Source organism: Terrabacter sp. NPDC000476 (genome assembly GCF_040300125.1).
In the GTDB taxonomy this organism is placed as follows: Bacteria; Actinomycetota; Actinomycetes; order Actinomycetales; family Dermatophilaceae; genus Terrabacter.
In genome coordinates this window covers 502,701-731,682 of record NZ_JBEPDF010000002.1, presented here as the reverse complement: position 1 = coordinate 731,682, position 228,982 = coordinate 502,701, and the positions used below count along the sequence as shown (strand labels likewise).

Annotated in this window: 205 protein-coding genes, 3 tRNA genes and 1 pseudogene (2 of these 209 only partly in view); 114 read left to right on the top strand and 95 right to left on the bottom strand. The window is 73.0% G+C overall.

Translation table 11 applies throughout. The annotated features are described in order from the left end of the window. A protein-coding gene (locus ABT295_RS15830) for a vWA domain-containing protein (RefSeq protein ID WP_352395357.1) crosses the window boundary here: on the top strand, positions 1-1,108 show its 3' portion. 47 nt of this gene lie to the left of the window's left edge; the window shows 1,108 of its 1,155 coding nt (coding positions 48-1,155); its start codon lies beyond the left edge, outside the window; its stop codon occupies positions 1,106-1,108. Here the strand turns inward: ABT295_RS15830 and ABT295_RS15825 are convergent. Both ABT295_RS15825 and ABT295_RS15820 read right to left on the bottom strand, forming a co-directional pair. Then, a complete protein-coding gene (locus ABT295_RS15825; RefSeq protein ID WP_352395356.1) occupies positions 1,105-1,305 on the bottom strand; it encodes a hypothetical protein in 201 nt (66 codons plus the stop codon). The genes ABT295_RS15830 and ABT295_RS15825 overlap by 4 nt on opposite strands. Positions 1,306-1,422: 117 nt before the next feature. Next, positions 1,423-1,797 (bottom strand): YciI family protein, encoded by a 375-nt coding sequence (locus tag ABT295_RS15820; RefSeq protein WP_352395355.1) that lies wholly within the window; start codon positions 1,795-1,797, stop codon positions 1,423-1,425. Between the two features lie 260 nt (positions 1,798-2,057). Between ABT295_RS15820 and ABT295_RS15815 the strand changes: the two genes are divergently transcribed. Continuing rightward, positions 2,058-2,675, top strand: coding sequence for a dihydrofolate reductase family protein (locus ABT295_RS15815; protein WP_352395354.1), 618 nt, complete (start codon positions 2,058-2,060; stop codon positions 2,673-2,675). Between the two features lie 92 nt (positions 2,676-2,767). Here ABT295_RS15815 and ABT295_RS15810 read toward each other — a convergent pair whose 3' ends face one another. Beyond that, complete coding sequence (locus ABT295_RS15810; RefSeq protein WP_352395353.1) at positions 2,768-2,971, bottom strand: hypothetical protein; 204 nt, start codon at positions 2,969-2,971, stop codon at positions 2,768-2,770. Positions 2,972-3,079: 108 nt separating this feature from the next. Here ABT295_RS15810 and ABT295_RS15805 point away from each other — a divergent pair, with 108 nt between their 5' ends. The 4 genes from ABT295_RS15805 to ABT295_RS15790 all read left to right on the top strand — a co-directional run bounded on the left by ABT295_RS15805 (position 3,080) and on the right by ABT295_RS15790 (position 5,708). Next, on the top strand, positions 3,080-3,517 hold the full coding sequence (locus tag ABT295_RS15805) for a PNPOx family protein (protein ID WP_352395352.1): 438 nt from the start codon (positions 3,080-3,082) through the stop codon (positions 3,515-3,517). Positions 3,518-3,641: 124 nt separating this feature from the next. Further along, positions 3,642-4,742, top strand: a complete 1,101-nt coding sequence (locus ABT295_RS15800; RefSeq protein ID WP_352395351.1) for a DNA glycosylase AlkZ-like family protein — start codon at positions 3,642-3,644, stop codon at positions 4,740-4,742. A 23-nt stretch (positions 4,743-4,765) separates the two neighbouring features. Beyond that, entirely contained in the window at positions 4,766-5,335 is a 570-nt protein-coding gene (locus ABT295_RS15795) for a dihydrofolate reductase family protein (protein ID WP_352395350.1), read from the top strand. 91 nt (positions 5,336-5,426) lie between these two features. Continuing rightward, on the top strand, positions 5,427-5,708 hold the full coding sequence (locus ABT295_RS15790; RefSeq protein WP_352395349.1) for a DUF427 domain-containing protein: 282 nt from the start codon (positions 5,427-5,429) through the stop codon (positions 5,706-5,708). A gap of 39 nt (positions 5,709-5,747) precedes the next feature. Here the strand turns inward: ABT295_RS15790 and ABT295_RS15785 are convergent, their stop codons facing one another. After that, positions 5,748-6,122 (bottom strand): iron chaperone, encoded by a 375-nt coding sequence (locus ABT295_RS15785; RefSeq protein ID WP_352395348.1) that lies wholly within the window; start codon positions 6,120-6,122, stop codon positions 5,748-5,750. Positions 6,123-6,223: 101 nt separating this feature from the next. Here ABT295_RS15785 and ABT295_RS15780 point away from each other — a divergent pair, with 101 nt between their 5' ends. Continuing rightward, positions 6,224-6,964 (top strand): thermonuclease family protein, encoded by a 741-nt coding sequence (locus ABT295_RS15780; protein ID WP_352395347.1) that lies wholly within the window; start codon positions 6,224-6,226, stop codon positions 6,962-6,964. A gap of 22 nt (positions 6,965-6,986) precedes the next feature. On the opposite strand, the gene ABT295_RS15775 is transcribed toward ABT295_RS15780, so the two are convergent. From ABT295_RS15775 to ABT295_RS15760, 4 genes are all read right to left on the bottom strand, one after another. Then, positions 6,987-7,784, bottom strand: coding sequence for a GNAT family N-acetyltransferase (locus ABT295_RS15775; RefSeq protein WP_352395346.1), 798 nt, complete (start codon positions 7,782-7,784; stop codon positions 6,987-6,989). A 73-nt stretch (positions 7,785-7,857) separates the two neighbouring features. Next, positions 7,858-9,936, bottom strand: coding sequence for a hypothetical protein (locus ABT295_RS15770; protein ID WP_352395345.1), 2,079 nt, complete (start codon positions 9,934-9,936; stop codon positions 7,858-7,860). A 118-nt stretch (positions 9,937-10,054) separates the two neighbouring features. After that, a complete protein-coding gene (locus tag ABT295_RS15765; protein WP_352395344.1) occupies positions 10,055-10,942 on the bottom strand; it encodes a CopD family protein in 888 nt (295 codons plus the stop codon). Further along, positions 10,939-11,847: a hypothetical protein gene (locus ABT295_RS15760; protein WP_352395343.1), complete on the bottom strand. Its 909-nt coding sequence runs from the start codon at positions 11,845-11,847 to the stop codon at positions 10,939-10,941. The genes ABT295_RS15765 and ABT295_RS15760 overlap by 4 nt, the downstream gene beginning before the upstream one ends. Before the next feature lie 154 nt (positions 11,848-12,001). Here ABT295_RS15760 and ABT295_RS15755 point away from each other — a divergent pair, with 154 nt between their 5' ends. Together ABT295_RS15755 and ABT295_RS15750 are read left to right on the top strand one after the other, a co-directional pair. Further along, positions 12,002-12,805, top strand: a complete 804-nt coding sequence (locus tag ABT295_RS15755) for a DUF4397 domain-containing protein (RefSeq protein ID WP_352395342.1) — start codon at positions 12,002-12,004, stop codon at positions 12,803-12,805. Next, positions 12,802-13,488 (top strand): class F sortase, encoded by a 687-nt coding sequence (locus ABT295_RS15750; RefSeq protein WP_352395341.1) that lies wholly within the window; start codon positions 12,802-12,804, stop codon positions 13,486-13,488. Before ABT295_RS15755 ends, ABT295_RS15750 begins: the two co-directional genes overlap by 4 nt. 9 nt (positions 13,489-13,497) lie before the next feature. On the opposite strand, the gene ABT295_RS15745 is transcribed toward ABT295_RS15750, so the two are convergent. Next, on the bottom strand, positions 13,498-14,895 hold the full coding sequence (locus tag ABT295_RS15745; RefSeq protein ID WP_352395340.1) for a sigma 54-interacting transcriptional regulator: 1,398 nt from the start codon (positions 14,893-14,895) through the stop codon (positions 13,498-13,500). A gap of 206 nt (positions 14,896-15,101) precedes the next feature. Here ABT295_RS15745 and ABT295_RS15740 point away from each other — a divergent pair, with 206 nt between their 5' ends. Beyond that, positions 15,102-16,175, top strand: coding sequence for a hypothetical protein (locus ABT295_RS15740; protein ID WP_352395339.1), 1,074 nt, complete (start codon positions 15,102-15,104; stop codon positions 16,173-16,175). A 3-nt stretch (positions 16,176-16,178) separates the two neighbouring features. Here ABT295_RS15740 and ABT295_RS15735 read toward each other — a convergent pair whose 3' ends face one another. Further along, positions 16,179-16,460, bottom strand: coding sequence for a hypothetical protein (locus ABT295_RS15735; RefSeq protein ID WP_352395338.1), 282 nt, complete (start codon positions 16,458-16,460; stop codon positions 16,179-16,181). Here ABT295_RS15735 and ABT295_RS15730 point away from each other — a divergent pair. Further along, on the top strand, positions 16,450-17,706 hold the full coding sequence (locus ABT295_RS15730; RefSeq protein WP_352395337.1) for a hypothetical protein: 1,257 nt from the start codon (positions 16,450-16,452) through the stop codon (positions 17,704-17,706). The two genes, ABT295_RS15735 and ABT295_RS15730, sit on opposite strands and share 11 nt — an antisense overlap. A 190-nt stretch (positions 17,707-17,896) precedes the next feature. On the opposite strand, the gene gnd (ABT295_RS15725) is transcribed toward ABT295_RS15730, so the two are convergent. Further along, on the bottom strand, positions 17,897-19,348 hold the full coding sequence (gene gnd, locus ABT295_RS15725; protein WP_352395336.1) for an NADP-dependent phosphogluconate dehydrogenase: 1,452 nt from the start codon (positions 19,346-19,348) through the stop codon (positions 17,897-17,899). 125 nt (positions 19,349-19,473) lie between these two features. Here gnd (ABT295_RS15725) and ABT295_RS15720 point away from each other — a divergent pair, with 125 nt between their 5' ends. The 6 genes from ABT295_RS15720 to ABT295_RS15695 all read left to right on the top strand — a co-directional run bounded on the left by ABT295_RS15720 (position 19,474) and on the right by ABT295_RS15695 (position 25,555). Further along, positions 19,474-19,980, top strand: coding sequence for a 2Fe-2S iron-sulfur cluster-binding protein (locus tag ABT295_RS15720; RefSeq protein ID WP_352395335.1), 507 nt, complete (start codon positions 19,474-19,476; stop codon positions 19,978-19,980). Then, positions 19,977-20,999, top strand: a complete 1,023-nt coding sequence (locus ABT295_RS15715) for an FAD binding domain-containing protein (protein ID WP_352395334.1) — start codon at positions 19,977-19,979, stop codon at positions 20,997-20,999. The genes ABT295_RS15720 and ABT295_RS15715 overlap by 4 nt, the downstream gene beginning before the upstream one ends. Further along, entirely contained in the window at positions 20,996-23,161 is a 2,166-nt protein-coding gene (locus tag ABT295_RS15710) for a xanthine dehydrogenase family protein molybdopterin-binding subunit (RefSeq protein WP_352395333.1), read from the top strand. Before ABT295_RS15715 ends, ABT295_RS15710 begins: the two co-directional genes overlap by 4 nt. A gap of 72 nt (positions 23,162-23,233) precedes the next feature. Then, positions 23,234-24,121: a DUF429 domain-containing protein gene (locus ABT295_RS15705; protein WP_352395332.1), complete on the top strand. Its 888-nt coding sequence runs from the start codon at positions 23,234-23,236 to the stop codon at positions 24,119-24,121. 37 nt (positions 24,122-24,158) lie between these two features. Continuing rightward, positions 24,159-24,614 (top strand): GNAT family N-acetyltransferase, encoded by a 456-nt coding sequence (locus ABT295_RS15700; protein WP_352395331.1) that lies wholly within the window; start codon positions 24,159-24,161, stop codon positions 24,612-24,614. Positions 24,615-24,733: 119 nt separating this feature from the next. After that, the gene (locus tag ABT295_RS15695) at positions 24,734-25,555 is read left to right on the top strand and encodes a hypothetical protein (RefSeq protein ID WP_352395330.1); all 822 of its coding nucleotides are present in this window, start codon (positions 24,734-24,736) and stop codon (positions 25,553-25,555) included. Positions 25,556-25,887: 332 nt separating this feature from the next. Here the strand turns inward: ABT295_RS15695 and ABT295_RS15690 are convergent, their stop codons facing one another. The 3 genes from ABT295_RS15690 to ABT295_RS15680 form a co-directional block, all read right to left on the bottom strand. Beyond that, on the bottom strand, positions 25,888-26,799 hold the full coding sequence (locus tag ABT295_RS15690; RefSeq protein ID WP_352395329.1) for an alpha/beta hydrolase: 912 nt from the start codon (positions 26,797-26,799) through the stop codon (positions 25,888-25,890). Beyond that, positions 26,796-28,025 (bottom strand): RNA polymerase sigma factor, encoded by a 1,230-nt coding sequence (locus tag ABT295_RS15685; RefSeq protein ID WP_352395328.1) that lies wholly within the window; start codon positions 28,023-28,025, stop codon positions 26,796-26,798. The genes ABT295_RS15690 and ABT295_RS15685 overlap by 4 nt, the downstream gene beginning before the upstream one ends. A 74-nt stretch (positions 28,026-28,099) precedes the next feature. Beyond that, positions 28,100-28,495 carry a YciI family protein gene (locus ABT295_RS15680; RefSeq protein ID WP_352395327.1) on the bottom strand — a complete coding sequence of 132 codons (396 nt, stop codon included), beginning with the start codon at positions 28,493-28,495 and terminating at the stop codon, positions 28,100-28,102. A gap of 141 nt (positions 28,496-28,636) precedes the next feature. Here ABT295_RS15680 and ABT295_RS15675 point away from each other — a divergent pair, with 141 nt between their 5' ends. Together ABT295_RS15675 and ABT295_RS15670 are read left to right on the top strand one after the other, a co-directional pair. Then, on the top strand, positions 28,637-29,767 hold the full coding sequence (locus ABT295_RS15675) for a glycoside hydrolase family 76 protein (protein WP_352395326.1): 1,131 nt from the start codon (positions 28,637-28,639) through the stop codon (positions 29,765-29,767). A 201-nt stretch (positions 29,768-29,968) separates the two neighbouring features. Continuing rightward, a complete protein-coding gene (locus tag ABT295_RS15670; RefSeq protein ID WP_352395325.1) occupies positions 29,969-31,102 on the top strand; it encodes an alpha/beta hydrolase family protein in 1,134 nt (377 codons plus the stop codon). Here ABT295_RS15670 and ABT295_RS15665 read toward each other — a convergent pair. Beyond that, positions 31,095-31,991, bottom strand: coding sequence for an amidohydrolase family protein (locus ABT295_RS15665; RefSeq protein WP_352395324.1), 897 nt, complete (start codon positions 31,989-31,991; stop codon positions 31,095-31,097). The two genes, ABT295_RS15670 and ABT295_RS15665, sit on opposite strands and share 8 nt — an antisense overlap. A gap of 70 nt (positions 31,992-32,061) precedes the next feature. Here ABT295_RS15665 and ABT295_RS15660 point away from each other — a divergent pair, with 70 nt between their 5' ends. Continuing rightward, complete coding sequence (locus tag ABT295_RS15660) at positions 32,062-32,655, top strand: dihydrofolate reductase family protein (protein WP_352395323.1); 594 nt, start codon at positions 32,062-32,064, stop codon at positions 32,653-32,655. A gap of 66 nt (positions 32,656-32,721) precedes the next feature. Here ABT295_RS15660 and ABT295_RS15655 read toward each other — a convergent pair whose 3' ends face one another. The 3 genes from ABT295_RS15655 to ABT295_RS15645 form a co-directional block, all read right to left on the bottom strand. After that, the gene (locus ABT295_RS15655) at positions 32,722-34,056 is read right to left on the bottom strand and encodes a C1 family peptidase (protein ID WP_352395322.1); all 1,335 of its coding nucleotides are present in this window, start codon (positions 34,054-34,056) and stop codon (positions 32,722-32,724) included. A gap of 140 nt (positions 34,057-34,196) precedes the next feature. Next, a complete protein-coding gene (locus tag ABT295_RS15650) occupies positions 34,197-34,640 on the bottom strand; it encodes a hypothetical protein (protein ID WP_352395321.1) in 444 nt (147 codons plus the stop codon). A 35-nt stretch (positions 34,641-34,675) separates the two neighbouring features. Continuing rightward, positions 34,676-35,599 carry an NAD(P)/FAD-dependent oxidoreductase gene (locus ABT295_RS15645; RefSeq protein ID WP_352395320.1) on the bottom strand — a complete coding sequence of 308 codons (924 nt, stop codon included), beginning with the start codon at positions 35,597-35,599 and terminating at the stop codon, positions 34,676-34,678. Positions 35,600-35,656: 57 nt separating this feature from the next. Between ABT295_RS15645 and ABT295_RS15640 the strand changes: the two genes are divergently transcribed. Both ABT295_RS15640 and ABT295_RS15635 read left to right on the top strand, forming a co-directional pair. Beyond that, positions 35,657-36,103, top strand: coding sequence for a MerR family transcriptional regulator (locus tag ABT295_RS15640; protein ID WP_352395319.1), 447 nt, complete (start codon positions 35,657-35,659; stop codon positions 36,101-36,103). Between the two features lie 71 nt (positions 36,104-36,174). Continuing rightward, the gene (locus ABT295_RS15635) at positions 36,175-37,179 is read left to right on the top strand and encodes an NAD-dependent epimerase/dehydratase family protein (protein ID WP_352395318.1); all 1,005 of its coding nucleotides are present in this window, start codon (positions 36,175-36,177) and stop codon (positions 37,177-37,179) included. Between the two features lie 25 nt (positions 37,180-37,204). On the opposite strand, the gene ABT295_RS15630 is transcribed toward ABT295_RS15635, so the two are convergent. Further along, entirely contained in the window at positions 37,205-37,771 is a 567-nt protein-coding gene (locus ABT295_RS15630; protein ID WP_352395317.1) for a CGNR zinc finger domain-containing protein, read from the bottom strand. A 67-nt stretch (positions 37,772-37,838) separates the two neighbouring features. On the opposite strand from ABT295_RS15630, the gene ABT295_RS15625 reads away from it, so the two are divergent. The 3 genes from ABT295_RS15625 (at position 37,839) to ABT295_RS15615 (ending at position 41,272) form a co-directional block, all read left to right on the top strand. After that, positions 37,839-39,182 (top strand): MFS transporter, encoded by a 1,344-nt coding sequence (locus ABT295_RS15625; protein WP_352395316.1) that lies wholly within the window; start codon positions 37,839-37,841, stop codon positions 39,180-39,182. A 43-nt stretch (positions 39,183-39,225) separates the two neighbouring features. After that, positions 39,226-39,627: a MerR family transcriptional regulator gene (locus ABT295_RS15620; RefSeq protein ID WP_352395315.1), complete on the top strand. Its 402-nt coding sequence runs from the start codon at positions 39,226-39,228 to the stop codon at positions 39,625-39,627. 103 nt (positions 39,628-39,730) lie between these two features. Further along, entirely contained in the window at positions 39,731-41,272 is a 1,542-nt protein-coding gene (locus ABT295_RS15615; RefSeq protein ID WP_352395314.1) for a SulP family inorganic anion transporter, read from the top strand. Positions 41,273-41,281: 9 nt separating this feature from the next. Here ABT295_RS15615 and ABT295_RS15610 read toward each other — a convergent pair whose 3' ends face one another. Then, a complete protein-coding gene (locus ABT295_RS15610) occupies positions 41,282-41,758 on the bottom strand; it encodes an ATP-dependent zinc protease family protein (RefSeq protein WP_352395313.1) in 477 nt (158 codons plus the stop codon). 24 nt (positions 41,759-41,782) lie between these two features. Between ABT295_RS15610 and ABT295_RS15605 the strand changes: the two genes are divergently transcribed. Then, positions 41,783-42,976 carry a RimK family alpha-L-glutamate ligase gene (locus ABT295_RS15605; RefSeq protein ID WP_352395312.1) on the top strand — a complete coding sequence of 398 codons (1,194 nt, stop codon included), beginning with the start codon at positions 41,783-41,785 and terminating at the stop codon, positions 42,974-42,976. A 44-nt stretch (positions 42,977-43,020) separates the two neighbouring features. Here ABT295_RS15605 and ABT295_RS15600 read toward each other — a convergent pair whose 3' ends face one another. From ABT295_RS15600 to ABT295_RS15580, 5 genes are all read right to left on the bottom strand, one after another. Continuing rightward, positions 43,021-43,833: a DinB family protein gene (locus ABT295_RS15600; RefSeq protein ID WP_352395311.1), complete on the bottom strand. Its 813-nt coding sequence runs from the start codon at positions 43,831-43,833 to the stop codon at positions 43,021-43,023. 114 nt (positions 43,834-43,947) lie between these two features. Next, a complete protein-coding gene (locus tag ABT295_RS15595; RefSeq protein ID WP_352395310.1) occupies positions 43,948-44,514 on the bottom strand; it encodes a TMEM165/GDT1 family protein in 567 nt (188 codons plus the stop codon). 250 nt (positions 44,515-44,764) lie between these two features. After that, positions 44,765-45,541, bottom strand: coding sequence for a metal-dependent transcriptional regulator (locus ABT295_RS15590; RefSeq protein ID WP_352395309.1), 777 nt, complete (start codon positions 45,539-45,541; stop codon positions 44,765-44,767). A gap of 174 nt (positions 45,542-45,715) precedes the next feature. Then, positions 45,716-46,258, bottom strand: a complete 543-nt coding sequence (locus tag ABT295_RS15585) for a DUF4396 domain-containing protein (RefSeq protein WP_352395308.1) — start codon at positions 46,256-46,258, stop codon at positions 45,716-45,718. Between the two features lie 220 nt (positions 46,259-46,478). After that, on the bottom strand, positions 46,479-46,991 hold the full coding sequence (locus tag ABT295_RS15580) for a DUF2243 domain-containing protein (RefSeq protein WP_352395307.1): 513 nt from the start codon (positions 46,989-46,991) through the stop codon (positions 46,479-46,481). 65 nt (positions 46,992-47,056) lie between these two features. Between ABT295_RS15580 and ABT295_RS15575 the strand changes: the two genes are divergently transcribed. The 4 genes and pseudogenes from ABT295_RS15575 (at position 47,057) to ABT295_RS15560 (ending at position 49,758) form a co-directional block, all read left to right on the top strand. Next, positions 47,057-47,968, top strand: coding sequence for a hypothetical protein (locus tag ABT295_RS15575; protein WP_352395306.1), 912 nt, complete (start codon positions 47,057-47,059; stop codon positions 47,966-47,968). 142 nt (positions 47,969-48,110) lie between these two features. Then, a pseudogene (locus ABT295_RS15570) lies at positions 48,111-48,465 on the top strand (ABC transporter permease); the annotation flags it as partial. A 123-nt stretch (positions 48,466-48,588) separates the two neighbouring features. Continuing rightward, complete coding sequence (locus tag ABT295_RS15565) at positions 48,589-48,825, top strand: DUF1059 domain-containing protein (protein ID WP_352395305.1); 237 nt, start codon at positions 48,589-48,591, stop codon at positions 48,823-48,825. Positions 48,826-48,918: 93 nt separating this feature from the next. Next, positions 48,919-49,758, top strand: coding sequence for a class I SAM-dependent methyltransferase (locus ABT295_RS15560; RefSeq protein WP_352395304.1), 840 nt, complete (start codon positions 48,919-48,921; stop codon positions 49,756-49,758). On the opposite strand, the gene ABT295_RS15555 is transcribed toward ABT295_RS15560, so the two are convergent. After that, positions 49,755-50,555 carry an SDR family NAD(P)-dependent oxidoreductase gene (locus ABT295_RS15555; protein ID WP_352395303.1) on the bottom strand — a complete coding sequence of 267 codons (801 nt, stop codon included), beginning with the start codon at positions 50,553-50,555 and terminating at the stop codon, positions 49,755-49,757. The two genes, ABT295_RS15560 and ABT295_RS15555, sit on opposite strands and share 4 nt — an antisense overlap. Positions 50,556-50,664: 109 nt before the next feature. Here ABT295_RS15555 and ABT295_RS15550 point away from each other — a divergent pair, with 109 nt between their 5' ends. Continuing rightward, positions 50,665-51,225 (top strand): MarR family winged helix-turn-helix transcriptional regulator, encoded by a 561-nt coding sequence (locus ABT295_RS15550; RefSeq protein WP_352395302.1) that lies wholly within the window; start codon positions 50,665-50,667, stop codon positions 51,223-51,225. Between the two features lie 29 nt (positions 51,226-51,254). On the opposite strand, the gene ABT295_RS15545 is transcribed toward ABT295_RS15550, so the two are convergent. Together ABT295_RS15545 and dnaB are read right to left on the bottom strand one after the other, a co-directional pair. Continuing rightward, entirely contained in the window at positions 51,255-51,635 is a 381-nt protein-coding gene (locus tag ABT295_RS15545; RefSeq protein WP_352395301.1) for a RidA family protein, read from the bottom strand. 112 nt (positions 51,636-51,747) lie between these two features. After that, positions 51,748-53,136, bottom strand: coding sequence for a replicative DNA helicase (gene dnaB / locus ABT295_RS15540; RefSeq protein ID WP_345505607.1), 1,389 nt, complete (start codon positions 53,134-53,136; stop codon positions 51,748-51,750). A 460-nt stretch (positions 53,137-53,596) separates the two neighbouring features. Between dnaB and ABT295_RS15535 the strand changes: the two genes are divergently transcribed. The 5 genes from ABT295_RS15535 to ABT295_RS15515 all read left to right on the top strand — a co-directional run bounded on the left by ABT295_RS15535 (position 53,597) and on the right by ABT295_RS15515 (position 57,934). Further along, positions 53,597-53,872, top strand: coding sequence for a DUF2277 domain-containing protein (locus ABT295_RS15535; protein ID WP_352395300.1), 276 nt, complete (start codon positions 53,597-53,599; stop codon positions 53,870-53,872). Positions 53,873-53,987: 115 nt separating this feature from the next. Continuing rightward, the gene (locus tag ABT295_RS15530; RefSeq protein ID WP_352395299.1) at positions 53,988-55,115 is read left to right on the top strand and encodes a metallophosphoesterase; all 1,128 of its coding nucleotides are present in this window, start codon (positions 53,988-53,990) and stop codon (positions 55,113-55,115) included. An 81-nt stretch (positions 55,116-55,196) separates the two neighbouring features. Further along, the gene (locus ABT295_RS15525) at positions 55,197-55,820 is read left to right on the top strand and encodes a class I SAM-dependent methyltransferase (protein ID WP_352395298.1); all 624 of its coding nucleotides are present in this window, start codon (positions 55,197-55,199) and stop codon (positions 55,818-55,820) included. Positions 55,821-55,844: 24 nt separating this feature from the next. Beyond that, the gene (locus tag ABT295_RS15520; RefSeq protein WP_352395297.1) at positions 55,845-56,597 is read left to right on the top strand and encodes a DNA alkylation repair protein; all 753 of its coding nucleotides are present in this window, start codon (positions 55,845-55,847) and stop codon (positions 56,595-56,597) included. Continuing rightward, positions 56,594-57,934: an MATE family efflux transporter gene (locus ABT295_RS15515; protein ID WP_352395296.1), complete on the top strand. Its 1,341-nt coding sequence runs from the start codon at positions 56,594-56,596 to the stop codon at positions 57,932-57,934. The genes ABT295_RS15520 and ABT295_RS15515 overlap by 4 nt, the downstream gene beginning before the upstream one ends. A gap of 19 nt (positions 57,935-57,953) precedes the next feature. On the opposite strand, the gene ABT295_RS15510 is transcribed toward ABT295_RS15515, so the two are convergent. Both ABT295_RS15510 and iolC read right to left on the bottom strand, forming a co-directional pair. Further along, positions 57,954-58,547: an MSMEG_6728 family protein gene (locus tag ABT295_RS15510; protein ID WP_352395295.1), complete on the bottom strand. Its 594-nt coding sequence runs from the start codon at positions 58,545-58,547 to the stop codon at positions 57,954-57,956. A gap of 245 nt (positions 58,548-58,792) precedes the next feature. After that, positions 58,793-59,767 carry a 5-dehydro-2-deoxygluconokinase gene (gene iolC, locus ABT295_RS15505; RefSeq protein ID WP_352395294.1) on the bottom strand — a complete coding sequence of 325 codons (975 nt, stop codon included), beginning with the start codon at positions 59,765-59,767 and terminating at the stop codon, positions 58,793-58,795. Between the two features lie 269 nt (positions 59,768-60,036). Between iolC and ABT295_RS15500 the strand changes: the two genes are divergently transcribed. The 5 genes from ABT295_RS15500 (at position 60,037) to ABT295_RS15480 (ending at position 65,887) form a co-directional block, all read left to right on the top strand. Then, on the top strand, positions 60,037-61,368 hold the full coding sequence (locus ABT295_RS15500; protein ID WP_352395293.1) for an extracellular solute-binding protein: 1,332 nt from the start codon (positions 60,037-60,039) through the stop codon (positions 61,366-61,368). Positions 61,369-61,450: 82 nt separating this feature from the next. Beyond that, the gene (locus tag ABT295_RS15495; RefSeq protein WP_352395292.1) at positions 61,451-62,446 is read left to right on the top strand and encodes a carbohydrate ABC transporter permease; all 996 of its coding nucleotides are present in this window, start codon (positions 61,451-61,453) and stop codon (positions 62,444-62,446) included. After that, positions 62,443-63,309, top strand: coding sequence for a carbohydrate ABC transporter permease (locus tag ABT295_RS15490; RefSeq protein WP_352395291.1), 867 nt, complete (start codon positions 62,443-62,445; stop codon positions 63,307-63,309). The genes ABT295_RS15495 and ABT295_RS15490 overlap by 4 nt, the downstream gene beginning before the upstream one ends. Next, on the top strand, positions 63,306-64,859 hold the full coding sequence (locus ABT295_RS15485) for a GH1 family beta-glucosidase (protein WP_352395290.1): 1,554 nt from the start codon (positions 63,306-63,308) through the stop codon (positions 64,857-64,859). Before ABT295_RS15490 ends, ABT295_RS15485 begins: the two co-directional genes overlap by 4 nt. Further along, positions 64,856-65,887: a LacI family DNA-binding transcriptional regulator gene (locus ABT295_RS15480; protein WP_352395289.1), complete on the top strand. Its 1,032-nt coding sequence runs from the start codon at positions 64,856-64,858 to the stop codon at positions 65,885-65,887. The genes ABT295_RS15485 and ABT295_RS15480 overlap by 4 nt, the downstream gene beginning before the upstream one ends. 77 nt (positions 65,888-65,964) lie before the next feature. On the opposite strand, the gene rplI is transcribed toward ABT295_RS15480, so the two are convergent. From rplI to ABT295_RS15450, 6 genes are all read right to left on the bottom strand, one after another. Further along, entirely contained in the window at positions 65,965-66,411 is a 447-nt protein-coding gene (gene rplI, locus ABT295_RS15475) for a 50S ribosomal protein L9 (protein WP_352395288.1), read from the bottom strand. 26 nt (positions 66,412-66,437) lie between these two features. Next, positions 66,438-66,674 (bottom strand): 30S ribosomal protein S18, encoded by a 237-nt coding sequence (gene rpsR / locus ABT295_RS15470; protein WP_013494395.1) that lies wholly within the window; start codon positions 66,672-66,674, stop codon positions 66,438-66,440. A 114-nt stretch (positions 66,675-66,788) separates the two neighbouring features. After that, positions 66,789-67,421, bottom strand: coding sequence for a single-stranded DNA-binding protein (locus tag ABT295_RS15465; protein ID WP_352395287.1), 633 nt, complete (start codon positions 67,419-67,421; stop codon positions 66,789-66,791). Between the two features lie 58 nt (positions 67,422-67,479). Then, entirely contained in the window at positions 67,480-67,767 is a 288-nt protein-coding gene (gene rpsF / locus ABT295_RS15460; protein ID WP_345505591.1) for a 30S ribosomal protein S6, read from the bottom strand. A 340-nt stretch (positions 67,768-68,107) separates the two neighbouring features. Continuing rightward, positions 68,108-69,463, bottom strand: coding sequence for a glycosyltransferase 87 family protein (locus tag ABT295_RS15455; RefSeq protein ID WP_352395286.1), 1,356 nt, complete (start codon positions 69,461-69,463; stop codon positions 68,108-68,110). 40 nt (positions 69,464-69,503) lie between these two features. Further along, a complete protein-coding gene (locus ABT295_RS15450; protein ID WP_352395285.1) occupies positions 69,504-71,723 on the bottom strand; it encodes a transglycosylase domain-containing protein in 2,220 nt (739 codons plus the stop codon). Between the two features lie 251 nt (positions 71,724-71,974). On the opposite strand from ABT295_RS15450, the gene ABT295_RS15445 reads away from it, so the two are divergent. The 5 genes from ABT295_RS15445 (at position 71,975) to ABT295_RS15425 (ending at position 76,435) form a co-directional block, all read left to right on the top strand. Further along, positions 71,975-72,514, top strand: a complete 540-nt coding sequence (locus ABT295_RS15445) for a SigE family RNA polymerase sigma factor (protein WP_352395284.1) — start codon at positions 71,975-71,977, stop codon at positions 72,512-72,514. Next, on the top strand, positions 72,511-73,602 hold the full coding sequence (locus ABT295_RS15440) for a hypothetical protein (protein WP_352395283.1): 1,092 nt from the start codon (positions 72,511-72,513) through the stop codon (positions 73,600-73,602). The genes ABT295_RS15445 and ABT295_RS15440 overlap by 4 nt, the downstream gene beginning before the upstream one ends. A gap of 182 nt (positions 73,603-73,784) precedes the next feature. Further along, the gene (locus ABT295_RS15435; RefSeq protein WP_352395282.1) at positions 73,785-74,438 is read left to right on the top strand and encodes a PadR family transcriptional regulator; all 654 of its coding nucleotides are present in this window, start codon (positions 73,785-73,787) and stop codon (positions 74,436-74,438) included. Between the two features lie 3 nt (positions 74,439-74,441). After that, the gene (locus ABT295_RS15430) at positions 74,442-75,533 is read left to right on the top strand and encodes an inositol-3-phosphate synthase (protein ID WP_352395281.1); all 1,092 of its coding nucleotides are present in this window, start codon (positions 74,442-74,444) and stop codon (positions 75,531-75,533) included. Between the two features lie 116 nt (positions 75,534-75,649). Further along, entirely contained in the window at positions 75,650-76,435 is a 786-nt protein-coding gene (locus ABT295_RS15425) for an endonuclease/exonuclease/phosphatase family protein (RefSeq protein ID WP_352395280.1), read from the top strand. 4 nt (positions 76,436-76,439) lie between these two features. Here the strand turns inward: ABT295_RS15425 and ABT295_RS15420 are convergent, their stop codons facing one another. The 11 genes from ABT295_RS15420 to ABT295_RS15370 form a co-directional block, all read right to left on the bottom strand. Next, on the bottom strand, positions 76,440-77,675 hold the full coding sequence (locus tag ABT295_RS15420) for a class I SAM-dependent methyltransferase (protein WP_352395279.1): 1,236 nt from the start codon (positions 77,673-77,675) through the stop codon (positions 76,440-76,442). A gap of 46 nt (positions 77,676-77,721) precedes the next feature. Then, positions 77,722-78,783, bottom strand: coding sequence for a threonine aldolase family protein (locus ABT295_RS15415; RefSeq protein WP_352395278.1), 1,062 nt, complete (start codon positions 78,781-78,783; stop codon positions 77,722-77,724). A 20-nt stretch (positions 78,784-78,803) separates the two neighbouring features. Next, entirely contained in the window at positions 78,804-79,514 is a 711-nt protein-coding gene (locus ABT295_RS15410) for an SDR family oxidoreductase (RefSeq protein WP_352395277.1), read from the bottom strand. Next, positions 79,511-80,842, bottom strand: coding sequence for a DUF6421 family protein (locus ABT295_RS15405; RefSeq protein WP_352395407.1), 1,332 nt, complete (start codon positions 80,840-80,842; stop codon positions 79,511-79,513). The genes ABT295_RS15410 and ABT295_RS15405 overlap by 4 nt, the downstream gene beginning before the upstream one ends. A gap of 855 nt (positions 80,843-81,697) precedes the next feature. Next, positions 81,698-81,973: a WXG100 family type VII secretion target gene (locus tag ABT295_RS15400; RefSeq protein ID WP_352395276.1), complete on the bottom strand. Its 276-nt coding sequence runs from the start codon at positions 81,971-81,973 to the stop codon at positions 81,698-81,700. Between the two features lie 63 nt (positions 81,974-82,036). Then, on the bottom strand, positions 82,037-82,312 hold the full coding sequence (locus ABT295_RS15395) for a WXG100 family type VII secretion target (protein ID WP_345505578.1): 276 nt from the start codon (positions 82,310-82,312) through the stop codon (positions 82,037-82,039). A 213-nt stretch (positions 82,313-82,525) separates the two neighbouring features. Further along, the gene (locus tag ABT295_RS15390; protein WP_352395275.1) at positions 82,526-86,926 is read right to left on the bottom strand and encodes a type VII secretion EssC family protein; all 4,401 of its coding nucleotides are present in this window, start codon (positions 86,924-86,926) and stop codon (positions 82,526-82,528) included. Continuing rightward, on the bottom strand, positions 86,923-89,622 hold the full coding sequence (locus ABT295_RS15385; RefSeq protein WP_352395274.1) for a transglutaminase family protein: 2,700 nt from the start codon (positions 89,620-89,622) through the stop codon (positions 86,923-86,925). The genes ABT295_RS15390 and ABT295_RS15385 overlap by 4 nt, the downstream gene beginning before the upstream one ends. Continuing rightward, a complete protein-coding gene (locus ABT295_RS15380; protein WP_352395273.1) occupies positions 89,619-91,079 on the bottom strand; it encodes a DUF58 domain-containing protein in 1,461 nt (486 codons plus the stop codon). Before ABT295_RS15380 ends, ABT295_RS15385 begins: the two co-directional genes overlap by 4 nt. A gap of 29 nt (positions 91,080-91,108) precedes the next feature. Further along, positions 91,109-92,119, bottom strand: a complete 1,011-nt coding sequence (locus ABT295_RS15375) for an AAA family ATPase (RefSeq protein WP_352395272.1) — start codon at positions 92,117-92,119, stop codon at positions 91,109-91,111. A 92-nt stretch (positions 92,120-92,211) separates the two neighbouring features. Next, complete coding sequence (locus ABT295_RS15370; protein WP_352395271.1) at positions 92,212-97,476, bottom strand: Ig-like domain-containing protein; 5,265 nt, start codon at positions 97,474-97,476, stop codon at positions 92,212-92,214. Between the two features lie 334 nt (positions 97,477-97,810). On the opposite strand from ABT295_RS15370, the gene ABT295_RS15365 reads away from it, so the two are divergent. Next, positions 97,811-98,353 (top strand): hypothetical protein, encoded by a 543-nt coding sequence (locus ABT295_RS15365; protein ID WP_352395270.1) that lies wholly within the window; start codon positions 97,811-97,813, stop codon positions 98,351-98,353. Positions 98,354-98,543: 190 nt separating this feature from the next. On the opposite strand, the gene ABT295_RS15360 is transcribed toward ABT295_RS15365, so the two are convergent. The 6 genes from ABT295_RS15360 to ABT295_RS15335 form a co-directional block, all read right to left on the bottom strand. Beyond that, positions 98,544-99,332 carry an FHA domain-containing protein gene (locus ABT295_RS15360; protein ID WP_502991170.1) on the bottom strand — a complete coding sequence of 263 codons (789 nt, stop codon included), beginning with the start codon at positions 99,330-99,332 and terminating at the stop codon, positions 98,544-98,546. Between the two features lie 204 nt (positions 99,333-99,536). After that, on the bottom strand, positions 99,537-101,294 hold the full coding sequence (locus ABT295_RS15355; RefSeq protein ID WP_352395269.1) for a serine/threonine-protein kinase: 1,758 nt from the start codon (positions 101,292-101,294) through the stop codon (positions 99,537-99,539). A 34-nt stretch (positions 101,295-101,328) separates the two neighbouring features. Further along, positions 101,329-103,971: an FHA domain-containing protein gene (locus ABT295_RS15350; protein WP_352395268.1), complete on the bottom strand. Its 2,643-nt coding sequence runs from the start codon at positions 103,969-103,971 to the stop codon at positions 101,329-101,331. A 2-nt stretch (positions 103,972-103,973) separates the two neighbouring features. After that, positions 103,974-104,786, bottom strand: coding sequence for a PP2C family protein-serine/threonine phosphatase (locus ABT295_RS15345; RefSeq protein WP_352395267.1), 813 nt, complete (start codon positions 104,784-104,786; stop codon positions 103,974-103,976). Beyond that, positions 104,783-105,313 carry a hypothetical protein gene (locus ABT295_RS15340; protein WP_352395266.1) on the bottom strand — a complete coding sequence of 177 codons (531 nt, stop codon included), beginning with the start codon at positions 105,311-105,313 and terminating at the stop codon, positions 104,783-104,785. Before ABT295_RS15340 ends, ABT295_RS15345 begins: the two co-directional genes overlap by 4 nt. Positions 105,314-105,479: 166 nt before the next feature. Beyond that, positions 105,480-106,970: a CCA tRNA nucleotidyltransferase gene (locus ABT295_RS15335; RefSeq protein ID WP_352395265.1), complete on the bottom strand. Its 1,491-nt coding sequence runs from the start codon at positions 106,968-106,970 to the stop codon at positions 105,480-105,482. Between the two features lie 56 nt (positions 106,971-107,026). On the opposite strand from ABT295_RS15335, the gene ABT295_RS15330 reads away from it, so the two are divergent. From ABT295_RS15330 to ABT295_RS15295, 8 genes are all read left to right on the top strand, one after another. Continuing rightward, positions 107,027-107,512 carry an NUDIX hydrolase gene (locus tag ABT295_RS15330; RefSeq protein ID WP_345505765.1) on the top strand — a complete coding sequence of 162 codons (486 nt, stop codon included), beginning with the start codon at positions 107,027-107,029 and terminating at the stop codon, positions 107,510-107,512. Further along, entirely contained in the window at positions 107,509-109,992 is a 2,484-nt protein-coding gene (locus tag ABT295_RS15325; RefSeq protein ID WP_352395264.1) for a DUF6049 family protein, read from the top strand. The genes ABT295_RS15330 and ABT295_RS15325 overlap by 4 nt, the downstream gene beginning before the upstream one ends. 54 nt (positions 109,993-110,046) lie before the next feature. Continuing rightward, positions 110,047-111,972: a protein kinase family protein gene (locus tag ABT295_RS15320; protein WP_352395263.1), complete on the top strand. Its 1,926-nt coding sequence runs from the start codon at positions 110,047-110,049 to the stop codon at positions 111,970-111,972. A gap of 2 nt (positions 111,973-111,974) precedes the next feature. After that, entirely contained in the window at positions 111,975-112,547 is a 573-nt protein-coding gene (gene sigM, locus ABT295_RS15315; protein ID WP_352395262.1) for an RNA polymerase sigma factor SigM, read from the top strand. A 158-nt stretch (positions 112,548-112,705) separates the two neighbouring features. Beyond that, complete coding sequence (locus tag ABT295_RS15310; RefSeq protein ID WP_352395261.1) at positions 112,706-113,515, top strand: RsmA family anti-sigma factor; 810 nt, start codon at positions 112,706-112,708, stop codon at positions 113,513-113,515. 154 nt (positions 113,516-113,669) lie between these two features. Beyond that, a complete protein-coding gene (gene trxB / locus ABT295_RS15305; RefSeq protein ID WP_352395260.1) occupies positions 113,670-114,716 on the top strand; it encodes a thioredoxin-disulfide reductase in 1,047 nt (348 codons plus the stop codon). A gap of 49 nt (positions 114,717-114,765) precedes the next feature. Continuing rightward, complete coding sequence (gene trxA, locus ABT295_RS15300) at positions 114,766-115,089, top strand: thioredoxin (protein ID WP_344061202.1); 324 nt, start codon at positions 114,766-114,768, stop codon at positions 115,087-115,089. A gap of 146 nt (positions 115,090-115,235) precedes the next feature. Continuing rightward, positions 115,236-116,516 carry an N-acetylmuramoyl-L-alanine amidase gene (locus tag ABT295_RS15295; RefSeq protein WP_352395259.1) on the top strand — a complete coding sequence of 427 codons (1,281 nt, stop codon included), beginning with the start codon at positions 115,236-115,238 and terminating at the stop codon, positions 116,514-116,516. Here ABT295_RS15295 and ABT295_RS15290 read toward each other — a convergent pair. After that, positions 116,513-117,169: a GNAT family N-acetyltransferase gene (locus ABT295_RS15290; protein WP_352395258.1), complete on the bottom strand. Its 657-nt coding sequence runs from the start codon at positions 117,167-117,169 to the stop codon at positions 116,513-116,515. The two genes, ABT295_RS15295 and ABT295_RS15290, sit on opposite strands and share 4 nt — an antisense overlap. 84 nt (positions 117,170-117,253) lie before the next feature. Here ABT295_RS15290 and ABT295_RS15285 point away from each other — a divergent pair, with 84 nt between their 5' ends. Continuing rightward, positions 117,254-118,276, top strand: coding sequence for a glutathione S-transferase family protein (locus ABT295_RS15285; RefSeq protein ID WP_352395257.1), 1,023 nt, complete (start codon positions 117,254-117,256; stop codon positions 118,274-118,276). A 79-nt stretch (positions 118,277-118,355) separates the two neighbouring features. Here ABT295_RS15285 and ABT295_RS15280 read toward each other — a convergent pair whose 3' ends face one another. The 3 genes from ABT295_RS15280 to ABT295_RS15270 all read right to left on the bottom strand — a co-directional run bounded on the left by ABT295_RS15280 (position 118,356) and on the right by ABT295_RS15270 (position 121,079). Beyond that, complete coding sequence (locus ABT295_RS15280) at positions 118,356-119,180, bottom strand: alpha/beta hydrolase (protein ID WP_352395256.1); 825 nt, start codon at positions 119,178-119,180, stop codon at positions 118,356-118,358. Between the two features lie 112 nt (positions 119,181-119,292). Next, complete coding sequence (locus ABT295_RS15275; protein WP_352395255.1) at positions 119,293-120,186, bottom strand: metallophosphoesterase; 894 nt, start codon at positions 120,184-120,186, stop codon at positions 119,293-119,295. Positions 120,187-120,218: 32 nt separating this feature from the next. After that, on the bottom strand, positions 120,219-121,079 hold the full coding sequence (locus ABT295_RS15270) for an Fpg/Nei family DNA glycosylase (RefSeq protein WP_352395254.1): 861 nt from the start codon (positions 121,077-121,079) through the stop codon (positions 120,219-120,221). A 180-nt stretch (positions 121,080-121,259) separates the two neighbouring features. Between ABT295_RS15270 and ABT295_RS15265 the strand changes: the two genes are divergently transcribed. Beyond that, positions 121,260-122,693 (top strand): hypothetical protein, encoded by a 1,434-nt coding sequence (locus ABT295_RS15265; protein WP_352395253.1) that lies wholly within the window; start codon positions 121,260-121,262, stop codon positions 122,691-122,693. 6 nt (positions 122,694-122,699) lie between these two features. Here the strand turns inward: ABT295_RS15265 and ABT295_RS15260 are convergent, their stop codons facing one another. The 8 genes from ABT295_RS15260 to rpmH form a co-directional block, all read right to left on the bottom strand. Further along, positions 122,700-123,959, bottom strand: a complete 1,260-nt coding sequence (locus ABT295_RS15260) for a ParB/RepB/Spo0J family partition protein (protein WP_352395252.1) — start codon at positions 123,957-123,959, stop codon at positions 122,700-122,702. Positions 123,960-124,304: 345 nt separating this feature from the next. After that, complete coding sequence (locus ABT295_RS15255; protein WP_502991179.1) at positions 124,305-125,477, bottom strand: ParA family protein; 1,173 nt, start codon at positions 125,475-125,477, stop codon at positions 124,305-124,307. A gap of 148 nt (positions 125,478-125,625) precedes the next feature. Then, on the bottom strand, positions 125,626-126,426 hold the full coding sequence (gene rsmG, locus ABT295_RS15250; protein WP_352395250.1) for a 16S rRNA (guanine(527)-N(7))-methyltransferase RsmG: 801 nt from the start codon (positions 126,424-126,426) through the stop codon (positions 125,626-125,628). Positions 126,427-126,506: 80 nt separating this feature from the next. Next, positions 126,507-127,247, bottom strand: coding sequence for a Jag family protein (locus ABT295_RS15245; protein ID WP_352395249.1), 741 nt, complete (start codon positions 127,245-127,247; stop codon positions 126,507-126,509). A 94-nt stretch (positions 127,248-127,341) separates the two neighbouring features. Continuing rightward, complete coding sequence (gene yidC, locus ABT295_RS15240; protein WP_352395248.1) at positions 127,342-128,337, bottom strand: membrane protein insertase YidC; 996 nt, start codon at positions 128,335-128,337, stop codon at positions 127,342-127,344. 96 nt (positions 128,338-128,433) lie between these two features. Further along, positions 128,434-128,742 (bottom strand): membrane protein insertion efficiency factor YidD, encoded by a 309-nt coding sequence (gene yidD, locus ABT295_RS15235; RefSeq protein ID WP_352395247.1) that lies wholly within the window; start codon positions 128,740-128,742, stop codon positions 128,434-128,436. Next, complete coding sequence (rnpA, locus tag ABT295_RS15230) at positions 128,739-129,098, bottom strand: ribonuclease P protein component (RefSeq protein WP_502991168.1); 360 nt, start codon at positions 129,096-129,098, stop codon at positions 128,739-128,741. The genes yidD and rnpA overlap by 4 nt, the downstream gene beginning before the upstream one ends. Before the next feature lie 18 nt (positions 129,099-129,116). Beyond that, positions 129,117-129,254, bottom strand: coding sequence for a 50S ribosomal protein L34 (gene rpmH, locus ABT295_RS15225; RefSeq protein WP_028051105.1), 138 nt, complete (start codon positions 129,252-129,254; stop codon positions 129,117-129,119). A gap of 553 nt (positions 129,255-129,807) precedes the next feature. Between rpmH and dnaA the strand changes: the two genes are divergently transcribed. Then, the gene (dnaA, locus tag ABT295_RS15220; RefSeq protein WP_352395246.1) at positions 129,808-131,436 is read left to right on the top strand and encodes a chromosomal replication initiator protein DnaA; all 1,629 of its coding nucleotides are present in this window, start codon (positions 129,808-129,810) and stop codon (positions 131,434-131,436) included. Positions 131,437-131,490: 54 nt separating this feature from the next. On the opposite strand, the gene ABT295_RS15215 is transcribed toward dnaA, so the two are convergent. Continuing rightward, entirely contained in the window at positions 131,491-132,513 is a 1,023-nt protein-coding gene (locus tag ABT295_RS15215) for an NAD-dependent epimerase/dehydratase family protein (protein ID WP_352395245.1), read from the bottom strand. A gap of 159 nt (positions 132,514-132,672) precedes the next feature. Here ABT295_RS15215 and ABT295_RS15210 point away from each other — a divergent pair, with 159 nt between their 5' ends. The 5 genes from ABT295_RS15210 to ABT295_RS15190 all read left to right on the top strand — a co-directional run bounded on the left by ABT295_RS15210 (position 132,673) and on the right by ABT295_RS15190 (position 138,309). Then, a complete protein-coding gene (locus ABT295_RS15210; RefSeq protein WP_352395244.1) occupies positions 132,673-133,389 on the top strand; it encodes a TetR/AcrR family transcriptional regulator in 717 nt (238 codons plus the stop codon). 678 nt (positions 133,390-134,067) lie between these two features. After that, the gene (gene dnaN / locus ABT295_RS15205) at positions 134,068-135,195 is read left to right on the top strand and encodes a DNA polymerase III subunit beta (RefSeq protein WP_352395243.1); all 1,128 of its coding nucleotides are present in this window, start codon (positions 134,068-134,070) and stop codon (positions 135,193-135,195) included. An 88-nt stretch (positions 135,196-135,283) separates the two neighbouring features. Continuing rightward, entirely contained in the window at positions 135,284-136,429 is a 1,146-nt protein-coding gene (gene gnd / locus ABT295_RS15200) for a phosphogluconate dehydrogenase (NAD(+)-dependent, decarboxylating) (protein ID WP_502991166.1), read from the top strand. A 19-nt stretch (positions 136,430-136,448) separates the two neighbouring features. Beyond that, positions 136,449-137,702, top strand: a complete 1,254-nt coding sequence (gene recF / locus ABT295_RS15195) for a DNA replication/repair protein RecF (protein WP_352395242.1) — start codon at positions 136,449-136,451, stop codon at positions 137,700-137,702. Beyond that, positions 137,695-138,309, top strand: a complete 615-nt coding sequence (locus tag ABT295_RS15190) for a DciA family protein (protein ID WP_352395241.1) — start codon at positions 137,695-137,697, stop codon at positions 138,307-138,309. The genes recF and ABT295_RS15190 overlap by 8 nt, the downstream gene beginning before the upstream one ends. 33 nt (positions 138,310-138,342) lie before the next feature. Here the strand turns inward: ABT295_RS15190 and ABT295_RS15185 are convergent, their stop codons facing one another. Then, entirely contained in the window at positions 138,343-139,332 is a 990-nt protein-coding gene (locus ABT295_RS15185; protein WP_352395240.1) for a hypothetical protein, read from the bottom strand. Between the two features lie 150 nt (positions 139,333-139,482). On the opposite strand from ABT295_RS15185, the gene ABT295_RS15180 reads away from it, so the two are divergent. From ABT295_RS15180 to ABT295_RS15150, 7 genes are all read left to right on the top strand, one after another. Further along, complete coding sequence (locus ABT295_RS15180) at positions 139,483-141,030, top strand: protealysin inhibitor emfourin (protein WP_352395239.1); 1,548 nt, start codon at positions 139,483-139,485, stop codon at positions 141,028-141,030. A 410-nt stretch (positions 141,031-141,440) separates the two neighbouring features. Next, complete coding sequence (gene gyrB / locus ABT295_RS15175) at positions 141,441-143,537, top strand: DNA topoisomerase (ATP-hydrolyzing) subunit B (RefSeq protein ID WP_352395404.1); 2,097 nt, start codon at positions 141,441-141,443, stop codon at positions 143,535-143,537. A 100-nt stretch (positions 143,538-143,637) separates the two neighbouring features. Next, positions 143,638-146,445 (top strand): DNA gyrase subunit A, encoded by a 2,808-nt coding sequence (gyrA, locus tag ABT295_RS15170; protein WP_502991165.1) that lies wholly within the window; start codon positions 143,638-143,640, stop codon positions 146,443-146,445. Then, positions 146,442-146,972 (top strand): DUF3566 domain-containing protein, encoded by a 531-nt coding sequence (locus ABT295_RS15165; RefSeq protein WP_352395238.1) that lies wholly within the window; start codon positions 146,442-146,444, stop codon positions 146,970-146,972. The genes gyrA and ABT295_RS15165 overlap by 4 nt, the downstream gene beginning before the upstream one ends. A 157-nt stretch (positions 146,973-147,129) precedes the next feature. Next, positions 147,130-147,206, top strand: a tRNA-Ile gene (locus ABT295_RS15160). A 28-nt stretch (positions 147,207-147,234) separates the two neighbouring features. After that, the gene (locus ABT295_RS15155; RefSeq protein ID WP_352395237.1) at positions 147,235-147,414 is read left to right on the top strand and encodes a DLW-39 family protein; all 180 of its coding nucleotides are present in this window, start codon (positions 147,235-147,237) and stop codon (positions 147,412-147,414) included. 16 nt (positions 147,415-147,430) lie between these two features. After that, positions 147,431-147,506, top strand: a tRNA-Ala gene (locus ABT295_RS15150). 350 nt (positions 147,507-147,856) lie between these two features. Here ABT295_RS15150 and ABT295_RS15145 read toward each other — a convergent pair. Continuing rightward, positions 147,857-149,014, bottom strand: coding sequence for a hypothetical protein (locus tag ABT295_RS15145; RefSeq protein WP_352395236.1), 1,158 nt, complete (start codon positions 149,012-149,014; stop codon positions 147,857-147,859). Between the two features lie 122 nt (positions 149,015-149,136). Next, positions 149,137-149,826 carry an antitoxin gene (locus tag ABT295_RS15140; protein WP_352395235.1) on the bottom strand — a complete coding sequence of 230 codons (690 nt, stop codon included), beginning with the start codon at positions 149,824-149,826 and terminating at the stop codon, positions 149,137-149,139. A gap of 119 nt (positions 149,827-149,945) precedes the next feature. Between ABT295_RS15140 and ABT295_RS15135 the strand changes: the two genes are divergently transcribed. The 3 genes from ABT295_RS15135 (at position 149,946) to ABT295_RS15125 (ending at position 152,114) form a co-directional block, all read left to right on the top strand. Continuing rightward, a complete protein-coding gene (locus ABT295_RS15135; RefSeq protein WP_352395234.1) occupies positions 149,946-150,464 on the top strand; it encodes a peptidylprolyl isomerase in 519 nt (172 codons plus the stop codon). 62 nt (positions 150,465-150,526) lie between these two features. Continuing rightward, positions 150,527-151,510, top strand: coding sequence for a rhomboid family intramembrane serine protease (locus ABT295_RS15130; RefSeq protein ID WP_352395233.1), 984 nt, complete (start codon positions 150,527-150,529; stop codon positions 151,508-151,510). Positions 151,511-151,529: 19 nt separating this feature from the next. Beyond that, a complete protein-coding gene (locus tag ABT295_RS15125; RefSeq protein WP_352395232.1) occupies positions 151,530-152,114 on the top strand; it encodes a P-loop nucleotide/nucleoside kinase family protein in 585 nt (194 codons plus the stop codon). Positions 152,115-152,459: 345 nt separating this feature from the next. Here ABT295_RS15125 and ABT295_RS15120 read toward each other — a convergent pair whose 3' ends face one another. Further along, a complete protein-coding gene (locus ABT295_RS15120) occupies positions 152,460-152,711 on the bottom strand; it encodes a cell division protein CrgA (RefSeq protein WP_020141592.1) in 252 nt (83 codons plus the stop codon). Positions 152,712-152,862: 151 nt separating this feature from the next. Between ABT295_RS15120 and ABT295_RS15115 the strand changes: the two genes are divergently transcribed. Beyond that, the gene (locus tag ABT295_RS15115; protein ID WP_352395231.1) at positions 152,863-153,711 is read left to right on the top strand and encodes a DUF881 domain-containing protein; all 849 of its coding nucleotides are present in this window, start codon (positions 152,863-152,865) and stop codon (positions 153,709-153,711) included. A 76-nt stretch (positions 153,712-153,787) separates the two neighbouring features. After that, positions 153,788-154,417 carry an aminodeoxychorismate/anthranilate synthase component II gene (locus tag ABT295_RS15110; RefSeq protein WP_352395230.1) on the top strand — a complete coding sequence of 210 codons (630 nt, stop codon included), beginning with the start codon at positions 153,788-153,790 and terminating at the stop codon, positions 154,415-154,417. A gap of 121 nt (positions 154,418-154,538) precedes the next feature. Here the strand turns inward: ABT295_RS15110 and pknB are convergent, their stop codons facing one another. The 6 genes from pknB to ABT295_RS15080 form a co-directional block, all read right to left on the bottom strand. Further along, positions 154,539-156,398 (bottom strand): Stk1 family PASTA domain-containing Ser/Thr kinase, encoded by a 1,860-nt coding sequence (gene pknB / locus ABT295_RS15105; protein ID WP_352395229.1) that lies wholly within the window; start codon positions 156,396-156,398, stop codon positions 154,539-154,541. Between the two features lie 133 nt (positions 156,399-156,531). Then, entirely contained in the window at positions 156,532-157,992 is a 1,461-nt protein-coding gene (locus tag ABT295_RS15100) for a peptidoglycan D,D-transpeptidase FtsI family protein (RefSeq protein WP_352395228.1), read from the bottom strand. Continuing rightward, positions 157,989-159,386, bottom strand: a complete 1,398-nt coding sequence (locus ABT295_RS15095) for an FtsW/RodA/SpoVE family cell cycle protein (protein WP_352395227.1) — start codon at positions 159,384-159,386, stop codon at positions 157,989-157,991. The genes ABT295_RS15100 and ABT295_RS15095 overlap by 4 nt, the downstream gene beginning before the upstream one ends. After that, positions 159,383-160,888, bottom strand: coding sequence for a PP2C family protein-serine/threonine phosphatase (locus tag ABT295_RS15090; protein WP_352395226.1), 1,506 nt, complete (start codon positions 160,886-160,888; stop codon positions 159,383-159,385). Before ABT295_RS15090 ends, ABT295_RS15095 begins: the two co-directional genes overlap by 4 nt. 3 nt (positions 160,889-160,891) lie before the next feature. Continuing rightward, a complete protein-coding gene (locus tag ABT295_RS15085) occupies positions 160,892-161,479 on the bottom strand; it encodes an FHA domain-containing protein FhaB/FipA (RefSeq protein WP_352395225.1) in 588 nt (195 codons plus the stop codon). Positions 161,480-161,501: 22 nt separating this feature from the next. Beyond that, positions 161,502-162,290 carry an FHA domain-containing protein gene (locus ABT295_RS15080; RefSeq protein WP_352395224.1) on the bottom strand — a complete coding sequence of 263 codons (789 nt, stop codon included), beginning with the start codon at positions 162,288-162,290 and terminating at the stop codon, positions 161,502-161,504. Positions 162,291-162,517: 227 nt separating this feature from the next. Between ABT295_RS15080 and ABT295_RS15075 the strand changes: the two genes are divergently transcribed. Beyond that, positions 162,518-163,888, top strand: a complete 1,371-nt coding sequence (locus ABT295_RS15075) for a MinD/ParA family ATP-binding protein (protein WP_352395223.1) — start codon at positions 162,518-162,520, stop codon at positions 163,886-163,888. Between the two features lie 84 nt (positions 163,889-163,972). Here the strand turns inward: ABT295_RS15075 and ABT295_RS15070 are convergent, their stop codons facing one another. Continuing rightward, complete coding sequence (locus ABT295_RS15070) at positions 163,973-164,443, bottom strand: MarR family winged helix-turn-helix transcriptional regulator (RefSeq protein ID WP_352395222.1); 471 nt, start codon at positions 164,441-164,443, stop codon at positions 163,973-163,975. A 66-nt stretch (positions 164,444-164,509) separates the two neighbouring features. Here ABT295_RS15070 and ABT295_RS15065 point away from each other — a divergent pair, with 66 nt between their 5' ends. From ABT295_RS15065 to ABT295_RS15050, 4 genes are all read left to right on the top strand, one after another. Continuing rightward, positions 164,510-166,201: a DHA2 family efflux MFS transporter permease subunit gene (locus ABT295_RS15065; RefSeq protein WP_352395221.1), complete on the top strand. Its 1,692-nt coding sequence runs from the start codon at positions 164,510-164,512 to the stop codon at positions 166,199-166,201. A 120-nt stretch (positions 166,202-166,321) separates the two neighbouring features. After that, positions 166,322-166,404, top strand: a tRNA-Leu gene (locus ABT295_RS15060). Positions 166,405-166,676: 272 nt separating this feature from the next. After that, a complete protein-coding gene (locus ABT295_RS15055; RefSeq protein WP_352395220.1) occupies positions 166,677-167,702 on the top strand; it encodes a serine/threonine-protein kinase in 1,026 nt (341 codons plus the stop codon). A gap of 47 nt (positions 167,703-167,749) precedes the next feature. Continuing rightward, positions 167,750-168,400 (top strand): LON peptidase substrate-binding domain-containing protein, encoded by a 651-nt coding sequence (locus ABT295_RS15050; protein ID WP_352395219.1) that lies wholly within the window; start codon positions 167,750-167,752, stop codon positions 168,398-168,400. 123 nt (positions 168,401-168,523) lie between these two features. Here ABT295_RS15050 and ABT295_RS15045 read toward each other — a convergent pair whose 3' ends face one another. Further along, the gene (locus ABT295_RS15045) at positions 168,524-169,231 is read right to left on the bottom strand and encodes a M50 family metallopeptidase (protein WP_352395218.1); all 708 of its coding nucleotides are present in this window, start codon (positions 169,229-169,231) and stop codon (positions 168,524-168,526) included. Positions 169,232-169,375: 144 nt separating this feature from the next. Between ABT295_RS15045 and ABT295_RS15040 the strand changes: the two genes are divergently transcribed. From ABT295_RS15040 to ABT295_RS15025, 4 genes are read left to right on the top strand one after another with little or no spacing between them, the layout of a single operon-like run. Beyond that, the gene (locus ABT295_RS15040) at positions 169,376-171,982 is read left to right on the top strand and encodes a molybdopterin-dependent oxidoreductase (protein WP_352395217.1); all 2,607 of its coding nucleotides are present in this window, start codon (positions 169,376-169,378) and stop codon (positions 171,980-171,982) included. After that, positions 171,979-172,917, top strand: coding sequence for an FAD binding domain-containing protein (locus ABT295_RS15035; RefSeq protein ID WP_352395216.1), 939 nt, complete (start codon positions 171,979-171,981; stop codon positions 172,915-172,917). Before ABT295_RS15040 ends, ABT295_RS15035 begins: the two co-directional genes overlap by 4 nt. Positions 172,918-172,926: 9 nt before the next feature. Beyond that, entirely contained in the window at positions 172,927-173,502 is a 576-nt protein-coding gene (locus ABT295_RS15030) for an EVE domain-containing protein (RefSeq protein WP_352395215.1), read from the top strand. After that, the gene (locus tag ABT295_RS15025) at positions 173,499-174,005 is read left to right on the top strand and encodes a metallophosphoesterase family protein (RefSeq protein ID WP_352395214.1); all 507 of its coding nucleotides are present in this window, start codon (positions 173,499-173,501) and stop codon (positions 174,003-174,005) included. Before ABT295_RS15030 ends, ABT295_RS15025 begins: the two co-directional genes overlap by 4 nt. A 20-nt stretch (positions 174,006-174,025) precedes the next feature. Here ABT295_RS15025 and ABT295_RS15020 read toward each other — a convergent pair whose 3' ends face one another. From ABT295_RS15020 to ABT295_RS15005, 4 genes are all read right to left on the bottom strand, one after another. Further along, on the bottom strand, positions 174,026-174,340 hold the full coding sequence (locus tag ABT295_RS15020; protein WP_352395213.1) for a hypothetical protein: 315 nt from the start codon (positions 174,338-174,340) through the stop codon (positions 174,026-174,028). A gap of 166 nt (positions 174,341-174,506) precedes the next feature. After that, a complete protein-coding gene (locus ABT295_RS15015; RefSeq protein ID WP_352395212.1) occupies positions 174,507-175,004 on the bottom strand; it encodes a DUF427 domain-containing protein in 498 nt (165 codons plus the stop codon). Then, positions 175,001-176,254: a cysteine desulfurase-like protein gene (locus ABT295_RS15010; RefSeq protein ID WP_352395211.1), complete on the bottom strand. Its 1,254-nt coding sequence runs from the start codon at positions 176,252-176,254 to the stop codon at positions 175,001-175,003. The genes ABT295_RS15015 and ABT295_RS15010 overlap by 4 nt, the downstream gene beginning before the upstream one ends. Before the next feature lie 74 nt (positions 176,255-176,328). Beyond that, a complete protein-coding gene (locus ABT295_RS15005; protein ID WP_352395210.1) occupies positions 176,329-177,747 on the bottom strand; it encodes an FAD-binding oxidoreductase in 1,419 nt (472 codons plus the stop codon). 238 nt (positions 177,748-177,985) lie between these two features. Between ABT295_RS15005 and ABT295_RS15000 the strand changes: the two genes are divergently transcribed. Further along, the gene (locus ABT295_RS15000; protein WP_352395209.1) at positions 177,986-178,507 is read left to right on the top strand and encodes a mycothiol transferase; all 522 of its coding nucleotides are present in this window, start codon (positions 177,986-177,988) and stop codon (positions 178,505-178,507) included. 27 nt (positions 178,508-178,534) lie between these two features. Here the strand turns inward: ABT295_RS15000 and ABT295_RS14995 are convergent, their stop codons facing one another. Continuing rightward, the gene (locus tag ABT295_RS14995; RefSeq protein WP_352395208.1) at positions 178,535-179,260 is read right to left on the bottom strand and encodes a hypothetical protein; all 726 of its coding nucleotides are present in this window, start codon (positions 179,258-179,260) and stop codon (positions 178,535-178,537) included. Between the two features lie 148 nt (positions 179,261-179,408). Between ABT295_RS14995 and ABT295_RS14990 the strand changes: the two genes are divergently transcribed. Both ABT295_RS14990 and ABT295_RS14985 read left to right on the top strand, forming a co-directional pair. Next, complete coding sequence (locus tag ABT295_RS14990) at positions 179,409-180,272, top strand: CPBP family intramembrane glutamic endopeptidase (protein ID WP_352395207.1); 864 nt, start codon at positions 179,409-179,411, stop codon at positions 180,270-180,272. A 51-nt stretch (positions 180,273-180,323) separates the two neighbouring features. After that, positions 180,324-180,839 carry a GNAT family N-acetyltransferase gene (locus tag ABT295_RS14985; RefSeq protein ID WP_352395206.1) on the top strand — a complete coding sequence of 172 codons (516 nt, stop codon included), beginning with the start codon at positions 180,324-180,326 and terminating at the stop codon, positions 180,837-180,839. Here ABT295_RS14985 and ABT295_RS14980 read toward each other — a convergent pair. After that, positions 180,806-181,678, bottom strand: a complete 873-nt coding sequence (locus ABT295_RS14980; RefSeq protein WP_352395205.1) for a hypothetical protein — start codon at positions 181,676-181,678, stop codon at positions 180,806-180,808. The two genes, ABT295_RS14985 and ABT295_RS14980, sit on opposite strands and share 34 nt — an antisense overlap. Before the next feature lie 152 nt (positions 181,679-181,830). On the opposite strand from ABT295_RS14980, the gene ABT295_RS14975 reads away from it, so the two are divergent. The 9 genes from ABT295_RS14975 to ABT295_RS14935 all read left to right on the top strand — a co-directional run bounded on the left by ABT295_RS14975 (position 181,831) and on the right by ABT295_RS14935 (position 188,524). Then, positions 181,831-182,175: an MmcQ/YjbR family DNA-binding protein gene (locus ABT295_RS14975; protein WP_352395204.1), complete on the top strand. Its 345-nt coding sequence runs from the start codon at positions 181,831-181,833 to the stop codon at positions 182,173-182,175. Between the two features lie 129 nt (positions 182,176-182,304). Continuing rightward, complete coding sequence (locus ABT295_RS14970) at positions 182,305-182,604, top strand: hypothetical protein (RefSeq protein ID WP_352395203.1); 300 nt, start codon at positions 182,305-182,307, stop codon at positions 182,602-182,604. Next, a complete protein-coding gene (locus ABT295_RS14965) occupies positions 182,604-183,578 on the top strand; it encodes an FAD:protein FMN transferase (RefSeq protein ID WP_352395202.1) in 975 nt (324 codons plus the stop codon). The genes ABT295_RS14970 and ABT295_RS14965 overlap by 1 nt, the downstream gene beginning before the upstream one ends. Then, complete coding sequence (locus tag ABT295_RS14960) at positions 183,578-184,141, top strand: ferric reductase-like transmembrane domain-containing protein (protein ID WP_352395201.1); 564 nt, start codon at positions 183,578-183,580, stop codon at positions 184,139-184,141. The genes ABT295_RS14965 and ABT295_RS14960 overlap by 1 nt, the downstream gene beginning before the upstream one ends. Further along, positions 184,138-185,283: an NADH-ubiquinone oxidoreductase-F iron-sulfur binding region domain-containing protein gene (locus ABT295_RS14955; protein ID WP_352395200.1), complete on the top strand. Its 1,146-nt coding sequence runs from the start codon at positions 184,138-184,140 to the stop codon at positions 185,281-185,283. Before ABT295_RS14960 ends, ABT295_RS14955 begins: the two co-directional genes overlap by 4 nt. 50 nt (positions 185,284-185,333) lie before the next feature. Continuing rightward, the gene (locus tag ABT295_RS14950) at positions 185,334-185,603 is read left to right on the top strand and encodes a ferredoxin (RefSeq protein WP_352395199.1); all 270 of its coding nucleotides are present in this window, start codon (positions 185,334-185,336) and stop codon (positions 185,601-185,603) included. Positions 185,604-185,712: 109 nt separating this feature from the next. Then, on the top strand, positions 185,713-186,645 hold the full coding sequence (locus ABT295_RS14945; protein ID WP_352395198.1) for an ROK family protein: 933 nt from the start codon (positions 185,713-185,715) through the stop codon (positions 186,643-186,645). Next, positions 186,642-187,694 (top strand): 1-phosphofructokinase family hexose kinase, encoded by a 1,053-nt coding sequence (locus ABT295_RS14940; RefSeq protein ID WP_352395197.1) that lies wholly within the window; start codon positions 186,642-186,644, stop codon positions 187,692-187,694. Before ABT295_RS14945 ends, ABT295_RS14940 begins: the two co-directional genes overlap by 4 nt. Continuing rightward, positions 187,691-188,524: a class II fructose-bisphosphate aldolase gene (locus ABT295_RS14935; RefSeq protein ID WP_352395196.1), complete on the top strand. Its 834-nt coding sequence runs from the start codon at positions 187,691-187,693 to the stop codon at positions 188,522-188,524. Before ABT295_RS14940 ends, ABT295_RS14935 begins: the two co-directional genes overlap by 4 nt. Positions 188,525-188,790: 266 nt before the next feature. Here the strand turns inward: ABT295_RS14935 and ABT295_RS14930 are convergent, their stop codons facing one another. Beyond that, entirely contained in the window at positions 188,791-189,690 is a 900-nt protein-coding gene (locus ABT295_RS14930) for an SIS domain-containing protein (protein ID WP_352395195.1), read from the bottom strand. 103 nt (positions 189,691-189,793) lie between these two features. Between ABT295_RS14930 and ABT295_RS14925 the strand changes: the two genes are divergently transcribed. From ABT295_RS14925 to ABT295_RS14910, 4 genes are all read left to right on the top strand, one after another. Then, complete coding sequence (locus tag ABT295_RS14925) at positions 189,794-190,594, top strand: DeoR/GlpR family DNA-binding transcription regulator (protein WP_345505691.1); 801 nt, start codon at positions 189,794-189,796, stop codon at positions 190,592-190,594. 222 nt (positions 190,595-190,816) lie between these two features. Beyond that, positions 190,817-192,079, top strand: a complete 1,263-nt coding sequence (locus ABT295_RS14920) for an extracellular solute-binding protein (RefSeq protein WP_352395194.1) — start codon at positions 190,817-190,819, stop codon at positions 192,077-192,079. Between the two features lie 13 nt (positions 192,080-192,092). Further along, positions 192,093-193,085 (top strand): carbohydrate ABC transporter permease, encoded by a 993-nt coding sequence (locus ABT295_RS14915; RefSeq protein ID WP_352395193.1) that lies wholly within the window; start codon positions 192,093-192,095, stop codon positions 193,083-193,085. Then, positions 193,082-193,984 carry a carbohydrate ABC transporter permease gene (locus ABT295_RS14910; RefSeq protein WP_352395192.1) on the top strand — a complete coding sequence of 301 codons (903 nt, stop codon included), beginning with the start codon at positions 193,082-193,084 and terminating at the stop codon, positions 193,982-193,984. The genes ABT295_RS14915 and ABT295_RS14910 overlap by 4 nt, the downstream gene beginning before the upstream one ends. 112 nt (positions 193,985-194,096) lie before the next feature. On the opposite strand, the gene ABT295_RS14905 is transcribed toward ABT295_RS14910, so the two are convergent. Together ABT295_RS14905 and ABT295_RS14900 are read right to left on the bottom strand one after the other, a co-directional pair. Then, positions 194,097-196,931 carry a S8 family serine peptidase gene (locus tag ABT295_RS14905; protein WP_352395191.1) on the bottom strand — a complete coding sequence of 945 codons (2,835 nt, stop codon included), beginning with the start codon at positions 196,929-196,931 and terminating at the stop codon, positions 194,097-194,099. Between the two features lie 160 nt (positions 196,932-197,091). After that, positions 197,092-198,546 (bottom strand): hypothetical protein, encoded by a 1,455-nt coding sequence (locus ABT295_RS14900; protein WP_352395190.1) that lies wholly within the window; start codon positions 198,544-198,546, stop codon positions 197,092-197,094. Between the two features lie 230 nt (positions 198,547-198,776). Between ABT295_RS14900 and ABT295_RS14895 the strand changes: the two genes are divergently transcribed. Beyond that, positions 198,777-199,139 carry a hypothetical protein gene (locus ABT295_RS14895; RefSeq protein ID WP_352395189.1) on the top strand — a complete coding sequence of 121 codons (363 nt, stop codon included), beginning with the start codon at positions 198,777-198,779 and terminating at the stop codon, positions 199,137-199,139. A 5-nt stretch (positions 199,140-199,144) separates the two neighbouring features. Here the strand turns inward: ABT295_RS14895 and ABT295_RS14890 are convergent, their stop codons facing one another. Then, positions 199,145-200,044: a hypothetical protein gene (locus tag ABT295_RS14890; protein ID WP_352395188.1), complete on the bottom strand. Its 900-nt coding sequence runs from the start codon at positions 200,042-200,044 to the stop codon at positions 199,145-199,147. 134 nt (positions 200,045-200,178) lie between these two features. Here ABT295_RS14890 and ABT295_RS14885 point away from each other — a divergent pair, with 134 nt between their 5' ends. Next, positions 200,179-201,138, top strand: coding sequence for an alkaline phosphatase family protein (locus ABT295_RS14885; protein ID WP_352395187.1), 960 nt, complete (start codon positions 200,179-200,181; stop codon positions 201,136-201,138). A 25-nt stretch (positions 201,139-201,163) separates the two neighbouring features. Here ABT295_RS14885 and ABT295_RS14880 read toward each other — a convergent pair whose 3' ends face one another. After that, positions 201,164-201,736 carry a mycothiol transferase gene (locus ABT295_RS14880; RefSeq protein WP_352395186.1) on the bottom strand — a complete coding sequence of 191 codons (573 nt, stop codon included), beginning with the start codon at positions 201,734-201,736 and terminating at the stop codon, positions 201,164-201,166. A gap of 138 nt (positions 201,737-201,874) precedes the next feature. On the opposite strand from ABT295_RS14880, the gene ABT295_RS14875 reads away from it, so the two are divergent. After that, positions 201,875-203,707 (top strand): GMC family oxidoreductase, encoded by a 1,833-nt coding sequence (locus ABT295_RS14875; RefSeq protein WP_352395185.1) that lies wholly within the window; start codon positions 201,875-201,877, stop codon positions 203,705-203,707. A gap of 209 nt (positions 203,708-203,916) precedes the next feature. Here the strand turns inward: ABT295_RS14875 and ABT295_RS14870 are convergent, their stop codons facing one another. Continuing rightward, positions 203,917-204,813: a hypothetical protein gene (locus ABT295_RS14870; protein ID WP_352395184.1), complete on the bottom strand. Its 897-nt coding sequence runs from the start codon at positions 204,811-204,813 to the stop codon at positions 203,917-203,919. A 352-nt stretch (positions 204,814-205,165) separates the two neighbouring features. After that, entirely contained in the window at positions 205,166-206,125 is a 960-nt protein-coding gene (locus ABT295_RS14865) for a nuclease-related domain-containing protein (RefSeq protein ID WP_352395183.1), read from the bottom strand. Positions 206,126-206,464: 339 nt separating this feature from the next. On the opposite strand from ABT295_RS14865, the gene ABT295_RS14860 reads away from it, so the two are divergent. The 3 genes from ABT295_RS14860 to ABT295_RS14850 all read left to right on the top strand — a co-directional run bounded on the left by ABT295_RS14860 (position 206,465) and on the right by ABT295_RS14850 (position 209,817). Continuing rightward, positions 206,465-207,742 carry a hypothetical protein gene (locus ABT295_RS14860; RefSeq protein WP_352395182.1) on the top strand — a complete coding sequence of 426 codons (1,278 nt, stop codon included), beginning with the start codon at positions 206,465-206,467 and terminating at the stop codon, positions 207,740-207,742. A gap of 143 nt (positions 207,743-207,885) precedes the next feature. Then, positions 207,886-209,109 carry an SNIPE associated domain-containing protein gene (locus ABT295_RS14855; protein WP_352395181.1) on the top strand — a complete coding sequence of 408 codons (1,224 nt, stop codon included), beginning with the start codon at positions 207,886-207,888 and terminating at the stop codon, positions 209,107-209,109. A gap of 147 nt (positions 209,110-209,256) precedes the next feature. Then, the gene (locus tag ABT295_RS14850) at positions 209,257-209,817 is read left to right on the top strand and encodes an AAA family ATPase (protein ID WP_352395180.1); all 561 of its coding nucleotides are present in this window, start codon (positions 209,257-209,259) and stop codon (positions 209,815-209,817) included. A 218-nt stretch (positions 209,818-210,035) separates the two neighbouring features. On the opposite strand, the gene ABT295_RS14845 is transcribed toward ABT295_RS14850, so the two are convergent. From ABT295_RS14845 to ABT295_RS14835, 3 genes are read right to left on the bottom strand one after another with little or no spacing between them, the layout of a single operon-like run. After that, positions 210,036-212,366 (bottom strand): beta-galactosidase, encoded by a 2,331-nt coding sequence (locus tag ABT295_RS14845; RefSeq protein ID WP_352395179.1) that lies wholly within the window; start codon positions 212,364-212,366, stop codon positions 210,036-210,038. Further along, on the bottom strand, positions 212,363-214,549 hold the full coding sequence (locus ABT295_RS14840) for a glycoside hydrolase family 3 N-terminal domain-containing protein (RefSeq protein WP_352395178.1): 2,187 nt from the start codon (positions 214,547-214,549) through the stop codon (positions 212,363-212,365). The genes ABT295_RS14845 and ABT295_RS14840 overlap by 4 nt, the downstream gene beginning before the upstream one ends. Before the next feature lies 1 nt (position 214,550). Beyond that, positions 214,551-217,967 (bottom strand): GH36-type glycosyl hydrolase domain-containing protein, encoded by a 3,417-nt coding sequence (locus ABT295_RS14835; protein ID WP_352395177.1) that lies wholly within the window; start codon positions 217,965-217,967, stop codon positions 214,551-214,553. Between the two features lie 191 nt (positions 217,968-218,158). Here ABT295_RS14835 and ABT295_RS14830 point away from each other — a divergent pair, with 191 nt between their 5' ends. The 6 genes from ABT295_RS14830 (at position 218,159) to ABT295_RS14805 (ending at position 226,269) form a co-directional block, all read left to right on the top strand. Beyond that, entirely contained in the window at positions 218,159-219,841 is a 1,683-nt protein-coding gene (locus tag ABT295_RS14830) for an ABC transporter substrate-binding protein (protein ID WP_352395176.1), read from the top strand. 61 nt (positions 219,842-219,902) lie between these two features. Then, positions 219,903-220,892, top strand: coding sequence for an ABC transporter permease (locus tag ABT295_RS14825; RefSeq protein ID WP_352395175.1), 990 nt, complete (start codon positions 219,903-219,905; stop codon positions 220,890-220,892). Next, positions 220,889-221,821: an ABC transporter permease gene (locus tag ABT295_RS14820; RefSeq protein WP_352395174.1), complete on the top strand. Its 933-nt coding sequence runs from the start codon at positions 220,889-220,891 to the stop codon at positions 221,819-221,821. Before ABT295_RS14825 ends, ABT295_RS14820 begins: the two co-directional genes overlap by 4 nt. Beyond that, positions 221,818-223,671, top strand: coding sequence for a dipeptide ABC transporter ATP-binding protein (locus ABT295_RS14815; RefSeq protein WP_352395173.1), 1,854 nt, complete (start codon positions 221,818-221,820; stop codon positions 223,669-223,671). Before ABT295_RS14820 ends, ABT295_RS14815 begins: the two co-directional genes overlap by 4 nt. Positions 223,672-223,881: 210 nt before the next feature. Continuing rightward, positions 223,882-224,928 carry a LacI family DNA-binding transcriptional regulator gene (locus ABT295_RS14810; protein ID WP_352395172.1) on the top strand — a complete coding sequence of 349 codons (1,047 nt, stop codon included), beginning with the start codon at positions 223,882-223,884 and terminating at the stop codon, positions 224,926-224,928. 48 nt (positions 224,929-224,976) lie between these two features. After that, positions 224,977-226,269: a glucoamylase family protein gene (locus tag ABT295_RS14805; protein WP_352395171.1), complete on the top strand. Its 1,293-nt coding sequence runs from the start codon at positions 224,977-224,979 to the stop codon at positions 226,267-226,269. A gap of 108 nt (positions 226,270-226,377) precedes the next feature. Here ABT295_RS14805 and ABT295_RS14800 read toward each other — a convergent pair whose 3' ends face one another. Further along, positions 226,378-226,581, bottom strand: coding sequence for a cold-shock protein (locus ABT295_RS14800; protein ID WP_352395170.1), 204 nt, complete (start codon positions 226,579-226,581; stop codon positions 226,378-226,380). A gap of 358 nt (positions 226,582-226,939) precedes the next feature. Here ABT295_RS14800 and ABT295_RS14795 point away from each other — a divergent pair, with 358 nt between their 5' ends. Beyond that, positions 226,940-228,265: an ABC transporter substrate-binding protein gene (locus ABT295_RS14795; protein ID WP_352395169.1), complete on the top strand. Its 1,326-nt coding sequence runs from the start codon at positions 226,940-226,942 to the stop codon at positions 228,263-228,265. Positions 228,266-228,447: 182 nt separating this feature from the next. Beyond that, on the top strand, positions 228,448-228,982 hold the 5' portion of the coding sequence (locus ABT295_RS14790; protein WP_352395168.1) for a carbohydrate ABC transporter permease. The gene runs 284 nt beyond the window's last position; the window shows 535 of its 819 coding nt (coding positions 1-535); it begins with the start codon at positions 228,448-228,450; the stop codon falls past the right edge of the window.

Below are 228,982 nucleotides of genomic sequence, written 5' to 3'. Positions count from 1 at the left end.
GGCGCTCCTCGCGGTCTACGTGTGGCAGCTGCGTCGCCGGCGCCGGCAGGTCGTCCGCTTCTCGAACGTCGGCGTGCTCCGGGCGGCCGGTGCCGGAACGGGGTCGTGGCGGCGGCACGTGCCGATCGCGCTCGTGCTCGGCGCGCTCGCGCTGCTGGGGCTGGCGAGCGCGCGCCCGACCGTGCGGGCGCAGGTGCCGACGTCGAGCTCGACGATCATCCTCGCGCTCGACGTGTCGGGCTCGATGTGCGCCACCGACGTGGCGCCGAACCGGCTCAGTGCGGCGCAGGCCGCCGTGCGCACGTTCGTCCAGGGCCAGGACGACGAGACGAAGGTGGGACTCGTCGTCTTCTCCGGCTTCGCGCAGCTGGCCGTGGCCCCGACGGCCGACCGCGACGAGCTGCTCGCGGCGCTCGACGCGGTCTCGACTGGGCGCGGCACGACGATCGGGGCGGCGATCCTCCGCTCGATCGACGCGATCGCCGAGCTCGACCCGAACGTCGCCCCGGCCGACGCGGTCGACGAGCCCACGGTCGACGGGCCGGGCGCCTCCGACCCGTCGCCCACGCCGACGCCGTCACCCAGCGGGGGCGGTGCGACGGGCGGGCCGGACGGGCCGGGCGGCGCCAGGGCCGACGTGGCGCCCGAGATCGTCGTGCTCCTCACCGACGGGGCGAACACGCGAGGCGTCACGCCCGGGGAGGCGGCCGAGCAGGCCGCGGCGCGGGGGGTGCGGGTCTATCCGATCGGCTTCGGCACGACCAACCCGACCCAGCTGGCGTGCACCCGGGACCAGTACGGCGGCTTCGTCCCGCGGGGGCGCGACCTCGGTGGGTTCGGCGGCTTCGGTGGTGCCGGTGGCGGCTCGTCGGGCGGGCGCAACTTCCTCGTCGTCGACGAGGTGGCACTCAAGCAGGTGGCGCAGACGACCGGCGGCGAGTACTTCGCCGCGACGGACGCCGACGGGCTCAGCCGGGTGCTCGCCGACCTGCCGAAGCACGTCACCGTGAGCGAGCAGGACGTCGACCTCAGCGCGGCCGCGGGGGTGCTCGCCGCGGCTGCGCTGCTGGCCGGGACGGTCGTCTCGCTCCGCCGCGCGACGGGCTAGGGCCAGTCCGCCGTGAGGTAGGCGACCACCAGCACGGCCAGCGCGAGGCCGGCCAGCACGGCACCGACCTGCATCTGGCGCGAGCGGAGGGCCTGCAGGTCCTGACCCGACGGGCCGCGGTCCGACTGGGAGCCCCACACGATGAGCCCGAGCCCGACCACGAGCATCGCGCCGACGGCGGTCCAGACGTAGGTCACGTCCGGGCCGTCCACAGCGGCGCACGGGTCATGGCCCGATCGTGCCACGAGCGCGCCGGCACCGGGTCGGGCGCGGTCGTGCCGCTCCCGACCCGGTGCCGGCGTGGTCACGCGGGCTCAGTCGCCGGGGGCCTCGGGCCCGTCGGAGATCTGGCGCAGCGTCGCGACGACGGTGGCCTCCGGCCAGTGCTTCGCGTGCAGCTCGGCGAACTTCTGCTGGTCGGCGACCGCGTCCTCGAGGGTGTCGTACTGGAGGATCGACCAGCCCCCGACGACCTCCTTGGACTCGGCATACGGCCCGTCGTGCCGGGTGACCTCGCCCCCGCTGACCACGAAGTTCACGGCGTCCTCGGTGCCGTAGAGGCCACCCCCGTCGAGGAAGACCCCTGCGGCGGCCCGCTCGCCTATGTGGGCGTCCATCGCCTCGAAGAGCGACTGGGGCGGGGTACCGATCCCCTCCTGCATCCGAACGAAACCCATGAAACGCGGCATGTCGATCACTCCTACGTGTGTCGGTTGGTGTGTGCACCCCTACGTCGAACGACGGTCCAGGCCCTCGACATCGATGTCGACATCCACTTCGAGATCTCGTCGACATCGCTCGACACGAACACCTCGACCGGCAAGGGCCCAGTCTCCCGCGCCACCACCCCGACCGGGGCCGGACGTCCTTGCGTGTCCGATCCGCGACGGGCCGTTCGTGGCAGGAGTGAGGTCCCGGACGGGGACCCACCCCGACGAGAGGAACCACCGTGTCGCACGTCATCGCCATCATGTCCATGTCGCTCGACGGCTTCGTCGCCGGCCCGGACGACGACGTCAGGCAGGTCTTCGACTGGTACTTCGCCTCGGGCGACGTCGAGCTGCCGACGGGCGGCTCGGACCCGATGACCTTCCGGGTGTCCGAGCCGAGCGCCCGGCACCTGCGCACGCTGACGCCCCGGCTCGGCGCCGTGCTGACGGGCCGGCGCACCTTCGAGGTCGCGCAGGGCTGGGGCGGCAACCACGCGTGGGGCCCGGCGTTCGTCGTGACCCACGCGGTGCCCGACGGCTGGCCGCGGCCCGACTCGACGGTCCACTTCGTCACCGACGGCATCGAGAGCGCCGTGCGCCGGGCCACGGACGCCGCGGGCGAGCGGGCCGTCGGCGTGCACGGCGCCGACACCATCCGGCAGTGCCTGGACGCCGGGCTCGTCGACGAGCTGCAGATCGACGTCGCGGCGCTGCTCCTCGGCTCGGGCGTCCGTCTCTTCGACCACCTCGCCACGGCCCCGACCGTGCTCGGCGACCCGACCGTCGTCGCGGGCGTGGGCGTGACCCACCTGACCTACCCCGTGCTCAAGGAGCAGCCGGCCCACGACGAGGGCTAGCGTGCCGGGTCGGACGCTCTCACTCGGCGACCGAGGCGGCCAGCGGCACGGTCTGCTCCGTGTGGTGGCACACGGCGACGTGCCCGGCCCGGTCACTCGCCCCTGATGCGGTCGGGCTTCAGCACGACGAGCGCGAGGGCGACGAGGATGCCGGCGCCGACGCCGACGGCGAAGCCCCGGCCGACGTCGCGCGTGAGCGCCCCGCCCAGCATCCCGGCGAGCGCGCCGATCGACGCGCACCCCGTGAACGTCGCGATGACCTTGACCCAGAAGGGCGGCGTGACCTGAGCTGCCATGCCGTCACCGTAGCGGGGCCCCACGCCGCCGGATGCCGGCACCGTCCTCGCCGACGCCCGTGCACCTACGCTGGGTGACGGTTTCCCCACCGACGAGCGGAGGTCCGGGTGGCCACGCTGGATGCCGCCGACGCGCTCGCGCGGCTCGCGGGCGCCGACCACGGCGTGCTCGCCACCGTGCACCCGGCCCGCGGGCCCGACCTCGTGCCGTGCGTGTTCGCGGTGGACGGGGACGGCCTCGTCGGCATCCCGGTCGACCGCGTCAAGGCCAAGCGGTCGACGCGGCTGCAGCGCGAGCGCAACCTCGAGCTCGACGCTCGCGCGACGCTGCTCGTCGAGCACTGGGACCCGGACGACTGGACGCGCCTGTGGTGGGTGCGCGCCTCGCTGCGACACGTGGGGGAGCCGCCGGCGGAGCGGCTGCACGCGCTCGCCGACCTGCTCACCGAACGCCACGTCCAGTACCGCGACCAGCACCACGACTATCACTTCGACCACCTGATCGTGCTGCGCCTCGTCGAGGTCACCGGCTGGTCGGCGAGCTGACCCCGGTCTCCCGCCGCAGCTGGATCGTCGTGGCGGACCAAGCCGTCGGGCCGCAGCCGTCCAGCCGTGGCTGGCTCGTTGCGTCGGCAGGCCACGGTCGGCGCCCTCGGCTACGGTCGGCCGCATGGCCGTCCACCAGCTCACCGTCGAGCACGCGCGTCGCATCGCCGTGCACGCCCAGCTGCTCGACCTGCCCCGCCCGACCGACCTCGTGGCGACCGTCGAGCGGCTCACGATCCTGCAGATCGACCCGACGGCGGCCATCGCACCCAGCGCCGACCTCGTGCTGTGGAGCCGGCTCGGCTCGGCGTACTCCCCCGCGCAGCTCACGGCCGCCGTCGAGCACGACCGCACCCTCGTCGAGACGGTCGCCTACGTCCGCAGCCCCCACGACGTGCCCGCCGTCGTGGCCGAGGTGCGCGAGGCCGAGCCCTATCCCTTCATGGCGACGTGGCTCGCCGACAACGCCTCGTTCCGCCGCGACATCCTCGCCCGGCTCGCGGCCGACGGTCCGCTGCTCTCGCGCGACATCCCCGACACGAGCATCGTGCCGTGGCCCTCGACCGGGTGGACCAACAACCGCAACATCACGAAGATGCTCGAGGCCATGGCGATGCGGGGCGAGGTCGCCATCGCCGGGCGCAAGGGCCGACAGCGCTACTTCGACCTACCCGAGCGCGTCTACCCGGCCGACCTGCCCCGGCTCACGCTCGAGGAGGCCGTCCGCCACCGCAACGAGCGCCGGCTCGCCTCCCTCGGCATCGCGCGGTCGACCGGTTCGGTCATGCCGGGCGAGGGCAACTACGTCGGCGAGGCCGGAGAGCCCGCCGAGGTGGGAGGCGTGCCCGGCACGTGGCGGGTGCACCCGGCATACTTCGACGTGCCCGAGCACTTCGAGGGGCGCACCGCGCTGCTCAGCCCCTTCGACCGGCTCGTGCACGACCGCGTGCGCGCCGAGCAGCTCTGGGGGTTCGAGTACGTCCTCGAGATGTACAAGCCCGAGGCCCAGCGGCGCTGGGGCTACTTCGCGCTGCCGATCCTGCACCACGACCGGCTCGTCGGGAAGCTCGACGCCCGGGCCGATCGCAAGGCCGGCACCCTCGTCGTCAACGCCGTCCACGAGGACGTGCGGTTCACCCGGCCGCTCAAGGCGGCCGTGCACCGCGAGGTGGCCGACCTCGCCGGCTGGCTCGGTCTCACGGTCACCGGCCCCACCGCACCCTGACCTGCACCACAGAAGGAGATCCCGTGCGCCGCATCGTCGCGTATGCCATCGCCTCCCTCGACGGCTCCATCGACGACCCGAACCGGCTCTTCCCCGCCGAGGTCGACCCCGACGAGCCACACCCGCCGACCTTCGACGACGTGCTCGTCGAGCAGGAGGCCGCGCTCATCGGGCGCCAGGACGCCGTGCTGCTCGGCCGCCGCACCTATGACGCGTGGGCGCGCTACTGGCCCACCTCCGACGTGCAGCCGTTCGCCGACTTCATCAACGGCGTGCGCAAGCACGTCGTCACCTCCACCCCGCTCGACGTGCCGTGGGACGGCGCCGAGGCGGTGACCGGCCCGGTCGCCGACGTCGTCCGTGACCTCAAGGCCCGGCCGGGCCGCGACGTCGGCGTGCACGGCAGCATCGAGCTGGCGCGATCGCTGCTCGCCGAGGACCTCGTCGACGAGCTGCACCTCGCGGTCGCCCCCGTGCTCGACCCCGAGGGGCGCCGACTCTTCGACGGGCTCCCGCAGCTGCGCCGGCTCACGCTCGTGCACTCCACGCCGACGCCTACCGGCGCCCTCTGGCTCGTCTACCGCCCCCGCTGACCGCACCCGGGCGCGGAAGGAATCGGAGGGCCGGGTCGTTGTCATGGAGGTCGTCCCCGGGCGTCGGGGACCGGACCATGAGGAGCTCACCGTGCGCGCGACCTGGAACGGCACCACCATCGCCGAGAGCGACGACACCGTGGTCGTCGAGGGCAACCACTACTTCCCGCTCGAGTCCGTCGCGAGCGGCGTCCTCGTCGAGAGCGACACGCACTCGACGTGCCCGTGGAAGGGCGAGGCGTCGTACTACTCCCTCGCCGTCGACGGCGAGACCAACCCCGACGCGGCCTGGTACTACCCCGAGCCCAAGGACGCTGCCGCTGAGATCAAGGGCCGGGTGGCCTTCTGGCGCGGCGTCACGATCAGCGACTGAGCCACTCCTGCCGGCACACCGGCTGACGGTGCGATGCCGTCAGGCGGTGTGCCGCTGCGCGAGGGAGCGCGCGACGCGCTCGACGAGGTCGTAGGGCACGCCGTCGCGGTAGAAGAACTGCAGGGTGTCCTTCTTCGCGCGGTGGGGCGCGACCTCCGCCTCGAGCTCGGCCTCGAGCTCACCCACGGGATAGAGGCCGACGTGCTTCTTCCACCCCGCGAAGTGGATGCCGTAGCGGTCGGCGAACATCAGCGCGGGCATGCCGTAGCGGATCTTCTCCTCGGCGCCCGGCAGCGCGCGCCGCAGCGCGTCCCGCACCTGCTCGAGCACCGGTCGCACGTCGTCCGGGAAGCCCGCGACGTACTCGTCCACGGTGTTGGGTGTCGCGGGCGCAGGCGTGTCGGCAGCAGTCATGACGGGACTCCTTCGTCGGCCGGTGTCGCCAGTGTCCCCTACGGTGAGGCCCTCACGTCGGGAACAGGGGAGAGATGCGCAGGCGAAGGACCAGGGTGTGGGTGACGCTCGTCGCCCTCGTCGTCGCAGCCGGACTGGCGGGCGCCGCCGGGCGCGGCACCGGTGCGGACCAGCCGACCACGACGTCCGGCCAGTCCGGCCAGTCCGGCACGGTGTCGGGGCCGACGTGGAACGTCACGAAGGTCGTCGACGGCGACACCCTCTGGGCCGAGCGCGACGGCGTGACCCTCAAGGTGCGCGTCATCGGCATCGACACCCCCGAGATCGGCCAGTGCGGGTATGCCGAGGCGACCGGCAACCTGCGCGCCATCCTCGGCGACCGTCCGGTCACGCTCACCGCCGGCGCCCGCGACGACGCCGACCGCTACGGCCGCGCGTTGCGCTACGTCGACGTCGGGGGACTCGACGCCGGGCTGCGCCAGATCACGCAGGGGTATGCCGTCGCCCGCTACGACTCCCGCGACGGCTACGGCCGCCACCCGCGCGAGGACGCCTACGTGCGGGCGGACGCCGCGAGCCCGACCGCGGCCTGCGCCGACCCGGCCGCCGCGCCAGCCACGGCAACCGCGCCCACCGCAGCGAACCCGGGCGCGAACCCCGGCACCTGGCCGCTGCCCGGTGACCGGCACCCCTGCCCGCGGGCCGAACCCGTCAAGGGCAACGAGAACTCGATGATCGCGCACGCGCCCGGCGACCGGTACTACGGCATCACCGACGCCGAGCAGTGCTTCGCGACCATGGCCGCCGCGGAGGCCGCCGGCTTCCGACCGGCCAGGGGCTGAGCAGGCGGCGCCTCGCTGCGGTTCAGTCGTCGAGCTCGAGGATGCACGCGGTGCCGACGTCGACGAAGCCGACCCGACGGTAGATGTCGGCTGCCGCGTCGGAACCGGCGGACAGGAACACAGTCTCGACCCCGGCGTCGCGGCAGGCCGCCACGAGCGTCCGCGTGATCGCCGTGCCGTGGCCACGGCCCCGGTGGCCCGGCGGCACGGCGATGCCCATCAGCTCGGCCACGTCGCCACGCGGGGCGGCCGACCCGGCGCCGCACAGGCGGTTGCCCTCGAACGAGGCCACGACGACGAGGTCGCCACGCTCCATGAGCTCCGGGCGCGGGCCCGGGTCCTTGGGCTCCACCTCGTCGCGTCCGGCGAAGCCCGCCGACACGGAGCCGATGGCGAGCGAGAGGTGCGGCTCGGCGGGGTGCAGCGCGCGGGCCCGCGGGTCGGCCTCGACCGGCACGCCCGGCGGCATGACGAGCAGCGGGTAGAGGTGCGGCTCGAGACCCGCCGCGCGGACCGCGGGCAGCAGCGCCGGCGTCACCTCGTCGACCCACTCGACCGCCCGCTTGACCCCGCGCTCGCGCTGGAGGTCGAGCACCCGGCGCACGTCGTCGGCGACGAAACGGCCCGGACCACCGAGCTGCGGACGGGCGTAGAACTGCCAGCCGGTGCCCTCCTGCGCCACGAAGAGCGTGAAAGGGCCCACCTGCTCGACCGTCGCGAGAGCGCGGGGCACGCAGTCGTAGTAGGCCTCGATGCGGTCGAGCCGGCCTTCCGTACCGGCTCCGCCGCCGTTCCCGCCGCCGTCACGATCGCGCGTCATGGCGTCACCATGGCAGCCGCCACCGGGAGTGGGCGACCGGATTTCCGTGGCCCCCCAGCGTCTGTCGGTCCGCTCAGCGCCGACCGCGACGGGTCCGGAGGTAGTCGGCGACGACGTACTCGCCGAGGCGCGCGATGTCGGGCGTGAAGACGCGACCCCCGGCACGGCGCGCGACCGCGTCGACGAACCGGGCGAGCCCCGGATCGTCGCCGAGCATGAAGACGTTGAGCTGCGCGCCCGACCGGCGCAGCTCGTCGACCTGCGCGACGGTGGCCCGCACGGTCTCGGGTCGGGCGGGCCAGTGGAACGTCGGGCGCCCGTCCGCCTCGAGGTGCGCCGTCGGCTCGCCGTCGGTGACGACGAGCACGACCGGCTCGGCCTCCGGGTGGCGGCGCAGGTGGCGCGCGGCGAGCATCAGCGCGTGCTGCAGGTTCGTGCCCTGCACGAACTCCGGCTCGGCCTCGGCCAGCTCGACGGGGCTGAGCCGGCGGGCGGCGAGGTTGAAGCCGATGATCTCGAGCGCGTCGTGGCGGAACCGCGTCTGCACCAGGTGCGAGAGCGCGAGCGCGGTCTGCTTCATCGGCCCCCAGCGGCCCTCCTGCAGCATCGAGAACGACATGTCGACGCAGAGCGCCACGGCCGCGACTGCGCGTCGCTCGGTCTCGGCCACCTCGAAGTCCTCGACGAGGAGCTCGACGCCACCCGACGCACCGGCTCGGACGCCACCGTGACCCAGGGCTCCGTCGCCGCCCGTATGCCCGTCGATTCCTGTGTGGCTGTCGATTCCCGTGTTGCCGTGGATTCCCGTGCGGCCGTGGGCGGCGTTGCGCTGCAGGGCGTTCGACACGGTGCGCACCGTGTCGATGGGTAGCTCGTCACCGAACTCCCACTGCCGCGTGAGCCCCGTGGGCTCGTCGGCCTGGCCCGCGGCGCGGTCGTCGTGGTCGCCCCGGCCGGCAGCCTCGACGCGCTCGAAGACGCGCTTGAGCGCGGTCTCACCGAGCCGTCGGACCGCACGGGGGGTGAGGCGCAGCCCGTCGTCGCCGCGCGAGACGTAGCCCTGGCGCTCCAGCTCGCGTTCGAGCTCGCGAAGCGCCGCCATGTCTCGGGCGGCGTCGGCGCCGAGGTACTGCTCGAGCCGCTCGACGTCGACGTCGTCGAGGCTCGCGCCGACGTAGCCCTGGCCCAGCTGCTCCCCGAGCTGCTCGAGGTCGGCGAGCTCGGCGACCGCGCCGACGGCGTCGCCGTAGCCCATCGGCTCGCCGCCGCGACCCTGCTGCACGGGGCTGCGACGGTCGAGCCCGGGTCGCAGCGCCCGGAGGTTGTCGGACAGCTGCGCCATCTGCGACGCGAGGTCGGGGTCGCCGAGCGCATCGGACATCAGCTGGCCGAGCTGCTCGCGCTGCTCGGGGGTCAGCGACGCCATGAGCCGGTCGGCGGCGGCCTGACGCCGCGCGAGGGCGTCGATGAGCTCGTCGACGTTGCCGGGCTGCTCGGGGAAGAGGTCGCCGTGGCGGTCCATGAAGTCGCGGAACTGGTCGTCGGTGTCCTCGCCCCGCGCGTGCGCGGCGAGCAGCTGGTTGAGGTCGGCCAGCATGTCTTTGACGGCCTGCATCGCCTCGGGGTCGTTGCCCGACAGCGCCTCCTTGAGCCCTTCGAACTGGGCGCCGACGACCTCCCGTTGCAGCATCCGGCGGATCTGCTCGAAGGTCTCCCGAGCCTGCGGGGAGTGCCAGTCGTGGTCACCGAGCGCCCGGACGGCGCCCGCCACGTCGTCCGGGATCGTCGCGAGGTCCATCTCGGCGAGGCGGGCCTCGTCCCCGCTCTCGCCGGCAAGGGTGCCCCGCTCCTCGGCGAGCGCCTGGTCGAGCATGGCGCGCACCTGGTCGAGCGTGCCCCCGAGGTCACCGCGTCGGCGCGCTGCCTCGCGCAGGCGTCGCACCCGGTCGGCAAGGTCGTCGAGGCCGCGGCGCCCGTGTAGCCCACGCCGCAGCAGCTCGCGCAGGGAGTCGCGGAGCGAACCGCCGGCGAGCACGTCGCGCCCCACCTCGTCGAGGGCCGACCGCACGTCGAAGGGAGGGGCGAGCGGGTCGGGCCCACCGGTCCACGGCGCGTAGCGGAACCGGCCGTGCGGGTCGTCGCTTCGGCTCATCGCCTCACGCTACGTCGCCGCCGCTCCCCTGTCGAAGGTCGGTGGTCGGACCCGCATCCTGCCCGGAAAACGGAGCAGGATCCGACCGGAGACTCTCGACAGTGTTGCCGCCGCGTGGTCAGAGGCTCGGGCCCACCGCGCCTAGGGCGACCGTCGCGCCGAGCAGGACCGCGCCGAGCACTAGCTGTGCCCCGATGAGCAGCGACGAGGCCTGCACTCGACTCAGGGCATCGCTCCCGACCCGCAGCCGGTGGAACACCATGCCGTCGAGGCGGCGCCGACCGTGGTGGGCGGCCACGACCATACCGACGAAGGCGGCGCCCTTGACGAGGAGCATCGCGCCGTACCCGGCACCCGTCGACGCCCCGTCGGAGGCCTGGACGAGGAGGATGACGACGCCGGACACCACCACCGTCGCCACGGTCGCGAGCGTGATCCGAGAGAACGAGCGCACGGCGGCGCTGAGGTCGTGCAGGTCACCCGTCGGCAGGCCGACGACGGCGATGACGAGCGCTCCCCCGAGCCACACCGCCGCAGCCACGACGTGGGCCAGCAGCGCGACGTCGACGAGCGCACCGGCCGGACCGTCCAGCGATCCATGGACTTCCGACGGCAGCACGAAGGTCGCGGAGAGGGTGACGACGGCGACGCCGGCCCAGCGCCGTCGGGAGGCGGTGATCGGGCCGCTCACGAGCTCGTCGGCCCAGGCGAGCAGGGCAACGAGCACGGCGAGGCGCACGAGCCCGGCCGTCCACGTCTCCCGCGACACCGCACCGACCAGGGCCCCCGCGTCCGCGCCGGCGCGCGGCGCGAGCAGCGGCACGGCGAGCGTCGCCACGCCCAGCACGACCGCACCGACGTGCACGAGCCGCACCTGGCGCCGGTCGGAGCGCCCGTTGGGCGCCATCGTGACCCAGCTGGCGAGAGTCCCTGCGACGAGGACGAAACCGACGAGGAGGGCCAGGTCGTCGACGACGCCGAGCACGCCGCGGAACACGTCGTTCACCCGGATCCCGCCAGCTCGACCTGGAGCACCACGAGCGCTGCGTCGTCCGGGAGCGGGGCGCGCACCGTCATCCGTCCACGGATGCCGTCCGAGCACGTGACGTCCTCAGCGTCCGCGAGCAGGGGGCAGGTGAGGTTGAGCACCGCCGACCCGGTCGTCGCGACGACCACCGGCGTGCCCGCCTCCGGCCGGCTGAGCGGCGCCAGCCCGGTGAGGGCCCGCCCGGGCCGGGAGGGCACGCTGCGGACGGTCGCGCCGGTCAGCACGTAGCGCAGCTCGTAGGCGGTCGTCGAGGCCGGGAGCGCGACGAGCTGCAACCCGTCGGCGCCGCTCGCGGCCAGGGGGACGTCGCGGCCGCCCACGGTCACGCGCAGGTCTCGGACTCCGGGGCGGGCCGCGGCGAAGGCGGGACCGCCCGCGGTCAGGTTCGGCACCGCGAGCCGCAGGACGTCGACGGCCGACACGAGGCGCACCCGCTCGGTGACGGTGACCGCGCCGTCCGTCGCCGTCGTCGCGTCGAGCCGGATGCCCGGTTCGGAGCGCCCAGCACCCAGACCCGTGCCCCCCGCGTCACCCGTGCCACCGGTGCCGCCCGTGCCACCCGTGCCGTCGGGTTCCGAAGCCGTGGTCGAGGGGGTGGCCGTCGGCGTGGCCGTGGGTGCGGCTGCAGGGGTGGACGAGGGCGTGACCGGAGCGGCGCCGACCGGCGGGACGGTCGGGAACGGGGTGGCGGAGCGGTCGGCGACCGGCGTGGCCGGACGCGGTCCGTCGGCCGCGAGCGAGGAGCTCGACGGCGTGCGCCCCCAGAGCCACAGGGCCAGCACGACGAGCAGGGCAGGTACGACGACCCCCGCGGCATGGCGGTAGCGCCGCCACTGTCCCGATTCGCCCCCATGTGTCGACATTCGACCGATTTCCCTGTCGCTCAACGAAACTCGTCACGTCGCACGCGACCGAGTCGCTCGATTGTCACCTATATTCGAGATCGATCGGGACTTCGGGGGCCGCGACTTTTCGCGACTCCCACCCGCACCAGGGGATCGTCAGGGGAGGTTCACCGTGTCTCGAGGACGCACCGTCACGGTGGTCGCGGGAGCTCTCGCGGCCGCCGCATCGTCGCTCTGGTCGGTGTCGCCGTCGGTCGCCGCGCCCGAGCGGGCCCGCGTCTTCGTCGTGCAGGGCCTGCCGGGGCGGCTCGTCGACGTCAGTGTCGACGGTCGACCGGTCGCGACCGGTCTCGTGGGGGCCTCCCTCAGCCGGGCCGTGGAGCTCGCGGCCGGGGCGCACACCGTCACCTTCAGCAGCGGCGGCTCCGAGGTGCTGCGCCGCAGCGTCGACCTCCGTGCCGGCTCGAGCAGCGACCTCGTGCTGCACCTGCCCGTCGACCCGAGCGGCAGCCCGGTCCTCACCGTCTACGACAACACGACGAAGGCCGTGCCACGCGGCAAGGCGTCCGTCACCGTGGCGCACACCGCGGCCGTTCCCCCCGCCGACGTGCGAGTGAACGGCAAGGTGCTCTTCGCCAACATCGCGAACGGCGAGGCGCTCAACCTCGTGGTGCCCGCCGACACCTACACCGTCGACATCGTGCCGGCCGGAGCCGACTCACCGACCGTGCTGGGCCCGCTCGACCTCACCGTCAAGGAGGGCTCGCTCAACCGCGTGTTCGCGGTCGGCGACCCGCAGAGCTCGACGATGCGCGCGGTGGTGCAGGTGCTGCCGGCCGGATCCACGGGCTCGCGCGCGCCGGACCTGGTCGACACCGGCACCGGTGGTCAGGCCGCGTCCCGGACCTCGCCCCTGCTCGAGCCGCTGCTCCGCCCCGGCGCACCCGCCGCGCCGGTCACGTCGCCCGCGTCGTGACGCCGGGCCCGCGCACCGGCACCGCCGGGGTGATGCTCACGCTCTGCGTCCTCGTCACCTCCTGCTCGGCCCCGCCGCAGCCCGGCGCGGGACGATCGACCCTGGCCGCCGCTCCAGCTGCCGGTGGGGCCGGCACCCCGTCCGCCACGCAAGGCTCCTCCTCTGCGTCGCCGCCGGACTCCCCCGCGACGCCGGCCGCCATCGCGCGCACCGCCGCCAGCGAGCGGGTGCGCTTCAGCCCCCAGCAGGTCACGCTCCCCGGCGGAGCCGTGGCCGTCGTCGACCCGGCGGCCACCGTCGAGGGCACCCTCGCCGTGCCGGACGACGTGCGCCGCGTCGGCTGGTGGGACGGCAGCGCCCAGGTCGGTGACCCCTTCGGCAGCACGGTGCTCGCCGGCCACCTCGACGCGCCCGGGCAGGGGCTCGGCTTCTTCGAGCGCCTCCGCACGCTGCGCCGGGGCGAGCTCGTCGTGCTGCAGGGCGGCGCCCACCGGGCCACCTACCGCGTCACCTCGGTGAGCACGGTGCTCAAGTCGACGATCGACGCGGGCAGCCCGCAGTTCGACCAGCGCGGGCCGCACCGCCTCGTCCTGATGACCTGCGCAGGCCACTTCGACCGGGCCACGCGCAGCTACGACTCGAACCTCGTCGTCGTCGCGACGCCCGCAGGCCCCGCCCGCTGACGACCGGGCTCAGGCGCCGTAGACGGTGCGCCCGGCGACGGAGTCCTTGTCGATCCGGCGGGTCAGGTGCAGGCCCTCGAGCACGAACTCGACGGCGGCCGCCACCTGTCCCGGTGTCGCGTCGTCGCCGTGCCCGAGTCGGTCGAGCACCTTGGACAGGCCCGGCACCGTGCCGACCTGCGCGAGCAGGTCGGAGCCCGGCACCAGCTCGCCGGTCTCGACGACGGCGCCCTCGGCGAAGAGGTTGGTGAAGCCGGAGAGGTCGAGGCCCGCGAGCCGGGCGCGGTAGGTCTCGGCGACGGCGAGCCGCAGCAGGTGCGTCAGCACGTCGCGCTCCCTGCCCTCCTCACCCATCTCGAACTCGACTTTCCCGAGGAGGGTGGGCACGACGGTGGGGACGTCGCAGACGCGGGCGACGGCATACGCCTCCCCCGACCGGGCCGCCCGGCGCAGCGCGGAGCCGGCCACGCCCTCGGCCCCCGCGATGGCGAAGCGCGCCGAGACGCCGGAGCGCTGGTCGACGGCGGAGGACTCGCGCAGGCCGCGGGTGAAGCGGGCCACGACCTCGAGGAGGTGCTCGGGCACGTCGGCCACGAGGGCGGACTCCTGCGCGATCAGCGCTACCTCGTCGCTGACCTCGGTCGGGTAGTGGGTGCGGACCTCGGCACCGAAGCGGTCCTTGAGGGGGGTGATGATGCGGCCGCGGTTCGTGTAGTCCTCGGGGTTGGCCGTCGCGACGAGCAGGATGTCGAGGGGCAGCCGGAGCGAGTAGCCGCGGATCTGGATGTCGCGTTCCTCGAGCACGTTGAAGAGCGCGACCTGGATGCGCTCGGCGAGGTCGGGCAGCTCGTTGAGGCCGAAGATGCCCCGGTTGCTGCGCGGCACGAGGCCGTAGTGCACCGTCTCGGGGTCGCCGAGCGTGCGGCCCTGCGCGACCTTGACCGGGTCGACGTCGCCGACGAGGTCGCCGACGCTCGTGTCGGGCGTCGCGAGCTTCTCGGTGTAGCGCTCGCTCCGGTGGCGCCACGCGACGGGCAGGTCGTCGCCGAGCTCGTCGGCGAGACGCCGGCAGCGCACGCACGAGGGAGCGTGTGGGTCGTCGCCGATCTCGCAGCCCTCGACGACCGGGCTCCACTCGTCGAGCAGCCCGGCGAGGGTGCGCATGAGGCGGGTCTTGCCCTGGCCTCGCTCGCCGAGCAGCACGAGGTCGTGCCCGGCGAGCAGGGCGGTCTCGAGCTCGGGCAGCACCGACTCCTCGAAGCCGACCATGCCGGGAAAGGCGTCCTCGCCGGCGCGCAGCCGGGCCAGCAGGTTCTCGCGGATCTCGGCCTTGACGCTGCGGTGCACGTGTCCGGAGGCCCGCAGATCGCCGAGGGTGGCGGCGCGACCGGTGTCGGGGTGGGTCATTGCCTCACGCTACGTCCGACTCCCCACGGTGTCGAAGGGCGGTGTCGAAGGGCGGTGTCGAAGGGCGGTGTCGAAGGGCGGTGTCGAAGGGCGCCACGCACGCTCGGGCAGGCGACGAGAAAAAAGTTCCGATCTGCCCCCATCCGCCCGCCCGGTCACGCCGAACCACTCCACGATCCGCCCAGCGAGACGCCGGAAGGAGCACCATGGCAAAGCTGTCGCAGCACCTGCTGCGCGCCGTGCTGCTCGCTGCTGCTGCGCTCCTCGGCGGGATCACGCTCTCCGTGCTCACGGCATCGTCGGCGTCCGCCGAGGACAACCCGGGGCTGCTCGGGCGGCTGACCGGGTCGGTCGTCGAGCCCGTGACGACGCCGGTCACCGAGAAGGTCGTCGAGCCCGTCGCCGAGAAGCTGGCCACGCCGGTCACCGAGAAGGTTGCCGAGGCCGCCCGGCCCGTGACCCGGCCGCTCACCAAGGTCGTGAAGCCGGTCACCGAGAAAGTTGCCAAGGCCGCCCGGCCCGTGACCCGGCCGCTCACCAAGGTTGTGAAGCCGGTCACCGAGAAGATCGTCAAGCCCGTCGTCAAGCCCGTCGTCGAAGCCGTCCGCCCCGTGACCGAGCCGGTCACCGAGGACGTCGTCAAGCCCGTCGTCAAGCCGGTCCTCGAGGCCGTCCGCCCCGTGACCGAGCCGGTCACCGAGGACGTCGTCAAGCCCGTCGTCAAGCCGGTCCTCGAGGCCGTCCGCCCTGTGACCGAGCCGGTCACCGAGGACGTCGTCAAGCCCGTCGTCCAGCCCGTGGTCGAGCCCGTCGTCCAGCCCGTACTCGAGCCGGTCGTCGACGCCGTCCGACCCACGGTCCCGGCCGTCACCGACGTCGACCGCCCGGTGCGCGACCAGCGCGAGGAGACCCTCGCCGACGCCACCACGGTCGAGCGCGCCCCGGTCGACAACGTCATCGACGACGCCACCGGGCCCGTCGCTGCGGCCGCTGCCAGCACCACGCCGGACACCGCGGCCCCCAGCGGGTCGGCGGCGCCGGTCGCGCCCGGCCACACGCCCACCGCCCCTGCCCCGGTGCCCGCGCCCCTCCCGGCGCCCCAGCCGGCCCCGGTGAACGCACCGGTCGCCCAGGGCGCCGGCAACGGCACGGCCGACCCGGCATACGCCTCCGTCACGGCCGGGCCGCGCGCCGGGGAGGTCCTCGACGCACTCGCGCCGGGCGACCACGTGAACCTGTCCACGCAGGCCTTCCACCGCCCGGGCGTCACCCCCGACTGATCGTCAGTGCTCCTTCCGCGCCGGCCCACGCGCCGGCACCAGAGAAGAAACACCACTGACGAAAGGTTCCACCATGCACACCTGGATCAAGCGATCCCTGGGCACGGCTGCGATCGCGGGCGGACTCGTGTTCGCCGGCGCGACCATGGCCAGCGCAGACGACAGCACCAGCAGCAACCAGAACGCGACGGGCTCCTCGTTCTCGAGCCCGATCACGATCGGCGGCATCGACGCCGGCGTCACGTCGGAGCGTTCCTCGTCGAGCACGTCCACGGTGACGCGCACCGACGACCGTGGCCGCAGCACGACCGACTCGCGCACGTCGAAGCACGCCAGCAAGGGCTCCTACGGCCTCTCGACGAAGGGCATCACGCTCGACCCGTCGGCCATCACGCGCTCTGCCAGCACGAAGAGCAGCTCGCGTGACGACTCCGGCCGATCGGCCGCGTCGAGCTCCGACGCGACCTCGGTGCGGGGCTCCTCGCCCGTCAAGGTCGGCGGCATCACGCTGACCGGCACGTCCGAGCGTGCGGCGTCCGACAGCCGGACGTCGACGCGCACGGACGAGAAGGGCACCCGGACCAGCGAGCGCTCGAGCGAGAGCGCCTCGAAGACCGGGGGCACCATCGGGACGCGCGACATCACGGCGAACCCCGCCGGCGCGCTGACCGACCGCCGCAGCACGACGTCGAGCTCGGACCGCATCGGTGACCGTGGCGCGTCGCGCTCGACCTCCGAGACGGCCGGCGACCTCTCGGCGCCGGTCAAGATCGGCGGCGCCTTCGCCGACGTCACGGACGAGCGGGCCGACAAGAACGCCCGCACCGAGACCGTGACGGACGAGAACGGCACGCGCTCGCAGACCGAGCGCAACGCCACCGCCTCGCGCACGCAGGGTGGTCTCGACGTGGGATCGATCGCTGCCGACCCGGCCGGGTCGCTCCGTGACGCCCGCACCGGCTCCTCGTCCTCGGACCATCTCGGCGACGAGGACGCGAACACGTCCTCGAGCCGTTCGGCCCTGGGCCTCACCGCACCGGTGCGCGCCGAGGGCGTGTCCGGCGGCGTGAGCCGTGAGGACGCCTCGGCCCGCGAGCGTGAGTCGCTCGTGCGCGACGAGGACCGCACCGTGCGTCGCACGGAGTCGCAGCAGTCGGCCTCGCGCGAGGCCTTCGCGGGTCGTTCGGGCGCCTTCACCGGCGCTCCGGCGCTCGGCCTGACCGACGCCCGCTCGGCGTCCTCCGCCTCGGACCGCTTCGACGACGCCTCGACGTCGGCGAGCGACACCCGCGGCACCTACGCGTTCCCGTCGTCCTACGACGGCTTCGCCTTCGGTGGGGACTTCGCCCGGGCGGACGCCCGGCAGGTGAGCGAGCAGGTCAGCGACGACTTCGGCACCACGACGCGCACCCAGACCGACGAGAGCAGCCAGCGCACCACGCCGGCCTACTCCTTCGACGGTTTCCGGAGCGCCCCGTCCGGTGACTTCTCCGTGCAGCGCACGCTGGCGGGGATGACCTCGGACTTCTGAGAGATCGGGCAGTGACGCCCGCCCGCGCCCCCCATCGACCAGGGGGCGCGGGCAGGGTCACCTGCCGTATGCCGAAGGCGCACCACCGCGCGGCAGCGAGCTGCTGCGCAACCACCTCCGTGCACCACGGCACGACCCGCGGTCCGCGGGTCGTGCCGTGGCGTGAGGACGGGGCGCTCGCCCCGTGGCGTCAGGCGGTCGCGGACTCCGCGCGGTCACCGGCCCAGTCGGTGTGGAAGGTGCCCTCACGGTCGACGCGCGTGTAGGTGTGCGCACCGAAGTTGTCGCGCAGCGCCTGGATGAGCGCGGCCGGCAGGCGGTCGCGGCGCAGGCCGTCGAAGTAGGCGAGCGACGACCCGAAAGCCGGCGCCGGCACACCACGCTCCGCCGAGACGGCGACGACGCGGCGCCAGGCCTGCACGCCCTCGCCGATGGCGTCGGCGAACCACGGCGCGGTCAGCAGGGTCTCGAGACCGGGCTCGGCGGCATACGCCTCCTTGATGCGGTCGAGGAAGCGGGCGCGGATGATGCAGCCGCCGCGCCAGATCGTCGCGACCTCACCGAGGTCGAGGTCCCAGCCGTGCTCCTTCGAGCCGGCCGCGAGCTGGTCGAAGCCCTGCGCGTAGGCGACGATCTTCGAGGCGTAGAGCGCCGCGCGGACGTCGTCGACGAAGGCGTCGCGGTCGACGTCGCGCTGCGTGGCCGGGTCGAGGTCCGCGAGGTCGCTGAAGGTCTCGCGCACGGCGGCGCGCTGGGTCGTGTGACCGGACAGGCTGCGGGCGAAGGTCGCCTCGGCGATGCCGGTGACCGGGACGCCGAGGTCGAGGGCGCTCTGGACGGTCCAGCGGCCGGTGCCCTTCTGCTCCGCGGCATCGCCGACGACGTCGACGAACGGCTTGCCGGTGGAGGCGTCGGAGAAGGCGAGCACGTCGGCCGTCATCTCGATGAGGAACGACTCGAGGTCGCCCTCGTTCCACCGGCGGAAGACGTCGGCGATCTCTGCCGGCTCGAGGCCGGCGACGCTGCGCAGCAGGTCGAAGGACTCGGCGATGAGCTGCATGTCGGCGTACTCGATGCCGTTGTGCACCATCTTGACGAAGTGGCCGGCGGCGTCGGGGCCGAGGTGCGCGGCGCACGGCGTGCCGTCGACCTGCGCGGCGATCGACTCGACGACCGGGGCGAGGCGCTCGTAGGCGTGGTCGGAGCCGCCGACCATGATCGACGGACCGTTGAGCGCACCCTCCTCACCACCGGAGACACCCATGCCGACGAAGTGGATCCCCTTGTCGGACAACGCCTTCTCTCGGCGAAGCGTGTCGGCGAAGTGCGCGTTGCCGGCGTCGACGACGATGTCGCCCTCGTCGAGCAGCGGCACGAGCTCGTCGATGACGGCGTCGGTGGGGTCGCCCGCCTTGACCATGACGATGATGGCTCGCGGCTGCTGGATCGAGGCGACGAAGTCCTCGACCGTCTCGGCGCCGACGAAGTCACCCTCGTCGCCGAACTGGTCGATGAGGCTCGTCATGCGTGCCGTGGTGCGGTTGTGGACCGCCACCGTGTGCCCGTGCCGGGCGATGTTGCGGGCGAGGTTGCGGCCCATCGTGGCGAGGCCGGTGACCCCGATCGTTGCGCTCTTGTCCATGAGGACGGCAACCCTCGTCGAGCGCCATCCATTCCGGGGCCGGGCCCGACGAGGGTTGCGGCCCGACGGGTACGACTCCCAGGGTGCCTCGACGGGAGACACCGCACGCCAGGCAGGTGAGACGCATGGAATCCTCGATCACGCTCGACGTCGACGGGCAGGCGCGCGACGTCGTCGTCGACCACCGCACGACGCTCCTCGACGCGCTCCGCGACCGGCTCGGGGTGACCGCCCCGAAGAAGGGCTGCGACCACGGCCAGTGCGGCTCGTGCACGGTCCTGCTCGACGGGCGTCGGCACCTCTCGTGCCTGACCCTCGCGGTGGCCCACGACGGCGCCGAGGTCACGACGGCCGAGGGGCTCGGCGGGGGCGACCAGCTGCACGCGGTGCAGGACGCGTTCCTCGCCCGTGACGGCTTCCAGTGCGGCTACTGCACGCCGGGACAGGTGTGCTCGGCCGTGGGCATGCTCGACGAGGCCAAGCAGGGCCACCCGAGCCACGTCACCGACGACCTCACGTCCGAGGTCGACCTCAGCGACGACGAGATCCGGGAGCGCATGAGCGGCAACCTGTGCCGCTGCGGCGCCTACCCCAACATCGTCGACGCCATCCGAGAGGCGGCCGGCGCGTGAAGGCCTTCGTGCACGAGGTCGCCCGCGACGCCGAGTCGGCCGTGGCCACCGTGAGCAGCGACCCCGACGCCCGCTTCATCGCCGGCGGCAGCAACCTCGTCGACCACCTCAAGCTCGGCGTCGCCACCCCGAGCCGTCTCGTCGACGTCAGCCGGCTGCCGCTGACCGAGATCGTGGACCTCTCCGAGGGAGGCCTGCGCATCGGCGCCAACGTGCGCAACAGCGACCTCGCCGCCCACCCCGTCGTCCGCGAGCGGTATGCCGTGCTCTCCCGAGCGCTGCTCGCCGGGGCCTCGGGCCAGATCCGCAACCAGGCCACCACGGCCGGCAACCTGCTCCAGCGCACCCGCTGCGTCTACTTCCAGGACGTGACGACGCCGTGCAACAAGCGTGAGCCCGGCTCGGGCTGCTCGGCGCTCGAGGGCTACGGCCGCTACAACGCCGTGCTCGGCCAGTCGCCGGAGTGCGTGGCCGTGCACCCGTCCGACCTGGCCGTCGCGATGGCCGCCCTCGACGCGACCGTCGTCGTGCTCGGTCCCGACGGCGAGCGCCGCATCCCCTTCGCGGACCTGCACCGCCTCCCCGGCGACGAGCCGCAGCGCGACACGACGCTCGCCCACGGCGAGCTCCTCACCGCGGTCGATCTCGCGCCGCTCTCGCGAACCGCCGCGTCGACGTACTACAAGGCCCGTGACCGCGCGTCCTACGCCTTCGCCCTCGTCTCCACCGCCGTCGTGCTCGACCTCGACGGCACGGGCCCCGACGCCCGCGTCGCCGACGTGCGCATCGCGTGGGGCGGCGTCGCCCACAAGCCCTGGCGGGCCTCGCGGGCGGAGGAGGCGCTGCGCGGAAGCACGCTGACCCCGGCGTCGATCCGCAGCGCGCTCGACGCGGAGCTGGCGGCGGCATCGACGACGGACGACACGGCATACAAGGTGCCGCTCGTGCGGCGTGCGACGACGATGGTGCTGCTCCGGCTCGCCACGACGGCGGCGACCACGACGGAGGCGATCGCATGACCGCGCAGGCCAGCAAGCAGGACGCGCTCGACCCGGTCGCGGTCGGCACGCCCGTCGCCCGCACCGAGGGACCGCTCAAGGTGCGGGGCGCCGCCGCCTACGCCTTCGAGGTGCCGGCCGACGACCCGCTGTTCCTCCACCTCGTGCAGTCGACGATCGCCAAGGGCGCCGTCCGCACCGTCGACACGTCGGCCGCGCTCGCCCACGAGGGCGTCGTCAAGGTGCTCGACCACACGAACGCACCCCGGCTCGAGAGCGGTGAGAACGCCGAGCTCCAGGTGCTCCAGACGCCCGACGTGACCTTCCGCGGCCAGGTCGTCGCCGTCGTCGTGGCCGAGTCGGCCGAGGCGGCGCGCGAGGGCGCCCGGCTCGTCGTCGTCGACTACGACGTGCAGGAGCACCGGGCCGAGCTGCGCGCCGGCGACGAGGACGCCTACGCGCCCGAGAAGGTGAACCCGGCCTTCCCGACCGACAGCAGCGTGGGCGACATGGACCGCGCGCTCGAGGCGGCCGCCGTCGTCGTCGACGAGACGTACACGACGCCTTACGAGCACAACAACCCCATGGAGCCGCACGCGACGACGGCCCGGTGGGCGGCTGACGGCGACGAGGGGCCCCGGCTCGTCCTCGACGCCTCCACCCAGAGCGTGCACGGCGTCATCTCCGAGCTGGCGCCGATCCTCGGTCTCGAGGCCGAGGAGATCAGGGTGCGATCCCCCTACGTCGGAGGTGGTTTCGGCAGCAAGGGCCTGCCGCACGCGCACGACGTCGTCGCTGCCCTTGCTGCCCGGGCGAATCCGGGACGCTCGGTGCGGATCGCCCTGACACGTCAGCAGATGTTCGCGCTCGCGGGCTACCGCACGGCGACGATCCAGCGCTTCCAGCTGGCGGCCGGCGCCGACGGCACCCTGCTTGGCATCAACCACGAGGTGCTCGAGCAGACATCTGCGCTCAAGGAGTTCGCCGAGCAGACCGCCGTCGCGACCCGGCACATGTATGCCGCACCGAACCGGCACACGAGTCACCGCCTCGTCACGCTGGACGTCGCCGTGCCCTCGTGGATGCGCGCCCCCGGCGAGATGCCGGGCATGGCCGCCCACGAGATGGCCATGGACGAGCTCGCCGTCGCCTGCGGCATCGACCCCGTCGAGCTGCGGGTGCGCAACGAGCCGGAGGTCGACCCGGAGTCGGGCCAGCCCTTCGGGCACCGCAAGCTCGTCGAGTGCCTGCGCACGGGCGCGGAGCGCTTCGGCTGGGCCGAGCGCGACCCGCGGCCGGGCGCGCGCCGCGACGGCGACTGGCTCATCGGGCTGGGGGTGGCCTCGGCGACCTACCCGTACTACCGGCAGCCGGCCAACACGGCCCGCATCGAGGCCCTCGCGGGCGGTCGCTACGCCGTGAGCATCGGGGCGGCCGACATCGGCACCGGCGCGCTGACGGTGCTCGGCCAGATCGCGGCCGACGCGCTCGAGGTCGGCGTCGGGGACGTCGACGTCCACCTCGGTGACAGCAGCCTGCCCCCGGCCACGGTGGCCGGCGGGTCGGCCGGCACGGCGTCGTGGGGCTCGGCGATCGTCGAGGCCGCCCGCACCTTCCGGAAGGAGCACGGCGCGTCGCCCGGCGTCGGCGACGTCAGCACCGGCTCCCCGGCGGACAACCCCGCGATGGACACGCACTCGCTCCACTCGTTCGGCGCCCAGTTCGTCGAGCTCGGCGTCAACGTCTGGACCGGCGAGCCCCGACTGCGCCGGATGCTCGGCGTATTCTCCGCGGGCCGCATCATCAACCCGACGACGGCGCGCTCGCAGCTCATCGGCGGCATGGTCATGGGTCTCGGCGGCGGGCTGCTCGAGGAGTCCGTGCGCGACCCGCGCTTCGGGCACGTCGTCACACAGGACCTCGCCAGCTACCACGTGGCCTCGCACGCCGACGTGCGCGGCATCGAGGCGATGTGGCTCGACGAGACCGATCCGCTGACCAACCCGATGGGGTCGCGCGGCATCGGCGAGATCGGCATCGTCGGAGCGGCCGCCGCGGTCGCCAACGCGGCCTGGCACGCCACGGGCATCCGGGTGCGCGACCTGCCGGTGACGGCCGACCGCTTCCTCGACCTGCCCGCCGACCTGCCCGCGCTGGAGGGCCACCCGTCCGGCGGCGCCTGACGGCGACCGGCACGTGGGCACTCGGCGCTCCCGGCGCGCCGAGTGCCCCCACCGATGCGGTTGGGTGGTGGCATGGACACCGAGCAGTGGCGGGAGCGGATCCGGTCGTTGGCGGCGGAGCTCGGCGGCGACACCGGGCCCGCCGCGGACGCACCGGCGCACGTGCGCGAGGCGGCCGCCGAGGCGGTGCGCTACCTGGCCCGCCTGGCCGACGCGCTCGAGACCGACGCCGCCGCCGTCCGCGCCGGACGGCCCGCGCCGGTCGAGGTGGTCGTCCCGGTCCTCGGCGTCGACGGCTGCAAGGGCGGCTGGGTGGGCGCCCTCCTCGAGCCCGGCGCGCCGCGCCCCCGCATCGTCGTCGCGCCGACGATCGCCGGCCTCGTCGCCACGGTGCGCGAGTCGACCGGCATACGCGTCGTCGGCATCGACATCCCGATCGGCCTGCCCGACGACACGATCCGCCTCGCGGACCGGCTCGCGCGCACCGCCCTGCCGGGCAAGGCGTCGTCGATCTTCTCCACCCTCACCCGCTCGGCCTACGGCGAGGCGACCCGGCTCGAGGCCGACGCCGTCAACCGCGAGCTCGTCGGTCAGGGCGTCGGCGCTCAGGCGTTCGCGCTCCGAGACAAGATCGTCGAGGTCGACGACTGGCTTCGCACCCGCCCGACCCTCACCGTGCTCGAGGTGCACCCCGAGGTCTCGTTCGCGGCCATGACCGGAGCGCCGATCCTCGCCAGCAAGAAGACCGACGAGGGGCGGGCCGCCCGCCTCGAGGCCCTCGCGGCGGCAGGCATCGCCCGCCCGTCCGTCCTCCAGGGTCAGGGGTATGCCGCCGACGACGTGCTCGACGCCTGCGCGGTCGCCTGGTCGGCCGCACGCCACACCACGGGGCTCGCGCGGTCGATGCCCGACCCGCCCGAGGTCTTCTCCGACGGCATCCCGGCCGCCATCTGGGCCTGAGCGGCGCCTCTCGGAGGGCGTGGAGCAGGATGGCTGCGTGCGCATCACGCTCGACGACCTGACCGACCCGGCCGTCGTCGCCCTGCTCGAGGGTCACGTGTCGCAGCTGCGGTCGATCTCGCCGCCCGAGAGCACCCACGCGCTCGACCTCGACGGCCTGCGCGCCCCGGGCGTGAGCGTCTGGGTCGCCCGCGACGGCGAGGCGGTGCTCGGCTGCGGTGCGCTCACCGAGGTCGGGCCCGGCCACGGCGAGGTGAAGTCGATGCGCACGGCGCCGGACGCCCGGCGACGCGGCGTCGCCCGGGCGGTGCTCGGCGAGATCCTCGCCGAGGCCCGTCGCCGCGGACTGACGCGGGTCAGCCTCGAGACCGGGTCGGACGACTTCTTCGCCCCGGCGCGGGCGCTCTACGCCGCGCACGGCTTCACCGAGTGCGGCCCGTTCGGCAGCTACCGCCTCGACCCGCACAGCACCTTCCTGACCCTGGCGCTGTGACCGGCTCCGGATGCGTGCAGCCGTCAGGGGTCGACGGGCCAGAGGACTCACATCACCGATCGGACACGGTCCGGGCTGAACCGGACAACTCGGTCACGACGCGCGGCTAGCCTCCGCTCATGCCTCGTCGTCGCCGACCGTCCCGTGCCCTGCTCGCGCTTCCGCTCGCCGTGCTCCTCGCCTCGTGCACGACGACCGGCGGTGCCCAGCCGGTCGTGACCCAGGTGACGGGCTCTCCCGCCGCCGGCTCCGCGACGAGCACCCCGTCGACCTCGTCGAGCAGCCCGACGCCGTCCACCCCGTCGGAGACGCCCGCCGCATCAGGCAGTGCGACGAACCCGGCCGCGGCTCCCAAGCGCTCGGCGGCGGCACTCGAGAAGGCGCTGCTCGAGCTCGACGACCTCCCGGCCGGCTTCTCGATCGAGCCCCAGGACGAGGCCGAATCCGGCGTCTCGGTCGTGTCCTCGACGAAGCCCGGGTGCGCGGCGCTCGTGCGGATCATGAACGCCGACAGTGCGCCCGGCAGCCGGGTCGGCGCCCGCACCTCCTTCTCGGGCGGCCAGGACGGGCCGTGGATCGACGAGTACCTCGATGCCATGGGGAGCCCGCAGAACGTGTCCTCGCTCCACGACACGATCCGCGCCGCCGTCAAGGCCTGCCCGAAGATCACGATGCGGCTGCCCGACGGGCGCTCGACAATGGTGGTGCGCGAGGTGCGGGCACCCGAGGCCAGCGACGACACCTTCGCGTTCCGCGTCACGGCCGACGGCGGCGACCTCGACGGCTTCGAGGCCACGCAGGTCGTCAGCGCGGTCGGCGACGTCGAGCTGACGATGCTCTTCTTCGGCGCCTACCCGGAGGAGATCGACGAGGGCACCCACGCGGCCTACGAGAAGGCCGCCGAGCTGCTCGACCACTCCGCTCCCGGCTCGGCCACCTGACGCGACCGAAACACCGACGACACGTCGATCTCACCGCACGGCAACGTCGTCGGCGCAGCATGGGAGTCGACGGCTTCACCCCGATGGACGTGGAGTGCGTGCGACGAGGCCGCCACGGAGCCGCCCGTCGTGACCCTCCGCATCCCTCGGGAGCAACCGTGAAGCGTCTGCGTTCCATCGTCCGCTGGCTCGACGGCTACACGCTGTGGGCCTTCAACCCGACCACCAGGGCCGGCCGGCCCGACGACGCGGCCACCTGACCCACCGCCCCGCGGGCTGGTTCGTGCAGCTCGCGGGGCGGGGAGATCGTTCGTGCGGTGCCGAGGTGCCGCTCAGTCGCCGGACGACTGGCGGCGGGCGGCTTCGGCGAGCCAACCGAGCGCCTCCTCCGAGGTGCGCAGCACCGAGATGTGACCGTCGCCGGCCTGCAGCCACAGGTCCGCGCCGGGCACCGCCCCGGCCAGCCACTCGCCGTGCGAGGCCGGCACCATGCGGTCGTCGCCGCCGTGCACGACGAGCGTGGGGCAGCGCACCGAGCCCGGGTCGAACCCCCAGTCCGACACCGCGGCCAGGTCGTCGTCGATGAGCGCGGCGGGGCCGGCGGCCATCGCCCGCCCCACGACCGAGCCGAACCAGCCCCACGGCCCGGCGAAGGCCGCCTCGTCCGCGGCGATGAAGCCGATGTCGACCCCCTCGTCGCCACCGCCGGCCATCGCGGCCTCGTGCGTCTCCTTCGCCTCGCGCCCCGCGGCGGCCGCGCGCAACGACGCCTCGCCACCGGGCGCCATGCCGGCGAACCAGTCGAGCCCTGAGGCGCCGAACGGTGCGGGCGCCGACACGCTGACGGCCGCCCGCACCCGGTCGGGGAGTCCTGCCGCCACCGCGAGCGCGTGCGGACCGCCTCCGGAGTGGCCCATCACCGCGAACGTATCGACGCCGAGGTGGTCGAGCACGGCCGCGACGTCGCCGGCGGCCGAGGCGGTGTCGCGGCCGGGCCGTGGCGTCGACCCGCCGTAGCCGGGCCGGTCGTAGGACACCCAGCGGATCCCGAGCCGGGCCGCGGCCGCGAAGAGCGGCACCGGCGGCGCACCGATGTTCGGGGTGCCGTGGAACCACACGACGACGAGCGGCTCCGCCGATGCCGCCGTCCCCGCCGGGGCACCGCTGTCGTACGCGCGCAGCACCCTCCCGTCGCCCAGCTCGACGTCCAGCTCGGTCACCTCGGTGCCCGGGGTCTCGTTCACAGTGCTTCTGCCTTTCGTCGCAGGTGGTCCTGCTCGGGGATGCTCGTCGTGAGCCGTGACGCGAGCAGGTAGCTCTCGCGGGCCCGTTCGGTGTCACCGGCGAGCTCGAGCAGGTGCGCGCGCACGGCGTGCAGGCGGTGGTGGCGGGCCAGCCGCCGGTCCTGCTCCAGGTGGTCGAGGACGTCGAGCCCGGCCGCCGGCCCCTCGACCATGGCGAGCGCGACGGTGCGGTTGAGGGTGACGACCGGCCCGGGGGCGAGCTGCTCGAGCAGCCCGTAGAGCGCGAGCACCTGCTCCCAGTCCGTCGCGTCGGCGCTCGGCGCCTCGTCGTGCACCGCGGCGATCGCGGCCTGCACCTGGTAGGGCCCGAGCCGGGTGCGCGTCAGGGCATCGGTCACGAGGGCGACGCCCTCGATGACGTATGCCGTGTGCCACCGCGAGCGGTCCTGCTCGGCCAGCGGCACGAGGTGACCGGCGTCGTCGACCCGCGCCGGGCGCCGCGCCTCGGTGAGGAGCATGAGCGCGAGCAGGCCGCTCACCTCGCCGTCGTCCGGCAGCAGGGCGTGCAACCGGCGCGCGAGCCGGATCGCCTCCGCCGTGAGGTCGACGCGGTGCAGCTGCTCGCCCGAGCTCGACGTGTGTCCTTCGGTGAAGACGAGGTAGAGCACGTGCAGCACGTCGCGCACGCGACCCGGCACCTCGGCGGCGGGCGGCATCCGGAACTGCGCCCCGGACTCGCGGATGCGCGCCTTGGCGCGACTGATCCGCTGGGCCATCGTCGCCTCGGGCACGAGGAAGGCGTGCGCGATCTCGGTCGTCGTCAGGCCACCGACCGCCCTGAGCGTCAGGGCGATCCGCGACGCCGGGGCGACCGCGGGGTGGCAGCAGAGCAGCAGGAGCGTCAGGGTGTCGTCGTGATCGGCTCGCCGGCCGACATCCGGCGACGGGCTGACGAGGTCGTCGGTCGGGGTGCGCGTGCTGTCGGCGAGCTCGCGGCGCGTGCGGGCCTCGTCGCTGCGCAGGCGGTCGACGAGGCGGCGCGAGCCGACACGGATGAGCCACGCCTTGGGGTCGTCGGGCACGCCCTCGTCGGGCCACTGGGCCGCGGCGGCGAGCAGGGCCTCCTGGGCGGCCTCCTCGGCCCGGTCGAAGTCGCGGTAGCGGCGCACGAGCGCGCCGACGACCTGCGGCGTCACGCTGCGCCACAGCTCGTCACCCACCACCACGCCGCCCTCACCTCCCGCCGCCGTCGCCCCCACTCCCGTCGTCCCCGCTCCCGTCGTCCCTATTGCCATCGTGCTCAGAGGTCCCCGGCCGACCCGCCCATGAGCGGGCGCACCTCGACGGCGGCGAACCGCGCGTCGGGGAAGCGCGCCGCGATCTCCTCGGCCCGCTCCGGCGAGGCGCAGTCGACGACGAAGTAGCCCGCCATCGCCTCCTTCGACTCGATGAACGGGCCGTCGGTCACGACCACCTCCCCGTCGCGCACCCGCACGCTGCGCGCCGTGAGCGGGTCGGCCAGGGCCGACGCGCTGACGAGCTCGCCCGACTCGCTGATCTCGGTCATCAGCTCCTCGAAGTCGCGCAGCAGCCCGGCGCGCTCGTCGTCCGTCATCGCCGCCGCCTCGGGCGTGCGCAGGAAGATCGGGTGCCCCCACGTCTGCGGGTTGCTCCAGATCATCACGAGGTACTTCATGGTCGCTCCTCGGTCGGGCCGCACCGTGCGGCGATGGCGCTCCGTCACCCGGGACGTCGGAGCGACGAGCGCGATCTCGACAGCACGCCCGACCCTTCCACACGCCGCCGACCGACGGGGCCTCCCGGTAGCGTCACCTGCGTGTCCGCCGACGACGTCACTCGTGCACCCTCGGCGCTCGACGACCGGGCCGCCGAGGGCGAGCGGTCGGTGGGCGAGCTGTTCGGCGCGCGGCTCGGGCCCCTGCCGCGCACCCACCTGGCGCAGGTCGTGCACCGCGCGGACCACGGGCGGTCCACGCTCGGACCGAACGGCACGTGGAACTACTGGTGGCAGGCGCACTACCTCGACGCCGTCGTCGACGCCGGCCTGCGCGCGCTGCGGACCGGCGACCGGGCCGGCGCCGAGCTCCGGGCGCGGCGCGGCGACCGGCTGCTCGCGACGATCCGCCTGCGCAACGGCCTGCGCTGGGTCAACGCCTACTACGACGACATGGCCTGGCTCGCCCTCGCGACCGGACGGCTGCGCGACCTCCACGCGCGGGTCGGTCGCACCGCGCGGCACCGGCGCCTCGCCTCGGCCGACCGGCAGCTGACGGCGCAGCTGCGCTCCGCCCACACCGACGACCTCGGCGGCGGGCTCTTCTGGAACCGCGCGCGCGACTTCAAGAACAGCCCGGCGACCGCGCCCGCCGCCCTGCACCTCGCGCGCAGCGGCGCCACCGACGAGGCGCGCCGCCTGCTCGACTGGGTCTACGCCCGGCTGTGGTCGCCGCAGAGCGGGCTGGTGCGCGACGGCATCCGGCTTCAGGGCGGCACCGAGGTGCTCGTCCCCGACGTGTGGTCCTACAACCAGGGCACGGTGCTCGGCGCGCTCGTCGAGCTCGGCGACGCCGAGAGCCGGTCGCGGGCGGCGGCGCTCGTGGCGGCCGTCGACGCCGAGCTCACGACCGACGTCGCCGGCGCACGGGTGCTGCGCACGCACGGCGACGGCGACGGCGGGCTCTTCACCGGCATCCTCGTGCGCCACCTCGCGACCGCGGCGTCGCCCGACTCCGGCCTCGACGACGCGACCCGGGCGACCGCGCGCCGCCTCGTGCACGACACGGCGGAGGCGCTGTGGGGTGGGCGGGCCCCGCTCGAGCTGCCAGGTCGCCGCGACCCGTCCGTCTTCCCGGTGGAGCCCGGGGGCCGCGCGCCCCGGCCGCCGCTCGAGCTGTCACCGCAGCTGCAGGCGTGGACCGTCCTCGAGGCCGCCGCGACCCTGACCTGAGGGCCGGGGCCCCCGAGCGACGACCGTTGCGTATGCCGTCCCCTCCTCTCGCGACGCACCCGTGCGTGCGCGGGGCCCAGCCACGAGCCGGGTCACCGGCACGCGCGAGCAACGGTCGTCGGCCGGTCCGCAGGTCTCGGATCGGGCACGAAGGCTGGGAGCGGGCTGGGAATCGCAGCGATCCCGGGTGAGACTCGAGGGGTGCGCACTCCCCGGGCCCTCGTCGCCGGCATCACGGCCGGACTGCTGCTCGGCGCCTGCTCCGCCGGAGGGCCGACCGACGACCGGGGGGGCGGCACGACGGGGCCGAGCCCCACGGCATCCGGGAGCGCGACGACCGCGCCCGGCACGACCACGACGACCGGCACGCCGACGCCCGGCCCGAGCGGCGCGGCCACGTCGGGCGGCGACCCGAGCGGCTCGGTGCCCCGGCCGACCGCGTCCGCCCCGGCGGCGAAGTCGCCCGACCCCGCGTCGATCGCCGCGCTCGTCGCGACGCGCTACGACGGCGGCAACCTGCGGCTCGGCCGTGAGCGCGGCAGCACCGACGCCTACCGGCAGTACTTCGCGACGTACGAGAGCAACGGCCTGACGATCTCGGGCCGCATCAACATCCCTCGCGGCACCGGCCCGTTCCCGGCCGTCGTGCTCGCCCACGGCTACGTCGACCCGAAGGTCTACACGAACGGGCAGACGATGCTCCGCGAGCGTGACCACCTCGCCCGCCGGGGCTACGTCACGCTCCACATCGACTACCGCAACCACGCGCAGTCCGACGACGACCCGCGCAACGACGCGAACCTCCGGGCGGGCTACACCGTCGACGCGATCAACGCCGGGCTCGCGCTCAAGAAGGCGCAGGTCGTCGATCCCGACCGGGTGGCGCTCATCGGCCGCTCGATGGGCGGCGGGGTCGTCTACAACGCCCTCGTCGTCCGTCCCGGCCTGTTCCGGGCGGCCGTGGCCTACGCGCCGGTCAGCTCCGACACCGTCGACAACTTCGACAAGTGGGTGCGCCGCGACACCTCACGCGCAGGCGCGGCCCGCGCCGTCATCGCGCGGCTCGGCACGCCCGAGGCGAAGCCCGCCGCCTGGGCCGCCACGAGCCCCCGCACCTACTTCGGCCGGATCACCGAGCCGCTGCTCATCCACCACGGCACCGCCGACGAGGACTGTCCGCTGTCGTGGTCGCGCGAGTCGGTGGCGGCGCTCCAGGCCGCGGGCAAGGACGTCGAGCTGCGGGTCTACCCCGGGGGGCGGCACACGCTCACGTCACCGCAGTGGGACACCTCGATCCGGCGCACCGAGGCCTTCCTGGCCCGCCACCTCAGGTGACGTCGAGCCCGAGCAGCCGGGCGCCGTTGCGCCACAGCACGTCCCGCATCCAGTCGTCACCCAGGTCGAGCCGCGCGAGCGCCTCGAGCTGGTGGGCGTAGGGGTAGGGGATGCTCGGAAAGTCCGAGCCGAGGACGACGCGGTCGCGCAGGCCCGCGAGGCGCTCGACGTAGCCCTCCGGGAAGGGCGCGAAACGGTTCGTGAAGTCGGTGCCGTTCATCGTCGTGTCGAGGTGGACGCCGCCGAACTCGTCGGCCAGGTCGGCGAACTCGTGGTACTCGGGCATGCCGAGGTGGGCCACGACGAGCACGAGGTCCGGATGCCGGCGCAGCACCTCGCGCACGCCGCCCGGGCCCGTGTGGGTGCCGCGGATCGGCGCCGAGCCGGCGTGCACGACGACCGGCGCGCCGGCGCGCGCGAGGCGCGCCCACGCCGGGTCGAGGCGTTCGTCGTCGGGCGTGAAGTCACCCACCTGCACGTGGAGCTTGAAGAGCCGCGCACCGGCGTCGAGGGCGTCCGCGACGTCGGTGTCGACGCCCGGCTCGGGGTAGAACGTGGCACAGTGCACGGCGTCCGGCACGCGCCGCGCGAAGTCGGCCGACCACGCGTTGAGCCACCGCGCCATGCCCGGCCGGTGCGCGTAGGCCAGCGCCGGGATCGCCCGCAGGCCGAGGGCGCGCAGCGTCTCGATGCGCTCGCCCTCGTCGGCGCGGTAGGTGATGGGCCACGGCGTGCCGTAGTGCGTCTGCGCCTCGTCGAAGTAGGCCCACACCTTGCGCTGCACCGCGTGGGGCAGGAAGTGCACGTGCACGTCGGCGAGGCCCGGCAGACCGAGCGCGGCGACGTAGGCCGGCACGGCGGCATCCGTCAGTGGTCCGGGGGTCGTCACGCCACGCAGCGTAGGCGACCGTGTGGCAGGGTGGTCGGCCCGGACGCCGACCGACGTCAGGACCCCGCCCGTGCGCGCACTGACCTACCTCATCGCCTCGACCATCGACGGCTTCGTGGCCGGGCCCGACGGCGGCGACCCCTCCGGGCCGGACGGCTTCTGGCCGGTGTCGCCCGACTACCTGGCTCACCTCGTCGCGCACTACCCGGAGACGCTGCCGGTCATGGCGCACGAGCCGCTCGGCGTCACCGGGCCGTGGCAGCACTTCGACACGGTGCTCGAGGGCCGCGGCTCCTACCAGGTGGGCCTCGACGCCGGGGTCACGAACGCCTACCCGCACCTGCGACACGTCGTCTTCTCCCGCACCCTCGGCGCGAGCACCGACCCGGGCGTCGAGGTCACGGCCGACGACCCGGTCGCGACGGTGCGCCGCCTCAAGGCCGAGGAGGGCGGCGGCCTCTGGCTCGTCGGTGGCGGGACGCTCGCGGCCGCCCTCGCCGACGAGATCGACCGGCTCGTCGTCAAGGTCGGGCCGGTGACGGTCGGCGACGGCATCCCGCTCCTCGGTCGCGGCGCGGCGTTCGAGCCGCGGGCCTGGCGGCTCGCCGACCACGCCGTGGCCGGCGACACCGTCGTGCTGACGTACGAGCGCGCCACCGCCTGACAGGCGGTGGCGCGCTCGGGACGCTCGGAGCGACCGAGGCATCCGGGACGCCCGCTCGGGTGCCGCTCAGTCGGCGAGGGCACCCATCGGGTCCCAGGCCGGGAGCACGATGGGCTCCTGGTCGAGCGTGGCCTGCAGCTCGGCAGGCAGGGCGTCGCGACGCACCGCCACCTCGAAGACGAACTCGGCGAACCAGCTGTCGTTCATCGTCATGAAGCCCTTGTCGCCCTTCTCGGTGCCCCAGCTGTTCTCCACGCGCCAGCGGCGGGGGGCCCCGTCGTGCAGGTCGACACCGGTGAAGAGCATCGCGTGCGTCATGAGCGACTCGTGGTGCGTGAGCCGGTCGGCCTTGCCGAGGCTCGGCTCGGTGCCGTAGACGGCCGCCCGGTCGTAGAGCGCGGCGTCCCACAGGCCGAGGTCCGCGTTCGACATCTGCCCGGTGTCGCAGCCGAACCAGACAGGCTCGCCGCCCGAGATCGTCTGCGCGGCCAGCGACTTCATCAGGTCGGGTTCGACGTTGAGGTAGGTGACGGGCGGCGCGCCGACGACGTTGCCGAGGTGCTCGACGGTGAAGGTGCGGCCGTAGGGGCTCGACTCGCGCGGGTCGTTGACGAGGCAGACGTAGTCCTCGAGCGGCACCGTCACGTAGCGCTCGGCGAACTCGAGCGGCGTCATCGAGCCGTCCCGGTGGAAGCCGCCGTCGGTGTCCTTCCACTGCCACACGAACGACTCGGGCGGGGTGCCGAGGTGGATGCAGAGCAGTCGGTGGATCGAGGCGAGCACCTCCTCCTTCGCGTCCTGCACGTCGTCGGCGCCGGCTCCCGCGGCCGCGAGCGCCCGCAGGTCGCGCGCCGCCTGGCGCAGGATCGTGCCGATGTCGCGGTTCATCAGGCGGGTGTTGCTCGAGCTCTTCGTCTCGGGCATGGCCACCTTGGGCACGAGCCCGTGCTTGACGACGAGCGCGACAAACATGTTCCACTGCCCGCCGTCCTCGGCCGGCGTCGCGAGCAGGTGGGCGACCGTGCGGTCGTCGACGTCGCGGTCGGCCGTGGCGATGATCGACTCGAGCCAGTGGTTGGCCTTCTCGAACTTGTCCCAGAAGAGCAGGTGGTTCTGCGAGAACTCGAAGTCCTTGACCCCGAGCTTCGCCCGCGCGCCGGCGCGCAGCAGGTTGGTCCCAGCGAACAGCCAGCAGCGCCCGCTCTTCTCCTGCGACGTCGCCGCCCAGTCGTCGAGCAGGTGCGACACCGAGTGGTCGATGCCGGTCACCACCCGGCGGTCGAGGGCGATGTCGTCGACCGACGTCGTCGTCACGGCGTTCTGCAACATCCGTGCTGTGGGGTCGGCCTCGAACGCCTTCGTGAGGCGCTCGACGAGGTCGGGGTCAAGGTCGCGCGGCATGGGCCACTCCTTCGAGCTTCTCGGGATCCCAGCATCGTAGGCGCGCCAGGGCGTCCCGGGCGGGCGAGGACCCCGTCACCTCTCGCGACGCGGGAGCCGTGGAGCGGGCCGGCGGACGGGTCGGCGGACGGGTCGACGACTCAGGCGACGCCCTCGGCCACGACCTCGACGGGGACGACACCGGCATACGTCCTCGCCGCTGCGCGCACCTCGTCGGCACTCATCGAGCCGGCTACGAGCGCGAGGTCGGGCAGGAAGTGCACGACCGTGCCCGACGCGGGCGAGGCGGGCAGCGGGTCGAGCGGGCCGCTCGGGATCCCGTGCTCGAAGCGCCGGCTCCAGCCGCCCTCTCGCCGTCGGTTCGTGTGCACGAGCCATGTGCTGAGCGCCGCGACGACCGAGATGCCGGAGCGTGGGCGCCCGTCGGGCAGCAGCGGCGCGTCGTCGCGACCGAAGAAGCGCAGGTCGCGCGTCGCCATGACCGGCTGCAGCGGGCCGCCGGCGGCGAACGCGCCCGCCTCACCTCGGATCTGCGCGAGGTGCTGCTCGTCGACGTCGCCGCTCCAGTCGTGCGTGGCTCCCATCCGCCCACCCTGCCAGAGCCGCGCCCGACCAGACGTCAGTGGGACAGCAGCGCCATGATCGCGCTCGAGGCCGCGAGCTGACCCGCGGCCGCAGCGGCCACGACCGACGCCATGGGCATGGGGAAGACCGCCTGGTGCGCCAGGTCGCCCGCGCACAGCACGCCCGGGCGGCTCGAGCGCCCCAGCTCGTCGATGCGCACCGCGCCGGAGGGGTTGAGCTCGAGGCCCAGCTGCTCCGCGAAGGGTGCCGACTGCCGCAGCTCGGGCCGCACGAAGAGGCCCGCGACGTGCTCGTGGGACCGTCGGCCGTCCGCGTCCTCGAGCGTCACGCGCACCCCGTCCTCGTGCGGCTCGACGCAGACGACCCGTTCGGATCGCACGCCGGTGCCGTCCGGCAGCCCGTCGGGCACGTCCGCGCCGTCGGTGAGCACCAGGAGACCCGACGCGATGCGGCCGAGCAGCGCCGAGAGGTGCGGGGCGGCCGCGGCGCCGAGGATGCCCACGCGACGGCCGCTCAGCTCGTGACCGTGGCAGAACGGGCAGTGCGCCACCGGCCCGCCCCACAGCGCGTCGAGCCCCGGCACCGCCGGCAGCACGTCGCGCACCCCCGTGGCGAGCACCACGGCGTGGGCGGTGACGGTGCGCCCGTCGGACGCGCGCACCCGGAAGTGGCCGTCGACCTCCTCGATGGACTCGACCCTGACCTCCCGCAGCTCGACGGTGCCGTATGCCGCCAGCTGGGCGCGCGCGTCCGCGCGGAACTGCGCCGGTGGCGTCCCGTCGTGGGCCACGACGTTGTGCATGTGCGCGGCGGCGGCGTTGCGGTAGGCGCCGTCGTCGAAGAGGACGACGTCGCGGTGGATGCGCCCGAGCGTCAGCGCGGCCTGGAGGCCGGCCGGTCCGCCCCCGACGACGACGACCTCGGTGGTACTGACCTGCTGCTGCGTCTTCATGTCCATGGCTCTCTCCCTCTCGCTCTTGGCGGGCTGGGGACCAGCGTGTACCTTCAGGTCGACATGAAGGCAAGCGATCGACCAGGGCGATGGACGGTCGGCGAGCTGGCGGCCCGCTTCGAGCTCCCGACCCACGTCCTGCGGCACTGGGAGGACCTCGGGCTGCTGGCCCCGGAGCGCGACGCGTCGGGCTACCGCCGGTACGGGCAGGGCGACCTCGTGCGGGTCGCCGTCATCCTGCGCAACAAGGCGGCCGGCATGACGCTGGAGCAGATCGGGGTGCTCCTCGACGGTGAGGCAGCAGGACGACACGAGGTGCTGGAGGCGCACCTGCGAGACCTCACGGAGCGCGCCCGCTCCATCGAGCGGTCGCGCGAGATGACCGAGCACGCGCTGCGCTGCCGCGCGCACGACATCGTGGCCTGCCCGCGCTTCGCGCAGCACGTGGACGACCTCGTGGGCGGGCGGGCGACGGGCGGCGTGGCCGGGTGGGACGACACCCGGGCCTGACGCCGAATGGTCGTCACGCCGTCGGCGAAGTCCCCTTGGCACGGCCGGGCCGCACCCGTGAGGATCGGTGCATGAGACTCCTCGTGCTCGGAGGCACGCACCACGTCGGACGCGCCGTCGTCAAGACGGCGCTCGCCCGCGGCGACAGCGTCACGACGATCAACCGTGGCGCGACCGGCAGGCCCGTCGACGGGGCGCAGGCGCGGCACGCCGACCGCCTCGACCCGGACGCGATGGCCGCCGCGCTCGGCACCGACACGTGGGACGCCGTCGTCGACACGTGGTCGGGCGCCCCGGTCGCCGCGGCGACCTCGGCGCGACTGCTCCGCGGCCGGGCCGCGCACTACGCGTACGTCTCCTCCTGCTCGGTCTACACGTGGCCGATGGCCGTCGGCACCGACGAGCACGCGCCGGTCGCCCCGGGCGACGCCTCGTCCACGAGCACCGACGACTACGCGGCGGCCAAGCGCGGCGCCGAGCTCGCCGTGCTCGAGAACTTCGACGGCGACATCGCGATCGCCCGGGCGGGGCTCATCCTCGGCCCCTACGAGGTCGTCGGCCGCCTGCCGTTCTGGCTGAACCGCGTCGCCCAGGGCGGCCGGGTGCCGGCCCCCGGCCCGCGGGAGCGGCCGTTGCAGCTCGTCGACGCCCGCGACATCGCCGACTGGCTGCTCGGGAGCCGACCCGTCGGCACCTTCAACACCGCGAGCGCACCGGGGCACACGACGATCGGCGACCTGCTCGACGAGGCGCAGCGCGTCACGGGCGGGGACGCGCAGCTCGTCTGGGTCGAACCCGAGACGGTCGAGGCCGCCGGGGTGGAGCCGTGGACGCAGCTGCCGATCTGGGTGCCGCCGACCGGTGAGCTCGCCGGGCTGCACGCCCTCGACACCTCGGCCGCGGCCGCCGCGGGCCTGCGCTGCCGACCGGTGGCCGAGACCGTGCGCGACACGTGGGCCTGGCTGCAGGACGAGGGCCTGCCTCCCCGGCCGGGCAACCGCGCCGGCAGCCCGATGGACGCGGAGGCGGAGGCGCGCCTGCTCGCCCTCCACGACGCGGGGCCGTCGCAGCCCTGAGCGACCGGGCGCCGGCGGCTCCTCGTCAGCGCGTGCGAGCCCGGTGGGCCGCCGCCTTCACCCGGCTCTGGCACCGCGGTGAGCAGAAGCGGCGCGTGCCGTTCTTCGACCCGTCGACGTAGACGCGGTCGCACACCGGAGCACCGCACACGCCGAGACGGCCGGCGAGGTCGCTGCCGAGCGCGAGCGCGAGGCCCGAGGCGAGACCGGCCTGCCAGCCGCGGACGAAGCCGTCGTCGGGGCCGTGGAAGTGCAGCGCGAAACCCCCGTGACCGTCGGCGTCGAGACGAGGGCGCGCACCGGTCGCCTCGAGCAGCCCGTTGACACGCCGCACGGCGCCGGCCAGGTCGTCACGGGCGGTGGCCTCGAAGACCGCCCGGACCTGGGGCACGACCTGCAGCAGCGCCCGCACCTCGGCCTCGCCGGGGTGGGCGCGCCGGCCGGGCCCCGACGTGAGGTCCGCGACGGCGGCGACGAGGGCGGCGCCCGTCGGCGGTTCGTGCACCGCGCCACCCTCCTCGCCCGGCGACGCGAGGTTGACGAGACCGACGGCCACGGCGAGCAGCCGGTCGACATGACTGTCGAACTTCACTTGACCAGTCACTCCTCCGGTTCTACGGTCATGACTGTCCAAGCGTACTTCGACAGTCAGGCAGGCCATGCCCCCCGTTCCCGGCACGACCTCCCGTGCGACGACGACCCTGCCGCGCCAGGTGCGGGTGCTCGTGCTCGCGCGCTGCGTCAACCGCCTCGGCGGGTTCTCGATGGCCTTCCTCGGGGTACTTTTCGTGCGCGAGCTGGGTGCCGGGCCGGCCGAGACGGCCCTGGCCCTCACCTGCTTCGGGGTGGCGACGATCCCCTCCCGCATGCTCGGTGGACACCTTGCCGACGCATGGGGGCACCGCCGCACCATGCTGCTCGGGCTCGTCGGCTGCGCGATCGCCCAGCTCGCCGTGGCCGGCGCCTCGTCGGTCGGCCTCGCGGCCGCGGCCGCCACCCTGCTCGGACTCGCCTACGAGGTCGTCGAGCCGCCGACCCAGGCCCTCGTCTCGGACCACGTGCCAGAGCCCGCTCGGGTCTTCGCCTACTCGGTTCTCAACGCCTCGCTCGCGGTCGCCGGCGTGCTGGCCGGACTCCTCGCCACGGTCGTCTCGCCGCACGGGCTGCGCTGGCTTTTCGTCGTCGACGCGCTCACCTGCCTCGCGTGCGCCGCCCTCGTGGTCCGGGTCGTCGACCCCGACCACCAGGGCACGCGGGCGACGACCACCGTCCCCACCACCGTCTCGACCACCGTCTCGACCACCGTCTCGACCACCGTCTCGACCACCGTCTCGACCACCGTCTCGACCACCGTCTCGACCACCGTCTCGACCACCGGCTCGACCACCGTCCCGACCGGGTGGTCGCGCTGGCGCGCGGCCCTCGGCGACCGGCGCCTGTGGCCCGTCGTCGCGTTCGGCACCGTCGTCGCGACGGTGACGATGGTCGTCGTCCTCGGGGTGCCGCTGCTCGTCGAGCAGCGCGGCTGGTCCCCGGCCGTCACCGGCGCGGTGCTGGCCGCGGCAGCGGCGGCGAGCGTGCCCGGCGCCTGGCTCGCGGCGGCGGTCCGGCAACGCGCCGACGAGCGGCGGGTGCTTCTCGTCGGCGAGCTCGCGGCCGCTGCCGGTCTCGTGACCATCGCCGCGGCGCACCACCCCGCAGTGCTCGCCGCCGGCCTCGTTGCCTTCGACGTGGGCGGCCTGCTCGTGCTGGCCACGACCATGGCCCGCGCCGGCACGCTCGCGCCGGAGGGGGCGCGCGGGACCTACCTGGCCCTGCTCGGTCTGACGTGGGGCCTGGCGACGTCGGTGGCACCGACGCTGCTCGCACTCGGCTCGGCCCCCGGCCCCGGCATCCCGTTCGCGGTGGCGGGGGTCGCCCTCGCCGTCTCGGGCGGCGTCCGCGCGGCCCACACGGCCCGGGCGGCGCGACCCACCGCGCGATTCGACCCTACCCTCACGTAAGGGTAGGGTCTGGCGGGTTCGAGACCACCTGCCGAGGAGAACCGTGCCCGAGGCCCGCCCCACGACCGACCTGCTGCAGATCGGCGACGTCGCCGACCGCACCGGCCTCAGCCTCCGCACGATCCGGCACTACGAGGAGGTCGGGCTGCTGCCCGAGCCGCAGCGCAGCCCCGGCGGCTTCCGCCTCTACTCCGAGCTGGCCGTCGAGCGGCTGCTGCTCATCAAGCGGATGAAGCCGCTCGACTTCACGCTCGAGCAGATGCGCGACCTCATCGACGTCCGCGACGAGCTCGCCCGGCCCCGCCTGACGCGCGCGCGCCGTACCGAGCTGACCGAGCACCTGCGCACGTACCACGCGCTCGTCGAGCACCAGCTCCGTCGGCTGCGCGAGCGCGTCGAGAGCGCGGAGGCCTTCGCGCGCCAGCTCGGCGACGAGATCGACTGAGCACCAACAGCATTCACGCACGCCATCCACGCACGTCCACAGAGACCTGCACCGCCCGCACAGCGTCGTCCGGGCAAGCCCGCGCCTTCACCGAGGAGCCCCGATGACCACCCCTGCCCCCCTGACCCCGACCGACCCGACCCCGACGAGGCCGCCCTTCGCGCACGAGTCCGACGTGACCTCGGTCCGCGCGGCGCTGCGCTCGCCGAAGAGGCTGCGCATCGAGGTGCTCGGCGGCCTCGTGGTCGCCCTGGCCCTCATCCCCGAGGCCATCTCCTTCTCGATCATCGCCGGCGTCGACCCACGCGTCGGGCTCTTCGCCTCGTTCACGATGGCGGTCAGCATCGCCGTCCTCGGCGGTCGCCCGGCGATGATCTCGGCCGCCACGGGCGCCGTCGCCCTCGTCATCGCCCCGGTCGTGCGCGACCACGGGCTCGACTTCCTCATCGCGACGGTCATCCTCGCCGGCGTCATCCAGGTCGCCCTCGGCCTGCTCGGCGTCGCGAAGCTCATGCGCTTCATCCCGCGCTCGGTCATGGTCGGCTTCGTCAACGCGCTGGCGATCCTCATCTTCCTCGCGCAGCTCCCGCACCTCGTCGACGTCCCCTGGGTCGTCTACCCGCTCGTCGCCGTGGGCATCGCCGTCATGGTGCTGCTGCCCCGCGTCACGACCGCCGTGCCGGCGCCCCTCGTGGCCATCGTCGCCCTCACCCTCTTCACCGTCGTCGCCGCCGTGACGGTGCCGACCGTCGGCGACGAGGGCGCGCTCCCCGACAGCCTGCCGAGCCTCCTGCTCCCGAACGTCCCGTTCACCCTCGAGACCCTCTCGACCATCGCGCCGTACGCCCTTGCCATGGCGCTCGTCGGGCTGATGGAGTCGCTGATGACGGCCAAGCTCGTCGACGACATCACCGACACGCACTCGAACAAGACGCGCGAGGCCTGGGGCCAGGGCGCCGCCAACGTCGTCACCGGCTTCTTCGGCGGGATGGGCGGCTGCGCGATGATTGGCCAGACGATGATCAACGTCAAGGCCTCGCACGCCCGCACCCGCATCTCGACGTTCCTCGCCGGTCTCTTCCTGCTCGTCCTCGTCGTCGGCCTCGGCGACCTCGTCGCGATCATCCCGATGGCGGCGCTCGTCGCCGTCATGATCATGGTCTCGGTGGGCACGATGGACTGGCACAGCATCCGGCCCGCGACCCTGCGCCGGATGCCACGCAGCGAGACCCTCGTCATGGTCGCGACGGTCGCCGTCGTCGTCGCCACCCACAACCTCGCGATCGGCGTCGTCGTCGGCGTCCTCGTCGCCATGGTCCTCTTCGCCCGCCGCGTCGCCCACCTCACGCGGGTCGTCGACGTCGCGCACCCCGACGCGAACACCCGCGTGTATGCCGTCGAGGGCGAGCTCTTCTTCGCCTCCAGCAACGACCTCGTGACGCAGTTCGACTACGTCGGCGACCCGGCGAACGTCGTCGTCGACCTGTCGCGCGCCCACGTCTGGGACGCCTCGACGGTCGCGACCCTCGACGCGATCACTCATAAGTATGCCGCCAAGGGCAAGACCGTCACCATCACCGGGCTCGACGACGCGAGTCGGGCGCGGCACGACCGGCTCGCCGGCCGGCTCGGCGGCGCGCACTGACCGAGGCGGTCAGTGGCCGTGGTTGCGGCGACGGAACTCCTTGGGGGCCCGCACGCCCGCGTAGGAGCGGCCGGGGTCGACGACGAAGCCCTGGCGCAGCGCCTCACGGCCGACGAGCATGCGGAAGCCCATGCGGTGCCGGTTCGTCAGGGTGACCTCGGCGGGCACCGTGCGCCCGGCGAGCGAGAGGTCGAGCAGCACGACGTAGCGCTGCTGGGCATGCCCCGACGAGCTGCGCACGTGGCGCCGGTCGTGCACCGGGCACTCGACCTCGACGGGGTCGTCGTCGGTGTCCTGCCACGGGTGCGCGGTGAAGCGCACCCACGGCGCGCCGTCGCGCTCGAACTCCTCGAGGTCGGCGGCGTGCAGCGCGGAGGTGCGCGCGCCGGTGTCGATCTTCGCCTTGAGCCACGGCATCCCGATGCCGGGCAGGCCGACCCACTCCCGCCATCCGACGGGGGTGCTTGAATAGGCCGGCCCAGTCACCCGCCCATCTTGGCAGGACACCGGATGAAACTCGCGATCCTCTCGCGCGCGCCGCGCGCGTACTCGACGCAGCGCCTGCGCACGGCCGCCCTCGACCGCGGCCACCAGGTGCGCGTGCTCAACACGCTGCGGTTCGCCATCGACCTCACGGGCACGGAGCCCGACCTGCAGTTCCGGGGGCGGCCGATCTCGGACTACGACGCGGTGCTCCCGCGCATCGGCGCCTCGATCACGTACTTCGGCACCGCCGTGGTGCGCCAGTTCGAGCAGATGGACGTCTACACGCCGAACACGGCCAACGGCATCTCCAACGCCCGCGACAAGCTCCGCGCCGCGCAGATCCTCTCGCGCCACAACATCGGCATGCCGGCGACGACGTTCGTGCGCAACCGCGTCGACGTCATGCCGGCCATCGAGCGCGTGGGCGGCGCGCCGGTCGTCATCAAGCTGCTCGAGGGCACGCAGGGCATCGGCGTCATCCTCGCCCCCGACATCAAGGTCGCCGAGGCCATCATCGAGACGCTGCACAGCACGAAGCAGAACGTGCTCATCCAGAGCTTCGTCTCCGAGAGCAAGGGCCGCGACATCCGGGCGCTCGTCGTCGGTGACCGCGTCGTCGCCGCCATGCGGCGGCGGGCCAAGGGCGACGAGTTCCGCTCCAACGTGCACCGCGGGGGCATGGTCGAGCCGGTCGAGCTGACCCCGGAGTACGAGCAGGCGGCCGTGCGCTCCGCGCAGATCATGGGGCTGCGGGTGGCCGGCGTCGACATGCTCGAGGGCAACGACGGCCCGCTCGTCATGGAGGTCAACTCCTCCCCCGGCCTCGAGGGCATCGAGCGGGCGACGAACCTCGACGTCGCCGGTGCCATCGTCGACCACATCGCGGGCCAGGTCGCCTTCCCGGAGATCGACGTGCGCCAGCGCCTCACCGTCTCGACGGGCTACGGCGTGGCCGAGCTCGTCGTGCACGCCGGGGCAGACATCATCGGCAAGACGATCGGCGAGTCGGGCCTCGAGGAGCGCGACCTGCAGGTGCTCACCCTGCACCGGGGCCCGAGCGTCGTGCCGAACCCGCGCCGCCGCGTCGTGCTCGAGGCCGAGGACCGGCTGCTGTGCTTCGGCCGCCTCGAGGAGATGCGCTCGATGATCCCGGAGCGCCGCCGGCGGCGCGCCAAGGTGCGCAAGCTGCCGACCGAGCCCATCCACCCGACCGCCTGACCGCCTGACGGCCACCCGTCCCGCAGGCGGTTCCGGCGGTCGAGTCAGCCGTCCCCGCTGCGCGGCGCGAGCACGTCGAGGTCACGCTCGGCGTAGAGCCGGTGGTGCCACTCCTCGTTGAGGATCGTGCGCAGGATGCGGGTGACGGCATACGGCTCGGGCTCGGGGTAGCCGGGCTCGGTGACCGGTGCCGTCGTGCCCGCGAGCTGCTCGTCGGTGAGCGCGTCGACGACGCGGCGCACCATGGCCGTCCGCTCGGCGCGGAGGGCGAGCACCTCCTCGAGCGAGGGGCGGGCCGACCGGTCGCGCGGCACCGGCGGCGAGTCGGGCATGTCGTCGTGCGGCAGGTCGAGCGGGTGCCACGGCTCGGGGTCGCCGAGCAGCGCCCGCGCCACCCAGGCGTCGGTGGCGAAGACGAGGTGGCGCAGCGTCTCGACGAACGACCACTCGCCGTCGACCCGCTCGTGGAGCAGCTCGGGGTCGAGGCTGCGGGCGCGCTCGACCGTCGCCGCCCACCGCCGCTCGAGCACGTCCCACGCCTCGCGGTAGCCGGCGGCGTCGGTGGGGCGCATCCTGGCCCGGTCGGGGTCGCGGCGGTCGAGCTCGGCCTCGACGAGGGGGGCGACGTCGACGCCGTTGATGCGAACGTTCTCGACGTCGCCGGTGATGTCGACGTCCTCGAGCCACACGTCACGGGCGCGCAGGCCGCGCAGGTCGACCATGCGCAGGCTCGCGCCGCGCAGGTCGACGTCGTGCAGTCGCGCGCCATCGAGGTAGACGTCCTCGAAGGTGGCTCCGGTGAGGCGCACCCGCTCGAACGCCGTGCCGCTGCGGTCCTCGTACGCCTGCTCAGCCATGCGTGGCCTCCCCGTCCGTCGGCCACCGTGGCCGTTCGTCGTGGAGCAGCGTAGGGCCGGTCGCGGACGTTCGGCAGCGTGTGGACAGGCGGGGTGTGGACGACCACGGGTGGGTCAGCGCACGCCCTCGACGATGAGCAGCACACCGAAGACGAGGAACGCGGCGGCCGCGCCCCACTTGATGACGTGCTCCGGCAGGCGCTTGCCGAGCGCGGCGCCGACGACGATCGCGAGCGCGTCGGCCGCGACCATGCCGACGGTGCTGCCGAGCCACGTGCCGAACCAGCCGTGCTGCGTGGCGAGCGTGATCGTCGCGAGCATCGTCTTGTCGCCGAGCTCAGCGAGGAAGAACGCGACGGTGACGGCGATGATCGCGGTGCGGCGCGTCGTGCGGGCGACGGACGCCTCCTCGTCGGAGAGCGAGTCGCCGCGCAGCGTCCAGGCGGCGAAGACGAGGAAGGCGACGCCGGCCGTGATCGAGATGGCGTCGCGGGGCAGGTTGTCGCCGATGGCCGCACCGATCGCCACGGAGCCGAGGTGCACGACGGCGGTGGCGATGGTGATGCCGACGAGGACGTGGAGCATCTTGAAGCGGGTGGCGAAGGTCATCGCCATGAGCTGGCTCTTGTCGCCGAGCTCGGCGACGAAGATGACGGCAGCGCTGATCAGGAAGGCGGACATCGGTGGGTCTCTCCTCGGCGAACCGGCGCGAGGCACGTCGGGAGCCTCGACCTGGTGCGCCCGTCGGTGGGTCGGCACGAGGTCGAAAGTCTCGTCCGCCGCACGTGGACGACCGGTGGTGCCGGTGTCACGTCGAGGGCCCACCGCACCGGGCCGGAGCCAGCATGTCGATGCGGTCGTTGGGGACTACTCCCTTTCGATGGCACGACCGTAGGCGCACCTCGACGGGTGGTGCAACGTCTCGGTCTGCCTAGCGATTGTTCTCGGAAAGCCTTGTGGCGCTGATGTGCCGACACATGGAGTAGTGACATCCCTTGTCATTCAGAGCTTCTCGCGCCGCAGGCTCTGCACAGACGAGCAGCGCAGACACGGCCTGGTCACCGAGCTCGGCGGTGGACGACGTGGCCGCTCCCGGGGCGGTCACCGCGACCAGCGTGGCGCCGCCGAACGGTCGTCGCTCGAGCACGACGACCTTCGCGTCGACGCACACCCCGGTGTCGGCGAGCCAGCGCAGCAGGGCGGGGTCGTCGTCGTCGATGCGGGCGACGTAGCGCGGCTCGTCGACGGGCACGGCGGCCAGCGGCACGGCATCGGGCTGGTGCAGCACGCCGTCGGCTGTCGGGATGGGGTCGCCGTGCGGGTCGCGCCACGGATGGCCGAGCTGCTCGGCCATCCGGTCGACCATGAGGGAGGAGACGGCGTGCTCGAGCACCTCCGCGTCGTCGTGCACCTCGTCCCAGGAGTAGCCGAGCGACGTGACGAGGAAGGTCTCGACGAGCCGGTGGCGACGCACCATCCGCAGGGCCTGGCCCAGCCCCTCCTCCGTCAGTCGCATGCCGCCGTAGCGCTTGTGCGCGACGAGCCCGCCGTCGGCGAGCTTGCGGGCCATCTCCGACACCGACGAGGTCGAGACCCCGAGTCGGGCGGCCACGGCCGCGTTGCTGACCGTCTCCTCGTCCCACTCGCCGAGGGAGAAGATCACCTTGAGGTAGTCCTCGACGGCGGTGCGGTTCTCGGTCTTGGCCACCGCCCGAGACTACGGGAGCAGGCGGTCGACCAGCCACGCGAGCAGCACGAAGGCCGCGACGAAGGCGGCCGAGCGCACCACACCGGTCACGAGCGCGCGCACCTCAGAGTTCGGCATACCCAACTTTTATCATAGGCAGACCGAGCATGCTGGAACTTCCCGTGCCGTCCCGCGTCAGGAGAGGGTGCCGGCGACCGCGACGACGAGTCCGCCGAGGAGGAAGGCGGCGATGGCCGCGGCGAGCGCCGGAGTCGGCAGGTCGGGGACGAACCGCCTCGCGCCGGTGGGCGCTGCGTCGCCGTGGAGACCGTGCGTCAGCGCGTGCCCCTTGCCGCGGGCGAGCAGGTAGCGGTTGACGGGGTAGGCCGCGAAAAAGGCGGCGGCGAGCGAGATCGCCATGCCGACCCAGAAGACCACGTTGACGAGGCCGGCATCCATCGCCCCGGGGATGACGGCCATGACGAGGTTGTCGACGACCTCCATCGTGAGGATCGACACCGTGTCTGCGGCGAGCACGAGCCGCAGCGCCGCGCCCAGCGAGAGGCCGCCTCGAAGCAGCGGGAAGCTCGAGAGGGTGTAGCCGAAGACGAAGGCGAGCGCGATCGACAGCGCGATCGTCTGCGCCGAGCCCAGCCCCACGGCCGTCCCGACGAGCAGGCCGACGATCTCGCCGACGGCGCACCCGGTGAGGCAGTGCAGGGTGGCGCTGCCCGCCATCGACGCGACGCCACCAGCGTGCGCACCGTTCGCGCCGTGCCCGGCTGGCTCGTGGGAGTCCTGGGTCCGATGGTCCAGGTGGCTCAGGTGGTCCATGGCGGCCCTTCCGATGTGAGTGCGATATACCCCCGGTGGGTATGCGGTTAGAGGCGGTAACGTGGCAGCGCCGCGTTCTCTTCCCGGACCGCCCTGCTCGTCCCGGGCACGTCGGTCGCCACGGTCACCTCGTGCGGCGCAGCGTGCCGGACCCGCGGCGGAGCAGCCCCCACCCGGCGAGCAGGAGGGCGGCGCTGACGACGAGGAAGCCGAGGTCCCACGCGAGCGGCGCGCCCAGGTCGTCGCGCACGTGGTGGATGCCGAGCAGCTGGTGGTCGACGAGACCTTCGACGAGGTTGAAGGCACCCCACCCGGCGAGCACCGCGCCCAGGTGGAAGCGCCGGCTCGGCGCGAGACGGCCCGCGCGCCACTGCCGGATCGTGACGACCGACGCAACGACGAGCACGCACCACGTGACCGCGTGGAAGAAGCCGTCGGCGAGGGTGTTGGCCTCGAGGCCGGCGACGGTCGTGGTGGGCTCGACGTCACTGACCATGTGGTGCCACTGGAGCATCTGGTGGAGCAGGATGCCGTCGACGAAGCCGCCGAACCCGATGCCGGAGAGCAGGCCGGGCGCAGGGGAGGGGCGGGCAGCGGGCGTCGAGGGTGCGGCTCCCGCGTCGGCGTCGACGACCATGCACCGCCCGTACCCCCGCGGGGGCGGCGCGGTCGGCGAACGGTGGCGCTGCGACAATGCGCGACGTGACCGCCCCGGACGACCCGACGGACCATCACCCGGACGAGGTGGACCGCCTTCTGCACGAGCACGCGGGCCGACAGCGCCGCGGCATCCTCGACGACCCGTCGGTCGTGGCCGCCGTCGTCGGGATCGAGCGCCTCGTCGTGGCGTGCGCCTCCACGGAGGCCGACGCCTTGCGCGACGCCCTCGCCGGCCGGGCCGTGCCGGGAGCCGACCAGCGGCACGTCGCGCAGCTCGTCGCCGAGGCGAGGGGCCACGTGTCGGCGGCCCTGGTCCGCCGTGACACCGGGCAGGGCGTCGACGCCGGTGTGGTCAACCCGGCTTCGGGTGGCTACGAGATCACGACCGATGCGACTCTGCTCCGCGCGGCCGTGCGGGCCGCGCAGGCCTCGATCTCGGCGATGCCCTACTACGGGGCCCGCTACGGCCCACGTGGGTCGCGGTTCGCCACGACCGACTCGGCGTGGCTCGTCTCCCTGGCGAGCCTCGACGGGGGCAGGGCCGTGCATCAGGTCGAGTGGCTGGCCCGTGTGCTGGCCGCCCGCGGAATGCCGTCCTGGCTGCTCGAGGTCCACCTCGAAGCGCTCGTGGCGCAACTGCGATCGGTGGCGCCCGAGGAAGCCGTCGGCTCGCTGCCCGCTGCCGCGGCACGACTCGCTGCCACGCGCCGCCGCCACGTGGGCGACGACCTGCTCGTTGCGGCGGACGACTGGGCTGACCGCGCGCTCGGGGCACAGCTGCCGGTGCCGCGCACCGGCACCCTGCTCGCCGCGGCCGTCGCCGACGAACGCGCCGGGGTGACCCGCGACGACGCGTCGCTGCTCGACTGGCTCACGCACCCGGAGCAGGTGGAGCAGGTGGACGCCCTGCGGCTGCGGCAGGTGCGCGACCGCATCCGCGACGCCGCCCGCTGAGCCGGCGGCCGCAGGCGCGGATCGAGGTGTGGCGCACCCACCGTCACCGAGCTCGCCGGCCGGGGCACGACGGTGCTGCTGACGACGCTCCGGTGGCGCCATCTCGGGCGGCACCGACCGCTACGTCGACGACCTGCTGCCGGGCAGCCTGCTCGTCCTCACGCTGGCGCTGACGTGGCTCGCCGCGATCCCGGGCCTCACCGCCACGACCGTCGACGGCGTGAGCGGCTTCTCGCACCCGCTTCTCCTCCTGCCCTTCCTCAGCTCCGCGTTCGTGCCCACCGCCGGCATGCCGGGGACCGGTCCGCTGGTTCGCCGAGCACCAGCCGGTGACCTCGATCGTCGACACGATCCGCAACCTCGTCGCCAACCGCCCGGTCGGCGCGGACCTCTGGGTCGCGCTGGCCTGGTGCGTGGGCCTGCTCGTCGTCGCCCACGCCCTCGCCCTGCGCACCGACCGCCGCACTCGGGGCCTGACGGGGCCTGACGGGGCCTGACGGGGCCTGACGGGGCCTGTCACACTTCCCCCGCGCGGATCGTCAGGTGCACGGGACGGTCGGATCGCGACCACGCCGATCCCCCATCCCGGACCCATCCACCGCTGGACGAAGGAGTCGACCATGAAGACCATGACCTGCCGGGCGCTCGGCGGCCCGTGCGACCTCGAGCACCGCGGCGCGACCGCGGACGAGGTCATCAAGGCCCAGGACGCGCACCTCAAGGAGGCGGCGGACGGTGGCGACGCGGCCCACCAGCCGGCACGGGAGGCGATGAGGGCCCGCTGGCGCCACCCGAAGCGCTCGATGGACTGGTACCGCGACACCAAGGCGGCCTTCGCCGCCCTGCCCGAGGACTGAGGCCCTCCGCCGACGGCGGCGTCCGGGCGGCGACGCCCTCCCGCGTGCCACGGAACCGCTGCGCGCGGCGCACGACACGTGCACACTGACGACGTGGAGCGCGACGAGATCGTGGCCGGTGTGCGACGCCTCTTCGACCTCGTGGCGGACAGCTACGACGCCGTCGGGGTGACCCTCTTCGAGCCCATCGCCACGGGCCTCGTGGAGGCGGTCGGCGCCGCGCCCGGTGACCGTGCGGTCGACCTCGGCTGCGGCAACGGGGTCTCGAGCCGGGCGCTCGCTGCGGCGGTCGGTCCCACCGGCTCGGTCGTCGGCCTCGACCTCAGCCCTGCCATGGTCGAGCGCGCCGCGGCGGCGCTCGAGGGGAGCCCGACCGAGGTCGCGTTCGTCGTCCGTGACGCCCAGGAGCCCGACCTCGCCCCGGCGTCCTTCGACGCCGCCATCGCCTCGCTCGTCGTCTTCTTCCTGCCCGACGCCGCCGGGGCGGTGGCGCGCTGGGTGCAGCTGCTCCGGCCGGGTGGCCGCCTCGGCCTCAGCACCTTCGGGCCGTCGAGCCCGCAGTGGCAGGCGCTCGAGGCCCCACTGCGCGAGTTCATGCCGCCGACCGACCCGCGGATGGCCGGCCCGCAGAGCCCGTTCGCGAGCGACGACGGCATGGCCGCCCTCGTCGCGGGTGCCGGCGCCGTGGACGTGCAGACCACGAGCCGCCGCGTGGAGCTCGCGTTCGACGACGTCGACCACTGGGTGCGCTTCTCGCGGTCGGTCGGGCAGCGCATCGCCTGGGAGCGCATGTCGGCCGACCAGCGTTCCCGCGTGCTCGATCAGTCGCGCGAGACCTTCGCCGAGCTGGCGGGGCCGGAAGGCTCGCTGCCGGTGTGGCAGCAGGTGCGCTACACCGTCGGGAGCGCGCCCGGCGGCCCGGGCCGGAGCTAGAGCAGGCCGGTCAGGACACCGCCGTCCGCGCGGAGGGCCGCTCCGTTCGTGGCGGACGAGAGCGGGCTGGCCAGGAAGGCCGCGAGGTCGGCGATCTCGCGCGGCTCGATGAAGCGCTGCACGAGCGAGGTCTGCCGTCCGGCGACGATGGCTCCCTTGAGCTGCTCGACGGGCACGCCCTGCAGCTGCGCGATCTGCTCGACGGCCCCGGCGACACCGTCGGAGTACGTCGGGCCGCCGAGGATCGTGTTGACCGTGACGCGGGTGCCCCGCGTGCGCTTGGCCAGCCCGTTGCCGAGTGCGAGGAGGGCCGCCTTGGTGACGCCGTAGTGGATCATGTCTGCGGGCACGTCGACCCCGGACTCGCTGCTGACGAAGATGATCCGGCCCGCGCCGCGCTCGAGCATGCCGGCGAGCACGCCCCGCGAGAGCCGCACCCCGCTCATCACGTTGAGCTCGAAGTAGGCCTGCCAGTCCTCGTCGGTGACGTCCTCGAAGGGCTTGACCTCGAAGGCGCCGACGTTGTTGACGAGGATGTCGAGGTCGCCGAGGTCGCCGAGCCGGGCGAGCACGCGCGCGACCTCGTCGGGGTCCGCGAGGTCGGCCGCGATGCCGGTGACCTCGGCGCCGGGCACGGCCCGCGCCAGCCGGTCGGTCGCGGCCCGCACCCGTTCCTCGGTGCGCCCGTTGACGACGACCCGGACCCCCTCCCGGAGCAGGGCCTCGGCGACGGCGTAGCCAATGCCCTGCGTCGAACCGCTGACGAACGCCCTCTGGCCACTGAGCTGCAGATCCACGTGCCACCCTCTCCCGACCCGGTGATGCCGGGCCTTTTCACTTTCTCAGTCAAGTGAAAGCCAGCCTCGATGAGTTTCTCGATCAAGTCAAGTCGGCTAGTCTGACGGCATGCCCGACCCCCTGCCCGACCCCAGGCCCGACCCCGGTCTCCCGGAACCGCTTGCCGGGGAGGACCTCGAGACGTGGTCGGCGCTCGCCACCGTGCTCGAGTGGCTCCCGCCCGCCCTCGATCGCCAGCTGCTGCGCGACGCCGGGCTGACGCACTTCGAGTACGGCATCCTCTACGCGCTGGCCGCGGCACCCGAGCGGACGCTGCGGATGAGCACGCTCGCCACCTACGCGAACAGCTCGCTCTCGCGCCTCTCGCGCGCCGCGGCCCGGCTCGAGCGCACCGACCTCGTGCGCCGCCGGCCCGACCCCACCGATGGTCGCTACACCCTCGCCGTCCTCACCGGGCCCGGCACGCGCGCGATGGAGGCCGCGACCCCGGGTCACGTGCGCACGGTGCACGCGCTCGTGCTCGACCGCCTGACCGCCGCGCAGAAGCGCCAGCTGCGGGAGATCAGCCGACGGATCGTGCGCGCCATCGGCGACGGGGAGGGCTGGGAGCCGCCGACGGATGCCGGCCGGTCGCGCCCCGGCACGCCGCGCGGGCCCCGCCTGGGCTAGCTCGCCGGCCCGCGGGCGGAGCCTAGCGGCTACCCGACCACCGCGGTCAGGCGGATCGAGACGAGCACGCCCGGCAGCTCCGGCCCCAGCCGGGCGACGTAGCGCGCGGGCGGGTCGCTCGGGAAGACCTCGGCATACGCCTCGTTGAGGCCGGCGAAGTCGTCGGGGCGCGCCAGCAGGACGCCGACCTCGACGACGTCCGCCGCCGAACCGCCGGCCGCCTCGACGACGCCGAGGCAGTTCGCGAGCGCCTGCCGGGTCTGGGCCTGGATCGTCGGCCCGGCCATCTCGCCGGATGCCGGGTCGACCCCCGTCATGCCCGACACCCAGAGGTGCGACCCGGCCCGCACGCCCTGGGCGAAGAGCGGCGAACGCGGAGCGTGCTCCGTCGTGACGGCCTGACGTGCCATCCCGGCCTCCCTCACCTCGACCTCGGCTCGACCTCGGCCCGACCTCTCCGACGATTCTGCTCCGGGGACGGGCGCCTGACCAGACCGCTCGGGCTGCCTCGTCGCACCGGGGTCAGAAGTTGTTGGCCATGTTCGTGAAGCGGCTGAAGTGACCCTGGAAGGCGACGACGATCGTGTCGGTGGGGCCGTTTCGGTGCTTGGCCACGATGAGGTCGGCCTCGCCCTCGCGCGGGGAGTCCTTCTCGTAGGCGGCCTCGCGGTGGAGCAGGATGACCATGTCGGCGTCCTGCTCGATCGAGCCGGACTCACGCAGGTCGCTCATGGCGGGCTTCTTGTCGGTGCGCTGCTCGGGACCACGGTTCAGCTGCGAGATCGCGATGACCGGCACCTCGAGCTCCTTGGCGAGCAGCTTGAGCGCACGCGAGAACTCCGAGACCTCCTGCTGGCGCGACTCCACGCGCTTGCCCGAGCTCATCAGCTGGAGGTAGTCGATGACGACGAGCTTGAGGTTCTCGCGCTGCTTGAGCCGGCGGCACTTGGCCCGGATCTCCATGAGCGACATGTTCGGCGAGTCGTCGATGAACAGGGGCGCGTCGGAGACCCGGCCCATCGTCGAGGCGAGACGGGTCCAGTCCTCCTCGCGCATCGTGCCCTTGCGCATGTGCTGGAGCTGGATGCCGGCCTCGGCCGAGAGCAGACGCATCGTGATCTCGGTGCGGCTCATCTCGAGGGAGAAGACGACGGCGGCCATCTTGTGCTTGATCGCCGCCGATCGGACGATGTCGAGGCCGATCGTCGACTTGCCCATCGCCGGTCGGGCCGCGATGACGATCATCTGGCCGGGGTGCAGGCCGTTCGTCAGGGCGTCGAAGTCGGTGAAGCCGGTCGGCACGCCGGTCATCTCACCGGAGCGGCCGGAGGCGACCTCGATCTCGTCGACGGTGGCCTCGATGACGTCGCCGATGGCGTGGTAGTCCTCGCCGCCGCGCTTGTCGGCCACGGCGTAGACCTCGGCCTGGGCCGCGTTGACGATGTCCTCGACGTCGCCGCCGCCTTGGGCGTAGCCGAGCTGCACGATGCGGGTGCCGGCCTCGACGAGGCGGCGCAGGACGGCCCGCTCACCGACGATCTGGGCGTAGTAGCCGGCGTTCGCGGCCGTCGGCACCGAGGCGATGAGCTGGTGGAGGTAGGCCTGGCCCCCGACCCGGCCGAGGTCGCCGCGCTTGGTCAGCTCGTCGCTGACGGTGATCGCGTCGGCGGGCTCGCCGCGCCCGTAGAGGTCGAGGATCGCGTCGTAGATCAGCTCGTGCGCGGGGCGGTAGAAGTCGGTGCCCTTGAGCTGCTCGACGCAGTCGGCGATGGCGTCCTTGGACAGCAGCATGCCGCCGAGGACGGACTGCTCCGCGCCCACGTCCTGCGGGGGGAGGCGGTCGTCGGGCGGTCCGCCGTCGCGGGAGGACGACGACGCGAACGCGCTCGTGCTCAGCTCGTCGAGCGACACGTGCTTCCCTTTCGCCGGAGGTCGGATGCCAGTGGGTGCACCCCGTCGACATCAGTAGACATCGCAGCGCCGACACGGCCACCCGACCGGGTCGGCGGGTCGGCACCGTGGAGCACCGACCCACCGTAGGGGCGTGGCCGGGCACCGACCAACCCGAGGGCGGGCCCGGCATCCACCGCCTGTGGACAACCCGTGGACAACACCCTGCGACACGCCGTACACAGGTGTGGACAAGATGTGTGTACAACTGTGGGCAGCGGTCGCCCGGACCGACGTTTCGTGCTCCACGACCTGCGCAAACGCCCGTCCACGGGGTGTGGAGGAAAAGTTCCCCACCCCTGTGGGTTGTCCACAGCCGGTGCGACACGCCGGACGAGCACGAGCCGGCCGGCCGGACGCCCCGGACTCCCGGGAGCCTCGTCCCGCGCGCTGCGTCGCCGGCGCGTCCTACAGTCGGAGCATGTGCCGCAACATCCGTCAGCTCCACAACTTCGAGCCCGCCGCGACCTCGGAGGAGGTGCACGCCGCCGCCCTGCAGTACGTCCGCAAGGTGAGCGGCAGCACCAAGCCGAGCCAGGCGAACCAGCACGCGTTCGACGAGGCCGTCGAGGCGGTCGCCCACGCGACGGCGCACCTGCTCGAGCACCTGACGACGACCGCGCCGCCGAAGGACCGCGAGGTCGAGCGGCAGAAGGCCCGGGAGCGCAACGCGGTCCGCTTCGGCACCCCCGCCTGAGCCCCCGCCCGAGCCCCCGCCCGAGTCCCCGCCCGAGTCCCAGCCTTGACCCGCGCCCGGGTCTCTGCCGAACTCCGTGGCCGGGCGGGCGGCGGCGACCCCGCACACTGGACCCGTGCCGATCTTCGTCGTCCTCGTCGCCGCCCTCCTCGGGCTGCTCAGCCTCCTGCTCCACCGTCGCCTCGCCGTCGCCCCGGGCTGGTCCACGTCCGTGCGCCGGGCGGTCGGCGTCGTGCTCGCCCTCGGGTGGGCCTGCGCGCTCGCCGGTTTCGCGCTCCAGACGGGGGTGCTCGATCCCCGCCCGGTGCGGTGGGTGGCGTGGGCGGGCTTCACGTGGCTCGCGCTCGCCTGGTACCTGCTGCTCGGCACGGCCGTGCTCGCCCTCGTCACGCTCGTCCTGCGCCTGACCGGGCGGGCCGGGCACCGGCGGCGGGTCCTGCGGGTCGGCACCCCCCTGCTCGTGGTCGCGGCGCTCGGCACGACGGCATACGGCCTCGGTGAGGCGGCCTCGCCGACGGTCACGCCCGTCACCGTGACGCGGCCGGGCCTGCCGGCCGAGCTCGACGGGCTGCGGATCGCCCTCGTGACCGACCTGCACGTCGGCCCGGTGCGCGACGCCGGGTTCACCCGCCGGGTCGTGGAGCAGGTCAACGCACAGCGGCCCGACGTCGTCGTGCTCGGTGGCGACCTCGTCGACGGCAAGGTGAGCCAGGTCGCCGACGCGCTCGCCCCGCTGGCCGACATCGAGGCGCCGCTCGGGACCTTCGCCGTGACCGGCAACCACGAGTTCATCTCGCAGGAGGCCGACAGCTGGATGGACCACTGGGAGACCCTCGGCATCGACGTGCTGCGCAACGAGAACGTCACGCTGACGAAGGGCTCCACCTCCTTCCACGTCGCCGGCATCCACGACGTCACCGGGCGCGGCGCCGACGCCCCCGACCCCGCGCGGGCGCTCGACGGCATCCCGGCCGACGACCTCACCCTCTTCGTCGCCCACCAGCCGGTGTCGGCGCAGGACGTGCAGCGCCGCGGGGTCGACCTCCAGCTCTCCGGCCACACCCACGGCGGCCAGCTCTGGCCGTTCCGGTATGCCGTCCTGCTGCAGCAGCCGGTCGTCGACGGTCTCGACGCGGTGGGCGACGTCCCCGTGCTCACCTCGCGCGGCGCCGGCGCGTGGGGACCCCCGGTGCGCGTGCTCGCCCCTCCGCAGGTCCCCGTCATCACGCTGCGGGCCGGCTGACACCCGCGCACTCCGTCGACGACGACCACCGAGGACGACGGAGGACGACGAAGCGCGACCGGTCGGCCTAGGCTGCCCGACATGGGCATCTGGGCCAGGCAGGTCACGCCGCGGCTCGTGGCGCGCGGCACCGAACCGGAGCCGATCCGGCGGCTGCGCGCCCGCGCCTGCGCGGGTCTGCACGGCGAGGTGGTCGAGCTCGGCTTCGGCAGCGGCGCCAACCTCGGCCTCTACCCGGCCGAGGTGACACGCATCGTCGCGGTGGAGCCGTCCGACGTGGGCTGGGGGCTCGGCGCCGAGGGTCGCGCCGGCAGCCCGGTCCCCGTCGTCCGTGGGGGCCTGGACGGGCAGCGCCTCGACCTTCCGGACGCGAGCGCCGACGCCGTGCTCGCCACCTTCACGCTCTGCACGATCCCCGACGTCGCACGCGCGCTGCAGGAGGTGCGCCGGGTGCTGCGACCGGGAGGCCGGCTGCACTTCCTCGAGCACGGTCTGTCGCCGGACGAGGGCGTGCAGCGGTGGCAGCGTCGCCTCGAACCCGTGCAGCGCCGGGTCTTCGACGGGTGCCACCTCACGCGGCCGGTCGACCGGCTCGTCGAGGAGTCCGGGCTGGTGCTCGAGTCGGTCGAGCGCGACTACGCCCTGACGCCGCGTCTCGCGCGCCCGTGGGTCTACGCCTATCTCGGACGGGCGCGTCACGCCTGAGGACCCGGCGCTAGCGTGGCGCCCATGCCGGAGCAGGAGGTCACGCGCGCGGACGCGCCCGAGGTCGACCCGGGGGAGGCGGGGCGAGAGCTCGTCGCCGCCGTGACGACCGCCCTCCGCGCGGCGGGCGACAGGGAGCGGGCGATCGGGCAGCAGCGCTACATGAAGTCGTCGCTGCCCTACTTCGGGCTCACCGCGCCCGAGCTGGCGGCGACGCTGCGGCCCCTGCTGCGCGACCCCGACCTCTCGATGCGGTCCCGCGAGCAGTGGGCGGCGACGATCCGGGCGCTCTGGGACGGCGCCACGCACCGCGAGCAGTGGTATGCCGCCATCGCCCTCGCGCGCCACCGCACCTACCGCGCGTGGGTCGACAGCGACGCGATGCCCCTGTGGGAGAGCCTGATCCGAGCCGGTGCCTGGTGGGACGTCGTCGACGACATCGCCACCCACCTCGTGCGTGACACCGTCCTGTCCCACCCGGACGTCGAGGGACTGCGGATGCGGGAGTGGGCGGCGTCCGACTCCCTCTGGGTGCGACGGGCCGCGATCATCTGCCAGGTCGGGGCCGGTGGCCGGCTCGACCCGGCCCTGCTCCGCGACGTCATCGAGCCGAACGTCGCCGACCGGGACTTCTTCAGCCGCAAGGCGATCGGGTGGGCGCTGCGCGACCACGCGCGCCACGACCCGGACTGGGTGCGCGCGTTCGTCGAGGGACACCCCGACCTCTCCGGGCTCTCCCGACGCGAGGCCCTCAAGCACCTGGGACCGGCGACGTGAGCCTTCCCGCCCCGCGTCCCGTGAGCCATCGCCGCGAGATCCTGCGCCTCGCGGTGCCGGCCTTCCTCGCGCTCATCGCCGAGCCGCTCTTCCTGCTGGCCGACTCGGCGATCGTCGGGCACCTCGGCACGGCCGAGCTCGCCGGGCTCGGGGTGGCGAGCGCCGCCCTCATCACGGCGGCCGGCGTCTTCGTCTTCCTCGCCTACGGCACAACGAGCGTCGTGGCCCGGCACCTCGGCGCCGGTGACGAGCGGTCGGCGGTGAGCGCGGGCATCGACGGGCTGTGGCTCGCGCTCGGGCTCGGCGCCGTGACCGCCGTCGTGGTCGCCCTCGCGGCCGAGCCGATCAGCGCGGTCTTTGGGGCGTCCCCCGCCGCTCTCGAGCAGGCCACGACCTACCTGCGCATCTCGGCCCTCGGCATCCCGGCGATGCTCGCCGTGCTCGCCGTCACGGGGGTGCTCCGCGGCCTCCAGGACACGACGACGCCGCTCGTCGCGTCGGTGGCCGGCTTCGGCACGAACATCGTGCTGAACCTCGTCTTCGTCTACGGATTGCACTGGGGCATCGCCGGATCCGCGTGGGGCACGGTGATCGCGCAGACCGGCATGGGAGCCGCCCTCGTGGCGGTGCTGCTCGTGCGCGCGCGGGCCCGGCAGGCCCGGCTGCGACCCCACCCGGCGCGCGTGCTCGCCGCGGCCCGCACCGGCATACCGCTGCTCGTGCGCACGCTGGCCCTGCGGGCCACGCTGCTCGTGACGACCTGGGTGGCCGCGTCGCTGGGCGACGTGCCGCTCGCGGCGCACCAGGTCGCCCTGACGGTGTGGTCGTTCCTCGCCTTCGCCCTCGACGCGCTCGCCATCGCCGCCCAGGCCATCACCGGGCGCGCGCTCGGAGCCGGCGACCGCGAGGCCGTACGGGTCGCCATGGGCACGATGGTGCGGTGGGGTGTGTGGGGCGGCCTCGTGCTCGGGCTCGTCCTCGTCGCCCTCCACGGCATCGTCCCCGCGCTCTTCACCACCGACCCGGCCGTCCGGGAGGCGCTCGGGGCCGCCCTCGTCGTCGTCGGTCTCGGCCAGGCCGTCGCCGGCTACGTCTTCGTGCTCGACGGCGTGCTCATCGGCGCCGGCGACGGGGCCTGGCTCGCCAAGGGCATGCTCGTGACGTTCCTCGCGTACCTCCCGCTCGCGCTCGCGGTGCGCGCGGCCGGGTCGAGCGGGTCGGCCACCCACGACGTCGTCGTGCTCTGGCTCGCCTTCACCGGCTTCATGGTGATCCGCGGCGTCATCCTCGGCTGGCGCGCCCGCCACGACGACTGGATGGTGGTCGGCGCGCGCTGATCCGCGGGTGGCGTCGGGGTCAGTCGGGAGCGGACGCCCGGCGCGTCTGCCAGGCCTTCCTCGCTGCCGCGCTGCGGCGACGGCGGCGCGCCTCCTGCTCGCGTTCGGCACGCCGGGCGGCAGCCACCTCACGCCGACGTTCGCGTTCGAGCACGGCCGCCGACCGGACGGGCCACACGTAGGGCACCGTGGGATCGGTGTCGGGGAAGAGCGCACCGTAGTGCTCCGGGTCCTTGCGCACGAGGGCCGAGCGGTGGCTGCCCTGCACCGCGTCGTCGAAGAGCCAGGACGGCAGGGCTCCCGCCTCGTGCAGCTCGGCGTAGCCGCGCGGCGCCCCCACGCCGGCCGCGGCCAGGTCGGCCACGATGGTCGCCGCGCACGTGTCCGCGAAGCCTCGCGCGCGCCACTCCTCGCACGTCGCGAGGCCGTATGCCCCGAGCGCCTCCTCGTGCCCCTTCCACATGAGGGTGGCCGGGTGCGACGCCCAGGCGTACCCCGGCACGGTCAGCGCCCGGACGATCTGGATCACCTCGACGCGCTGCTTGCCCAGCCGTTTCGTGTCGAGCGCGGCAGCCGCGCGGTCGAACTCGGCGTAGGGCACGAAGGTCTGCACGTCGGCTCCTCCCGTTGGGGTCACGGCCTCTCGCGTGGCGTACCCGCCACCGGGTCTGGGGCAACTGCCACCCCGTTCCCAGCGTTCTTTAAGGTACGGCGGTCATAGTCGTTCTCGTGAGTTGCTCCTGTGCGGCTCGGTGATCTCCTCCCCTGTCAGATCACCGGGCCAAGGGCACCCGCTCCTGCTGGTCGAGTTCGGCGACGTGACCAGCAGGAGCGGGTTTTCTCGTCTCCGGTCCCGCCTCAGAACGCGCCGTCGGCCACCTCGACGTCGGAGAGCAGGGCGTGGACCTCGGACGTCGTCGGCATCGCGGCGGAGCACTCGAGCCGCGCGGACACGAGCGCGCCGGCCACGGATGCGAAGTGGAGGGTGCGCTCGAGGTCCCAGCCCTCGAGCAGGCCGAGCACGAGCGCCCCGCCGAAGGCGTCGCCGGCACCCAGACCGTTGACGACGTGGACCGGGAAGCCGGGCACCGTGACGAGCTCGTCGTGCGTGAGGGCGAGGGCACCGCGACGGCCCCGGTCGACGACGGCGAGGGCCACCCCGGCGTCGACGAGCGCGCGGGCCGCCCGCAGCGGGTCGGCCTCGCCGGTGACGACCTCGCACTCCTCGGCGGTGCCGACGACGACGTCGACGAACGGCAGCGCCCAGGTGGCGGCGGACCTCGCCGCCTCCCCGCTCGCCCAGAACTCCGTGCGGTGGTCGAGGTCGAGCACCGTGAAGGGCGCGCGGCCGCGCTCCTCCCAGGCTGCGCGGTGGGCGGCGCGACTCGGCTCCTGGCTCAGTCCGGTCAGGGTCGACCAGAAGGCCCTCGCCTCACGGATCACCTTGAGCGGCAACGACTCCGGCGTGACGAGCAGGTCGGGCGCCGTGGGGTAGCGGTACGACCAGACCGGGAAGTGGTCGGGCGGGAAGATCTCGCAGAAGGTGACCGGCGTCGGCGGCCCGGCCGTGATGGTCTGGACGTGGGCGTCGTCGACCCCGAGCTGGAGCAGCTCGCGGTGCACGAAACGGCCGAACGCGTCGGCACCGGTCGCGCTGACGAGGGCCGCGCGCAGGCCGTGCCGCGATGCCGCCACCGTCACGTTCGCGGCCGTGCCGCCGAGGAACTTCTCGAAGGTGTGCACCTCGTCGAGGGTGACGCCGTGCTGCAGCGGGTAGAGGTCGACGCCGACCCTGCCGATGGCGACGAGGTCGTAGGCGGCGTAGGCGGTCATGGGGCCTCCCGGTCGGCGGCGATGCCTGGGGTGTCCACGCTAGCCGTCGACCCGGCGCCGTGGCAGCCGAAGCACTCGGCCGCCCACTCATCCGCCGTCTCGGTCACCGGCCCGGTCGGGCCCCCGCGGGCAGGTCACGGAATGGTCACGGGTCTTGACGGGCGGGACCACCTCCCGCCATCCTCGCCGTGAGAGCGCTCTCACACCCGTAGTCCACGCAGGGAGAGCGCTCCCACACCCACCCGGGGATGAGACCGAAGGAGCTCTCCATGACATCCCGACCCACCCGGCTCGGCGCGCCCACCGGGCGCCCGCGCCACGCCGTCCTCGCCACCCTCACCGTCGGCCTCCTGGCCCTGTCGGCCTGCAGCTCGAGCTCGCCCGACGGCACCGCCGCCACGGCAGCCGGCAGCACGGGCGGATCGGGCGGCGGGCCCGTCACCCTGACGCTCGCCACCTTCAACCAGTTCGGCTACGAGGAGCTGCTTCCCGAGTTCGAGAAGTCGCACCCGAACATCAAGGTCACGCACAAGAAGGCGGCCACCTCCAACGAGGCACGTGACACCTTCTTCACCCGCCTCTCGGCCGGCAGCGGCATGGCCGACGTGGAGGCCGTCGAGGTCGACTGGCTGCCCGAGATGCTGCAGTACTCCGACAAGTTCACCGACCTCAACTCCGCCGACGTGCAGGGCCGCTGGCTCGACTGGAAGGCCAAGGCCGCCACCGACGCCGAGGGCCACCTCATCGGCTACGGCACCGACTCGGGCCCCGAGGCCATCTGCTACCGCAGCGACCTCTTCAAGGCCGCCGGCCTGCCCAGCGACCGCGAGTCGGTCGCCAAGATGTTCGGCACCACGTGGGAGAGCTACTTCGCGGCCGGCAAGGAGTTCAAGGCCAAGTCCAAGGTGCCGTTCTTCGACAGCATCGGCGCCACGTATCAGGGCATGGTCAACCAGCTCCCGGCCGCCTACGAGAACCCCGACGACGACACCATCACGGCGACCGAGAACGCCGACGTCAAGAAGGTCTACGACCAGGTCATCCAGGCCGGCATCACCGACGGCCTCTCGGCAAAGCTGCAGCAGTGGGGCGACGACTGGACCGCGAGCTACCAGAAGAACGGCTTCGCGACGATGCTCTGCCCCGGCTGGATGGTCGGCGTCATCGAGGGCAACGCCAAGGGCGTCAAGGGCTGGGACGTCGCCAACACCTTCCCCGGCGGCGGCGGCAACTGGGGCGGCAGCTACCTGACCGTGCCCAAGCAGAGCGCGCACCCGAAGGAGGCGCAGGAGCTCGCCGCCTGGCTGACCGCCCCGGAGCAGCAGATCAAGGCCTTCAAGAAGGTCGGCGCGTTCCCGAGCCAGAAGCAGGCCCTCGAGAGCCCCGACCTGCTCGGCTTCAAGGTCGCCTCGTTCAACAACGCCCCGACCGGCCAGATCTTCGCCGACCGGGCCAAGGCCGTGACCATCACGCCCTACAAGGGCGCGCACTACTTCGCCATCAACGACGCCATGCAGCAGGCCCTCACCCGGGTCGAGCAGGGCACCTCGCCCCAGGAGTCGTGGGACAAGTGGGTCGGTGACGTGAAGGCCCTCGGCTGACCCGAGCCACCAGCCGGTTCGTGGACGGCCCGGCGCACCCCATGCCCCGCCGGGCCGTCCACCCGACGATCGGATCCACCGCATGACCCTGCAGACCCCCGCCCGTCCCACGCCCACCGGGACCGAGCCCGCGCCCGAGTTCGTCCGGCGCTCCCCGATGCCGACCCGGTCCGGCTGGCGCCGCCGCCTCACCAAGCTCGACGAGACCGGCGCGCCGTACGCGTACATCTCGCCGTTCTTCCTGCTCTTCGCGCTCGTCGGGCTCTTCCCGCTGCTCTACACGGCCTACGTCTCGCTCCACAAGTGGAGCCTCATCGGCGGCCAGGGCGACTTCGTCGGGCTCAAGAACTACACCGACGTGCTGGCGCAGCCCTACTTCTGGAACGCGCTGAAGAACACCGTGAGCATCTTCCTGCTCTCGAGCGTGCCGCAGGTCATCGCGGCCCTGCTCATCGCCGCCGCCCTCGACAGCGGCCTGCGCGCCCGCACCTTCTGGCGGATGGGCGTGCTGCTGCCCTACGTCGTGGCGCCGGTCGCGGTCGCGCTCATCTTCAGCGACCTCTTCGGCGACAAGTTCGGGCTCGTCAACCACCTGCTCGGCCTCGTCGGCATCGACCCGGTCCAGTGGCACAAGGAGGTCGTGCCGAGCCACGTCGCCATCGCGACGATGGTCAACTTCCGGTGGACCGGCTACAACGCCCTGATCTTCCTCGCCGCCATGCAGGCCATCCCGCGCGACTACTACGAGGCCGCGATGATCGACGGCGCGGGGCGCGTGCGCACCTTCTTCTCGATCACCGTCCCCCAGCTGCGGTCGACGATCATCTTCGTCGTCATCACCTCGACGATCGGCGGCCTGCAGATCTTCGACGAGCCGCGGATGTACGACCAGTACGGCCTCGGCGGCGCCGACCGGCAGTGGCAGACCCTGACGCTCTACCTCTACCAGCTCGGCTGGACGCAGAAGAACTTCGGCAGGGCCGCAGCCGTCGCCTGGATGCTCTTCCTCATCGTCGTCGTCTTCGCCGTCGTCAACTTCCTCGTCACCCGCCGGATCGCCTCGAAGGGGCAGCGATGACCGCCTCCACCCTCACCCCGCCCCGCCGGCGCACGCGGCTGGTGCGACGCACCCAGGCCAGCCCGACGGCATACGTCGTGCTCGTCGTCGTGCTGCTCGCCTCCGGCTTCCCGCTCTGGTGGTCGTTCGTCATCGGCAGCAAGGACTCCGCGGCGATCGTGCAGGACCCCTACTCGCTCGTGCCCGGCGGACACTTCCTGCAGAACGCGAGCACCGTCATCACGACGATCCCGTTCTGGAAGGCCCTGGGCAACAGCATCCTCGTCAGCGGCACGGTGGCGCTGCTCGTCGTGCTCTTCTCTGCGATGGCCGGCTTCGCCTTCGCCAAGCTGCGCTTCCGCGGCCGCAACGGGCTGCTCGTCTTCGTCATCGCGACCATGGCGGTGCCGACGCAGCTCGGGATCGTGCCGCTCTTCATCGTCATGAGCAAGCTCGGCTGGATCGGCAGCCTCTGGGCCGTCATCGTGCCGAGCGCCGTCAGCGCCTTCGGCGTCTTCTGGATGACGCAGTACCTCCAGGAGGCCCTGCCCGACGAGCTCATCGAGGCCGCCCGTGTCGACGGGGCCTCGAGCCTGCGCACCTTCTGGTCGGTGGCGCTGCCGGCGGCCCGTCCCGGCGCGGCGATGCTCGGGCTCTTCACGTTCATCGCGACGTGGACGAACTTCTTCTGGCCCTTCATCATCCTCGACCCCGGCAACCCCACACTGCCGGTCGCGCTGCAGCAGCTGCAGGCGGCGCACTTCGTCGACTACTCGCTCGTGCTCAACGGCGTCGTCCTCATGGCGCTGCCCCTCATCGTCCTGTTCGTCTTCGCCGGGAAGCAGCTCGTCTCCGGCATCATGCAAGGAGCTGTCAAGGGATGACCTCCCAGACCCGCACCCACCCCGCCCTGCTCGTCCCGTCGTCGTCTGCGTCCGCGTCCGCGGCACCGGACCTCGTGCTCGCGGCGTCGCGTCCCGTGCCGCAGGACTTCGTGCTCGGGGTCGCCACCGCGGCCTACCAGATCGAGGGGGCCCGCCACGAGGACGGACGCACCGACTCGATCTGGGACACCTTCAGCCACACGCCGGGGGCGGTGGTCGGCGGGGACACCGGCGACGTCGCCTGCGAGCACTACCACCGCTACGAGGCGGACGTGGAGCTGATGCGCTCCCTCGGCATGCAGTCGTACCGCTTCTCGACCTCGTGGGACCGCATCTGCCCCGACGGCGGCGCGGTCAACGCCCGCGGCCTCGACTTCTACGAGCGCCTCGTCGACTCGCTCCTCGCAGCCGGCATCGCGCCGTGGCTGACGCTCTACCACTGGGACCTGCCGCAGGCCCTCGAGGACCGCGGCGGCTGGACCTCGCGCGAGACCGCCGACCGGTTCGTCGACTACGCGCTCGCCGTGCACGACCGCCTCGGTGACCGGGTGCGCACCTGGACGACGCTCAACGAGCCGTTCTGCTCGGCCTTCCTCGGCTACACGGCGGGCATGCACGCGCCGGGTCGCACGTCACCGGCCGACGGCCTCGCCGCCGCCCACCACCTGCTCCTCGCGCACGGACGCGTCGTGCAGCAGCTGCGGGCCCGCGACGCCGACCTCGAGCTCGGCCTGACGCTCAACTTCACGGTGGCCGACCCGCTCGACCCGAGCGACCCCCGTGACGTCGACGCCGCTCGACGCGTCGACGGACAGATGAACCGGATCTTCCTCGACCCGGTCTTCCGCGGCAGCTACCCCGCCGACCTGCTCGACGACGTGCGCCACCTCGGGTTCGAGGACCACGTCCGCGACGGCGACCTCGAGGTCATCTCCGCCCCGATCGACGTGCTCGGCGTCAACTACTACAACGGCGAGGCCATCGGCCACGAGCCGCCCGCGGCCGCGCTCGACGACAGCGTCAACGGCGGCCGCACGACCCGCTCGCCCTTCCCGGCGGCCGACGACGCGCACCGCCACCCCCGCGGCCTGCCGCTCACGGCCATGGACTGGGAGATCCAGCCCGACGGGCTGACCCGCCTGCTCGTGCGCCTCCAGACGGAGTACGCCGGCCCGGCCGGCGTCGCCCTGCACGTGACCGAGAACGGTGCGGCCTTCGAGGACGTGCCCGACGAGGGCGGCTTCGTCGAGGACCGCGACCGGACGGCATACGTGCGCGCGCACCTCGGCGCGGTGCTCGACGCCGTGGACGCGGGCGTGCCGGTGCGCGGCTACTTCTACTGGTCGCTGCTCGACAACTTCGAATGGGCCTGGGGCTACGCCAAGCGCTTCGGTATCGTCCGAGTCGACTACGACACCCAGGTGCGCACGCCCAAGGCCAGCGCGCTCGACTACGCCCGGATCATCGCGACCCGCCGGCTGCCCAACCCGTGGGCCGAGCTGACGGAGGACGGCCCGGACCCCGACCCCGCAGGAGAACGCCGCAGATGAGCGACGGCACGCTGGCCCACCCGATGGGGCGGCCCACCCTCGAGGAGGTCGCCCGGGTGGCCGGCGTGTCCCGCGCCACGGTGTCTCGCGTCATCAACGGCTCGCCGCGGGTCAGCGCCGACGTGCTCGCGGTCGTCGAGAAGGCGATCGCCGAGCTCGACTACGTGCCGAACCGGGCAGCCCGCTCGCTCGTGGCCCGGGCCACGATGTCGATCGCCCTCGTCGTGCCCGAGGACGCGCACCGCTTCTTCGGCGACCCCTACTTCGCCGACGTCGTCCAGGGCATCAGCGACCGGCTCGACGACAGCGACTACGTGCTCAACCTGCAGCTGACCCACCCGAGCTCGCCGTCGGAGAAGACGAAGCGCTACCTGCTCGGCGGCAACGTCGACGGGGCGCTCGTCGTCTCGCACCACTCGGGCGACCACTTCCTCGCCTCCCTCGGCCGGTCGCTGCCGGTCGTCTTCGGTGGCCGGCCCCTCGGCGACGTCGCCAACGCCGGCGACTACTACATCGACGTCGACAACCGGGCGGGTGCGCGACGCGGGGTCGAGCACCTCGTCGCCCGCGGGCGGCGCACCATCGCGACGATCACCGGGCCCGCCGACATGCCCGCGTCCGTCGACCGCGAGCTCGGCTGGCGCGACGCGCTGACCGCGGCCGGGCTCGACGCCGGTCGCGTGGCGCGCGGCGACTTCACCGAGGCCGGCGGCATCCGGGCGACGCTCGCGCTCGTGGACGCCCACCCCGACCTCGACGCGCTCTTCGTCGCGAGCGACCTCATGGCGAGCGGGGCCCTGCTCGCGCTCGAGGAGCGCGGCCTGCGCGTGCCCGACGACGTCGCCGTCGTCGGCTTCGACGACAGCCCCTACGCCACCCGCGGCAAGGTCGGCCTCACGACGATCGCGCAGCCCGCGCAGCAGATGGGCGTCGTCATGGCCGACACCCTGCTGCGCCTGCTCGCCGGTGAGACGCCACCCCACGTCACGACCCTCGACACCCACCTCGTCGAGCGCGACTCCGCCTGAGCCGAGGGCCCGGGGACGACGGAGGGCCGGGACCCGCGTGCGGGTCCCGGCCCTCCGGCCGTGCTGGTGAGCTGCGCTCAGGCGGGGACGACCTCGAACTTGAGGGTCGCCGACACCTCGGCGTGCAGACGCACCGTCGCCTCGTACGAGCCGACGGTCTTGATGGCCTGCGTCACCTCGATCTTGCGCTTGTCGAGCTCGGGGCCACCGGCAGCCTTGACGGCGGCGGCGATGTCACCGTTGCTGACGGCACCGAAGAGACGGCCGGACTGGCCGGACTTCGCCGGGACCTTGACCGACGTCGCCTCGAGCTGGCCCTTGACGCCCTTGGCCTGGTCGAGGTCCTTGATCTCGCGGACCTCGCGGCCCTTGGTCAGGGCGTCGACCTGCTTCTGGCCACCTTTGGTCCAACCGGTCGCGAGACCGCGCGGGAGCAGGTAGTTGCGGCCGTAGCCGTCCTTGACCTCGACGACGTCGCCGGCCTCGCCGAGACCCGAGACCTCGTGCGTGAGAATGAGCTTCATGGTTCTCTCCTAGTTCTCGAGCGGACTCAGCGAGCCGAGCTCGAGTAGGGCAGCAGAGCCATCTCACGGGCGTTCTTGACGGCCGTGGCGATGAGACGCTGCTCCTGGACGGACACACCGGTCACGCGACGCGCGCGGATCTTGCCGCGGTCGGAGATGAACTTGCGCAGCAGCGCGGTGTCCTTGTAGTCGATGTTCTCGACCTTCGCCGCCTTCAGCGGGTTGGCCTTCTTCTTGGGCTTGCGCACAACGGGCTTTGCCATCGTGGTGCTCTCCTTCTTGATGAGAGCCCGGGGTTTCGTGCCCCGGGATGGGACGTAAAGAGATGATGTATGCCGCCCGGTGACCTCACCGGGCGACGGTGCCGACCTGCTCGATCAGAACGGGGGCTCGTCGTAGCTGGGAGCAGCGCCCCAGCCACCGCCCTGGCCACCCTGGCCACCGGACGGCTGGCCGCCGGAGGGCTGGCCGCCGGACGACTGTCCCCAGCCGCCCTGGTTGCCGCCACCCTGGTTGCCGCCACCCTGGCCACCGGCGGAACCGCCGGTCGCCCACGGGTCATCGGCCGAGCCGCCGTTGTTGCCGCCGCTCCAGCCGCCGCCCTGGTTGCCCTGGCCGCCGCCGAAGCCGCCACCGCCACCACCGCGCTGGGTCTTGTTGACCTTCGCGGTGGCACTGCGCAGGGACGGGCCGATCTCGTCGACGTCCATCTCCACGACGGTGCGCTTCTCGCCTTCCTTCGTCTCGTAGGACCGCGACTTGAGACGGCCGGACACGATGACGCGCATGCCCCGCTGGCAGGACTCCGCGACGTTCTCCGCCGCGTCGCGCCACACCGAGCAGCGCATGAACAGCGTCTCGCCGTCCTTCCACTCATTGCTCTGGCGGTCGAACTGCCGCGGCGTCGAGGCCACGGTGAAGTTCGCGACCGCAGCACCGGACGGCGTGAAACGCAGCTCCGGGTCGGCGGTCAGGTTGCCGATGATCGTGATGACGGTGTCGCCTGCCATGCGTGGCTCCGTTTCGTCCTTCGTCGGGTGGTCGAGCGGTTCGGGTGACGGTCGCTGATCAGGCGCCGGGGCGCAGCAGCTTCGTGCGCATGACCGACTCGCTGAGGCCCAGCTGGCGGTCGAGCTCCTGAGCCGTGGCCGGCTCGGCCGTCATCGTGACGACGACGTAGATGCCCTCGGACTTCTTCTTGATGTCGTAGGCGAGGCGGCGACGGCCCCAGATGTCGACGTTGTCGACGGTGCCGCCGTCGTTCTTCACGACGGTGAGGAACTTGTCCATCGTCTTGTCGACGGTGCGCTCTTCGGTCTCCGGGTCGAGGATGACCATGAGTTCGTACTGACGCATGCTTCTAACCCACCTCCTCTGGTCTCGGCGGTCACGAGTCTCTCTCGTGACAGGAGGGTTGCATTCGTCCCGCCGCGAGCCCAGGTGCCGACCGGAGTGATCCGGCCCGCTCAGCCTCGCAGAACCCACCGACATCGAGTCGGCACGATCCACAGGGCCACCAGGCGCACGGCGAACTGGGCAAGACTACCCGGAGGCGGCGCGCGCGAAGAAATCCAGGCGGCGACGACAGGCGCGGGGGGGCGCGCCCCTCGGATGCTGCTCCGCTTCCCGGAGCAGCATCCGGGCTCCGGGGATGTTTCGGGGATGCAGCGGGGATGCAGCGGGGATGCAGCGGGGATCAGGAGAAGCGGACGAGCAGCCGGTCGTCGGCGCCGGCCAGCGGCCCCGCGAGGTCGTCGTGCTCCGCCCGCCGCCGGCCCCAGCGCCGGCGCACCCGGAGCCACACGACGGCGGCGAGCCAGAGCACCGCCACGACACGGAGCATCGAGAAGAACGAGTACCAGGCCGGCGGCATCCCGCGGCTCGGCACCGTGGTGGCGGCGATGGTGAGCCACACGGCGACGAAGTTGAGCGCCTCCGCGCCGGCCCACGCGAGGTGGTCGCGCCAGGCCAGCGCGCACCAGGCGACGAGCGGCACGAGCCACAGCGAGCTCTGCACGGTGAACGACTTGCCCGTCACGAGGACGATCGCGACCATGACGAGCGAGAGCTCGGCGAGCCCCGGCCGGCGCGCGGAGCTGAGCGCGAGCGCCGCACCGGCGACGAGCGCGGCGAGCCACCCGACGACGGCGAGCGCGGTCACCGCCCCCACCGGCAGCGGGTGGCCGGCGAGCTGCGGCAGCAGCCACGGCGAGCCGTACCCCGCACCGGCGGCGGCCCACGACCGGTAGGCCGAGCTGGCGGCGTCCGGGTTGAGCAGCCACACGAGCCCGAGCACGACGCCGAAGGTGAGGCCGGCGTACCCGGCGGTGCGCCCGAGGTCGCGCAGCCGTCCGGTGCGCACGCAGAGGAGCGCGATGGCCACGAGGATCAGCACGGGGTAGGAGCGCGCGGCCATGGCGAGCCCGAGCAGCACCCCGGCCGCCGTGCGGTGCCGGCGCGACCACGCCCACATTCCCGCGCTCGCGAGGGTCACCCCGAGCAGGTCGGCCGAGACGAAGGCCACGAGCGCGACGACGGGCGACAGGGCGACGTGCGCGGCGACGAAGGGGCGCGACGCCGACGAGGCCACGAGCCACACGAGCGCGAGCAGCAGGAGGGTGAGCAGCACCGACCACAGCGCGAAGTACCAGGCCGCGCGGGTGCGCAGCGACCCGTCGTCGGGCATGAGGCTCGCCACGGCCGTCAGCGCCAGGCCGGTCAGCGGGGGCTGTCCCGTCGTGGGCGCGCCCTGACCACCCTGCAGGTAGGCCGCCAGGCCGTCCTTGACCTTGCCGTCTCGGTACGCGACCGGCAGGTCGGCGTAGCAGGCGCTCCAGAACTGGGTGTCACCGGTGAAACCGGTGCGCAGGCACGGGGCGCGGAGCAGGATCCCGAGCCCGGCCGTCACGGCGGTGAGCGCGGAGAGCACGGCCGCGGTCAGCACCCACGGGAGCTCGCGCGCGGCGGCATACCGGCCGCGCGGACCGCCGATGACCTCGGACGCCTCCCGCACGACGGGGTCGACGCCCCGTCCGGGTGCGCGCTCGGTCACAGCGTCACGGGCGCTATCACGGGCCCTGTCACGGGCCCTGTCACTGCCCCGCGCCGGCAGCCGTCGACGTGCGGTCGCCGAGCGGCAGCGGCACCGTCACCGACGGCTGCGCGGTGGTCGGCCTCGGTCGGCCGGTGCGCGTCGTCGTCGGCGGGGCCTGGGTCGTGGTGCTCGGCGGGGCCTCGCTCGTCGTCGTCGGCGCCTCGCTCGTCGTGGTCGGCGGCTCGGTCGTCGTCGAGGTCGTCGTGCTGGGCTCCGACGTCGTCGTCGAGGTGGTCGTCGGCGGCGGGGTGTAGGTCGTCGTCGGGGCCAGCTTGTCGTCACCGACGCCGGCGCGGTCCGGGAAGTCCTGGACCTCCATGTTCTCGGTCGCGACCTTCATGAAGTCGTAGAACACGTCGGCCGGGATGGTGCCACCGGTCAGGTTGGTGTCCTCGGCATCGGTGAGCGTCAGCGGGTTCCCCTTGGCATCGGGCTTGTACATCCCGACGGACACGGCGAGCTGGGGCACGAAGCCGGAGAACCAGATCGACTTCGCCTCCGACGAGGTGCCGGTCTTGCCGGCGATCGGACGGCCCAGACGCTGCAGCTTCGTGGCGGTGCCGCCGTCCTTGACGGTGTAGGTCATGGCGTCGGTGACGTCGGCCGTGACGTCCTTATCGAAGGCCCGCTTCGTCTGCGGCTGGGCCGCGTACGTGAAGTCGCCGGCGTTCGAGGTGACCTTCTTGACGAGGTAGGGCGTCGATCGCAGCCCCTGGGAGGCGATGGTCGAGTAGGCCGAGGCCATGTCGACGACGTGCGGCGAGGCGGTCCCGAGGACGTTCGTCAGGTCGGTGCCGAGACCACGGGTGTTCTGCGGCATCCCGGCGTCGATGGCCGCCTGCCGGGTCTTGTCGGGCCCGATCTGGCTGTTGAGGTTCACGAAGGCCGTGTTGATCGACCGGCCGATCATCCGGCGCATGTCGACCATGCCGTAGGAGCGCTCGCCGAAGTTGGTGATCTTGGTGCCGTCGATCTCCTGCGGCTGGTCGCCGTCGAACTTCGTCTTCGTGGACACGCCGTCGCGCACGGCCGCGAGCACCGCGAAGGGCTTGAAGTTCGAGGCGCCCTGCATGATCGCCTGCGTCGCGGTGTTGAGCTGGGTCTTCGAGTAGTCCGGCCCGCCGTACATCGCGACGATCGCGCCGTCGCCGGGCTTGATCGCGACGAGGCCGCCGGTCACCTTCTTGGGCAGGTTGTCCTGCATCGCGGCGACCGCCGCGGCCTGGGCCTTCTTGTCGATCGTCGTGACGATGCGCAGCCCGCCGTTGTCGATCTCCTGGTCGGTGAGGCCCGTCTGGAGCAGTTCGCGCTTGACCTGCGCGGTGATGTAGCCGCCCGGGCCCGAGGAGAACTTGACCCCCTTGTAGGCCTGGATCTTCGGCAGCTTGGTGTACTTCGCGCGGTCGGCCGAGCTGAGCCAGCCCTCCTCGACCATGCCGTCCAGCACGTAGGCGAAACGCTTCTCGAGGTTCGCCTCGGCCTTGTCGCCGTTCGCCGGGTCGTAGAGCGACGGGGCGTTGATGACGGAGGCGAGCACGGCGCCCTCGGGGATCGTCAGCTTGCTGACGTCCTTGCCGAAGTACGCCTTGGCCGCGCTCTGGATGCCGTAGGCGCCGCGGCCGTAGTAGATGGTGTTGAGGTACTTCTCGAGGATCTCGTCCTTGGACAGCTGGCCGTCGATCTTGACGGCGATGAGGATCTCGCGGGCCTTGCGCGATATCGTGCGGTCCTGGGTGAGGAAGTAGTTCTTGACGTACTGCTGCGTGATCGTCGAGCCGCCGACCTGGGCCTCGCCCGTGACGGTCGTCTTGACGGCCCGGAGGATGCCGCCCACCGAGATGCCGTTGTTCTCGTAGAAGGTGCGGTCCTCCGCGGCGATGTGCGCCTGCTGGACGAACTTCGGCACCCGCTTCAGGTCCACGGACTCGCGGTTGCCGTCCTGCACGGCGATCCGGTCGAGCTCGGTCTTGCCGTCGCTGTAGTAGACGATCGAGACCTGCTTGTTGGCCAGCTCGTTCGGCTGCGGGATCGAGGTCTGGTTGTAGGCGATGAAGACGCCGACGACGCCGATCACGAAGAGCGCCGCCCCCGTGATCGCGCCCCACTTGAGGGTGGGGATCACCCAGCGGCGCCACCCGGTGCGCGCCTTCTTGCGAGCCTTGCGGCCGTTCTGGGCGCCCGCCTGCGCGGCACGCACCTCACGCCTGCTCTGCGTCACAACCTGCTCCGTTTCCCGACGAGGCCCGAGGCAAGGGTGCCCCGGGCCGCCACTCAGTATGACCCGATCGGCGCCCCGACGCCGAAACGACGGGAGCCCCTTCACACGCCGCTCACACGGGCCCCACAGTCCGCAGGCGCCGCCGTGCAACCTTCTGCGCGCCCTCACCGGTCCTCTCCCACGTGACCACGACAATGGATGCCGGCGCCGGCGACGCACGCGCCGCCGACCGACGAGGGGCAGGGGGACGCGTGGCCGACCGCACGGACTTCGACACCTTCGTCGCCGCCCGCTCGGCCGGGCTCGTCCGCACCGCCTACCTGCTGACCCACGACCGCGGCCTCGCCGAGGACCTCGTGCAGACCTCGCTCACCAAGGCGTGGTTCGCGTGGGGCCGCATCGAGGGCCGACCCGAGGCCTACGTGCGCCGGATCATGGTCAACACCTACTCGAGCTGGTGGCGCCGCCGCTGGAACGGCGAGCAGGCGACCGACGAGCTGCCCGAGACCACGGGTCGGTCGGGCCGGGCGGACGGCGCCGAGCGCGACCGGGCCTCCGGGGCCGGCCAGGTCGACGACCGCACCGACCTGTGGCGCGCCCTCTCCCGCCTGCCCAGACGGCAGCGGGCCGTCGTCGTCCTGCGCTTCTACGAGGACCTCTCCGAGGCCGAGACCGCCGAGGTCATGCAGTGCTCGGTCGGCACCGTCAAGAGCCAGGCGAGCCGGGCGCTCGCCAAGCTCCGCATCGACCCCACCCTGGCTTCGACCTCCGACGAGGAGCGTGTCCGATGAACCTCAGCGACCTGCGCGACGAGCTGGCCACCCGCGCCGACGACCTCGGGCCGACGACCGACCTGCGAGCCGGCGTGGCGGACGGGGTGCGACGCACGAAGCGGCGCCGCGCCGTCGCCACCGGTTCGGCCGCCACCCTCGCGGTCGCCGCGCTCGCCGTCGGCGTGCTGACCTCGGTCGGTCGACCGGCACCGCCCGCCCCGGCCACCCCGCCCGCCACGAGCGCCGCGCCGGTGACCGGCACCGACGGCATGCCCTTCCGCACCGTCCCCGACGCCCCCGGAGACGTCGTCAAGGACGGCCTGCGCCTCCGAGCCCGGGTCGCCGACGACGCGCTCGTGGCCGGGACCGTCGGCGACCGCGGCCAGACCCGGATCTCCGCCTCGTGGACACCGACGTCCACCCACGTGGCGCTGACCGGCACGTGCGTGTTGCCCGGCGCCCCGGCCGACGTGGCCGAGCGCTACCAGGTCCGCGTGCGTGTCGAGGGGATGACCGGCTACTTCGGCTCGGGGTGCACCGGCACACCGGCCGGTCGGGACCTCACGGCCGACTGGACGCCGGGCGACCCGGGTGCCGGCTGGTCCGAGCTGACCCCGGGCAGGCCCGCCACCCTCGTCGTCGAGGTCGTCGAGGTCGTCGGCGGAACGCGCGGCGCCGCGGTGACCCTGCCGGACGTCCAGCTCGCCGGAGCGGTCTACGAGGTGGGCGAGGAGACGTCGGTGCGGGACGTCGCCGGCACGACGGTCGTCGCCCTGCCCGACGTCCTCGAGCACGAGGGGTACCGGTACCGCATCGCCTCCGTCACCAGCTCCGCCCTCGCCTCGGGACCGCTCCCCCGCGTCGCGGCTCCCTCGGGACCGGCCCTCGTGACCTGGGGCTCGAGCGGCGACGGCCTCGCGGCGGCGACCGCGGACTCGAGCCTGCGGCTGACGGGTCTGCCGGGCAGCGACGGGGGCCGCAGCCTCGGGTCGTGGGGCACGGATCCGGTCCCGGCCGGCTCCACCGGCACCCTGGCCCTGGCCGCGGAGGGCCAGCGCCCCGACCACGGCACCGCCTTCCTCGCCGTCTACACCCTCATCCCCTGACCCTCCCTCCCCGCCCCTCCCCTCCCTCCCACGGCAACACACCGTGCAGGTCGCAACACACCGGGATCGGATCCCGGTGTGTTGCGACCTGCACGGTGTGTTGCGGGATAGAGGGGGGCGGAGCAGGCGCGATGCGTCGTGGTGATGTATCGCAGCGATATATCTGCCTGTAGAGTGGCGGCGTGCCGACGTCCGAACGCCCCCAGAGCCGCCGTGCGGCGCTGCTCGAGTTCGCGGTGCTTGGCCTGCTCCACGACGGCCCGGTGCACGGCTACGAGCTGCGCAAGCGCCTCACCACCGCCCTCGGCATCTTCCGAGCGCTGTCCTACGGCTCGCTCTACCCCGCGCTGAAGCACCTCGTCGACTCCGGCTGGATCCACGAGACGACCGAGGCGAGCACCGGTGCGAGCAAGCGCCCGCGCATCACCTACGAGCTGACGGCCGACGGCAAGGAGCACTTCCAGGACCTCGTCGCGGCGAGCGGTCCGGACGCCTGGGACGACGACGACTTCGACGTCCGCTTCGCCTTCTTCTCGCGCACCGAGGCCCAGGTGCGCCTGCGCATCCTCGAGGGCCGGCGCTCCCGGCTCGAGGAGCGCCTCGCCAACGTGCGCGAGGCGAGCGCCCGCAACCGCGAGCGCATGGACGACTACACCCTGGCCCTGCAGCAGCACGGCGAGGAGCGGGCCGAGCGCGAGGTGCGCTGGCTCGAGGAGCTCATCGTGGCCGAGCGGCGCGCCGCCCTCGACCCCGGTCCGGCCGCGTACGACGAGCCGGTCAACACCACCCCCGACCTTTCCACCACCCAGAGCACGACCACCAACAACAAGGAGTGATCCATGGGATCCGTACGCGTCGCCATCGTCGGCGTCGGCAACTGCGCGAGCTCGCTCGTGCAGGGCGTCGAGTACTACAAGGACGCTGACCCGACCACCGGCGTCCCCGGCCTCATGCACGTCGCCTTCGGCGACTACCACGTCGGCGACGTCGAGTTCGTCGCTGCGTTCGACGTCGACGACAAGAAGGTCGGCAAGGACCTCTCCGAGGCCATCAACGCCTCGGAGAACAACACCATCAAGATCGCCGACGTGCCGACCACGGGTGTCGAGGTCCAGCGCGGCCACACCCTCGACGGCCTCGGCAAGTACTACAAGCTGACGATCGACGAGTCGGCCGCCGAGCCGGTCGACGTCGTGCAGGTGCTCAAGGACCGCCAGGTCGACGTCCTCGTCTCCTACCTCCCGGTGGGCTCCGAGCAGGCCGACAAGTTCTACGCCCAGTGCGCCATCGACGCGAAGGTCGCCTTCGTCAACGCCCTCCCGGTCTTCATCGCCTCCGACCCCGAGTGGGCCGCGAAGTTCGAGGCCGCCGGCGTGCCGATCATCGGTGACGACATCAAGAGCCAGGTCGGCGCGACGATCACGCACCGCGTCATGGCCAAGCTCTTCGAGGACCGCGGCGTCGTGCTCGACCGGACGTACCAGCTCAACGTCGGCGGCAACATGGACTTCAAGAACATGCTCGAGCGCGAGCGCCTCGAGTCCAAGAAGGTCTCCAAGACGCAGGCCGTCACGAGCAACCTCACCGGCCCGCTCTCGGGTCTCGTCGACAGCAAGAACGTGCACATCGGCCCGTCGGACTACGTCGCGTGGCTCGACGACCGCAAGTGGGCGTATGTGCGTCTCGAGGGTCGCGCCTTCGGCGACGTGCCGCTGAACCTCGAGTACAAGCTCGAGGTGTGGGACTCCCCCAACTCGGCCGGCATCATCATCGACGCCATCCGTGCGGCGAAGATCGCCAAGGACCGTGGCATCGGTGGAGCCCTGCTGTCCGCCTCGTCCTACCTGATGAAGTCCCCGCCCGAGCAGCGCCCGGACGACATCGGTCGCGCCAAGCTCGAGGCCTTCATCGCGGGCACCGAGGAGCGGTGACCCGCCCCCGGTATGCCTGAAGGCATGCCGCAGTGATGCCGTGAGGCCCCCGTCCGCCCGGACGGGGGCCTCACGCGTGCGCGGGCACGACCGCCGGCAGCAGGCAGGATGGGTCGGTGCGCGTCGTCTCCTGGAACCTGCTGACCGACACGGCCACCGAGCCGCCGCCCTGGCCGGAGCGCCTGCCGCTCGTCACGGCCGTCCTCACCGAGCTCGCGCCGCACGCCGTCGGCACGCAGGAGGGCTCGGTGGCGATGCTCGACGACCTGGCCGCGGCTCTCGGCGACCGCTGGGCGTGGGTCGGCGAGGGCCGCCGTGGCGGGCGGGACGACGAGCTGACCGCCGTCCTCGTCGACACCGACCGCCTCGACGTGCGCTCCTGGCGCACGCGCTGGCTCTCCCCCACGCCCGAGGTGCCCGCGTCGACCGGCTGGGCGGCCGCCTTTCCCCGCACCCTCACGGAGGTGCACGTGCGGGACCGGCGCGACGGCGCGGCATACCTGCTCGTCAACACCCACCTCGACCACGTGAGCGGGCGGGCGCGCCGGGAGGGTGCCCGGCTCGTCGCCGCCGCGGCCGCGGCCGCGGGCGCGGTGGTCACGGGTGACTTCAACGCGCCGGCCGACCCGGCTGACGCCGCAGGCCCCTACGCCGCCCTGACCGAGGCGGGCCTCGTCGACGCGGTCGCGGTGCACGACCCCGACGGCCGCTCGGTGGGCAGCTTCCCCGCCTTCGCGGCCCCCGTCGTCGGGGCCGAGCGCATCGACTGGGTGCCGACGTCGCCCGACCTCGAGGTGACCGCCGCGCGCGTGGTCACCGACGGGCTGCTGGGCGCGGCCGTGGCGCGCGGGCAGCACGCGTCCGACCACCTGCCGGTCGTCGCGGACGTGAGGAGGCGTTGACGCGTCACGCGCCGTGCGTGCGCCCACCGTCCCGCACGTCGCGCAGCTGCTGCGCGGAGGACGTCAGGGCCGCGACCCCGAGGGCCAGCAGCGCGAGGGCCGGCCAGAACGTCGGCGAGCGCCACGGCGTGAACTGCGGGTAGGAGGCGATCGCGACGCCCGCGGCCACCCCGCAGAGCAGGCCGGCCACCACCTCGGCCACCCCGATCCGCCGTGACCCGGATGCCGCCCGCTCCGGGGCGCGGGACGTGTCGCGCAGGACCCGCGCCGCGGCGGCCCCGAGCACGAGGGCGACGACGACGAGAACGAGGCCGGGGACGGCGGCGACGCCTTCGAGGCCGGCGTCGGGACGGGTGCCGGCGACGACGAGCACGATGCCGGCCGCGAGGGCGGCCAGGGCGACGACGACGTGCCCGACCGCGATGACCCGGGCGCCGGTGGAGGAGGGGACGGGCGGCGCTCCCGTCGACGAGCTCACCATGCTCCAGCGAACCACCTGCGGCCCTCGTGGCGCGAGAGTCCCCGGGTCACGGACCGGCGCCGATCCGGGCACGCCGCGGTCACGCCCTCCGGGCGAGCACGACGGCCTGGTCGTCGCGCTCGGTGCCCACGGCGCGGCGCACGAGCCGCGCGAGCTCTCCCGCGCCCCGGCGGCGGCGAGGCCACCCGCGAGGTCGTCGGCGGTGTGCAGGTGCCGCACCAGCTCGACCTCGTGGCCGAACCGGCGGTAGCCGGGCGCGACGTCACGCACGCCCCGGCCCGACTGGCTCGCGACGAGCAGGTGGCCGCCGGGGCGGGTGACCCGGACGGCCTTGGCGAGCACGTGCGCCAGCCCCGCCGGTGGGGTGTGGATGACGGAGTACCAGAGCAGCACGCCGTCGACCGACGCGTCGGCCTGCGGTAGCGCGTCGAGCGAGCCGACGCGGACGTCGAGGTCGGGGTGGTCGCGCCGGGCCATCGCGACCATGCCGGGCGACAGGTCGAGGCCGCTCGGGCGGACGCCGCGGTCGGCGAGGTGACGGCTCATCCGCCCGGCCCCGCACCCCGCGTCGAGCACGTGCGCGCCGGGACCGACGGCCGCCACGAAGGCGTCGACCATGGCGAGGTCGAGCGCGGTCTCGGCCCGCGTGTCGGGCAGTTGCCGCGCGTAGTCGGCCGCGACGACGTCGTATGCCGCCCGCACCGCCGCGTACCCGCCGGGAGCGCCGCCGTCCGCCGGGGTCACGTTCGCGCCGTCCATGCCGGCAGCCTCCCAGACGCGGGCGGCGGCGTCGCCGCGGGGCGGGTCAGGCGCCGAGCAGCCGCCGCAGCTCCCCGACGAACGCGTCGACGTCGGCCTCGGTCGTGTCCCACGAGCACATCCAGCGCACCTCGCCGGTCGCCGGGTCCCAGTCGTAGAACCGGAAGCGTTCGCGCAGGGCGTTCGCCACGTCGCGGTCGAGCACGGCGAAGACGGCGTTGGACTGCACCGGGCGCTGGATCGCCACCCCGGCGAGCTCGCCGACGCCCGCGGCGAGGCGGCTCGCCATCGCGTTCGCGTGCGTGGCCGACCGCAGCCAGAGGTCGCCCTCGTAGAGCGCGACGAGCTGCGCCGACACGAACCGCATCTTCGAGGCGAGCTGCATCGAGAGCTTGCGCACGTGCACGAGCCCGAGCGACGGGTCGGCGGCGAGCTCGGGGTCGACGACGACGACCGCCTCGGCCGCGAGGGCGCCGTTCTTCGTGCCGCCGAGGCTGACGACGTCGACGCCGGCCTCGCTCGTGAAGGCCGAGAGGTCGGTGCCGAGCGTGGCCGCGGCGTTCGCGATGCGGGCGCCGTCGAGGTGCACGCGCATGCCGAGGGAGTGGGCGTGGTCGGCGATCGCCTTGACCTCGGCGGGCGTGTAGCAGGTGCCGAGCTCGGTCGTCTGGGTGATGGAGACGACGAGGGGCTGGGCGCGGTGCTCGTCGCCGAAGCCCCAGGCCTGGCGGTCGACGAGCTCGGGCGTCAGCTTGCCGTCGGAAGTCGGCACGGAGAGCAGCTTGATGCTGCCCATCCGCTCCGGGGCACCGCCCTCGTCGGTGTTGATGTGCGCCGTCTCGGCGCAGACGACGGCGCCCCAACGGGGCAGCAGCGCCTGGAGCGCGACGACGTTGGCCCCCGTGCCGTTGAACACGGGCCACGTGACGGCGCCGGCGCCGACGTGGCCGGCGACGACCTCCTGCAGCCGCGCGGTGTACGCGTCCTCGCCGTAGGCGATCTCGTGCCCGCCGTTGGCGTCGGCGAGCGCGGCGAGCACCTCGGGGTGCAGGCCGGCGTAGTTGTCGGAGGCGAAGCCGCGCTTCTCGCGGTCGTGCAGGGTGGTCACGAGATCCTCTTCGTCGGGATTCAGGCGGTGGTCGGCCAGAGCTCGACCCGGCGGCCGTTGAGCTCGGCGGCGTCGGTGTCGAGCAGGCCCACGAGCCAGTCGGCCAGGGCAGCCGGCGTCGTGGCCGTCCTGCCGCTGCCGATCCACTTCACCACACCGGTCACGGCGGCCGAGCCGGGGGTGGCCTCCGCGGCGGCGAAGGAGTCGGCGAGCGCGCGCAGCCACGTCTCGGCCGCCGCCTTCGCGCTTGCGTAGGCGGCGTTGCCCGCCGTCGGGGCGCCGGCCGCGGCCGCGCTGACGATGGCGACGCGCCCGCGGCCCGAGGCGAGCAGCGCGTCGTGGAGGGCGATCGTCGTGTGGCGCAGCGTGTCGACGAGGTTGCCCGACAGCTCGCGCCACTGCTCGTCGGTCGAGTCGGTGAACCGGTCGGTGCCCGCCCAGCCGCCGACGAGGTGGAAGAGCGCGTCGACCCGGCCGCACGCGGCGACGACGTCGTCGGCGAGCGCCCGCACGGCGTCGCCGTCGCGCAGGTCGCAGACGCGGGTGTCGAGCAGCTCGGCCCGCGAGGCGTCACCGCCCACGAGCTCGTCCCCCAGCGCACCGAGCGAGGACTCGTCACGGCCGACGGCGACGACCCGGTGGCCCTGCCCGAGCAGGGCCGCGCAGGTGGCCCGCCCGGTGGCACCGGTGGCGCCGGTGACGACGACGACCCGCGACGCGCCGCCCGTCACGCGCTCGCCCCGGTGATGCCGGCCGTCGACTCGATGACGGTCTTCATCTTCTTGTTCAGGGCCTCGTAGAACATCGAGAGCGGGAACTCGTCGGGCAGCACCTGGTCGGTCAGGCCCTTCGGCGGGCCGTCGAGCGGCAGCGCCGAGAGGTCGCCCGAGCGGTGCCGCGCCCACGCCGACATCGGGTGCGGGGTGAGCACCGAGGCGACGAGGTCGTAGGCGGCGAGCCAGTGCGCGACCTTCGGGCGGTCGATGGAGCGCCAGTAGAGGTCCTCGACCGCGCGGCCCAGCTCGAGCACCGGCTCGGCCACGCGCTCCCACTCGACGGTGAGGCGGTTGTCGGTCCAGTGCAGCACGCCCTTCTGGTGCAGCCAGGCGAAGAGCAGCTGGCCACCGAGGCCGTCGTAGTTGCGGGTGCGGTCGCCCGTGATGGCGAAGCGGAAGATGCGGTCGAAGAGGATGGCGTACTGCACGTGCCGGGCGTACGGGTGGCCCTGGGCCTCGAGCGCGACGGACTCGCGGAAGGCGGTGAGGTCGCAGCGCAGCTCCTCGAGCGAGTAGAGGAAGTACGGCATCCGCTGCTTGATCATGAAGGGGTCGAACGGCAGGTCGCCGTGCATGTGGGTGCGGTCGTGGATGAGGTCCCACATGACGAACGCGCGCTCGGCGAGCTGCTGGTCGGCGAGCAGGCGGGCGGCGTCCGGCGGCAGGGAGAGGCGCGTCACGGCGGCGGCCTCCGAGACGACCCGGCGGAAGCGGGCGGCCTCGCGGTCGGCGAAGATGCCGCCCCACGTGAAGGTCGGGATCTCGCGCATGGCGACCGTCTCGGGGAAGAGCACGGCCGAGTTCGTGTCGTAGCCGGCCGTGAAGTCGAGGAAGCGGATCGGCAGGAAGAGCTTGTTGCTGTAGTCGCCGGCCTCGAGGTCGGCGACGAAGTCGGGCCAGATGACCTCGAGCAGGACGGCCTCGACCTGGCGGTGCGGGTTGCCGTTCTGGGTGTACATCGGGAAGACGACGAGGTGCACGAGGCCGTCGGTGCGCTGCTGAGCGGGGGCGAAGGCCACGAGGGAGTCGTAGAAGTCGGGCACGGCGAAGCCGCCGTCGGCCCAGCGGCCGAAGTCCTTGACGAGGGCCTCGAGGTAGTCGGCGTCGTGCGCCAGCTGCGGGGCGAGCGCCTCGATGCCGGCCACGACCCGGCCGACGTGGGCGGCCGCGGCCGCGTGGTCGGACGTCTCGGGCACCGAGCCGTCGGTGGCCTGCAGGGCGCGCAGGTCGGTGACGGCGGCCTTGAGCCCGGCCCAGGCGTCCGACGCGACGAGGGGGTGCACCGGTCCGGCGACGGCACCGGCCGCACGCGCGGCTCGAGGCGCGACGTGGCACACGGCGTTGTGGACGAGCTCGGCGAACGACGTCTCGCCCGAAGCCGGTCCGGCGTCGACGGCGAGCACGACGACGCGGGCGTCACCGAGCTCGGTGACGGCTGCGACGGCACGCCCGTCGGCCGCGAGGAGCGGTCGGGCGGGCGCCTTGAGGTCGAACGAGCCGGTGGCGCCCAGCGTCGTGACCTCCACGCGGGCCAGCAGGTCCTCGCCCACCTCGGTGTCACGCTCGATCCGCACGGCCGGTCCGGGGGCGCCGGTGGACACCTCGGCGCGCAGCGCCACGCCGGGAAGGCCCAGCCCCGCCCCGGCGGCGCGCTCACCCGCGGCAGCGGTGAGCAGCACGAGGCCGCGGCCGGTCGCGAGCGCCTCGCGCACGGCACCCTCGCCCGCGGTCGCGGCGTCGAGCACGAGCACGTCGGCCTCGGCGGCGGGGGTGACCTCGGCGCCGCGGTGGGTGAGGGCGGGGGCGAGACCGGGACGGTCGGCGGCGACGGCCACGCGGGGGAAGAGGTTCATGGGGGCACTCCTGTCCAGCAGAAACTTCGGCGTTGATGCGTTCTTGACGAAGAATCTACGGCCTTCAGGGCACCCAAGGCGAATTCATGCCGTATGCCGTGACCGCCGCCACACCGTCGCCCACCGTCCACGCCCCGGGAGCGTGCGGTGTGGCGTGTGGTGGGTCGTGCGGTGGAGCGTGCGGTGGGCCGGTCCGGGCAGCGGAAAGGGTGGCCGTTCCTCCCCTGAGGGAACGACCACCCTGCCGCGTGGTGCGGGCGAGCGAGGCTCAGCCCCGCACCGAGCTCACTTCGACGACGTCTGCTTCTGCGTCTCGGCGTTGGTCTTGCACTTCTTGCCCATCGCGTCGAGCTTGTCGCCGGCGGCCGAGACGACCTGGCGCTGGCCGTGCCAGTCGCTCTGGAACTGCTCGGCGTCGGTGCCGCCCCAGTTGCCCTTGATCGTGTTGACGGCCCCGTTGACGGCGTCGACGATGCTGTCGAGCTCGCCCTTGTAGCCGACGAGCTTGTCGCCGGACGCGGACACCGCGTCCGCGTTCATGCCCTTCTTGTAAACAGCCATGTCAGTTCCCCTTCGAAAAGTCTGCGTGAGTGGTTCGGTCGATGATCGGGTCGAGCGGGTCGATCAGTACTGCGAGGAGGTGCTGCGCTGCTGCGAGACCTCGTGGTCGATCGTCGACTTCATCTCCGTGAGCAGCTTCTGCGCCTTCTGCAGCTCGGGACGGTGCGTGCCGGTCCACTCCTGCTCGAACTGCTTGGAGTCGTCACCCTGCCAGTTCGCCTTGAGGGACTCGACCTCCTGGTCGACCTTCGTGATGAGCTTCTGGATGGCCTCCGCCTGCTGCTGCAGGACGTTGCCCTGGGCGTTGACCTCATCGTCGTTCATTCCGAGCCAAGCCATGACCTTCTCCTTTGCCTGTGTTCCCCCGACTGATTCGGGAAGTTCTCCTCCGGACCAACCGTTCAGGCCCGCGCTGTGCAACTCCTCGACGTCCGCGACCCTCCGGGGGTTTCGTCCCGATGGCGGCTTTCGTCGACAAGCAAAAACCTAAGTGACGCTCCCCCGGGTGTCGATGGGGAGCACTCCCCACCTACTCCCCACCGGCTACCCGCCTCACGGACGACCGACCTGGAGCAGCTCGAACTTGCCCTTCTCCACGACGAACCCGCGGCCCGGAGGCAGCTCGGCGCGGTTGAGCGGGGGCAGGTTGGCCTTGAAGACCGAGAGCCCCTCGTTGCCGTCGGGGTGCAGCGCGAGCCCGGACCGGGAGGTCTTGAGCAGCGCCTGCAGCCCGAAGTTGCTGCTGAAGAAGGCCGCCTCGCCCTCGGCGACGACGAGCTGGTCGTTGTCGACGCAGGCCTTGGCCAGCGCCGTGAGGGCGTTCTCGGCACCCGCCGGCGCGAGGTCGTCGATGCGCTCGACGAAGACCGCGACGGGACGCGTCGTGCGGCCCTGCTCGATCTCGTCGGCGAGCCGCTTCGCGAGCGCCGTGCTCGCCTCGCCGCCCACGGCCGTCTCGGCCCAGATGCCGAGGTCGAGCAGCTCGGAGGAGCGGCGCGGCGTCAGCAGGTAGAGCGCCGAGGCCGAGCTGAACCGGTAGAGCCCGGCCGCCACGGCCGCCACCGCCGTCGTGCGGCCCGACCCCGAGGGGCCGGTGATGACGAAGGTCCCCTTCGGGTCGAAGCCGTGCGGCTCGAGGCTGGAGCTCGCGACCCCGACGACCGGCCGGCCGCCGTGCTCCGGCGGCAGGTCGGCGAGCGGGATGTCCTCGGCCAGGCTCTCGATCGGCAGGGCCTCGCTCACGCCGGCCTTGCGGGTCGCGTCGGCGAAGGCCGCGACCGCGGCGGCCTGCACCGTGACGTCGGAGGAGCCGCCGAGCACCGCGACCTGCACCTCGGAGCCGGCCATCAGCCCGCGCCCGGGTGGCGACGACATCGTCAGCACGTCGCCCGGCACGCCGAAGACCGAGTAGTCGTCGACGGCGCTCATGCGCAGGATGATCCGGCCCTGCACGGCGGCCGCGAGGTTCGTCGGCAGACCGGTGCGCTGGTCAGACGCGATGACGAAGTGCACGCCCACGGGACGGCCGTCGGCCGCGAGGCCGGCGAGCAGGTCGAGCCACTGGAACCGCCCGCCCACCTCGTAGGCCTGCCGGAAGGCGGTCATGTTGTCGATGAGCACGAGGATGCGCGGCTCGTCGGGCCGGCCGGCGAGGCGCCGGTAGTCGGTGATCGTCGCGGCGCTGACCCCGGAGTAGCGCGACGCGCGCTCGTCGATCGTCGCGCGCAGCATCCGCAGCAGTCGCGTGACCCGCTCGTGGTCGCCGCCCGGCACGATCGAGCCGACGTGCGGCAGCGCCTCCAGCATCGCGAGACCGCGGTTGCCGAAGTCGAGGCCGTAGACGTGGCAAGGACCGCCGCGCACCGTGTAGCCGGCCGCGACCGCGATCGAGCGCAGGAAGACCGACTTGCCCGAGCCCGACGTGCCGTAGATCGCGATGTTGCCCTCCTTGTCGGGGCGGAACGCGACCTCGGGCTGGGCCTGGTTGTCGGGGTCGTCGGCCACGCCGAAGACGAGCTCGTCGTCGCGCCGCTGCGTCGGCAGGGTGGCGAGGTCGTATACGGCCCGCATGTCGGGCAGCCACGGCTGGCGCGGCTTGGGCAGCTCGGCCATCCGGGCCGCGCGCCCGAGCGTGCCGACGAGGCGCTGGATGTCGGTGGGGCCGAGGTCGACCTCGTCGTCGCCGCCGACCCGCTGCGGCGGGTCCCACAGGGTGCCGGCGCCGAAGACGAGCGTCTCGACCTTCATGTCGGGCGGCGGCGGCACGTCGGAGGTCCACCCGCCGGCATACCCGGCCTGGAAGGGGACGAGCCGGCCGGGGCCGGTCTTGCTGACGGCGCGACCCGGCAGGGCGGGGTCGAAGAACGCGGCCTCCTTGGAGCCGAGCACGTCGTCGGAGTCGTTCTCGTCGGCCATCCGCAGCGCCATGCGCAGGTTGGTGTTGGCGCGCAGGTTGTCCTTGATGACGCCGGCGGGCCGCTGCGTGGCGAGGATGAGGTGCAGCCCGAGCGAGCGCCCGCGCTGGGCGACGTTGACGACGCCGTCGACGAACTCCGGCACCTCCTGGACAAGCGCCGCGAACTCGTCGACGACGATGATGAGCGACGGCGGGGCGTCGACCTCGCCGCGGCGCTCGAGCTCGACGAGGTCCTTCGCCTTGTGCCGGGCGAGCAGGTGCTCGCGGTGGTGCAGCTCGGCCGCCAGCGAGGCGAGCGCGCGCCGCACGAGGTGGGGCGAGAGGTCGGTGACGAGGCCCACCGTGTGCGGCAGCTTGACGCAGTCGCGGAAGGCCGAGCCACCCTTGTAGTCGACGAGCAGGAAGGTGACCCGCTGCGGCGAGTGTGCGGCGGCCATGCCGAGGATCCACGCCTGCAGCAGCTCGGACTTGCCGGCACCCGTCGTGCCGCCGACGAGCGCGTGCGGGCCGTCGGAGCGGATGTCGACCGAGAAGGTGCCCTGGCTGGACTGGCCGACGACGGCGCGCAGGTTGCCCGGCTTGCGGGGCAGCACGGCCGGCGCGAACGGGCCGGTGAGGATGGAGCGCGACTCGCCCCACTTCTCGATGACCGCCTCCTCCGAGCTCGCGAGGTCGGTGCCGGTCAGGGTGAGCAGCGAGACCGAGCGGGGCAGGTCGCTCGCGTCCTCGACCGGCACGCCCGCGTCGACGACGGGGGCGAGCTGGCGGGCGCAGGCGAGGGCCTCGTCGTAGCCGACCCGGTCGACCGCGACGGGCTGCACCGACTGCCCGGCGTGCACGTAGCCGGCGAGCGAGGTGTGGTCGTCGCTGACGACGAGGAAGGTCTGGCAGGCGGCCGGCAGCAGCTGCTGGCTCTCGGCGACCCAGACGACGACGACGCCCGCCCGGTGCCCGCGCTCGGCGAGGGCGACGAGGCGGCTGCGGTCGATGGGGGCGTCGCCCTCGACGAGGACGATCACGGCGGGGCGGGCTGCCGTCGCGTCCTCGCGCTCCTGCGGGCTGCCCTTGGCGTCGACGATGTCCTCGAGCGCGTCGGCGAGCGCCGAGCACGCCGGCGCGCTCGCCGCCAGGTGGTCGACCTCGACGGGGCTGTGCGGCGACGTCGTGTGCGGCAGCCACTTGAGGAAGTCCCAGTCGCGCGCGGAGCTGCCCGAGGCGAACGCGCACACGGCGAGCTCGGCGGGCGAGTGGAGGGCGGCCGCCTGCAGCACGACCGACCGGGCGGCCCCGAGCGCGTTGGCGCGGGCGCCCGCGATGCCGATCGCGCCGGCGAGCAGGGGCGTCGCGACGACGGGCACGTCGGGCACGACCTCGAGGCCGCTCAGCTGCTCGCTCACGGCGTACCAGGCCTCGGCCTTGCTGCGGCCGACCGCGGGCATCTTGATCGACGAGCGCGAGGCCAGGGTGCCGAGGCCGAGGCGCACCTCGGCGAAGCCGTTGCCGTCGCGTCGGCGCGTCCACAGCAGGGCGCTGCGGTCGCGCACGGCGGTCAGGGCGTCCTCGCCGCTGGGGTGCTCGCCGCGGCGCACCCGGCCCTCCTGCTCGAGCGAGCCACGGATGCGCTGGGCGAGGATGCCGAGGTCCTCGTTGAAGTCGACCATCGCCTGGGCGAAGTCCTTCTTCTGCTGGCGCCGGGCCTCGTAGAAGGTGCCGGCCATCATCATCGGCATCATCAGCATGAAGATGATCGAGAACGCGCTGCGGGTGATGAGGAACATGACGATGCCCATGAGCAGCGGCACGACCATGGCGACGACCGGCAGCGGCATGAGCTTGCCGCGCTCGGGCAGGTCGGGCACCTGGAACTCCTGGCCCGCGAAGAGCGGGGCCACGCGCGGCGAGCGCGAGAACGCGACGACGCCGGCGTCGCCGGAGAGCACGCCGCTGCCGGGCCGGCTGACCGCGCCGTCGCCGACGAGGTGCACCTCGAGCTCGGTGTCGCCGAGCCGCACGACGTCGCCGCTCTTGAGCTGGGCGCGCGTCACCTGCTGGCCGCCCGCCGTGATGCCGTTGGCCGAGCCGAGGTCGACGACCTCGACGACCTCGCCGACGACGAGCTTCGCGTGCTGCCGGCTCACCGACTCGTCGGTGAGCCGGATCTCGCACCCGCGCCCCCGGCCGATGTAGGCCGTCCCGCGCGCGAGCGGGACCTCGGTGCCGGCCTCCGGCCCGGACCGGATGTAGGCGACCGCGGCCGGCCGCCCCCGGTCGACGAACCCCTCGCCCGCCCGCGTCACCGAGACGCGCATGCCCGACTGCAGGCCGCTCTCGGTCACGGTGGCGCGGGGGTCGAGGGCCCGCAGGTCCTGGTCGACGAGCGCGAGGGTCATCGCCTGCTCCAGGCCGAGGGCGCTCGAGCGGTGCGGGTCGGCCGCCGCCAGGTGGGCGGCGAGGTCGCCCACCGTGGTCGCCGAGTCCGTCGTCGCGACGAGGTCGGTCTCGCGGTCGCCCGACCGCAGGACGAACTTCAGCTTCACGCGTCCTTGCCCTTCCGTGCTGCACGAGCACTCGTCGCCGCGGGCGCCGCGGTGCCGACGCCCGCCTTCGCGCCCCGAGCGCCCCGAGCGCCCCGGGCGCCCCGGGTGCCCCGGGTGCCCCCGGTGCCTTCGCCGGGCTGCTGCGGTCCGCCCTGGCGGCGCGAGGTGCGCGCGAGGGCAGGACCGAGGCCGGCCCCAGAGGGCAGGTGGTCACGGAAGGTGCGCAGGGACACGTCGCCGCGCACCTTCTGCCAGAAGCCCTGCTCCGCGCGGATCCGCCTGCGCGCCGTCTCGACGTCGGCCCAGAAGGCGTCGACCTCCTCCGCCGTCGGCTCGGTGACGTCGAAGACGTGCCCGTTGGCCGAGGCGGCGAGCGGCACCAGCGCCAGCGACGTCGCCGGCGCGGCGGGAGGAGCAGCCGGCGGGACCGGTGCGCCCATGAGCGCGCCGTCGACGACGGGGCTCGGCTTCTCGGGCGCGGGTCCGTGCACGTGCTCCTCCAGGGCCCGGGCCTGCTCGAGCCGGGTGCCCTTGACGGGCAGCGGGATCCGCAGGTCACGCGCGGTGTCGACGACCTCGCGCCACCCGCTGCTGACCCGGCCGGCGGTGCCGCCCGTCGTGCGCCGACGCCGTCGCCTCAGCCACTTGGCGAAGCGGATGGCGCCGTAGACGAGCAGCAGGACGAGCGCGGGGCCGACGAGGAAGAAGACGAGGTAGCGCAGCCAGTCCGGCCAGTTGTCCGGGTCGAGCGGGTTCTTGTCGTCCTTCGGCGGGTTCTTCAGCTGCGTGGCGTTCTGGGCCTGGTCGGGGCCCTGCAGGACGCTCGGCGGGTTGTTCGCCGACGGCGGCGGCACCTGGGCGCCGGTCTTCTTCTCCTCGGACTTCTGGATCAGCTGCTGGGGCTTCTTGTTGCGGTCCGGCACGAACTGCTTCCAGTAGATCGGCTGCCAGGAGCCGTCGGCCTTGGCCACCTCGACCCACGCGTGGACGTCCTTGCCCTTGACGACGCCGGCGGCATCGGGCTCGGCCCCCAGGACGACCCGGGCCGGGACGCCGAGGCGGTTGGCCACGAGCGCCAGCGCGGCGGCGAACTGCTCGTCGTTGCCGGCCAGCTGCGTCGCCTTCATGAACTGCGTCATCCGCCGAAGGCTGTGGCCCGGCAGGAAGACGTTCTGGTAGTCGCCGGGGGCGCCACCGTCGGTGTAGGCGCCGTCCTGCATGGCCTTGGCGACGGCGACGACCTTCTGCCACTGGCCGTCGACCCGGTCGGTCCACGGGGCGATCTTGTCGTCGAGGAACGTGAGGTTCTGGCTGTCGACGACCGTTCCGTCGGCGACGTCGAGCTCCGCCGGCAGCCTGGCGTCGATCTTCTCGGCCAGCGCGCTGACGGTGTACGTGTCGCCCGCCTGCAGCTTCTCGGGCAGCACACCGGTGTTGGTGTCGACGTTGAAGCGCAGGTCATCGGAGAGCTGGTCGCCCCGCGGCCCACCGAACTCGAGGCCGGTGACGGTGCCGAACGTCGGCAGCCACACGTCGTCGTAGCCGGCGGCCGGCACGCTGACCGTCGCCGTCACCGGGTCGCCGGTGCCCTCGGCCGCGATGTGGCTGCCGACCTTGCGGAACCCCGTGCCGTCGGGGACGTCGCCGGTGCCGTCGTTGGCGAACGTGCCGGCGCCCCAGACGAAGCCGTCGTAGGTGTCGAGCGCGGCGATGCGCACCGGCACCCCGGCCGGCAGGCCCTTGACCGTGAGCAGCGTCTTGTCGAAGAGCTCGGCGCCGTTGGGCTCGGTGTACTGGCGGAAGCCGGCGAGCGGCGACGAGTACTGCGTGACGTCGAACGGCGGGACGAGGGCGGAGCGGAAGACGGTGCGCTCGGTGCCGTCGGCGCCCGGCAGGTGCGGCCCGACGAAGAAGCCGCCGACGGTGGCCGCGGCGAGCAGCGCTGCCGTCGTGACGGCGCGCGTCGTGCGGCCGGCGCCGTTCTGGAGCGCGGGACGGTTGCGGTTGCTGCGCAGCGCCGTCCAGCCGATCGCGACGAGCGCGAAGACGGCGCCCTGGAGCAGCACGGCGGCCGGCGTCAGGGTGCCGAGGACGATCGAGGCGACGAGGAGCAGCACCGGGGCGACGAGCGCTGTGACGGCGCCGGGCCATCGCCGGGCGACGCCGTAGGTGAGCGCGGCGCCGACGAGGCCGAAGAGGAAGGGCAGCGCCATGTAGGGGCCCTCCGAGTCGACCGGGGGCAGCGCGGTGAGCAGCTCCTTCCAGCCCGGCACGGCCATGTGCACGAGCGTCGAGAAGCTCTGTCCCGAGGGGACGAAGCCCACGAGGAGGTCCTCGCGCACCGCGACCGGTCCCCCGAGGAGGAGGTATGCCGCCGCGACCGCGAGCAGGGTGACGACCCCGGGTGCCCGGAACGTCGCCGTCACGTGCGAGACGAGCAGGCCGAGCGCGAGGCCCGCGAGCCCGACCCAGAGCCAGCCGAGGCCGAAGAAGGTGGTGCGGAAGCCGACGAGGGCCAGGCCCACGAGCACGAGGGTGAACCCGGCGTCGACGAGGTGCGCGACAGCCGGGCGCAGGCGCCCGAGCTGGGTGCGCAGCCGCTCGGCCACCGTCGGTGGCGTGACGAGCGCGGAGGGCGGCGGGGCCGAGATCGACCCGGTGGGCCCAGCGGGCCCGGTGGGCGTCGGGGAGCTCATCGGGCCACCCCTGAGACGAGAAGCATGCGGAGGTCCTCGAGTGTGCGCAGGGTGAGGATGACGAGGCCACCCCCGTGTCGGATGCCGTGGTCGGCCTGCGGGTCGATGACGACGACGACGCGCGTCACCTCCGGCTGGAACTGGCCGGCCGCACGCTGCAGGTCGATGAGCGGCCGGTGCGGGCCGGTCACGAGAAAGCAGGTGCTCGTGTCGGGGGCGAGGTCGGCGGCGTCGAGCGAGGTGGCGAAGAGGTCGACGGGACCGGGCTCGACGCGGGACATCGCGTCGAGGCCGACCTGCGGCACCGACTTCGTCACCTTCTGCGCGCCGCAGACGATCGTGCAGTCCTGCTCGTCGAGCATGACGCGCACCATGATCGAGCTGCCGACCGAGATGGCTGTCTCGACGTCGCGCTGGATCGCGGTCGGGGCGTTGGCGGCCATGACGTCGCGCTCGACGTCGCGGTCGGTCTGACCGGTCTTGCCGTGTCCCGAGCGGTACTGCTCCGGATCGGGGTCGACGATGACGGTCACGTGCGACCGGCGCGTGTCGAGGAACTGGCGCACGAGGAGCTTGCCGGCCTTGGCCGAGCTGCGCCAGTGGATGTAGCGGCGGTCGTCGCCGGGCTGGTACTCGCGCAGCGCGTGGAAGGCGAGGTCGCTCATCGAGACGTCCTCGGTGGTGCTGCCCTCGAGGTCGCGGAGCAGGCCGGCGCCGAGCGACTCGAGGGCGACCGTGCGGGGGTGGACGAACAGCTCGGTGCGCTCGGTCCACGTCAGCTGGCGGCGCATCAGCCCGAGCGGGTCGCCCTGCACGGTCGTGGCCGGACCCACCTGGATGACGCCGCGGCGCGAGGTCGGCACGACGAAGAGCTCCTCGTGGGCGTTGCCCGGCGTCAGGGCCGGCAGCACGAAGCGGGCGGCCGACAGCCCGACGGGCAGCTCGACGAGGATCGGCAGCATCGGCGTGCGCGCCTCGTTCGTGACGAGGATGCGGCCGGTCGCCGGCTCGCCGACGACGACGCGGCGGGGGTCGACCTCGGCGACGATCCGGACCTTGGTGCGGCCGAGCGCGAGCACGAGGCAGATCGCGAAGAGGACCAGGGCCGCGGCCGCCACCATGAGCAGCTCGGTCCAGCCCCACCGGACGCCGACGACCCAGCAGGCCACGCCGAGCGCGAGGATCGTCCAGCCGAGCGGCGAGACCCACCGCAGGATGCCGGCGACCGGCCGCCACACGCCCTCGGTCTGGCCGGCCACCTGCTCGAGGCCGCGCGTCAGCGGCTGCGTGATCTGCCGGATGCCGCGGCTCGTCGTGCCCGACACGGCACGCACGAGCCCACCGGTCTGCGACGGCGCCGACGGCGCTCCCGCGCCGGCGGGCGCGGGCCGGCGTGACGGCATACGGAAGCGGCTGCCACGGCGTGGCCGCGCGGCCTGCTGGTCCTGCTGGGTCATGCGATCCCCTTGGTCGTGTGCGGTCCTGCTCAGGCCGAGGCGCGCTCGGCCGGCGGCGCGATGTCGCCGAGGATCGAGTCGATGACGTGCTCGACGGTCGTGCCGGCGAACTGGGCCTCCGCGCCGAGCAGCAGGCGGTGGCTCAGCACCGGCTCGGCGAGCAGCTTGATGTCGTCGGGGATGACGTAGGTGCGGCCCTGGCTCGCGGCCCACGTCTTGGCGCAGCGCACGTAGGCGAGGCATCCGCGGACCGAGAGGCCGAGCTTGAGCGAGGGGTGGCGGCGCGACTCCTCGGCGATGCGGCTGACGTAGCCGAGGATGGCCGGGTCGACGTGCACCTCGTCGGCGAGCTTGCTCATCTCGACGATGACGTTGCTCGCGATGAGCGGGCTCAGCGTCTTGGCGCGGTCGCGCGTCTTCGCGTCGGCGAGCACGGCGATGGTCGCCTCGTGGTCGGGGTAGCCGACGCTCGCCTTCATGAGGAAGCGGTCGAGCTGGGCCTCGGGGAGGCGGTAGGTGCCGGCCTGCTCGATGGGGTTCTGCGTCGCGATGACCATGAAGGGCTCGCCGACCGAGTGCGGCTTGCCGTCGATGGTGACCCGACCCTCCTCCATGACCTCGAGCAGCGCCGACTGCGTCTTCGGCGAAGCGCGGTTGATCTCGTCTGCGAGCACGATGGTCGCGAAGATCGGGCCGGGGTGGAACTCGAAGCTCTGCTTCGTCGGCTCGTAAATCGTCACGCCGGTGACGTCGGAGGGCAGCAGGTCGGGGGTGAACTGGATGCGGCTGTGCGTGCCCTGCACCGTCGCCGAGAGGGCGCGCGCGAGCTGGGTCTTGCCGGTGCCGGGGAAGTCCTCGAGGAGCATGTGGCCCTCGGAGAGCAGGCAGGTCAGCGCGAGGCGCGTGACGTGCTGCTTGCCGAGGACGGCCTTCTCGATGTTGCCGACGAGCTGGTCGAAGGTGTGCGCGAACCAGGTGACCTGCTCCTGGGTGATCTGCGTGCTCGGCGTGCTGTGCGAGCTCTGGTCGGTGACGCTCATGGTGCGGGTCTCTCCTGTGGTGGTGGGTGGTGCGTGCGTGCTGCGTGCGTGCGTCGGTGGGTGGGGGGATCGGTTCCGGTCGGGCGCCGGGTTCACCAGCCCCAGGGTCTGGCCGTGAACGAGTCGGTGCCGTTGCTGCCCGTGCACTGGACCGTGACGTAGCCGTTGCCGAAGCCGTAGAACTTCGTCGACTCGTTGGGGCCGTTGGTGGGCTGGTGAGACCCGCGGGTGCCGTCGTCGTAGCTGTACGGGAAGTCGCCGGGATACGTGTCGGTCGTGATGAAGCAGCTGATGTCGCCCTGGAAGTTCGAGAGCGTGTAGCCGATGCGGTAGCAGTCCCCGTTCTCACAGCCCGTGACCGAGCCGGTCCGGGTGCCGTGGTAGACGGAGTCGACCTTGGGCGCGGGCGGGGGCGGCGCGTCGTTCGTGCGGCCCGACACGAAGTCGGTCCACGGACCGGGACCGGAGTCCTGGGCGATGGCGCGCACGCGGATCCGCTTCGACGTCGAGTACGGCAGCCCGTCGAACGTCGTCTCGCGGGTGCCGGCCCCGACCGTGGCGGTGCGGTCGCCGTCGATCTCGTAGCCCGTGACCGGTCGGCCGTTGCTCGAGGCCGCGTCCCACCGGAACGTGATGGTGTGGTCGTCGTGCGACTCGCGCAGGTTCGGCACGCCCTGGGTCTTGCCGTAGGGGGTGATCGACGCGGAGCCCGAGGTCTGGCACAGGCCGGCGCTGTTGCACGTCGTCACCGTGATCGTCTGCGGACCCACGGGCAGCTTGCCCGTCTGCTGCGTGCACGAGCCGGACGCGCAGGCGAAGCTGCCGCTCGCGCCGCTCGAGGTCGAGTACGTGACGCGCTGGCCGCCTCCGGCGTGCGCCGCCCCGATCGAGTAGCTGACCTCGGCCGTCTGGTCGGACCTCGGGGTCGAGGCCCCACCAATGGCCGGCTTGTCGGGGTAGCCGTTGGCCGTGTAGCCGGCGAAGTTGGCCCGGTCGGAGGTCGCCCCGCCGCCGTTGGTGGCTGCCACGGCGTACTGCACCGTCTGGCCCTCGTAGGGGATGGTGTCGCTGACGACACGGGACTGGCCGCCGGAGCGGGTCGCGATGCTCGTCCACGCCCCGCCCCCCGTGCGACGGAAGACCTCGTAGCCGGTGATGGGCGGCCCGTTCGGGTCGGTCGCCGCCCAGCGGATCGTCACCTGCGCGTTCGCGGCCCCCGGCACGGGGTCGCGGGGCGCGAGCTTCGGGGCCGGCACGGCCGCCGGCTTGCCGAACGACTGCGCCTTGACCTGCGGGCCGAACGGGCCGTAGCCGGCGCCGTTCGCGGCCTGCACGCGCACCGCGTAGGCGTCGTTGTTGACGAGCCCGCCCAGCAGCTTGCTGAGCGCCGGGGCTGCCACGGTGGCCTGGCTGGTGGCGCCGGCGTCGCCGCCGATGTTGATCCACTGCACGCGGTAGGTGACGACCGGGCTGCCCTCGTTCTGCGGCTCGGCCCAGCGGACGGTCAGCCGGCGGTCGCCCGGGGTGATGTCGGTGATCGACGTCGCCTTCGGCTTGGTGTCGGGCCGCACCGTGTTGCTCGCCGGGCTGGGGTCGGACCAGCCGACCGCGTTGCGGCTGCGGACGGTGAACGTGTAGTCCTTGCCGTTGGCCAGCCCCTCGACGGTGCAGGGCGCCGCGCTGCACGCGGTGGTGCCCCCACCGGGTCCGACGGCCGTGACCTCGTAGCCCTGGATCGGCAGGCCGCCGTCGTAGGGGGGCGGTCGCCAGTCGACGCGGGCGCTGCTGCCGAGGATGCGGTCGGCGACCGCGACGGGAGCAGCCATCGGGTCGGGCTTGCTGCGCACGCTGACCGAGACCTCGCCCGATGCCGGCGGCCGACCCGGCGCGTCGGTCGCCGAGACGCGGATGCGCGCCTCGCCGCGGCCCCGGTCGGAGGCCGAGACGGTCAGCTGGCAGCCGCGCTGCGACACCGAGACGCCGGTGCCGCTGCGCACGCTCGCCGAGGTGATGGCGCACTGCGGCGCCGACAGCGGGCTGTCGAGGAACTGGGCCAGGTTGACGGTGCGGCTCGTGCCCGCGATGAGCCCCTCGACCCGCACCGGGCGGAGGGTGGCGCCGGGCGGCGAGCTGACGACGCGGACCTTGATCTTGAAGGAGTCGGCGCCCCCGCGGGCCCTGACGGTGACCGAACCGGTCGCGCCCTCCTGCGCGGCGGGCTGGGCCTGCAGCACGACCTGGCGGCCGCCGGCGCCGGCCTGGCTGAGGTCGACCCGGTCGATGCCGGGGTCCCAGCTCGCCTCGTAGCGAGCCGTGCTCGTGTCCATGCCGGTCGGCAGCCACGCGTGGCACAGCCGCGGGATGTCGAAGCTGCGGGCGGGGCCGTCGGCGACGAGGCGGACCTCGTGGCTCGGGCAACGCAGCACCGGCACGTCGGGCCCGATCTGCACCGGCAGCGTGACGTACGTCGTGCGCCCGGCCTTGTCGGACGGGCTGGTCGCGTTGGTGACCTCGAGCATGAGCGCGGCCGGGCCGACGTAGCCGTTCGTCGACGTCAGCCTGAGCTCGGTGCCCGAGACGACGGCGGCCTGGAGGTCCGCCGACGGCGAGGTCGACACGGTGTCGGGCGAGGTGACCTTGACCGTGCCGCCGCGGGGGTCGGTGACGTAGTCGCCGAGAGGGAGCGTCACCGTGGAGTCGGCGCCCATCGTGACGACCTTGCCCTCGACGACGAACGGTGCGCCGTTCGAGCCGGCCGGCACGTAGATGAGTGCCATCGCCGTGGCGCCGTCGGCGTCCTCGATGACGTAGGGCACGACGCGGGCCTGCGGGCGCAGCTGGATGCGCAGCTTGCGCCCCTCGCGGGTCACGCCGTCGCCGACGAACTTCGTGATCTTCAGCGTGGCCTGGTCGCCGTCGAGGTCGCGGTCGTTGGCGAGCGCGTCGACGAGGACGGAGGTGTCGCCCTGCTTGGCGACCGCCGTGTCGTCCACCGCCACGGGCGGGTTGTTGAAGTCCTTCTGGCCGCGGACCGTGAGCGTCGACTTCGACGCGTCGAAGAGGCCGTCGGTGATGCCGTAGGTGAGCACCTTGGCCGGGCCGTCGTCGGGGGCGACGACCTTGAAGGTGTCGTCCTTCTGGCGCTGGAAGTCCTTGAGGACGTCGGGCTCGTTGAGCGTCGACAGGTCGACGAACGAGACCGAGTCGCCGGCGGCGATGAGGTCGTTGGCGAGCACGTCGGCGTGGACCGTGCGGCCCGGTGCCGCCACCACGTCGTCCTCGACGGCGACCGGGGGCTGCGGGTCGCCCGGCTGGACGACCCCGACCCGGACGAAGCCCTCGCTCGTGCCGCCGAAGCGGTCGCGCAGCTCGTAGCGGATGACCTCGGTGCCGGCACTGCGGGGGTAGGCCTCGTAGCGGATCGTCGCCGCGCCGAAGCCGAGCACGCGTCCGAGCTCGAGGTCGACGGCCTGGCCGTCCTCGCCGACGATGCCGCTGACGAAGGTGAGGTCGCCGTCGGGGTCGACGCCGCTCGTCGGCACGGTGATGGAGAGGGTGTCACCGGCCGTGACGCTCGCCGAGAAGCTGCGGGCCGACGGCGGCCGGTTCGGGTTCTTGACGGCATCGGGCAGCGCGTTGATCGTGACCGCGACCCGGCCCGTGACGGCTCGCGCGCGCAGGCCCTCGGGATAGGTCGCGTACTCCAGGATCGCCGACTTCGGGCCGGTCTGGGCGCCCTGCTCCGGCACGTAGCGCACGACGGTGCCCGAGGCGAACGCCTGCCCGCCGCCCGAGAGCACCTTGACGCCCGCGGGGTCCAGCTTGAGCGGGATGCCCTCGCTCATCGAGTCGTTGTCGAGCACCGGGATCGTCACGGCGTCGCCGACCCGCACGGTCGCGACGTCGTCGACGACGGTGGGCAGGACCTTGTCCTTGGGCTCGGGCTTCTGCACGACGGAGAGCTGCCCGACGGCCGTCTTCGTGCCGTCGCTGATCGTGTAGGTGACCGTGCCGCGCCGCTGGGAGCTGCCGTCGAGGGGTGCGGTCGGCTCGACGCGCACCCAGCGGCCCTGCACGACGGAGACCCGGAGCCACGCGTCGCCCGTGACGACCCGCTGCACGACGAGCACGTCGCTGCGGGGGCTGTAGTCGTTGGAGAGCACGTCGGCGATGACCGGCGTCTGGCCGCGCACGACCGCGCTGTCCGGGGTGGCGACCGGCGGCAGGTCGGGCGAGGGGTTCGGCAGGATGTCGACCCGCACCCGCCCGACGCTGACCCCGGAACCGACCTGGGCGGCATACGTGATCGTCGAGGTGCCGGGGGTCTGCCCGGTCACGGTGAGCACGCTCGTGTCGAGGTTCGTGTCGATGGTGAGCTGGCCCGGGCCCTTGACCTCCTGCGCGAGGCGCATGCGCGCCTCGGGGTCGGTCGGGTCGGCGCCGGCGATGTCGTTGCCGAGCGGCTGCAGCTGCACCGGCTTGCCGACGACGGCGCGCAGCACGTCCGGCTGGGTCCTCGGCGGCACCGCCTTGCCGTCCTGCTCGCCCAGCACGTCGAGGGTCACCGAGTCCTTGGCGATACCGCCGCGGCCGTCGTCGACCTGGTACTCGACGACCTGGTCGCCCTTGTCGGCCCTCGCCTTGACGGTGAGCGCACCCGAGCCGTCGACACCCGTGCTCGCGGGGTCGAGGGCGGCGACCTGGATCGGGTCGTTCTCGGCGTCGCGCCAGTCGGCGACGACCCCGACCCGCACCGAGCCGCTCGCGACGACGGGGTACTTCGCGCGGGCCAGCCTGGCCTGACCGGTGCGCAGCCTCGGCGCGGTGTTGACGTCGTCGCCGACGATGCGGACCGTGACCTTGGCCGTGGCGCGGCCGTTCTTGGCGGTCGTGCCGTTGTTGACGGTGTAGTCGAAGGAGAACGACCCGCTCGCCTCCTCCGGCACCGAGACCTGCACGGTCTGGCCGTCCGCCGAGGCGCTCGTGCTGATGCCGTCCTGCGCCGGCTGCGACACGTCGCCCGGCGAGATCGCCAGGATCGAGCCCTGCGAGTCCGAGTCGTTGTCCAGCACGTGCAACGTCGACGTACGACCCGCACGCACCTGCAGGTTGTCCGGCTGCGCCTTCGGCGGCGTGCGACTCACCTCGTCGTCGACGAGGTTCTCGTCCTTCTTCTTGTTCTTGTCATCGGTCTGCGGCGGCGGGATCACCGAGTTCCAGTTGTCGATCTTCACCCGGTTGCGATCGATGTCCCACACGTCACCGGAGTCCAGGTCGTTCAGCACGATCAGCCCACGGTTGACCCGCAGCTTCACCCCGTCGGTGCGCACACCCTTCTTCATCGCCCCCAGGTCCACCGTCGGAGCATCCGCCGGCGAACCACAGTTACGGCCGTAGAACACGTTCGAGGCACCCGCCCACGCCGCATGCACACACCCACCCAGGCGCACCGGAGCCGACAGGAACAGACGATCACCCGCCGAACCACCCGCCGAAACCTGACTCAGCTTCACCCCACCCACCGTCGGCGAGTCACCCGTCAACGACACCTGGCTCAACGCGCCCTCGTCCTGGATCAGCACCGACGCCGCATCCGGGCCGGGCTGCTGCAACGCAGCGAACGCCGGGTTGCCCGGCTCCACACTGCCCACCGACAGCTGCTCCGGCGCCTCCAACGCATCCGAGTACAGCTTGCCCGTGCCCGAGTCCCACACCACCCAGTGGCTCCCGACCGCGCTCACCTGCGCCGACTTCGAGGTGAACCCCAGCTTCGTCGTCACCGGCTTCGCGAAACCCTCACCCGCCACCCTCAGCACCGTCACCGTGCCCAGCTCGGCCGACACCGCATACACCGAACCGTCCACACCGACCGCGACCGCCGCGTTGCCCCCGACCTTCACCAACGGCTTGGCCTGCGTCTGCAACCCGTCCAGACCCGCCACACCCGCCCGCACATCCACCCGCTGCGCGCGCACCTCACCCTTGGCCGGATCGATCATCGCGACCGTCCCACCACGCACATCCACCAACGGCGCCGTGAACACCCGGTTCCCCGTCGCCGTGCTCGGCTTCGGCAACGCCACCGCCTGCTCCGGCGCCAACGTCCCCTCCGCCGGATTGATCGGCACGATCTGGTTGCTCGCCCGCGAGTACCCCACGATCGCCGCACCGTCCTGGAACACATCCAGACCCGACCCGCTCGACCCGTCCGAGAGCACCCCCACATCGAGCTGACCCACCGGCTTGTTGATCCGCCCGAACCGAGCCTGCTCGGCGTTCGTCACCCACACCCCGCCGTCGTTCAGATCGGCCTTGCGCACGACCTCACCCTCACTCCGCGACGCGAACCACACCAACAGACTCGCGACAAGGGCAACGACGACGGTCGAGACGATCCCGACCCGTCGCTTGGTGGCGGCGGTGCTCATGCGTTCCCCTGTTCGGCCGCGACCATCCGGTCGTCTGGCCCGTGCTCTGCGGTCTGGTGGATCTGGTCGGTCGCATCGGCCGGGGCGTCGAGCAGGGCGAGATCGTCCTCCGAGACGAGCTGCGTCGAGAGTGCGTGCTCGACGAGCCGGGCCTTGCGGTTGGTCGCGAGCTTTCCGACGCCACCGTGCAGGCCACGCGTTCCCGCGTCGGCGAGCTTCTGGCACACGTTGTCGAGCTTGCGGTTGAAACGGGTCAGGGTCCAGCCGAGTCTCTCGGCGGCCGCGGCGGAGGAGGGTATCTGGCTCGTACCCGCTTCACGCCTGCGGAGGAACGGCTCGCACAGCGCGACGACGAGCAGCTTCTGGTCGGGCGTGAACGACACGCGTCCCACGGTGGCCGCGCCGACCTCGTCGTCACCGGGCTCGGGCGCGTCGGAGGTGACGGACTTGAACGCCGGGCTCGCGACGTGGATCTCGAAGTCGTAGGTCGTCGGGCCGGCCGTGAACCAGACGATGAGCTTCTTCATGGCGAGGGGGATCTTCGCGCCGGGGTTGAGCCAGGCCTGGAAGAGGCCCTGCTCGTCGGCGACCGTCGCCGTCAGCGTCGACCCGGTGTTGGAGAGCCACCAGAACCCGTTCTCGAACGAGACGACGAGGAAGGTGCGGTGCAGGTAGGGGTTGTCGTCCACCTCGACGTCGCCGCTGCGGCCGATCGTCAGGCCGGACTCGGGTGACACGGAGTGCTCCTCGCCGCAGAACACGACGGTCACCTTGCTGTGGATCACGATCAGGTCCCCTTATCCCTGTCGACACACCGGCCGGCACCCGGGTGAACGAGTGCCGTGGTGTTTTGTTACGTAAGTCTGTGGTGGTTTGGTGCGTATGTCACGACTTTGCCTACAAGTGCGGGGCATCGTCGACCGCACGCGTACTCAACCGGCCACCTCGTCGTGCGCTCGGTCAGGCCGCGCCCCTCGGTGCACGCCTGCTCATCGGGCGGTCTCGCACTGCGGGTCGGCGCCCGGCGAGCCCTGGCCGGCACGCACGACGACGACCGACGCGCACACCTGCCGGCCCTTCTGGGCCTTGACCGTGAACGAGCGGGCCGCGACCGAGACGGTGCGGGAGCGGTCGCGGTTGCCCACGTCGCCCGCCTTCGCCGCGTAGGACACCCGGAAGGTGTCCTTCTTCGAGGCGTTCGGGTAGCTCCAGCTGAAGGAGACCCGTCCGTCGGCGGACGTCGCCTCGATGGTGGGCTTGTCGAAGACGCCGTCACCGATCGCGCTGTCGTCACCCGGCATCGACACGGTGGCGCTCGGGCGGGGCGGGTCCACCGTGACCGGTGACGCGGGCTCGGGGCGCAGCACGAGGAAGAGGACGAGCGCCGCGAGCACGGCGACGCTGCCGAGGAGGCTCCAGAGCACGGCGGGCCGGCCGAGCACGGAGCCCGACGACGACGGCTGGGCGACCGGGGCCTCCGAGGCGGTGCCGGCCGCCCGGCGCACGGTGGCCTCGTCGACCCCGTCGGAGTGCAGCGGCGCCGTGAGGCTCGTGACGGGGTCGGTGGCCGCCGAGGAGCGCACGGGTGCGGAGGCACCGGCGGCCGTGGCCGCCGCGCCCGCGGACCCGCCACGGGGGCCGGCCACGGGCATCGGGGCGGGCGACCAGCGTCCGGCCGTCGCGTCCGAACGGCGACGCGTCGCCTCGTCGAGCGTCGAGGCGCCGCTCGGCCCGGCTGCGGGCGCCGCGGGCGGGGCCGGCTGCGCGACGACGGTCTGCGGTGCCTTGATCCGGGTGCGGTCGTCGTCCTCGACGCCGGATCCGGTCGGCGAGCCCGACGTCTGGCTGACGAGCGTCGTGTGACCCTGCTCGTCGAGCACGACGATGGGGGTGCGCGCGAGGCGCTGCTGCTGCTCGACGGCCTGCAGGGCGCGGGCCAGCTCGAGCGCCGACGACGGGCGGTGGGACGGGTCCTTGGCCATCGCCTGCGCGAGCAGGCGCTCGAGGCCGGTGGGCACGTCGGGGCGCCCCGTCGCCGGCGGCGGGGTGCTGCGGATGCGTGGCATGAGGGCGTATGCCGAGTTGTCGCCTCCCGGCACCTCGAACGGCGAGCGCCCCACCAGCAGCTGCCACAGGGTGGCCGCGAGCGAGTAGACGTCGGCCCGCTCGTCACCGTTGCTCTGCCCGTAGAGCACCTCCGGGGCCGCCCACGGCACCGAGACACCGACGCCGTCGGTGCTCTCGGCCTCGGCGTCGCCGTCCCGCGCACCGCGGCCGGCGATGCCGAAGTCGGTGAGGCCCGGAGCGCCGTAGGCGCTGACGAGGACGTTGGCCGGCTTGATGTCGCGGTGCGTGATGTGGGCCCGGTGGGCCGTCTCGACCGCACTCGCGAGCTGGATGCCGGTGCGCAGCACGTCCTCGACGGAGAAGCGCTCGGCCCGGGCCCGCATCGCCAGGTTGGGCGGCGGGTAGTACTTCATGACGAGGTAGGGACGGCCGTCGTCGGACGTGCCGGCGCGGAACACCTGCACGATGTAGGGGTGGTCGCCGAGGGCGGCCATCGTGTCGGCCTCCTCGACGAACTGCGCGCGCAGCGCGTCGGTGAGGCCCTCGGACTTGAGCACCTTGACGGCCACCGGCATCCGGGGGCTCTGCTGCTCGTAGAGGAACACGTCGGCGTAGCCGCCCGAGCCGAGCGGCTGGACGAACACGAGGCCGGGGATCGAGGGGGGCGCGCCCTTCTTCACGAGCGGCTCCCGGTCGTCGGCGTCGGGGCGGCCCTCACGGCGCCGCCTCGAAGGTGAACGTGATCTCGTCGGCCATCGAGACGAGCGAGCCGGGCTCGAGCACCTGCTGGTCGTTGGCCCGCAGGCGCAGCGGCTGCTCCCCGGGCAGCGCGACCGTCGTGCCGTTCGTGGTGCCGAGGTCGCGCACGAGCACGTGCCAGCCCTCGAGGATGACCTCGAGGTGGTTGCGCGAGACGTCGCGTTCCGGGCTCGGCACCTTGACGACGTGCGGCCGATCGTGCGCGGCCAGGTTCTCGCCCGGCCGCGGCGAGCGCCCGAGCAGCACGCTGCGGTCGAGCGTCACGACGTCGCCCGTCGAGAGCCGCAGCACGCCGAGCGGCGGGCGCGGCATCGTGAAGGGCTCCTGCGGCGGGATGCCCGCACCGCAGACCCGGCACCGGTCGCTGTGCGGCTGCGTCGGGTGGCCGGCCGAGCAGAGCACGGCGAGCACGCTGGGGCCCGAGAACGCCAGCTGCTGCGCGGCGTTCTGGGCCTCGAGCAGGGCGCTCCGGTCGACGGTGAGCTCCGCGTCGTCCTCGTCGGGGTCGGCGGTGTCGATCTCGACGCCGGCGGCCGGGTGCAAGCTGCCGGAGACGGTCGGGGCCGGCGTCGGGGTCGGGGCGGCTGTCGGGGCCGGCGTCGGGGTCCGGGCGGCTGTCGGGGCCGGCGTCGGGGCAGGCGTCGCCGTCGGCGCCGGGCTCGCCGTCGGCGCGACGAGCGGGACGTCGAAGCTCTGCTCGCCGACCGATTCGCCGACCGCGGGCGGGGTGGTCGCGCGCGGCGGGGGGCCGGTCGAGATGAGCGGCGTGGCCTCGGGCGCGCGCGCACCCGGTGGCGGCGTGAGCGTCGGCGGCAGCAGGCTCGGCGCGGGCGGGGGCGTGTGCCGGCCCGAGAAGGTGGGCACCCCCGGCTCGGGGGCCGGGGCAGCCTCGGGCGCGGCAGGTGCCGCGGACGGGCGCGCCCAGGGCACCGACGAGATGAGGCCGCCCTCGGGCAGCGCAGGGGCGTGACCGCCGGCAGCCGGCCGGCCCGGCCCCGGCACGGTCGGGGCCGCCGCAGCCGGGTCCGCGGGCGCGTTCGTCACCGGCGCCTGCGCGGTATCGGCCACGGCCGGGATCGAGGCGGGCGCCGCGCCCAGGTGCTCGGGATCGCCGTCCGTTGCGGTGTCGTCGTCGTGCGGCTGGGTCAGCTGCGCGAGCACGCGGCGGTGCTCGTCGGCCGCCGTGGTGTGCCCGAAGAGGTAGTCGTAGCTCGGGGCGGCTGCGGGCAGGTCGTCCGCTCCTGCCGGCTCGGCCGCGGGCTCGGTCACGGCCTCGGTCACGGGCTCGGACCTGCGCTCGGGCTCGGCCGCCGGGGTCGCCTGCGCGACCGGCTCCGGGTCGACGACGGGGCGCACCGCCCACGTCGACTCGACGTCCCGGGGCGCCGGGACGCGGACGGGTCCGGGCTCCGGCGTCGGCTCCGGCGTCGGCTCCGGCGTCGGCTCCGGCGTCGGCTCTGGAGCAGTCGCGGGCTGCGGGGCAGGCTCGGGGGCAGGCTCGGGGGCCGGCTCAGGCGTCGGGGCCGGCACGGGCTCGGGCCGCGAGACCGGCTGGGGTTGCGGAGCCGTCTCGGGCGTCGGGGCCGGCGCGGGGACGGACACGGCGGGCGCCGGGACCGACTCGGGCGATGCCGGTGGTGCGGCCTGACCGGTCGTGGCGCCCGTCGGGGCGGACGCCGACGGCAGCCCGGCCGGCGGTGACGCGGACGGTGCTGCCGGCACCGCGGGCACCGGGGGCACCGCGGGGCGCGCGACGTCGGGCACGTGCCGCGCCCAGCTGCCGTCCCAGCTCGAGCCGCGGGAGCCCGTCGCACCGGCGGCGTCGACCTCGCCGGCCGTGGCGGCGAAGGTGGGCGGGGCCGCGGGCAGGGGGTGGGCGTCGCCTGCGGTGTCGGTGCCGTCGGAGGTGTCGGCGTCGCCGGCACCGCTCGCACTCCCGGCACTGCTGCCGGTCTCGGCGTCGGTCGAGCCGGCCGCGGTGTCCGCAGTGTCCGTCGTCCCGGCGTCCGTCGTACCGGCGTCCGTCGTACCGGCGTCGTCGAGGTCGGGGTCGTCGACGCCCGCGTCGTCGGTGCCGGCGTGGTCCGCACCGGCATCCGGCCGCGGGTCTGCCGTGCCGCTCGCGTCCGTCGCGTCCGCAGGCCCGGTCACGTCCGTCGGCCCGGCCGCCGCGACGACGCCACCGGCGCCGAGCGTCTGTGGCGGCACGGGCGCGGCCCGCTCGTTGTCGTCGAGCACCCGCAGCACGACCCGCTGGGGGTGCTCGGGCAGCTCGAGGTCGGTCCACACGCGGCTGCTCGTCGCGCGCACCTCGTGCTCCGTGCCGTCGGCGAGGGTGACGACGGCCGCCACCGGCCCGAAGGCGACGATGCGGGTGCGCGGCTGCCAGTGCGCGCCGACGAAGTGGTGCGCCTTGCGCATGCCTCCCGTCGTCAGCACCTCGACGACGTCGTCGAGGTCACCGCCGTCGGCGGCGTCGCTCGCGCTGAGCGTGCGCTCGTCGTCCTCGTCGAGGGCGATGAGCAGGTGCATGCCGGGGCCCCCGATGTGCGTCCACCCGTCGGGAGCCCGCTCGACAACGACAGACGGGCCACTCACGTCTACGACCTGCTCTCCCCTGATGAGCCGTTCACGTTCTGGCGGGGGGTGGTGTCCTCGTCCACGTCGGAGTCGGACTCCTGCCCCTGCACCGCGACGACGATAGCAGTGACGTTGTCGTGCCCCCCGGCCTCGACCGCCCGGCGGACCAGCGCCTCGGCGGCGGCCTCGGCGTCGGGGTGCTCGAGGAGCACGGCCTCGATCTGCTCGTGGGTCAGCTCGTTCGAGAGCCCGTCGGAGCAGATGACGAAGACCTCGCCGGGGTAGGGCGGGAAGACCCAGGTGTCGACGACGCCCATCGGGTCGCGCCCGAGCGAGCGGGTGACGACGTTGCGACCGGGGTGCACCCGCGCCTGCTCGGGAGTCAGCAACCCGCGCTCGACGAGCTCCCACACCTCGGAGTGGTCGGCCGTGACCTGGCTCAGGTCGCCGTCGAGCAGGCGGTAGACGCGCGAGTCGCCGATGTTGAAGACGGCCCAGTGCCGCGACCCGCCCACGGAGACGAGGGCGAGACCCGCCACGGTCGTGCCCATCCCCGTCTGCTCCGGGTGCCGTGCGGCCGAGGCGAGGATGCGCCGGTTGGCCTCACCGACCTGCGCCACGAGGTCCCGCACCTGGATGGCGGGGCGGTCGGCGAGCTCGACGAGGGTCTCGCTCGCGATGCGGCTCGCGACCTCGCCGGCCGCGTGGCCGCCCATCCCGTCGGCCACGACGAAGACCGTGCCGCGGGTGAGGGCCGCGTCCTCGTTGTGGGCCCGGACCCGCCCCACGTCGGTCACGACGCCGACGGACAGCACGGGGTGCGCGGCGCTCATGCGTCGCCGCCGGTCCACGGCGTGACGCGCGCGGTCGTCAGGACGGCCCGGATGAGCTCGTAGTCCTGCTCGGCGGTCGGACCGCCGACCGCACCGGTCAGCTGCACGAGGTGCGCGCCGACCGCGCCGGCCGCGCCGGCCGCGCCGCCCGCTCCGGCCACGCCGGGGGTCGGGGTCACGACGTGGAAGAGGTTGGCCTGCAGCACGGTCTCGACGTCCTCGTCGGGCCAGCTCGCGTCGCACCCGACGAAGCGTGCGTCACCGAGCTCGGCGGCATACGGCTGCGACACGCCACCACCACGCGAGGCGGCGCGGGCGCGCACGAGCTCGAGGGAGTCCTCGAGGCGGTGGTCCGGGGCGCAGGGCTCGACGGTGACGACGACGTTCGGGGCGAAGGCGTCCGACCGGGGAAGGCGCGCCGCCATGGTGGTGCCCGGGGCATGCGCCGGCTCCCAACCATCCGGCACCTCGAGCGCCACCGCGGGAGGTCCCGGGAAGTCGGCGCTCGGGTAGGCGAGGGTGGTCATGGGTCGTTCCTTTCGGTCGTTCCCGCGGGGGCCGGGGACGGCGCGGTCAGTCAACCACTCGAGCGAAGCGGTGTCAGATCGGTCGAGCCTAGGGCGCCCGGCCCGCTGCGGCGATGGGGAGCACTCCCCACCGGCAGGTCGTGCGTCCCTCGTACCCGCACCGGCCTCAGTCCTCCGACTCGCGCGCCGCCCACCAGGCGAGCAGCTTCTCGCGGGCGGCGTCCGGCCCGATGGGCCCGTCGTCGAGGCGCACCGAGAGCAGGTAGGCGTACGCCTGCCCGAGCACCGGGCCGGGCCGGATGCCGAGGGTGGCGGCGATCTCGTTGCCGTCGAGCTCGGGACGGATGCGGGCCAGCTCCTCCTGCTCGGCCAGCCGGCCGATGCGCTGCTCGAGGTCGTCGTAGGCCCGGGCGAGCCGCTGCGCCTTGCGCACGTTGCGGGTCGTGCAGTCCGACCGGGTCAGCCGGTGCAGGCGAGTGAGGAGCGGGCCGGCGTCGGTGACGTAGCGGCGCACGGCCGAGTCGGTCCACTGCCCGTCGCCGTAGCCGTGGAAGCGCAGGTGCAGCTCGACGAGCCGGGCGACGGCCTTGGTCGTCTCCTTGTCGAAGCGCATCGCCTTGAGCCGCTTGCCCACGAGCTTGGCGCCGACGAGCTCGTGGTGGTGGAAGGAGACGCCACCGCCGTCCTCGAACCGGCGCGTGGCCGGCTTGCCGATGTCGTGCAGGAGCGCCGCGAGGCGCAGCACGAGGTCGGGGCCGGGCACCGACTCCTCCGGTCCGTCCGCCGGGCCCTCGAGGTCGATGGCCTGCTCGAGCACGATGAGCGAGTGCTCGTAGACGTCCTTGTGCCGGTGGTGCTCGTCGAGCTCGAGGCGCAGTGCCGGCAGCTCGGGCAGGAAGACGTCGGCCAGCCCGGTGTCGACGAGCAGGCGCAGCCCGAGCCGGGGCCGCTGCGAGAGCAGCAGCTTGGTGAACTCGTCGCGCACCCGCTCGGCCGAGATCATCGAGAGCGTGCCGGCCCGCTCGGTCATCGCGGCCGCGACCTCAGGGGCCACCTCGAACCCGAGCTGCGAGGCGAACCGCGCGGCCCGCATCATCCGCAGCGGGTCGTCGGCGAAGGACTCCTCGGGGGCGGCGGGGGTCGTCAGCCGCTGGCGCACGAGGTCCGGCAGGCCGCCGTGGACGTCGACGAACTCCAGGCTCGGCAGCCGGATGGCCATGGCGTTGACGGTGAAGTCGCGCCGCACGAGGTCGCCCTCGAGGCTCTCGCCGAACATCACCTCGGGCTTGCGCGACGTGCGGTCGTAGGTGTCGGCCCGGTAGGTCGTCACCTCGATGACGTGCGAACCCTTGCGCAGGCCGATGGTGCCGAAGTCGCGCCCGATGTCCCAGTGCGCGTCGGCCCACCCCGCCGCCACGGCGACGATCTCGTCGGGCCGGGCGTCGGTCGTGAGGTCGAGGTCGGGCGAGACGCGACCCAGGAAGGCGTCGCGCACCGGTCCGCCCACGAGGGCCAGCTCGTGCCCGGCGGCGGCGAAGCGCTCGCCGAGCTCGCCGAGCATCGGCAGCACGGGGGCGAGGCGGGCGACGGCGGCCCGCAGGAGCGGGAGACCGGCGTCGGTGGGGTCGGCGTCGGGCGTGTCGGGACGGTCTGGCACGCCCCCAGCCTAGTGAGCCACCGGGCCCCGCCTTGACCTGCCGTTATGGTGGCGATGTGAGTGCACAGCCCGCCCCCAGCCACGTGCCGGGGAGGCGCTTGCCCGCCGTCGAGGAGCGCTCCGCCGGAGGCATCGTCGTCGACGTGCAGGAGGGACTCGCGCTCATCGCGATCATCGCGCGGCGCAACCGCGCCGGACGGGTCGAGTGGTGCCTGCCCAAGGGCCACGTCGAGCCCGGGGAGACGCTCGTCGAGACCGCCGCCCGCGAGGTGGCGGAGGAGACGGGCATCGTCGGGCGCGTGCTCATCGAGCTCGGCACCATCGACTACTGGTTCGCCACGTCGGACCGCCGCGTGCACAAGTTCGTCCACCACTACCTGCTCGAGGCCACGGGCGGGGAGCTCTCGATCGAGAACGACCCCGACCACGAGGCCATCGACGTCGCCTGGATGCGGCTCGACGAGGTGCACCGGAGGCTGACCTTCCCCAACGAGCGCCGCATCGCCCAGGCGGCGTGGAACCGGCTGGCGGGGACGACGTGAGCGCCCGGGGTGGGCGGCGTCCGGGCACGAGGGGGCGCCGCGGCCCCCGCGTCGCACGGGCCCTGTCGGCGGCCGGGGTCGCCGCCCTCGCCGTCCTCGCAGGTATGCCGTCGGGTGCGACCGTGCCCGTGGCGCGGTCCGCGACCCTCGCCACGGCCCACCCCACGAGCCGGGCCGCCGCCGTACCGCCCCCGCAGGCGGCCGGGTCGGCGCGGCCCGCGGTGACCCCGGCCACCGACGTCGCCGTCGTCGTGCTCGGGGCGATGACGCCGACGGTGGTGCGGGCGGGCACCGACGTCACCGTCTCCGGCACGGTGACGGCCCCGCTCACCGGCCCGCTCTCGGGGCCCACGCTGCGCGTCGTGCGCGGTGAGGTGACCGTCGACCAGCGCCAGGCGCTCGACGACTGGGCCGCCGGCCGCACCCGGGCCGACGGCCCCACCGTCGCCACCACCGCGCTGCCGACCGTGGGGGCCGGGCAGACCCGGTCGTTCACGACGACGATCCCGTGGGAGCGGCTCTCGAGCGCCAAGCCGTTCGCCGCCGTGCCGATCGCCGTCGAGGTCGTGCAGGAGGGCGCCAAGGCCCCGACCGGTGCCGTGCGCACCTTCGTGGCGTGGAACAGCCGCAAGGAGTACGTGCCGCTCCAGGTCGCCACGGTGCTGCCGGTCACGCTCGACCCCGACGTCGACCTCTTCTCGCGCGACGACCCGACGCGTCAGCAGGCCTGGCAGCACGCCATCGGTGCCGGGTCGCGGGTCAACCGCCTGCTCAGCGGCACTTTCGGCGCCGACGTGACCCTCGCCGTCGACCCCTCCGTGCTCGGCCCCACGCCGCCGCCCTCCGCCGACGGCCAGGGCACCCCCACCACGTCCAGCACCGGCACCGGCAGCACCCCGACCGGTTCGCCCGCGGCCGGCACCTCCAGCCCCGGTTCCACGCCCGGATCCATCCCCGGTTCCACCCCGTCCGGCTCCGCCACGTCCGGTGCCGGCGCGCCGCCGAGCGGCACCCCGACGCCGGGCGCGACGTCCTCGCCGGGCGCCGGGACGCCGACCGCGCCCTCGACGCCGACCGGCACCACCGCGCCGTCGGAGGCCGCGGTGGCCATCGCCCGGCTCGGGGACGACGTCGTGCGCCAGCTGCAGGGCCGCAGCGTCTGGGCGCTGCCCTACGCCGACGCCGACGTGGCCGCGACGGTCGGCACCGACCCGGCCAACGTGCTCGTGCGCGACCTCGTCACCCGGGCCACCACCCTGACCGGACGGCTCGGCGAGCCGGCCCGGGCCGACGTCGTCTGGCCGGTCGACGGCCTGCTGCCCGCCGGCCGCGAGCTCGGCATCCGCACCCTGCTCTCCGGCACCTCGGTCAAGAAGCCCGCCGGCATCGTCGTCGACGCGGCCGCCGTCACCCGGGCGACGGCATACACCCCCACGGCCCGACGCGTCGGCGCCGAGGGCACGCGGCTGCTCGCCTCCGACACCCGCCTGTCGGCCCTGCTGCCGAAGCGCGGCGCGGTGAGCCCGGTGCTGTCGGTGCAGCGCTACCTCGCCGAGTCCCTCGTGCTGCTCGGCGAGCGCGCCGGCACCCCCCGCTCGGTGCTCGTCACGGCGCGGCGCGACTACGACCCCGACGCCGCCGACCTGTCGGCGTTCCTCTCGGCGACCGCCTCCGCACCGTGGCTCCGGACCGTCGACGCGGCCGAGCTGCTGACCGACTCCGGCGACGACAAGGCCGTCGCCGCCACGAAGCCCGCGGCCACCGTGCCGTCCGCGGCTCCCCGACCGGTGCTCAACGCCCGCCGCCTCGCCCAGATGGCCGAGCAGCGTGACACGCTCCTCAGCGTCTCGTCGGTGCTGCGCGACGGCGCGACGTTCGCCGCCACGTACCGCGAGGTCCTCGACGAGCTCGCGAGCGCCCGGTGGCGCTACGAGCGGGGGTCGTGGATGACGCTGTCGAGCTCGGTCGCGTCGGACGTGCGGGCCGCCACGAGCGCGATCAAGGTCGTCTCGCGCAACGTCAACCTGCTCGCCGAGTCCGGCACCCTGCAGGTGACGATCGAGAACGGCCTCGACTACGCCGTCGAGGACCTCCGGCTGCGCCTGACGCCGAACAACCCCCGCATCCAGGTCGTCGAGCAGCCCGGGTCCATCGCCATCGGGCCGGCCTCGCGCACCAACGTGCCGGTGCCGGTCACGGCCGTCGCGGCCGGCAGCGCGCAGCTGCGGGCCTACCTCACGACGGCCGACGGCACGGTCATCGGCTCGCCCGCCGTCATCGAGGTCTCGGCCAACCCGCTCGACGCCACGATCTACTGGGTCGGCGGCACCCTCGTGGGGCTCGTCCTGCTCGTCGGCGTCGCCCGCGCCGTGCTCCGCGGCACCTCCCGGGTCGACGAGATCGCCGACATCGAGGCGGTCACCGCGGCCCACCAGGGTGTCGGCGACCAGCGCGGCGGGGATCGCCGTGACTCCGCCTAGGATGTCTCCCGAGCCACGCATCCACGCACGACCTGACGAGGGAGGGTGACGCACGTGCAGGGAGTCGGACCGGGGTCGGTCCTGGGCGGCCGCTACGCCGTGACGAGCCGCACCTCAGCGGGCGCGCACCACGAGCGGTGGCGCGCCGACGACCACACCCTCGAGCGCGAGGTCGTGCTCGTCTGCTTCCCCGCCGCGTCGTCCGTGGCCGCCGCCGCGCTCGATGCCGCCCGGCGGGCCGCCGGCATCGAGGACCCGCGCCTCGTGCGCGTGCTCGACGTCGGCACCGACTCCGGCGTCGGCTTCATCGTCGAGGAGCCGCTCACCGGCGCCCAGCCCCTCTCGCACCTGCTGCAGGACGGTGGCCTGCCCGCCGACGAGGTGCGCCGCCTCACCGGTGAGGCGGCGACCGCGCTCGACAAGGCGAGCCACCGCGGCCTGCACCACCTGGCCCTGACGCCGAGCTCGGTCCTGCGCATGCCCGACGGCGGCGTCAAGGTGCGCGGCCTCGCGACCGAGGCCGCCCTCACCGAGGCCGACAGCCTCTCCGACGAGCGCGCCTCGCGCGCCGACGCCGTGGGTCTCGTCAAGATCGCGTATGCCGGCCTCACCGGCCGCTGGCCGCTCGTCGCCGTCGACGGCGGGCTGATCCCCGCCGGTGGCCCGGTCGGTCTCGAGTCCGCACCGACCATCGTGGGCGGCGTCGCCGCACCCTCCGAGATCGCCGTCGGGGTGCCCAACGACCTCGACCTCATCTGCCGCATGACGCTGGGCAGCGGCGAGCGCGGACCCGTGTCGCCCGGCGACCTCGCCCTGCAGATCGCCCCCTGGCCCGCCGAGGCCCCGGCCTCCGACGGCGCCGGCGGCATCCGCCGGCGCGGTCGCGATGAACACGAGCCCACCCGGGTGCTGCCGGCGGTCGGTGACGCCACGGCCGCCCTCGAGACGGTACGACCGGACGAGGCGGACGCGGACGCGCCCTACGACCAGACGCGCGAGGACGCAGCCGTCACCGGAGTCGCGAGCGCCGGAGCCGCGGGCGCCGCCGCCGGTGCCACGGGTGCCGGCACGGCCGCGAGCGGCCCGAGCCCCATCTCCGCAGCCGGTGCGGCCGCGGCCGGCGTGGCCGGTGCCATCGGCGACCGCGTCGGCTCGTTCGCCCGGGCCGCCGCCGACAAGGCCGCCGCGCGTGCGGCCGAGCGTCGCGCGGCGCACGACGACTTCGACGGCGAGGACATCGACCTCGACGACGCGCTCGACGAGGCGCCCCCGACCCGCCTCGAGCCGCCCCTGCCGGTCTTCGGTCGCGAGGTGCCCGAGGCGCCCAGCGGGGCCCAGTCGCGCATCGCGCTCGCCCTCGTCGGCGTGCTCGTCGTCGTGGCGCTCGTCATCGGCATCAACAACGTCGCCAAGATCGGTGAGCACGACGGCGCCGCCGCGCCCGTCATCACCATCACCCGCACGCGCACGCCGAGCGCCACCCCGACGCCGAGCAGCACGACCCCGGCCCCGACCACGACGACGCAGGCGCCCCCCGCCGCGCCGGTCTCGATCACGGGCGCCACCGGCTTCGACCCGCAGGACGGCACCGAGTCCGACCGCAGCGCCGCGAAGGCCTTCGACGGCGACCCCGGCACCGAGTGGCGCTCGCGCTGGTACGGCTCCGCCGACTACAACGGCGGCAAGGACGGCCTCGGCCTGCTGCTCGACCTCAGCGCGCCCACCGTCGTCAAGGAGGTCGTGCTCGACCTCCCGGCCGCCCAGGACGTCACGGTCTACGCCACCGACTCCAGCTCGACGACGTCGCTCGACGGCGCGCAGGAGGTCGGCTCGGCCTCGGGCGCCTCGGGCACGGTCACGATCAAGGCCACGGGCACGCTGAAGCCCGCGAGCAAGATCATCGTCCTCGTCACCAAGGCCGCCCCCGCGGAGGCCCCGAACCACTACCGCGCCCAGGTGCGTGAAGTGACGGTGCGCTGACCGTGACCTCGGGGGTTGCCGCCCCGATCGCCGAACTGAGCGACCGGGAGCTGCTCGCACGGCACGTCGCCGGGGACGACCATGCCTTCGGGGAGCTCTTCCGTCGGCACAAGGACCGGATGTGGGCGGTCGCCCTGCGCACCGTGCGCGACCCCGAGCTGGCCGCGGACTGCGTGCAGGACGGCTTCATCGCGGCCTTCCGCCGCGCCGACTCCTTCCGCGGCGAGGCCGCCGTGACGACGTGGCTGCACCGGATCGTCGTCAACGCCTGCCTCGACCGGCTGCGCCGCCGCAAGCCGACCGCGCCGCTGCCCGAGTACGAGCTGGCCGACCGGCACGACGACCACGGCTCGACCGAGGTGCGCATCGACATCCAGGAGGCGCTCGCGTCGCTGCCCGAGGGCCAGCGTGCGGCGCTCGTGCTCGTCGACATGCACGCCGTGCCGGTGGCCGAGGCCGCCGTCATCCTCGGGGTCGCCGAGGGCACCATCAAGTCCCGCTGCGCCCGCGGGCGGGCGGCGCTCGCCGCGCACCTCGGTCTGACGCCCGGCCGTCGGCCCGCAGCCGAGCCCTGAGCCGAGCCCTGAGCCGAGCCCTGAGCCGACCCCTCCCGGGGATCTGCTTGAATCCGGTGGGAACCCGACGGCCACAGGGGGCCGTCGAACCCACGGCGTCCGGCATACCCCTGCCTGCCCGCACGACCACCACACGCCTGCCATGAAGGACCGCACCCGTGGACGACTCCGCGCGCACCCCTGACGACCCTGACGAAACCGCCCTCCCGGGTGAGGGCGACGCACCCGACCTCGATGCCGGCACGAGTGAGCGGGTGCGTGCCCTCCTCGCCGACGCGGGTGACCCGGGACCGATGCCGGCCGACGTCGCCGACCGCATCGAGGCGGCCCTCGCGCACGAGGCGCTCCTGCGGGTCGAGCCCGGTCCGCTCGCGACGGGTGGCCACGGCACCGTCGTGCCCCTGCCGCCCCGCGCCGACCGTCCCGGGCGCCCGAAGCCGGTCTACCTCGTCGCGGCCGTCGCCGCCGCGGCGGTCGTTGTGGCGGCGGGTGCCTCGGTCCTGCACCTGACGAAGCGTCCCAACGGCGCGGCCGTGGTGGGCGGCTCCTCCTACAGCGCGACGCCGACCACCACCGCACCGACCACCACGCCTTCCACCACGCCCGGCGCGCCGCACATCCAGCTGAGCACGACGGACTACCGCTCCGGCGACCTCGGCACCCGCGCCCGCGAGCTGCTCGACCGGCCCGGGCTGCCGATCTCCACGACGGCGGCCGAGTCGCCCACCGTCGGCCCGATCGCGACCCCCACGGGGCTCGCCGGCTGCCTCGAGGCGCTCGGCGCCGTCGGAGGAGCCGCCCCGGGCCCCGGGGCGGACGCGGTGTCGGCCGACGTCGCCACCTTCGAGGGCGCTCCCGCGGTCGTCGTCGTCGTCACGCGCGACGGGGAGAGCACGGCGTGGGCCGCGCGCCGCAGCTGCGCACCCGGCGCCCCCGGCATCCTCGCCGGGCCCACGCCCGTCCCGTGAGAGGGCGGCTCCGGCGAGGACGTCGGCGGGAACAACGACCGCCTAGGATCGGTTGAGGCCAGTGCGGCCCGCGGGTCCCGCGGCACGGCGCCGGGAGGCGACGGCCCGACCACGCCCGCCCGCCCGCGACACCAGAGCACTCGAGGAGCAACCCATGTCCGACGTCACGTCCGACGTCCGCAACGTCATCATCATCGGCTCGGGCCCGGCCGGCTACACCGCCGCCGTCTACGCCGCCCGCGCCAACCTCGCCCCCCTCGTCTTCGAGGGTGCCGTGACGGCCGGCGGCGCGCTGATGAACACGACCGAGGTCGAGAACTTCCCGGGCTTCAAGGACGGCATCATGGGGCCCGACCTCATGGACGGCATGCGCGCGCAGGCCGAGCGCTTCGGCGCCGAGCTCGTCACCGACGACGTCACCGCCGTCGACCTGACTGGCGAGGTCAAGACCGTGACCGACGGCGAGGGCCGCGTGCACCGCGCCAAGGCCGTCATCCTCTCGATGGGCTCGGCCTACCGCGAGCTGGGCCTGCCCCGCGAGAAGGAGCTCTCGGGCCACGGCGTCTCGTGGTGCGCCACCTGCGACGGCTTCTTCTTCCGCGACCAGGACATCGCGGTCGTCGGCGGCGGCGACTCGGCCATCGAGGAGGCGACCTTCCTGACGAAGTTCGCCCGCACGGTGACGATCATCCACCGCCGCGAGGAGCTGCGCGCCAGCAAGATCATGGCCGACCGCGCGTTCGCCAACGACAAGATCCGTTTCGCGTGGAACTCCGAGGTCGCGCAGATCCACGGCGAGGGCAAGCTGTCGGGCGTCACCCTGCGCGACACCGTCACCGGCGAGACCCGTGACCTCGAGATCACCGGCCTGTTCGTGGCCATCGGCCACGACCCGCGCAACGAGCTCGTCCAGGGCGTCGTCGACACCGACGAGGCGGGCTACGTGCTCGTCGACGGTCGGTCGACGCGCACCAACCTGCCTGGTGTCTTCGCGGCCGGCGACCTCGTCGACCACACCTACCGCCAGGCGATCACCGCGGCCGGCTCCGGTTGCGCCGCGGCCCTCGACGCCGAGCACTTCCTCGCCGCCCTCAACGACACCGCCACGGCCACCGAGGCCGCTGCCGAGGCCGCCGCCATCGACGAGACCGACGCGGGCGAGATCCCCGACCCCCGCGTCACCGTCGGCGCCGACGCCTAGCCTCGACCCACCCGCCGCAGCCACGCCAACCACGAGAAGGAACCCCCACATGGCACTGAAGAACACGACCGACGCCACCTTCGCCGACGACGTCCTCATGAGCGACAAGCCCGTGCTCGTCGACTTCTGGGCGACGTGGTGCGGCCCGTGCCGCAAGGTCGCCCCGATCCTCGAGGAGATCAACGAGCAGTACGGCGACAAGATCGAGATCGTCAAGCTCGACACCGACGCGAACGTCGACACGGCCGCCCGCTACGGCGTCGTCTCGATCCCGACGCTGAACGTCTACGTCAAGGGCGAGGTCGTCAAGTCGATCGTCGGTGCGCACCCGAAGCCGAAGCTGCTGCGCGAGCTCGAGGAGTTCATCGCCTGACGGCGAGCAGCCACGAGGGGGGCGGTCACCGTGCCGGTGCCGCCCCCTCCGCGCGTACTACGCTGCTCTCGGCACCGCCCGCTCCGGACCGCCGACCGCCCACCGCGTCACACCGCCCGGAGCCGCCTCCCCAGGAAGGAGCCGGAATGACCCCCCAGCACTCCGTCGTGCTCCGCCGCGGCGACTCCGGCGCCGCCGTGGCGGCCGTGCGCGAGCGCCTCGTCCTGTCGGGCGACCTGCCGGCCGCAGACCTCGAGCCGGCCCGCGACGACCGCGCCGTCTTCGACCACGAGGTCGAGGAGGCGGTCAAGTCGTTCCAGCAGCGCCGTGGCCTCATCGTCGACGGCATCGTCGGCCGCTCCACGTATGCCGTCCTCGACGGTTCGCGATGGGGGCTCGGCGACCGCGTGCTGCGCTACGTGCCCGAGTACTTCATCGAGGGCGACGACGTCGTGGCCCTCCAGGGGCGCCTCGCCGAGCTCGGTTTCGCGCCGGGCAAGGTCGACGGCATCCACGGCCCGAGCACCGACTCCGCACTGCGCGCCTTCCAGGCCGCCGTGGGGCTGACGCCCGACGGCACCGCGGGGCCCGAGACGATGCGCGCCTTCGCCGGGCTGCGCCGGTCGGTCAGCGGCGGCTCCGCCAACGCCCTGCGCGAGCGCGAGCACCTGCGCCGCAGCGGCTACAGCCTGAGCGGCCGCACCATCGTGCTCGACCCGGGTCACGGCGGCACCGACGCCGGCGCGGGCGGCCACCACGGCCTCGTCGAGTCGGCCCTGGCCCTCGACCTCGCCCGACGCGTCGAGGGGCGCCTGTCGGCGCACGGCGTCAACGTCGTCTTCACCCGCACCGAGTCGACCGACGGCGGCACCGACGAGGAGCGCGCGGCGTTCGCGAACTCCTGCGACGCCGACCTCGTGCTCTCCCTGCACACCGACCACTCCGACTCCGGCCTCGCGCACGGGGCGGCCACGTACTTCTACGGCCACCCCGACCACGCGCGCCGGGGGGACTGGTCGGTCATCGGCGAGAGCTTCGCCGACCTGCTCCTGCGCGAGGTCGTCGCGCGCACCGGCCTCACCGACTGCCGCTCGCACGCCCGGACGTGGCCGCTGCTGCGACGCACCCGGATGCCGGCCGTCCGCCTCGACTTCGGCTACCTCAGCCACGACGGCGACGCCGCCGCCCTGGCCGATACGCACACCCTCGACCGGGTGGCCGAGGCCGTCGTCGTCGCGCTCCAGCGCGTCTACCTCGGTGAGGCCGACACCTCGCGCACGGGCGTGCTGCGCCTCGACGACCTGCGCCGTCACCTCGAGACGATGCGCGCCCAGCAGGTCGGCGGGGGCCACGGCGCGCCCGGCGGCGGCGCCACGGCCCACCACGGGACCGACCGGTCGGCGCGGGCCGACCGCACCGTCGGTTAGGACCTGTCGCTCACGCGGGCGTGGCTCGAGCCGTTCGGGTGCGTCTCCGGCACGGGTCGCCCACCCGGCACCCACGCCATGGCCTTGGCGAACGCGGCGGCGGCCTCGTCGCGCAGGGTGACGACGGCGCGCAGGTCGATCCGCAGGCGCGGGTAGGTCGGGTGGTCGCGCTCGACCCGGAAGCCGACCTTCTCGAGGAAGCCGACGTCGAGCACGCAGGTGTGCCGGCCCACGGCGAGCGGCCGGGCTGCCACGGCGTCGAGCGAACGCATCCGGTGGCGCAGGGCGTCCTTGGCCGCGGCCTGGACGAGCACCTTGCGCAGGCCCCGGCCGGCCTGCTCCGGCACGACCACGGCCGCGACGAGGATCAGCGTGGACGGGTCGGCCGGAGCGGTGGGGAAGGCCGCCAGCCGCGGCACGTGGTGGGCGGGTGCCACGACGACGTGCCCGGCCGGCCGGCCGTCGACGTAGGCGACCCGCCCCGGTGGGCCCCAGTCGTCGGTGACGCCGGCCACCCACTCGGCGAGCAGCTCGAGCGGCTCACGGTCGTCGTGGTGGCCGTTGCGCGGCACGGTCTGCCAGTAGGTGCACGGCGCGCACGCACCCACGAGGTCGCCCACGCGGTCGGGGGTGAGGGGCAGCAGCTCACGCATCGCGACTCCGCGTCGGGCTCATGGAGCCATTCTGTCCCTCGCCCCGTCCTCCGGCGACACGGCGCCGCGAACTAGGGTGAACCCATGAGCGAAGCGGGCACCTACGTCGAGACGAGCTTCAAGCGCGACACCAACTACATCACGACCCGCATCACCGCGGACGGCCGTGACGGCTTCCCCGTCGAGGCGGGTCGCTACCGGCTCGTCGTGGCGCGGGCCTGCCCGTGGGCGAACCGCGCGATCATCGTGCGGCGCCTGCTCGGCCTCGAGGACGCCCTGTCGATGGGCATCTGCGGGCCGACGCACGACAAGAACAGCTGGACCTTCGACCTCGACCCCGGCGGTCTCGACCCCGTGCTGCAGATCCCCCGGATCCAGGACGCCTACTTCCGCCGCGACCCCGACTACCCGCGCGGGATCACGGTGCCGGCCATCGTCGACGTCCCGACCGGCGCCGTCGTGACGAACGACTTCAAGCAGATCACCGTCGACCTCGAGACGCAGTGGCGCGACCTGCACCGCGAGGGCGCCCCGGACCTCTACCCCGAGGCGCTCGCCGACGAGATCGAGGCCGTGAGCGAGCCCATCTACCGCTACGTCAACAACGGCGTCTACCGCTGCGGCTTCGCCGGTACGCAGGAGGCCTACGACAAGGCCTACCGCCGGCTGTGGGAGAACCTCGACCTGCTCGAGGAGCGACTCTCCACGCGGCGCTACCTCGTCGGCGACCACATCACCGAAGCCGACGTGCGTCTCTTCACGACCCTGGTGCGCTTCGACCCCGTCTACCACGGCCACTTCAAGTGCAACCGCAGCAAGCTCGTCGAGATGCCGGCCCTCTGGGCCTACGCCCGCGACCTCTTCCAGACGCCCGGCTTCGGTGACACGGTGGACTTCACGCACATCAAGGCCCACTACTACGTCGTGCACAAGGACGTGAACCCCACCGGCGTCATCCCGCTGGGTCCGGCGCTCGAGAACTGGGCCACGCCGCACGGCCGCGAGCAGCTCGGTGGCTCGCCCTTCGGCGACGGCACGCCGCCCGGGCCGCCCCGCGAGGTCGTGCCGGCGGAGCACAACCCGGTGCTCGCCCTCCTCGACGCCTGAGCGCCCCAACGCCTGGGCTCCGACGCCGTATGCCGTCGGGTTCCCCTGTCCTGCAGGTGAACCCGACGGCATGCGGTCGTCAGGAGAGGAAGAACTCCGTGAGGGCCGGAGCGAGCACGGGAGCGGGCACCTGGTGGAACTCACCGGGCAGCTCCACGGCGCGACCGTCGGGCAGCGCGTCGGCCAGGGCCTGGGCGGCGTCGTGCAGCGGGGGCATGGCCGTGCCGCTGCTGCACACGGAGAGGAACGGCACCGTGACCGCTCGCAGGGTGTCGACGGGCAGGCTCTGGTCGTCACCGCCGAGGCAGAGCCCGTCGTACTTGACCGTGTACGTCATCGAGAGCATCGGCTCCCACACCGGCGTCCCCACGAGGCCGTCGACCATCGCGTCGGGCATCCCGACGACGACGCCGTTGAAGTAGCGCAGGATGCCCTCCCGGTCGCCTGCGGCCTCGAAGCGCTCGAGGGTGCCGAGGTAGTCGTCGGGTGCCGGCCACGCCGCGCTGCGGTAGGGCACCTCGATGGCTGCGGCCCTCGTCACGGGCGCACCGGCCGCGATCGCCTCGATGACGAGGGCCCCACCCGACGAGACGCCGAAGAGGTAGGCAGGAGAGTCGGGTTCGCCGGTCGCGAGGACGGCGCGCAGGTCCTCGACCTCGTGGGCGAGCACGGTCCGGCGCCAGTCGTCGGATCCGGCCTGGTTGTCGCCGCTGTCGCCACGACCGCGCCGGTCGTAGGTGACGCCCGTCAGGCCGCGCCCTCCCAGCGCCTGCGCGAGGTCGCGGAAGGCCCCCCGGTCGCAGAACGCCCCACCCACCACGACGGCGACCGGGCCGGACCCGTAGGTCTCGTAGGCGATCGTCGTCCCGTCCGCCGACGTGGTCTTCTCCAGCTGCTGCTCCATCGTGCGACTCCTCGTCGTCCCGACCTGCGTGTCAAGTCCTCACCCCCACGTCGAACGCGGTCTCCCCGTCTCGACACGGCGTCCCGAACGGATTCCCGCGGTTCGGTCCGGCTCAGACCGGCTTGCGGGAGAAGACCTCGGCCCGGTCCTCCTCGGGAACCGTCGCCATGAACTCCGAGACGGCCGGCGAGAGCGCCGGCCACGTCTCGTGCTGCTCGACGGGCACGACGGTGCTGACGACGCCGTCGCCGTGCACCTCGACGAGGTTCCACGACTGCGGCCCGTCGACACCCATGAGCAGGTGGCGGGGCGCGCCGACGTCGTCGACGTAGCTGACTCCCCCGGCGACGAGGACGGGGATGCCCCCGAGCGTGCCGAAGCTCGTCACGTGCAGGTGGCCGCTCAGCACGGCCCGCACGTCGGTGCCCTCGAGGACACCGCCCAGTCGACCGGCGTCCCTGAAGTCGAGCAGCTGCATCACGGGTGAGCGGTACGTGATGGGGGCGTGGTGCACCACGAGCAGGGTGCCGTGCTCCGCCGGGGTAGCGAGCACGTCTGCGAGCCAGGCGTACTGCGCGTCGGAGAGGCCGCCGTGGTGGTAGCCGGGGACGGCGGAGTCGACGGCCACGATGCGCAGGCCGCGCACCGTCGTCACCGTGTCCTGCGGGTCGTCCGTGTCGCGTCCGTGCAGCACGCGCGCCATCGGCCGGCGCTCGTCGTGGTTGCCACCGGTCAGCACGAGGGCGCACCCCAGGCGCTCGACGACCGGTTCGACGATCGTGCGCAGCAGCTCGTACGCCGCCTCGTCCCCGCGGTCGGCGAGGTCTCCCGAGATGACGACGGCGTCGATGCGCTCACCGCAGGCCTCCACGCGGGAGAGTGCCTGGCGCAGCTGCGCGCGGGTGTCGATGCGGCCGGCCAGCAGGCCGTCTCCCGCGGCGAGGTGGGGGTCCGACAGGTGCGCGATGACATGGGTCGGCGGGGGTCGGGTGCCGCTGGTCTGCATGGCCCCAGCGTAGGACCGCGCCGGGCAGGCCCTCAGTGGCGCAGCTGGCAGGCCGGGCACCAGTAGAGCCGGCGTCCGGCGATCTCCCTCTGCTGCAACGGATTCGAGCACCGGGGGCAGGGCTGACCGGTGCGCTTGTAGACGAGGAAGCGCCGCTCGAACGTGTTGCCGAGGCGTTCGCCGGTCGAGGCGCGGGTGATCGTGCGAGCCTTCGCCGAGCCGCGCGTCCGGGTCGCGTCGGCCACCTGGTCGGGCATGGTGATGATCTGCGCGAACGTCACGCCGAGGGGCATGAGCAGCACGAGGTCCTGCCAGATCTCGCCCCACACCTCGACGGAGACGTCGACGCCCCGCGTCAACGGGTCGACGGCGAGGCGGTGGAGCACTTCGCACCGGTAGACGTTGCCGACCCCGGCGACCACCGACTGGTCCATGAGGAGCTCGGCCAGCGTGCGGCGGCTGCGGTGCAGCCGCGCCCAGCCCGCCTCCGGCCGCTGGGCGCGACGCAGGGGGTCGGGGCCGAGGCCCGCGATGATCTCCCGGCGACGCGACGCGTCGACGAGCGTGCAGATCATCGGTCCACGCAGGTCGGCCCAGTGCGTCGGCCCGACGAGCCGCAGGCGGACGGCTCCCACCGGCGGCGGCACCGCCTCGGCCGCACGGGGTTTCACGTGGAACGAGCCGATGAGGCCGAGATGGACGTGCAAGGTGGCGTCGCCCACCTCGACGAAGAGGTGCTTGCCCCAGGCGCTCGCCCGCTCCAGCACCCGGCCGTCGAGCCGCTCGGCGTCCGCGGAGAAGCGCCCCTGCGGGCTCGAGGCCGCCACCTCGTGGCCACGGAAGGCCCGCTCGAGGCGGCGGGCCAGCGCGTGGATGGTGTGTCCCTCGGGCATGTCGTCCTCCCGGTCCGGTGGCGCACGGCGACGACCGCACCCTGGATCCGTACCCGGCGAGCTCGGATGGGGTTCACGGCCTGCTACCAGCCGCCCGGTCGGGACGGGCGCTACCGTGGATGGTCCGAGACCGTGGTCCGTCGTCGAGGGGCGCGACCCGAGCACGTCCTTGGGGGTCGCATGAGTCAGGCCACCCGTTCCGCGGTGAGCACGACGCCGACACCGCTCGCGCCCGGGGCGCGCCTGCCGGGCTGGGTGTTCGCCGTCCTCGCGATCGTCGTCGCCGTGGTGGTGGGCGGCATGCTGAGCCAGCTGCTGCACCCGTTCCTGCGTCATGACGACTGGCCGGCCGTGCTGCCGCAGGGAGCACCGGGGTCGACCGCGCACGTCGCGCGCAACCGCTACGAGGGGCGGTGGCTCAACACGGCGTACTGGTTCGTCGTCGGCCGGCGGACACCCGTCCCCGTGGCGATGGCGGTGTTCGTGTCGGCCTACGGCGCCTTCGTCGTCGGGCTCGTCTGGCTGCTGAGGCTGCGCGGCGGCCTCTCCGTCTTCCTCGCCACGCTCGCCCTGTGCGCCTCGCCGGTCTGGGTGCGCCTCGCCTACTGGCCGGGCACCCTGTCGGCAGCCATGCTCGTCGCCGCCGCGGCCGTCTGGACGCTGCCGTGGGCGCGTCGCCGGACCCTCACGCTCGCCGCGTGGCTCGTGGGCTTCGTGGTGGCAGCGGTGTGCTCCTACCCGCCCGTGGCCGCGCTCCTCGTGCTGGCGCTGGCCCTCACCGAGCTCGCCGCGCCCCCGCGCCGCATCGTGCTGCTTGCCGTGGGGTTCGTCGCCGCCTACGGGCTCGGGATCCTGCTGACCTTCGCCCTCAACGCCGTCGCGTTCGGTCAGTTCGGGGTCACCATCTCGGCGTGGCGACGCCCGAACCCGCTGCGGAGCCCCGAGGACCTCGTGACCAACGTCGGTCGCTACCTCTCACAGCTCGAGGCGCTCGGCTCCTCGCTGGGGTGGGCGTGGGTCGTGGGCGCCGTCGGCCTCGTCGTCGCGGTGGTCGTGCGCGCGACGAGGCGTTCGGCGCTCGTGCTGCTCGGCGCCGTCGGCGTCGTCGTCGGCCTGGAGGGCGGACTGACGGTGGTCACCGGCGTCGTGACGGGCGAACGGGCGTCGCTCTGGGCCTGGCCCGCGATCTGCTTGCCAATTGCCTTGCTGCTCAAGGGAATTGGGCGACTGCGCGTCGTCGCAGCCGGTGCGCTGGTGCTCCTGGCGTCGCTCGGTCTCGCGGCCTGGCGGGTCGACCTCGGTGACCACCAGGCCACCCGGGCGCAGTACGACGTGATCGTCGACGAGACCGCACGCCTCGCGGCCGACCACCCGGGGCAGCGGGTCGTGCTGTGGATGGAGCCGCGGTGGCGGGCCACCGTCCAGGGGTCGATGACCGCCGTGACGCTGCGGAACATGCTCTACGTCGACCGCGGGCTCAACCCGAGGTGGTGCCGCCCCGTCGAGTGCGACCTCATCGCCCACGACGTGGCACGGTACCCGTCGGCAGCCCCGGCCCGGCGGGTCGACGGCCTGACCGTGATGCTCGTGCCTCGACCGCCGCCCTGGCTCTGACCTCCGTCAGGGGCGCTCCTCCGGCGCCATGCCCATGAGGTCGAGGATGCGGCGCAGGTCCTCCATCGAGGCGAACTCCACGGTGATCTTGCCCTTGCGCTGGCCGAGAGCGATGGCGACGCGGGTCTCCAGGTGGTCGGCGAGGCCGGCCGTGAAGTCGTCGAGCTGCGGATGACGGCTGCCGGCCCGCGGACGGCGCGCCCGGGGGGACTCGTTGCCCTCGCCGAGCGAGACGAGCTCCTCGACGGTGCGCACGGACAGGCCCTCGGCGACGATCCGCTGGGCCATCCGCTCCATGGCGGCCGCGTCGGCCATGCCGAGCAGCGCACGGGCATGGCCGGCGCTCAGCACGCCTGCGGCCACCCGGCGCTGCACGAGCGGCGGGAGCTTCAGCAGGCGCAACGTGTTCGAGATCTGCGGGCGTGAGCGGCCGATGCGGGTGGCGAGCTGCTCGTGCGAGCACCCGAAGTCGTCGAGCAGCTGCTGGTAGGCCGCCGCCTCCTCGAGCGGGTTGAGCTGGCTGCGGTGCAGGTTCTCGAGCAGGGCGTCGCGCAGCAGGTCGTCGTCGCTCGTCTCCTTGATGATGGCGGGCACCGACGTCATGCCGGCCGCCTGCGAGGCCCGCCACCGCCGCTCGCCCATGATGAGCTCGAAGGAGCGGCCCTGCGCGTCCGCACGCTGGTCGGCGGGGATCCGGCGCACGACGACGGGCTGCAGCACGCCGATCTCACGGATCGAGTGCACGAGCTCGTCCATGTGGTCCTCGTCGAAGACCGTGCGCGGCTGACGAGGGTTGGGCCGGATGGCGTCGACGTCGAGCTCGGCGAACTCCGCACCCGGCACGACGGCCAGGCCCTGGTCGGCGGCCGACGCCGGGTCCGCGCTCTCTGCCGAGTCCGCGCTGCCTGCGGCGTCGACGGCGTCGCTCGACGAACCAGCGTCGGCATTCGCATTCGCAACCGCCTGACCTGCCTCGACATCGTGCTCGGCGGCGGGGAGCAGGTCGGACCGGTCCGCATCGGCGCTGCGCGGCTCGGCCGCGGCACCGTCCTTCTCGGGCGACGTCGGCGAGGTCGGCGAGGTCGGCGAGGTCGGCGACGTCGTGCCCGGTGTGCGGTGGAAGGCGCTGCCTGCGCGGGCCTCCGCCGAGTCGGCCGTGTTCTGCTCCGCGAAGAAGACGTCGACAGGACGTCCGGCTCCGTTGCTCGGTGCGCTCGGGATGAGTGCTCCCAGCCCTCGACCCAGTGCTCGCCGCTTCTCCGCCATCCGCCAACTCCTCGTCGTGCCGACGCGCTCGTCGCGTCCGGCGATCAGTGTAGGTGCTTCCCGGTCTCGGCCCGACCTGGGCCCTCGGCCCCTGCCGACACTTGCCGTTCGTTTCACGTGGAACAGTCGGCCCGCTCAGGCTGAGTCGTGTTTCACGTGGAACCGCATCCTTCCGGCCGTTCCACGTGAAACAGGCCGTTGCGTGCTGTTCTGCTGCCCTGCGGTCTGTCGCTCGTGCCGGTCAGGGCCGGTCAGTGCCGTTCGGCGCGCAGCCAGGTTCCACGTGAAACCCGTGGTGGGGCCGCCCATGCCGCACCAGGTTGTTTCACGTGGAACGGCGACGGCTCAGGCGCCGTCCGCCGCCCCTCGGTCAGCCAGCTCACCCGCGGCCTCGAGGTAGGCGAGTGCACCGCTGCTGCCCGGGTCGTAGGTCATCACCGTCTCGCCGAAGCTCGGCGCCTCGGACACCCGGACCGACCGGGGCACGGTGGTGCGCAGCACGTCGTTCGGGAAGTGCTCCCGCACCTCGTCGGCCACCTGGGCCGAGAGCCGCGTGCGTCCGTCGTACATCGTCAGCAGGATCGTGGAGACGTGCAGGTCGGGGTTGAGGTGCAGCTTGATGAGGTCGATGTTCTTGAGCAGCTGCGAGAGACCTTCCAGGGCGTAGTACTCGCACTGGATCGGGATGAAGACCTCGGTCGCCGCGACCATGGCGTTCACCGTGAGCAGCCCGAGGCTCGGTGGGCAGTCGATGAGCACGTAGTCGAAACCGTGCCCGGACGTGGCCGCGGCGAGGATCGCCTTCTGCAGGCGCGACTCACGGGCCACGAGCGAGACGAGCTCGATCTCGGCGCCCGCCAGGTCGATGGTGGCCGGTGCACAGTGCAGGTTCGGCACGGCCGAGCACGGCTGCACCACGTCGAGCAGGGGCGTCCCGTCCACCAGCACGTCATAGATCGAGGGCACCTCGGCGTGGTGGTCGATGCCGAGCGCGGTGCTCGCGTTGCCCTGCGGGTCGAGGTCGATGACGAGCACGCGCAGCCCCGACTGCGCGAGGGCGGCGGCGATGTTGACCGTCGTCGTCGTCTTGCCGACGCCACCCTTCTGGTTCGACACCGTGATGACGCGCGGCTGGGCCGGCTTGGGGAACTGACGTCCGGTGAGGTGGATGCGCCGCCTGGCGTTGTCGGCGAGAGCCTTCGCCAGCGGGGTGTCCTCCCCGACCGCCGGGATCGCCGAGGCGAGCTCATCCCGGTCGTCGGAGTCGCCCGACACTGGTCTGGCCGGTGCCGGGACCTCCGCGGGCGCCGACTCCCCCTCGACCGGGGCCACCTTGTCCACAACGTTGTCCCCAGCGTCGGAAGTGCCGGATTCCCGTTCGTTCGGGGCCTTTTCGGGCTCTTCGTCCACCGGCTTGTCCACAGGCTGTGCGCTCGTCACGGTCTGGGGCCCGGCTGCACCAGGAGCTCCGTCGGTGTCGTGCCCGGTTTCACGTGAAACTGCCAGCGCGCGAGCCAGCCAACCCAGTCTGCGGTGCTCGGCCGTCGGCTCCGGCTCACTGGGCCAGCCCAGGTTCGTCGACATCGTCACAGGGACAGCACCTCCGGGTGTGCGGCGCGGCACGGCAGTGCCGTTCGCCGAGCCGCTCGTAATGGTCTGGGGACGATCATGACGGACGGCGGGGCGGATCGCCGCCCGCCGAGCCGTTGCGGCGCGTGCCGCGCGGACGGTCGGCCCGACGGCGGGCCGAACCGGCGCTCGAGGGAGTGCGTGACCGGAACCGGCGCCGATCGACGACCTCGTCGATGGTGACCCGCAGCACGAAGGTGGGGGCGGCGAGGCGGTCCGCCCCGTAGGTCTCGACCGCGGCGTCGACGACGCCCAGCCGCTGCAGGGCCGAACGGGATTCGGTGAGCTCCTCGGCTGCCCGCTCGCCCTTGAGGGCGAGCAGGCTCCCGCCCGCCTCGAGCAACGGAAGGGTCCACTCGGCGAGCTGGACGATGCGCGACACGGCCCGCGCGGTGACCCAGGGGGCCTGCAACCGGTCCCACACGGCCTCGGCCCGCGCCGTGTGCACCGTGACGTTGGGCAGGTCGAGCTGCGCGACGACGCCGGACAGCCACCCGGTGCGGCGGGCCAGGGGCTCGACGAGGTGCACGTCGAGATCGGGTCGGGCGATGGCGAGGGCCAGGCCGGGCAGGCCGGCGCCGGAGCCGACGTCGATGAGCTGCTGGCGCTGCGAGCCGCGCGGGATGGCCTCGTGCACGACGGCGCAGTTCAGCACGTGGCGGTCCCACAGCCGCGGGGCCTCACGGGGTCCGATCAGGCCGTGGCTGATCCCGGTGTCGGCGAGCACGGCCACGAAGCGTTCCGCGAGCTCCAGCCGGTCACCGAAGACGAGCGCCGCCACCGCTGGGGTGGGCGGCACGCTCGGGTCGCCGGGCCCGTCAGGGCCGAGGTCCGACACGCGCTCGTGCTCCTCGTGCTGGTGGTGGATGGTCCGGTGGGGTGAGCCCGCCCCGTTTCACGTGGAACGGGGCGGCTCGCTCACGCCGGGAGGATGACGATGTGGCGGTTCGGGTCGACACCCTCGGACTCGGAGACGAGACCAGCGGCTGCGACCTCGTCGTGCACGACCTTGCGCTCGAAGGCGCTCATCGGCTCGAGGGACCGCTTGGCGCCCGACTCCTTGACCTCGGCGATCGCGGCCTGTGCCAGCTGGACGAGGGCGGAGCGACGCTCGGCGCGGTGGCCGGCGATGTCGAGCATGAGACGGCTTCGCTCACCCGTCTCGGCCTGGACGGCGAGCCGGGTCAGCTCCTGCAGCGCCTCGAGCACCTTGCCGTCGGTGCCGACCAGGCGACGCGGCACCCGGCCCTCGTCCGAGTCGACGATGGCGATGGCGGCGCGGTCCCCGTCGACGTCGACGTCGATGTCACCGTCGAGGTCGGCGATGTCGAGCAGGCTCTCGAGGAAGTCCGCGGCGACCTCCCCCTCGCGCTCGAGCTGACGCACGCGCGAGCCCTTCTCACCCTTGGTGGCAGGCAGTGCGGACGACGCCTCGTCCGCCGACTGCTCGTCGTCGCCAGACCTCGTGTCGTCGACGCTCTCGACGGACGGCTGCGCCTCGTCGACGCCGGCGTCGCCAGCCGTCACCTCCGCGCCGGTCGCCGGCGCCGCGGCCGTCGCAGAGGCCACAGCGGTCTCCAGGGTCTCCGGGGTCTCCACGGTCTCAGTCGTCTCAGCAGCCGACGCGTCGTCGCGCTCGGTGGCCTGGGTGTCGCTCATGGGTGCTCCTTCGTTCACCGTCCCGGCCTGTGGACAACTGGCATCCGTGCAGGTCAGGGGCGGGGCTGGTGTGGAAAAGTCTGTGGATGGAGCCTCAGCGGCCGTTCTTCGGCGCCTGCGGCCGGGGGGTCTGGGTCTTCGCGCGCTTCTTGCCCTTGGGCTGCTGCCGCTGACCCGCCCTGGGGGCGTCGTCCGCGACGGCGTCGGCCTCGGCGAGGCCGGGCACGGTCAGCTCGTCCATGTCCTTGCCGCGGCGCTTGAGCCGCTCACGACGGGCGCGCTCGGCCTCGGAGCCCGGCGCCGGCATGTTGCGGATGACGTAGAACTGCTGGCCCATGGTCCAGAGGTTGGTGGTCAGCCAGTAGAGGAGCACACCGATGGGGAAGTTGATGCCGGAGATCGCGAAGAAGATCGGCATCAGGTAGAGGAGCACCTTCTGCTGCTTGGCGAACGGGTTGTCGAGCGCGGAGGCCGGCATGTTCTTGCGCATCAGCTGGTACTGCGTCGTGAACGTCGTCGCCGACATGAGCACGATGAGCACGGCCGTGAGGATCTTGACGCTGAGGTCACCGCTCGTGAGGAAGGCGTCCGACAGCTTCGCGCCGAAGATCGTCGAGCTCTCGATCTGGCGGGCTACCTCGTTGGTGATCGGGCCGATCGCGTTGTGCCCCGGCACGCCCTCGGCCTGGGCCTTGAGGTTGTTGAGCAGCTGGAAGAGCGCGAAGAAGAAGGGGGACTGGATGAGGATCGGCAGGCACGAGCTGAACGGGTTGGTGCCGGTGCGGCGGTAGAGATCCATGATCTCCGCCTGCTGCGCCTTCTGGCTCTCCGGGTCGCGCTTGCCCTTGTACTTCTTCTGGATCTTCTGCATCTCGGGCTGGATCAGCTGCATCCGGCGCGAGGAGTGGATCTGCTTGACGAAGAGCGGGATGAGCAGCACGCGGACGACCACGGTCAGGCCGACGATCGACATGGCCCACGCCCAGCCGGTGGGCAGGCCGATGATGTCGAAGAGCCAGTGCCACGCGTACATGACCCACGCTTCACCGAACTTGATCGGATAGAGCAGGGTGTTGAAGAAGTCGATCAACGTGTGTCCTCTGTCATCGGGCGCTGCGCCCGTCGTGCGGCCGGGCACCGAGTCGGTGCCGGACGATCACTCTGGTCGGCCCATTGTGCCGGGTGGTCAGGTCGTGGGGCGGTAGTCGGACGGGTGCCAGTCGTTGCGTTGCGCCCACGTCCTCGGAACGGGGTCGACCCCGCCGGGGTTCCAGGGGTTGCACCGCCCGATCCGGCGCGCTGCGAGCCAGCTGCCCCGCAGGGGTCCGAACCGGGTGAGCGCGGTGACCGCATACTGCGAGCAGCTGGGGTAGAAGCGGCAGGTGGCGGGGCGCATCGGCGAGATGAGGCGCTGGTAGAGCCGGACGAGCAGCACGAGCGGCGCCGCGAGCACGCGGCCCACCCAGGAGCCCGGTGTCCCCGGCGCCGGCGTCACGGCCGCCGCCCCCGGCACACGGTGTCGAGCTGGCGCTCCACCGCTCCGTCGAGCTGCGCCCAGCCGGCATCGGCCGCTGCGGGGTTGGCGCGCACGACGAGGTCCAGGCCTGCCGGCAGCTGCGCGAGGCGCGCCGCCATGCTGGCCCGCAGCCGGCGCTTCGTCCGGTTGCGCACCACCGCGTTGCCGACGGCCTTGGACACAACAAAACCGACGCGCGGCGGAAGATCCGCACGCGCATCGGTCCGGTTGGCATGCACGACGATGAGTCGCCCGCCTGCTCTGCTGGCGCCGGGCCCGCGCACCACCGAGGTGAAGTCAGCCCGCTCACGCAGGCGATGACGTGCCGGTAGCACGCCGGGCCTCCCGGCGACTCAGGCCGAGAGCTCGGCGCGGCCCTTGCGACGACGGCCGGCGAGGATGGCGCGGCCGGCGCGGGTGCGCATGCGCAGGCGGAAGCCGTGCGTCTTGGCGCGGCGACGGTTGTTCGGCTGGAAGGTGCGCTTGCTCACGAGGTTCTCCGTAGGTTGCGGGGGCCCGTCCGGGGACGGTCCGGTCCCCGGCTTGACTGGTCTGGCTGGGTGTGACCCGATGGGCGGTGTCGACGCGACCGCAATCGGCAAGCCCGTGGAGCTCCGAGGCCCGGCGTGCCGGTCTCGGGGCCATGGGCATGCGAAAGAGGTCGCAGACACGCTCGGTCAACGATACGGGAGCGCCGGAACGAGGGTCAAACCGGGGGGCGCGCGGCAGGCGCGAGGAGCAAAACATCTGATCCTCGGACGTCTGCGGGCGAATGCAAGCCGACACGCCGCGCCGCCGAGATTTGCCCCGGTCCTCGGATTGTCACTGCCCCGCGAAGACCTGTACGTTTTCACCTTCGACGACCCTCACCACCCCCATGCACAGGCTGTGGACAAACGTGTGGACAACAGGGCATCGTTCACCAGGACAAGCGGACGCACCCGTCGTCCGACCCGGCCCAGGCACCGGCTCCGCCCACGGAACCCGCCCCCCGCGCCGGTCACGCAGCAGGCGTAATGAACTCAGGGGCAGGTGGAAGTAGACGTGGTCGAGACCGGCGTGGACTACGCGCAGATCTGGCAGCAGACCCTCGGCACGCTCGACGCCGTCGGTCTGTCGAACCAGGAGCGCGCCTTCGTCCGTCTCTGCCGCCTCATCGGCGTGCTCGACCAGACGGCGCTCGTGCGCGCTCCCAACACCTTCACCAAGGACTTCCTCGAGACCCGGGTGCGCGAGCAGATCCACACCGCGCTCGCCGAGCAGCTCGGCCACCCCGTCCAGCTGGCCGTGTCGGTCGACGAGAGCCTCGAGACCGACCTCGGCATGATCCACGACGAGCCGACCGGTCATGCCGCCGTGCACGACGGGTCCCGTGACGGCGCGCGCGACGGCTCGCGGGACACCGGCCGCGACTTCAGCCGCACCGGCTCGGGCAGCGGCTCGGGCGGCTCCTCGCTCCGTGACCCGCTGCGCGACCTCGCCGAGAGCGCGCCCGCCCTCAACGGCGCCGACCTCGACGAACCGCGCCAGACGGCATACCCGGGCGGGCAGACGCGCATGGAGCTCGGGCCCGACCCGCTGAGCGGCGGCGAGAGCGGGCCGCTGCGCCTGCAGCAGCGGCCCGAGCCGACGTCGCCCGGCGACACGCGCCTCAACCCGAAGTACACCTTCGACACCTTCGTCATCGGCGCGAGCAACCGCTTCGCGCACGCCGCGGCGGTCGCGGTCGCGGAGGCGCCGGCCAAGGCGTACAACCCGCTCTTCGTCTACGGCGAGTCGGGGCTGGGCAAGACGCACCTGCTCCACGCGATCGGCCACTACGCGCGCACCATGTTCCCCAACGTGCGGGTGCGCTACGTGAACTCCGAGGAGTTCACCAACGACTTCATCAACAGCATCCGCGACGACAAGGCGAGCGCGTTCCAGAGCCGCTACCGCAGCGTCGACGTGCTGCTCATCGACGACATCCAGTTCCTCCAGGGCAAGCTGCAGACGCAGGAGGAGTTCTTCCACACCTTCAACACGCTGCACAACGCGAACAAGCAGATCGTCATCACGAGCGACCTGCCGCCGCGTGAGCTCTCGGGCTTCGAGGACCGGATGCGCACCCGCTTCGAGTCGGGCCTGCTCACCGACGTCCAGCCGCCCGACCTCGAGACCCGCATCGCGATCCTGCGCAAGAAGGCCATCCAGGACCGGATGACCGTGCCGGACCCGGTGCTCGAGTACATCGCGACGAACTTCAGCACGAACATCCGCGAGCTCGAGGGCGCGCTCATCCGCGTCACGGCCTTCAGCAACCTCAACCGCCAGGCCGTCGACCTGCCGCTCGCCGAGATCGTGCTCAAGGACGTGCTGCCCAACGAGACGCCCAACCAGGTGACGGCCGCGACGATCATGGCCGTGACCGCCGCGTACTACGCGGTGACGCTCGAGGACCTCTGCGGCTCGAGCCGCTCGCGCCAGCTCGTGACGGCCCGCCAGATCGCGATGTACCTCTGCCGTGAGATGACCGACCTGTCGTTGCCGAAGATCGGCCAGCACTTCGGCGGCCGCGACCACACCACCGTCATGCACGCCGACCGCAAGATCCGCGAGCTGATGGGCGAGCGCCGCGCCATCTACAACCAGGTCACCGAGCTGACCAACCGGATCCGCCAGCAGTCCCACTGAGGTTCCCTCACCCGGGCCCGGCCCGATGGCGTATGCCGTCGGCAGCGGCCCGCGTCACGCCGCGGCGTCCGCGCCGGTGCCCGTCGTGGACGTCGTCGCCTTGGCGGGCCTCCGGGCCCGGCGGGCGGCGATGGTGGTCGACAACGCCTCGTCCCACGGGGTCGCGGCGAGCCCGAAGGTGCGCTGCGTCAGCTCCGAGTCGAGCACGAACGGTCGCTCGAACTGGTGCCGGGTCTCGCGGACCTCGTGCATGAAGGGGACGACGAGCCCCGCCGCGGTGCCGAGCGCTCGGGGCAGCACGCGGACCCGGCGGCTGCGCACGCCGGCGAGCCGCGCCACGTCGGCGGCAGCCTGCTCGAGGGTGCGCGCCGGGGCCGTGGGCACGTGCCAGGCGCGACCCCAGCCGTCGTCGCCGCTCGCGACCCGGGCGGCGAGCGCGCCCACGTCGGGGACGTAGGTCCACGAGTGCGGGGCGTCGGGTCGGCCCACCGGCACGAAGGGCGTGCGGCCGCCGAGCACCGCGTCGACGACGACGTCGTTCAGGTAGCTCGTGCGCGGGGTCGTGCCGGGCCCGAAGTAGTCGCTCGAGCGCAGCTCGGTGACGCGCAGGCGGCCGGCCTCGTGGCGGGCGAGGGCCTCGTGCCACATGTCGGCGCGGAGGGCACCCTTGTGGCCGGCGGGCCGCAGCGGGTCGTCCTCGTGCATCGGGCCGCTGACCTCGCCGTAGCCGTAGAGGTTGCCGATGATGACGAGCCCGGCGCCCGTGGCCTCGGCGGCGGCGAGCGTCGCGGCCGCGACCGGCGGCCAGTCGGTGTCCCACGTCGTGTAGCTGGGCGGGTTGACGGCGTTGACGATGCTGGCGGCGCCGCGGGCCCGGACCGTGACGGCTGCGGCGTCGCCCGCGTCGAGGGCCACGACCTCGACGCGGCTCGCGCCGTCCGGGTGGCTCCGGAGCCAGGGCTGCTCGGTGACCCGCCCGGAGCGTGAGGCGAGGGTGACGGTGTGGCCGAGCGCGACGAGGGCGGCGGTCGTGCTGCGACCGACGCCGCCGGCGCCGAGGACGAGGTGGTGCGACATGGTGACTCCTGGGTTCGACGGGTGTTGGGCGGGTGTTGGGCGGGTGTTGGGCGGGACGCCACTTCGTGAGCAGTGCTCACACTTCAAGGATGGGACGCGGAGGGAAGAAAAGCAAGAGCGGTGCTCACATTTTTTCTCCGCGTGTGGCAGGCTCGGGCCATGGAGACCTCCCCACCCCTGGGCAAGCGCGCCCGCAACCGGCTCGCCGTCGAGGCCGACATCCTCCGAGTGGCCCGGGAGCACCTCGCGACCGACGGTGCGGCGGCGCTCAGCCTGCGCGCGGTCGCCCGCGACCTCGGCATGGTGTCGTCAGGGGTCTACCGCTACGTCGAGAGCCGCGACGAGCTGCTGACGCGGCTCATCGTCGACTCCTACCGCTCCCTCACCGCAGCCGTCCGGCTCGCCCACGACGCCGTGCCGGCCGACGACCTCACCGGGCGGTGGGACGCGATCGGCCGGTCCTTGCGCGGGTGGGCGCTCGAGCACCCGCACGACTTCGCGCTGCTCTACGGCTCGCCCGTGCCCGACTACGAGGCACCGGCCGAACGCACCCAGGAGCCGGGCACGGCCGTGCTCGCCCTCCTCGTCCGCCTGCTCCACGACACGCACGCCGCCTCCCGCCTCGCCCGGCCGGATGCCGTCGGCATCGACCCCCGCGCGGCGGACGCCGGGCTCGGAGCGCTGCTCGCGGACGAGATGTTCGCCGGCCTCGCCCTCGACGCGTCGACCCTGGCGCAGGGAGTGGCGGCCTGGACGCTGCTGCTCGGCGCCGTCACGAGCGAGGTCTTCGACCAGCTCGGGCCGCTGCCCGACGGCGAGGCCCTCTTCGAGTGCCTGTTGTCGGCATCGCGCCACCTCGTCATCGCCCCGGACTGAGACCCGTGGGGCAGGACCGGCGGCCGTGCCGGCGAACTCCATCCTCACCGGTCCACGCCGAGAGGCTTCGGTCGTCCACACCCGTCCACAGGTCTGTCCACAACTGTGTGCACAACGTCGGCTCGAAGGGCGGGGCAGGCCACCCGACGGTTCGACGACGTTGTCCACCGGCTGTGGACAACTCTGTGGATGTGGCGATGACGACGGTCCACAGCTGGATCCACTGCAAGCGCCCCAAAACGGGCACCGGCCGCCGTGTTCTCCACACCGGTCTGTGGACAACTGTGGACATCGCCCGGAAAGCTGCGGACAACCGGGCGCCGGCCTGTGAGGACGATGTGCACGACGGAATCGCGTCCACAGGCAGCCGTCACGGGCGGCGTCGGTCCCCCACACCCCGTGCACACCGCCGCGACGGCGCTGACCTGCGCGGACGCCGGTTGTCCACAGCATCCACACCACCTATGACTATGACGAGATCCCTCTTACCTGGATGAAGCCCCGACAACGAGGCTCGAGCGGACGCCCCGGACGAGGCGCCCCACAGGACCCGGAAGGGCCCCTCGGGGAGGGCCCCGGAAGCACCCGGAGGAACGACGGGGAGGGCGTGTGGTGCGCAGCACCGGCAGGCACTAGTGTCTGAGCCCCAATGTCCTTCCCCGTCGAAGTGAGTGCACCGTGAAGTTTCGGGTTGAGCGAGACGTCCTGGCCGAGGCCGTGACCTGGGTGGCGCGCGGCCTCCCGGCCCGCCCGCCGGTCCCCGTGCTCGCCGGCGTGCTCGTCGACGCGAACGAGGACGGCACGCTGACCCTCTCCGCCTTCGACTACGAGGTGTCGGCGCGGATCACCGTGCCGGCCGACGTCGCCGAGGCCGGGCAGGTGCTCGTGCTCGGACGGCTGCTCGCGGACATCTCGCGCAACCTGCCGAACAAGCCCATCGACGTCAGCACCGACGGCACGAAGGTCAACGTCGCGTGCGGGTCCTCGCGCTTCGCACTCCGCGAGATGCCGGTCTCCGACTACCCGACGCTGCCCGCGGCGCCCGAGACGAGCGGCACCATCGCCGGTGACGTCTTCACCCAGGCGGTGGCGCAGGTCTCGGTGGCAGCCGACAAGGGCGACACCCTGCCGATCCTCACCGGCGTGCGGATGGAGATCGACGGCGACAAGGTGACGCTCCTCGCGACCGACCGCTACCGGCTCGCCATGCGCGAGCTGACGTGGAGCCCCTCGGCCACCGATGCCAGCCACGTCGCGCTCATCCCGGCCCGCCAGCTCTCCGACACGGCCCGTGCCCTCGGGGCCTCCGGCTCGGTCGAGCTCGCCCTCGGCCAGGGCGGCGACGGCCTCATCGGCTTCGAGGCCGGCCAGCGCCGCGCCACGACCCGTCTGCTCGACGGTGAGTACCCCAAGGTCACCTCCATCTTCCCGACCTCGGTCGACACCGAGGCCGTCATCGAGACCGCCGCGCTCGAGGAGGCCGTCAAGCGTGTCGCGCTCGTGGCCGAGCGCAACACCCCGGTGCTACTGAAGTTCAGCGACGGCCAGGTCGCCATCGAGGCCGGCACGGGCGACGACGCCCAGGCCTCCGAGGCGGTCGAGGCGACCCTCGACGGTCCCGAGATCCAGATCGCCTTCAACCCGCAGTTCCTGCTCGACGGCCTGCACGCGGTCGGCACCGCCTACAGCCGCCTGTCGTTCACGCAGCCGAGCCGCCCCGCCGTGCTCACCGGTCAGCCGGAGGCCGACGGCGACGCCGACAGCAGCTACCGCTACGTGCTCATGCCGGTGCGCTTCGCCAACTGAGCCCCGGTCCGCCCGACCACCGACGCACGCGCGTCGCGGTCAGGCGTAGCCTCGAACCGCCCGCTCCCCCCGCAGAAAGGCTCGCGTCATGCAGCTCGGTCTCATCGGTCTCGGCAAGATGGGCGGCAACATGCGCGAGCGGTTGCGCCGCGCAGGGCACGAGGTGGTCGGCTACGACCGCAACCCCGACGTCGCCGACGTCCGCACGCTGCCGGCCCTCGTCAAGGCGCTCGACGCCCCGCGCGTCGTCTGGGTCATGGTCCCCGCCGGCGACCCGACCCGCGAGACCGTGGCCAAGCTGGCCGACCTGCTCGAGCCGGGCGACCTCGTCATCGACGGCGGCAACTCGCGCTTCACCGACGACTTCGAGAACGCCAAGCTGCTCGGCGAGAAGAAGATCGGCTACGTCGACTGCGGCGTGAGCGGCGGCATCTGGGGCCTCGAGAACGGCTACGGCCTGATGTGCGGCGGCGACAAGAAGTGGGTCAAGGCGGCCATGCCGATCTTCGACGCGCTCCGCCCCGAGGGCCCCCGCGAGGAGGGCTTCGTCCACGCCGGCAAGGTCGGTGCCGGGCACTACACGAAGATGGTGCACAACGGCATCGAGTACGGCCTGATGGCTGCCTACGCCGAGGGCTACGAGCTGCTCGAGAAGAAGGACATCGTCACCGACGTGCCGGGCGCCTTCAAGGCGTGGAGCCGCGGCACCGTCGTGCGCTCCTGGCTGCTCGACCTCATGGTCGACGCGCTCGAGGAGAACCCGCACCTCGACGACGTGTCGGACTACACGAACGACTCCGGCGAGGGCCGCTGGACCGTCGAGGAGGCCATCGCGCTCTCGGTGCCGATGCCGGTCATCTCGGCGTCCCTCTTCGCCCGCTTCGCCTCGCGCCAGTCGAGCTCGCCGACGATGCAGGCCGTCGCGGCGCTGCGCGGCCAGTTCGGCGGGCACCAGGTCATGACGATCGCCGAGGGCGAGAAGCTGCGCCAGGGCGACGTGCCGGCGACCGCCAAGCGGTCGGCCAAGAAGGAGTCCCCCACCAAGCAGGCGGCCAAGCGGGCTTCGGCGAAGAAGGCGAGCAGCAAGGCCGCGGCCTCCGCCTCCAAGGCCAACGTCGGTGCCGCGAAGGCGGCCGCTGCCTCCGGGCGCGCGTCCTCGACCCGTGCGACCGACAGCGCCGACACCGTGCGCGGCCAGAAGCGCGCGGCGAAGAAGACCGCCAAGAAGGCCTGAGCGGAGCCTCGCGCCCTCCGTGCACGTTCGTCACCTGACCCTCAAGGACTTCCGGAGCTACCCGAGCGCCGAGCTCGCGCTGTCGCCGGGTGTCACGACGCTCGTCGGCCTCAACGGCCAGGGCAAGACGAACCTCGTCGAGGCGGTCGGCTACCTCGCGACGCTCGGGTCGCACCGCGTGGCGACGGACCAGCCGCTCGTACGGTTCGGCGCCGCGCAGGCGGTCGTGCGGGGGGCGGTCGTGCGTGACGAGCGCGAGACGATGGTCGAGCTCGAGATCACGCCGGGCCGCGCCAACCGGGCGCGGCTCGGGCGCTCGCCCGTGTCGCGGCCGCGTGACGTGCTCGGCACGGTGCGCACCGTGCTCTTCGCCCCCGAGGACCTCGCCCTCGTCAAGGGCGACCCGTCGGAGCGCCGCCGCTTCCTCGACGACCTGCTCGTGCAGCGCCAGCCGCGCTGGTCCGGGGTGCGCTCGGACTACGACAAGATCCTCAAGCAGCGCAACGCCCTGCTGAAGTCGGCGGCGCCGGTGCTGCGCAGGGGTGCGCGCCGCCCACCGCGCCCGCGTGACGGGGAGCCCCCGCTCGACGAGGCGCGCGAGGCGGCGCTGCACACGCTCGACGTGTGGAACGACCACCTGGCGGGCGTCGGGTCGCAGCTGCTCTACGCGCGGCTGCGGTTGCTGCGCGACCTGACCCCGCACCTCTCCGACTGCTACGACGCCGTGAGCAACGCGTCCTCCCAGGCGCGCGCCACGTACAAGAGCTCGCTGCACGAGGAGCTCGCCGCCCGCCTGGCCGCGGGTGACGTCCCCGAGATCGACGAGCTGCGCACCGGGCTGCTCGACACGATGGCGCAGGTGCGCCAGAACGAGATCGAGCGCGGCATCTCCCTCGTCGGACCCCACCGCGACGATCTCGTGCTCTCGCTCGGTGAGCTGCCGGCCAAGGGCTACGCCAGCCACGGCGAGTCGTGGAGCTTTGCGCTGGGGCTCAAGCTGGCGGCATACCGGCTGCTGCGACGCGACCTCGGCGACGACCCCGTGCTCGTGCTCGACGACGTCTTCGCGGAGCTCGACTCTGGTCGCCGGGAGCGGCTCGCCGGGCTCGTCGCCGACTGCGAGCAGGTGCTCATCACGGCCGCCGTCGGCGCCGACGTGCCCGACGTGCTCCGGGAGCAGGGGCGCACGTATGCCGTCGAGCTCGGCCAGGTGCAGGCCGTGGACGTCGCGGTCGCCGAGGAGACCGCCGAGGAGGACGCTCTCGATGAGTGACGGGCCCGAGGGGGACACCCCGGTCGAGAGTGCCGTCGACGGCTCGGCGGGCGTCGGCGCGGACGGCGCGGAGGGCGCCGCCGCAGGCCCGAGCGACGAGGACACCCGCATCGCCGACGCGGCGGCCTCGGCCCTGGCCCGGGCCCGCGCCGGCGCCGCCGAGAAGGGCCTGCGCCCGGGGATGCGGCCAAAGAAGCGGCGTCGCCCGATCGGTGAGGCGGCCGTGCTGTCGGGCTCGGCCCGCGACGGCCGGGACCCGTCGCTGCTCGGCGACCAGCTCGACCGGCTGCTGCTCGACCGGGGCTGGAAGGTCGACGTGGCCGTCGGCTCCGTCATGGGCCGCTGGCCGCAGATCGTCGGCCCCGACATCGCGGGTCACGTCGTGCCGGTGAGCTTCGTCGACGGCGTGCTGACGGTGCGGGCCGACTCGACGGCGTGGGCCACGCAGATGCGGCTGCTCGCCTCGTCGATGCTCGCCCGCATCGACGAGGAGATCGGGGCCGGGGCGGTGACCGAGCTCAAGGTCCTCGGGCCGAGCGCGCCGTCGTGGAACCGCGGCTCCCGCCGCTCCCCCGACTCGCGCGGCCCGCGCGACACGTACGGCTGACCGGCTGACCGGTTGAGCCGCTCCGCGACGCCGCTACGGGGCGGCGAGCGAGCGCCAGGCCAGCGCGGCCGCCGACGTCGTCGACGCGGTGCCGATCGGGGTCGACCACCGCAGGCGCCAGTCGGCCCGGGGTCCGGTCGCGTCGAAGTAGAGGATGTGGTCCGCGCCGTTGGTGCGGGCGTAGGCCACGGCGTCGCGCAGCGCCTGCGCCTTGTGGGTCGGGTCGGTGACGTCCTCGAGGTAGCCGAGCTCGGTGACCGCCCAGGGGGTGGCGTGGGCGACGGCGAAGTTGCGCAGGAAGCTGATCATGTAGGCCGGCTTCTGCCACTTGAGGCCCGTCGTGTAGCCGCGCGGGCAGCACGCCGTGTTGGTGCCGTTCGGCAGGGCGTAGATGTCGCCGGCGACGAGGTCGACGTGCCCGCCGTCGCGCGCGTCGGTCGGCCACCACTCGCTCGCGGGCCAGGTCCAGTAGCCGTTGAAGGTGACGTCCATGAGCACGACGGAGACCCGCCGGGTGCCGCCGTCGGCGAGGTTCTGCGCGCGCACGGCGTCGGCGAAGCGCAGGATGCCGGTGCGGAACTGGGCCGGCGTGAACCGACCGTTGTTGTAGTAGTCGGGCTCGTGGAAGTTGGTCAGCACGATGTTCTTCGGCGTCGTGGCGAGGAAGGTCGCGAGCCGGGCGTTGACGGGGTCGGTCGGGTCGCTGAGGCGCTGCGGCAGGATCTTCACCGAGTAGTGGAAGGCGGGTGCGCCGGGATGCGCCTTGTAGGCGGCCGTGTCCTGCCACGTCGCGTAGCTGAACCCCGTGTCGAAGTCGCGGTACATCTGCATCGGGCCCACGGCGGAGTCGAACCACGCGTAGTCGGTGGAGTGCGCGCCGACCCGCATCGGTGTCGCCCCGATCGCGGGGCCCACCCTGAGCGGGGCCAGCAGCACGGCAAGGGCCACGGCGGTCGCCGCGAGGACGGCTCGGAGCCGTCGGGAACGCAGTTGTCGGGAACGCAGTTGTCGGGAACGCCTCATCGGTCCACCTGCTCACCTGAGCTGCCGGGCACCCACCTGCGCCGGCGGTGATCACAGGGTAGGACGCGGCGCCGACGGTCGTTCGGGGGTTGCCGAAACCCGCAGCCCTCCGGGCCCCCGGTTGTCGGTGCGCCGTCGCAGACTGGGGCCATGAGCCCAGCGCAGTGGTGCACGATCGTCCCGCCCTACATCCTCCAGGCGCTCGCCGCGAGCGACGAACCGGCCGTGGCGGCGCATGCGCGAGCCGTGCTCGACCACGACGAGCACGTCCGCCTCGCGCGCCGCAGCCCGACCGCGCGGCCGACCGGCCGGCGCGCGCCGAGAGCGGCCGACCTCGGTGGGGCTGCCGCGGGGGCCGGGCCGCACCGCACCATCGCCGACGCGGCCGGCAGCCAGACGACGCCCGGCACCACGGTGCGCACCGAGGGCCAGCCGCCGACGTCCGACGACGCGGTCAACGAGGCCTACGACGGGCTCGGGGCGACGTGGCGGCTGTGGTCCGAGGCCTACGCCCGCGACTCCCTCGACGGCAAGGGGATGCCGCTGCTCGCGACGGTGCACTACGGCGAGAACTACGACAACGCCTTCTGGGACGGCGCGCAGATGGTGTTCGGTGACGGTGACGGCGTCGTCTTCGGGCGGTTCACGGCGAGCCTCGACGTCATCGGGCACGAGCTCGCGCACGGGGTCACCGAGCACACGGCCGGCCTGCTCTACCAGGGGCAGTCGGGCGCGCTCAACGAGTCGATCTCGGACGTCTTCGGCGTGCTCGTCAAGCAGAAGTCCCTCGGGCAGAGCGCGGCCGAGGCCGACTGGCTCGTCGGCGCCGACCTGCTCCTGCCCTCGGTGCAGGGCCGCGCCCTGCGCGACATGCGCAACCCCGGCACCGCCTACGACGACCCGCGGCTCGGCACCGACCCGCAGCCGGCCGACATGGCCCACTACGTCGACACGCAGGACGACAACGGCGGCGTCCACATCAACTCCGGCATCCCCAACCGCGCGTTCGTGCTGGCCGCCGACGCCATCGGCGGCAACGCGTGGGAGGGCGCCGGCGCGATCTGGTACGCCGTCGTGTCGGGCGACGGGATCAAGGCCGACTGCGACTTCGCGACGTTCGCCGAGCTCACCGTCGCGGCCGCCGGGACGGCGCACGGCGACGGGTCGCCCGAGCAGCAGGCGGTGCGTGCCGGCTGGGAGCAGGTCGGGGTGCTCACCCCCGCGGGGAGCGACGGTTCTCCCGGTGGTTCGGCCGGTGGCTCGACGGGTGGCTCGACGGGTGGCTCGACGGGTGGCTCGACGGGTGGCTCGACGGGTGGCTCCGGCTCGGATGAGGCGCCGGCCGACGGCGGGGCGCCGGGCGCCGACGCCCAGGTCGTGCTGCGGCGCACGGGCGGCTTCGCCGGCCAGGTGCGCGAGCGTCGCGTCGCGCTCGGCGAGCTGCCGGAGCGGGACGCTCGCGACTGGTCGCACCTGCTGGCGGCACCGACGCTCCAGCGCATCGCGGCGACCACCGAGCGCAGCCACCCCGACGCGTTCGTCTACTCCGTCGTCTGTGACGAGGCCGGCTGCGACGTCACCCTCCAGGAGCCACACCTGCCCGAGGCGATCCACTCGCTCTTCGAGCGCACCCTCGCCGACGGACAGGGTGTCGAGGGCAGGGCGCAGGGCGCAGACACCGACGCGCACGGAGGGTGACCCGGCGGCCTGTGGACGAGACCTGTGGACGACACCCGCGGGCGAGCTCGGACCGCGAGAGAATGGGGTTCCCACCCATCGCGGTGACGGGCCCGGGCCCGCATCGAGTGAAGGCGCCTGAGGGGCGCTGAGGCCCCCCGGCGTGATCCTCCCCTCGGAACAGCGGGTTCTCGGCCCGGATAGTGGCCGTCCCGCGCGTCTGAGGGCACGCGGGACGGCGCTGGACCGTTAGACTGGACAGGTTGCGGCTCGACGTCCACGTCGAGCCGCCCGCATGAGTCTGACCACCGAGGAGAGACGTGTCCGACGCCGACGAGCCGACCACCACCAGCACGACCCCCAGCAGCACCCCGGGTTCCACCGGACCCGACCCCGTGGCGGCTCCCGGCGTGGCGAGCGACGCGACCCCGATGGGTGAGGGCCCGTCCGTGGTCGAGACGGCCGACGCGCGGCCCAACGGCGTCGACTACGACGCGAGCCAGATCACCGTGCTCGAGGGCCTCGAGGCCGTGCGCAAGCGCCCCGGCATGTACATCGGCTCGACCGGCCCGCGCGGCCTGCACCACCTCGTCTACGAGATCGTCGACAACGCGGTGGACGAGGCGCTGGCCGGCTACGCCGACACGATCGACGTCACGCTGCTCGCCGACGGCGGGGTGCGGGTCAAGGACAACGGCCGCGGCATCCCCACCGACATCCACCCGGTCGAGAAGATCAGCGCCGTCGAGCTCGTGCTGACCCAGCTGCACGCCGGCGGCAAGTTCGGCGGTGGCGGCTACAAGGTCTCCGGCGGCCTGCACGGCGTCGGCAGCTCGGTCGTCAACGCCCTCTCGACGCGCCTCAAGGCGGCCGTGCGCCAGAAGGGCCACGTCTTCCGGATGAGCTTCACCGACGGTGTGCCGGACGGCCCCCTCGAGAAGCAGGAGGCCACCGACGAGACCGGCACGACGATCACCTTCTGGGCGAACGCCGAGATCTTCGAGACCGTCGACTACGATTTCGAGACGCTCCGCGCCCGCTTCCAGCAGATGGCCTTCCTCAACAAGGGCCTGACGATCAACCTCGTCGACGAGCGGGTCAGCACGCCCGCCGGCGACGACGCCGACCTGGACGACCTCGACGCCGACCTCACCGAGGTCGAGCAGGACGACGAGCAGGACGACGCGGTCGAGGGCGAGGCCGGCGAGAAGAAGACCGTCACGGCCAAGAAGGTCAGCTACCGCTACGACAACGGCCTCATCGACTACGTCAACCACCTCAACGGCTCCAAGCGCAGCGAGCCGGTGCACCCCGAGGTCATCAGCATCGAGGTCGAGGACGAGGCGAAGTCGCTGAGCCTCGAGCTGGCCATGCAGTGGACGAGCGCGTACAGCGAGTCGGTGCACACCTACGCCAACGCGATCAACACCCACGAGGGGGGCACGCACGAGGAGGGCTTCCGTGCGGCGATGACCAAGCTCGTCAACGAGTTCGCGCGCAAGCAGAACCTGCTCAAGGAGAAGGACGAGAACCTCACCGGCGACGACATCCGCGAGGGCCTGACCGCCGTCATCTCCGTCAAGCTCGCCGAGCCGCAGTTCGAGGGCCAGACGAAGACGAAGCTCGGCAACAGCGAGGTCAAGGGCTTCGTCCAGCGCGCCATGACCGACGAGTTCGGGCACTGGCTCGAGGCGCACCCGAGCGAGGGCAAGGACATCGTGCGCAAGTCGGTGCAGGCTGCGGCCGCGCGCATGGCGGCCCGCAAGGCCCGCGAGGCGACCCGCCGCAAGGGCCTGCTCGAGTCCGGCGGCCTGCCCGGCAAGCTCAAGGACTGCCAGAGCAAGGACCCGAGCCTCTCCGAGGTGTTCATCGTCGAGGGCGACAGCGCCGGCGGCTCGGCCACCCAGGCGCGCAACCCGCACACCCAGGCGATCCTGCCCATCCGCGGCAAGATCCTCAACGTCGAGAAGGCCCGGATCGACAAGATCCTCGCCAACAACGAGGTGCAGGCGCTCATCTCCGCCTTCGGCACCGGCATCGGCGAGGACTTCGACATCGACAAGGCGCGCTACCACAAGATCGTGCTGATGGCCGATGCCGACGTCGACGGCATGCACATCCGCACCCTGCTGCTGACGCTGCTCTTCCGCTTCATGCGCCCGCTCATCGAGGCCGGCTACGTCTACCTCGCCCAGCCGCCGCTCTTCCGCCTGCGCTGGAGCAACGCCGACCACCAGTTCGCCTACAGCGACCGCGAGCGTGACGGCCTGCGCCAGCTCGGTGAGGGCAAGGGCTGGCGCCTGCCGAAGGACAACCCGATCCAGCGCTACAAGGGCCTCGGCGAGATGAACTACGAGGAGCTCGGCGAGACGACGATGGACCAGAACACCCGCACCCTGCTCCAGGTCACGCTCGACGACGCCGCCAAGGCCGACGAGGTGTTCGCCGTCCTCATGGGCGAGGACGTCGAGTCGCGGCGCAGCTTCATCCAGAAGAACGCGCGCGACGTGAAGTTCCTCGACATCTGACCCGCCGACGGATGCCGTCCGGCGCCGTTCCACGTGGAACACCCGCGTCGGCACCTGCCGCCCACTGCCGCAACTGCACTGAGAGACAAAGGGACCTGACGTGAGCGACGACCTGCCTCCCAACGACGGAGACGACGTCAACGAGACCCCGGGCCAGGGTGGCGACACCCCGGACCAGAGCATTGAGGACATCCTCGGCCCCGACCCTGACGACGTCGGGACGAGCGACGACGGCGCCGCGACCGACGAGTCGGCGGCGGACGCCGTCACGGGCACCGTCGTGGACGTGCCGGCCGACATCGGCCACCACGACCGCGTGGAGCCGATCGACCTCAACACCGAGATGCAGCGCAGCTACATCGAGTACGCGATGTCGGTCATCGTCAGCCGCGCGCTGCCCGACGTGCGCGACGGCCTCAAGCCCGTGCACCGCCGCATCGTCTACGCGATGTACGACGGCGGCTACCGCCCCGACCGCGGCTACAACAAGTGTGCGCGCGTCGTCGGCGACGTCATGGGCCACTACCACCCGCACGGCGACTCGGCGATCTACGACGCCCTCGTGCGCCTCGTGCAGGACTGGTCGCTGCGCTACCCGCTCGTCGACGGCCAGGGCAACTTCGGTTCCCGCGGCAACGACGGCGCCGCCGCCCCGCGATACACCGAGTGCCGGATGGCCTCGATCGCGATGGAGATGGTGCGCGACATCGAGCAGGACACCGTCGACTTCGTGCCCAACTACGACGGCAAGACGATGCAGCCGGCCGTGCTGCCGAGCCGGTTCCCCAACCTGCTCGTCAACGGCTCCGCCGGCATCGCCGTCGGCATGGCCACGCAGATCCCCGCGCACAACCTGCGCGAGGTCGCCGCGGGCGCGCAGTACTACCTCGACCACCCGGACATCTCCCGCGAGGAGCTTCTCGAGGCCCTGCTCGGCATCATCAAGGGCCCGGACTTCCCGACCGGCGCGCTCATCATGGGCCACAAGGGGATCGAGGAGGCCTACCGCACGGGCCGCGGCTCGATCATCATGCGCGCGGTCGTCGAGGTCGAGGAGATCAACAACCGCCAGTGCCTCGTCGTGACGGAGCTGCCCTACCAGGTCAACCCCGACATGCTCGCGCTCAAGATCGCCGACCTCGTCAAGGACGCGAAGATCTCGGGCATCGCCGACATCCGCGACGAGACCTCGGGCCGCACGGGCCAGCGCCTCGTCATCGTGCTCAAGCGCGACGCGGTGGCCAAGGTCGTGCTCAACAACCTCTACAAGCACACGCAGCTGCAGACGACGTTCGGCGCGAACATGCTCGCGCTCGTCGACGACGTGCCCCGCACGCTGCCGCTCGACGGGTTCATCCGGCACTGGGTCGACCACCAGGTCGAGGTCATCGTGCGCCGCACGACCTTCCGCCTGCGCAAGGCCGAGGCCGACATCCACATCCTGCGCGGCCTGCTCAAGGCGCTCGACCGGCTCGACGAGGTCATCGCCCTGATCCGTGCCTCGCGCACGGTCGAGGTGGCCCGCGAGGGCCTCATCGAGCTGCTCGAGATCGACGAGATCCAGGCCAACGCGATCCTCAACATGCAGCTGCGCCGCCTCGCGGCCCTCGAGCGCGAGAAGCTCATCGAGGCCCACGACGAGCTGCAGGCCCTCATCGACGAGTACACCGCGATCCTCGCCTCGCCCCAGCGGCAGCGCGAGATCATCAGCGAGGAGCTCGCCGACATCGTCGAGCGCTACGGCGACGAGCGCCGCACGACGATCGTGCCCTTCGACGGCGACATGTCGATGGAGGACCTCATCCCCGAGGAGGACGTCGTCGTCACGATCACCCGTGGTGGCTACGCCAAGCGCACGCGCGTCGACCAGTACCGCTCGCAGAAGCGCGGCGGCAAGGGAGTGCGCGGGGCCTCGCTGCGCGGCGAGGACGTCGTCGAGCACTTCTTCACGACGACGACCCACCGCTGGCTGCTCTTCTTCACCAACCTCGGCCGCGTCTACCGCGCCAAGGCCTACGAGCTGCCGGAGGGCTCGCGCGACAGCAAGGGCCAGCACGTGGCCAACCTGCTCGCCTTCCAGCCCGGCGAGCAGATCGCCCAGGTGCTCGCGCTGCGCGACTACGCCTCGGGCGACTACCTCGTGCTCGCGACGAAGGCGGGGCTCGTCAAGAAGACCCGCCTCGCCGACTACGACTCGAACCGTTCGGGTGGGCTCATCGCGATCAACCTGCGCGACGGCGACGAGCTCGTCGGCGCCGGGCTCGCGAGCAACCGCGACGACCTGCTGCTCGTCTCGCGCAAGGGCCAGTCGGTGCGCTTCCACGCGACCGACGAGGCGCTGCGCCCGATGGGCCGCTCCACCTCGGGCGTCACCGGCATGAAGTTCCGCGCCGGCGACGACCTGCTCTCGATGTCGGTCGTCGAGGAGGGCGAGAGCCCCGACGTCTTCGTCGTCTTCGAGAACGGGCTGGCCAAGCGCACCCCGGTCTCCGACTACCGCGTGCAGGGTCGCGGCGGCTTCGGCATCCAGGTCGCCAAGCTCTCCGACAAGGGCGGCGACCTCGTCGGGGCCCTCACGGTGAGCGAGACCGACGAGGTCATGGTCGTCATGGAGAAGGGCAAGATCGTGCGCTCACGCGTCGACGAGGTGCGCCACACCGGCCGCTCGACGCAGGGCGTCAAGTTCGCGACGCCCGACAAGGGCGACTCGATCGTGGCCGTCGCGCGCAACGCCGAGTCCGACATCGTCGTCGACGAGGTCGTCGGCGAGGGCGACGCCGAGGGTGGCGACGCGGCGTCCACCCCGAGTGCACCGGCTACGGTTCCGGGCCCCGATGGCGTACCGTCGGACGAGACCTCGAACGACGAGGACGGCTCGCCGGAGGGCGACAACGGAGGTGACGAATGAGCGCGACCAGCTCTGAGGGGTCGCTCGGCGACCAGGGCACCGCGCTCTCCCGCGGTGCGGTGACGAGCCGCACGGCGCCGACGCAGCGCGTGAACGCCAGCTCCGGTGGCAGCGCCACCAAGACCGCCGCCCGCCCGGCCACGGCCGCCCGCAAGAGCAAGGGCCCGCGCCGGGTCCGCCTCGCGGTGGCCCGCGTCGACCCGTGGTCGGTCATGAAGATGAGCTTCCTGCTCTCGGTGGCGCTCGGCATCGCGGGCGTCATCCTCACGGCCGTGCTGTGGATGATCCTGTCGACGATGAACGTCTTCTCCGACATCGAGGGTGTGCTGCAGTCGCTGCAGACGACGACGTCCGACCCGTTCTCGATCAAGGACTACGTCGGCTTCGGCCGCGTCGTGTCGCTCTCGATCGTCATCGGGGTCATCGACGTCATCCTCATGACGGCCATCGCGACCGTCATGGCCTTCCTCTACAACATCTGCTCGGCCCTCGTCGGCGGCGTGCAGCTGACGCTGACGGACGACTGATCCGGCGCCGCGGAACCGCGGCACCCGGCATACGAAAACGGCCTCCACCGCCTCGGTGGGGGCCGTTTTGTGTGAGGGACGGGGCATCGGGTAACGTGTGCCCTCGCGTCCGGTTCTCGTCCACGACGAGGCTGACCGAACGCGTGAAGGTGACGATGGGCCTATAGCTCAGACGGTTAGAGCGCTTCCCTGATAAGGAAGAGGTCGGAGGTTCAAGTCCTCCTAGGCCCACCATCACCGCCACCACGGAGAGGATCCACGAATGCTCAAGCGTCTCGCCCTCGTCGGTGGAGCCGTCGCAGGTCTCGTCCTCCTCCGCAAGAAGGCGAAGCAGCAGCAGGCCGAGCAGGACCTCTGGTCCCAGGCCACCGACGACGTGCACGCACCGGTCACCCCGGCCGCGAGCGCTCCGGCGGCCGACGAGGCCTCCACCTCGTCCTGAGGCCGCACCCCAGCCGGGGGCCATGGCGCAATTGGTAGCGCACCTGCTTTGCAAGCAGGGGGTTAGGGGTTCGAGTCCCCTTGGCTCCACCACCTCGTCCCGCAACACACCGAGCAGGTCACAACCCACCGCGATCCGATCCCGGTGGGTTGCGTCTTTCTCGGTGTGTTGCGCGTGGGGCGGTTTGCGGTGAATGGTCCGTGATCCAGACCACGGTGTGGTGCAAACTTCATCGAACCCCTCGCGCTCCCGGTGTTTCTCCGTCTAGACTGTGATCCAGCGAAGGGTTGGGCCCGCACGAACCGCGCCCAGCCCTTCTGCTTGTGCTGGCTCGCGCTGTCCCCCTGTCGGTGCGAGCCAGCTCAAGCAGAGAAGGACCCGGATGCCTCTGGCACCCGGGTCCTTCTCTTCGTGCTGTTCGTTCACGCCCGAGGGCGGTGCCTCAGCTGCCGGCGTCGTCGCCGCGCTCGGCGCGGGTCTTCGCCGAGCCGCGCGACGAGTCGGTCGTCGAGGCGCCGTTGATGGTGCCCCCCTCGACGGCGTCGGAGGTGATGGCGTCGGAGTCGGGGCTCGGGTCGACCGCGGTGACCTGGCCCTCCGCCTCGGCAGCGAGCTCGTCGGCCTTGTCGCCGGCCTTGTCGGCGGCGTCCTCGAGCGCGTCGGAGGCCTCGTCGATCGCCTCGCCCGAGCGGTCCTTGGCGTCGGCCAGGGCCGACTGGCCCTTGGCGGCCAGGTCGCCGGCCTTGTCCTTGGCGGCGTCGGCGAGCTCGGCGCCCTTCTCCTTGGCCTTGCTCGCGGCGTCGCTGACGACGTCCTTGGCGTGGCCGACCTGCTCGGCCGCCTTGTCCTTGAGGCCACCGTCGGTGCCGGCCGCGCGCGAGTCGAGCGGCGTGGCCCACGGGTCGTCGGCCTGCTGCTGCTTGCGGAACGCGGCGACGGCGGCCACCGCGGCGGCGGTGAGGCCGATCGCGACGAGCCAGCGGCCACGGGTGCGCCGGCGCTTGGCCACGGCGTCGCCCTTGAGCACGGCGTAGGCGTCCTGCGCGCGGTGCCCGCCGACGGCGGCCGTCTCCTTGGCCTGCGCGGCGGCCTGCTCGAGGTGCGGCGTCGCCGCGTCCCGGGCCTGCTCGGCGCCCGCGGCGATGGCTGCGGCGGCCGAGGCGAGCGCGGCACCGACCTTGGGCAGCACGCTGTCGACGAGGGCCGACTGCGCGTGCTCGACCCGCGGCTTGGCGCGGTCGGCGGCCTCGTGCAGGGCGTCACCGGCGGCGCCCCTGGCCGAGGCTGCCACGTCGCTCAGCTTCTCGCGGGCGGTGTCGGCGGCGTCGTGCAGCACGGGCGAGGCCGCGGCACGGGCGGCGTGGAGCCGGTCGCGCGTCACGTCGGCCGCGTCGTGCAGCGCGCTGTCCGCCGCGTCGCGAGCGGCGTCGCGCGCCGCTGCGGCGCGGTCCTTCGCCGCCGCTGCGGCCGAGCCGGCCGTGTCGACGGCGCTGTCACGCAGCGACTCGAGATGGTCGCCCGCGGTGGCGCCGAGATCGGCCGCCGCGCCACGGGCCTGGTCCACGGCAGCCTCCGCGCGGGACTGCTTGGTTCCGAACATTCGTCCTCCTAGGTCCTGAAGTTCTTACCCATCCTGCCAAGTTCCGCGACGCGCGGCACCGGCTGCCACCGAGCACGTATGCCGGGTGGTGGCGCGGCCGGGCCCGCCCGTCCCGCTCGTGCTCAGCCCGCGGGGTCCTGTCGGGGTGCGGGAGCGTGACCGGTGCCCTCGGCGTCCTCGGGGGTCGGCAGGTCGTCGTGCGCGCCGGGGTGGGCGCTGGTGGCCGTCGGGGGGTGGTCGAGACCGAGCACCGTGTCCTCCAGGGCCGTGTCGCGCAGCGCCTCCTGCGTGGGCACGGGGAGGTCGGCGGCCGCCGAGTCGAAGCCGCTGTCGTGCAGCGGCGCCGGCGGGTCGATGGGCTCGGGAGCGTCGAGGTGGCTCGCGGTCACCGGCTCGGGAGCGTCGGGGTCGACGGGGAAGACCCCGGACGTCGTGGCTCCGGCCGCCCCGGCCGCCCCGGCCGCCCCGGCCGTTCCGGTGCCCGGCCCGTGGCCCTCGGCCACCTTGTCGACACCGCGGTCGACCTGCTCGCGCACCTTCGCGACCTTGTCGGCGTACTTGCCCTCGGTCTTCTCGTCGATCTTGGCCGAAGCCGTCTCGACGTAGCCGTCGATCTTCTCGCGGTTCTCGGCCGCGAAGTCGCCGGCCTTCTCGCGGGCCTGGGCGGCGGCCTGCGTGGCCGCCTCCTGCAGCTGCCTGGCCTTCGTCTCGAGGTCGAGCTCCTCGGCCTTCTTCTTCAGCTTGTCGAGAAACGACATCGGCACTCCGTCCTGCGCCGGGCGGGCCGGCGGCTCCTGGGTCGAGTCCTGCACCTGTGGTGGGGACGATCCTTCTCCTTGGCCAACGGCGGGTCCACCCCGAGCGTTCCGCCGCCGTCCGTCGCATACCCGGCCGCACGGCATACGTGCTCGGTCGTGCGAGGATTGGGCCCATGAAGGCAACCCTGCACACGAACCACGGTGACATCGTCATCGACCTCTTCGAGCACCAGGCGCCCAAGACCGTCGAGAACTTCGTCGGCCTCGCCAAGGGTGAGAAGGAGTACAAGGACGACGCCGGTCGCACGAACCCGACCCCGTTCTACGACGGCCTGATCTTCCACCGCATCATCCCGAACTTCATGATCCAGGGCGGCTGCCCCATCGGTCAGGGCTTCGGTGGCCCCGGCTACGCGTTCGACGACGAGATCAGCCCCGACAAGGACTTCACCAAGCCCTACGTCCTCGCCATGGCCAACGCCGGCAAGCGCATGGGCAAGGGCACCAACGGCTCGCAGTTCTTCATCACCACGGCCGCGACGACGTGGCTGCAGGGCAAGCACACGATCTTCGGTGAGGTCGCCGACCAGGCCTCGCGCGACGTCGTCGACAAGATCGGCGCGGTCCCGACCGGTCAGAACGACAAGCCGGTCGAGGACGTCGTCATCAACTCGGTCAGCATCGAGGACTGAGCAGCTCCACCTGAGCTCCACCGAGCTCGACCACACGGACGCGACCGGCAGGGGGGAACCCGATGTCAGAGAACCCGACCAGCGGATCGCAGGGCCAGCCGTGGCAGCCCGGCCGCTCCGGCGAGCCGCCTGCCGCGGCGGGGGTCCCGCAGCCCGCTGCCGGTCCGTCCGTGTGCCCGCGCCACCCCGACCGCGAGGCCTACGTCCGGTGCCAGCGGTGCGGGCGCCCGGCCTGCCCCGAGTGCCAGCGGCCCGCGGCCGTCGGCATCCAGTGCGTCGACTGCGTGCGTGAAGCGGCGCGCACGACGCCGGGTGCCCGCACCGTCTTCGGGGGCCGCGCGACCGACGGCACCCCGGTCGTGACGTACGCCATCATCGGCATCTGCGCCCTCGTCTACCTCGCGCAGCGCGCGAGCAGCCAGGTGACGGCCGACTTCAGCTTCCTCCCGGCCCTCGGCTGGACCGAGCCGTGGCGCTTCGTGACGGCGGCCTTCCTGCACTCGCCGTCGACGTTCTTCCACATCTTCCTCAACATGTTCGCGCTCTGGTCGCTCGGGCAGTACCTCGAGCCGATGCTCGGCCGGGCCCGTTTCGCCGCGCTCTACGTGATCAGCGGCATCGGCGGTCAGGTCGCCGTCACGCTGCTCGCCGGCACCCCGACGCTCGCCGGTCTGCAGACCGGGCAGGACGAGGCCTGGCTCGCGCCGGTCGTCGGCGCCTCCGGAGCGATCTTCGGCCTCTTCGGCGCCCTGCTCGTGCTGAACCGGCACCTCGGCCGCTCGTCGACGGCGATGTACGCGACGATCGCGATCAACGCGGCCTTCGGCTTCCTCTACCCGAACATCTCCTGGCAGGCCCACCTCGGCGGCCTCGTCACCGGCGTCGTCTGCGCGGGCGCCGTCGTGGCCTACCGCCGGCAGAACGTGCGCCACCTCGTCTGGGCCGCGCTCGGCGGCGTGCTGGCCCTGCTCGTGGCCGTGACGGTGGTCAAGTACCTCAGCCTGCCCGACGTGATCCGGATGATCGACTCGAGCAACTTCAGCTGACCCGGACGCCGAGCCCGCCGTGCACCTGGTCTGCATCACCGGCCCGCCCGCCGTCGGCAAGATGACGGTGGGGCGGGCCGTCTGCGACCTCACCGGCTACCGGCTCTTCCACAACCACCTCTCGATCGAGCCGTTGCTCGGCATCTTCGAGTTCGGCACGCCCTCGTTCAACCGGCTCAACGGCCTGATCCGGCGCGAGGTCATCGCGGAGGCGCTCGCCGCCGACCTGCCCGGTCTCGTCCTCACCGTCGCCGTCGACCTCGACGCCCCGGGCGACCGCACCGCCCTGCGCGAGCTCGTCGCACCGGTCGAGCGGGCCGGTGCGCCCATCGACGTCGTCGAGCTCTACGCGCCGCAGCCGGTGCGGCTCGCCCGTGAGGGCAGCCCCGACCGGATGGACCACAAGCGCAGCAAGCGTGACGTCGACTGGGCCCGCGCGCACGTCGTGGACCTCGAGTCCCGCGCGCGCTTCAGCAGCGACCCGGCCCGGGACGGCGCGGCGCTGCTGCCCGGGCACCGCCACCTGCGCCTCGACAACGCCCACGGCGATGCCCGGGCGACGGCCGAGCGCGTCGTCGCCGAGGTCGGCCTGCCGCGCCGCTGACGACCGCTCACTACCGCGACGACTGACGGACGACCTCGGAGGGAAGTTGTCCACCGGCTGTGGACAACCCTGTGGATGTAGTTACACACGTGTCATTCATGCACAGCTGGGGACAACCATGTGGACAACGTCGTCGTCAGCGCCGTGGGAGTTGTGCACGGGCGTTGTCCACAGCTGTGGAACCCCGCAGGCGGCCCCGGATCGTCCACAGCTGTGGACGAGCCCGCCCCACACGGTGTGCACAGCGCTGGCCCGACACACACGAAAGGAGCCGCCCCCGTCGACGACGGGGGCGGCTCCTTGGCTGGTGCGGGCGAGGCGCAGCGGGTGCGCCGACTCTGTCGGTCAGCGCCACCGCATCGTCATGATGAAGCCACCCATGAGCAGGACGAACCCGACCCCGAGGTTCCAGACCCCGATCGAGCCGATGGGGTACTTGTACTCGGTCACGTAGTAGACGACGATCCACAGCAGCCCGAGGACGAGCAGCGTGATGAAGACGGGCGCCCACCAGGTGGGGTTGGGCTCGGCGGCCTTGCTCGTGCGGGGCGGGGTGTAGGCCGCCGCCTTGTGGTCGCGGCCTTTGGACTCGGGCACTGCAATCTCCTTGCTCTGAGTTGAGGCAAGGGTAACCAACAAGGCGCGCCACGTCGCCGAACGCAGCGCGCCCCGGCGCCTCGGGTCGGCGCCCCGGGCCCGACGAGGCACAATGGAGGCGGCGCGGAGGGTCCGCGCGAGCGGGGGAAGCATGCCAGAGGACGTCGAGCCGGTCGCCACGGCGAGCACGGCAGACCCGGCTGCCACCGACCCCGCCGCCACCGACTCGACAGCCACCGACCCCGCTGTCACCGACCCGGCGGCGCCCGCCCGCCGGCCGCGCCCGCGCGTCACCTGGCGCCTGCTCGTGCCGGTCGTGACGGCCGCCGCGGGGCTGATGTTCGCGATGAGCTTCCAGGCCGCCCAGGGCCGCGACCTGCGCGCCGACCGCGACCTGCCCCAGCTCATCATGGAGGGCGACGACCGCGTCGCCGCCCGGGCCGAGCAGCTCGACGCGCTCCAGCGGGAGGTCGAGGCGCTCTCCAAGGCCAGCGCCCCCACCGACGAGCACCTCTCGAGCCTCACGCGCCGCGCCGAGGAGCTGTCGCCGACGACCGCGACGACCGCCGTGCGCGGGCCGGGCCTCGAGGTCGCACTCGACGACGCGAAGCGCTCGGGCGACACCCTGCCCGACGGCTTCACCGGCGACGACGTCGTCGTGCACCAGCAGGACGTGCAGGCCGTCGTCAACGCCCTCTGGGCCTCCGGCGCCGAGGCGATGATGATCCAGGACCAACGCGTCATCTCCACGAGCGCCGTCCGCTGCGTCGGCAACACCCTCATCCTGCAGGGCCGCGTCTACGCCCCGCCCTACCGCATCTCGGCGATCGGCGACGTCTCGCGCATGCAGCAGGGCCTCGACGCCGACCCGTCCGTGACGATCTACAAGCAGTACGTCGACGCGGTCGGCCTCGGCTACTCCGTGGCGACCCACGGCTCCCTCGAGTTCCCGGCGTACTCGGGCTCGGTCGACTTCCAGTACGCCCGACCGATGCGCTGACCCCGCGCACCACCCCCGTGCACGACCCCCCGCACGACCGCAGCCCACACACACCCTCGAGCACCGGAGACCCGGCATGACCCGCATCCTCGTCGTCGACAACTACGACAGCTTCGTCTACACGATCGTCGGCTACCTCGAGCAGCTCGGCGCCGACTGCACCGTCGTGCGCAACGACGCCGTGCCGGCCTCCGCCGCCGCGGACCACGACGGCGTGCTCGTCTCCCCCGGCCCCGGAACCCCGGAGCAGGCCGGCGTCTCGATGGACATCATCCGCGAGTGCGCGCGCCTCGAGAAGCCGATGTTCGGCGTGTGCCTCGGCCACCAGGCGCTCGGCGTCGTCGCCGGCGCGCGCGTCGGCCGCGCGCCCGAGCTGCTGCACGGCAAGACCTCGCTCGTGCACCACGACGGAGCCGGCGTGCTCGCCGGCCTGCCGAGCCCCTTCACGGCCACCCGCTACCACTCCCTGACGATCGAGCCCGAGACGCTGCCGGCCGAGCTCGTCGCGACCGGACGCACCGAGTCGGGCATCGTCATGGCCGTGCAGCACCGCGACCTGCCGCTGCACGGCGTGCAGTTCCACCCCGAGAGCGTGCTCACCGAGGGCGGGCACCGCATGCTCGCGAACTTCCTCGCCCTCACCGGCGACACCGGCGCGGTCGAGCGCTCGGCGGGGCTCAGCCCGCTCGTCACCGCAGCCGTCTGAGACGCCGAAGGGCCCCTCCCGCCGGGAGGGGCCCTTCGTCATCGTGCCCGAGGCCGTATGCCGGGTGACGCGCGGTGCCGCGTCGAGCGGGGTCGAGCGGGGTCGGCGGCCGGCCCGGTGCTCAGCCCGTGGAGGTGCCGGTCGGCGTCTCGCTCGGGGTCTCGCTCGGAGTCGCCGGGGTCGTCGGGGTCGTCGGGGGCAGCGTCGGAGTGATGGTGATCGTCGAGTTCGGCGTCCGGGCGACCTTGACCTCGATCGTCGTGCCGCGCTTGACGACATCGCCCGCCTGCGCGACCGAGAGCACCTCGTCCGGGTTCTTGTCCGACTCGATGGGCGTCTTGCGCGGCTCGAGGCCCGCGTTCTGCAGGGCCACCGCGGCGAGGGCCCAGTCCTGGCCCACGAGGTTGGTCGGCACCTTGACGTTGCCGGTCGCGTAGAAGATGCGGACCTTCGCGCCCTTGGCCGCCACGGACTGGGCGGCCGGGTCGGTCTTGGTCACCTTGTCCTTGTCCTGGTCGGGGGTGTTCTCCTCGGTGAACCCGACGATGACGAAGCCGAGCTTCTCGAGCTCCTCGCGCGCCGAGTCCTTGTCGAAGCCCGTGACGTCGGGCACGGTCACGGTGTCGGGCCCCGAGCTGACGACGTAGGAGACGGTCGACTGCTCGGGCACCTTGGTGCCGGCCTTCGGGTCCTGGCTCACCACCTCGCCGACGGGAACCGTGCTGTCGGCGGCCAGGGTCTTGTCGCCCTTGAGGCCGTTCGTCGTCAGGGTCCGCGCGGCGACGTCCTCCTTCATGCCCTCGATCGTCGGCACGGCGACGGTGCGCACGTCGGGCGTCTGGTTGCCGAACCACGTCGCCGCGCCCCAGCCGACGAGGCCGAGCACGGCGAGCACGAGCAGGGTGATCAGGGCCGCCTTGCCCTTGCCGCCCGAGCGCTGCTCCCCCTCGTCCTCCTCGTGCCCCACGGCCGGCAGGCCGGCGGTGTTCTCGGGTCGGCGGCCGACGGCGGGCTGCACGGCCGTCGGGGTGCCGGGGGCGGCATACGCCTGCGGCATCGTCTGGGTGGCGGCCGCGCCGACGGTCGCGGCGGTGCCGAGCGCGGCCGCGCTGATCTGCCGGCCGAGGCGCACGTTCTCGAGGTCGCGGCGGAAGGCCGTCGCGTCCTGGTAGCGGGCGTCGCGGTCCTTCGCGAGGGCGTGCAGGGTCACGGCGTCGAGGTCGCCGCCGACGGCGTCGTTCCACACGCTCGGCGGCTGGGGCAGCTCGCCGACGTGCTGGTAGGCGATCGCGACGGGCGAGTCCCCCGTGAACGGCGGCCGGCCGGCGAGCAGCTCGAAGAGCAGGCAGCCCGTCGAGTAGAGGTCGGAGCGGGCGTCGACGGTCTGGCCCTGGGCCTGCTCCGGCGAGAGATACTGCGCGGTGCCGACGACCGACTGGGTCTGGGTCATCGTCGCGGCGGTGTCGGCGATGGCGCGGGCGATGCCGAAGTCCATCACCTTGACGTGCCCGCTGCTCGTGATCATGACGTTGGCGGGCTTGATGTCGCGGTGGACGATGCCCATCCGGTGGCTGTAGGCCAGCGCGTCGAGGATGCCCTCGGTGACGCGGATCGCCTCGGCCGGCTCGAGCTGCTCGTGGTCGGTGACCTTCTGGCGCAGCGTCTGGCCGTCGACGTACTCCATGACGATGTAGGGCAGCGTCGCCCGGGTGCCGCCGGGACCGTCGGGCAGGTCCTCGTCCTCGCCGGAGTCGAAGATGGCCACGATCGAGGGGTGGTTGAGCCCCGCGGCGGACTGCGCCTCGCGCCGGAAGCGCATGAGGAAGTTCGCGTCGCGGGCGAGGTCGGACCGCAGGATCTTGATGGCGACCTGGCGGCCGAGCCGGGCGTCGCGCCCGAGGTGGACGTCGGCCATGCCGCCACGGCCGATCAGCTCTCCGACCTCGTAGCGTCCGCCGAGGACACGGGGTGCGCTGCTCACGTCGATCGCCTCTGCTCGTTCGGGAACTGGTCGTCCGGGTGCTGCGTCATCTCGATCCGCTCGTCGGGCGCGGGGGCCGCGCTGGTCGGGCTGGTCCGTCTGGTCGGGTGGTCGGTGGGTCCGCGGCGGTGGCTCATCGGCTCAGCACCGCCTCCATGACGTCACGGGCGATGGGGGCGGCCACGCGCCCGCCGCCGACCTCGCTGCCGGTCACGCCACCGTCCTCGACGACGACCGCGACGGCGACCTTCGGGTCGGTGGCCGGGGCGAAGGAGATGAACCAGGCGTGCGGCGGCTTCTTCGGGTCGTGCTGGGCGGTGCCGGTCTTGCCGGCCACCTCGACGCCGTTGATCTGCGCCCGTGCGCCGCTGCCGTTGTCGACGACCGAGACCATCATCTTGGTCAGCGTCGACGCGGTCTCCGGCGAGACGGCCTGCGAGAGCTCGACCGGGTCGGGCGCGGAGGAGATGACGTCGAGGTTGGCGCTGCGCACCGACTGCACGAGGTAGGGGGTCATGACGCTGCCGCCGTTGGCGATGCCGGCCGCGACCATCGCCATCTGCAGCGGCGTGGTGCGCACGTCGTACTGCCCGATCGCGGCCTGGGCCGACTGCGGCGCGTTGAGGTCGGCCGGCACGGAGCTCGTCGCCACGCGCATCGGCACCTGCAGGGAGTCGCCGAAGCCGAACTTGGCGGCCTGCGCGCGCAGCTTCTCGCCGCCGAGCTCGAGGCCGAGCGAGCCGAACGCGGTGTTGCACGAGATCTCGAGCGCGTGGATCAGGGTGGTCTCGTCGTTCGGCCCGCAGGCGCGGTCGTCCTCGTTGGGCAGCGGCGTGCTCGTCAGGGGCAGGTCGAGCTCGGCGGGGCCGGGCACCGTGCTGTTCTCGTCGCTGGCGACGCCGTTCTCGAGGGCGGCCGCCGCCGTGACGACCTTGAAGGTCGAGCCGGGCGGGTAGACGCCGCTGATGGCGCGGTTGAGGTAGGCCTTGTCGGGATCGGTCGAGAGCGACTGCCAGGCCTTGGCCGCCGTGCCGAGGTCGTGGCTCGAGAGCGGGTTGGGGTCGTAGGTCGGGTGGCTCACCATGGCGAGGATGGCGCCGGTCTTCGGGTCGAGCGCGACGACGGCGCCCTTGCTGTCGCCGAGCGCCTTGTCGGCCGCCGCCTGGGCCTTGGGTTCGATCGTCAGCTCGATCGTCGCGCCCGAGGTCTTGCGCCCGGTGATGAGGTCGGTGACCCGGCGCACGAAGAGCGCGTCGGCGTCGCCCGAGAGCAGATCGTCCTCGGCGTGCTCGAGGCCGTAGGGCGCGCCGACGGCATACGAGTAGAAGCCGGTCAGCTGGGCGTAGAGCTCGCCCGCGGGGTAGCTGCGCAGGAAGCGGTACTGGTCCTGCACGGGCACCGACTTCGCGACGGCCTGGCCGCCGACGACGATCGAGCCGCGCTCGCGGGAGTACGTGTCGAGCAGCGTGCGCTTGTTCGTCGACATGGCGCCGAGCGACTTCGCCTGGACGAACTGCACGACCGTCGAGGCGACGAGCAGCGCGGTGAAGAGGCAGGCGATGACGACCGAGAGCCGGCGGATCGGGGTGTTCACGGCAGCTTCACCACCTGGGTGACCTCGGCGGGTGCGGGCTCGTCGGCCGCGACGCCGACGGGCATGTCGGGCATCGGGCGGCGGGCCTGGTCCGAGATGCGCAGCAGCAGCGCCATGATCACCCAGTTGGCGAGGAGCGAGGAGCCGCCGAGCGACATGAACGGGGTCGTGAGGCCGGTGAGCGGGATGACCCGCGTCACGCCGCCGATGACGATGAAGAGCTGGAAGGCCACCGAGAAGGCCAGGCCGATGGCGAGCAGCTTGCCGAAGCCGTCGCGCACGCCGAGGGCCGTGCGGATGCCGCGCTGGCAGAAGACGAGGTAGAGCACGATGATCGCCACCGAGCCGAAGAGCCCGAGCTCCTCGCCGAGGCTGGGGAAGATGAAGTCGCTCTCGGCGAACGAGGTGAGGTAGGGCCGGCCGGCGCCGAGCCCGGTGCCGGTGAGCCCGCCGGAGGCCATCCCCCAGAGGCCGTTCGCGAGCTGGTTCGAGCGCTCCAGGCTGTCCTGCGAGAACGGGTCGAGCCAGAGGTCGACGCGCTTCTGGAAGTGCGTGAACGCCGAGAGGGCGAAGGCGACGGCCGCGGCGAAGAGGATGAGCCCGATCGCGATCCACGAGGTCCGCTCGGTCGCGACGTAGAGCATCGCCACGAAGAGGCCGAAGAAGAGTAGGGCCGAGCCGAGGTCCTTCTGGAAGACGAGGATGAGCAGCGCGAGGGCCCACGCCACGAGGATCGGGCCGAGGTCGCGTCCGCGCGGAAAGGTGAAGCCGAGCACCTTGCGGCCCGCGAGCGAGAGCACGTCGCGGGTCTGCACGAGGTAGCCGGCGAAGAAGACCGCGAGGGCGATCTTCGCGAACTCGCCGGGCTGGAAGTTGAGCGGGCCGACCGAGATCCAGATCTGCGAGCCGTTGATGGTGCGCCCGATGCCGGGCAGGAGCGGCAGGAGCAGCAGCACGAAGCCGGCGGCCATGCTGATGTAGGTGTAGCGGCGCAGCAGGCGGTGGTCGCGCAGGACGAAGAGCACGACGACCGCGAGCACGACCGCGAGCGTCGTCCAGATGAGCTGGCGGTAGGCGTCGCCGTCGGTGCCGAGCTTGGCCCGGGCGAGGTCGAGCCGGTGGATCATGACGAGGCCGAGCCCGTTGAGCACGGTCGTGATGGGCAGCAGCACCGGGTCGGCGTAGGCGGCCTTCCAGCGCAGCACGAGGTGCACGACGAGCACGAGTACGGTGAAGCCGCCCGCCACCGGGATGACGTTGGGCGGCACGGTGCCGTTGCGGTTGAGGTCGGTCGTCACCCACGCGAGCAGCACGATGCCGACGGCGAGCAGCAGGAGCAGCAGCTCGGCGTTGCGCCGGGTGCGCGGCACGAGGGGTTCGACGGTGGTCGTCATGCGCGCCCTCCCGTGTGGTCCGTCGCGGACCCGCCAACCGCCACGGGGGGCGGCGTCGTCGGCGTGCCGCCGATGCGGGGCGTCGTCGGCCGGATCGTCGGCAGCAGCGTCGAGAACGGGTTGGTCGGGCGGGTCGTGGTGCCCGGCGCGGGTGTCGTCGAGCCGGGCGTCGGCGTGCCCGGCGTCGGGCTGGTCGGCGTGGCCGGGGTGGTCGGCACGGTCGACGGGGTGGGCGTCGTGCCGCACGGCGTGCCGGTGAGGGCGAGGTGCTGGCAGCGCTCGGCCTCGGTGCGCAGTGCGGCGACCTTCGTCTGGGCGTCCGCGAGGTCGCGGGCCGGGATGGTGTTGCCGAGCGAGCCCTGCACGTCGGCCGGCAGGTCGGAGACGAGCACGTCGGACGGGGACTCGACGTGCGAGAGCCGGATCGGCCCGAGGTCCTGCGAGACGCCCCGGAAGATCGCGACGTGGGCGCCGTCGGCGGCGACGAAGTACTGCTTCTGCGACCAGGCCCACGCGGCGTAGCCCCCGGCCCCGAGCACGGCCGCGACGAGCACGACGCCCAGCGAGGCGCGCACGAGCCGCGACCGGCGCGAGCGGGCGCCGTCCTCGGCGAGCTCGGGGCCCTCGTCGTCGGCGTCGGCGCGGCCGGTGGCCTCGCGGGAGAGGGCGGCGGCCTTGGCGGCCGGGCTCGTCGGGATGGCCCGCGTGCGGTTGCGCAGCCGCTTGCCCGCCGCGCCCACGACCTGCGGCACGGTGCCGGGCAGGTCGTCACCGTCGGCGTCGACGACCTCGGCCACGATGACCGTGACGTTGTCGCGGGTGCTCGCCTTGAGCGCCACCTCGATGCAGCGGTCGGCCGCCTCGTCGGGGGTGCGGGCCGCGCGGAGGATCTCCTCGATGACGTCGGCGCCGACGAAGTCGGAGAGTCCGTCGGAGCAGAGCAGGAAGCGGTCGCCGATCTTGGCCTCGCGCAGCGAGGTGTCCGGCTCGTCGTCGGGCTGGCCGGTCATGACGCGCGTCACGACCGAGCGCTGCGGGTGGCTGCTCGCCTCCTCCCGCGAGAGCCGGCCCTCGTCGATGAGCTGCTGGACGAACGAGTGGTCCTTGGTGATCTGCGAGAAGGTCTCACCGCGCAGCATGAAGGCGCGCGAGTCGCCGATGTGCGCCATGGCGAGCTTGTTGCCGGTGCGCAGCATGACGATCGTCGTGCTGCCCATGCCCGCGAGCTCGGCGTTCTCGCGCATCGCCGAGGTCAGCTTGGCGTTGGCCGAGTGCAGCGCCTCCTCGAGGAGCGGGACGGCCTGGTCGGCCGTCACGTCCTCCTCGTCGAGGGGCGCGAGCTCGCCGACGATCATCGAGCTCGCGACGTCGCCCGCGGCGTGCCCGCCCATCCCGTCGGCGAGGACGAGCAGGTTGGGGCCGGCATACCCCGAGTCCTCGTTGCGGGACTTGGGTCCCAGCCCGAGGTCGGAGCGCGCGGCGTAGCGCAGGGCGATGGCCACCGGTCAGCCCCGCAGTTCGAGCACGGTCTTGCCGATGCGCAGGGTGGTCCCGATCTCGACGGGGCGCGAGCCGGTGAGCCGGTCGCGGCCGATGAAGGTGCCGTTCGTCGAGCCGAGGTCCTCGACGACCCAGCCCTCGCGGTCGGACGGGTCGCGGTAGATGCGGCAGTGGCGCCCCGAGGCGTAGTCGTCGTCGAGCACGAGCGCGCACTCCGGGTTGCGGCCGATGAGCACGCCGCCGCTGCGCAGCGGCAGCGACGTGCCGGTCAGCGGGCCCTCCGTGACGACGAGGGTCGTCGGGGTGCCCTTGCTCCGGCCGCGGCGCCGGCCCGAGCCGGCCTCCGGGGCGGGGGTGGCCGCCGCACCGGCACCCGCCGCGCCCGCCGCGCCGGCCGCTGCCGGGGCGGGCGCACCGCGGGCCGGGCGCCTGGCCTCGGTGGCCTGCGCCTTCTTGAGCGCCTTGCGCTGGCTGCGGCGGCTCACGGCCGTGCCGTAGATGTCGGTGCGCAGCACACCCACGACGCTGAAGATGAAGATCCACAGCAGCGCGAGCAGACCCAGCCGGAGCAGGGTCAGGGTGAGTTCACTCATGCGTCACCACACGTCATCGGGCTCACCGGCGGCCGGCGCGGAAGGTCGCGGTCGTGCGGCCGATCGTCAGGCGGTCGCCGTCCTGCAGGCGCCGGCTCGACACGCGCTCGCTGTTGACGAAGGTGCCGTTCGTCGAGTTGAGGTCGCGGATCGAGGTGACGAGGTGCGGTCCGTCGGTCGTCACCCGGATCTCGCTGTGCCGGCGCGAGACGCCGGCGTCGTCGATGACGATGTCGGCGCTCTCGTCGCGCCCGAGCGTCGTCAGGCTGCCGAGCAGCGGGTAGCGGTCGCCGTTGATGTCGAGCCACGGACGCGCCGACGGGTTCGAGCGGGGCGCGGGGCGGGTCACCGGCTGCTCGTCGACGACGGTGCCGGCGGGCGTCTGGGGGCGGTGCTGCGGGGTGGGCCCGGGGCGCCCCTGCTCGGCGTCGGCGCCGGTGCGCTTCGCCGTGGCCGGGCGCACCCGGAAGACGCCGGTCTCGAGGCCCTCGCCCTCGACGAGCTGCACCTCGAAGGCGGCCCCGGGCTGGTAGCCCTGCGAGTCGGCGTGCTCCTGCGCCGCGGCGACGAGGTCGTCGGAGAGGTCGTCCTCGTAGTCCTCGAGGCGCTCGTAGTCGGTCGGGCTCAGCTCGATCGTGTAGAGGTTGGGCACCATGGCCCGCCCGTGGCCGAGCAGCGCGGCGCGGTCGTCCATGGCCCGGCGGATGGCCGAGGCGATCTCGACCGGCTGCACCTCGGACTTGAACGCCTTGGCGAAGGCATTGTGGACAGCCTTGGCGAGACCGTGCTCGACACGGTTGATGATTCCCACGCCGTCTCCTCCTCCTCGGTGAGCGCTCCTGTCGGGCGCTTCATCGTAGCCGGGTCACGCCGACCGACCTCCAACCGCGCGGGCCGGTCGGCCGCTCCCGGCGCCCTCCCGGCGCCCCGCCAACGTCCGGGTGGTCCACCCGATTTGCCGTTCCCGGTCGTCATGGGACGATCCTCCGGGGAGCCGCGAGGGCTCCTCGCACGTGTATTTCCGGCAAGGAGCGCTCGATGAGCAACGACGACACCAGGAGCAACGGCGCAGGCTTGCAGGGGTTGCCCGGCTACACCGCCAACCACGGCGTGCCCGGTGGTTTCGTCCTGCCCATCCCCGGCGCGTCGACCCCGACGCCCCCCGCCGACGAGCCGACCGACCCGTGGAGCTCGACGTGGCACGACCCGGCGCTGACCGCCGACCCGGCGACGCCGGAGCACGCCGGGACCGACGCCGAGCCCGTCGCCGCGCCTGCCGCCCCGCTCATCGACTCCACCCCGTCGCACTGGTCGACCTCGACCGAGCCGACGTATGCCGGTTGGTCGCCCGCGGGTGCACCCGCCGCTGACCCCGAGCCCGAGCCGGCGCCCCAGGTCGCTGCCGACGTGGCCGGCACCACCCACGCTGCCGGCGCGCACGACGACGCGAGCGGGACGGCATACGGCAGCGGTGCGGGTGCGGGAGGCGACGGCCCGAGCGCCGACGAGCTGATGTCGGCGCGCTCGAAGGGCGCGCGCCAGAAGCTCAAGGCCGACTCGGGGCTGCGCAAGGCCTTCGGCCTGGGGCCCAGCCGACGCGAGCTGGCCGAGCGCGACCGCCTCGACCGCATCGCCCGGCCCATCACCGGCCGCAAGACGATCATGGTCATCAACACCAAGGGCGGCGGCGGCAAGACGCTCGTCACGCTCATGCTCGCCAGCTACCTCGGGCGCTACCGCTCGGGCTCGGTGCTCGCGTGGGACAACAACGAGACCGAGGGCACCCTCGGCATGCGGGCGCCCTCGCAGAGCCACCACCGCACCGTCGTCGACCTGCTCGGCGCGCTCCCGCAGATCGCGAACGACCCGAACGCCGGCACGTCGGAGCTCGAGCACTGGGTGCGCGAGCAGCGCGGGCTCTCCTTCGACGTGCTCGCCTCGGCCGACGACGACGAGGCGATGCGGATCATCGGCGAGCAGGAGTTCGAGGACCTGCACACGCAGCTCTCGCGCTTCTACCGGATGATCGTCGTCGACACGGGCAACAACCGGCTCTCGCCGAACTGGCTCGCGGCCGCGTCGCACGCCGACATGCTCGTCTTCGCGACCTCGCTCAAGGACGACACGTCGGTCGTGGCCGCCAAGAACCTCGACGCGCTCGTGGCGATGGGCCGCGGCGACCTCGTGCGCAACGCCGTGTGCGTCATCTCGCACACCTCGGCCAAGGGCAGCGACGTCGGGGCGGGCGTGCACACGCGCGAGCACTTCGAGCAGTGGGTGCGCGCCGTCGTCGACATCCCCTACGACCCGATGCTATCGCCGGGCCTGCACCTCGACCCGCTCAAGATCGCGCGCCGCACGCACGAGGCGTGCATGGAGATGACTGCGGTCGTCGTCGACGGGCTCTGAGCCCCCGGGTCGAGCCCCCGGGTCACACCCGCCGCCCCGCCCGTCGCCGAGGGCGTATGCCGTCGCCGTCCTGCCCGGTCGGGCTCAGTCGTCCTCGGCGAACCGGTGGTAGGCCTCCGCGGCGGCCTGCAGGTAGCGGTGGATCGCGTCGCGCTCGGCGGGCGTGAAGTCGGCCGTGATGGCGTCGAGCCGGTCGAGCAGCCCGCGCAGCTGACCCCGCACCTGCGTCGAGGCCGACTCCGTGGGCACGAGCCGCACCCGGCGCCGGTCGCTCGTGTCGCGCTCGCGCAGCAGGTGGCCGGCGGCCTCGAGCCGGTCGACGACGTCGGTCATGGCGGCCGGCGTGATGCCGAGGCGGGTGCTCAGCTCGCGCGGGCCGAGGTGACCGTCGGACGCCGCCACGTGGCTCATCGCCGACAGCTCGGTCGGGTGCATCCGCATCCGCCGGGCCAGGGCGCCGGACGCCTCGGCCTCGGCCGCGCCGAGCACCCGCAGGGCCCACGTCTCGGGCTCGTGGCTTCGGCGCGGCGTGCTGTCCGGGGGCGGGATTGCCATGGCTGGATCCTACTGCTTCCATATGTTCAGGAGATCTAAAGACCTGGTCGAGTCGGAGGAGGCGTCATGACGGCGAACACGGGAGCGGCGGCCGTGCCGCGGGGCGGCGACCGGCGCCGCTGGTTCGGGCTCGTCGCGATCAGCGTGGCGGTGGCCCTCATCATCGTCGACTCGACGATCGTCAACGTCGCGGTGCCCTACGTCGTCAGCGACCTCGACCTCACCTCGTCGCAGGTGCAGTGGGTGCAGGAGTCCTACACGCTCGTCTTCGCCGCGACCCTGCTCATCTGGGGCACCGTGGCCGACCGCATCGGCCGGCGCCGGATGCTGCTCATCGGCGTCGTCGTCTTCGTGCTCGCCTCGGTGCTCGCGGCCCTCGTCGGGTCGGGCACCGCCCTCATCGGCGCGCGCATCGTGCAGGGCTTCGGCGGCGCGATGATCCTGCCGACGACGCTCTCGCTCATCAACGCTGGCTTCCAGGGCCGCGAGCGCGGCATCGCCTTCGCCGTCTGGGGCTCGACGATCGGCGGCATGGTGGCCGTCGGCCCGCTCCTCGGTGGCTGGCTCACGACCTCGTTCTCGTGGCGCTGGGCGTTCGGCATCAACCTGCCCATCGGCCTGCTCATCGTCGCGGGCGTGGCGCTCTTCGTCGACGAGTCGCGCTCGTCGCGCCGCGAGCGGATCGACCTCGTCGGGGCGCTGCTCTCGGCCGTCACCTTCGCCACCCTCGCGTTCGGGCTCATCGAGGGGCGCACCTACGGGTGGTGGGCCGTCACGAAGCCCTTCGAGCTCGGGCCGTGGACGTGGGCGAGCGGCCCCTCGCCGGTGGCGGTCGCCCTCGTCGTGACCCTCGTGGCCGGCACCACGTTCGTCGTGCGCACCCTGCGCCGCACTGCCGCCGGCCGGCCCACGCTCTTCCGCTTCGACCTCTTCGGCATCCGGTCGTTCCGCAACGGCAACGTCGCCGCCATGATCGTCAGCCTCGGCGAGTTCGGCATCGTGCTCTCGCTCCCGCTCTGGCTGCAGAACGTCATCGGCTACACGGCCTTCCAGACCGGACTCGTCCTGCTCGGGCTCGCGATCGGCTCGTTCGCGGCGAGCGGGCTCGTGGCCGTGCTGAGCGCGCGGCTCTCGCCGCCCGAGATCGTCCGGATCGGCATCCTCGCCGAGATCGTCGGCGTCGCGGCCCTCGGCTTCGTCATCGGCCCGTCGACGTCGTGGGCGGCCGTCGTGCCCTGCCTCTTCGTCTACGGCTTCGGCGTCGGGCTCGCCACGGCGCAGCTGACGGGCGTCGTGCTCGTCGACGTGCCGGTCGAGCGCAGCGGCGAGGGCTCGGGCCTGCAGTCCACCGCGCGCCAGATCGGCTCGGCCCTCGGCATCGCCGTCCTCGGCACCGTGCTCTTCACCTCGGCGGGCGCCCGCCTCGACTCCGGCCTCGCCGGGCTCGGGGTGCCCGAGAGCGGCCGCACCGCCGTCGTCGACGTCGTCGTCGAGAGCGCGGGCGGCGCCATCCCGGCGCTCGCGAGCGACCCGCGGACCGCCCCCGCGGCGGCGGTCGCCGAGCAGGCCTTCTCCGACGCCACGCGGTACGCCGCCTTCACCGCCGCCGGCTTCCTCGTGCTCGGCCTGGTCGCCACCCTCTCGCTCGGTGGTTCGGGCGGGTCCGGTGGTGCCGGTGGCCCGGGCAAGCCGGGTGCCGGTCGGCACCGGCCCGGGTATGCCGACCGGCCCGACGCGGACGCCCCCGCGGTCACCTGAGCCGGGCTACCGGCATACGGGACCGGGCGCTCCGGCGGGCGCGACAGAGGCGCGACGAGGGCGGCGGCGTGCCCGGTTTGGTGATCATGGGGCGCATGCAGCACACTGTCTCCTTGTCACGCGCGAGTGGCGGAACGGCAGACGCGCTGGCTTCAGGTGCCAGTGTCCGAAAGGGCGTGGGGGTTCAAATCCCCCCTCGCGCACGCGATGACGAAGGGCCCCGGTTCACCGAACCGGGGCCCTTCCGCATGTGGTGCGCTCTTCTGCGCTGGTGGCGCCCACTGCAGCGAGGCAACCTGTTGAAAACGGACGGGGTCGGGGTATGTGTGGCGTGCCGATGGCCGGGGGGCGTCGCAGCAGACCCCGAACCCGTGGCCGACCGAGCGTCGTCCGGGTCCCGTACGATGACCGCTGACGAAGGCCTCCGAGATGTCATGTGACGCCGCACCTTCGACCGAGAGGGTGAGGTGCTGAGATGAACCGCTTGCAGGAAGGCTTCGTCCTCGGCGACCGCTACCACCTCGAGCGCCGCATCGCCTCCGGTGGCATGGCCGATGTGTGGGCGGGCACCGACGGCGTGCTGCAGCGTGAGGTCGCGGTCAAGGTGATGCGCCCCGACGCCGACCACGAGCGCCTCTTCGCGCTCCGCTTCCGCGACGAGGCCGTGCACTCGGCCGCGCTGCTGCACACCAACATCGCCACGGTCTTCGACTACGGCGAGGACGACGGCCTCGCCTTCCTCGTCATGGAGCTCGTCAACGGCGAGCCGCTCTCGGCGCTGCTCAGCCGGCGCGGGGCGCTGCCGCCGGCCGAGGTCCGCTCGATCATGGGCCAGGCCGCGCTCGCGCTCGGCGTCGCGCACGGGGCCCGGGTCGTGCACCGGGACGTCAAGCCGGCCAACATCATGGTGCGCGAGGACGGGCTCGTGAAGCTCACCGACTTCGGCATCGCCCGCGCCCTCGACGCGTCCGGTCACACGCAGCACGGCGAGATGCTGGGCACGCCCAACTACATCAGCCCCGAGCAGGCGCTCGGGCACGCCGCCACGGGCGCGAGCGACCTCTACGCCCTCGGTGTCGTGGCGCACGAGATGCTCTCGGGGCAGCGGCCCTTCGACCGTGGCACCCCGATCGCGACGGCGCTCAGCCACGTCAACGAGCCGACGCCCCCGCTGCCCGACGACGTGCCCGACGACCTGCGCGACCTCATCACCGAGTGCCTCGAGAAGGACCCCGAGAAGCGGCCGGCGAACGCCGCGGCCGTCGCGGTGCGCCTCGGCCTCGGCGACCAGGAGCTGCGCGGCCTCGCCCTCGGCCTCGCGACCGCCATCAACGGGTCGCCGGCGGAGATGCTCGACGAGGTTGACGGCCTCACCGGCACCGTGCGCGACGACACGCAGCCGGGCGGCTCGGACGGGGGCGGCGGGGACGTCGCGCGCGAGCGGGGCGACCGGGACGCCCTGGCCTCCACGCAGCGCATGCCGGCCACGCTCGCCGACTGAGCACGGCGGCCCCGACGCGACGGCGCAGATCGGCTTAGGGTGGAGCCATGGCGACTCTGCCGCTCTTCCCGTTGGGCACCGTGCTCATGCCCGGGTCGCGGCTGCCGCTGCAGATCTTCGAGCCGCGCTACGTGCAGCTGCTGCGCGACCTGCTCGACGACCAGGACGAGCGCTCGCCGGTCTTCGGCGTCGTCGCGATCCGCGAGGGCTTCGAGGTCGGTGAGGACGGCGTGCGGGCACTGCACCCGGTCGGCTGCGGTGCGCTGCTGACCCAGGCTGCCGCGCTCGAGGGCGCGCGCTTCCTCGTCGTCTCCGAGGGCACCGACCGCTTCCGCGTCGACGGCATCGACGAGTCCGCGGGCACGCCCTACGTCACCGCCCGCATCACCTGGCTCACCGAGCCCGACGGCGACGCGGCCTCCGTCGTCGCGCTCGCGGCGCAGCTGCGCACCGAGCTCGCGGCGTTCGCTGCCGCCGTCGGCGCCGACGTCGAGCTCCCCGACGACGACCGGGCGCTCGCGTATGCCGTGCCCGACACCGTGAGCCTCGACGTCGTCGACCGCCAGGCGCTGCTCGAGAGCGCCGACACGGAGTCACGCCTGCGCCTCGGCATGCGGCTCGTGCGGCGCGAGCGGGAGTTCGCCGCCGCGCTGGGCGCCGTCGCCGCCCCGCCGACGCCCCCCTTCAGCCTCAACTGAACCGTCGAGAGGCCACTCTTCGCGGGTCCTGAACCGTCGAGAGGCCACTCCTTGCGGGTGCGTCACCGTCGAGGGGCCACCTTTCGGGCGGGCACGGCGCCCACGTGAGGCAGCCCCGCCGGGTCAGCGGAGGGTTGTGAGGACCTCGGCGCCGACGAGCCAGGTGGCGGCTGCCGCGACGAGCACGAAGGTCGCGTTCCAGACGAGGCGCGGCACGCGCGTCAGGGCCGCGAGCACGCCCGGGTCGCTGCCGACGCTGCGGTCCTCGAGCACCGCCCCGAGGTGGCGCCAGGCCCCGACGACGAGCACGAGCCCGAGGCCGACGAGCACCTGGGACTGGAGGGTGTCGTCACGCCACCACCAAAGCGCGGCCGACCCGGCGAGCGCGACGACCATGACGACGGCGGTCAGCATCGACCGCACCCGCACGAGTGCGAAGAGCAGCACCGCGAGGCACGCCGTGAGCACCGGCGCCGCCCAGCCGCGCCCGGCCGCCCAGACGAGGAGGGCACCCACGACCGCCGGCGCCGGGTAGCCCGCCCACGTCGAGGCGACCCGGCCGGCGCCGCGCACCGGCCCACGGGTCACCGCGTGACCGGACATGTCGCCGCGGAGCACGAACCCGGTGAACGAGCGCCCGACGAGCACCCCGACGACGGCGTGCCCGAGCTCGTGCACGAGCGTGACGACGAGCCGGACGACGCCCCACACGGGCGGGGCGAGCACGAGCGCGAGGGCGACCGCCAGCACGACGACGAGCCGGGGTGCCCCGAGGGCGACCTCGCCGGTCGCCGGCACCACCCGGTCACCGATCGTCTGGAACACCTCCACGGTCGCGAACCTAGCCGACGTTCCCGTGCGCCCCACCCCCGCCCGGCAACCGCCCGGCAACCATGGACGGGGCCGTCGCGCTTCGGGGGCCCGGGCGGTAGCGTCGGCAGCAGTGTCGTCCCGGCGCAGTCGGCAGGAGTCCTCGTGGAGCTTCGCACCTCGGTCAACGACGAGCCGCGGCTCGTGCACGTGCAAGGGACGGAGTCGCTCGTCGACGTCGTCCGCGGCGAGCTCGGCCTCCCGGGCACCAAGCTCGTCTGCGGCAGCGGCGTGTGCGGAGCGTGCACCGTGCTCGTCGACGGCGAGCCGGTGCTCGGCTGCCTGACGCCCGCCACCCGGATGCGCGAGGCCAGCGTCACGACGGTCGAGGGCGTGGCCGACGGCGACGACCTGCACCCGGTGCAGCGGGCCTTCGCCCACCACGACGGCCTCCAGTGCGGCTACTGCACGCCCGGCTTCGTCGTCGACGCCGTCGCCTTCCACGACCGGTGGCGTGCGGAGCACGGGACGGCCGAGCCCGACCGCGACACGATCGCCCGGGCGCTCGCCGGCCACCTCTGCCGGTGCGGGTCCTACGAGGGGATCTTCCGCGCCGTCGCCGCCGCCTGCCGCGGCGAGCACGACGCGGGGGCGCCCGACCAGCGGGTCGAGCGCGTCGACGCCCCCGCCAAGGTGACGGGCGCGGCGGTCTACACGACCGACGTGACGCTGCCCGGCATGCTCCACGCGGCCATCCGCCGCTCCGACGTGGCGGCCGCGGTCGTCGGGCCGATCACCTTCCCGCCCGGTGTCGTCGGCGTCGACGTGCTCGGCGACGACCGCCGGGTGCGGTGGGCGGGCCAGCCGATCGCCGTCGTCGCGGCCGAGACCGCGGCCCAGGCCCGCCGCCTGGCCCGCGAGCTCGACGTCCCGCTCACCCCGCAGCCGTTCGTCGTCGACCCCGACGAGGCGCTGCGCCCGGGCGCCCCGCTCGTGTATGCCGCCCGCGCCGACCGCAAGGAGGCACCGAGCGCGAGCGAGGGCGGCGCGATGCCGGCGCCCTGGGACGGCAACCGGCACGGCCCGTCGCGGGCGCCCTTCCTCGGCACGCTCGCCAAGCGCCGCGTGGCGAGCGCCCGGTCGGCGGGCCGGCGTGGGCTCGTCGAGCTCGAGTTCCGCACGGCGCCGCAGGTGCACACGGCGTTCGAGCCGCACGCGTGCGTGGCCGACTGGAGCGATCCGCAGCACCTGCGGGTCTGGCTGAGCACCCAGGGCGTCGAGGCGATGCGCCAGGAGATCGCCGACCACTTCGACCTCGACCCGAGCCAGGTGGAGGTGACCGCCGAGCACGTCGGCGGCGGCTTCGGGGCCAAGCTGAGCCTGACGATGGAGGCCGTCGGGGCGGTCTCGCTCAGCTGCCTCACCCGTCGCCCGGTGCGGCTCGTGCTCGACCGGCACGAGGAGCTGACCGGCACCGGCAACCGGCCGGGCAGCCGCACCCACGTCTCCCTCCTCGTCGACGACACGACCCAGGCGATCCGCGCCCTCGTCGTCGACACCGACAGCCACGCGGGCGTCGCCGTCGGCAACAGCGTCGCGGCCCTGTCGATGCTCGTCTACGACCGCACCCCGCGCCTGGCCCGCGACGTCGACGTCGTGACGAACGCCCCGCCCGGCTCGCCGTTCCGCGGCCCCGGCGGCCCGACGAACGCCTGGGCGCTCGAGCAGAGCGTCGACGAGGCGGCGCACCGCTTCGGGCGCGACCCCATCGAGCTGCGCGCGCAGTGGGACGGCAACCCCAAGCGCCAGGCCCTCTACCGGTGGGCGCACGGCCTGCCGACGTGGCAGGACCGCCCGGCCACCGGCAGCCGGACTGGCCGCCTCCGCCGCGGCGTCGGCGTGGCCGCGGGCAACTGGATCTACCTCGTCGACCCCGACTGCGAGGTCGTCGTCTCGGTGCGCGGGGGCCGGCTCACCGCCGCCACGGCGAGCCAGGACATGGGCACCGGCAGCCGCACCGTGCTCGCCCGGGCCGTCGCCGGCGTCTTCGGTGTCGACCCCGTCACCGTCGACGTGCAGCTCGGTCGCGCGCACGGCGGCACGACGCACGGGCCTGCCTCCGGCGGGAGCCGCACGACCGTCTCGCTCTGGTCGGCGGCCGTCGACGCCGCCACCGCCCTGCGCGACCGCGTCGGCGCCGACCTCGACCGCGTGCCCGACGGCGCGTCGGCCTCGGCGCGCCGGGGCGGCGACCGCGGCATGCGGCCCGTGCCCGTCACGATGAACGGCATCCAGGTCGGGCGCGGGTTCTCCGCCGCCGTGCACGTCAGCGAGGTCGAGGTCGACACCCGCACCGGCGCGACGCGGGTGCTGCGCGTGCACGGCGGCATCGCCGTCGGCCGCATCCACGCGCCGGTGCTCGCCCGCAGCCAGTGCGAGGGCTCGATCATCCAGGGCATCGGCCTCGCCCTCTTCGAGAACCAGGTGCTCGACCCGCACACCGGCCTCACCCTCACCGCCAACCTCGAGGACTACCGCATCCCGCAGCTCGGCGACACCCCGGAGATCGACATCCACTTCCACGAGGAGGGCTGGGAGCGCGTGCCCGGCGGTGGCGTCGGGCTCGGCGAGGTCGCCACGGTCAGTCCGGCCGCCTCGATCGGCAACGCGATCTTCAACGCGACCGGGTGGCGTCCGCTGACCCTCCCGGTGCGGCCCGACCGGCTCCTCGAGGGCCTGCGCACCCACGCCCGCGGCGAGGTGACCCGGTGAGCGTGACGCTGCTGACGGCATACGACGAGCGACCCGAGGGCGTCGGTCCGGACGCCGTCTACCGCGCGGGCGGCACCGACCTGCAGGAGCGGCTGCGCACGACGGGCGCGACCCCGCACGTGCTCGACCTCACGGGGGTGCCAGGCTTCACCGCGATCGAGCGGACGGATGCGGCCACCTCGCTCGGCGCCGGCGTCACCGTCGCCCGGGTGGCGCGTGAGCTCACCGACCTCCCGGCGCTCGCGCTGACCGCCGCCGGCCTCGCGACGCCGCAGGTGCGCGCCACCGCGACGATCGGCGGCAACCTGCTGCAGCGCACCCGCTGCTGGTACTTCCGCCACCCGCACACGAGCTGCCTCAAGTCCGGCGGCACCACGTGCCCGGCGCGCGACGGCCGCCACCTCTACGGCGTCGCCTTCGACACCGCGCCGTGCGTGCACCCGCACCCGTCGTCGCTCGCGATGGCGCTGCTCACGTATGCCGCCACCGTCGACACGACGCAGCGTGGCGGTCTGTCGGTGGTCGACCTCCTCGGCGACGGGTCGGACCCGACGCGCGACCACCTGCTGGCCGACGACGAGGTGCTGACCCGGGTCGTGCTGCCGGCGCCGGTCGCGGGCGAGCAGGCGGCGTACTTCCGCTCGATCAGCCGCTTCGAGGCCGAGTGGCCGCTCGTCGAGGCCGTCGTGCGGGTCGTGCGCGACGACGCCGGCGCGGTCACCGCGTGCGGTCTCGCGATCGGCGGGGTCGCACCGGTCCCGCTGCGCCTGGGCGCGGTCGAGGAGCTGCTGACCGGGTCGACGCTCGACGACGCGACGATCGCCGCGGCCGCGCGACGCGCCACCGAGGGCGCGAACCCGCTGCCCGAGACCGGCTACAAGGTGCAGCTCGTCGAGGCGACCGTGCGTGAGGTGCTCGAGCGCGTGCGTGGGTAGGTGCCGGGCATGCGCAGGAGCGGACGGCACGGTGGCGAGGGGAGCAGCGACGGGAGCAGCGACGGAGCCGGCGGCGCGGCAGGCCGGACGGTCGACCGGCGCACCCTCGGGGCCTGGGTGCTCAAGTGCAACCCGGCGGTCTGGGACCTGCGCGGCCTGCTCGACGCCGGTGAGCGCCGCCTGACGTCGTGGGCCGTGCACCCGAGCTACCGCACGCAGCTCGTGCGGCCCGGTGACCGCGTGCTCTTCTGGGTGTCCGGGCCCGGCCACGACCGGCTCACGAGGGGCATCTGGGGGCTCGGCCACACCGTCGCCGAGGCCGAGCCGTGGGTGGAGTCGGCACAGGGCTTCTGGCGCACGGCATCGGCGTCGCACGCCGTGCGCGAACGCGTCGAGATCGACGTCGAGCTGCTCGAGGCGCCCGTCGCCGACGTTCAGCTGCGGGCGGCGGGCGTCGACCACCTCGAGGTGCAGCGCCAGCCCTTCATGGCCAACCCGTCGTTCGTGACGGGCGACCAGCTCGACGAGATGGGGCCGCTGCTGCCCACGTGGCCCGCTGCCCCGGCCGCCCGGAGCCCCTCGTGAGGGTGCTCGTCCTGTCCGACACGCACGCCCCGCGGCACTGGAAGGCGTGCCCACCGGCCCTGCTGCCCGAGCTCGGGCGGGCCGACGTCGTGCTGCACGCCGGTGACGTGTGCACCCCCGACGTGCTCGACCTGCTCGCCGGCTTCGCGCCGCTGCACGTCGTGCGTGGCAACAACGACGGGCCCGACGTCGCCGCGTGGGGCGCGCCCGACACCCTCGAGCTCGACCTCACGGGCGTCAGGGTCGCGATGATCCACGACAGCGGCCAGAAGCAGGGGCGCAGCGCGCGCATGCGGCGCCGCTTCCCCGGCGCCGACCTCGTCGTCTTCGGGCACTCGCACATCCCGCTCGAGGAGGTGCCCGACGACCCGCGCACCGGCGTGCGCCTGCTCAACCCCGGATCGCCCACCGACAAGCGGCGCCAGCCCACCGGCACGTATGCCGTGCTCGACCTGCGGGACGGCGCGATCGTGGAGTCGCGGATCGAGCCCCTGCCCCGCTGAGGCACGGGGCGCTGCGACGATCAGTCGTCGCCGAGGTTCTCGACCCACCGTCGGCCGGCGTCGCCGCCCCACGCGTCCCAGGCGACCCGGCCGGCCGAAGGGTAGCCGTCCTCGCCGTGGTGGAAGCCGGTCGCGTCGGCGTCCTTGGCGTGCCGGGAGAAGTAGTTGCGCATCCGCTTCACGACGTCGTCGCTGACGGCATCGCCCTTGGCGAGCTGCGCGGCCCGATGGCGTCCGGTGTCGGTGAAGTTCGCGCCGGCCTTGCCGTCCTCGATCCACCTCTGGGCGCGCTGCGCCGCCTCCTGCACGCCCTTGGGCGGCTCGTGCGTGGCCATGGTGCTCCTTCCGTCGCTGCCGGGGGGTCGCAGGGGTCGTACCCGGTCGGCAGCAGGCGCCGCCGCCGGGCCTGCCCTCACCCCCGGTTGACGCTCGGGACCTGCTCCGTCTTCCGGAGCAGGATCCGAGCCCCCGGCAGGCATCCCGCCGGTCCCGCGGTCCCGCTCACCAGCCCCAGGAGCCGGGGCTGCCCTTGAACGGCCCGACGACGCGGTCGGTGATCCAACCGCCGTAGAAGCCGCCGTCCTGCGGGCGCACCCGTTCGCCGTCGACGAAGCACGCGTCGACGAGTCCGGGCATGACGGCCACGTGACCCGACAGGACGGCATACGTCGGCACGGGCTCGGGGTAGGTCCAGGCGGCACGCGCGGCGCGGCGCCCACCCCCGACGACGTCGAAGTACGCCGCCTCGCCCTTCCACTCGCAGACGCTGCTGCCCGCGGTCGGCACGAGCGCGCCGTCGGTGAACGCGTCGAGCGGCAGGTAGTAGGTGGGAGGGTGGCTCGTCTCGAGCACGCGCAGGCTCGCCCGGGTGCGCGCGACGACCTCGCCGCCGAGGTGCACCTCGACGAGCTCGCCGCTCGGGTCGACGGCCGGCGGGCGCGGGTAGTCCCACACCGACTCCTGCCCCGGGCCGGGCGGGAGCGGCACCGGCCGGCTCACGCGTCGCCGCCGCAGATGGCCTCCAGGCCGGTCGCGAGCCGGTCGACGTCCTCGGCGTTCGTGTAGGGCGCGAGCCCCATCCGCAGTCCGCCCGTCGCACCGAGGCCGAGGTGGTGGCTGCACTCCCACGCGTAGAAGTGGCCGGCGGGCGCGTTGACGCCGCGGGCGGCGAGCCCCTCGCGCAGCGCCTGCGGCTCGTGCCCCTCGACGGTGACGAGCAGCGTCGGCGTGCGCCGCTTGGCGTTGGAGTATGCCGTCAGCCCCGGGATCGCGCGCAGGCGCTCCTCCAGCGCGGCCAGGAGCGAGTCCTCGTGCTCCTCGAGCGCCGCGAAGGACGTGAGCAGGCGCTCGCGGCGCGGTCGCGGCGACTCGTCGGACCGTGTCTGGTCGGACGGTGTCTCGTCGGGCACGAGGTCGGCGAGGAAGTCGACGGCCGCGGTCGTGCCGGCGAGCAGCTCGTAGGGCAGTGTGCCGAGCTCGAAGCGCTCCGGCACGGCGTCGCTCGAGGGCAGCAGCTTGGCCGGGTGCAGCGTCTCGAGCAGCGCCGGGTCGGCGGCGAGCACGCCGTGGTGCGGCCCGAGGAACTTGTAGGGCGAGCACACCCAGAAGTCGGCGCCGCTCGCGGGCACGTCGGTGGCGACGTGAGCGCTCGCGTGGACGCCGTCGACCCAGAGCAGGGCCCCGGCGGCGTGCACGACGTCGGCGATGGCCGCGACGTCGGGCCGGGTGCCGATGAGGTTCGACGCGGCCGTGACGGCCACGAGGCGGGTGCGCTCGCCGACGACGGCCTCGACCGCGTCGGGCTCGAGCTCACCCGTGGCCGGGTCGAAGTCGGCCCAGCGCACGGTCGCGCCGGCGGCCTCGGCCGCGAGCACCCACGGGCGGATGTTCGCGTCGTGGTCGAGCCGGCTGACGACGACCTCGTCGCCCGGCCCCCAGCCCGCCGCGAGCGTGCGGGCGAGGTGGAAGGTCAGCTCGGTGGCGCTGCGGCCGAAGACGATGCCGGTGGGGTCGACGGCGAGCAGGTCGCCCATCGCCTCACGCGCGTCGACGACGATCCGGTCCGCGCGACGCTCGGCAGGGGTCACGCTGCCGCGGTTCGAGACGGCCGACGTCAGGGTCTCGACGACGGCCGTCGCGACGGTGTCGGGCACCTGCGACCCGCCGGGGCCGTCGAAGTGCGCCGCGCCCTCGCGCAGGGCGGGGAAGTGCCAGCGGATCCGGTCGACGTCGTAGCCAGGGGCGTGCATGCCCTCATCTTCGCGCATGCCCGACCCGGTGCGGACGTGAGCACCGGGTCGGGCACCGCTCGTCGGTGTGACGGTCAGGGGGTGACGGCTCCGTCCTCGAAGAGTCGGGGCACCCGGTGGTTGGCGAGGAAGCGGTCGTCCGGGTCGAGCGCCGAGCGGATCCCCTTGAGCTGGCGCCAGACCGACGCGTCGTAGCCGGTGCTGACGTCGACGTCGTTCTCCGCGAAGTTGAGGTAGCTCCGACCGGTCGACCACGGCCGCAGCGACGCGGTGAGCCGCTCGGCGTCGAGCTGGCCCTGCGCCGCCAGCTCCGGTGTCGCGGCGACGGCCACGGCGAAGACGGCGTACGCCGCGTCGAGGCGGGCGAGCGCACCGTGCTTCGCGGGCGTGCGCCCGAGCGCCCCGCCGAGCTGGCGCAGCTCGGCGGCGAGGAGCGAGGTCGTCGACCCGGGCCCGACCTGCTCGAGGAGCGTGTCGATGGCGGGGTCGCCCAGCTCGCCGAGCAGGGTGCTGTCGGAGACGGCCGGGGTCGGGCCCTCGGGGTCGAGGTGCAGGCGCGGGAGGGCCCGGGCCGGCATGCGGTCGAAGGTGTCGATCTCGGGACCGAGCCCGCGCAGCAGCCCGAGGATCGAGCGGGCCTCGGCGTCGCAGCCGAGCACCGCGCCGTCGATGACGACGAGGGAGCGGCCCCGGATCGGCTCGGGCACCGTCGGCAGCGGCGGCACGTCGAGGAAGCGGAACGAGGTCGTCACCGCGTCGGGTGCCTCGGGCGCCCAGTCGGCCCAGCGCCGCAGCACGCGCTCGGCGTGGTCGCGGTCCCAGACGAGCATGCCGGCATACGCCGTCTCGATCGGGAAGAGGCGGAACTCGAGCGCCGTGACGACGCCGAAGTTTCCGCCGCCGCCGCGCAGCGCCCAGAAGAGCTCGCGGTTCTCGGTGGCGTCGGCGCGCACGTGCTCGCCGTCGGCCGTGACGAGCTCGACGGCGGTGAGGCTGTTCGCGGCCAGGCCGAGCCGGCGGGCGTACCACCCGATGCCACCGCCGAGGCTGTAGCCGGCGATGCCGACGTCGGGCGAGCTGCCGTGCAGCGCCGCGAGCCGGTGGTCGGCGGCGGGCTCGGTGGCGTCCATCCACAGGGCACCGCCCTCGACGCGGGCGAGGCGACGCGTCGGGTCGATCGTCACGCCACGCATGCGCTCGGTGCGCAGCACGACGACGTCGGAGAGGCCCTGCGCGGCGAGCGGGCCGGCGTTGTGCCCGGTGCTCTGCGGTGCGACGCGCAGGCCGGCGGCGGCCGCGGCGCGCACGACCTCCTGCACGTGCGCGACGGTGCGGGGCAGCGCGACGGCGGCGGGGCGCTGGTCGACCGCGACGTTCCACGGCAGTCGGGCTGCGTCGTAGCCGGGGTCACCGGGCAGGTGCACCGCACCGTCGCAGAGCCCGGCGAGGGTCGTGGCCGCTCGGGCGGTGGGGGTGAGGCTGGTGGTGGTCATGCTGCTCTCCTGGGTGCTGGTCGCGACCTCGTCGTCGCGGGGAGGCGCGACCTGGCGTCGCGCGGCCGGCCGCGCTCGTGGCGCGCCGACGGCCCCGGTCGGGGCACGACCTGTCAGAGACCGAAGGCCTCGCGCTGATACGTCACCGATCCGACTGCCCGGAAGGTCCGTCTTCTTCGGAATCCGTCGGGCGCGGGCCGTCGCGCGCACCGAGGGGCATGCTGGGTAGGTGGACGACATGACGACCGACACCGCGCGCGACCTCATGCTCGACGGCTTCGGCCGCATCCGCGACGGCGTGCCGCCCGTCGTCGAGGGCCTCACCGTCGACGAGCTGCTCTGGCGGCCCGACCCCGAGGCCAACCACGTCGCGTGGCTCGTCTGGCACCTCGCCCGCCAGCAGGACGACCAGGTGGCAGGGCTCGCCGGCGGCACCTCGGCGTGGCTCGAGGAGGGCTGGGTCGACCGGTTCGGGCTGCCCTACGACCGCGACGCGCACGGCTGGAGCATGAGCTCGGCCGACGTCGGGCGGTTCACCGTCGCCGACCCCGCGCTCTTCGCGGACTACCAGGGCGCCGTGCACGAGCGGACGACGAGCCTGCTGGGGTCGCTGGACGGCGAGGGGTACGCCCGCGTCGTCGACCGCCACTGGGACCCGCCGGTCACCGTCGGGGTGCGCCTCGTCTCGGTGCTCGACGACGCCGCGAAGCACCTCGGGCAGGCGGAGTACCTGCGGGGGCTCATCGAGCGCAGCCGCTGACCGGGCGCAGCCGCCGAGCGCGCGCCGTCAGCGGTCGAGCAGCAGGTAGCCCAGCGCGGGGCCGACGACGCACATGAGCAGGAACGACCAGCCGCCGGTCAGGCGCCGACCGGTGTGCCCGGTCTCGGGCACGCCCGGGGGCGGGCCGGAGACGAGCAGGAAGAGCGGCAGGGCCACGACACCGACCGGGGAGAAGAGGGGCCAGAACCAGCCCCAGCGCGTGGCCCACCACGGCTGCGCGCCGTTGACCAGCAGCACGACGACCGCGATCCACAGGACGCCCAGGGCGACCGGGAACCACGACGGGAGCCGCCACCCCGCGTAGGTCGTGGTCGACTCGGGCCAGCCCGTGACGACGACGCGCAGCGACGGGTCGTGCGCCCGCAGCTCGTCCGCAACGGACCCGGTGAGCACCTCGGTGCGGCGGTCGAGCGGGACCGACTGCCCCGGGTCGCTGACCTGCACCACCTGGGCGAAGCGGTTGCGGTTCTGGTCGGTCCAGGCGAGGGAGACCGTGGCGTACCCCGTCGAACCGTCGGGCAGGGCGCCCGAGACCTGCACCTCGCTGACCCGGCCGCCGCTGACGCCGTCGAGGAGGTCGCGGTAGGTCGCGGGCGACGACCCGAGGAGCAGCCCCGTGCCGACGAGCCCGAGCGCGGCGGCGAGCAGCGCGTAGCGGAGCCGTCGCCACCGACGGGCGGTGCTCGCCCGGGTCCTCGGGACTCCCTGGAGCCCGGTGGCGGCGGTGGTCATGGGCAGACCCTAGGGGCGGAGCGGACGCCCGGCACGAGGAACGGTCGGTGCGGGCCGCGTGTGACCGCTGGGACGGGCGTGGTGAGCGTGGTCACGCCGGCCGTCGTGCACGGCTCGTCCACAGGATGCGGTGCGAAAATGGTGGGCAATGACCACGCCCGCCGCCCTCGCCGCCCTCGCCGCCCCCGCCGTCGCGTCCCGCACCGACGGCGTCGTCGTGCCTGCTGCGAGGCACGAGAGCCACCACGAGAGCCACGCCGAGAGCCACGACGACGTGCGGCACCGCCGCCTGGCGCTCATCGCCCGGGGCCGGCGGGCGCGCTTCGCCGCCACGGTCGCCGTCGTGCTCGCGCTAGCCGGGGTCAACGTGGCCAACCACGTGCTCGGCTGGGACACCATGTGGCTGGGCCCCGTCGGCGCGGTCGCGCTGCTCGCCTTCGCGCGGTGGCAGGGCCTCACCTGGCACCAGCTGGGCCTCGCCCGTCACACGCACGCGCGCGGCATCCGCTGGGGCCTCGGCGTCATCGGGGTCGTCGGCCTCGTCTACCTCGTCGGCATCCTGCTGCCCTCGACCCGCACCGCCTTCCTCGACGCCCGCTACCACCTGCCCCCGGCCGGCGCCCTGCTCACGGCGTTCGTGCTGATCCCGGTCGGCACGATCCTGCTCGAGGAGGTCGCCTTCCGCTCGGTGCTCTGGGGCTTCCTCTCCCGGCACGCCCGGATGTGGCAGGTGCTCGCCGGCTCGTCGCTGCTCTTCGGGCTCTGGCACGTCTTCCCGGCGATGGCCTCGGCCACCGGCAACGAGGCGATCGGCTCGGCCGTGGCCGGCCTCGGCCCGTTCGCCCAGCTCGCCGTCGTCGGCGGCACGGTGCTCTTCACGGCCCTCGGCGGGGTGCTCGCCGGCGAGCTGCGCCGCCGCAGCGGCAGCCTCTTCGCGAGCGTCGGCATGCACTGGGCCACGAACGCCCTCGGCGTGCTCTTCGGCGTGCTCGCCTGGCGCCTCGCTGCCTGACGCCCACCCGACCGGCAGGTGGGTCGGCCTCGCCCTGCGAGACTGACCGGCATGCACGGCTTCACGATCCGGCCCGCGCGCACCGAGGACCATGCCCGCCTCGGTGACCTGACGGCGGCCGCGTACCTCGACGACGGCCTGCTCGACTTCGGGGCGGAGGACCCCTACCTCGAGGTGCTGCGCGACGTCGCCCGCCGGGCCGAGCACGCCGAGGTGCTCGTGGCCGTCGACCCCGACGGCGTCGTGCTCGGTGGCGTGGCCTTCGTCAGTGGCCCGGGGCCCTTCGCCGACGTCGCCCGCGAGGGCGAGGCCGAGTTCCGCACGCTCGCCGTCGCGCCGGAGGGTCGCGGCCGCGGCGTCGGCACGGCACTCGTGCGCGCGTGCCTCGACCGCGCCAGGGCCCTCGGCCGCGACCGCGTCGTGCTCTCGACCCAGCCGGCGATGCACGCCGCCCACCGCGTCTACGAGCGCTTCGGCTTCACGCGGGCGCCCGAGCGCGACTGGTCGCCGGTCGGCACCCTCCAGCTGCTCGTCTACGAGCTGGAGCTCGCCCCGGCCGAGGCCTGAGCCCTCGTCCGCTCCCGCGCGGCCGCCGCGGACCGCTCGACGAGGGCGCGCACCGCGTCGGTGATCGCCGGGTCGAGCTCGACGTGCGCCTCGAGCAGGCGCAGCAGCGTCGCCGCCGCGTGCGCGTTGCGCTCGTAGCCGGGCACGAGGTCGGCGAGCGGCAGCAGGTCGGCGTCGAACTGGCGCTCGACGCCACGGTCGACGACGAAGACGTCCTGCCTCGCGGTGCGGCCGAGCCCGAGGTGACCGAGCACGGTGATCCAGCGGTCGACGGCGTACCCCTGGATGAAGCGGGTCGCCGTGAGCCGCTCGCCCCGCAGGTCGCGGTGCAGCCCGACGTAGAGGTTCGTGATCGCCTCGCCCACCTGGTGAGCGAGCGCCTCGGGCTGTGGCACGGGAGTCGCCGGCTGCTCGAGCCCGTCGGGGGCGTCGGCGCGGCGCCAGTGCACGCGGCCGGGCGGGTAGCCGGCGGTCGCCATCTCCTCGAGCGTGAAGACCGCGTACTCCGCGAAGAGGCCGTCGCGCAGCAGCGCCTTGCGCCCGGCACCGCTGTTCTCGAACGACCACTGCACGGGGTGGGCGGCGTCGAGCCAGTCGATGTCGGCGAGGTAGCGGTCGCGCGCGGCCACGTCGTCGACGACGACGAAGAAGTCGGCGTCGGAGTGCTCGTCGAGGCGGTGGAGGTCGCGCCCCACGGAGCCGAGGCCGAGCAGGGCCACGGCGTCGCCGCGGCGCTCGAGCTCGGCACCGAGCCGGTCGAGGAAGGCGAGCAGCCGCTCCGGCACGTCGGAGGGGGACGCCGCGGCGGCGGGCGTGGGCGGGGTGGGCGATGACGGCATACGTCGTCTCCTTCGCTGGAGGTCGACGTGTCATCCCGCCCGGCCGGGTGCCGTCGGGGTCGCGACACCGGCAGCGTATGCCGGGCGCTCCCCCTCGCGGAAGGGCCCGGCGAGGGGTGCGCGGCGCGCGGGCGGCGTGGCAGGCTGGACGGATGCCCGTGACGATCGAGGACGTGCGGCGGGTGGCGCAGCCGCTGCCGCGGTCGACCGAGGTGCTCGTGCGCGACCGCGTGAAGTTCCGCGTCGGGAAGGTCGTGTGGCTCGCCTTCTCCGCCGACGAGACGCAGCTCGGCTTCGCCTTCCCGCGGGAGGAGCGCGACGTGCTCGTCGCGAGCGAGCCGGCGGTCTTCCTGCTGCCACGGCCCTCCGACCTGCGCTTCAACTGGGTGGATGCGCGCCTCGACGCGCTCGAGCCGGAGCGGATGCGCGAGATCGTCGTCGACGCGTGGCGCTTCGTCGTGCCGCGCAGCGTGGCGCTCGCGCCAGGCATCTCCTGAGCGACGCGGGCCGCCCGGCCGGGCCCGCGAGGCGACGGCGCGCAGTCATCGCGGTCCCATCGGGCCGGCACAGCGCCACCACAGCGGCGCTCGCGACGGTGGGGGCATCCACCTGACGAAGGAGCCCCGATGAGCACCGTCCCCCGCGCCCTGCGCCGAGCCCGACGGTGGACCGCCGGCCTGTTGACCGCCTCCACCGTCCTCGTCGGCGCCGTCGGCATCCACCTCGCGCAGACCCAGGGCCAGACCGTCGCCACCCAGACCGTGTCGCAGGGCACGAGCCAGACGTCCGGCCAGACGTCCGGCCAGACCTCCGGCCAGGTGTCCGGCCAGGTGTCCGCCCGGGATGCCGGCAGCTCGGGCTTCGGGGCCGTGGCCCCGGTGAGCGGCACCGACGCCCAGGCCCAGACCAGTTCGGGCGGCTCGTGATGGACCGCACGACGCTCCCCCTGACACCCGTCGTCCCGGCCGCTGCGGGTGGCGTCGCGGCCGCGACCTTCCGCGCCATCGGCACGAGCAACACGGTGCTCGTGACCCGTCCGGAGGTGCTCGGTGACGCCCTGGCGATCGCCCGTGGTCACCTCGAGCAGGTCGACGCGGCGGTGAGCCGCTTCCGCCCCGACTCCGAGGTGAGCCGGCTCGCCGAGAAGGCCCGCCACGCACCGGCCGAGGCGTTCGTGTCGCCGGTGTTCACGGCATACCTGCTCGCGGCGCTGCGCGTCGCGCGGCTGACGGGCGGGCTCGTCGACCCGACGGTGGGCGCGGCGCTCGTGGCCACGGGCTACGACGGCGACCTCGACGTGGTGCGGGCACGCGAAGGCTTCCACCAGGTGCGGGTCGCGCCGGTGCCGCGGTGGCACACGGTGCACCTCAACGTCTCGGCCCGCCGGGTCACGGTGGCCCCGGGCACCCTGCTCGACCTCGGCGCCTCGGCCAAGGCGCACGCGGCCGACACGATCGCGGCGCTGCTCGCCGCCCGGCTGCCGGGTGGCTTCGCGGTCAACCTCGGCGGTGACGTCGCGGTGGCCGGGGAGCTGCCGGCCGGCGGCTGGGCCGTCGGCATCGAGGGCGCCGACGCCGTCGTGCGCGAGGTCGTCACGAGCACCGGGCAGGCCGTCGCGACCTCGTCGACGCGGCTGCGGGTGTGGCCCACCGACGACGGCCCGCGGCACCACGTCATCGACCCGCGCACCGGGCGCCCAGCCGCCGCGGTGTGGGCCCAGGTCTCGTGCGCAGCCGTCAGCTGCCTCGAGGCGAACGCGGCGTCGACCGCGGCCGTCGTGCTCGGCGCCGACGCCCCCGCCTGGCTGACCGCGCAGGGCGTGCCCGCCCGCCTCGAGGGCCTCGACGGTCGCGTCGTGACGACGCCCGGCTGGCCCGCCGCCGCGCGGAGGGCCGCCTGATGAACGAGCTGCTCTGGTACGCCTCGCGCGGCACCGGCGTCGCCGCGATCGTGCTGCTCACTGCGGTCGTCGTGCTCGGTGCGGTCATCGCCGGCCGGCGCGCACCCCGCGGCGAGGGCGCGACCCTCGTCATGGCGCTGCACCGCTCGCTCTCCCTCGGGATGACGGTGTTCCTCGCCGCGCACGTCGCGACCGCCGTGGCCGAGACCTACGTCTCCATCGACGCCGTCAGCGCCGTGCTGCCCTTCACCTCCGGCTACGAGACGCTCTGGGTGGGCCTCGGCACCCTCGCGCTCGACGTGCTCGTCGCCGTCGTCGTCACGTCCGTGCTGCGGGCCCGTCTCGCCGAGCGCACGTGGCGCCGGGTGCACCTGCTCTCGCACGCCCTGTGGCCGGTGGCCGTCGTGCACGGCCTCGCGCTGGGCACGGGCGACCAGCCGGTGCTGCGCGGCATCACGCTCGCCTGCGCCGTCGCCGGAGCCGCCGCGCTCGCCTGGCGCCTCGCCTCGACGCACGCCGACCGCGACCGCCGCGCGCTCGTCGCCGCCCAGGAGTGGTCATGAACCTCGTCGCCCTGCTGGCCGAGGCGGGCCTGACCGGCCGTGGCGGCGCGGCCTTCCGCACCGCCACGAAGGTCGAGGCCGCGCACGCGCACGGCGCGCGCCTCGTCGTCAACGCCTGCGACGGCGAGCTCGGCGCCGCCAAGGACGCCTGGGTCGTGCGCCACCACCTCGCCGAGCTCGTCGAGGGCGCCTCCCTCGTCGCCGCCGGGTCCCCGGTCACGTATGCCGCCCACCGCGGTTCCGAGACCGTCGCCCTCCTGCGCGCGGCCGGGCTGCCGGTGCTCGACGTGCCGGCGCGCTACGTCTCCTCCGAGGAGTCGTCGCTCGTCTCGCTCGCCCGCGGGGGGCTCGCCCGGCCGCTGACGAAGCGCCAGCCGGTCGTGCGCGGGGGCCGGGACTCCGCCGGCCGGCGCATCCCGCCCACGGTCGTGCTCAACGCCGAGACGGTGTGGCGAGTCGCGCAGGTGGCCGACCGGGGTGCGGCCTGGTTCCGCTCGGTCGGCACGCCCGATCAGCCGGGCCCGCGGCTCGTCGCCGTGAGCACCCCGAGCGTGCGTGGTCTCGTGCTCGAGACCGCCGCCGGTGAGCCCGTCACCGACCTGCTGCGGCCCGCCGGTGGGCTGCCGCCGGGGTCGCCCGCCCTGCTCGTCGGCGGTCTCGGTGGCGCCTTCGTCGACGTTGGCTCGGTGGCCGGGCTGCGCTGGTCGGACGCCGACCTCGCCCGCGTCGGGGCCCGCACCGGCCCGGGCGTGCTCGAGGTGCTCGACCCGCGCGACTGCCCCCTCGGCTTCGTCGACCGCTGCCTCGCGTGGGCGGCCGGCGAGAGCGCGGGGCAGTGCGGGCCGTGCATGTTCGGCCTGCCGGCGCTCGCCGCCGACTGGAGGGCGCTGCTGACCGGCGCCGACCCGACGGGCCGCGAGGTGCGCGCCCGGGTCGCCCTGCTGCCCGGTCGCGGCGCCTGCCGCTTCCCCGACGGCGTGGCCGGCTTCGCCGACTCGGCGCTGCGGGTGCTCGACGGCCACCTCGAGGAGCACCGGGCCGGGCGCTGCCCGTCCGCCGACCCGTCCGCCGACGCGTCGTCCCGCCCTGCGCAGCTCGCCGGCTCGACGGCATTCTCCGGTCGCACCCACCGGAGCCCCTAGAGCCTCTGAGCCTCTGACCCCCCTGACCTCTGACCCCTGAAGGAGCAGCGATGTCCACGACTTCCCCGTCGGCACCCGCCGATCGCCGCCGCAGCACGAGCCGACGGCTCGGGCTCGCCGGTGACCCCGTGCTCGCGGTCGACCGCGTGGCCTGCAGCGGCCACGGCGTGTGCGCGCAGCTGCTCGACGGGGTGACCCTCGACGAGTGGGGCTACCCGGTCGTCGTCGAGGCCCGAGTCGACGGCGACGACCCGGTGGCGCTCGAGGCCCTCGCGGCGGCCGTGCGGCTCTGTCCGGCGCGGGCGCTCTACCGCCGCTGACGCCGGCCTGCCACGCTTGACCCGTAGGTCGTCGACAGCGGACGAGGTGTGTGTCCGAATCTGCTCGATCGACTGGGCCTTCGCGCAGCATTGCTCATAGACTGCGCCGGTGAAGCGCGAAGCGGTCGTCGGCATCGACGTCGGGGGCACCCGCACCAAGGCGAGCCTCGTCACCGTCGACGGCGAGGTGCTCGCCGAGACCGTCACCCCGACCCCGTCGGGCCTCGGCGACCGCGACGGTGAGCGCCTCGGCGACCTCGCCGCGCACGTCGTCGCCGAGCTCGTCGCCGACCTCGTCGCGCAGCCTGCGGAGCCGGCCACCCTGCTCGCGGTCGGCGTCGTCGTGCCCGGGCTCGTCGACGAGGCCGCCGGCATCGGCGTGTGGTCGGCCAACCTCGGCTGGCGCGACCTCGACCTGCGCTCGGCCGTCGCCGCCCGGGTCGACGTGCCCGTGGCCGTGGGCCACGACGTGCGGGCCGGGCTGCTTGCCGAGCACCGCCTCGGGGCCGCCCGCGCCGTCGCGAACGTGCTCTTCGTCCCCCTCGGCACCGGTCTCGCGAGCGCGCTGCTCACCGGCGGTGAGCTCGTCACGGGCGCGCCCTGGGCCGGGGAGATCGGTCACGTCGTCGTCGTGCCGGACGGCCCGCCCTGCGGGTGCGGCCGGCGGGGCTGCCTCGAGGCCGTGGCCAGCGCCGGTGCGATCGGCCGCCGCTGGTCGGAGGCGACGGGCCTCACCGGCGACGCCGAGGAGGTCGCCCGCCGCGCCGCCGCGGGCGAGCCGGAGGCCCAGCGGGTCTGGACCGAGGCGATCGACGCGCTCGCGAGCGTGCTCGCGCCCGTCGTGGCGGCCGCCGGCACCGAGCTCGTGCTCGTCGGCGGTGGCCTGGTGCACGCCGGCGACGCCCTGCTCGTCCCCCTCCGCGCGGCGCTCGCCGACCGGGTCGGGCACCTCGGCGACGTCGCGGTCGAGGCCGCCGCCCTCGGTGACCGCGCCGGCTCGCTCGGCGCCGCGAGCCTCGCCCTCGGGCTCGTCGGCCGATGATCGTCACCCTGACGCCGAACCCGGCCCTCGACATCACGTATGCCGTGCCGACCGTCACGCTGGGCGAGTCCCACCGCGTCGGGTCGGTGACCGAGCGGGCAGGCGGCAAGGGCCTCAACGTCGCCGCGGTGCTCGCGACGATGCTCGCCTCGACGTCGAACCGGACGTCGACCCCGACGACCACGACGCCCACCGAGACCGGCACGTCGCCGGGGGCCGGGGTCGTCGCCGTCGCACCCGTGGGCGCCCTCGACCGCGACCTCTTCGCCGCCGACCTCGACGCGCGGCGGGTGCCGCACCGGCTCATCGAGTCGCCGTGCCCGACCCGCCGCTCGGTCGCCGTCGTCGAGTCGGACGGCCGGGCCACCCTGCTCAACGAGGCCGGGGTCGGGCAGTCGCGCCGGGTCTGGCAGCTCGTCACCGACGAGGTCGAGCGGCTCGCCGGGTCGGCGCGCGTGCTCACCGTCTCGGGCAGCCTGCCCCCCGGCACCGACCCCGACCTCGTGCTGCGCCTGACCGAGCTCGCCCACGCGCACGACCTGCTCGTCGTGCTCGACGTGAGCGGCGAGGCCCTCGCCCGCGCGCTGCCCGCGCACCCCGACCTCGTCAAGCCGAACCGGTCGGAGGCCGCCGGGGTCCTTCACGCCCTCGCTGGGACGACGGACCCCGCGCCCGCGGCGACGGCCACCCTCCCCACCGCGGAGGAGGCGGCATACGCCCTCGTCGGTGCGGGTGCGCGGGCCGCGGTGGTGAGCGACGGCGCCGCGGGGCTCGTGCTCGTGCACGGCGAGCTCGCCCTGCGCGCGCGGCTGCCGCGACCGCTGACCGGCAACCCGACGGGGGCCGGTGACGCCCTGACCGCGGCGCTCGCGGCCGGGCTCGACCAAGCCGGTCAGCTGCCCGACGGCGCCGCCCCGTGGGAGGCCCTGCTGCGCGCCGGCGTGGCCTGGTCGGCGGCCGCCGTGCTCCAGCCGGTCGCCGGGGCGCTCGACCCTGCCGACGCCGATCGACTCGCCCCCGACGTCGAGATCGAGGAGATCCGTTCGTGAGCCGCTCCCCCCTGACCCCGCTGCTCGCCGCAGCCCGCGCCGACGGACGGGCGCTCGCCGCCTTCAACGTCATCCAGCTGGAGCACGCCGAGGCGTATGCCGCCGCGGCCGAGCGCGTCGGCCTGCCCGTCGTCATGCAGATCTCGCAGAACTGCGTGCGCTACCACGGGTCGCTCGCGCCGCTGGCCGCCGCGACGCTCGCGATCGCCGACGCGTGCGCGCAGGACGTCGTCGTCCACCTCGACCACGCGGAGGACGTCGCGCTCGTCGAGGAAGCCGTGCGGCTCGGGCTGACGTCGGTGATGTTCGACGGGTCGCGGCTGCCCGACGACGCCAACCGCGCCGAGACCGCCCGCGTCGTGGCGCTCTGCCGCGCGGCCGGCGTCAGCGTCGAGGCCGAGCTCGGCGAGGTCGGCGGCAAGGACGGGGTGCACGCGCCCGGGGCGCGCACCGACCCCGGGGAGGCGGCGCAGTTCGTCGCCGACACGGGCGTCGACGCGCTCGCCGTCGCCGTCGGCAGCAGCCACGCGATGACCGACCGCACGGCCCGGCTCGACACCGACCTCATCGGACGGCTGCGTGCGCAGGTGCCGGTGCCGCTCGTGCTGCACGGCTCGTCGGGCGTGCCCGACGAGGGACTCGTCGGGGCGGTGCGGGCCGGCATGACGAAGGTCAACGTCGCGACCCACCTCAACCAGGTGTTCACGACCGCGATGACGGCGCGTCTCGAGGCGCGGCCGACCGTCGACACCCGGGCCTACCTCGGCGCCGCACGCGACGCCGTCACCGACGAGGCCGCCCGCCTCATGACCCTCTTGGCCCTGCGCTGACCCCCAACCGTCGAAAGGCCACTTCTTGCGGATCTGAACACGTCGAGAGGCCACTTTTCGAGACCCCCGACCGTCGAAAGGCCACGTCGTGCGGGTGCGCACAGGTCGAAAGGCCAAACCTGGGTTGCGAGGATTGGCCTTTCAACGGTCTGGCACCCGCGGAATTTGGCCCCTCGACGGTTGGGGACCCACGAGAAGTGGCCTCTCGACGGTTGGGGACCCCCGAACTTTGGCCTTTCGACGGTTGAAGCGGGGGGGGGCTGGCGTCAGGTCAGGACGATGCTGCGCGTCAGGTGGCGCGGAGCGTCGGGGTCGAGGCCGGCCGACTCGGCGCGCGCGAGGCAGAGCCGGTGCACGCGGACGAGCTCGGCCATCGGGTCGAGGTCGCGGTGCTCGAAGTGCGCGCCTGTCTCGCGCACCTGCTCGGCCAGCCCGTCCGGCACGGCGCCGAGGGCCCAGACCGCGCGGCCGGGGGCGGCGATGCTGATCGGGCCGTGGCGGTACTCCATCGCCACGTAGGACTCGGCCCAGAACTGCGCCGACTCGCGCAGCTTGAGGGCCGCCTCGTTCGCGAGGCCGTTGCTCCAGTCGGTGCCGAGGAAGGTCACCTGCTCGACCGAGCGGAGGTCGCCGAGGGCGGTCTCGACGTCCTCCGCGAGCACGGCCCGCGCCTGCTCGACGACGGGCCCGAGGTCCTCGCCGAGCGAGGCGCGCAGCAGCGCGAGCGTCGAGGTGGCGAATCGGGTCTGCACGACCGACTGCTCGTCGACGTCGTCCATGAGGATCGTGGCGGCCGACCGCTCCGCCACAGGGGTGCCCGGCGTCGCGACGATCGACACGTGCGGCGTGCCCGCGGCGAGCAGCTCGTCGAGCACCTCGAGCACCTCGGTCGTCGTGCCCGACCGGCAGATGATGACGACGCGGTCGTAGCCGCGCGCGAGGCGGTGCTCCGAGGCCGTGAAGGCGTCGGTCGGCCCCTGCCCCAGGGACTCGCGGCGGGCGGCATACGCCTGGCCCATGAACCACGACGTGCCGCACCCGATCGTCGCGACGCGCTCGCCGGGGCGGGGCAGGTCGCCCGCCACGGCGGGCAGGCGCGCGGCGGTGCGGGCCCAGTCGTCCGGCTGGGTGGCGATCTCACGGGCGAGGTGCGTGGGCTGGGACATGGGGCGACTCCGACGAAGAAGGTGATTGTGTCTGCGCGTTCCGAAGCGTAAACGCGCACAGATGCACATGTCCACTGCTCGACTTCCGCGCTACGCTCGGCGCGTGACCGATGACGGCGATCTCGCACGCACCCGGGCCGGCCGCTGGTCGGTGATGCTCGACCGGCTCGCGACGGCGGGTCGGCTCGGCGTCGGCGAGGCGGCCGAGCTGCTCGGCGTCAGCGAGGCGACGATCCGCCGCGACTTCTCCGAGCTCGCCCGGCGCCAGCTCGTCGCGCGCAACCACGGCGGTGTGGTCGCGACCTCGGTCGCCTACGAGCTGCCCTACCGCTACCGCAGCAGCCGTGGCGACGACGACCGCGCCCGCGTCGCGACGGCGGCCGCGGCGCTCGTGCGCCCCGGCCAGGTCGTCGGCGTCAACGGCGGTACGACGACGACCGCGACGGCGCGCGCCCTCACGGCGCGCGAGGACCTCGCCGTCGGCGGCGAGCTCACGCTTGTCACCAACGCGCTCAACATCGCGACCGAGGCGGTGCTGCGCCCGCACGTCCAGTGCGTCTCGCTCGGCGGGGTGGCCCGGCCGGAGTCCTACGAGGTGACGGGTCCGCTCGCGACGCTCGTGCTCCAGCAGCTGTGGATCGACGTCGCCATCGTCGGGGTCAACGGCCTGTCGGCGCGCGAGGGTGCCACCTGCCGCCACGAGGAGGAGGCGGCGATCATCCGCACCATGATCGAGCGCTCCAAGGAGGTCATCTGCGTGACGACCGGCGACAAGCTCGGGCTGCGCACCTTCGCCTCGATCGCTCCCGCCGAGCGCATCGACCACCTCGTCACCACCGTGGACGCGGACCCCGCGGAGGTCGAGGCGCTGCGCGCCGCGGGCGTCGAGGTCCACCAGGTCTGAGGGCCGGGCCACGTCGTGCTCGCCTCGAAAGCGCGCGTGACCGCCCCGCGGCGGTATGCCGCCGTGCCCCACTGATGCGTGAATGTGATCGATTGATCGACAACTCGGTCAGCATTGCTCTTGAATCCCTGCCGGGCGCGCCCTAGGTTGGGCCCCACCGTGTGTCCGGGCCGGCACGTCCCCCACGTGCCCACCACGCCCGGAACCGAACCAAGGAGAGACATGAGGTCGACGAAGAAGTCTGTGGTCGTCGCGGGAGTGGCCATCGCCGGCCTCGCCCTCGGCGCCTGTGGCGGCGGCACCGGAGCCGGCTCGGCCGGCGGGTCCACCGGCGGCAGCGGTGAGGAGGTCAAGACGATCAAGCTCGTCGCGGCCGAGTACTCCAAGGACAACACGAAGAAGTTCTGGGACGCCTTCGCGGCGACGTACAAGCAGAAGACCGGCTACACGCTCGACGTGCAGGTCGTCAGCTGGGACAACATCGACCAGCAGTCCTCGACGATGATCCAGAACAACCAGGCGCCCGACATCCTCAACCTCAACGCGTACGCCAGCTACGCCAAGGACGGGCTGCTCTACGACTCCGACGCCGTGCTGCCCGCGGCCGTCAAGAGCGACATCCTCGACACCTTCGTCAAGTACGGCACGTACGACGGCAAGTTCTACGGCTTCCCCGACCTCTCCTCGGCGCGCGCGTTCTTCTACAACAAGACGCTCTTCAAGCAGGCCGGCATCAACGAACCGCCCAAGACGTGGACCGAGCTCGAGGCCGACGCGAAGAAGCTCACCGCGCTCGGCAACGGCACCGTCGGCTACGCGCTCCCGCTCGGCCCCGAGGAGTCGCAGGGCGAGTTCTCCATGTGGCTGTTCAACAACGGCGGCACGTGGAAGGACGGCGACAAGTGGACGATCAACTCCGCCAAGAACGTCGAGACGCTGAGCTTCCTCAAGAAGCTCACTGACGAGAAGGTCACGCAGAACAACCCGGCCCGCACCAACCGGGCCGACGCGTTCGACCTCTTCAAGTCGGGCAAGGCCGGCATGGTCATCGGCTTCAGCCCCCTCGCCGCCGCGCTCGACGCGGACAAGAAGGTCGACTACGGCGTCGCGCCGTTCCCCACGAACGACGGTTCCGAGAGCAAGACCTTCGGCGTCACCGACTACCTCATGGCCTTCAAGAAGCCGGGCAACGAGAAGGCGGTCAAGGCCTTCTACGACCTCTACTACCAGCCCGACCAGGTCAACACCTTCATCAAGGCCGAGGGCTTCCTGCCCGTCACGAAGTCGGGCGTCGAGGCATTCAAGGGCGAGACCTCGCTCAAGGTCTACCTCGACACCCTGCCCAACGCACAGCTCACCCCGACCGACGACCCGACGTGGGACAAGGTCAAGCTCGCCGTGCAGCAGAACCTCGGTGGCGGCCTGACCGGCTCACCGCAGGCCACCCTCGACGGTCTGCAGAAGACCGCCGAAAACGGCGGCTGAGGCTCGCTCCGCGATGACCGAGCGCACCACCGTGACCCCCGACCCCGCCCTCGCGGCGGGGTCGGGGGACCGCCGTTCCCGGATGCCGTCCCGTCGCCGTCGCGCACACGCCGGCCGCATCGGCCGGGTGCACCCCCTCGTCGCCCTGCTCTGGCTGGCGCCGGCGCTCGTGCTCATCCTCGGGGTCGTGCTCTACCCGGCGCTCAAGCTCTTCGACGCCTCGCGCGGGGAGTACTCCATCACCGGGCTGCGCAAGGGCGACGCGGGCTGGTCGAACTACGCCAAGGTGCTCGAGCACCCCGACCTCGGCACGGTGCTGCGCAACACCGTCGTCTGGGTCGTCGCCGTCGTCGCCTTCACCATCGTGCTCGGCCTCGCGCTCGCGCAGTTCCTCGTCAAGAGCTTCCCCGGGCGGCGCTTCGTGCGCTGGGCCGTCATCATCCCGTGGGCCGCCTCGCTCGTCATCACGAGCCAGCTCTTCGTGCTGCTCTACGACTACAACTACGGGATCATCAACCACGTCCTGACGAGCCTGCACGTCATCGACACCCCGATCGACTTCCTCGGCAACGACTCCTGGACAATGTTCTCGATGGTCGTCGTCGGCGTCTTCGTCTCGCTGCCGTTCACGATCTTCGTCTTCATCGCCGGCCTCGGCGCGATCCCCGACGACGTCATGGAGGCCGCGACCGTCGACGGCGCGAGCCCGTGGCAGCGCTACCGGAGCATCACGCTGCCGCTCATGCGCCCGGCCCTGATGATCGCGACGGTGCTCAACGTCATCTACGTCTTCAACAGCTTCCCGATCATCTACACCCTCAACGACCGCAACCCGGGCTACCTGCACGACACGACGATCACGTTCATGTACAAGCTGGCCTTCAAGAGCCAGGAGAAGGACGTCGGCATGTCGGCCGCGGCGGGCATCTTCAACGTCCTGCTGATCCTCGTCGTCGTCGCCGTCTACCTCAAGATCATCAACTGGCGTGAGGAGACGAGCCGATGAGCACCACGACGGCACCTGCAGCCCGCGCGGCGGGCGCGTCCCCGCCGCAGTCGGATCCGCCGGTGCGCACGCGGGATCCCAAGCGCCGCAGGAAGATCCTCATGGCGGTCGGCGGGGCGCTCGTCGCCTTCGTCTTCGTCGCGCCCTACCTCGTCATGGTGCTCGACTCGCTGCGCACGAGCAGCGACGTCAAGAGCACCCCGCCGTCGTTCCTGCCGAAGGTCTGGCAGTGGGACACCTACGCCCAGGTGCTCGGCGACGACCGGTTCCTGTCGTGGCTCAAGACCTCGCTCATCGTCGCGACCGGCTCGACGGTCATCGTCATCCTCGTCGCGATCCCGGCGGCCTACATGACCTCGCGGCACCGGTTCCCCGGCCGCGGCGCGTTCCTGCTGCTCGTGCTCGTGACGCAGATGTTCGCGCCGACCTCGCTCGTCGTCGGCCTCTACCGCCAGTTCTTCGAGCTCAACCTCATCAACACCTACGCCGCGCTCATCATCACGAACGCCGCGTTCAACCTCGCCTTCGCGATCTGGATCCTGCACGGCTTCTTCGCCTCGATCCCGCTCGAGGTCGAGGAGGCGGCGGCGCTCGACGGCGCGAGCCGGTGGCAGGTGCTGCGCCGCGTCATGCTGCCGCTCACGCTTCCCGGTCTCGTCACGGCGACGATCTTCACCTTCATCGCCGCGTGGAACGAGTACGTCGTGGCCCTGACGCTGATGATCGACGACGACAAGAAGCCGCTCACCGTCGGCATGCGGGCCTACATCACCGGCTACGAGCAGCACTGGGACCAGCTCTTCGCGGCCTCGGTCATCGCGGTCGTGCCCGTCGTCATCCTCTTCGCCGTCATCGAGAAGCACCTCGTCGGCGGCCTCACGGCCGGCTCGGTCAAGTAGCCCGAACCCGCGAGCAACAACGAGCAGCGCAACGCAGCGCACGGGAAGGGGCCCCGGTCGTGACGACCGGGGCCCCTTCCCGTTCACGGGTCGGAGGGGTTGGACCTCTTCGTCAGCCGACGTAGCCGAGCAGCTCGAGCGAGACGGCCCGGATGGAGCCGACGTCGCCGCCCGCCCGGTCGACGACCGAGAAGGTCCAGCTGCCGACGACCGGCTGCGAGAGCAGTGGCGCGAGCGGCGACACGGGCTTCCACTCACCCGTGAACGGCGCGTCGGTGCTGCCCGCCGAGACGATGCTGCGCGTGGCGTCGTCGTCGAAGACGACCTGGCACAGGTTGTTGCCCGAGCCGCCGTTGCCGCTGAACACGGTGGCGCTCGCCCCCGACGGCGACGTCAGCGTGCCGACGAGGTCGGAGACGTACGTGTGGTCGAGACCCACGGTCGTCGCGCCCTCGTCGGTCGTGCACGTGGTGCCGTCGATGCTGAAGCGGATGTCGCCGGCATACGTCGACCCGGTGACCGGGATGGGAACGCTCGCCCCGGTCGCGTCGCGGTCGGGGATCGCCACGGCCGGGCCGGTGTAGCTGAACCGCGTCGGCTCGGCGGCCGGCTGGCCGGTGGGCAGCGACAGGGTCGAGCGCTGCGGCGAGTAGCTGCCGACGAACGACACGGTGGCCGCCACGGAGACCGGCTTGCCGGCGGGGTAGCCCGCGGCCAGTCGGATCGTGAAGGTGCGTGAGGCCGTGGCCCCCGCGGCGAGGGTGCCGTAGGTGCGCACGGACGGCGTGACGGTGACGCCCGCGTCGCCCGAGCGGAGGCGGACGTTGACGCTCGTGGCGCGCCCGTCACCGATGTTCGTCACCGGCACGGTCAGCGTGCCGGACTCGCCGGGCTCGAGGTAGGCGTCCCCGTCGCCGGCGGGCGCCACGGTGGCCTGGCCGGTGCGCACGAGCGGCTGCGGCGTCGCCCCGGTCTGGCGCAGCACCCGCGTCGCGAGCACGACGCCGTGACCGGTCCGCGGGTCGGTGCCCGGCGGGGTCAGGTCGATCGAGGTCGAGACCATCGCGTCACGGATCTCGTCGGGCGCGGTGCCCGGGTTGCCCGACAGCACGAGCGCGGCGATGGCGGCGGCGTGCGGTGCGGCCGCCGACGTGCCGAAGAACCTCTCGAAGCCCGGCACCGTCGTGCTGACGCCGTCGGCCGCCGTGAGGTCGGGCTTCTGGCGCACGACGCCGCCGGTCGAGCTCGTGTTGCCCGGCGTGTAGGGCGTGCCGTCGGCCGCGAAGAAGACGCGGCGCGGGCCGTCGGAGGTGAAGCGCTCCGGCAGCTGCGCTCGGGTGAAGGCGTTCGGGAAGGGCCCGGACGGGTTCGGCGGGTCGCCCGGCTCGAGGTCGAAGGGCAGCGGCGTCGCCGCGGGCGCGGCGGCCGTGCTGATCGCGTCGACGGTGGCCGAGTGGCCGCGCGTGACGCCGGGGGTGGTGTAGGCCGCGAGCCCGTCGGGCGAGTCGACGTAGCGACCGCGCAGGGCCGAGAGCTGGAAGTAGACGTCGGCGCCGGAGTACTTGACGACGGCTAGGCGCTGGTTGGTGGTGAACGGGTCGGTGCCGAGGATCTCGAAGGGGTCGTCGTCGCCGTCCTGCACCTCCTGCGAGAAGCCGATGACGTTGCCGCTGCCGTTCAGCAGGTAGAGGTCGTAGTCGTCGGCCGCCGCCCCGAGCGGGTCGGCCCAGTGCAGCGTCACGGGCACGCCGCCGCTGGGGTCGGAGAGCGGCTCGTAGAGCTGCACGCCCGGCCCGGGGTCGAAGTCGTGGGCGTCGCCGACGAACTTGCCGACGCGCTGGCCGGAGGCGCGGAAGTCACCCTCGTAGTTGCCCGAGGTGCCGTCGATGACGTTGCCCTCGTTGCCCGCCGAGCTGAGGTAGAGCGCGCCGTCGGCCGTGACGGCGTTGACCGACTGCGCGATCGGGCCGTCCTGGAAGGGCGACTCGGCGAAGTAGAGCACGTCGTCGACGATGATGTCGCAGCCGGCCTGGCTGCGCAGGGCGCGGATGTTGTCGGCGAAGGAGGCCGCGCTCGTGAAGGCGGTGGCGAAGCCGAGGTCGGCCTTGGGTGCGAGGTCGTGGATGATCTCGAGCATCGCCGTGCCCTCGTCGCCGCTGCCCTCCTGGCCGGGCAGCACGTCGACCGGTGGCAGGTCGCCCGAGGCGATCGAGGCCGGCAGCGAGTCGACGCCGTCGGAGAGGGCGCAGACCTTCACGCCGACGCCTGACACCCGATAGCGGGTGCGGGCGACGTCGGCCGCGTGCGCCTTGTCGCCCTCGGACGTCACCGTGCCGACGAGCGGTGCGACGGCCGAACGGCGCGCGGTCAGCGCCCGGTTGAGGGCCGCCTCGACGCGCTTGGTGCGGTCGGCCTTGGAGGGCACCGTCGTGACGATCGAGCCCGGGGCGCGCTGCGCGTCGCTGCCCACCCCCGGCTTCGGGGTGGTGGACGACGACGTCATCGCGCCGCCGGCGGCGCGCACGTGCGTCACCTCCTTCAGGGCCGCGACGGCGGTGAGGGAGGTGGTCGGCACGGTGGCGCGCACCGAGCGGACCCGGCTCGACGCATACGTGATCGACGCCCCGGCGGCCCGGAGGCGGGTGAGCAGCGAGTCGCTGACGGCTGCGACCTCGATGTCGACGTCGACCGACGCCGCCTTCGTCCTGGCGATGGTGTCGAGGCCGGGGAGGGCCTGTCGGAGGGCGGTGTCGGTGCGGGCGCGCAGGCCGAGGGCGAGGCGGCTGTCGAGCTTGGCCTCGGCGCCGGTGAGCGACGCCTTGACCTTCTGCAGCGCGCTGATCTGCGCGGCTGTGCCGGCCGTGAGCCGGTCGTTCGCCGCGGGCACTGCGTTCGATGCGGTCGGCTGCGCGAAGGCAGCGGTGACTGGGATGGTCAGTGCGGTCACGACGACGGCTGTCATCGCGCCACGTACGGAACGCCGGTGAATCCCCTGAGGCGCCGGTCGGCGCGAGATCGGTTCCATGGGTCAGGCCTACCCCTGGCCGCTGCGGTCGGCAGCGCGAAAGGTACGCGGGGGGACGAAGGGGCGAAAGTGGCAGATGCGCTCAGAGCCGGGCGGGCGGGTGTGGCACGACGACCCCGACGAGGGTGCCGACGCGCACGACCGTGCCCGCGCCGCCGGCCGTCCCCCGGTGCGGCGCCCGTGCGGCGATCCGGGTGCACTCGGCCGGTCGGCACCACCGGGGCACGAGGCCCCCGGACTCGGCCCGGATCATCATCTGCAGCGTGCCGGCCGTGATCCGCCCGCGCGCCGTGGCCCGCTCGCGCGGTGCCTGGTAGAGCACGACGAGGGGGCGCGAGCCGTCGGGACGCAGCGCCGTCGCCTCCTGCGCGAGCGCGGCGTAGCGGCGCTGCGACGCCTGGTGGTCGCCGACGTCAGCCCGCCACGTCAGGGTGCCGATGACGGCCAGTGCCGCGAGCGCAGCCACCCCGACGCGCGGCGACCAGTGGGAGCCCGCGAGCAGCAGCGCGGCCGGCAGCACGACCGCCGGCCACACCCACAGCTCGCCCCGCGGGTCGGTGACGACGCCGGTGACGAGCGTCTGGAGCGCCCCCAGCCCGACGACGAGCGCCACGGCGGCGAGCACCCGCAGCACACGCGGTCGCACCGAGCGGTCCCACAGCCCCACGGCGACCGCGACCACCCCGACGACGAGCGCGGGCCAGACGGCGACGCCGAGCCGGGCCAGCGAGCGCAGCGCCCGGAGCGTGTTGACCTTGGCGTCGTAGAGGCTCGTCAGGGGGTTCGGGCGCCGCCAGGCCGCCACGACGACGCCGGGGTGGCCGAAGGCGATCGCGTTGAGCACGTAGACGACGCCGATGCCGACGGCATACGCGAGCAGGAAGCCGAGGCCCACGAGCGCGAGCCGGCGCCACGACTGCGCGCCGAGCTGGAGGGCCACGCAGACGATCAGCACCCCGGCGACGGGCGGGTAGGTGAGCACCGCGAGCACGGTCGTTCCGAGCAGCCAGAGCGCGAGGTGCGACCGGCGCCGCGACGCCGCGGGCAGCGTCCACACGCCCGCGGCGGCCACGAGCACCGAGGGCGTCAGCGTGCCCGGCCAGTAGAAGAGGTGCACCCAGAGCACGGAGGTGAAGAGCCCGAGGCCGAGCAGCGCGTCGACCGCCCAGTGCAGCGAAGGCAGCCGGCGCCGCACGAGCCGCCAGAACCCCGCGACGAAGAGGGCGTATGCCGCCACGTACGTGAGCGCGGCGCTGACCGCCGTGCCGTGCTGGCCCACGACGAGCCACCACACCCAGTTGAGCCAGCGACCCTCGTTGAGGTTCTTCGCGTAGACGTCGGTGGCGTCGGGCGTGTGCGGCGGCAGCAGGTAGGGCCAGTCGTCGCGGCGGATGTAGGGCGTGACCGCCTGGGCGACGGCATCCGTGAGCAGGAGCGCGACGACGAGGACCCCGACGACGAGCAGCGCGCGCGGTGGCTGCCAGCCGGAGCGTGACCCACCGGCGGCGCGCACGGGTGCGCGGGGTGGGGCCGTCATCGGGGGCCTCGATCGGGTCGCGGTCGGCTGGTCCCTCCCGACGATACGCAGCGCCCACGGCAGATGGGGGCATCGGCAGCCGATGCCCAGCGCCTTGGCAGCGGGCGGTCAGCGATGCGTCGGCGTCCGAGCGTGCGGGTCAAAATTCGCAAAACGGGCACGCGGCGCGCGCCGGCGCCGTAGCGTTCCACCCGGTCTGCGGGAGGGTCTCGCGGGATAGGGGAACCTCCATGCGCAAGCGCGCCACGTACGCCGGCTTCACCACGCTCGGGATCGCCGTCGGCGTCCTCGTGTCACCTCCGGCGGTCCAGGCTGCCGTCAACTACTTCGACACGACGAAGACGGTGTCGGGCACCGGCTCGGTCGCCTGCCCCGCCGGCACGCGGATGACGGGCGGCGGCGTCGGCTCGCTGCCCGACGACTACTTCGGCTACACCAGCAGCCGGGAGTACCTGCTGACCGGCTCGATGCCGAACGCCAACGGCTGGAAGGCGACGGCGAAGCAGATCACCGGGAAGTACTCGGACGCCAACGGCTGGACGTTCCGCACGACGTCCTACTCCGCCAAGGTCTTCGCGGTCTGCGCCTCCTGAGGCGCTCAGGGTCGCGGCAGGGCGACGTCGACGAGCAGGCCGGGGTGATCGGTCGTGCCCTGCATGTCGATGACCTTGCGTGACCGCAGCACGGTGCCGGGGCTCGTCACGACGTGCTGGACGCCGCCGTCGTCGGCGCGCTGGTAGCCGGTCGGTAGGCACGACTGCACGCCGGGTGAGCCGGCGGCCGAGAGGTTGAGGTCGGCGCCGAGGACCAGCGGGATGCCCTCCTCGGCCCGGACGGCGTCGGGCACGACGTCGGTCAGGAAGTGGCGGCACTGGCGCAGCGCCACCGTCGCGTCGGTGCTCGCCGCGTGCGTCGTGCAGGCCGCGAAGCGGGTGCGCACGTCGATGCAGACCCAGACGCGCTCCTCCGGGTCGGCGGGGTCCTGCACCGGGTAGACACTGGAGCGGGGGCGCGTGTCTGTGGCTGCGGCTGCGGCCAGCGCCGACCGCGGGACGGCGACGAGCACGCCGTCGCCGAAGTCCTCGCCGTCCCGGCACGTGACGGGGCTGTGGGTCAGGCGGTTCGGGGCGGGCGCGAAGGCCGCGGCCACCGTGGTGGTCGGGTGCGCAGCGGACATCGCCCGCTCGAAGACGGTCACGTCGTCACGGCAGATCTCGTTGAGGGTGACCACGTCGGGTCGGTCGTCGTGGACGAGCCCCACGGCCAGGTCGACGGCGTCGCCGCCGGTGTAGCAGGCGGCGCGCCCGCTGTTGCAGAGGTTCAGCTGCAGCACGCGCACGGTGGTGGTGTCGCCCGGACCGGACGACGCGTGGCTCGTGCTCGCCGGGGCGCTCGCAGCCGGGTCGGCGTCGCAGGCCGAGAGGCAGCCGGCGGCGAGAAGCGCCGCGCACGCCGCGGCCGCCACCCACCGCGGGCCGTGGCCGAGCCGAACGCGCATACAGGTCATGGAACCCCCGCGGCCGCGCGACGCGCAACGGCCCCGAGCCGCAGGACGACCCGCGCTTCCCAGCCCGCCCCGAGCGGCACGGCGTACCGTCCACTCCACAGGCCGCTCCGGACCGTGGAGGTCGCGTGTCGAACAAGGTGCTCGGGTGGGCGCTCGCCACCGCGGTGCTGCTCGGCGCCTGCGGGTCGGGCGCACCGACCGCACCGAGCGCCCAGACCAGTGCACCGGCGACGGCATCCTCGGCGCCCGCCACCTCGACAGCGATCCCGTCGACCTCGTCCACCTCAACCTCCGCGCAGCCCGCAGCGGTGAGCAAGCTGCTCGTCTTCGTCGTCGAGAACCACTCGCTCGACCAGATGAGCGCGGCGATGCCCTACACGGTCGCGCTCGGCCGGAAGTTCGGTGCCGCGACGAGCTATCGGGCCGTGACGCACCCGTCGCTACCCAACTACCTGGCGATGACGGGCGGCAGCACGGCCGGCATCGTCGACGACGCCCCGCCCGCGAGCCACGCGACCGACCAGCCGTCGGTCTTCGGGCAGGCGCTCAGCGTGGGCGGGACGGCGAAGCTCTATGCCGAGGGGATGCCGGGCACCTGCGCCACCGCGAGCTCCGGGACGTATGCCGTGCGGCACAACCCGTGGGCGTACCACCTGGGCGAGCGCGCCGCGTGCAAGCAGTTCGACGTCCCGCTGATGCAGCTAAGCACGGATGCCGCCGGCGGGCAGCTGCCGAACGCGGGCATGGTCATTCCCGACGTGTGCAACGACGCCCACGACTGCGACCTGGCGACCGCGGACCGGTGGCTCAGGACGCAGGTCGAGGCCGTGATGTCCGGACCCGACTGGCGCGCAGGGCGTCTCGCGATCGTCGTGACCGCCGACGAGGACGACCGCCACCACGGCAACGTCGTGCTGACCACGGTCGCCCACCCGTCGCTGCACAGCGTCGTCGACACGACGCCGCTCGACCACTACTCGCTGGCGCGCCTCTACAGCGAGGTGCTCGGCGCGCCGCCTCTGGGCCAGGCGGCGACCGCCACCTCGATGGCTTCCACCTTCAACCTGCCTCTCGGCGGGGGCTGACGGGAGGGGCCCGGCTCGTGCGGGGTCAGGGCGTCGGGAAGTCTCTCGGCGGCCCTTCGCCGGTCTCGCCGTCGAGGTCCTCGCGGAGCAGGTCGGCGTGCCCGGTGTGGCGCGCGTACTCCTCGACGAGGTCGGCCAGCACCCGGCGCAGGCTCATCCCGTCACTCGTCGTCTGCTCCAGCCCGCCCCGGGCTAGTGCCTCGTCGAGCGACTCCCGCGAGCGGTGCACGGCCTGGGACCAGAGCGCGCGCAGCTCGTCGGGCGTGTCGTCGGCCGCCGTCGTCCAGGTCAGCTCGTCCCAGTCCTCCTCGAGGTCCAGCCGGTCGAAGGGGGCGATCGGCGGGACGCCGGCGAGGCGGTGCTGGAAGTAGAGCTCCTCGACCCAGGCCAAGTGCTTGAGGAGGCCGCCAAGGGTCACCGTCGACGCACCGAGCCTCGTGCGCATGCCGTCGGCGCCCACCCGGGCGCACTTCCAGGCGAAGGTGCGCCGGTTGCGCTCGAGAGTGATGACGGCGGTGTCGATCTCGTCGCCGCGCAGGAAGCGCTCGAGGTCCCACTGCGGTGGCTGGCCGGGCTCGAAGCCGAAGTCTCGTGTCATGCCCTCACGGTACGAACTCTCCCGGACGAGGGGCGTCCGTGATGCCGACGAGCGCTCCCTTGTGGGCCTTTCGCAAGTGTGGTTGCGTGGCGACACCGTCCCCGCCATCGGGCGAGGCACCACGACGAGGTGGTTTCGATGGGCTCGACGTACGACTACGTGATCGTTGGGGCAGGGTCGGCAGGGGCGGTGGTCGCCGCCCGCCTGACCGAGGACCGGGACGTCCGCGTGTGCCTGGTCGAGGCCGGCGGGCCGCCGCCGCCCACGGAGCTCGTGCCTGCCGCGGTCGCGAGCCTGCAGAACGACCCGACGACCGACTGGATGTTCAACGCCGACCCCGGCGGCGTCGGCAAGGGCCTCGTCGGCGGCCAGATGATGGTGCCTCGCGGCAAGATGCTCGGCGGCTCGTCGGGACTCAACTACATGGCATACGTGCGCGGCCACCCCGGTGACTTCGACGCGTGGGCGGCGGGCGGCGCGGAGGGCTGGTCGTACGAGGAGGTGCTGCCCTACTTCCGCAAGGCCGAGGGCTTCGTCAGCAGCCCCGAGCTGCAGCCCGACCTCGAGATGCACGGTGTCAACGGGCCGGTCGGGGTGTCGGTGCGCGAGCCGGTGCTGCGCGCGTCGAACGAGTTCGTCGAGGCCGCGGGCGCGGCGGGCCTCAAGCAGGGTGACTACAACGGCCGCGACCGGCTCAACCCCGAGGGGGTGGCCTCGCTCTTTCAGACGACGACGAAGGACGGCCGGCGCAGCTCGACCTTCCACGCCTATCTCGAGCCGGCGATGGACCGGGAGAACCTCACCGTCGTCACGGGCGCGCTCGTGGAGCGGGTGCTGCTCGAGGCGGACGGGGAGTCGGTGCGCGCCACCGGCGTCGCCTACCGCGCCAAGGACGGCGCCCACGAGCAGGTGGCCGCGGGCACCGAGGTGGTGCTGTGCGCGGGCGCCATCGGCTCCCCGCACCTGCTGCTGCTCTCGGGGGTCGGTGCGCGTGACGAGCTCGCCGTCGTCGGGATCGACTGCGTCGTCGACCTGCCCGACGTCGGGCGCCACCTCAAGGACCACCTGCACACCCCGCTGATGTTCGCGGCCGACGGCATCGGCGAGACGATGACCGAGGTCGCGCTGTCGCTCGGGCCGGATGCGCTGCGGGCTCCGGCCGGTCCGCTGCCGGCCGACCCCGCCGACGACGTCGACCTGCCCGAGCCGGTCGCCGCTGCCAAGGCCGAGGCGGAGCGCCGCATCGGCGAGTGGTTCACGACCGGGCGCGGCATTGCGTCATCGTCGCTCTACGACGCCGTCGCCTTCTTCTCCACGGGGCTCGGTGACGAGCACACCCATGACGCGCAGATCGGCTTCCTCGCCTGCGGCTACACGCCGGCCATCTGGGAGAGCGTCTTCCGGCTGCCGCCGACAGCGTTCTTCGACGACCCGGCATCCTTCCTCGACCCGACCCGCGGGCAGGTGGTCGTGCTGCCCAACCCCGTGCAGCCGCACTCCGAGGGTTCGGTGACGCTGGTCAGCAAGGACCCTGCCGTCCACCCGCGGATCGAGCTCAACTACTTCGCCGACCCGCACGACGTCGCGGTCATGGTCGCGGTGATGCGCCGGGCGCTGGAGATCGCCAAGGCGTGGCCCGGCGGCGGCCTGGGCGACCCGGTCATCCCGCCGCACCTGGCGCAGGCGCACGGCCACGTGGCCGGCGCCGAGCCGAGCGACGCGCTGCTCGAGGACTTCGCCCGGCACTACGCCCTGACCGTCTACCACCAGACGTCGACGTGCCGGATCGGTGACGTCGTCGACCCCCGGCTGCGGGTGCGCGGTATCGGGGCGCTGCGCGTGGCGGACGCGAGCGTCATGCCGAACGTCGTCAGCGGCAACACGAACGCCGCGGCCATCATGATCGGCGAGAAGGCTGCCGAGATGATCGCTACCGACCATGGCGTGAAGCTGCACGAGATGGTCGGCTGACGCAGTTCGAACCGACACGCAGGGACGGCAGCAGTCCTATCGACACGGAGCCCGCGCAACGCCGCGCGGCGCATAGACGCACCTCGCGACCATCGCATGATGAGCAGATAGCAGCAGAGGCGTGCGTGTCGTTGGGCCCGCATGCCAGCGGATGCTGAGGCCCGGAAGACACACGCCAGAGTTCTCGAACGCCCCCAAGAACGAGGGAATCAAGCAAGTTGCTCTGTGAATGTGTCGCCGTCGCGATAAATGAGCCCGACGTCGTAGATGTAGAGCAGACGGATGATCGCTTCACTGGGACGACCGGGAAGCAGTACAGCGATCCGGTCGTCGGGGCCTAGTTGGCTCAAGGAGCGGTAGTACATGGCTTGACCCATGCCGTGCGCAACCATGACGTCATCGTGGTGGTTCGCTTTCGCCTCAATTATCAGCTGCCGCTCCTGGTCGTACAAATCAGCTTCGCGCCCGTTGCTGAACAAGTGCTTGCGGACGTCAGGGCGGTCCAACCAGATGACGTAAGCCTCAACCAGGTCCTTCTCCAGGTCGCGCTCAAGCTCTTCGCGCTCTTCGGAAGTCAACGTCGGGTCGGAAAGCACAGTCTCGACGTCCTTGAGCAGCATCCAGTTGCGACGGACCACACGCAACCGATTGCCCTTTAGATACTTGTGCATCGCCCAGTAGACGTCACAGTGGCGGTAGCGCCCACCGAGCGCTAGAAAGCACTCGTGGATTGAGCGACTCGGTTTGTGGCCGGGGCTGGGCCAGCCGAGGGACCAAACGGCCTCTGCAACTTCATGCAATCTCGCCGGGGGAACTGGCGCGGGATCGTTGGCACCGCTTGGACGGCGAAAGTGGTCGCTCTCGTAGACGACGACGTTAGTCCATTCGAGATCGAGTTCAGCCTTCAAAAAGGCGTCTTGAACAACAGCACGGTCATGTCCGTTACCGAGATTGAGACCAAGTGCGTCGGCGATCCGCTTCGAGATGAGCTCCCAGTTCGGAAGCTCGTCGATGGCGGCCTGAACGACCCTGCTGGCAACCGCTACGCGGTGATCCATCTCTTGGCTGTAGTTAATCGGACCGTCGGGTGGGTAGGGCACCGCCATCTCATCAGCGTAGCCAGAAAAGGGATTATCTGGCCGTTGCGCCTGACCCGAACGAGAAGACGGGCTCCGGCTCGTAGCTACCGACGGCAGAGCGGCAGCCCAGAGGGCTAGAGCTGCATGGCTGGGCCAATCATGGGCGCTTCGCTGTCATGCCGTCGGATCGTCCGGTTCTCGACCCTGAGGGACACGTGCGCCCGCAGGCGGCGGTGTGATGTGGCCGCTCTCGCGGCGGTGTGACGTGGCCGCTCTCGCGGCGGTGTGACGCAAGGGTGTGCGGTTCCTCGCGTAGGAGCTGAGGGTCTGGGGCCGGTCCAAATGGGGTGCCGGTAGCGGGGTTCAGTTGGTGCCCGGACTACGTCCAGGTAGTAGAGCGGCGGACGTGGTCGAAGATGGTCTCGACCTCGTGGTCGGAGAGTACGACGGGCTGGGTTGAGGCCCACCGGTGCAGCCCACGTCGGGTGGTGACGATGACGTCTTGCGGTGGCGTGCGAATGTTGAGCCTGGCGGGGTCGACTAGGACGATCATGCTGCGTGCCTGGATCGGGCGACCGACAGCGGTGGTGAGCAGTCGGCTGGCGCGGGCCGCTTCGTGCCGGGAGTTGCGCAGGTAGGGCTGTTTGTGTCCGTTGACCATGAAGGTGTTTTTGCCGACCCAGATCGAGGCGCCGGGATGTGTCTTCGTGTTGAGGGTGAAGACGCCGGCTGGGCCGACGAGCACGTGATCGATGTCGGAGCCGCGGTTCCCGACGGGGACCGAGTGGACGTAGCGCCACGCGCCCGGTCGGGAGATGCGCCGCAGCTCGGCGGCTACGGTCTCTTCGCCGCGGGCGCCTTGGGTCCAGGCGCGGGTCTCCCGCTGGGCGGTGAGGTCGAACCACCGCGGCTCAGGCAGTTGGGAGGCGTGGTGCCAGAGCGCTTGCCCGGGATCGTTCCGGACGAGGTCGCGCCAGCCTGACTGTGGCGGGTCGACTGGGATCTTCCAGCGTGGATGGTCCAGTTGCCACTCTCGGTGGGCGGCCACGGCGCGGGAGTGCTGCCGGCGCGCTTTCCGTCGGGTGAGCCAACCGCGCAGGCCGCCCCCGGGGCTTAGTTCAGGGGGTTCAGGCTCGGTGGAGGTCTCACCGCAGCCGATGCCGTGGGTGTGGACCCAGTCGGCCAGCACGTGGTGCATCAGCTGGGTGTAGTCCGTTGACGTCGGGTGGTCGTTGCCCGTGTCGAGGTCGCGGTAGCCGGCGATGGTGCCGTCGCTGAACCAGACGTAGGCGCGGTTGATCCCTGGCTCCTGGCGCCATGAGACCTCTGCGGACAACACGCCTCGAGGATGCCTGCTCGTGAGCTCCGTGTACGCAGATCCTGAGAATTGGGACGAATCGCTCGATCGCGTTCAAGGGCAGCGGGGTCGTGCCGCAAGCCAGGGGAGCCCAAGCCCCTGACGCGGCGGAGAGACGCACTTCATTACAGCTGGGCATGGCGCCCTAGGGCGCACAGCCCTCGTTGGTGCTGCATCCATTGATCTTGAGTTAGCTCCACTCCTGCCGAATGGGGGTAGCTGGAGTTCATCGATGCGAATCGACACATTTCATGCCAGTCCTTTGCTATCAAGGACGGCGACGGTGCGCGGCGGTCGCGTGTCAGTGACAGGGGAGTTCTGATGGCTAAGCGCGGGTTCCTCGCGGAGATGCATCACCAGGCCCAGCAGGCGGAGAAGCGTCGGCGTCAGCAGGACGCGGCCGCTGCTCGTGCGCACGCTGCAGCGGTGCGCGCGGCGGAGACCGCGAGGCGGAAGGCGCAAAACGCGCGAGCCGCGGCCGCCCGTGCGTCGGCTGCCGAGCAGAAGGCAGCTGACAGGGTCGCGGCACAGTTGTATGCCGAGGCTCGTGTCGCCGAAGCCAACTCCATGAACGTGGAGCTGGCGAACGTGTACGGCGAGATCGATGGACTGCTCGCCGCAACGCTGCAGGTCGACGACTTCGTCGACTTGGAGTCTTTGAAGGTCACCTCGGTAGAGCACCCGCCGTTCAACCCAGGGCGCCTTGCAGTGCCTATCGAGCCAATGCCCGAGCTGGTTTACCCGCCGCAGCCCGAGTTTGTGGCCCCGCCGCCACCCACCGGCCTTTCCGGGGTCTTCAGCAAGAAGAAGCACCAAGGAGCTGTCGCGCAGGCGGAGGCCGATCACCGCCAGCAGACCGGCGCGTGGCAGGCACACTGCCAGAAGATGCACGATGACTACGTGGCCGAGCAGGCTCGGCGCGGTCAGGCAGAGGCGGAGCGACTCAAGGATTTGAGCGTGACCCAGCAGACGTACGAGCGCGAATGCGCGCAGCGAGAGGCGGACGCCGAGCAGCGCAATGCCGAGCTGACGAAGCTCATCAACAACCTCGCGTTCGACGTTCCCGATGCAATCGAACAATATGTCGGCGTTGTGCTATCCAACTCGGTCTACCCGGAGCACTTCCCAGTTAGCCACGACTACGCCTTCGACCTCGACTCCCGCGAGCTGACGCTCACGGTCCGCGTCCCCGAGCCAGCTGCCGTGCCTGCTGTGAAGGAGTACCGGTACGTCAAGGGCAAGGACGAGATCACCCCGAGCATGCTCCCGGTGAAGGCCCAGAAGGAGCGCTACGCGGACGCGGTCTGGCAGTGCGCGGTGCGCACCCTCCACGAGGTGTTCGAAGCCGATCGCGCCGGCAAAATCCGCACCATCGCACTCACGGTCGGCGCGGACCGCACCGCCCCGGCCACCGGACTACCGGAGACCGTGCCCCTGGCCGTGGTGTCAGCCGACCGCGACTCCTTCAGCGAGTTCGACCTTGCTCGGATCGTCCCCCATGCCACCTTGACCCACTTGGGCGCCGCACTGTCCAAGACCCCGTTCGACCTCACGCCCGCCGACACCGCGTCCGGCGTCCGGGTCCGGGGCCGGGGGTGAAGTTCAACTCCCCACCCGGCTGGCCCACACCACCCCCGGGATGGACCCCACCCGCCGGCTGGCGGCCGGACCCCTCTTGGCCCGACCCGCCTGAGGGATGGCAGCTGTGGCTGCCAGAAGAACACGAAGCGTGGCCCCTGCCCGTGCCCGAAGTGAAGGAGCCGTCCTTCGAGCGTCCCGGGTCGGAACCCTCGTCCGACGACCCTGCGGTGTCCTTGTCCGAGCCGCCTTCAGCAGGAGCGTCCTCAGCCGCAAACGCGGAGATCAGCAGACTGCGGCACCGGGTCATCGAGTTGGAAGCGGCTCTGGCCGCGACCGTTGGAGCCGCTGATGACATCGTGGAACTCAGCGACCAGCAGGTGCTCCAGGACGTGGGCATCTACCGGTACCACCATCCCTTGGAGAACGCTGCCGCCTACAGGGACCGCCTCCGTGAGTTGGAGGTGCAGGTGGACGACTTCATCAAAGGCCGGCGTGCGGTGCTGGCGGCGGACATGTTCACCTTCTCAGGCAGTCTCGCCAAGGGGCGGCGAATGGTGTCGGACTTGTCCAAGCTCATGCTCCGGGCGTACAACGCGGAAGCGGACTCATGCGTCCGGTCACTGCGCTCGGGCAACGCCGTCACGGCGACGCGCCGGCTCGACAAGGCGGTAGCAGCGATCGAGAAGCTAGGCGCGATGATGGACATGCGGATCAATCCCGAGTACCACGCCCTGCGGCTCGCTGAGATCGAGCTCACCGCGGACTACCAGATGAAGGTCCAGGAGGAGCGAGAGCGAGCTCGAGTAGAGCGCGAGCTACTGCGCGAGCAGCGGCGATCCGAGCAAGAGCTCGCTGCCGAGCGGGAACGCCTGGAGAAGGAACGAGCCCACTACGTCAGCGCGCTTGCCGCACTCCGCGCTTCCGGCGACGACGCCGCCGCAAGTGAACTGGCTGGACGACTTGGTCAGATCGACGCCGCCATCGAGGCCAACGACTACAGGACCGCGAACATCCGCGCCGGCTACGTGTACGTCATCTCTAATGTCGGCGCGTTCGGCCCGAACGTGGTCAAGATCGGCATGACACGCCGACTCGAGCCGCGCGACCGCGTTCGCGAGCTGGGCGATGCATCCGTGCCGTTCACCTATGACATTCATGCGCTGTTCTTCTCCGATGACGCGATCACCCTGGAGCACGAACTTCACAAGGAGTTCGCCGACCGGCGCGTCAACTGGGTGAATCTACGCAGGGAGTTCTTCTTTGCCACTCCCGAAGAGGTGCGGGACGTCTTGACTGTCAAAGTCGGCGGTCTGCTCGAGTTCAGGAGCGCCCCGGAAGCGGTCGAGTACTTCCAGAGCCGCGGCTCCTGGCCGGCCGTCGACTGAAGCTGCCACGCGCCGAAGTGCGTGGCGGTTTCGCGGGGCTGTGATGTGGCCGTTCTCGCGGCGGAGTGACGTGGCCGCTCTCGCGGCGGAGAGACGCGACGACGCGAAGTCATCTCTCGTGTCGGCGGCCGCAAGTACTGTCAGCCCATGCTTCGCCGACTCGATGTAAAGAGCCAGTGGCGGTCACTGGCGCCGGGCTTCTGGCCGCCCGAAGTGCCCCTCGGGCGCGCCACTGTCGTCTACGGGCACAACGGCAGTGGAAAGTCCACCCTCGCCGAGGCGCTGCTCAGCATCTCCGCTGCTGACGCAGCCACCGCCATGATCTGGGAGCGTGACGACAAACAAAGGGTCCCAATTGACGCAGGCGACGGCGGGCCTTCGCCAGCGATGGCGGTCTTCACCCGCAAGTGGGTCGAGACGAACCTGTCCGAGTTTCTCGAGGGCGAGAACGCGGACGCCATCGTCACGCTTGGCGAAGCGGCCATCGACGCCAAGGAGAAGGAGCCAAACGAGCCCTATCGAGCTGTGTACGACTTCTGTAACCGCTTCTCCCACGGGGAGGGCCATGAAACCGTGGAAGTGCTGGATGCTCGCGCTGTATTTAGCGACGTTCGGCGCTGCATGGAGTTTCTGCGATCGGTTGACGCGGACCACTTCGAAAACATGTGTAAAGCGGTGAAGATCAACCCCGTGGCGCTCACATCGTGACCCGCTCTGCGGGAAGGAAGTAACTCGTTCGTTAGACGGGCCCAAGCAGACCGGAACGCCCAGATCGGACAGGATTCCGCAAGTCGCTCACGAGTTCGGCGTCATTGAGACACCCATAGTGGGCGGGATAGGGCTAGTCGAGAGCTGCTCTTGGGATGTAGCGGAACGGCCAGGGCGCGACTTCTTGTCGTCACCTCGGCCGCTCGTGGCGCTTGGGCTCAGGGAGCCAGGGTGTGTTCTCCAGACGGGAGCTCGACCGGGAGGCCGTCGACGATGACCGTCGTGCGGCCGTCGTCGTCGAGGCCGGGGCGGAAGTGGATGGTGCCGTCCTCGTCGACTCCGGCGATCTCGGCGGAGGCCCAGTCGAGGCGGCGACCGCCAACCTCGAGCCCCAGCGGCAGGATGTGGCCCGAGCGCGCCGGCACGAGCAGCGAAGCCCCACTCGCGATCGCCGTGCCGTCGAGCGCGACCGTCACCGACGCCGGCGCGCCGGACGTGTTGATGACGTGGACCGCCCGCTGGCCGTCCGCTGTGCTCGTCGTCGTGGCGAACACCCCCGGCCACTGCGTCTCGAGGCGCAGCCCAGGGGTCACCCCCAAACTTGCGAGGGCGCGGTCGAAGAAGAGCGAGTCCGAGGGCAGCTGCGCCGAGAGCACGATCGCCTTGCCCGACCCCAGCCCCACCTCGAGGCCGCACACGGCGCCGTAGACGTCGGTCAGCACTACGTCACCGCGCGAGTGCTCGAGCGGCTCGATCCAGCCAGCCCGCATCTCGGGCCAGGGCTGCGCCCACCCGTGCGCGACGAGCGAGGGGAAGTAGTGCCCGCTGTCGCGCAGCACCTCCTGCGGACGGATGCCGAGGGCATCTGCGAGCAGGGTGCACGGCGAGCCGTCGAGGTCGCGCTGCGGCACGCGGCCCATCAGCACGAGGTTGCCCCCCGAGCCGATGTGGCCGACGAGCCGCTCCTGCACGGCCGAGGACATGAAGCGCCCTGACCCGACGAGCACCGTGCTTCCCGGCGCGGGGTCGCGCCGCTCGAGGTGCGTCGCGCCGAACCGGAAGCCGCCCAGCAGGAGCGAGCGCGCCAGCGCCTTGCGCTCGCCCGCGCCGCGGTGCGACGTCAGGTCGTCAACGACCTCCGTCATCACGTCCGACCCCGGGTGGTGGTACTCCGTCATGTACGCGTCGAGCACGAGCCCGAGCGTCACGTCGTCGTGGTCCTCGTCCATGCGGGCGAGCCACGGCTCATTGGCCTTGACCGCCCGCACGGCCGCCGCGGTCGCCTCATAGGCGTAGCCGCGCTGGCCCTCCGGCCCGACCGGCGCCGCCGTGCCGTGCCGCTCGCCGGTGAAGCTGATGCGGTCGTTGCCGTCATCGACCGTCTCGTCGAGCGGCGGGTTGATGCCGCCCGCGAAGAGGTAGTAGTTGATGAGCCGGTTGCCCTGCGCGAGGCAGAGGCGCGTCTTGAGGTCGGCCGTCGACGGGTCGTACTGCATCTCCGCGCCCGCGCCGTAGTCCCCCGAACCCGCCTCGAACTCCAGCGACGTGAGTGGCTGGTCGGAGTCGTGCACCGCCGCCATGAAGGCGTTCATGACGTAGAGGTCGGTCATCGTGTTGAGCGTGGCCTCGCCCAGGTAGTGGTCCGAGCCCGACAGCATGCCGGGGATGCCGGCATACGTGTCGACGAGCTGGCTGATGCCGATGGGGAACGGCGCGCCGTTGCCGCCCTCGGTGCCGTGGATGTTGATGAGGAACGGCACGCCGCTGACGCCGCGCTCCTCGCACATCGCGCGCAGAGCGGACACGTAGGCGGCGAACCGCTGCCGCATGAAGAGTCCGAGGTCGAGGCGCAGCGCGCCGGCCTCCGCCTCGGAGGGGGAGCGCACGGCCCCAGCCCATTCCGCCGAGCCCGGCGCGGCGGCATACGGCAGGTCGTTGCCATGACGGTCGCGCACGAACTCCCCGAACGACGCGACGAGCCCGTCGGTGAGGTCGGGCGAGTTCGTCACCCAGGCGAGCATGCCGATCTCGTTGTCGAGCTGGACGCCGACGATCGGTCCGCCGGCCGGCTGCAGCCGCGGCGCGAGCACCGGCATGATCGCGTCGAACCAGCGCGCGCTCTCGGCGAGGAAGGCGGGCGCGAGGTAGTCGACGGTGCTCGAGGTGACGGGCACGCCGTCCCAGCCGAGCGGCACGACCTCGGGGTGCTCGCGGTAGACGCGGTAGGGGATGCCCTCGTTCTTCAGCTCGGCCATGAGGAAGGGCCCAGGCCGCGCGAGGAAGCGCAGCCCCTTCTCCGCCGCGAGGTCGATGAACGCGCCGATGTCGCGCTCGGGGCGCGTCTCGCCGGTGACGTCGAGGGTGCCGTCGGGCAGCTCGTGGAAGATCCATGGGATGTAGGTCGCGACGGTGTCGCAGCCGGCCTCGACGAGCAGGTCGAGCCGCTGGCTCCACTCCGCGCGCGCCACGCGGAAGTAGTGCACCTCCCCCGACATGACGATGCGCGGCTCGCCGTCGATGCGGATCTGGCGCTGGCTGATCTCGATCATGAGTCCTTCTTCGTCACCGTGACGGACACGGGCTGGAGGCGGGCGGCGTCGGGGCCGGTGAGCAGGACGATCTCGCCCTCGTCGACACGGGTCGTGAGGTCACGGCCGACGTATGCCGCCTGGTCGGCGCGCACGTCGAAGGTGACCTCGCGCGCCTCGCCGGGTGCGAGGTCGACGAGCGCCCAGTCGGTGAGCTCGACGAGGGGGCGGGTCACCTCGGCGACGGGGTCGCGGAAGTAGAGCTGGACGGTCTCGCGGCACGGCCGCTCGCCGGTGTTCGTGACGGTCACCGAGAGGGTGACCGACCCGTCGAGCGGCAGGGTCGGGGCCGACACGGTCGGGGCGCCGTAGTCGACGCTCGTGTAGGACAGGCCGAGGCCGAAGGGCAGCCGCGGGTAGGTGAGGGCGTCGATGTAGCGCCCTTCTTTGTGGTCGACGTCGGCGCGGATGAGCCGACCCGTCGGCCGCTGGTGCGTGCTCGTCGGGATGTGCCCCGCCGAGAGCGGGAACGTCATGGGCAGGCGGCCGTGCGGCTCCACCTCGCCGAGCAGCACCGAGGCGAGGGCGTTGCCGGCCTCGGTGCCCGGGTGCCACACGACGAGAACGGCATCGGCGAGGTCGAGCACCTCGCTGAGGTCGAGCGGCCGCCCGGTGTAGACGACCGCGACCAGGGGCTTGCCGAACGCGGCGACCGACCGGAGCACCTCGAGCTGGCCCGGCGGCAGGCCGATGTCGACGACCGACTGCGCCTCGCCGGAGCGCGACCGGTGCTCGCCGAGCAGCATGACCGTCGTCTCGGCCGCGCGGGCCTGCATCAGCGTCACGTCGGAGAACCGGCCGTCGCCCACGGTGAGGCGGTCGCCGAGGCGCTCGCGCAGGGCGTCGGCCGGCGTCACGACCTCCTCGCCGCGCCCGTCGAGCACCCACGTGCCGAGCAGCGCGTCGCCGTCGTCGACGAATCCGCCCGTCAGCAGGACCGATCCGGCGTCGGCCGACGCATCGAGCGGGAGCACGCCGTCGTTCTTGACGAGCACGTGCGCGGCCTGCCCCGCCCGGAGGGCGATCTCGCGGGTCTCGGGGGTCGGCGCGTTCGACGCACCGGGCCGGCCGGCATACGGCCGCTCGAAGAGGCCGAGGCGGAACTTGAGGCGCAGCACGCGGCGCACCGCGTCGTCCACGAGCGCGAGCTCGACCTCGCCCGTCTCGACGAGCTCCTCGAGGTGCTCGAGGTAGGCGCCGCTCACCATGTCGAGGTCGACACCGGCGCGGATGGCGAGGCGCGCGGCCTCGCGCTGGTCGGCCGCCGCGCCCTGGAAGACGATCTGTCCGACGCCGTTCCAGTCGGCGACGACGACGCCGTCGAAGCCCCACTCGTCCTTGAGCACCTCGCGCAGCAGGTGCTCGTGGGCGTGCATCGGCGTGCCGTCGACGTCGTTGAACGCGGCCATGAGGCTCAGCACGCCCGCGTCGACGGCGGCCTTGAACGGGCGCAGGTGCAGGTTGCGCAGCGTGTTCTCGCCGACGCTCACCGTGTCGTAGTCGCGGCCGCCCGCGCCCAAGCCGTAGCCGGCGAAGTGCTTGGCACACGCGGCGATCCGGTCGGGGTCGCCCGGGTCGTCGCCCTGGAAGCCGCGCACGATCGAGGCGGCGAGCCGGCCCGAGAGCACCGGCGTCTCGCCGAGCGACTCGGCGACGCGGCCCCAGCGCGGCTCCTCGGAGATGTCGACCATCGGCGTGAAGGTCCACGCGACGCCGTCGACGGCCGCCTCGCGGGCCGCGACCTCGCCGATCTGCTCGGCGAGGTCGGCGTCGAACGACGCGGCGATGCCGAGCGGGATGGGGCTCACCGTGCGGTGCCCGTGGATGACGTCGCGGCCGAAGAGGAGCGGGATGCCGAGCCGGCTGCCCTCGACGGCGTGCCGCTGCGCGGCGTCGATGTTCGCGACGAGCACGCCGGCGTCGCGCTCGTTGCCCGCGGTGGCGCCCGAGGCGTAGAGGCTCGAGCTGATGCGGCCCGACGCGATCTCGGCGGCGTCGTCGTTGGGGTGGATGTTGGCGACCATGTGCGTCTGGCCGACCTTCTCGGCCAGGGTCATCTGCGCCATGAGCAGGTCGATGCGCTCCTCGACGGGCAGCGTGGCATCGAGCCACGGCCGCTGGGGCGTGGTGGGGGCGTCGGTCATGTCAGTGGGTCTCCACGATGATCTCGTCGGTGTGCCCGTCGGCACGCAGGTCGGCGGCCCGGACGGCCACCCCCGCGCGGCGGTAGGGGTTGCTGAGGGGTCGCAGGTCGAGCTCGCGCCCGCCCACGGTGACGCGGCGCACGCCGTGGCCCTCGGGGCCGACGACGTAGCGGACGGTGAGGTCGGTGCCGGCCAGCGGCAGTGTCGCGACGAGCTCGCGGGCCTCGCCGTCGCCCGAGGGCGGCAGCACGGGGTCGATCTCGACCTGCTCGTCCCGCTGGCGCACGCCGAGCAGCACCTCGGTGACGAGGCGCAGCACGAGCCCCGGGCCCGAGGAGTAGATGCGCCAACCGCCCTCGAGCGGCACGTCGCCGGCGAGCAGCGCGGCGTAGCGCTCCTGCGCGTCGTAGCGGTCGGTGAAGGCGCCGTCGGACGAGGAGTAGTAGCACGTCGTCTGGCGCGGGAGCGCCTGCGGCACGAGCGAGTCCAGCCCGACCGGGCTCGCCTTGGCGAGCGCGGTGAGCAGCGCCGCGCCGTCGCCGACCCGGGCGAGGGCCTCGGCGTAGCGCAGGTGGGCGTGCATGTACATGAGCCCGATCTCGCGGCCCCAGAAGGTGCTCGCCTCGGCGCGCTGGAAGACCGTCATCGGCCCGCCGACGTAGCTGACCGGCCGGTCGAAGAGACGCGCGCCGTCAGGCCCGGTCAGGTGCTTCTCGATGAGCCGGAGGTGGTCACGGGCCTGCTCGGGCGTCATGAGGTCGGCGCCGATGGCGTGGATCCACGGCAGCACGCCGTAGCGCAGGCCGGTGCGCTCGTCGCTCGGGTGCACGAGCGGCTCGAGGTGGCCGTCCTCGTGGTGCAGGAGGTAGCCCGGCAGCACGGGGTCGGCCGCGAGCTGGTCGAGCAGCGCGTCGTGGGTGCGCTCGGCGAGCTCGTCGGCGTCGGCCGCGAGCGTGGCCGTGTCGCCGGGCGTGCCCGTCGCGTGCAGGCCCTCGGCGAGGGTGCGCAGTGACTGCGTCTGCAGCACAGCGGTCCACGTCGACACGAGGTTCGCGGCCAGGTGCGGGTCGGCCGGCTGCAGCGAGTCGTTCCAGTCGCCGTGGCCGTATGCCGGCAGCGGGCTGCCGGGCACCGTGCACTCCGTGATCCGCGCGACCGCGCGGCGCAGGTGCTCGGCCACGCTCTCCGGCGCGCCGAGCGCGTCGTCGCCGACGAACGGGACGAGCTCGTCGAGCAGGCTCGCGTCGCCCGTCGTGCGCAGGTAGTCGCCGACGGCGAGCACCGGCCAGAACACGACGTCGCCGTGCGAGTCCTGCTGGCCCGACTCGGGCAGCGGCGGCAGGAACTCGAAGGCCTGCGGCCAGTCGCCGCGGGCGTTCTGGGCGCGCAGCACGCGCAGCAGCACGTCGCGCACGGCGTCCTGGCGCCCGAGGGCGGTGAGCAGGCCGACCGGCCCCTGGCACACGTCGCGCGTGCCCCACGCCCCGCCCGAGAACTGCTCGAGACCGCGCGGGGAGAGGTAGTGGACGAAGGCGTTGTGGGTGAACCACGGCAGCGCGGCGTCGAGGTTGGCCACCGAGCGGCCGGCGTGCGTGCCGTCCCCACCGTCGCCGAGGGCCGAGCCGTCGAGCGTGATGGCATGGGCGGCCTTGTCCCAGAACGCCGCCCCGAGGCGCTCGCCCTCCGGGATGACGTCACCGTCGGACGCCGCGCCCGAGCCGGGTGCGGACGACACGACGACCTCGAGCTGGTCGGCCGGCTCGAAGAGCACGGTGACCCAGCCGGGCCCGCGGCCCACACCGTCGGCCTGGAGGCGCGCGTCGCCGACCTCGGCGGTGCCGGGGCCGGTCCAGCCGAGCCGCCACGCGCGCGGGTCGCCCGCCGTCGTCACCTCGACGTGGTCGTCGGCGGTCTCGACGGTCGGCGCGTCGGTCAGGTCGTCGGCGACCTGCAGTGCGAGGAGCAGCCGGCGCGGCGCGGCGCCGCGCTGCCCGACGGTGAGCGTCAGCGCGTGCGTGTCGGCAGGCGCGCTCGAGGTGACGGTGAGCACGGGGCCCGACTCGGCGGCATACCACCACGTGCAGTGGTCGAGGCCGGTGAACCACGCGCTCGGGGTCTCGAGCAGCGACCAGCCGCCGTCGGCGTCCTCGGCGAAGAGTCGCACGCCGTGCGCGCGCTGGAGGCCGAGGTAGGTGCGGCGGCCCGTGACGACGGGGTTGCGGCCCACGTGGCCCCGGGTGATCTGGGAGTGGAAGGTGCCGGCCATCCAGACGGTGGAGGCGAGCGAGCGGGAGTCGGGGGTGAAGGCGTCGCCGGTGCGCAGCAGGTGGCCGTGCGGGCGCAGCACGGCGAGCTCCTTCTCCGGCGTCACGAGCTGGCCGCCACGCACCGTCCAGGCCAGCTCGGTGCCGTCGGCGGCGGTCTCGACGTGCGTGCGGCCCTCGAGCAGGCCGGCGGCGTCGAGCTCGTCGTGCCGCAGCGGGCGTGAGGCGAACGCGGGGCTCTGCGACCACAGCGTGGCGCCCACCGGTGCCTCGTGGCCGTGGCGCTCGTCGTCGGACGCAGCGGGCGACTTGGCGCGCGCCGGCGCTGCGGCCGCGACGCGCTCGGCCCACCCGGCGTCGGCGTCGGACGTCGCCTCGGGGTGGTCCTCGACCGCGACGCCCCAGAAGCCGGTCGTGCGCGTGGCGGCAGGGGCGAGCTCGACCGGCGCGTCCTGCAGGGCGATGAGGGAGTGCTCGTGCTGGAGGCGACGGGCCGGCAGGTCCGGGGCGTCGAGGCCGGTCCACCGCACCTCGCGGCCGGTGCGCTCGACGAGCTGCAGGGCGTCGGTGGCCCAGCCGGCGCCCGTGCCCACGGTGCCGACCATGAGCCACGGCACTCGCGTGCCCGGCATGTTCTGGCGCACGGCGACGGCCGTGCCGTGCTCGGCCGTCGCGACGGGCGTGATGTCGAGGTACTGGCTGACGTAGTACTCGTTCGTCCGCACCGCACCGAGCGGCGCGAGGGCGGGGTCGTGGGTCAGCACGACGTCGACGGTGACCGGCTCGGCGCCGGCGTTCGTCAGCTCGACGTCCCAGTGCCAGCTCGGCAGCTCCGCGCCGAGGCGCAGGCGCAGGCGGTAGGCGACCGACTCGTGGCGACCGGTGACGGTCATCTCGTGGCGACCGAAGGTGACGACGGAGTCGCTGCCCGGGCCGAGCAGGGCCCGCCGCCGGATGCCGTCCGGCCGGTGCACCCGGAGGTGGACGTTGGTGAGCCCGGCCTCCGCGACGGTCGCGGGGTGGAGCACCAGACTCGTGCCGAAGGCCTCGAGGCGGCGCAGGGCGCCGTTCGCGAGCACCTCGGCGGAGAGCCCGGAGCCACCCTCGAGGTGGAGCACCGGAGCAGCGGTCAGGACGGCGTTGTCATCGAGCACCCGTCCTTCCTACCAAGGTGACCGCATTCGACGACAGGGTGAATCGGCTTGAAAACAAATGAAAGTCGGAGCACGCACGAGCGACCCCATGAAAGTAGTTACATGCGTCCAGAGCGTTGACAGCAGGCGATCGAGCCCACCTACTCTGGCAAAAATCCCGCCCCCGACATCGGAACCGACGGAGCTCTGCAATGACGCTGACTCGCACGAAACCCACCCTGCTCGTGACCGGCCTGACCGCCGCGCTCGCCCTGACTGGCTGCGCCGGCAGCGCCGCACAGAAGCAGAACGAGGCCAACGGCGGAGGCGGGGGCATGATCGCCCAGCTGACGTTCCCCGCCGAGGCCGACGCCACGGTCGGTGGCCTCGTCAACTACAACCCCAACTCGCCGAAGCCGCTGACGTCGAACTGGCTCTACGAGCCGCTCATCGTGCGCAACAACCTCACCTGCGAGGAGACGCCGTGGCTCGCCACGAAGTCGACGTGGGACGGTGCGACGAAGCTGACGCTCGACATCCGTGACGGCGTCAAGTGGAGCGACGGGAAGCCCTTCACGGCGAAGGACGTCGCCTTCACCTTCAACCTCGGCAAGCAGTACCCGGCCGTCGACAAGGCCGGCGTCTGGAACGACACCTTCGGTGCCCCCGCGAAGTCGGTGACGGCCCAGGGCAATCAGGTCGTCTTCGAGTTCACCGGCAACGCCGCGCCGAAGTACGACGGCATCATCAGCACGAAGATCCTCCCGGAGCACTACTACTCCACGGTGGGCGACCCGTCGAAGTACGTCGACAAGACCCCGGTCTTCACCGGCCCCTTCAAGGTCGGCAGCTACAACGGCCGCCGCCTCGTGCTCGAGCGCCGCGCTGACTACTGGCAGGCCGACAAGATCAAGGTGAACAAGCTCGTCCTCGAGGGCAACTACGACGCCTCGCAGGCCGCCCTCAAGCTGCGCGCCGGCCAGCTCGACGCCTACTGGGGCGAGGTGCCCAACCCGGAGAAGACCTTCGTCGAGGCGGACCCGAAGAACAACCACTTCTACTACGCCCCCAACGGCTCCACGGTGCTCACCGGCAACGACCAGAAGGCGCCCTTCAACGACCCGAAGTTCCGCGAGGCGATCAGCTACGCGATGGACAAGGAGGGCATGTCGACGAAGGCCACCTACGGCATCATGAAGCCGGCGAGCCAGACCGGCCTCAAGCTGCCGTCGATGGACAACCTGCTGCCGGAGAAGTACGCCGGCAAGGACACGGTCATCCCCTTCGACGTCGCCAAGGCGAACGAGCTGCTCGACGCCGCCGGCTACAAGAAGGGCGCCGACGGCAAGCGCACCAACCCCGACGGCTCCCCGCTCGCCGTGAACTTCTCGGTGCAGGCCGGCTTCATCGACTACCAGGCCATCGCCGACGTCGTCGCCCAGGGCATGAACGCCGCCGGCGTCGACACGAAGGTGACCGCCTCGGCGCCCGACTCGGTCGACGGCCAGAAGAAGAGTGGTGAGTTCCAGCTCATGCTCGAGTACCTCCACGGGGGTTGCGAGCTGGCGAAGAACATCGGCGCCAAGCTCTCGAGCAAGCAGTTCCCCAAGCCGGCCGAGATCCTGCCGAACGTCGGGCGGTTCAGCGACCCGGCCGTCGACGAGGCCGTCACGAACCTCTCGCAGTCGACCGACGAGCCGAACCAGAAGAAGTACCTCGGTGAGCTCGTCGACACGATGATGACGCAGTTCCCGGTCACCCCGCTCATCTACGCCCCGGCCCGCATCCTCTACCGCACCGACAAGGCCGTCGGCTGGCCGAGCGAGCAGGACGCCTACGCCAACCCGTCGGACGACCGCCTGCTCGTCCTGACGCACCTCACCGCGCCGAAGTGACGACCCGCGACCGGACGGGTCGGGCCCACGGGCCCGTCCCGTCCGTGAGGAGGAGGACGGCATGACGTACTTCGCCCGGAAGTTCGGCTTCTTCGCCGCGACCCTGTGGGCCGTGGTGACGCTCAACTTCCTCATCCCGCGCCTGCAGCCCGGCGACCCCGCCGAGATCATGGTCAAGAAGCTGGCCGGCAAGGACGCGCAGCTCGACCCGGCGCAGGTGCAGGCCATGCGCGCCATGCTCGGCGCGCCCGACGGCTCGCTGCTCTCGCAGTACGGCACGTACCTGGGCGAGCTCGTGCGCGGCAACTTCGGCCTGTCGTACAGCTACTACCCCTTCAAGGTGACCGAGGTCATCGGCCAGGCGTTCTGGTGGACGGTCATCCTCGTCACGGTGACGCAGGTGATCTCCTTCGCCGTCGGCATCGTGCTCGGGGCGTATGCCGCGTGGCGGCGCAACTCGCGCCTCGACTCCTTCGTGACGCTGGGCTCGACGTTCCTCGGCACGCTGCAGCCCTTCTGGATCGCGCTGCTGCTGCTCTACGTCTTCGGCTACAGCCTCGGCTGGTTCCCGACCTCGGGCGGCTACGAGGAGTCCACGCCGGGCTTCAACTTCCCGTTCATCCAGGAGGCGGTCTCGCACTCCTTCCTGCCCGCGCTCGCGCTGCTCGTCGTCACGCCGATCGGCTGGATCCTCGGCATGCGCAACACGATGATCATGAACCTCGGCGAGGACTACATCCGGCTGGCCAAGGCCAAGGGCCTGCCCGACCGGGTCGTGGCGCTCAAGTACGCCGCGCGGAACGCCTTGCTGCCCAGCGTCACCGGCTTCGCCCTCGCCCTCGGCGGGGTGCTCGGCGGGGCGATCCTCGTCGAGCAGGCCTTCGACTTCCCGGGGCTCGGTCGCCTCATGGGTGAGGCCGTCGAGAACAAGGACTACCCCCTGCTCCAGACCCTCATGCTGCTCACGACCGTCGGGGTGCTCGTCGCCAACCTCGTCGCCGACCTGCTCTACGGAGTGCTCGACCCGCGCGCGAGGAGGGCGCAGTCATGACCACGACACCCGCGAACGACGTGATGGCCCAAGGCGATCCGACCCAGGCCCTCAGCGTCGAGCACGTGCCCGACGTCGAGCGTCCCGACCGCTGGTGGGAGGTCGTCTGGAGCAGCAGGAAGGCGCGCGTCGGCGTCGTCATCGTCGCGCTCTACGTCCTCGTCGCGGTCTTCGCGCCGCTCATCGCTCCGCACGACCCGCTCGACTCGACCTTCACCCCGCTCGCCGGGGCGAGCGCCGAGAACTGGCTCGGCACGACCACCGACGGCCGCGACATCGCCTCACAGCTCATCTACGGCACGCGGATCTCGTTGCTGGTCGGGCTCTTCGGTGGCCTGCTCGCGACGGTGATCTCCCTCGTCATCGGCATGATCTCCGGCTACGCCGAGGGCACGATCGTCGACGACATCCTCTCGTTCGTCACGAACGTGGCGCTCGTCATCCCGGCCCTGCCGCTCATCATCACGCTCGTCGCCTACTCCGAGGTGCGCGGCGTCTGGCTCATCGTCTTCGTCATCGCGATCACGTCGTGGGCGGGCGGCGCCCGCGCCAAGCGCGCGCAGATCATCACGCTGCGCAACCGCGACTTCGTCACCGCCGCGAAGTTCTCCGGCGAGGGCACGATGCGCATCGTCTTCCGCGAGATCATGCCGAACATGAGCTCGCTCGTCGCGGCGGCCTTCGTCGGCGCGGCGACCGGTGCGATCGGCGCCGAGGCGGGCCTCGCGGTGCTCGGCCTCGGCGACACCCAGAGCGTCTCGTGGGGCACGATGCTCTACCAGGCCAACGCCCAGGGCGCGATCACCCAGGGACTGTGGCTGTGGGTCTTCGTGCCCGGCCTCGTCCTCGCCATCCTCATCACCGGCATGTCGTTCATCAACTTCGGCGTCGACCTGCTGAGCAACCCCCACCTGAGGGAGGACGCATGAGCCTGCTCGAGGTCAAGGACCTGTCGGTCCGCTACGAACCCCGCTCGCACCGCGCGCTCGACGCGGTGCAGGACGTCAGCTTCTCGATCGAGCCCGGCGAGTTCGTCGGGCTGATCGGTGAGTCCGGCTCGGGCAAGACGACGCTCGGCACCGCCCTGCTCCGGCTGCTCCAGCGGCCGGGCCGGATCAGCGGCGGCAGCATCACCTTCGACGGCACCGACATCACGCACCTGCCGGAGGACGATCTGCGCAGCCTGCGCTGGCGCGACATCTCGACGGTCTTCCAGAGCAGCATGAACTCGCTCAACCCGGTCGTGCGCGTCGAGGCGCAGTTCCGCGACGTCATCGAGCAGCACTCCCAGCTGCGCGGCGAGGCCGTCACGCAGCGGATCCGTGAGCTCTTCGACATGGTCATCATCGACCAAAAGTTCATCGGCGCCTACCCGCACGAGCTCTCGGGCGGCATGCGCCAGCGCGTCAACCTCGCCCTGGCCCTCGCGCTCGAGCCGAAGTTCGTGCTCCTCGACGAGCCGACGACCGGGCTCGACGTCGTCGTGCAGCACTCGATCCTCGAGAACGTGCGGCGGCTGCAGGCCGATCAGGGCTTCGCCGTGCTCTTCATCAGCCACGACATCGGCACCGTGCTCGACCTCTCCGACCGCATCCTCGTCATGTATGCCGGCCGGATCGTCGAGGAGCAGCCCGCGGCGGCCCTGCTGAAGGAGCCCCTGCACCCCTACTCCAGGGGCCTGCTCGGCTCCTACGGCGACCCCCGCGCCGAGACCGTGCGGATCACCTACGTGCCGGGGCGTCCGCCGGACCTCAGCCTGCCCATCGTCGGCTGCCCGTTCGCGCCACGCTGCCCCGAGCGGATCGCCCGGTGCACCGAGGTCGACCCGCCGCTCGTGCCGCTCGGCGCGGGCGAGGCGGCCTGTCACGTCGCGCAGCTGCAGCGCGAGGAGGGCGGCACCGGTGAGCACGGCGCCCCCACCCGCACCTTCGAGGGGCCCCAGTTCGTCAAGACGGCCGAGTCGTCGGCCAGGGCGCTGCGCGGCGACGTCGTGCTCTCGGTCGAGGACGTCACCAAGGTCTTCAGCCGCCGCCGGGGCCTCACCGTCACCCGCACCGAGGCCGTGACCGACGCGAGCTTCGTGCTGCGCAAGGGCGAGGTGACGGCGCTCGTCGGGCAGAGCGGCAGCGGGAAGTCGACCCTGGCGCGGATGATCACCGGTGTCGACCGGCCGACGAGCGGGCGCATCGTCTTCCACGGCGCGGACGGCGAGCGCGAGGTGGCCGGCTTCCGCGGCCGGGCGCTGCGCGACTACCGCAGCGACGTGCAGATGGTCTTCCAGGACCCGTACAGCTCGATCAACCCGGCCAAGCGCATCGGCTACATCCTCGCCCGGCCGCTCGCGAACTACCACGGCCTCAAGGGCGACGCCCTGCGCGAGCGGGTGAACGAGCTGCTCGAGATCGTCGCGCTGACGCCGTCCGACCGCTTCGTCAACCGCTACGGCTACGAGCTCTCGGGTGGCCAGCGCCAGCGCGTCATCATCGCCAAGGCGCTCGCCGTCGACCCGCAGCTCATCGTCGCCGACGAGCCGATCAGCAGCCTCGACGTGTCGATCCGGGCGGAGATCCTCGAGCTGCTCAACGACCTCGTGCAGACCAAGGACGTCGGCATCCTCTACATCACGCACGACCTGCTGAGCGCGCGAATGCTCGCCGACGAGGTCATCGTGCTCAACGACGGCCGCGTCGTCGAGCAGGGCGAGACGCTCCAGGTCATCCGCGACCCGAAGGACGACTACACGCGCACGCTCATCGATGCGATCCCCAACCCGTTCTGACGCGCCCCCCACGGACGGCGCGGCGTGGGGCTCCGAGAGGGAGCACCGGAGCCCCCACGCCGCGCGCCGGGAGGGCGCGGACACGGGCGCGGACACGGGCGCGGACACGGGCGCGGACACGGGCGCGGACACGGGCCCGGACACGGCCCCGGGCACGCTTGTGAACCGTGGCCGCTCCGTGCACAGTTGTCCCCGGAAGAGGGAGGCTGGGTGCCCACGGAGCACGACGACGCACGGCCGGTCACGATCTACACCGTGGCCGAGCGCGCCGGGGTGTCCATCGCCACGGTGTCGCGCGTGCTGAGCGGCTCGACGCCGGCGTCGGCGATGACCCGCCAGCGGGTGCTGCGCGCCGTGGAGGACCTCGAGTACGTGCCCCTGCGCGGCGGTCGCACCGTCGACGTGCCCTCGCACCAGACGCACGGGCTCGTCCTGCCGGGGCTGCGCGGGCCGTACTACTCCGAGCTGCTCTCGGGCTTCGAGTCGACCGCGGCGCGCGAGGGCCAGTCGGTCGTCGTGGTCGTCTGCGACGCCTCCAAGGACGCCGAGGCCGCGGTGCGCAAGATCCTCGGCCGCGTCGACGGCATCGTCATCGCCAACGACACGGTGAGCGACGCCATGGTGCGCCAGATCGTCCGCTCCACCCCGACGGTGCTCGTCGCGCGCGACGCCATCGAGGGCTGCGACTCAGTGCAGGTGGAGAACTTCATCAGCTCGGCCGAGCTGACCCGGCACCTGCTCGAGCACGGCCGCACCCGGCTCGTCTTCGTCGGCGACACCGCCGCGTCGCACGACATCTCCGAGCGCTACCGCGGCTTCCAGCACGCGCTGAGCCGGCGTCGCGGCGCCGAGGTGGCGCCGCCGATCCGGGTCGAGTTCGAGGAGCGCTCGGGCCGGCAGGTCATCGAGGCCCTGCGCGCGGCCGCCGCCGACGGCGTCGAGATCGACGGGCTCGTCTGCGCCAACGACGAGCTCGCGCTCGCCACGATGGTGCTGCTTGGCCGCGACGGCCGGCGCGTGCCCGACGACGTCGCGGTCGTCGGCTTCGACGACATCATGACCTCGCGCTACCTCGCGCCCGGCCTGACGACCGTGCAGCAGCCGATGCGCGAGCTCGGCCGGTGGGCGGCGATCCGCCTCCACGAGCGCATCGGCGGCCGCCGCTTCGACGTGCACCCCCAGGTGCTGCCGACCCGCATGGTCGTGCGCGGCTCGTGCGGCTGCGACTGGGACCAGGCCACCGTCGCCGGCGCCTGACGCGCGGCCCCTGCCCGACCACACCCCGAGGAATCCCGAGGACCCCGTATGCCCGACCGCTCCCTCCTGCTCCGCTGGGCCGCCGACACGTGGCGCTCCTTCGAGGCCATGACCGACCCCGACTCGGGGCTGCCGACCGACGCCATCGCCGTCGACCTCGACCCCGCCACCCGCAGCGGCTACACCTCGCCGACGAACATCGGCGGACTGCTCTGGTGCACGGTCGCCGCCCGCGACCTCGGGCTCCTCGGCCCCGACGAGGCGACCGACCGGATGGCCCGCCTGCTCGGCACGCTCGCGCGGATGGAGGTCCACGACGAGTCGGGCATGTTCTTCAACTGGTACGACGACCGCACCGGGGCCCTGCTCCACCGCATGCCCGGTGGGGGCGACCCGATCCACCCGTTCCTCTCGAGCGTCGACAACGGCTGGCTCGCGGCCGGTCTCATGGTCGCGGCCGCCGCCGAGCCGCGGGTGCGAGACGCGGCCCACCTCGTGCTCGACCGGATGCACTTCGGGGTCTTCCACGACGCCGGGGCCGGGCCGGAGGGCGTCGGTGGCCGGCTGACGGGCGGCTTCTGGGTCGAGGACCCCGGGCAGCCCACGCGCCGCGCCTCGTTCGTGGCCGGGCACGCCGAGGTGCTCCACACCGTGCACCACTACGACCTGCTCGACTCCGAGCCGCGCATCGCGAGCTACGTCGGCATGGCCCACGGCCAGATCCCCACCGAGCACTACGCGGCGCTCGACGCCCCGCTCCGCCACTTCCGCGGGCGCGACGTCGTGCCGACCTTCGGCGGGTCGATGTTCGAGGCGCTGATGCCCACGATCTTCGTGCCGGAGGCGCGCTGGGCGCCCACGACGTGGGGCGTCAACGAGGCCCGCACCGTGGCGCTGCAGCGGGAGTACGCGCTCGACGAGCAGGGCTACGGCTACTGGGGCTTCAGCCCGTGCGCCCGCCCCGGCGAGGGCTACGGCGTCTTCGGCGTGCCGCCGATCGCCTGGCTGGACGAGGGCTACCCGAGCGAGCAGGGCGGTGAGGTCGTCGTGACGCCGCACGCCTCGGCGATGGCCCTGCTCGTCGAGCCCGAGGAGGCCGCCGAGAACCTCGTGCGCCTCGAGCGCGACCTGGGCGCCTACGGCCCCGGAGGCTTCGTCGACGCGGTCGACGTGCGCACGGGCCGCACGGCCGGCCGGCACCTCTCGCTCGACCAGTCGATGGTGCTCGGCGCCCTCGCCGACGTGCTCGCCGACGACTGCCTGCGCCGGTGGTTCGCGACCGAGCAGGTCGAGGCCGTGCTGCGGCCCGTCGTCGCCGCCCGCCGGATGCCGCTCGGCTGACCGTCCCCGCGCCGTGCCTGCGAAACGGGCCCGGACGCACGGATCCCCCGGCCGCGAGCGGCCGGGGGATCCTGAAGAACCTGGGTCAGGCCAGGTGCTGTCCGACGATCAGATGCCGCGGACCTTCTCGGCCTGCGGGCCCTTGGGGCCCTGCGTGACGTCGAACTCGACCTTCTGGCCCTCCTGCAGCTCGCGGTAGCCGCTGCTGTCGATGGCCGAGTAGTGCACGAAGACGTCAGCGCCGCCACCGTCCTGCTCGATGAAGCCGAAGCCCTTTTCGCTGTTGAACCACTTGACGGTGCCTGTTGCCACTGGTGTTGCCTCTTCTGGTTAACGAGGTCTCCCGTGTGGAGACCACCTGCCGCCGACTCTCGAGGGAGGCGACGCGCGAACTCTCACCCGCCGCATCCGTCGAGCCGGGCCCGCGTGTGCGGGCTCGGGACGGCAACGCGACGACGGTACCAGCCAGAGCGCCCCGAGGCCCGTTCGATCTCGTGATTGTTCTCTGGTCGGACGGTCGCGCGACGCGGGATCCCGGGGTGGTGCCTGCCGCACGCGCCGGGCCCGCAGGCATACGATCACAGCGTGGGCGCGGGTCGAGCAGACTGGCCGAAGGCCCGCCGTCGTGAACGGTGCCCGGCACACGGGCAGGAAGGACGCGGGGAAACCTATGTCTGACAAGCAGATCGGCCGTCACCTCGGCCAGGGCCTCGGGACCGGGATGACCCGTCGCTCCCTCTTCGCCCTCGGCGGCGCGGCCGCCGTCACGGGCGCGCTCGCCGCGTGCGGCAGCAACACGGGCCGCGAGCCCGCCGCCTCGGGCGGCGCGAGCGGCGGCGGCAGCGGCGCCACGATCAACCAGTGGTACCACCAGTACGGCGAGGCCGGCACGCAGCAGGCCGTCGAGAAGTACGCCGCCGCGTACAAGGACGCGACCGTCAAGGTGAGCTGGAAGCCCGGCGACTACGACCAGTCGACGGCCGCCTCGCTCCTCACGGACGCCGGGCCCGACGTCTTCGAGTACGGCAACGGCCCGACGATCGACATGATCAAGGGCGGCCAGGTCGTCGACCTCACCGACCTCATCGGCGACACGAAGAGCGACTTCAACCCGAGCATCCTCGAGCGGATGACCTACGACGGCAAGACGTACGCCATCCCGCAGGTCGTCGACATGCAGCTGCTCGTCTACCGCAAGTCGATGCTCGACAAGGCCGGCGTCACGCCGCCGCAGACGATCGACGAGCTCATCGACGCCGCGAAGAAGCTGACCCAGGGCAACGTCAAGGGCCTCTTCCTCGGCAACGACGGCGGCGCGGGTCTGATGGGCGGCTCGATGCTGTGGTCGGCCGGGCTCGACTACCTGACGAAGGACAACCAGTTCGGCTTCGACGACCCGCGCGCCGCGACGGCGCTCGGCAAGCTGCGCGAGATGTGGGACGCCAAGGTGCTGCTCCTCGGCGCGCCCAAGGACTGGTTCGACGCGTCGGCGCTGACGGCGGGCCTGACCGCCATGCAGTTCACCGGCCTCTGGACCTTCCCCGACATCAAGAAGGGCCTCGGCGACGACTTCGGCGTCATGGCCTGGCCCGCCCTCGACGGCAGCGGCAAGCCCTCGGTTCCGGTCGGCGCCTACGGCTCGTGCGTCAGCGCCAAGAGCAAGGACGTCGAGGCCGCCAAGAAGTTCGCGAAGTGGCTCTGGATCGACCAGACCGCCGACCAGCTCGACTTCGCCACGGCCTACGGCTTCCACATCCCCTCGCGCACGAGCCTCATCAGCCAGGCGTCGACGCTCAAGGACGGCCAGGCGGCGGAGGCGGCCAAGCTCGCCACCGATGTCGGCCACGCCCAGAGCCCGATCCTCTGGACGCCCAAGTGCGCGACCGCCTTCGGCGACGCGATGAGCCGCATCGTCAAGGAGGGCGCCGACCCCGCCGGTGAGATCGCCAAGGTCAAGACGGTCGTCGACGCCGAGCTGAAGCGGGTCCTCGCCTGACAGCGCAGGCCGACCCGACGGCATACGACCCCTCCGCGCAGCGGACGGCAGCCGACCGGGCGACGCCGCCTCCACCACCGAGGCCGTCGCTCGGCCGGCGCCTGCGCGGGCGCCAGGACCGCAACCTGTGGTTCTGGGTCTTCGTCGGGCCGTTCGTCATCGGGCTCGTCGTCTTCGTCTACGTGCCGATCGCGTGGTCGATCTACCTCTCGTTCTTCGAGTCGTACAACACGGTGACGCCGACGACCTTCGTCGGCCTCGGCAACTACCTCGACATGCTCGGCGACCCGGCCTTCCGCAGCAGCCTGGTCACCTTCCTCGCCTTCGCCGTCTTCATCGTGCCGACGACCTTCGCGCTCTCCCTCGCCGCGGCGCTGCTCGTCGCGCGCACCCGGGTCATGCAGGCGTTCTTCCGCTCGGTCTTCTTCCTGCCGACGGCGTGCTCCTACGTCGTGGCGGCGCTGATCTGGAAGATGTCGATCTTCAGCGGCATCCGCTCCGGGCTCGCCAACGCCGTGCTCGGCTGGTTCGGCATCGACTCGATCCCGTGGCTCAGCCTCGCCGACCCGCCGTGGTACTGGCTCGTCATCGTCACGGCGCGTCTCTGGCTGCAGATCGGCTTCTACATGATCCTCTTCCTCGCCGGCATCCAGCGGATCAGCCCGACGCTCTACGAGGCGGCCGCCATCGACGGCGCCGAGGGGTGGAAGGTCTTCC

Coding starts and splice junctions, on each gene's coding strand:
- ABT295_RS15820 (WP_352395355.1), bottom strand. CDS start 1,797: ATGCCGCGTTTCATGGGTTTCGTTCGGATGCAGGAGGGGATCGGTACC.
- ABT295_RS15810 (WP_352395353.1), bottom strand. CDS start 2,971: ATGGCAGCTCAGGTCACGCCGCCCTTCTGGGTCAAGGTCATCGCGACG.
- ABT295_RS15800 (WP_352395351.1), top strand. CDS start 3,642: ATGGCCGTCCACCAGCTCACCGTCGAGCACGCGCGTCGCATCGCCGTG.
- ABT295_RS15785 (WP_352395348.1), bottom strand. CDS start 6,122: ATGACTGCTGCCGACACGCCTGCGCCCGCGACACCCAACACCGTGGAC.
- ABT295_RS15775 (WP_352395346.1), bottom strand. CDS start 7,784: ATGACGCGCGATCGTGACGGCGGCGGGAACGGCGGCGGAGCCGGTACG.
- ABT295_RS15770 (WP_352395345.1), bottom strand. CDS start 9,936: ATGAGCCGAAGCGACGACCCGCACGGCCGGTTCCGCTACGCGCCGTGG.
- ABT295_RS15760 (WP_352395343.1), bottom strand. CDS start 11,847: ATGTCGACACATGGGGGCGAATCGGGACAGTGGCGGCGCTACCGCCAT.
- ABT295_RS15745 (WP_352395340.1), bottom strand. CDS start 14,895: ATGACCCACCCCGACACCGGTCGCGCCGCCACCCTCGGCGATCTGCGG.
- ABT295_RS15740 (WP_352395339.1), top strand. CDS start 15,102: ATGGCAAAGCTGTCGCAGCACCTGCTGCGCGCCGTGCTGCTCGCTGCT.
- gnd (WP_352395336.1), bottom strand. CDS start 19,348: ATGGACAAGAGCGCAACGATCGGGGTCACCGGCCTCGCCACGATGGGC.
- ABT295_RS15720 (WP_352395335.1), top strand. CDS start 19,474: ATGGAATCCTCGATCACGCTCGACGTCGACGGGCAGGCGCGCGACGTC.
- ABT295_RS15710 (WP_352395333.1), top strand. CDS start 20,996: ATGACCGCGCAGGCCAGCAAGCAGGACGCGCTCGACCCGGTCGCGGTC.
- ABT295_RS15705 (WP_352395332.1), top strand. CDS start 23,234: ATGGACACCGAGCAGTGGCGGGAGCGGATCCGGTCGTTGGCGGCGGAG.
- ABT295_RS15695 (WP_352395330.1), top strand. CDS start 24,734: ATGCCTCGTCGTCGCCGACCGTCCCGTGCCCTGCTCGCGCTTCCGCTC.
- ABT295_RS15680 (WP_352395327.1), bottom strand. CDS start 28,495: ATGAAGTACCTCGTGATGATCTGGAGCAACCCGCAGACGTGGGGGCAC.
- ABT295_RS15655 (WP_352395322.1), bottom strand. CDS start 34,056: ATGCCGCGCGACCTTGACCCCGACCTCGTCGAGCGCCTCACGAAGGCG.
- ABT295_RS15650 (WP_352395321.1), bottom strand. CDS start 34,640: ATGGGAGCCACGCACGACTGGAGCGGCGACGTCGACGAGCAGCACCTC.
- ABT295_RS15645 (WP_352395320.1), bottom strand. CDS start 35,599: ATGGACATGAAGACGCAGCAGCAGGTCAGTACCACCGAGGTCGTCGTC.
- ABT295_RS15640 (WP_352395319.1), top strand. CDS start 35,657: ATGAAGGCAAGCGATCGACCAGGGCGATGGACGGTCGGCGAGCTGGCG.
- ABT295_RS15635 (WP_352395318.1), top strand. CDS start 36,175: ATGAGACTCCTCGTGCTCGGAGGCACGCACCACGTCGGACGCGCCGTC.
- ABT295_RS15625 (WP_352395316.1), top strand. CDS start 37,839: ATGCCCCCCGTTCCCGGCACGACCTCCCGTGCGACGACGACCCTGCCG.
- ABT295_RS15615 (WP_352395314.1), top strand. CDS start 39,731: ATGACCACCCCTGCCCCCCTGACCCCGACCGACCCGACCCCGACGAGG.
- ABT295_RS15605 (WP_352395312.1), top strand. CDS start 41,783: ATGAAACTCGCGATCCTCTCGCGCGCGCCGCGCGCGTACTCGACGCAG.
- ABT295_RS15600 (WP_352395311.1), bottom strand. CDS start 43,833: ATGGCTGAGCAGGCGTACGAGGACCGCAGCGGCACGGCGTTCGAGCGG.
- ABT295_RS15595 (WP_352395310.1), bottom strand. CDS start 44,514: ATGTCCGCCTTCCTGATCAGCGCTGCCGTCATCTTCGTCGCCGAGCTC.
- ABT295_RS15585 (WP_352395308.1), bottom strand. CDS start 46,258: ATGGCGGGCAGCGCCACCCTGCACTGCCTCACCGGGTGCGCCGTCGGC.
- ABT295_RS15580 (WP_352395307.1), bottom strand. CDS start 46,991: ATGGTCGTCGACGCCGACGCGGGAGCCGCACCCTCGACGCCCGCTGCC.
- ABT295_RS15565 (WP_352395305.1), top strand. CDS start 48,589: ATGAAGACCATGACCTGCCGGGCGCTCGGCGGCCCGTGCGACCTCGAG.
- ABT295_RS15550 (WP_352395302.1), top strand. CDS start 50,665: ATGCCCGACCCCCTGCCCGACCCCAGGCCCGACCCCGGTCTCCCGGAA.
- ABT295_RS15545 (WP_352395301.1), bottom strand. CDS start 51,635: ATGGCACGTCAGGCCGTCACGACGGAGCACGCTCCGCGTTCGCCGCTC.
- ABT295_RS15535 (WP_352395300.1), top strand. CDS start 53,597: ATGTGCCGCAACATCCGTCAGCTCCACAACTTCGAGCCCGCCGCGACC.
- ABT295_RS15525 (WP_352395298.1), top strand. CDS start 55,197: ATGGGCATCTGGGCCAGGCAGGTCACGCCGCGGCTCGTGGCGCGCGGC.
- ABT295_RS15520 (WP_352395297.1), top strand. CDS start 55,845: ATGCCGGAGCAGGAGGTCACGCGCGCGGACGCGCCCGAGGTCGACCCG.
- iolC (WP_352395294.1), bottom strand. CDS start 59,767: ATGACCGCCTACGCCGCCTACGACCTCGTCGCCATCGGCAGGGTCGGC.
- ABT295_RS15500 (WP_352395293.1), top strand. CDS start 60,037: ATGACATCCCGACCCACCCGGCTCGGCGCGCCCACCGGGCGCCCGCGC.
- ABT295_RS15495 (WP_352395292.1), top strand. CDS start 61,451: ATGACCCTGCAGACCCCCGCCCGTCCCACGCCCACCGGGACCGAGCCC.
- ABT295_RS15490 (WP_352395291.1), top strand. CDS start 62,443: ATGACCGCCTCCACCCTCACCCCGCCCCGCCGGCGCACGCGGCTGGTG.
- ABT295_RS15485 (WP_352395290.1), top strand. CDS start 63,306: ATGACCTCCCAGACCCGCACCCACCCCGCCCTGCTCGTCCCGTCGTCG.
- ABT295_RS15480 (WP_352395289.1), top strand. CDS start 64,856: ATGAGCGACGGCACGCTGGCCCACCCGATGGGGCGGCCCACCCTCGAG.
- rplI (WP_352395288.1), bottom strand. CDS start 66,411: ATGAAGCTCATTCTCACGCACGAGGTCTCGGGTCTCGGCGAGGCCGGC.
- rpsR (WP_013494395.1), bottom strand. CDS start 66,674: ATGGCAAAGCCCGTTGTGCGCAAGCCCAAGAAGAAGGCCAACCCGCTG.
- ABT295_RS15465 (WP_352395287.1), bottom strand. CDS start 67,421: ATGGCAGGCGACACCGTCATCACGATCATCGGCAACCTGACCGCCGAC.
- rpsF (WP_345505591.1), bottom strand. CDS start 67,767: ATGCGTCAGTACGAACTCATGGTCATCCTCGACCCGGAGACCGAAGAG.
- ABT295_RS15440 (WP_352395283.1), top strand. CDS start 72,511: ATGAACCTCAGCGACCTGCGCGACGAGCTGGCCACCCGCGCCGACGAC.
- ABT295_RS15430 (WP_352395281.1), top strand. CDS start 74,442: ATGGGATCCGTACGCGTCGCCATCGTCGGCGTCGGCAACTGCGCGAGC.
- ABT295_RS15420 (WP_352395279.1), bottom strand. CDS start 77,675: ATGGACGGCGCGAACGTGACCCCGGCGGACGGCGGCGCTCCCGGCGGG.
- ABT295_RS15400 (WP_352395276.1), bottom strand. CDS start 81,973: ATGGCTGTTTACAAGAAGGGCATGAACGCGGACGCGGTGTCCGCGTCC.
- ABT295_RS15395 (WP_345505578.1), bottom strand. CDS start 82,312: ATGGCTTGGCTCGGAATGAACGACGATGAGGTCAACGCCCAGGGCAAC.
- ABT295_RS15385 (WP_352395274.1), bottom strand. CDS start 89,622: ATGAGCTCCCCGACGCCCACCGGGCCCGCTGGGCCCACCGGGTCGATC.
- ABT295_RS15380 (WP_352395273.1), bottom strand. CDS start 91,079: ATGACCCAGCAGGACCAGCAGGCCGCGCGGCCACGCCGTGGCAGCCGC.
- ABT295_RS15375 (WP_352395272.1), bottom strand. CDS start 92,119: ATGAGCGTCACCGACCAGAGCTCGCACAGCACGCCGAGCACGCAGATC.
- ABT295_RS15345 (WP_352395267.1), bottom strand. CDS start 104,786: ATGAGCGCCGCGCACCCCGTGCTGTCCGTCGGCGTCGTGACCGACGTG.
- ABT295_RS15340 (WP_352395266.1), bottom strand. CDS start 105,313: ATGACCACCCTCGCCTACCCGAGCGCCGACTTCCCGGGACCTCCCGCG.
- trxB (WP_352395260.1), top strand. CDS start 113,670: ATGTCCGACGTCACGTCCGACGTCCGCAACGTCATCATCATCGGCTCG.
- trxA (WP_344061202.1), top strand. CDS start 114,766: ATGGCACTGAAGAACACGACCGACGCCACCTTCGCCGACGACGTCCTC.
- ABT295_RS15295 (WP_352395259.1), top strand. CDS start 115,236: ATGACCCCCCAGCACTCCGTCGTGCTCCGCCGCGGCGACTCCGGCGCC.
- ABT295_RS15290 (WP_352395258.1), bottom strand. CDS start 117,169: ATGCGTGAGCTGCTGCCCCTCACCCCCGACCGCGTGGGCGACCTCGTG.
- ABT295_RS15285 (WP_352395257.1), top strand. CDS start 117,254: ATGAGCGAAGCGGGCACCTACGTCGAGACGAGCTTCAAGCGCGACACC.
- ABT295_RS15280 (WP_352395256.1), bottom strand. CDS start 119,180: ATGGAGCAGCAGCTGGAGAAGACCACGTCGGCGGACGGGACGACGATC.
- ABT295_RS15275 (WP_352395255.1), bottom strand. CDS start 120,186: ATGCAGACCAGCGGCACCCGACCCCCGCCGACCCATGTCATCGCGCAC.
- ABT295_RS15270 (WP_352395254.1), bottom strand. CDS start 121,079: ATGCCCGAGGGACACACCATCCACGCGCTGGCCCGCCGCCTCGAGCGG.
- ABT295_RS15265 (WP_352395253.1), top strand. CDS start 121,260: ATGAGTCAGGCCACCCGTTCCGCGGTGAGCACGACGCCGACACCGCTC.
- ABT295_RS15260 (WP_352395252.1), bottom strand. CDS start 123,959: ATGGCGGAGAAGCGGCGAGCACTGGGTCGAGGGCTGGGAGCACTCATC.
- ABT295_RS15245 (WP_352395249.1), bottom strand. CDS start 127,247: ATGAGCGACACCCAGGCCACCGAGCGCGACGACGCGTCGGCTGCTGAG.
- ABT295_RS15215 (WP_352395245.1), bottom strand. CDS start 132,513: ATGTCGCACCACCTCGTCCTCGGCGCCGGCGGCGTCGGTCGCAGCACG.
- ABT295_RS15210 (WP_352395244.1), top strand. CDS start 132,673: ATGGAGACCTCCCCACCCCTGGGCAAGCGCGCCCGCAACCGGCTCGCC.
- gnd (WP_502991166.1), top strand. CDS start 135,284: ATGCAGCTCGGTCTCATCGGTCTCGGCAAGATGGGCGGCAACATGCGC.
- ABT295_RS15190 (WP_352395241.1), top strand. CDS start 137,695: ATGAGTGACGGGCCCGAGGGGGACACCCCGGTCGAGAGTGCCGTCGAC.
- ABT295_RS15185 (WP_352395240.1), bottom strand. CDS start 139,332: ATGAGGCGTTCCCGACAACTGCGTTCCCGACAACTGCGTTCCCGACGG.
- ABT295_RS15180 (WP_352395239.1), top strand. CDS start 139,483: ATGAGCCCAGCGCAGTGGTGCACGATCGTCCCGCCCTACATCCTCCAG.
- gyrB (WP_352395404.1), top strand. CDS start 141,441: ATGGGTGAGGGCCCGTCCGTGGTCGAGACGGCCGACGCGCGGCCCAAC.
- ABT295_RS15165 (WP_352395238.1), top strand. CDS start 146,442: ATGAGCGCGACCAGCTCTGAGGGGTCGCTCGGCGACCAGGGCACCGCG.
- ABT295_RS15155 (WP_352395237.1), top strand. CDS start 147,235: ATGCTCAAGCGTCTCGCCCTCGTCGGTGGAGCCGTCGCAGGTCTCGTC.
- ABT295_RS15145 (WP_352395236.1), bottom strand. CDS start 149,014: ATGTTCGGAACCAAGCAGTCCCGCGCGGAGGCTGCCGTGGACCAGGCC.
- ABT295_RS15135 (WP_352395234.1), top strand. CDS start 149,946: ATGAAGGCAACCCTGCACACGAACCACGGTGACATCGTCATCGACCTC.
- ABT295_RS15130 (WP_352395233.1), top strand. CDS start 150,527: ATGTCAGAGAACCCGACCAGCGGATCGCAGGGCCAGCCGTGGCAGCCC.
- ABT295_RS15115 (WP_352395231.1), top strand. CDS start 152,863: ATGCCAGAGGACGTCGAGCCGGTCGCCACGGCGAGCACGGCAGACCCG.
- ABT295_RS15110 (WP_352395230.1), top strand. CDS start 153,788: ATGACCCGCATCCTCGTCGTCGACAACTACGACAGCTTCGTCTACACG.
- ABT295_RS15095 (WP_352395227.1), bottom strand. CDS start 159,386: ATGACGACCACCGTCGAACCCCTCGTGCCGCGCACCCGGCGCAACGCC.
- ABT295_RS15085 (WP_352395225.1), bottom strand. CDS start 161,479: ATGAGTGAACTCACCCTGACCCTGCTCCGGCTGGGTCTGCTCGCGCTG.
- ABT295_RS15075 (WP_352395223.1), top strand. CDS start 162,518: ATGAGCAACGACGACACCAGGAGCAACGGCGCAGGCTTGCAGGGGTTG.
- ABT295_RS15070 (WP_352395222.1), bottom strand. CDS start 164,443: ATGGCAATCCCGCCCCCGGACAGCACGCCGCGCCGAAGCCACGAGCCC.
- ABT295_RS15065 (WP_352395221.1), top strand. CDS start 164,510: ATGACGGCGAACACGGGAGCGGCGGCCGTGCCGCGGGGCGGCGACCGG.
- ABT295_RS15055 (WP_352395220.1), top strand. CDS start 166,677: ATGAACCGCTTGCAGGAAGGCTTCGTCCTCGGCGACCGCTACCACCTC.
- ABT295_RS15050 (WP_352395219.1), top strand. CDS start 167,750: ATGGCGACTCTGCCGCTCTTCCCGTTGGGCACCGTGCTCATGCCCGGG.
- ABT295_RS15030 (WP_352395215.1), top strand. CDS start 172,927: ATGCGCAGGAGCGGACGGCACGGTGGCGAGGGGAGCAGCGACGGGAGC.
- ABT295_RS15020 (WP_352395213.1), bottom strand. CDS start 174,340: ATGGCCACGCACGAGCCGCCCAAGGGCGTGCAGGAGGCGGCGCAGCGC.
- ABT295_RS15010 (WP_352395211.1), bottom strand. CDS start 176,254: ATGCACGCCCCTGGCTACGACGTCGACCGGATCCGCTGGCACTTCCCC.
- ABT295_RS15005 (WP_352395210.1), bottom strand. CDS start 177,747: ATGACCACCACCAGCCTCACCCCCACCGCCCGAGCGGCCACGACCCTC.
- ABT295_RS15000 (WP_352395209.1), top strand. CDS start 177,986: ATGACGACCGACACCGCGCGCGACCTCATGCTCGACGGCTTCGGCCGC.
- ABT295_RS14995 (WP_352395208.1), bottom strand. CDS start 179,260: ATGACCACCGCCGCCACCGGGCTCCAGGGAGTCCCGAGGACCCGGGCG.
- ABT295_RS14990 (WP_352395207.1), top strand. CDS start 179,409: ATGACCACGCCCGCCGCCCTCGCCGCCCTCGCCGCCCCCGCCGTCGCG.
- ABT295_RS14985 (WP_352395206.1), top strand. CDS start 180,324: ATGCACGGCTTCACGATCCGGCCCGCGCGCACCGAGGACCATGCCCGC.
- ABT295_RS14980 (WP_352395205.1), bottom strand. CDS start 181,678: ATGCCGTCATCGCCCACCCCGCCCACGCCCGCCGCCGCGGCGTCCCCC.
- ABT295_RS14975 (WP_352395204.1), top strand. CDS start 181,831: ATGCCCGTGACGATCGAGGACGTGCGGCGGGTGGCGCAGCCGCTGCCG.
- ABT295_RS14970 (WP_352395203.1), top strand. CDS start 182,305: ATGAGCACCGTCCCCCGCGCCCTGCGCCGAGCCCGACGGTGGACCGCC.
- ABT295_RS14965 (WP_352395202.1), top strand. CDS start 182,604: ATGGACCGCACGACGCTCCCCCTGACACCCGTCGTCCCGGCCGCTGCG.
- ABT295_RS14960 (WP_352395201.1), top strand. CDS start 183,578: ATGAACGAGCTGCTCTGGTACGCCTCGCGCGGCACCGGCGTCGCCGCG.
- ABT295_RS14955 (WP_352395200.1), top strand. CDS start 184,138: ATGAACCTCGTCGCCCTGCTGGCCGAGGCGGGCCTGACCGGCCGTGGC.
- ABT295_RS14950 (WP_352395199.1), top strand. CDS start 185,334: ATGTCCACGACTTCCCCGTCGGCACCCGCCGATCGCCGCCGCAGCACG.
- ABT295_RS14940 (WP_352395197.1), top strand. CDS start 186,642: ATGATCGTCACCCTGACGCCGAACCCGGCCCTCGACATCACGTATGCC.
- ABT295_RS14930 (WP_352395195.1), bottom strand. CDS start 189,690: ATGTCCCAGCCCACGCACCTCGCCCGTGAGATCGCCACCCAGCCGGAC.
- ABT295_RS14920 (WP_352395194.1), top strand. CDS start 190,817: ATGAGGTCGACGAAGAAGTCTGTGGTCGTCGCGGGAGTGGCCATCGCC.
- ABT295_RS14915 (WP_352395193.1), top strand. CDS start 192,093: ATGACCGAGCGCACCACCGTGACCCCCGACCCCGCCCTCGCGGCGGGG.
- ABT295_RS14910 (WP_352395192.1), top strand. CDS start 193,082: ATGAGCACCACGACGGCACCTGCAGCCCGCGCGGCGGGCGCGTCCCCG.
- ABT295_RS14900 (WP_352395190.1), bottom strand. CDS start 198,546: ATGACGGCCCCACCCCGCGCACCCGTGCGCGCCGCCGGTGGGTCACGC.
- ABT295_RS14895 (WP_352395189.1), top strand. CDS start 198,777: ATGCGCAAGCGCGCCACGTACGCCGGCTTCACCACGCTCGGGATCGCC.
- ABT295_RS14890 (WP_352395188.1), bottom strand. CDS start 200,044: ATGCGCGTTCGGCTCGGCCACGGCCCGCGGTGGGTGGCGGCCGCGGCG.
- ABT295_RS14880 (WP_352395186.1), bottom strand. CDS start 201,736: ATGACACGAGACTTCGGCTTCGAGCCCGGCCAGCCACCGCAGTGGGAC.
- ABT295_RS14875 (WP_352395185.1), top strand. CDS start 201,875: ATGGGCTCGACGTACGACTACGTGATCGTTGGGGCAGGGTCGGCAGGG.
- ABT295_RS14870 (WP_352395184.1), bottom strand. CDS start 204,813: ATGGCGGTGCCCTACCCACCCGACGGTCCGATTAACTACAGCCAAGAG.
- ABT295_RS14860 (WP_352395182.1), top strand. CDS start 206,465: ATGGCTAAGCGCGGGTTCCTCGCGGAGATGCATCACCAGGCCCAGCAG.
- ABT295_RS14850 (WP_352395180.1), top strand. CDS start 209,257: ATGCTTCGCCGACTCGATGTAAAGAGCCAGTGGCGGTCACTGGCGCCG.
- ABT295_RS14845 (WP_352395179.1), bottom strand. CDS start 212,366: ATGATCGAGATCAGCCAGCGCCAGATCCGCATCGACGGCGAGCCGCGC.
- ABT295_RS14840 (WP_352395178.1), bottom strand. CDS start 214,549: ATGACCGACGCCCCCACCACGCCCCAGCGGCCGTGGCTCGATGCCACG.
- ABT295_RS14830 (WP_352395176.1), top strand. CDS start 218,159: ATGACGCTGACTCGCACGAAACCCACCCTGCTCGTGACCGGCCTGACC.
- ABT295_RS14825 (WP_352395175.1), top strand. CDS start 219,903: ATGACGTACTTCGCCCGGAAGTTCGGCTTCTTCGCCGCGACCCTGTGG.
- ABT295_RS14820 (WP_352395174.1), top strand. CDS start 220,889: ATGACCACGACACCCGCGAACGACGTGATGGCCCAAGGCGATCCGACC.
- ABT295_RS14815 (WP_352395173.1), top strand. CDS start 221,818: ATGAGCCTGCTCGAGGTCAAGGACCTGTCGGTCCGCTACGAACCCCGC.
- ABT295_RS14805 (WP_352395171.1), top strand. CDS start 224,977: ATGCCCGACCGCTCCCTCCTGCTCCGCTGGGCCGCCGACACGTGGCGC.
- ABT295_RS14795 (WP_352395169.1), top strand. CDS start 226,940: ATGTCTGACAAGCAGATCGGCCGTCACCTCGGCCAGGGCCTCGGGACC.